Source organism: Burkholderia sp. Bp9090 (assembly GCF_003857985.1).
Taxonomy (GTDB): Bacteria; Pseudomonadota; Gammaproteobacteria; order Burkholderiales; family Burkholderiaceae; genus Burkholderia.
This window is the reverse complement of the sequence record NZ_QTPV01000006.1, coordinates 1-230,686: the sequence shown is the minus strand read 5'-3', so window position 1 is coordinate 230,686 and position 230,686 is coordinate 1. Positions and strand designations below refer to the sequence as shown.

194 protein-coding genes, 4 pseudogenes and 1 riboswitch (1 of these 199 cut by a window edge) are annotated in these 230,686 nt (G+C 68.0%); of the genes and pseudogenes, 118 read left to right on the top strand and 80 right to left on the bottom strand.

Going from position 1 to position 230,686, the window contains the following annotated elements; all coding sequences use genetic code 11:
- Both DIE16_RS08850 and DIE16_RS08845 read left to right on the top strand, forming a co-directional pair.
- Window positions 1-528: the 3' portion of a MarC family protein gene (locus tag DIE16_RS08850; RefSeq protein ID WP_044843309.1), read on the top strand. 147 nt of this gene lie to the left of the window's left edge; 528 of the gene's 675 nt are visible here — the last part of the coding sequence; its start codon lies beyond the left edge, outside the window; its stop codon occupies window positions 526-528.
- Between the two features lie 322 nt (window positions 529-850).
- Window positions 851-1,831 (top strand): aldo/keto reductase, encoded by a 981-nt coding sequence (locus DIE16_RS08845; protein WP_044843310.1) that lies wholly within the window; start codon window positions 851-853, stop codon window positions 1,829-1,831.
- A gap of 46 nt (window positions 1,832-1,877) precedes the next feature.
- Here DIE16_RS08845 and DIE16_RS08840 read toward each other — a convergent pair whose 3' ends face one another.
- The 3 genes from DIE16_RS08840 to DIE16_RS08830 form a co-directional block, all read right to left on the bottom strand.
- Window positions 1,878-2,744, bottom strand: coding sequence for a CPBP family intramembrane glutamic endopeptidase (locus tag DIE16_RS08840; protein WP_124484624.1), 867 nt, complete (start codon window positions 2,742-2,744; stop codon window positions 1,878-1,880).
- 82 nt (window positions 2,745-2,826) lie between these two features.
- Window positions 2,827-3,483 carry a VC0807 family protein gene (locus tag DIE16_RS08835; protein WP_124484625.1) on the bottom strand — a complete coding sequence of 219 codons (657 nt, stop codon included), beginning with the start codon at window positions 3,481-3,483 and terminating at the stop codon, window positions 2,827-2,829.
- 213 nt (window positions 3,484-3,696) lie between these two features.
- Window positions 3,697-4,761, bottom strand: coding sequence for a 2,3-butanediol dehydrogenase (locus tag DIE16_RS08830; RefSeq protein ID WP_124892122.1), 1,065 nt, complete (start codon window positions 4,759-4,761; stop codon window positions 3,697-3,699).
- Window positions 4,762-5,323: 562 nt separating this feature from the next.
- Between DIE16_RS08830 and DIE16_RS08825 the strand changes: the two genes are divergently transcribed.
- On the top strand, window positions 5,324-5,806 hold the full coding sequence (locus tag DIE16_RS08825; RefSeq protein WP_124892121.1) for a DUF3331 domain-containing protein: 483 nt from the start codon (window positions 5,324-5,326) through the stop codon (window positions 5,804-5,806).
- Window positions 5,807-5,827: 21 nt separating this feature from the next.
- Here the strand turns inward: DIE16_RS08825 and DIE16_RS08820 are convergent, their stop codons facing one another.
- A complete protein-coding gene (locus DIE16_RS08820; protein WP_124892120.1) occupies window positions 5,828-7,027 on the bottom strand; it encodes a GNAT family N-acetyltransferase in 1,200 nt (399 codons plus the stop codon).
- 197 nt (window positions 7,028-7,224) lie between these two features.
- Here DIE16_RS08820 and DIE16_RS08815 point away from each other — a divergent pair, with 197 nt between their 5' ends.
- Window positions 7,225-8,697 carry a PLP-dependent aminotransferase family protein gene (locus DIE16_RS08815; protein ID WP_124892119.1) on the top strand — a complete coding sequence of 491 codons (1,473 nt, stop codon included), beginning with the start codon at window positions 7,225-7,227 and terminating at the stop codon, window positions 8,695-8,697.
- A gap of 75 nt (window positions 8,698-8,772) precedes the next feature.
- On the opposite strand, the gene DIE16_RS08810 is transcribed toward DIE16_RS08815, so the two are convergent.
- A complete protein-coding gene (locus DIE16_RS08810) occupies window positions 8,773-10,026 on the bottom strand; it encodes an MFS transporter (RefSeq protein WP_124892118.1) in 1,254 nt (417 codons plus the stop codon).
- Between the two features lie 141 nt (window positions 10,027-10,167).
- On the opposite strand from DIE16_RS08810, the gene DIE16_RS08805 reads away from it, so the two are divergent.
- Window positions 10,168-11,043: a LysR family transcriptional regulator gene (locus DIE16_RS08805; RefSeq protein WP_124484629.1), complete on the top strand. Its 876-nt coding sequence runs from the start codon at window positions 10,168-10,170 to the stop codon at window positions 11,041-11,043.
- Window positions 11,044-11,287: 244 nt separating this feature from the next.
- Window positions 11,288-12,880 carry a trypsin-like peptidase domain-containing protein gene (locus DIE16_RS08800; RefSeq protein ID WP_185500364.1) on the top strand — a complete coding sequence of 531 codons (1,593 nt, stop codon included), beginning with the start codon at window positions 11,288-11,290 and terminating at the stop codon, window positions 12,878-12,880.
- A gap of 134 nt (window positions 12,881-13,014) precedes the next feature.
- Here the strand turns inward: DIE16_RS08800 and DIE16_RS08795 are convergent, their stop codons facing one another.
- Window positions 13,015-13,983 carry a helix-turn-helix domain-containing protein gene (locus DIE16_RS08795; protein ID WP_124892117.1) on the bottom strand — a complete coding sequence of 323 codons (969 nt, stop codon included), beginning with the start codon at window positions 13,981-13,983 and terminating at the stop codon, window positions 13,015-13,017.
- A 490-nt stretch (window positions 13,984-14,473) separates the two neighbouring features.
- On the opposite strand from DIE16_RS08795, the gene DIE16_RS08790 reads away from it, so the two are divergent.
- Window positions 14,474-15,559 (top strand): helix-turn-helix domain-containing protein, encoded by a 1,086-nt coding sequence (locus DIE16_RS08790; protein ID WP_260434366.1) that lies wholly within the window; start codon window positions 14,474-14,476, stop codon window positions 15,557-15,559.
- Window positions 15,560-15,739: 180 nt separating this feature from the next.
- On the top strand, window positions 15,740-16,342 hold the full coding sequence (locus DIE16_RS08785; protein WP_124892115.1) for a J domain-containing protein: 603 nt from the start codon (window positions 15,740-15,742) through the stop codon (window positions 16,340-16,342).
- Window positions 16,343-16,669: 327 nt separating this feature from the next.
- On the opposite strand, the gene DIE16_RS08780 is transcribed toward DIE16_RS08785, so the two are convergent.
- Window positions 16,670-16,903 carry a hypothetical protein gene (locus DIE16_RS08780; RefSeq protein WP_011549124.1) on the bottom strand — a complete coding sequence of 78 codons (234 nt, stop codon included), beginning with the start codon at window positions 16,901-16,903 and terminating at the stop codon, window positions 16,670-16,672.
- A 324-nt stretch (window positions 16,904-17,227) separates the two neighbouring features.
- Here DIE16_RS08780 and DIE16_RS08775 point away from each other — a divergent pair.
- Window positions 17,228-17,536 (top strand): annotated as a pseudogene (locus DIE16_RS08775) (MFS transporter); the annotation flags it as partial.
- A gap of 188 nt (window positions 17,537-17,724) precedes the next feature.
- Here the strand turns inward: DIE16_RS08775 and DIE16_RS08770 are convergent.
- The 6 genes from DIE16_RS08770 to cobA all read right to left on the bottom strand — a co-directional run bounded on the left by DIE16_RS08770 (window position 17,725) and on the right by cobA (window position 22,995).
- Window positions 17,725-18,423: a fumarylacetoacetate hydrolase family protein gene (locus DIE16_RS08770; protein ID WP_124484634.1), complete on the bottom strand. Its 699-nt coding sequence runs from the start codon at window positions 18,421-18,423 to the stop codon at window positions 17,725-17,727.
- A gap of 129 nt (window positions 18,424-18,552) precedes the next feature.
- A complete protein-coding gene (locus DIE16_RS08765) occupies window positions 18,553-19,494 on the bottom strand; it encodes a helix-turn-helix transcriptional regulator (protein ID WP_044843331.1) in 942 nt (313 codons plus the stop codon).
- Between the two features lie 203 nt (window positions 19,495-19,697).
- Window positions 19,698-20,297, bottom strand: coding sequence for a uracil-DNA glycosylase family protein (locus DIE16_RS08760; RefSeq protein ID WP_124484636.1), 600 nt, complete (start codon window positions 20,295-20,297; stop codon window positions 19,698-19,700).
- Window positions 20,298-20,416: 119 nt separating this feature from the next.
- Window positions 20,417-21,460 carry a CmpA/NrtA family ABC transporter substrate-binding protein gene (locus DIE16_RS08755; protein WP_124522048.1) on the bottom strand — a complete coding sequence of 348 codons (1,044 nt, stop codon included), beginning with the start codon at window positions 21,458-21,460 and terminating at the stop codon, window positions 20,417-20,419.
- Between the two features lie 5 nt (window positions 21,461-21,465).
- Window positions 21,466-22,062, bottom strand: coding sequence for an ANTAR domain-containing response regulator (locus DIE16_RS08750; RefSeq protein ID WP_124645930.1), 597 nt, complete (start codon window positions 22,060-22,062; stop codon window positions 21,466-21,468).
- 171 nt (window positions 22,063-22,233) lie between these two features.
- Window positions 22,234-22,995 (bottom strand): uroporphyrinogen-III C-methyltransferase, encoded by a 762-nt coding sequence (cobA, locus tag DIE16_RS08745; protein ID WP_124892114.1) that lies wholly within the window; start codon window positions 22,993-22,995, stop codon window positions 22,234-22,236.
- A gap of 703 nt (window positions 22,996-23,698) precedes the next feature.
- On the opposite strand from cobA, the gene DIE16_RS08735 reads away from it, so the two are divergent.
- The 4 genes from DIE16_RS08735 to DIE16_RS08720 are packed head-to-tail and all read left to right on the top strand — an operon-like array spanning window position 23,699 to window position 32,209.
- Complete coding sequence (locus DIE16_RS08735; protein WP_124522042.1) at window positions 23,699-25,024, top strand: MFS transporter; 1,326 nt, start codon at window positions 23,699-23,701, stop codon at window positions 25,022-25,024.
- Window positions 25,025-25,045: 21 nt separating this feature from the next.
- A complete protein-coding gene (gene nirB / locus DIE16_RS08730) occupies window positions 25,046-27,619 on the top strand; it encodes a nitrite reductase large subunit NirB (protein ID WP_124892113.1) in 2,574 nt (857 codons plus the stop codon).
- Window positions 27,620-27,657: 38 nt separating this feature from the next.
- Entirely contained in the window at window positions 27,658-28,005 is a 348-nt protein-coding gene (gene nirD, locus DIE16_RS08725; protein WP_124484642.1) for a nitrite reductase small subunit NirD, read from the top strand.
- A 16-nt stretch (window positions 28,006-28,021) separates the two neighbouring features.
- Complete coding sequence (locus DIE16_RS08720) at window positions 28,022-32,209, top strand: bifunctional nitrate reductase/sulfite reductase flavoprotein subunit alpha (protein WP_124892112.1); 4,188 nt, start codon at window positions 28,022-28,024, stop codon at window positions 32,207-32,209.
- A gap of 175 nt (window positions 32,210-32,384) precedes the next feature.
- Here DIE16_RS08720 and DIE16_RS08715 read toward each other — a convergent pair whose 3' ends face one another.
- Window positions 32,385-33,161 carry an SDR family oxidoreductase gene (locus DIE16_RS08715; RefSeq protein WP_124892111.1) on the bottom strand — a complete coding sequence of 259 codons (777 nt, stop codon included), beginning with the start codon at window positions 33,159-33,161 and terminating at the stop codon, window positions 32,385-32,387.
- Between the two features lie 4 nt (window positions 33,162-33,165).
- Complete coding sequence (locus tag DIE16_RS08710; protein ID WP_124484645.1) at window positions 33,166-33,606, bottom strand: heme-binding protein; 441 nt, start codon at window positions 33,604-33,606, stop codon at window positions 33,166-33,168.
- A gap of 97 nt (window positions 33,607-33,703) precedes the next feature.
- On the opposite strand from DIE16_RS08710, the gene DIE16_RS08705 reads away from it, so the two are divergent.
- The 3 genes from DIE16_RS08705 to DIE16_RS08695 all read left to right on the top strand — a co-directional run bounded on the left by DIE16_RS08705 (window position 33,704) and on the right by DIE16_RS08695 (window position 38,885).
- Window positions 33,704-34,642 (top strand): LysR family transcriptional regulator, encoded by a 939-nt coding sequence (locus DIE16_RS08705; protein WP_124892139.1) that lies wholly within the window; start codon window positions 33,704-33,706, stop codon window positions 34,640-34,642.
- A gap of 374 nt (window positions 34,643-35,016) precedes the next feature.
- Window positions 35,017-37,611, top strand: coding sequence for a bifunctional lysylphosphatidylglycerol flippase/synthetase MprF (gene mprF, locus DIE16_RS08700; protein WP_124892110.1), 2,595 nt, complete (start codon window positions 35,017-35,019; stop codon window positions 37,609-37,611).
- Complete coding sequence (locus DIE16_RS08695) at window positions 37,608-38,885, top strand: virulence factor family protein (protein WP_124667962.1); 1,278 nt, start codon at window positions 37,608-37,610, stop codon at window positions 38,883-38,885. Before mprF ends, DIE16_RS08695 begins: the two co-directional genes overlap by 4 nt.
- A 73-nt stretch (window positions 38,886-38,958) precedes the next feature.
- Here the strand turns inward: DIE16_RS08695 and DIE16_RS08690 are convergent, their stop codons facing one another.
- The 4 genes and pseudogenes from DIE16_RS08690 to DIE16_RS08675 form a co-directional block, all read right to left on the bottom strand.
- Window positions 38,959-39,423, bottom strand: coding sequence for a DUF934 domain-containing protein (locus DIE16_RS08690; protein ID WP_124892109.1), 465 nt, complete (start codon window positions 39,421-39,423; stop codon window positions 38,959-38,961).
- A complete protein-coding gene (locus tag DIE16_RS08685) occupies window positions 39,420-41,204 on the bottom strand; it encodes a nitrite/sulfite reductase (RefSeq protein WP_124892108.1) in 1,785 nt (594 codons plus the stop codon). Before DIE16_RS08685 ends, DIE16_RS08690 begins: the two co-directional genes overlap by 4 nt.
- A 247-nt stretch (window positions 41,205-41,451) precedes the next feature.
- Window positions 41,452-41,853 carry a hypothetical protein gene (locus DIE16_RS08680; protein WP_124522027.1) on the bottom strand — a complete coding sequence of 134 codons (402 nt, stop codon included), beginning with the start codon at window positions 41,851-41,853 and terminating at the stop codon, window positions 41,452-41,454.
- Between the two features lie 101 nt (window positions 41,854-41,954).
- Window positions 41,955-43,389 (bottom strand): annotated as a pseudogene (locus DIE16_RS08675) (PLP-dependent aminotransferase family protein).
- 571 nt (window positions 43,390-43,960) lie between these two features.
- On the opposite strand from DIE16_RS08675, the gene DIE16_RS08665 reads away from it, so the two are divergent.
- Together DIE16_RS08665 and DIE16_RS08660 are read left to right on the top strand one after the other, a co-directional pair.
- On the top strand, window positions 43,961-45,082 hold the full coding sequence (locus DIE16_RS08665) for an extracellular solute-binding protein (RefSeq protein WP_124484652.1): 1,122 nt from the start codon (window positions 43,961-43,963) through the stop codon (window positions 45,080-45,082).
- The gene (locus DIE16_RS08660; protein WP_124484653.1) at window positions 45,079-46,854 is read left to right on the top strand and encodes a sensor domain-containing diguanylate cyclase; all 1,776 of its coding nucleotides are present in this window, start codon (window positions 45,079-45,081) and stop codon (window positions 46,852-46,854) included. Before DIE16_RS08665 ends, DIE16_RS08660 begins: the two co-directional genes overlap by 4 nt.
- A gap of 100 nt (window positions 46,855-46,954) precedes the next feature.
- Here DIE16_RS08660 and DIE16_RS08655 read toward each other — a convergent pair whose 3' ends face one another.
- Together DIE16_RS08655 and DIE16_RS08650 are read right to left on the bottom strand one after the other, a co-directional pair.
- Window positions 46,955-47,254, bottom strand: coding sequence for a DUF4148 domain-containing protein (locus DIE16_RS08655; RefSeq protein ID WP_124522025.1), 300 nt, complete (start codon window positions 47,252-47,254; stop codon window positions 46,955-46,957).
- Window positions 47,255-47,527: 273 nt separating this feature from the next.
- Window positions 47,528-47,788 carry a hypothetical protein gene (locus DIE16_RS08650; RefSeq protein WP_006760082.1) on the bottom strand — a complete coding sequence of 87 codons (261 nt, stop codon included), beginning with the start codon at window positions 47,786-47,788 and terminating at the stop codon, window positions 47,528-47,530.
- Window positions 47,789-48,053: 265 nt separating this feature from the next.
- Between DIE16_RS08650 and DIE16_RS08645 the strand changes: the two genes are divergently transcribed.
- Both DIE16_RS08645 and DIE16_RS08640 read left to right on the top strand, forming a co-directional pair.
- Entirely contained in the window at window positions 48,054-48,950 is an 897-nt protein-coding gene (locus DIE16_RS08645; RefSeq protein WP_124570902.1) for a LysR family transcriptional regulator, read from the top strand.
- A gap of 136 nt (window positions 48,951-49,086) precedes the next feature.
- Window positions 49,087-49,719: a LysE family translocator gene (locus DIE16_RS08640; RefSeq protein WP_124892106.1), complete on the top strand. Its 633-nt coding sequence runs from the start codon at window positions 49,087-49,089 to the stop codon at window positions 49,717-49,719.
- A 204-nt stretch (window positions 49,720-49,923) separates the two neighbouring features.
- Here the strand turns inward: DIE16_RS08640 and DIE16_RS08635 are convergent, their stop codons facing one another.
- Window positions 49,924-51,609, bottom strand: coding sequence for a metallophosphoesterase family protein (locus DIE16_RS08635; protein ID WP_044845717.1), 1,686 nt, complete (start codon window positions 51,607-51,609; stop codon window positions 49,924-49,926).
- Between the two features lie 305 nt (window positions 51,610-51,914).
- Between DIE16_RS08635 and DIE16_RS08630 the strand changes: the two genes are divergently transcribed.
- The 8 genes from DIE16_RS08630 to DIE16_RS08595 all read left to right on the top strand — a co-directional run bounded on the left by DIE16_RS08630 (window position 51,915) and on the right by DIE16_RS08595 (window position 58,152).
- Window positions 51,915-52,214 carry a YXWGXW repeat-containing protein gene (locus DIE16_RS08630; RefSeq protein WP_124484658.1) on the top strand — a complete coding sequence of 100 codons (300 nt, stop codon included), beginning with the start codon at window positions 51,915-51,917 and terminating at the stop codon, window positions 52,212-52,214.
- 217 nt (window positions 52,215-52,431) lie between these two features.
- Window positions 52,432-53,196 carry an RNA polymerase sigma factor gene (locus tag DIE16_RS08625; RefSeq protein WP_124892105.1) on the top strand — a complete coding sequence of 255 codons (765 nt, stop codon included), beginning with the start codon at window positions 52,432-52,434 and terminating at the stop codon, window positions 53,194-53,196.
- Window positions 53,193-53,612 (top strand): hypothetical protein, encoded by a 420-nt coding sequence (locus tag DIE16_RS08620; RefSeq protein ID WP_124892104.1) that lies wholly within the window; start codon window positions 53,193-53,195, stop codon window positions 53,610-53,612. The genes DIE16_RS08625 and DIE16_RS08620 overlap by 4 nt, the downstream gene beginning before the upstream one ends.
- Window positions 53,609-54,112 (top strand): periplasmic heavy metal sensor, encoded by a 504-nt coding sequence (locus DIE16_RS08615; RefSeq protein WP_124892103.1) that lies wholly within the window; start codon window positions 53,609-53,611, stop codon window positions 54,110-54,112. The genes DIE16_RS08620 and DIE16_RS08615 overlap by 4 nt, the downstream gene beginning before the upstream one ends.
- A 75-nt stretch (window positions 54,113-54,187) precedes the next feature.
- The gene (locus tag DIE16_RS08610; protein ID WP_124522011.1) at window positions 54,188-55,033 is read left to right on the top strand and encodes a GNAT family N-acetyltransferase; all 846 of its coding nucleotides are present in this window, start codon (window positions 54,188-54,190) and stop codon (window positions 55,031-55,033) included.
- Window positions 55,034-55,262: 229 nt separating this feature from the next.
- Window positions 55,263-56,657 (top strand): DUF1800 family protein, encoded by a 1,395-nt coding sequence (locus DIE16_RS08605; protein WP_124892102.1) that lies wholly within the window; start codon window positions 55,263-55,265, stop codon window positions 56,655-56,657.
- 2 nt (window positions 56,658-56,659) lie between these two features.
- Window positions 56,660-57,823, top strand: coding sequence for a DUF1501 domain-containing protein (locus DIE16_RS08600; protein ID WP_124645911.1), 1,164 nt, complete (start codon window positions 56,660-56,662; stop codon window positions 57,821-57,823).
- A 110-nt stretch (window positions 57,824-57,933) separates the two neighbouring features.
- Window positions 57,934-58,152 (top strand): YXWGXW repeat-containing protein, encoded by a 219-nt coding sequence (locus DIE16_RS08595; protein ID WP_044845687.1) that lies wholly within the window; start codon window positions 57,934-57,936, stop codon window positions 58,150-58,152.
- Between the two features lie 21 nt (window positions 58,153-58,173).
- On the opposite strand, the gene DIE16_RS08590 is transcribed toward DIE16_RS08595, so the two are convergent.
- Together DIE16_RS08590 and DIE16_RS08585 are read right to left on the bottom strand one after the other, a co-directional pair.
- A complete protein-coding gene (locus DIE16_RS08590; RefSeq protein WP_124892101.1) occupies window positions 58,174-59,367 on the bottom strand; it encodes a tyrosine-type recombinase/integrase in 1,194 nt (397 codons plus the stop codon).
- A 227-nt stretch (window positions 59,368-59,594) separates the two neighbouring features.
- Window positions 59,595-60,770, bottom strand: a complete 1,176-nt coding sequence (locus tag DIE16_RS08585) for a helix-turn-helix transcriptional regulator (protein ID WP_124892100.1) — start codon at window positions 60,768-60,770, stop codon at window positions 59,595-59,597.
- 241 nt (window positions 60,771-61,011) lie between these two features.
- On the opposite strand from DIE16_RS08585, the gene DIE16_RS08580 reads away from it, so the two are divergent.
- Window positions 61,012-61,392, top strand: coding sequence for a DUF4377 domain-containing protein (locus tag DIE16_RS08580; protein WP_124666777.1), 381 nt, complete (start codon window positions 61,012-61,014; stop codon window positions 61,390-61,392).
- A 25-nt stretch (window positions 61,393-61,417) separates the two neighbouring features.
- Here DIE16_RS08580 and DIE16_RS08575 read toward each other — a convergent pair whose 3' ends face one another.
- The gene (locus tag DIE16_RS08575; RefSeq protein ID WP_124892099.1) at window positions 61,418-62,806 is read right to left on the bottom strand and encodes a DHA2 family efflux MFS transporter permease subunit; all 1,389 of its coding nucleotides are present in this window, start codon (window positions 62,804-62,806) and stop codon (window positions 61,418-61,420) included.
- Between the two features lie 146 nt (window positions 62,807-62,952).
- Here DIE16_RS08575 and DIE16_RS08570 point away from each other — a divergent pair.
- Window positions 62,953-63,099, top strand: a pseudogene (locus DIE16_RS08570) (LysR family transcriptional regulator); the annotation flags it as partial.
- A gap of 154 nt (window positions 63,100-63,253) precedes the next feature.
- Here the strand turns inward: DIE16_RS08570 and DIE16_RS08565 are convergent.
- Window positions 63,254-63,604: a VOC family protein gene (locus DIE16_RS08565; protein ID WP_124484670.1), complete on the bottom strand. Its 351-nt coding sequence runs from the start codon at window positions 63,602-63,604 to the stop codon at window positions 63,254-63,256.
- A 260-nt stretch (window positions 63,605-63,864) separates the two neighbouring features.
- Here DIE16_RS08565 and DIE16_RS08560 point away from each other — a divergent pair, with 260 nt between their 5' ends.
- From DIE16_RS08560 to DIE16_RS08395, 33 genes are all read left to right on the top strand, one after another.
- A complete protein-coding gene (locus DIE16_RS08560; protein WP_044845714.1) occupies window positions 63,865-65,004 on the top strand; it encodes an LLM class flavin-dependent oxidoreductase in 1,140 nt (379 codons plus the stop codon).
- 176 nt (window positions 65,005-65,180) lie between these two features.
- Window positions 65,181-66,374, top strand: coding sequence for an acyl-CoA dehydrogenase family protein (locus tag DIE16_RS08550; RefSeq protein WP_124522000.1), 1,194 nt, complete (start codon window positions 65,181-65,183; stop codon window positions 66,372-66,374).
- Window positions 66,375-66,384: 10 nt separating this feature from the next.
- A complete protein-coding gene (locus DIE16_RS08545; RefSeq protein WP_124521998.1) occupies window positions 66,385-68,145 on the top strand; it encodes an FAD-dependent oxidoreductase in 1,761 nt (586 codons plus the stop codon).
- Window positions 68,142-68,660, top strand: coding sequence for a flavin reductase family protein (locus tag DIE16_RS08540; RefSeq protein ID WP_044845681.1), 519 nt, complete (start codon window positions 68,142-68,144; stop codon window positions 68,658-68,660). The genes DIE16_RS08545 and DIE16_RS08540 overlap by 4 nt, the downstream gene beginning before the upstream one ends.
- Window positions 68,661-68,699: 39 nt before the next feature.
- On the top strand, window positions 68,700-68,927 hold the full coding sequence (locus DIE16_RS08535; protein ID WP_124484673.1) for a hypothetical protein: 228 nt from the start codon (window positions 68,700-68,702) through the stop codon (window positions 68,925-68,927).
- Between the two features lie 10 nt (window positions 68,928-68,937).
- On the top strand, window positions 68,938-70,005 hold the full coding sequence (locus tag DIE16_RS08530) for a ferredoxin--NADP reductase (RefSeq protein WP_124484674.1): 1,068 nt from the start codon (window positions 68,938-68,940) through the stop codon (window positions 70,003-70,005).
- Between the two features lie 46 nt (window positions 70,006-70,051).
- A complete protein-coding gene (locus DIE16_RS08525; RefSeq protein WP_124892098.1) occupies window positions 70,052-71,638 on the top strand; it encodes a FadD3 family acyl-CoA ligase in 1,587 nt (528 codons plus the stop codon).
- 37 nt (window positions 71,639-71,675) lie between these two features.
- Window positions 71,676-72,449, top strand: a complete 774-nt coding sequence (locus DIE16_RS08520) for an SDR family NAD(P)-dependent oxidoreductase (RefSeq protein ID WP_124892097.1) — start codon at window positions 71,676-71,678, stop codon at window positions 72,447-72,449.
- 809 nt (window positions 72,450-73,258) lie between these two features.
- Window positions 73,259-73,912: a hypothetical protein gene (locus DIE16_RS08515; protein WP_124521992.1), complete on the top strand. Its 654-nt coding sequence runs from the start codon at window positions 73,259-73,261 to the stop codon at window positions 73,910-73,912.
- Window positions 73,913-73,926: 14 nt separating this feature from the next.
- Window positions 73,927-74,253 carry a hypothetical protein gene (locus DIE16_RS37050; RefSeq protein WP_260434365.1) on the top strand — a complete coding sequence of 109 codons (327 nt, stop codon included), beginning with the start codon at window positions 73,927-73,929 and terminating at the stop codon, window positions 74,251-74,253.
- Between the two features lie 168 nt (window positions 74,254-74,421).
- Window positions 74,422-74,658: a FitA-like ribbon-helix-helix domain-containing protein gene (locus DIE16_RS08505; RefSeq protein ID WP_014899176.1), complete on the top strand. Its 237-nt coding sequence runs from the start codon at window positions 74,422-74,424 to the stop codon at window positions 74,656-74,658.
- Complete coding sequence (locus DIE16_RS08500) at window positions 74,645-75,061, top strand: type II toxin-antitoxin system VapC family toxin (protein ID WP_185500362.1); 417 nt, start codon at window positions 74,645-74,647, stop codon at window positions 75,059-75,061. Before DIE16_RS08505 ends, DIE16_RS08500 begins: the two co-directional genes overlap by 14 nt.
- A 249-nt stretch (window positions 75,062-75,310) precedes the next feature.
- On the top strand, window positions 75,311-76,207 hold the full coding sequence (locus tag DIE16_RS08495; RefSeq protein ID WP_124521990.1) for a VOC family protein: 897 nt from the start codon (window positions 75,311-75,313) through the stop codon (window positions 76,205-76,207).
- A gap of 9 nt (window positions 76,208-76,216) precedes the next feature.
- Window positions 76,217-77,110: a CoA transferase subunit A gene (locus DIE16_RS08490; protein ID WP_124521988.1), complete on the top strand. Its 894-nt coding sequence runs from the start codon at window positions 76,217-76,219 to the stop codon at window positions 77,108-77,110.
- Between the two features lie 10 nt (window positions 77,111-77,120).
- Entirely contained in the window at window positions 77,121-77,918 is a 798-nt protein-coding gene (locus DIE16_RS08485) for a CoA-transferase subunit beta (protein ID WP_124522811.1), read from the top strand.
- Between the two features lie 8 nt (window positions 77,919-77,926).
- On the top strand, window positions 77,927-78,853 hold the full coding sequence (locus tag DIE16_RS08480) for an enoyl-CoA hydratase (protein ID WP_124522809.1): 927 nt from the start codon (window positions 77,927-77,929) through the stop codon (window positions 78,851-78,853).
- Window positions 78,850-79,938, top strand: a complete 1,089-nt coding sequence (locus tag DIE16_RS08475) for a nitronate monooxygenase family protein (RefSeq protein ID WP_044845672.1) — start codon at window positions 78,850-78,852, stop codon at window positions 79,936-79,938. Before DIE16_RS08480 ends, DIE16_RS08475 begins: the two co-directional genes overlap by 4 nt.
- Before the next feature lie 25 nt (window positions 79,939-79,963).
- Window positions 79,964-80,773 (top strand): enoyl-CoA hydratase family protein, encoded by an 810-nt coding sequence (locus DIE16_RS08470; protein WP_124484683.1) that lies wholly within the window; start codon window positions 79,964-79,966, stop codon window positions 80,771-80,773.
- Window positions 80,770-81,939, top strand: coding sequence for an acyl-CoA dehydrogenase family protein (locus tag DIE16_RS08465; protein ID WP_124484684.1), 1,170 nt, complete (start codon window positions 80,770-80,772; stop codon window positions 81,937-81,939). The genes DIE16_RS08470 and DIE16_RS08465 overlap by 4 nt, the downstream gene beginning before the upstream one ends.
- Window positions 81,940-81,974: 35 nt before the next feature.
- The gene (locus DIE16_RS08460; protein WP_124521978.1) at window positions 81,975-83,045 is read left to right on the top strand and encodes an acyl-CoA dehydrogenase family protein; all 1,071 of its coding nucleotides are present in this window, start codon (window positions 81,975-81,977) and stop codon (window positions 83,043-83,045) included.
- Window positions 83,042-84,193, top strand: coding sequence for an acetyl-CoA C-acetyltransferase (locus DIE16_RS08455; protein ID WP_124522807.1), 1,152 nt, complete (start codon window positions 83,042-83,044; stop codon window positions 84,191-84,193). Before DIE16_RS08460 ends, DIE16_RS08455 begins: the two co-directional genes overlap by 4 nt.
- Window positions 84,194-84,234: 41 nt before the next feature.
- Window positions 84,235-85,113, top strand: a complete 879-nt coding sequence (locus DIE16_RS08450) for an SDR family oxidoreductase (protein ID WP_044845667.1) — start codon at window positions 84,235-84,237, stop codon at window positions 85,111-85,113.
- Between the two features lie 2 nt (window positions 85,114-85,115).
- Window positions 85,116-86,357, top strand: a complete 1,242-nt coding sequence (locus DIE16_RS08445) for an acyl-CoA dehydrogenase family protein (protein WP_124521974.1) — start codon at window positions 85,116-85,118, stop codon at window positions 86,355-86,357.
- On the top strand, window positions 86,354-87,553 hold the full coding sequence (locus tag DIE16_RS08440; RefSeq protein WP_124521972.1) for an acyl-CoA dehydrogenase family protein: 1,200 nt from the start codon (window positions 86,354-86,356) through the stop codon (window positions 87,551-87,553). Before DIE16_RS08445 ends, DIE16_RS08440 begins: the two co-directional genes overlap by 4 nt.
- Window positions 87,550-88,350, top strand: a complete 801-nt coding sequence (locus tag DIE16_RS08435) for an SDR family oxidoreductase (RefSeq protein ID WP_044845664.1) — start codon at window positions 87,550-87,552, stop codon at window positions 88,348-88,350. The genes DIE16_RS08440 and DIE16_RS08435 overlap by 4 nt, the downstream gene beginning before the upstream one ends.
- On the top strand, window positions 88,350-88,835 hold the full coding sequence (locus DIE16_RS08430) for a MaoC family dehydratase (RefSeq protein WP_124522103.1): 486 nt from the start codon (window positions 88,350-88,352) through the stop codon (window positions 88,833-88,835). Before DIE16_RS08435 ends, DIE16_RS08430 begins: the two co-directional genes overlap by 1 nt.
- A 22-nt stretch (window positions 88,836-88,857) precedes the next feature.
- Window positions 88,858-90,063, top strand: coding sequence for an acetyl-CoA C-acyltransferase (locus DIE16_RS08425; protein WP_124522805.1), 1,206 nt, complete (start codon window positions 88,858-88,860; stop codon window positions 90,061-90,063).
- Between the two features lie 168 nt (window positions 90,064-90,231).
- A complete protein-coding gene (locus DIE16_RS08420; protein ID WP_044845662.1) occupies window positions 90,232-91,191 on the top strand; it encodes a sialidase in 960 nt (319 codons plus the stop codon).
- 78 nt (window positions 91,192-91,269) lie between these two features.
- Window positions 91,270-93,738 carry an RND family transporter gene (locus DIE16_RS08415; protein WP_124522803.1) on the top strand — a complete coding sequence of 823 codons (2,469 nt, stop codon included), beginning with the start codon at window positions 91,270-91,272 and terminating at the stop codon, window positions 93,736-93,738.
- Between the two features lie 77 nt (window positions 93,739-93,815).
- Window positions 93,816-94,895, top strand: a complete 1,080-nt coding sequence (locus tag DIE16_RS08410) for a Rieske 2Fe-2S domain-containing protein (RefSeq protein ID WP_124484691.1) — start codon at window positions 93,816-93,818, stop codon at window positions 94,893-94,895.
- Window positions 94,896-95,201: 306 nt separating this feature from the next.
- Window positions 95,202-95,405 carry a cold-shock protein gene (locus tag DIE16_RS08405; protein WP_006751843.1) on the top strand — a complete coding sequence of 68 codons (204 nt, stop codon included), beginning with the start codon at window positions 95,202-95,204 and terminating at the stop codon, window positions 95,403-95,405.
- Window positions 95,406-95,868: 463 nt separating this feature from the next.
- Entirely contained in the window at window positions 95,869-96,132 is a 264-nt protein-coding gene (gene infA, locus DIE16_RS08400; RefSeq protein ID WP_011355053.1) for a translation initiation factor IF-1, read from the top strand.
- Between the two features lie 692 nt (window positions 96,133-96,824).
- Window positions 96,825-98,897, top strand: a complete 2,073-nt coding sequence (locus DIE16_RS08395; RefSeq protein ID WP_124521962.1) for a Na/Pi cotransporter family protein — start codon at window positions 96,825-96,827, stop codon at window positions 98,895-98,897.
- Window positions 98,898-99,065: 168 nt separating this feature from the next.
- Here the strand turns inward: DIE16_RS08395 and dmpG are convergent, their stop codons facing one another.
- The 6 genes from dmpG to DIE16_RS08365 form a co-directional block, all read right to left on the bottom strand.
- Entirely contained in the window at window positions 99,066-100,097 is a 1,032-nt protein-coding gene (gene dmpG, locus DIE16_RS08390) for a 4-hydroxy-2-oxovalerate aldolase (RefSeq protein ID WP_059539660.1), read from the bottom strand.
- 16 nt (window positions 100,098-100,113) lie between these two features.
- Complete coding sequence (locus tag DIE16_RS08385) at window positions 100,114-101,013, bottom strand: acetaldehyde dehydrogenase (acetylating) (RefSeq protein ID WP_124522802.1); 900 nt, start codon at window positions 101,011-101,013, stop codon at window positions 100,114-100,116.
- A gap of 19 nt (window positions 101,014-101,032) precedes the next feature.
- Window positions 101,033-101,815 carry a 2-oxopent-4-enoate hydratase gene (dmpE, locus tag DIE16_RS08380; protein WP_124522801.1) on the bottom strand — a complete coding sequence of 261 codons (783 nt, stop codon included), beginning with the start codon at window positions 101,813-101,815 and terminating at the stop codon, window positions 101,033-101,035.
- Window positions 101,816-101,911: 96 nt separating this feature from the next.
- Window positions 101,912-103,294: a DUF1329 domain-containing protein gene (locus tag DIE16_RS08375; protein ID WP_124484696.1), complete on the bottom strand. Its 1,383-nt coding sequence runs from the start codon at window positions 103,292-103,294 to the stop codon at window positions 101,912-101,914.
- Between the two features lie 41 nt (window positions 103,295-103,335).
- Complete coding sequence (locus DIE16_RS08370) at window positions 103,336-104,901, bottom strand: DUF1302 domain-containing protein (RefSeq protein ID WP_124484697.1); 1,566 nt, start codon at window positions 104,899-104,901, stop codon at window positions 103,336-103,338.
- A gap of 151 nt (window positions 104,902-105,052) precedes the next feature.
- Complete coding sequence (locus DIE16_RS08365) at window positions 105,053-105,832, bottom strand: SDR family oxidoreductase (RefSeq protein WP_124522799.1); 780 nt, start codon at window positions 105,830-105,832, stop codon at window positions 105,053-105,055.
- Between the two features lie 138 nt (window positions 105,833-105,970).
- On the opposite strand from DIE16_RS08365, the gene DIE16_RS08360 reads away from it, so the two are divergent.
- The 6 genes from DIE16_RS08360 to DIE16_RS08335 all read left to right on the top strand — a co-directional run bounded on the left by DIE16_RS08360 (window position 105,971) and on the right by DIE16_RS08335 (window position 110,473).
- On the top strand, window positions 105,971-106,807 hold the full coding sequence (locus tag DIE16_RS08360) for an alpha/beta fold hydrolase (protein WP_124522797.1): 837 nt from the start codon (window positions 105,971-105,973) through the stop codon (window positions 106,805-106,807).
- Between the two features lie 62 nt (window positions 106,808-106,869).
- Entirely contained in the window at window positions 106,870-107,658 is a 789-nt protein-coding gene (locus DIE16_RS08355) for an SDR family NAD(P)-dependent oxidoreductase (RefSeq protein WP_044844631.1), read from the top strand.
- Between the two features lie 38 nt (window positions 107,659-107,696).
- Window positions 107,697-108,446: an electron transfer flavoprotein subunit beta/FixA family protein gene (locus DIE16_RS08350; protein WP_124570865.1), complete on the top strand. Its 750-nt coding sequence runs from the start codon at window positions 107,697-107,699 to the stop codon at window positions 108,444-108,446.
- Between the two features lie 16 nt (window positions 108,447-108,462).
- Window positions 108,463-109,425 (top strand): electron transfer flavoprotein subunit alpha/FixB family protein, encoded by a 963-nt coding sequence (locus tag DIE16_RS08345; protein ID WP_124573108.1) that lies wholly within the window; start codon window positions 108,463-108,465, stop codon window positions 109,423-109,425.
- A gap of 3 nt (window positions 109,426-109,428) precedes the next feature.
- Complete coding sequence (locus DIE16_RS08340; protein WP_124522848.1) at window positions 109,429-109,959, top strand: transferase hexapeptide repeat family protein; 531 nt, start codon at window positions 109,429-109,431, stop codon at window positions 109,957-109,959.
- A 265-nt stretch (window positions 109,960-110,224) separates the two neighbouring features.
- Window positions 110,225-110,473, top strand: coding sequence for a hypothetical protein (locus DIE16_RS08335; protein WP_124485054.1), 249 nt, complete (start codon window positions 110,225-110,227; stop codon window positions 110,471-110,473).
- A 60-nt stretch (window positions 110,474-110,533) separates the two neighbouring features.
- Here the strand turns inward: DIE16_RS08335 and DIE16_RS36555 are convergent, their stop codons facing one another.
- Window positions 110,534-110,704 (bottom strand): hypothetical protein, encoded by a 171-nt coding sequence (locus DIE16_RS36555; RefSeq protein ID WP_185500361.1) that lies wholly within the window; start codon window positions 110,702-110,704, stop codon window positions 110,534-110,536.
- A 248-nt stretch (window positions 110,705-110,952) separates the two neighbouring features.
- On the opposite strand from DIE16_RS36555, the gene DIE16_RS08330 reads away from it, so the two are divergent.
- Window positions 110,953-112,005 (top strand): alpha/beta fold hydrolase, encoded by a 1,053-nt coding sequence (locus DIE16_RS08330; RefSeq protein ID WP_124522948.1) that lies wholly within the window; start codon window positions 110,953-110,955, stop codon window positions 112,003-112,005.
- A gap of 36 nt (window positions 112,006-112,041) precedes the next feature.
- On the opposite strand, the gene DIE16_RS08325 is transcribed toward DIE16_RS08330, so the two are convergent.
- Window positions 112,042-113,205 (bottom strand): MFS transporter, encoded by a 1,164-nt coding sequence (locus DIE16_RS08325; protein ID WP_124522850.1) that lies wholly within the window; start codon window positions 113,203-113,205, stop codon window positions 112,042-112,044.
- Window positions 113,206-113,549: 344 nt separating this feature from the next.
- On the opposite strand from DIE16_RS08325, the gene DIE16_RS08320 reads away from it, so the two are divergent.
- From DIE16_RS08320 to DIE16_RS08310, 3 genes are read left to right on the top strand one after another with little or no spacing between them, the layout of a single operon-like run.
- Window positions 113,550-114,194, top strand: coding sequence for a DUF1326 domain-containing protein (locus tag DIE16_RS08320; RefSeq protein WP_044844625.1), 645 nt, complete (start codon window positions 113,550-113,552; stop codon window positions 114,192-114,194).
- Entirely contained in the window at window positions 114,191-114,982 is a 792-nt protein-coding gene (locus DIE16_RS08315) for a DUF2182 domain-containing protein (protein WP_124522852.1), read from the top strand. The genes DIE16_RS08320 and DIE16_RS08315 overlap by 4 nt, the downstream gene beginning before the upstream one ends.
- A 44-nt stretch (window positions 114,983-115,026) precedes the next feature.
- A complete protein-coding gene (locus DIE16_RS08310; protein ID WP_124484705.1) occupies window positions 115,027-115,380 on the top strand; it encodes a copper-binding protein in 354 nt (117 codons plus the stop codon).
- A 142-nt stretch (window positions 115,381-115,522) separates the two neighbouring features.
- Here the strand turns inward: DIE16_RS08310 and DIE16_RS08305 are convergent, their stop codons facing one another.
- The 3 genes from DIE16_RS08305 to DIE16_RS08295 form a co-directional block, all read right to left on the bottom strand.
- Entirely contained in the window at window positions 115,523-116,746 is a 1,224-nt protein-coding gene (locus DIE16_RS08305) for a DUF6396 domain-containing protein (protein WP_409333451.1), read from the bottom strand.
- Between the two features lie 258 nt (window positions 116,747-117,004).
- The gene (locus DIE16_RS08300; RefSeq protein ID WP_124522950.1) at window positions 117,005-117,415 is read right to left on the bottom strand and encodes a VOC family protein; all 411 of its coding nucleotides are present in this window, start codon (window positions 117,413-117,415) and stop codon (window positions 117,005-117,007) included.
- Between the two features lie 63 nt (window positions 117,416-117,478).
- Window positions 117,479-117,940, bottom strand: a complete 462-nt coding sequence (locus DIE16_RS08295) for an Lrp/AsnC family transcriptional regulator (RefSeq protein ID WP_124522854.1) — start codon at window positions 117,938-117,940, stop codon at window positions 117,479-117,481.
- A 115-nt stretch (window positions 117,941-118,055) separates the two neighbouring features.
- On the opposite strand from DIE16_RS08295, the gene DIE16_RS08290 reads away from it, so the two are divergent.
- Entirely contained in the window at window positions 118,056-118,703 is a 648-nt protein-coding gene (locus tag DIE16_RS08290) for a LysE/ArgO family amino acid transporter (RefSeq protein ID WP_124522856.1), read from the top strand.
- A 126-nt stretch (window positions 118,704-118,829) separates the two neighbouring features.
- Here DIE16_RS08290 and DIE16_RS08285 read toward each other — a convergent pair whose 3' ends face one another.
- Together DIE16_RS08285 and DIE16_RS08280 are read right to left on the bottom strand one after the other, a co-directional pair.
- Window positions 118,830-120,758 carry a TonB-dependent receptor domain-containing protein gene (locus DIE16_RS08285; protein ID WP_124522858.1) on the bottom strand — a complete coding sequence of 643 codons (1,929 nt, stop codon included), beginning with the start codon at window positions 120,756-120,758 and terminating at the stop codon, window positions 118,830-118,832.
- A gap of 327 nt (window positions 120,759-121,085) precedes the next feature.
- Window positions 121,086-121,279, bottom strand: a riboswitch (cobalamin riboswitch).
- Between the two features lie 110 nt (window positions 121,280-121,389).
- Window positions 121,390-122,436, bottom strand: a complete 1,047-nt coding sequence (locus DIE16_RS08280; protein WP_124522860.1) for an AraC family transcriptional regulator — start codon at window positions 122,434-122,436, stop codon at window positions 121,390-121,392.
- Between the two features lie 169 nt (window positions 122,437-122,605).
- Here DIE16_RS08280 and DIE16_RS08275 point away from each other — a divergent pair, with 169 nt between their 5' ends.
- From DIE16_RS08275 to DIE16_RS08255, 5 genes are read left to right on the top strand one after another with little or no spacing between them, the layout of a single operon-like run.
- Complete coding sequence (locus DIE16_RS08275) at window positions 122,606-122,950, top strand: hypothetical protein (protein ID WP_124522862.1); 345 nt, start codon at window positions 122,606-122,608, stop codon at window positions 122,948-122,950.
- Window positions 122,940-123,572 (top strand): Dabb family protein, encoded by a 633-nt coding sequence (locus DIE16_RS08270; protein WP_124892096.1) that lies wholly within the window; start codon window positions 122,940-122,942, stop codon window positions 123,570-123,572. Before DIE16_RS08275 ends, DIE16_RS08270 begins: the two co-directional genes overlap by 11 nt.
- Window positions 123,573-123,628: 56 nt before the next feature.
- Window positions 123,629-124,621: an NADP-dependent oxidoreductase gene (locus tag DIE16_RS08265; protein ID WP_124522866.1), complete on the top strand. Its 993-nt coding sequence runs from the start codon at window positions 123,629-123,631 to the stop codon at window positions 124,619-124,621.
- Between the two features lie 44 nt (window positions 124,622-124,665).
- Window positions 124,666-125,541 carry an SDR family NAD(P)-dependent oxidoreductase gene (locus DIE16_RS08260; protein ID WP_124522868.1) on the top strand — a complete coding sequence of 292 codons (876 nt, stop codon included), beginning with the start codon at window positions 124,666-124,668 and terminating at the stop codon, window positions 125,539-125,541.
- A 1-nt stretch (window position 125,542) separates the two neighbouring features.
- Complete coding sequence (locus DIE16_RS08255; protein WP_124522869.1) at window positions 125,543-126,367, top strand: SDR family NAD(P)-dependent oxidoreductase; 825 nt, start codon at window positions 125,543-125,545, stop codon at window positions 126,365-126,367.
- Window positions 126,368-126,422: 55 nt separating this feature from the next.
- Here DIE16_RS08255 and DIE16_RS08250 read toward each other — a convergent pair whose 3' ends face one another.
- The 4 genes from DIE16_RS08250 to DIE16_RS08235 all read right to left on the bottom strand — a co-directional run bounded on the left by DIE16_RS08250 (window position 126,423) and on the right by DIE16_RS08235 (window position 128,995).
- Window positions 126,423-126,680 carry a hypothetical protein gene (locus DIE16_RS08250; protein WP_124522870.1) on the bottom strand — a complete coding sequence of 86 codons (258 nt, stop codon included), beginning with the start codon at window positions 126,678-126,680 and terminating at the stop codon, window positions 126,423-126,425.
- 126 nt (window positions 126,681-126,806) lie between these two features.
- Complete coding sequence (locus DIE16_RS08245) at window positions 126,807-127,781, bottom strand: threo-3-hydroxy-L-aspartate ammonia-lyase (protein WP_124522871.1); 975 nt, start codon at window positions 127,779-127,781, stop codon at window positions 126,807-126,809.
- Window positions 127,782-127,838: 57 nt separating this feature from the next.
- On the bottom strand, window positions 127,839-128,477 hold the full coding sequence (locus tag DIE16_RS08240; protein ID WP_124522873.1) for a transcriptional regulator: 639 nt from the start codon (window positions 128,475-128,477) through the stop codon (window positions 127,839-127,841).
- Window positions 128,474-128,995, bottom strand: a complete 522-nt coding sequence (locus tag DIE16_RS08235) for a YbaK/prolyl-tRNA synthetase associated domain-containing protein (protein ID WP_124522874.1) — start codon at window positions 128,993-128,995, stop codon at window positions 128,474-128,476. The genes DIE16_RS08240 and DIE16_RS08235 overlap by 4 nt, the downstream gene beginning before the upstream one ends.
- A 412-nt stretch (window positions 128,996-129,407) precedes the next feature.
- Between DIE16_RS08235 and DIE16_RS08230 the strand changes: the two genes are divergently transcribed.
- The gene (locus DIE16_RS08230) at window positions 129,408-130,994 is read left to right on the top strand and encodes an isocitrate lyase (RefSeq protein ID WP_124522875.1); all 1,587 of its coding nucleotides are present in this window, start codon (window positions 129,408-129,410) and stop codon (window positions 130,992-130,994) included.
- 64 nt (window positions 130,995-131,058) lie between these two features.
- Here the strand turns inward: DIE16_RS08230 and DIE16_RS08225 are convergent, their stop codons facing one another.
- On the bottom strand, window positions 131,059-131,775 hold the full coding sequence (locus tag DIE16_RS08225; RefSeq protein ID WP_124522877.1) for an EthD domain-containing protein: 717 nt from the start codon (window positions 131,773-131,775) through the stop codon (window positions 131,059-131,061).
- A gap of 52 nt (window positions 131,776-131,827) precedes the next feature.
- Window positions 131,828-132,349: a nuclear transport factor 2 family protein gene (locus DIE16_RS08220; protein WP_124522879.1), complete on the bottom strand. Its 522-nt coding sequence runs from the start codon at window positions 132,347-132,349 to the stop codon at window positions 131,828-131,830.
- Between the two features lie 210 nt (window positions 132,350-132,559).
- On the opposite strand from DIE16_RS08220, the gene DIE16_RS08215 reads away from it, so the two are divergent.
- The 5 genes from DIE16_RS08215 (at window position 132,560) to DIE16_RS08190 (ending at window position 138,059) form a co-directional block, all read left to right on the top strand.
- The gene (locus tag DIE16_RS08215) at window positions 132,560-133,060 is read left to right on the top strand and encodes a nuclear transport factor 2 family protein (RefSeq protein WP_124484721.1); all 501 of its coding nucleotides are present in this window, start codon (window positions 132,560-132,562) and stop codon (window positions 133,058-133,060) included.
- Between the two features lie 57 nt (window positions 133,061-133,117).
- On the top strand, window positions 133,118-133,984 hold the full coding sequence (locus DIE16_RS08210) for an SDR family NAD(P)-dependent oxidoreductase (RefSeq protein ID WP_124522881.1): 867 nt from the start codon (window positions 133,118-133,120) through the stop codon (window positions 133,982-133,984).
- A 9-nt stretch (window positions 133,985-133,993) separates the two neighbouring features.
- The gene (locus DIE16_RS08205; RefSeq protein ID WP_124522882.1) at window positions 133,994-134,749 is read left to right on the top strand and encodes an SDR family NAD(P)-dependent oxidoreductase; all 756 of its coding nucleotides are present in this window, start codon (window positions 133,994-133,996) and stop codon (window positions 134,747-134,749) included.
- A 143-nt stretch (window positions 134,750-134,892) separates the two neighbouring features.
- Entirely contained in the window at window positions 134,893-135,669 is a 777-nt protein-coding gene (locus DIE16_RS08200; protein WP_124573106.1) for a glucose 1-dehydrogenase, read from the top strand.
- Window positions 135,670-136,193: 524 nt separating this feature from the next.
- A complete protein-coding gene (locus DIE16_RS08190) occupies window positions 136,194-138,059 on the top strand; it encodes a phosphoenolpyruvate carboxykinase (GTP) (protein ID WP_124522884.1) in 1,866 nt (621 codons plus the stop codon).
- Between the two features lie 139 nt (window positions 138,060-138,198).
- Here DIE16_RS08190 and DIE16_RS08185 read toward each other — a convergent pair whose 3' ends face one another.
- From DIE16_RS08185 to DIE16_RS08165, 5 genes are all read right to left on the bottom strand, one after another.
- On the bottom strand, window positions 138,199-139,104 hold the full coding sequence (locus DIE16_RS08185; RefSeq protein WP_124522885.1) for an NAD-dependent epimerase/dehydratase family protein: 906 nt from the start codon (window positions 139,102-139,104) through the stop codon (window positions 138,199-138,201).
- A gap of 78 nt (window positions 139,105-139,182) precedes the next feature.
- Window positions 139,183-140,019, bottom strand: a complete 837-nt coding sequence (locus DIE16_RS08180) for an SDR family NAD(P)-dependent oxidoreductase (RefSeq protein ID WP_124522886.1) — start codon at window positions 140,017-140,019, stop codon at window positions 139,183-139,185.
- Window positions 140,020-140,059: 40 nt separating this feature from the next.
- Window positions 140,060-140,818, bottom strand: a complete 759-nt coding sequence (locus tag DIE16_RS08175) for an SDR family oxidoreductase (protein ID WP_124522887.1) — start codon at window positions 140,816-140,818, stop codon at window positions 140,060-140,062.
- Between the two features lie 40 nt (window positions 140,819-140,858).
- The gene (locus DIE16_RS08170; RefSeq protein ID WP_124522889.1) at window positions 140,859-141,716 is read right to left on the bottom strand and encodes an SDR family NAD(P)-dependent oxidoreductase; all 858 of its coding nucleotides are present in this window, start codon (window positions 141,714-141,716) and stop codon (window positions 140,859-140,861) included.
- A gap of 3 nt (window positions 141,717-141,719) precedes the next feature.
- Window positions 141,720-142,136: a nuclear transport factor 2 family protein gene (locus DIE16_RS08165; RefSeq protein ID WP_124522891.1), complete on the bottom strand. Its 417-nt coding sequence runs from the start codon at window positions 142,134-142,136 to the stop codon at window positions 141,720-141,722.
- A 459-nt stretch (window positions 142,137-142,595) separates the two neighbouring features.
- On the opposite strand from DIE16_RS08165, the gene DIE16_RS08160 reads away from it, so the two are divergent.
- Both DIE16_RS08160 and DIE16_RS08155 read left to right on the top strand, forming a co-directional pair.
- A complete protein-coding gene (locus tag DIE16_RS08160; RefSeq protein WP_124522892.1) occupies window positions 142,596-142,805 on the top strand; it encodes a hypothetical protein in 210 nt (69 codons plus the stop codon).
- A 302-nt stretch (window positions 142,806-143,107) separates the two neighbouring features.
- Window positions 143,108-144,604 (top strand): FAD-dependent oxidoreductase, encoded by a 1,497-nt coding sequence (locus DIE16_RS08155; RefSeq protein WP_124892095.1) that lies wholly within the window; start codon window positions 143,108-143,110, stop codon window positions 144,602-144,604.
- Between the two features lie 116 nt (window positions 144,605-144,720).
- Here the strand turns inward: DIE16_RS08155 and DIE16_RS08150 are convergent, their stop codons facing one another.
- Complete coding sequence (locus tag DIE16_RS08150) at window positions 144,721-146,385, bottom strand: acid phosphatase (RefSeq protein ID WP_124522895.1); 1,665 nt, start codon at window positions 146,383-146,385, stop codon at window positions 144,721-144,723.
- Between the two features lie 417 nt (window positions 146,386-146,802).
- Between DIE16_RS08150 and ftsH the strand changes: the two genes are divergently transcribed.
- A complete protein-coding gene (gene ftsH / locus DIE16_RS08145) occupies window positions 146,803-148,770 on the top strand; it encodes an ATP-dependent zinc metalloprotease FtsH (RefSeq protein ID WP_124484733.1) in 1,968 nt (655 codons plus the stop codon).
- Window positions 148,771-148,894: 124 nt separating this feature from the next.
- Complete coding sequence (locus DIE16_RS08140; RefSeq protein ID WP_044844593.1) at window positions 148,895-149,362, top strand: OsmC family protein; 468 nt, start codon at window positions 148,895-148,897, stop codon at window positions 149,360-149,362.
- A gap of 22 nt (window positions 149,363-149,384) precedes the next feature.
- Here DIE16_RS08140 and otsA read toward each other — a convergent pair whose 3' ends face one another.
- Both otsA and DIE16_RS08130 read right to left on the bottom strand, forming a co-directional pair.
- The gene (otsA, locus tag DIE16_RS08135; RefSeq protein WP_044844592.1) at window positions 149,385-150,791 is read right to left on the bottom strand and encodes an alpha,alpha-trehalose-phosphate synthase (UDP-forming); all 1,407 of its coding nucleotides are present in this window, start codon (window positions 150,789-150,791) and stop codon (window positions 149,385-149,387) included.
- 470 nt (window positions 150,792-151,261) lie between these two features.
- The gene (locus DIE16_RS08130; RefSeq protein ID WP_124519691.1) at window positions 151,262-153,289 is read right to left on the bottom strand and encodes a TonB-dependent receptor; all 2,028 of its coding nucleotides are present in this window, start codon (window positions 153,287-153,289) and stop codon (window positions 151,262-151,264) included.
- Window positions 153,290-153,751: 462 nt separating this feature from the next.
- Between DIE16_RS08130 and adhP the strand changes: the two genes are divergently transcribed.
- Entirely contained in the window at window positions 153,752-154,780 is a 1,029-nt protein-coding gene (adhP, locus tag DIE16_RS08125) for an alcohol dehydrogenase AdhP (RefSeq protein WP_124484734.1), read from the top strand.
- 64 nt (window positions 154,781-154,844) lie between these two features.
- Here the strand turns inward: adhP and DIE16_RS08120 are convergent, their stop codons facing one another.
- The 3 genes from DIE16_RS08120 to DIE16_RS08105 all read right to left on the bottom strand — a co-directional run bounded on the left by DIE16_RS08120 (window position 154,845) and on the right by DIE16_RS08105 (window position 158,136).
- Window positions 154,845-156,305: a sialidase family protein gene (locus tag DIE16_RS08120; RefSeq protein ID WP_124519388.1), complete on the bottom strand. Its 1,461-nt coding sequence runs from the start codon at window positions 156,303-156,305 to the stop codon at window positions 154,845-154,847.
- A 485-nt stretch (window positions 156,306-156,790) separates the two neighbouring features.
- Window positions 156,791-157,222, bottom strand: a complete 432-nt coding sequence (locus tag DIE16_RS08110) for a MarR family winged helix-turn-helix transcriptional regulator (protein WP_124484736.1) — start codon at window positions 157,220-157,222, stop codon at window positions 156,791-156,793.
- Window positions 157,219-158,136, bottom strand: a complete 918-nt coding sequence (locus DIE16_RS08105) for a serine aminopeptidase domain-containing protein (protein WP_124522897.1) — start codon at window positions 158,134-158,136, stop codon at window positions 157,219-157,221. The genes DIE16_RS08110 and DIE16_RS08105 overlap by 4 nt, the downstream gene beginning before the upstream one ends.
- 301 nt (window positions 158,137-158,437) lie before the next feature.
- Here DIE16_RS08105 and DIE16_RS08100 point away from each other — a divergent pair, with 301 nt between their 5' ends.
- Together DIE16_RS08100 and DIE16_RS08095 are read left to right on the top strand one after the other, a co-directional pair.
- On the top strand, window positions 158,438-159,403 hold the full coding sequence (locus tag DIE16_RS08100) for an ABC transporter substrate-binding protein (RefSeq protein ID WP_044844585.1): 966 nt from the start codon (window positions 158,438-158,440) through the stop codon (window positions 159,401-159,403).
- Between the two features lie 52 nt (window positions 159,404-159,455).
- Complete coding sequence (locus DIE16_RS08095; protein ID WP_124522899.1) at window positions 159,456-160,556, top strand: LLM class flavin-dependent oxidoreductase; 1,101 nt, start codon at window positions 159,456-159,458, stop codon at window positions 160,554-160,556.
- A gap of 143 nt (window positions 160,557-160,699) precedes the next feature.
- Here the strand turns inward: DIE16_RS08095 and DIE16_RS08090 are convergent, their stop codons facing one another.
- From DIE16_RS08090 to DIE16_RS08065, 6 genes are all read right to left on the bottom strand, one after another.
- Window positions 160,700-161,632 carry an ABC transporter substrate-binding protein gene (locus DIE16_RS08090; RefSeq protein WP_124522901.1) on the bottom strand — a complete coding sequence of 311 codons (933 nt, stop codon included), beginning with the start codon at window positions 161,630-161,632 and terminating at the stop codon, window positions 160,700-160,702.
- 34 nt (window positions 161,633-161,666) lie between these two features.
- A complete protein-coding gene (locus DIE16_RS37430) occupies window positions 161,667-163,454 on the bottom strand; it encodes an amino acid ABC transporter permease/ATP-binding protein (protein WP_124522903.1) in 1,788 nt (595 codons plus the stop codon).
- A gap of 59 nt (window positions 163,455-163,513) precedes the next feature.
- A complete protein-coding gene (locus DIE16_RS08080; RefSeq protein ID WP_124519393.1) occupies window positions 163,514-164,872 on the bottom strand; it encodes an LLM class flavin-dependent oxidoreductase in 1,359 nt (452 codons plus the stop codon).
- A gap of 7 nt (window positions 164,873-164,879) precedes the next feature.
- Complete coding sequence (locus tag DIE16_RS08075; protein WP_124522905.1) at window positions 164,880-165,938, bottom strand: LLM class flavin-dependent oxidoreductase; 1,059 nt, start codon at window positions 165,936-165,938, stop codon at window positions 164,880-164,882.
- A 39-nt stretch (window positions 165,939-165,977) separates the two neighbouring features.
- Complete coding sequence (locus tag DIE16_RS08070) at window positions 165,978-166,919, bottom strand: ABC transporter substrate-binding protein (protein WP_124522907.1); 942 nt, start codon at window positions 166,917-166,919, stop codon at window positions 165,978-165,980.
- Between the two features lie 62 nt (window positions 166,920-166,981).
- The gene (locus tag DIE16_RS08065; RefSeq protein ID WP_124484744.1) at window positions 166,982-167,542 is read right to left on the bottom strand and encodes a GNAT family N-acetyltransferase; all 561 of its coding nucleotides are present in this window, start codon (window positions 167,540-167,542) and stop codon (window positions 166,982-166,984) included.
- A 755-nt stretch (window positions 167,543-168,297) separates the two neighbouring features.
- On the opposite strand from DIE16_RS08065, the gene DIE16_RS08060 reads away from it, so the two are divergent.
- The gene (locus DIE16_RS08060) at window positions 168,298-169,566 is read left to right on the top strand and encodes a M20 family metallopeptidase (protein WP_124522909.1); all 1,269 of its coding nucleotides are present in this window, start codon (window positions 168,298-168,300) and stop codon (window positions 169,564-169,566) included.
- Window positions 169,567-169,721: 155 nt separating this feature from the next.
- Here the strand turns inward: DIE16_RS08060 and DIE16_RS08055 are convergent, their stop codons facing one another.
- From DIE16_RS08055 to DIE16_RS08025, 6 genes are all read right to left on the bottom strand, one after another.
- Window positions 169,722-170,498 carry a S9 family peptidase gene (locus DIE16_RS08055; RefSeq protein WP_124519398.1) on the bottom strand — a complete coding sequence of 259 codons (777 nt, stop codon included), beginning with the start codon at window positions 170,496-170,498 and terminating at the stop codon, window positions 169,722-169,724.
- Window positions 170,495-171,637, bottom strand: coding sequence for a DUF3182 family protein (locus DIE16_RS08050; protein ID WP_260426908.1), 1,143 nt, complete (start codon window positions 171,635-171,637; stop codon window positions 170,495-170,497). Before DIE16_RS08050 ends, DIE16_RS08055 begins: the two co-directional genes overlap by 4 nt.
- A 406-nt stretch (window positions 171,638-172,043) precedes the next feature.
- Complete coding sequence (locus tag DIE16_RS08040; protein ID WP_124484748.1) at window positions 172,044-172,253, bottom strand: type II toxin-antitoxin system MqsA family antitoxin; 210 nt, start codon at window positions 172,251-172,253, stop codon at window positions 172,044-172,046.
- A gap of 34 nt (window positions 172,254-172,287) precedes the next feature.
- On the bottom strand, window positions 172,288-173,322 hold the full coding sequence (locus DIE16_RS08035; RefSeq protein WP_124519401.1) for a succinylglutamate desuccinylase/aspartoacylase family protein: 1,035 nt from the start codon (window positions 173,320-173,322) through the stop codon (window positions 172,288-172,290).
- 244 nt (window positions 173,323-173,566) lie between these two features.
- Window positions 173,567-173,842 carry a hypothetical protein gene (locus DIE16_RS08030; protein WP_044844576.1) on the bottom strand — a complete coding sequence of 92 codons (276 nt, stop codon included), beginning with the start codon at window positions 173,840-173,842 and terminating at the stop codon, window positions 173,567-173,569.
- Window positions 173,843-174,113: 271 nt separating this feature from the next.
- The gene (locus DIE16_RS08025) at window positions 174,114-175,673 is read right to left on the bottom strand and encodes a sensor domain-containing diguanylate cyclase (RefSeq protein WP_124522913.1); all 1,560 of its coding nucleotides are present in this window, start codon (window positions 175,671-175,673) and stop codon (window positions 174,114-174,116) included.
- A 497-nt stretch (window positions 175,674-176,170) separates the two neighbouring features.
- Between DIE16_RS08025 and DIE16_RS08020 the strand changes: the two genes are divergently transcribed.
- The 3 genes from DIE16_RS08020 to DIE16_RS08010 are packed head-to-tail and all read left to right on the top strand — an operon-like array spanning window position 176,171 to window position 181,001.
- Window positions 176,171-179,047, top strand: coding sequence for a xanthine dehydrogenase family protein molybdopterin-binding subunit (locus DIE16_RS08020; protein WP_124522915.1), 2,877 nt, complete (start codon window positions 176,171-176,173; stop codon window positions 179,045-179,047).
- Window positions 179,044-179,745 (top strand): (2Fe-2S)-binding protein, encoded by a 702-nt coding sequence (locus DIE16_RS08015; RefSeq protein ID WP_124522917.1) that lies wholly within the window; start codon window positions 179,044-179,046, stop codon window positions 179,743-179,745. The genes DIE16_RS08020 and DIE16_RS08015 overlap by 4 nt, the downstream gene beginning before the upstream one ends.
- On the top strand, window positions 179,742-181,001 hold the full coding sequence (locus DIE16_RS08010) for a cytochrome c (protein ID WP_124522919.1): 1,260 nt from the start codon (window positions 179,742-179,744) through the stop codon (window positions 180,999-181,001). The genes DIE16_RS08015 and DIE16_RS08010 overlap by 4 nt, the downstream gene beginning before the upstream one ends.
- Window positions 181,002-181,096: 95 nt before the next feature.
- Here the strand turns inward: DIE16_RS08010 and DIE16_RS36550 are convergent, their stop codons facing one another.
- The 3 genes from DIE16_RS36550 to DIE16_RS08000 form a co-directional block, all read right to left on the bottom strand.
- Window positions 181,097-181,267: a hypothetical protein gene (locus DIE16_RS36550; RefSeq protein ID WP_185500360.1), complete on the bottom strand. Its 171-nt coding sequence runs from the start codon at window positions 181,265-181,267 to the stop codon at window positions 181,097-181,099.
- Window positions 181,268-181,548: 281 nt separating this feature from the next.
- The gene (gene pal, locus DIE16_RS08005) at window positions 181,549-182,040 is read right to left on the bottom strand and encodes a peptidoglycan-associated lipoprotein Pal (RefSeq protein WP_124484754.1); all 492 of its coding nucleotides are present in this window, start codon (window positions 182,038-182,040) and stop codon (window positions 181,549-181,551) included.
- Between the two features lie 334 nt (window positions 182,041-182,374).
- Complete coding sequence (locus DIE16_RS08000) at window positions 182,375-183,634, bottom strand: porin (protein WP_124519407.1); 1,260 nt, start codon at window positions 183,632-183,634, stop codon at window positions 182,375-182,377.
- A gap of 569 nt (window positions 183,635-184,203) precedes the next feature.
- On the opposite strand from DIE16_RS08000, the gene DIE16_RS07995 reads away from it, so the two are divergent.
- Entirely contained in the window at window positions 184,204-196,596 is a 12,393-nt protein-coding gene (locus tag DIE16_RS07995) for an LWXIA domain-containing protein (RefSeq protein WP_124522921.1), read from the top strand.
- A 119-nt stretch (window positions 196,597-196,715) separates the two neighbouring features.
- Here DIE16_RS07995 and DIE16_RS07990 read toward each other — a convergent pair whose 3' ends face one another.
- Window positions 196,716-197,372 carry a response regulator transcription factor gene (locus DIE16_RS07990; RefSeq protein ID WP_124522923.1) on the bottom strand — a complete coding sequence of 219 codons (657 nt, stop codon included), beginning with the start codon at window positions 197,370-197,372 and terminating at the stop codon, window positions 196,716-196,718.
- A 139-nt stretch (window positions 197,373-197,511) separates the two neighbouring features.
- Between DIE16_RS07990 and DIE16_RS07985 the strand changes: the two genes are divergently transcribed.
- The 3 genes from DIE16_RS07985 (at window position 197,512) to DIE16_RS07975 (ending at window position 202,566) form a co-directional block, all read left to right on the top strand.
- Window positions 197,512-199,281 carry a hybrid sensor histidine kinase/response regulator gene (locus DIE16_RS07985; RefSeq protein ID WP_124522925.1) on the top strand — a complete coding sequence of 590 codons (1,770 nt, stop codon included), beginning with the start codon at window positions 197,512-197,514 and terminating at the stop codon, window positions 199,279-199,281.
- A gap of 477 nt (window positions 199,282-199,758) precedes the next feature.
- The gene (locus DIE16_RS07980; protein ID WP_124522927.1) at window positions 199,759-200,640 is read left to right on the top strand and encodes a sterol desaturase family protein; all 882 of its coding nucleotides are present in this window, start codon (window positions 199,759-199,761) and stop codon (window positions 200,638-200,640) included.
- A gap of 9 nt (window positions 200,641-200,649) precedes the next feature.
- A complete protein-coding gene (locus tag DIE16_RS07975; protein WP_124522929.1) occupies window positions 200,650-202,566 on the top strand; it encodes a serine hydrolase in 1,917 nt (638 codons plus the stop codon).
- Window positions 202,567-202,718: 152 nt separating this feature from the next.
- Here the strand turns inward: DIE16_RS07975 and DIE16_RS07970 are convergent.
- Window positions 202,719-202,940 (bottom strand): annotated as a pseudogene (locus DIE16_RS07970) (ankyrin repeat domain-containing protein); the annotation flags it as partial.
- On the opposite strand from DIE16_RS07970, the gene DIE16_RS36545 reads away from it, so the two are divergent.
- The 13 genes from DIE16_RS36545 (at window position 202,919) to DIE16_RS07910 (ending at window position 219,207) form a co-directional block, all read left to right on the top strand.
- Window positions 202,919-203,071 (top strand): hypothetical protein, encoded by a 153-nt coding sequence (locus DIE16_RS36545; protein WP_185500365.1) that lies wholly within the window; start codon window positions 202,919-202,921, stop codon window positions 203,069-203,071. The pseudogene DIE16_RS07970 and the gene DIE16_RS36545 sit on opposite strands and share 22 nt — an antisense overlap.
- Window positions 203,072-203,484: 413 nt before the next feature.
- Window positions 203,485-205,074, top strand: coding sequence for a benzoylformate decarboxylase (gene mdlC / locus DIE16_RS07965; protein WP_124522931.1), 1,590 nt, complete (start codon window positions 203,485-203,487; stop codon window positions 205,072-205,074).
- Window positions 205,075-205,129: 55 nt separating this feature from the next.
- Entirely contained in the window at window positions 205,130-206,581 is a 1,452-nt protein-coding gene (locus DIE16_RS07960; protein WP_124522933.1) for an aldehyde dehydrogenase, read from the top strand.
- A gap of 263 nt (window positions 206,582-206,844) precedes the next feature.
- Window positions 206,845-208,191 carry an MFS transporter gene (locus DIE16_RS07955; protein ID WP_124522935.1) on the top strand — a complete coding sequence of 449 codons (1,347 nt, stop codon included), beginning with the start codon at window positions 206,845-206,847 and terminating at the stop codon, window positions 208,189-208,191.
- A 93-nt stretch (window positions 208,192-208,284) separates the two neighbouring features.
- Window positions 208,285-209,430, top strand: a complete 1,146-nt coding sequence (locus tag DIE16_RS07950) for an alpha-hydroxy-acid oxidizing protein (RefSeq protein WP_124522937.1) — start codon at window positions 208,285-208,287, stop codon at window positions 209,428-209,430.
- 83 nt (window positions 209,431-209,513) lie between these two features.
- Window positions 209,514-210,473: a helix-turn-helix domain-containing protein gene (locus DIE16_RS07945; protein ID WP_124484765.1), complete on the top strand. Its 960-nt coding sequence runs from the start codon at window positions 209,514-209,516 to the stop codon at window positions 210,471-210,473.
- Between the two features lie 151 nt (window positions 210,474-210,624).
- The gene (locus DIE16_RS07940) at window positions 210,625-211,677 is read left to right on the top strand and encodes a carbon-nitrogen hydrolase family protein (protein WP_124484766.1); all 1,053 of its coding nucleotides are present in this window, start codon (window positions 210,625-210,627) and stop codon (window positions 211,675-211,677) included.
- A gap of 149 nt (window positions 211,678-211,826) precedes the next feature.
- A complete protein-coding gene (locus DIE16_RS07935; RefSeq protein ID WP_221621947.1) occupies window positions 211,827-213,059 on the top strand; it encodes an MFS transporter in 1,233 nt (410 codons plus the stop codon).
- Between the two features lie 198 nt (window positions 213,060-213,257).
- Window positions 213,258-214,679 (top strand): indoleacetamide hydrolase, encoded by a 1,422-nt coding sequence (gene iaaH, locus DIE16_RS07930; RefSeq protein WP_124484767.1) that lies wholly within the window; start codon window positions 213,258-213,260, stop codon window positions 214,677-214,679.
- A 36-nt stretch (window positions 214,680-214,715) separates the two neighbouring features.
- Entirely contained in the window at window positions 214,716-215,900 is a 1,185-nt protein-coding gene (locus DIE16_RS07925; RefSeq protein WP_124484768.1) for a substrate-binding domain-containing protein, read from the top strand.
- Between the two features lie 4 nt (window positions 215,901-215,904).
- Window positions 215,905-216,750 carry a branched-chain amino acid ABC transporter permease gene (locus DIE16_RS07920; RefSeq protein ID WP_124522939.1) on the top strand — a complete coding sequence of 282 codons (846 nt, stop codon included), beginning with the start codon at window positions 215,905-215,907 and terminating at the stop codon, window positions 216,748-216,750.
- Window positions 216,728-218,503 (top strand): ABC transporter permease subunit, encoded by a 1,776-nt coding sequence (locus tag DIE16_RS07915; protein WP_124522941.1) that lies wholly within the window; start codon window positions 216,728-216,730, stop codon window positions 218,501-218,503. Before DIE16_RS07920 ends, DIE16_RS07915 begins: the two co-directional genes overlap by 23 nt.
- Window positions 218,500-219,207 carry an ABC transporter ATP-binding protein gene (locus DIE16_RS07910; RefSeq protein ID WP_260426177.1) on the top strand — a complete coding sequence of 236 codons (708 nt, stop codon included), beginning with the start codon at window positions 218,500-218,502 and terminating at the stop codon, window positions 219,205-219,207. The genes DIE16_RS07915 and DIE16_RS07910 overlap by 4 nt, the downstream gene beginning before the upstream one ends.
- Before the next feature lie 63 nt (window positions 219,208-219,270).
- Here DIE16_RS07910 and DIE16_RS07905 read toward each other — a convergent pair whose 3' ends face one another.
- Window positions 219,271-220,008 (bottom strand): helix-turn-helix transcriptional regulator, encoded by a 738-nt coding sequence (locus DIE16_RS07905; RefSeq protein ID WP_260426903.1) that lies wholly within the window; start codon window positions 220,006-220,008, stop codon window positions 219,271-219,273.
- A 459-nt stretch (window positions 220,009-220,467) separates the two neighbouring features.
- Here DIE16_RS07905 and DIE16_RS07900 point away from each other — a divergent pair, with 459 nt between their 5' ends.
- Window positions 220,468-221,526 (top strand): porin, encoded by a 1,059-nt coding sequence (locus DIE16_RS07900; protein ID WP_260426175.1) that lies wholly within the window; start codon window positions 220,468-220,470, stop codon window positions 221,524-221,526.
- A 215-nt stretch (window positions 221,527-221,741) separates the two neighbouring features.
- Here the strand turns inward: DIE16_RS07900 and DIE16_RS07895 are convergent, their stop codons facing one another.
- From DIE16_RS07895 to DIE16_RS07870, 6 genes are read right to left on the bottom strand one after another with little or no spacing between them, the layout of a single operon-like run.
- Complete coding sequence (locus DIE16_RS07895; protein WP_124484771.1) at window positions 221,742-223,121, bottom strand: MFS transporter; 1,380 nt, start codon at window positions 223,119-223,121, stop codon at window positions 221,742-221,744.
- A complete protein-coding gene (locus DIE16_RS07890; RefSeq protein ID WP_124484772.1) occupies window positions 223,118-223,837 on the bottom strand; it encodes an ABC transporter ATP-binding protein in 720 nt (239 codons plus the stop codon). The genes DIE16_RS07895 and DIE16_RS07890 overlap by 4 nt, the downstream gene beginning before the upstream one ends.
- Window positions 223,834-224,616 (bottom strand): ABC transporter ATP-binding protein, encoded by a 783-nt coding sequence (locus DIE16_RS07885; RefSeq protein WP_124522943.1) that lies wholly within the window; start codon window positions 224,614-224,616, stop codon window positions 223,834-223,836. The genes DIE16_RS07890 and DIE16_RS07885 overlap by 4 nt, the downstream gene beginning before the upstream one ends.
- Window positions 224,613-225,500, bottom strand: a complete 888-nt coding sequence (locus DIE16_RS07880) for a branched-chain amino acid ABC transporter permease (RefSeq protein WP_124522945.1) — start codon at window positions 225,498-225,500, stop codon at window positions 224,613-224,615. Before DIE16_RS07880 ends, DIE16_RS07885 begins: the two co-directional genes overlap by 4 nt.
- Entirely contained in the window at window positions 225,493-226,386 is an 894-nt protein-coding gene (locus tag DIE16_RS07875) for a branched-chain amino acid ABC transporter permease (RefSeq protein WP_124519425.1), read from the bottom strand. Before DIE16_RS07875 ends, DIE16_RS07880 begins: the two co-directional genes overlap by 8 nt.
- Before the next feature lie 16 nt (window positions 226,387-226,402).
- Window positions 226,403-227,497, bottom strand: a complete 1,095-nt coding sequence (locus tag DIE16_RS07870) for an ABC transporter substrate-binding protein (RefSeq protein ID WP_124484776.1) — start codon at window positions 227,495-227,497, stop codon at window positions 226,403-226,405.
- 306 nt (window positions 227,498-227,803) lie between these two features.
- Between DIE16_RS07870 and DIE16_RS07865 the strand changes: the two genes are divergently transcribed.
- The 4 genes from DIE16_RS07865 to DIE16_RS07850 all read left to right on the top strand — a co-directional run.
- Complete coding sequence (locus DIE16_RS07865) at window positions 227,804-228,151, top strand: RidA family protein (protein ID WP_124519426.1); 348 nt, start codon at window positions 227,804-227,806, stop codon at window positions 228,149-228,151.
- A 12-nt stretch (window positions 228,152-228,163) separates the two neighbouring features.
- Window positions 228,164-229,408, top strand: coding sequence for a D-amino acid dehydrogenase (locus tag DIE16_RS07860; protein WP_124519427.1), 1,245 nt, complete (start codon window positions 228,164-228,166; stop codon window positions 229,406-229,408).
- Complete coding sequence (locus DIE16_RS07855) at window positions 229,405-230,196, top strand: aspartate/glutamate racemase family protein (protein ID WP_124484779.1); 792 nt, start codon at window positions 229,405-229,407, stop codon at window positions 230,194-230,196. Before DIE16_RS07860 ends, DIE16_RS07855 begins: the two co-directional genes overlap by 4 nt.
- Before the next feature lie 82 nt (window positions 230,197-230,278).
- A partial coding sequence (locus tag DIE16_RS07850) for a GntR family transcriptional regulator (protein ID WP_148093431.1) occupies window positions 230,279-230,686 on the top strand: 408 nt, incomplete at its 3' end.

Below are 230,686 nucleotides of genomic sequence, written 5' to 3'. Positions count from 1 at the left end.
GCGTTCAACGCGTTCATCGTGTTGCTGGTCGCGTTCTTCGCCGGCACACCGGTGCTGCATTTCTTCGGGATCTCGATGGAAGCGCTGCGGATCGGCGGCGGCTTCGCGGTCGCCGTCGCGGGCTGGCAGATGCTGAACGAGCCGGACGGGCCGGCGGGCGGCGGCGATACGCCGATCAAGCCGATCGATGCGAACGCGATCATGACCCGCGCGTTCTTCCCGCTGACCGTGCCGCTGACCGTCGGCCCCGGCTCGATCGCCACCGCGATCGCGCTGAACGCGAACCGCACGCACAAGCTGTCGGAATTCATGCTGTCGAGCATCGTGTCGATCTCGGTGTCGGCGCTCGTCGCGGTCGTGATCTGGCTGACCTACAGCCGTGCCGCGCTGCTCTCCCGCTATCTCGGCACCGAAGGCACCAAGGTCGCGAAGCGCGTGTCGGCATTCCTGCTGCTGTGCATCGGCGTGCAGATCATGCTGACCGGCTTCTCCGAATTCCTGCAGCCGCTCGCCGACCAGATCAAGTAAGCCGTTCGTCGTTCGCGAGTAATCCGTTCGTTCGTCGACGTGGCAACCGGCGCGGCGCCACGCCGCGCATTCTGATCATGGATGCTGCGTGGCGCGTTGGTGTGCGCCGTCGAAGCCTTGCTCGAGTGGGATCGGGCTGCGGTTCCGGCGCGTCGGCGTTCCTGGGCGACCCGGCCGCAGCAGGCCGTCGCGTCGACTACGCGTTCGCGCGCTGCGCGATACCATGCGACGTCTGGCCGATGCAGCGCACGGCGTTCGTACCCGGTGCACCGAACCGGGCCGCGCATCCGGCCGCAACCCCACTTCAATGACGAGGCGAGCGATGGAATACGTGAAATTCGGGTCGACCGGGATGGACGTGTCGAAGCTGGTGCTGGGCTGCATGACGTTCGGCGAGCCGTCGCGCGGCACCCACCCTTGGACGCTGCCGGAAGCGGAAAGCCGCCCGATCATCCAGCGCGCGATCGAGGCCGGCATCAATTTCTTCGATACCGCGAACATGTATTCGGACGGCACGTCCGAGGAGATCGTCGGCCGTGCGTTGCGCGACTTCGCGAAGCGCGACGACGTCGTGATCGCGACCAAGGTGTTCTACCGGATGCGCCCGGGGCCGAACGGCGCGGGCTTGTCGCGCAAGGCGATCATGACGGACATCGACCAGAGCCTGAAGCGGCTCGGCACCGACTACGTCGACCTGTACCAGATCCACCGCTGGGACTACGGCACGCCGATCGAGGAGACGCTCGAGGCGCTGCACGACGTCGTGAAGGCCGGCAAGGCGCGCTACATCGGCGCATCGTCGATGTTCGCGTGGCAGTTCGCGAAGGCGCTGTATACATCGAAGCAGAACGGCTGGACCCGCTTCGTCAGCATGCAGAACCACCTGAACCTGCTGTATCGCGAGGAAGAACGGGAAATGCTGCCGCTGTGCGAGGCCGAAGGCATCGCGGTGATTCCGTGGAGCCCGCTCGCGCGCGGCCGGCTGACGCGCAATTGGGACGAGTCGTCCGGCCGGCAGCAGAGCGACGAGGTCGGTCAGCGGATGTACGACGCGACGGCCGGTGCCGATCGCGCGGTCGTCGAGGCCGTCGCGGCGATCGCCGCTGCACGCAACGTGCCGCGTGCGCAGGTCGCGCTCGCGTGGGTCGCACACAAGCGCGGCGTCACCGCGCCGATCGTCGGCATCTCGAAGCCGCATCATCTGGACGATGCGCTCGGCGCGCTGCAGCTGAAGCTGACGGACGATGAAATCGCGACGCTCGAAGGCCCTTACGTGCCGCACGCGGTAGCCGGCTTCAACTGAGTTCGACCGCGCGAAAGCGGCGGGATGCCGCCGCCGCGCACGGCGTTCAGCGTGCGGCGGCGAGCATCGGATAGGTGAACAGCGCGAAGTGGATCACGTTCAGCCCCGCATGCGCGAGCGCGGATGCGAGCAGTCCGCCGCGCCGCCATGCGAGGCCGTAGCCGATGCCGGCCACCGTGCCGAGCGCGATCCAGGGCCAGCCGCCGGCCGCGTGCGCGGCGCCGAACAGCCCCGCGCCGATCGCGAGCGCGGCCCACGGCCCCCAGCCGAACCGGCCGAGCACGCGCGTGAGCCCGCCTTGCACGTAGCCGCGGAACAGCGCTTCCTCGGCGAGCGTGACGAGCAGCACGTTGTTGACGAGCCACATCCAGCCCGACGCCGGCCATTTCGGCGCCCAGCCGACCATGCCGAACGCGAGCGCGCCGGCCAGGCAGGCCGCCGCCGTCGCGACGGCCGCCACGGCGCCGGTGCGCAGCGCGCGTGCCGGGGCGACGTCCGGCGCCACCCACGGCAGCACCCACAGCAGCCACAGGCCGACGAGCGGCTTGTCGAAATTCAGGTACATCGTGAACGGCACGGCATCCGGCGTGAAACGCGTCGGCTCGATCACGCGCGGATTGTGGAAGCCGGGAAGCAGGTGCAGGCTCAGCGCGATCGCGAGCGCGGCAAACACGACGTGCGCGACGATCCGCAGCGCGAGCGGGCGGCCCGGCGCGACGCCCCAGGCGGCGGCCGCGAGCAGCGCGAGCGGCGCGAGCACGATCGGTTCGAGCTTGCCGAACGCCAGCGCGCCGGCATAGCCGAGCGCGGCAACGGCGATGCTCAGGCCATGCAGCGGGCGCTGCCACGCGAACGCGGCGGCCGCGAACAGTGCGAGCCAGATCGTGGCACACGGGAGAAGCGAGAGAGACATGGGGCGATGCAGGCGGCGAACGAGAGCCGCGCATCATACCCCAGCGGCCGTGACGGCCGCGCCGGGCGGACGGGGCGGGCGCTCAGCGGCCGGCGATCTCGGTGACGCCGTCGCGGGTCGGGATGTCGACGCTGTTGCGCTCGCGCATCCGCCGCCGGTACCAGAAGGTCCACAGCAGCAGCGTGCCGAACACCGTGTAGCCCATGATCGGCGACACGACGAGCACGCGCTCGACGGGCCAGGTGACGACCATCCACAGGCGCAGCAGCATCTCCAGCGTCATGCAGGCGCCCCACACGAAGGTCATCAGGCGCAGCATCTGGCGCAGCCCCGGCTGCTCGGCCCAGACCGTCTCGAAACGCGCGGCGCCGCCGGCCATCTCGCGGGCCACCGTCGCGCGCGCGAGATAGAAGATCAGCGGACGATCGCGGAACAACGACAGCAGGAACACGACGCCGATCGTGCCGGACGCGAGCGATTCGCGCATCAGCAGCGTGCGCGCGCTGCCGCCGAGCGCCATGCCGGCGATCGACAGCGCGATGCCGAGCAGCACGACGGCGGCCACCGCATCGATGCGGCGCGAGCGGATGAATTCGACGACGGACCAGACGATGGGCGGAATCGCCGACGCGTACAGCGCGCCGGTTTCGCCGAAATACGGATGCGCGACCCGGTACGCGACCCAGGGCAGCATCAGGTTGACGAAGAGTTCGAGGATCAGGCCGGCTCGTGGTTTCACGGAAGCGGGCGCGCGGGTGGCGCGCGGGGCGGTGATGTCGCTTCGAGTATATCGAAGTCCGACCCCGCGCGCCGCACCGGCGCGGTTGTGCACGCACCGAAAACGGGCGGAAACATGCGGTGGCCCGGGGCGGGGCCGCGCCCGGGATGCCCCGGGACCGTTCGGTGCCGCGTCCGGCCGCCGCGCGGCCGTCATCGTCCGGTCAACGGTTCGTCAGGCGGCCGCGGGCTGGACGATGATCTTCACGTTCCGGTCCTTGTGGTTGACCAGCTCCTCGAAGCCGTGCGTGACGATGTCGCCGAGCGTGATCCGGCCGGTGATCAGCGGCTGCACGTCGATGCGGCCGTCCGCGATGAAGCGGATCACGTCCGCGAATTCGCCGTTGTACGCGAGCGAGCCGATCACTTCCTTCTCGGTCGACACGATGTCGAAGAAGTTGAACGACGTCGGCTCCTCGAAGATGCCGACCATCACCGACTTGCCGGCCTTGCGGATCACGTCGATCGCGAGCTGCGCGGTGGCCGTGTGCCCGATGCACTCGAACGACACGTCGGCGCCGTAGCCGCCCGTCAGCGCCTTGACTTCCGCGACCGCGTCGGACGCCTTCGGATCGATCACGACCGTCGCGCCGACCTCCAGCGCCTTCTGCTTGCGCGCGGCCGACATTTCCAGCGCGATCACGCGTCCGGCGCCCGCGGCCTTCGCGCACATGATCGTGCACAGGCCGATCGTGCCGGCACCGACCACGACGACGGTCTGGCCGACGATGTTGCCGGCCTTCTTCACCGCATGCAGCCCGACCGCGAGCGGCTCGATCAGCGCGCCGGCCTCCGTCGGGAAGTCGTCGGGCAGCTTGTACAGCAGCTCGGCCGGCACGTTCACGAATTCGGCGAACGCGCCGTTGTTCATCAGCCCGGTGAACGCGAGGTTCTCGCAGATGTTGTACAGCCCGTGCCGGCAATACCAGCAGGTGCCGCAATGCTGGCAGGCGTCGGCCGTCACGCGCTCGCCGAGCGCGAAGCCCGTCACGCCCGCGCCGAGCGCCGCGATCTCGCCGCTGAACTCGTGGCCGAGGATGCACTGGCCCTTCAGGCCCGTCAGCGGATGCGGTGCGTCGACGGGAATGAACACGGGCCCGGCGACGTACTCGTGCAGGTCGGAGCCGCAGATCCCGCACCAGTGCACGCGGATCTGGACCCAGCCGGCCGGCGGATGCGCCGGAACGGGAACCTCTTCGACGCGGATGTCGTGGCGGCCATGCCAGACGGCGGCCTTCATGCTGGGAGCGGTGTTCGATGCCGGTGTACTCACGTTGCTGTCTCCGTCAGGTTGTCGTCGGACGCGCGGCCAAGGGCCGGTTCGTCCGTCGCGCGATTGCGCGAGCGACCGACATGCAGGAACGGGGCCAGCTTGAATCGGTGTTCGCATGGCGAAGGCTGCGGGCAGGCAGTGTGCGATGCAGCAGGCCGCGTTGCATTGACATCAGCCGGGACCGAGCGAATCACACGCGAAATTTGCTGCGGTTGCGACGGGACGCGGCGGGTGAGACGCCGGGACATTCGTCTCAGCCGTTTGAGACGAAACGCGAGACGCGCGGTTCGGTCGTGGGCGTCGTAGCCGCGGTCGTTGCGGTCCATTGTGGCGATCAGCGAAACGCATCGTTGCGCATGTTTCCCCTTTACTTGAAGTTAACTTCAATTTGTATCATCTGCGGCAATGTCCGATCGCCATGCGTGCATGGCGGTTGCACCGGAGGCGGGGTGCATGACCGAATCGGTCGTTGCTGCCGTGCGAAGGGCCGAGCGCGGCTCGTCTCAATCTTCACGGAATGTCGTCAAGCATGCCAAACGTTATCGAATGCCTGATCTGCGAGTATGTGTCGTACCACATGCTGGTAGCCGAAGAGCGGGACGCGATGCCGTTACCGGCAGACGTCGGGATGGCGCGGCCACAGGAGCGTGCCGATCGCGCGCCGACTCCGGAGCCTGTCGCACCTGGCGTTTCACCGTTGCGGCCGCAACTGTTCGTGTCGGTTCTGGAAGCGGGCGACGACGGCTTGCTGGTGCGCTGGAGCGAAAGCGGGCGCTGCCATTACGGCGAGCAACGCTGGCGCTTGCGCGTCGCGTTGCAGGCGGGCCGCTGCGCGATCTCCGGGCAGGCGATCGAGCCGGGCGAACCGGTGTACCGGCCGGTGCGGCGGCCGGTGCCGGTCAACGGCGACGAGATGATCCACCCCGCGTCGGTGCCGCCTGCGGCTGGCGCCGCGTGTCGCGCGGCACCAGGCCGCGGCGAGGCGACGGATCCGTTCGATGCCCCGGGCTGAGCGACCGGTTGCACTCTCGCGTTACTTGAGATCCTTCCGGTACTGGATGAACCCCGCGTTGTTCGCGAGCTTGTCGTACAGCGCGCGGGCGGTCGTGTTGGTTTCGTGCGTGAGCCAGTACACGCGGCTTGCGCCGGCTTCGCGGGCCCGCTCGTACACGGCTTCGATCAGTGCGCCGCCCGCGCCTTGCCCGCGGGCGTCCGCCGCCGTGAACAGGTCCTGCAGATAGCAGTACGGCCCTTCGGTCCAGCACGAGCGGTGATAGATCGCGTGCACGATGCCGACCAGCGTACCCGACGCGTCGAAGGCGCCGAGCGCGAACATCGGTTCGGCGGGATCCATCAGGCGCGCCCACGTCGTCGCGAACACGGCGTCGCTCAGCGCGGTCTCGTAGAAGGTCTGGTAGCCCTGCCACAGCGGGCGCCACGCGGCTTCGTCGGCGGCCACGAGCGGCCGGACCGTGACGCGCGTCGCGTCGTTCGCGCGGCCGGCCGCGTCGCGCGCACGCGCCCGCGCGTGGCGGATCGCGACGAGCGTCTCGCGCTGCGTACCGCTGGCGTCGAAGTTCTCCGGCGCGAGCCAGGCTTCGAACGCGGCGCGCACGTCCGGCCATTCGCCGTCGACGATCGAGAACCATGCCGTGTCGCGGTTGCGGCCCTTGTAGATGATCGCCTGCCGGAACGTGCCTTCGTAACGGAAGCCGAGCCGCGCTGCCGCCTTGCGCGACGGTTCGTTGAGGTCGTCGCACTTCCATTCGTAGCGCCGGTAGCCGAGCGTGTCGAACGCGTACTTCATCAGCAGGTACTGCGCTTCGGTCGAAATCGGCGTGCGCTTCAGTAGCGGCGAGAAGGTGACGGAACCGACCTCGATCACGCCGTTGGCCGGGTCGATGCGCATCAGCGCGAGCGTGCCGACGGCGCGATTCGTCGCGCGGTCGATCACCGTGTAGTGCAGCGGATCGGCGCTGGCCGCCGCGCCGCGCGCGTAGTCGCGGTAGCTCGACTCGTCGGCGTACGGCCCGTGCGCGAGATAGGTCCAGTCGCTGCCGTCCGGCGCCTGCGCGTACGCGGCGTACAGGTCGGCGGCATGGCGGTCGGCGTCGAGCGGTTCGAGGCGGCAGTAGCGGCCCTCGAGCACGATGCGCTCCGGGCGAGGGCGCGCGGACCAGTCGGGAACGGGGTGGCCGATGGGCTGCTGGAAGTCGTTGGTGAGCGTGGACAAGGTCGATCTCGCTTCGGTTGGCGGCCGGCGACATGCCGGCATGCAGACGATCGTAGTCCCGGCGAGGTACCATGAGAAGCGCCAGCCGACAGCAAATTTATGGTGCCACGAAGGTGCCACGAACGCGCCGCGCCGGTGCCATGCCGGCGCCGCGATCGGCGCGCCATGCACCGAGACTTCCACGCCGCGATATCCCGATGACGACTGCCTTTCCTTCCGGCGACGCACCGCTGTTGCCGCTCGACGCGCCGCTCGCGCGCACGGCCGGCGCGCCTTCGTTGCAGCGGCAACTGCTGCGCCGCGTGCGCGACGCGATTCTCGGCGGCGCGATGCCGGCCGGCACGCGGCTGCCCGGCACGCGCGCGCTGGCCGAGACGCTCGGCGTGTCGCGCAACACGACGGCGGCCGTCTACGAGCAGCTCGTCGCCGAAGGCTTCCTGCAATCCGATCGCCGCGGCACGCGCGTGGTCGGCCTGTCGCGGCCGGCCACGCCGCGCCGGCGGGTCGCACCGCCGGCCGTCGCGCAGCGGCTCGGCCGGATTCGCCCGAGCCTGATCGGCGCCGGCGAGTCGGAAGGCTTCCGGCCGGGCGTGCCCGCGCTGTCGCATTTCCCGGTGGATGCATGGCGGCATGCGATCGACCGCGCGCTGCGCCGCGCCGGCCGCGACCTGCTCGCGTATGGCGACCCGCTCGGCGAACGCGCGCTGCGCGAGTCGATCGCGCGCCACCTGGCCGTGACGCGCGGCGTGCGCTGCGATCCGGAGCAGATCGTGATCACCGAAGGCGCGCAGGGCGCGATCGCGCTGTGCGCGCTGTTGCTGACGAACCCCGGCGACACGGTCTGGGTCGAGGAGCCCGGCTATCGCGGTGCGCGCACCGCGATGCAGGCGGCCGATCTCGACGTCGTGCCGATGCCGGTCGACGCGGAGGGGCTGCGCGCGGCCGACACGGACTGGCGCGAACGGACGCCCCGGCTCGTCTACACCACGCCGTCGAACCAGTTCCCGACCGGCGCGGTGCTGTCGATTTCGCGCCGGCTCGCGCTGATCGACGCCGCACGCCGGCATCGCGCGTGGATCATCGAGGACGATTACGACAGCGAGTTTCGGCATACCGGCGAGCCGATCGGCGCGTTGCACGGGCTCGCGGCCGATTCGCCGGTCGTCTATCTCGGCTCGTTCAGCAAAACGATGTTTCCGGCCTTGCGGATCGGCTTTCTCGTGTTGCCCGACGCGCTGCTCGCCGCAGTGCGGCCAGCGTTGCCGGAGATGCTGCGCGGCGGGACGCGCCACGTGCAGCTCGCGCTCGCCGATTTCATCGAGACGGGGGAGTACGGGCGCCATCTCGGGCGGATGCGGCGGCTGTATCGCGACCGGCGGCGCTTGCTGCTCGCCGCGCTGGACGACGCGTTCACCGTGCCGCATCAGGTCGAGGGCGGGCCGTGCGGGCTGCATCTGGCGTTGCGGCTGCCGGCCCGTTATCGCGACCGCGCGATCGTCGAAGCGGCGCGCACGCACGGGATCGGGCCGTTCCCGCTGTCGGGGTTCTCGATCCACGCGACGTCGCCGGCCAACGGGCTCGTGCTCGGGTTCGGCAATACGTCGGCCGATGCGTTCGCGCCGATGCTGCGGACGCTGTCGACGATCGCGCATCGGGTCGCGGGCGAGTGAGGCGCAGTCGCATCGCCGCGAATTCACCGCAAATCCGCCGCCAATCACCGGGAGGCGCAGCGGGCGAGCCGGTGCTTACCGCACGCGTTCCGCGCGCATGATCCGGTGCGCCGCCGCCAGGCCGAGCACGAGCAGCACCGCGACATACGCGACGACGGCGCTCCACGCCCCGTGTTGCCAGAACGAGCCGCCGACCGAGCCCAGCACGCTCGACCCGAGATAATAGGCCAGCAGGTAGAGCGACGCGGCGTGCCCCTTCGCGGAACCGGCGAGATGCCCGACCCAGCCGCTCGCGACCGCATGGGCGACGAAGAAGCCGATCGTGATCAGCACGATCCCGACGATGATCGCGACGAGCGAATGCGACAGCGTCAGCGCGAGGCCGGCCGCGAACACGAGCATGCCGCTGACGAGGACGGGCGCGCGCCCGAGACGATCGGCGAGCGCACCGGCGCTCGACGAAGACACCATCCCGAACAGATAGGCGCCGAAGATCAGCCCGCAGGCGGTCGCGCTCAGGTTGAACGGTGCGGCCGTCAGCCGGAATCCGGCGTAGTTGTAGACGGTCACGAACGCGCCCATCACGAGGAAGCCGATCGCGAACACGAACGGCAGCCGCGCGTGATGCAGCTGCGCGTTCCACAGCCGCAGATGGTGACGCAGCGTCAGGTCGGTGCGCTTCACGAAGCGTCGCGACTGCGGCAGCAGCATCACGAACGCGACCGCCGCGACGAGGTCGACCACGCCGATCGTCAGCATCGCGGTGCGCCACGAGAAATACTCTTCGAGCGCGCTCATCCCGATCCGCCCGATCATGCCGCCGAACGCGGTGCCGCCGACGTAGAGTCCCATCGCCAGGCCCAGCCCGTCGGCGGCGATTTCCTCGGCGAGATAGGCCATCGCCACCGCCGGAACGCCGCCGAGTGCGAACCCTTCGAGCGCGCGCCAGAGCAGCAGCAGGTTCCAGTTCGGCGAAATCGCGGCGAGCAGGTTGAACAGCGCGGCCAGCGTCATCGACGCGAACATCAGCCCGCGTCGTCCGACGCGTTCGGACAGCGCGCCGGCGCACAGGATGGAGACCGCCAGCAGCCCGGTCGACAGCGACAGGGACAGCGAGCTCGACGCCGCGCCGATGTTGAACTCGCGTGCGAACGCGGGCAGCAGCGGCTGCACGCAGTACAGCAGCGAGAAGGTGGAAAAGCCGGCGAGGAACAGCGCCAGCGCGATGCGCTTGTAGGCTGCCGAGCGCGGCGACACGCCGATAGGCAGCGCATCCGGCGCGGCGTTCGCGGCGCGATTCGTGGCGGGTGACATTGCGGGAGTGGACATGACAGGTGCCCGATGGGTCAGGGAATGCCCGAATTCTTGCGCACGCTCATGTATATGTCCAATATATGAAATGAACCGTAGCGATACGTTTTTCGACTGGCTCGAACGCCGCCTCCATCTACCCCGGGATCACGTCAACGCATGGAACTTCGGCATCTCCGATACTTTCTGGCCGTGGCGGCCACATCCAACTTCACGAAGGCCGCGGAAACGCTCGGCATGGGTCAGCCGCCGCTCAGCCAGCAGATCAAGGCGCTCGAGAACGAACTCGGCGTGGCGTTGTTCAAGCGGACCGCACGCGGCGCCGAACTGACCGTGGCCGGAGAGGTGTTCGCGGAAGAGGCACGGCGCGTGCTCGCCGACGCGGAGCGCGCGGCGCGGGCGGCAAGACGGGCGGCGCGCGGGGAGATCGGGCAGTTGCGGGTCGGGTTCACCGGGACGGCGGCCTTCAATTCGAAAGTAGCGGACCTGATTCGCCGCTTTCGCGAAGCGTTTCCCGATACGGATCTGACGTTGCAGGAGGCGACCTCCGGCGTGCTGCTCGACGCGCTGGCGGCCGGGCGGCTCGACGTCGCGATCGTGCGTCCGGAGCGCCGCATCGCGGACACGTTGCTGACAACGGACTGGGACGAGGAGCCGATGTTCGTCGCGCTGCCGGTCGCGCATCGGCTCGCGCAGCGGCGTCGGATCGATCTGGCGGAGCTGGCCGACGAGGCGTTCGTGCAGGTGCCGCGCGAAGCGGGCAGCGCGCTGTTCGACGACATCGTCGCCGCGTGCAATGCCGCCGGCTTCCAGCCGCGCATGGCGCAGCCCGCGCCGCAAATCGCTTCGGCGGTGACGCTCGTCGCGGCCGGGCTCGGCGTGTCGATCGTGCCGAAGGCGATCACGCAGGTGCAGGTCGCGGGCGTCGTGTATCGGCAGGTCGCGGGCAACGGGCTGCGCGCGAGGCTCGCGATTGCGTCGCGGCGCGACGATCCGTCGGCGGTGGTGCGCAATTTTCTGGCGCTGGCCTGGTAGCGCGGGACGCATTGCGTCGCGCCTCGCCGCCGCGTCGGGGGAATGTTCCGATTGACGAACCGCGAACTTTGTCCGGAACGAACGCTGTCGCGGTTCCGCCGCTGCCCGACCACCCGGCATGCGGGTTTCGATTCGTATGTTCCGGAGGTGGCGTGGACTATAAATGGAGGGGTGTACCGGTGCTTGTCGGGCGTCCGCGCGTCTCGCGCGGGTCGGCGTCGCGACTGCCCGGGGGAGGTGCACCGTGGTTCGCCAGACGCTTGCTCGCGCCGTGCTTCGCACCGCGTTGATCGGGGGCGTGTTCGCCCTGGTTTTGGCGGCGCCGCCGGCCGCTGCCGGGACCATCGCGCCGCTCGCCACGCCACCGGTGATGAAGAACAGGCCCGCCGCACGGTCTTACTCGATGCCGGTCGACTTCTCGGCGATCGTCGATCGCTACGGCCCGACGATCGTGACCGTCATGACCGCGGCGACCGACCAGCAGGCCGGCGGACCGTCCTTCGTGTACCTCGATCCCGACGATCCGCTTGCCGCGTTCTTCCGCCGCGGCGCGCCGCTGCCGCCCGCGCAAGGCGCGCAGGCGCCTGCGCCTGATACGTCGCCGCGCGCGATCGCGGGCATCGGTTCGGGCTTCATCGTCGGCGCCGACGGGGTGATCCTGACTTCCGCGCATGTCGTCGCCGACGCGACCGATGTGACGGTGCGACTGGCCGATCGTCGAGAGTTGAAGGCGACGGTGGTGACCGTCGATCCGCAGAGCGACGTCGCCGTGCTGCACATCGACGCGACAAAGCTGCCGGTCGTGCATATCGGCGATTCGTCGCGGGTGCGTGCCGGCGAACCGGTGATGACGATCGGCGCGCCGGACGGCTCGGGCAACACGGTCACGGCCGGCATCGTCAGCGCGACGTCGCATGCGCTGCCGGACGGCAGCGCGTTTCCGTTCTTCCAGACCGATATCGCGGTGAACCCCGACAACTCGGGCGGCCCCGTGTTCAATCGCGCGGGCGACGTGATCGGCATCGCGGTGCAGGTCTATACGGATGCCGACCGTTATGCGAGCACGACGTTCGCGATTCCGATCGCACTCGCCATCAAGGTGCGTGCGCAGGTGCAGGCGCAGATGCGGGCCAATGCTCAGGCGCAGCGTGCGTCGTCCGGCAATGCGCTGGGTGTCGACGTGCAGGATGTCGGCGTCGGGCTGGCCGCGGCGTTCGGCCTGCCGCGTCCGGCGGGCGCGCTCGTCAACGGCGTCGATGCCGGCTCGCCCGCCGCCGCGGCCGGCGTGAAGCCCGGTGACGTGATCGTGAAGTTCGGCGGCAAGCCGATCGGACGGTCGGCCGAGCTGAACGACCTGGCCGCCGCGTTGCCGCCCGGCGGAAAGGCGCCGCTGCGGCTGATCCGCAACCGCACGCCGATGATGCTGACGGTCACGGGAGCGGGAGCGGGAGCTGGGGCCGGCGACGCGATCGACACCGCGGCCGCGACGGGCAGCAGTGCGGGCAGTGCGGGCACGGTCGGCACGGCCGGTGCCGCCGGCGTGGCGATGGCCGCCGCGCGGCCGGCAGACTCCGGCGATCGGCTCGGGCTGACGATGCATCCGCTGAGCGACGCCGAACGGCGTTCGACCGGGCTCGCGGTCGGGATGATGGTGGATGCGGTGCACGGGCCGGCCGCGAACGCGGGCATCCGGCCCGGCGACGTCGTGCTCGAACTCAACGACACGCTGCTCGAAACGCCGGACGACGTGCAGGCGCTCGAAGCGAAAGGCGGCGTGATCGCCGTGCTGATTCAGCGCGAGAACGCACGCAAGTTCGTGTCGGTGCGGGCGCGGTAGGGTGTCGACGGGGGCGCGGGGAAGAGCGGCGGCGCTCCGTCGATTCGTCATGTGGACGACGCAGCGCATCCGACGGCTTGACCGAAAACGGCGAACAGGTTGCGACGCGCTTCATCGGCCGATGTACGTTGCACTCACGCCATGCCGGTGGTCGCATCGTTACGCATGCGATATTCAGTCGGCGTTGTCGACAGGTATTTCCGGAACAGCCGCGCCAGTTGGGCGCCACTGTTGATGCCACAGCGACGCGCGACCTTGTCGACCGGCAAGCTCGATTCCACCAGCATCCTGCAGCTCATGTTCAAGCGCGCGCGCTGCAGGTAGTCGGATGGCGTCATGCCGATCTCGCTCTTGAACCTTCTCAGGAAGTTGCGCGCGCTCATGGCCGCGACTTGCGCCGCAGCATCGATCGAGACGGGCCGGTCGACGTTCGCCTCCAGCCAGCGCGCGGATGCCGTGATCTGCTCGCTCACACGTGGCGCGTTGCTCGCCGCAACGAACGCATCCGACGGTGCAGGCGCCGGCATCGCCAGAGACCCGGACACTTGCCGCGCGAGCTCGCCGCCCAAATCGTCTTCGACCACGCGCAACGCAATGCGAATGGCATCAGGCTCGCCGCCCGGCGATCTGGCGGCCTGCATGTCGGGCGTGTCGTTGGCGGCACGAAATCCGCTCGGAAGACCTGCCGCATCCAGGAGAAGCTTTCCGTCTGCGATCGGATGAACGGTTTCGCATAGCGGATGCTGGCGGCGCAGCCAATCGATCAGCCGCTTGTCGCGACAGGCCGTATCAGCAGCCGCTCCGCCTGCGACGAACATGATCTGCTTGCCTTCCACGCGCCGCCGCGAATCGATGCTTTCCGTCCAGACGAAGACCGATGAAGAGGCGGCAATTCTGCCGCCAGCAGCGGACACCAGCGATACGTCATAGCGCGCCTCGCCGGACGGACGAGCTGTGGTCAGCGCACTTGCTTTATGAAAAATCTCGATGATCGCCGCGACGTCGTGCAGTGCAAATCCGTTGGACAGCACAATGTCGACTCGCGTCGGCGCCCCTGCGGTGGGCATCCGCGAGCGAGATAGGGTGGAGTGCTCCGATTCCATCGGTGATTCCCCAAGGATGTTGTTGACCGGCAGCGGCCCGCTTCGGGCTCTGCAACTCGAAGCCGTTGACGCATGCCTTACAGGCGGCCTTCGACAACTATCGCGTGGCCGGATTCGACAGCCTGTGGCCGCCTGAAACAGGCAAGCACCCGCGGACATGCGGCCCCGAGAATTCTAGGAAGGGCGGTCGGGTCGGCTTGACACTCCGTCTCAAAAAAACGGAACTTCTATCGGATGCGCTGGGCCCGGTCGAATTGCCGGAAGCACGAGCGATCAGGCTCGCCTTCGCGCAGGTGGTGAAATCGCGATTCGCAAACGATTGCGTGATGCTGAAGAAGCGGGAGGGGACGCGCCGTGTGCTACGGCAAAGCACGTACTGGTATGCTTCACATGGTGCACTAGCGCGTTCCGGGCGAGCTATTGGATCGATATGGCGTTCAGGAGTGCTGGGCAGATCAAAGCCGGACGAAAATCAGCGAAGAGCGCCGCATTGAACGACGACCCACTACACACTGCGATACCGCCAGGCCGCCTGTTGTTGCCGCCGGAGCGGCCGGTGCTCGCGCCCGGCATCGTGCACAGCAGTTTCAGCGTTCAAGGCGACGCCCGTCGAAGCTTGCTGGCCTGGCAAGAGCGCATGAGTCCTGTCTACGACATATTGCCTTCGTCGAAACAAGCCGAGGATACGTTCGATGCATCGATGTCCCGTTACACGATCGAGAATCTGAGCATCCTCGACTTTCGCACGGGGCCGAACCTGGCCGTGCGATCGTTGGGTCGGGTTTCGACCGAGAGCGTGCGGGACGTCTCGTTCAGCATATATCTTGAAGGGTCGCCTGGGCAGTTCCTGGGCGGCAAACCACGGTCCGACGCGCCGCACGTGCCGCACGTGCCAAGTATCCTCGCCCTGGACATGGATCAGCCGTGCACGGTCCGGAGTTTTCATAGCCGGATACTTCTCCTGTTTGTGCCACGCGCACTGGTGGAAAAGTCATTCCCTGATGCGGCGTCGCTGCATGGCCGCTGGATTCACGCTACCGATCCTCTGACGCGCATGCTGATCGAGCATCTGGTGGCGCTCAATAAAACCATCGTCGGACTGAGCAAGGACGAAGCGCATCGGTCCTTGCTCACGGCGGTAGAGTTGATCGTTGCGGCCTTCTGCCGCCAGGCGGGTCTTGCCGGCAATGCCCGCGCGGCGGTCCGCGCTGCTGTATACGGGCAAGTACGGCGGCACGTCGAGGCAAATCTGCATGATCCGAATCTGTCGCCCGACAGCGTGTTGGCGTCGCTTAATCTCTCACGCGCCAGCGTGTACCGAATATTCGAGCATGAAGGGGGCCTGGCCGCTTATATCCGCAACCGCAGGCTGCGAATGGCGGCCGATGAACTGGTGCGCTTTCCCCATGTGGAGGTACAGGACGTTGCCTCGGGGTTGGGCTTCAATGATGCATCAAGCTTTACTCGTGCATTCCGTCGAGCCTTCGACATCTCGCCGCGAGATTTGCACGAGTACGCACCGTTGTTCCAGCATGGAGATACAAAACGGGAGCGCTTCACGAAGAGGCAGGGTTGAACGGATTGGCTCGTCGACTACGACGAACCTGGGTGGCAGCCGTGTTTCGATAGCCGCTCGAAAGCGGCGCCCCTGACCTGCACTCAGGGTGTCCAGAACCTGGTGAATTCTCGACCCGACGGATGGGCGCCGCGGCGACATGCTACGATCAACGCGATCCGACTTTCATCCGGACGCACCATGACGACAATGTATGAATTGCTCGGTGTGTGCGAGAACGCCACCGACGAGGAAATCAAGCGCGGCTACCGAAAAGCAGCGATGAAAGCGCATCCTGACCGCAATGTCGGGTGCGAAGCGGACGCGCATGCGCGATTTCAGGAGATCAAGGAGGCATACGCGATTCTCTCGGACCCGAAGCTGCGCCGCGTCTATGACACCGTTTACGCAGAGGAAATGCGCCGTCACGCACGGCTTCGCGAAGAAGAGGAACGCCTGAAGGCAGAGCGCGAAGCGGAATATGCGCGGTTCGTGGCATTGGCGATGCGCTTCGCCGAGCAAGGGCACAACCGCGACGTCGTGTTCGGTGTTCTGCTCGGCCGTGATTGCGATGTTCAACTCGCCGAGCGCATTGCCGGCAGTGTGGTCGAGCTGCATGCGTCGCGCCAGCCGGGCGCATCGCGGGACGGGCAGCGTGATGAGCAGATGCCGCAAGGCGACGAGAGGGCGACACAGGAGGCATCGGAGCAGGCGCCAAAGAGCGACGCACAAAGGAGTGATGAACACGCGCATACGGATTTTTTCAGCGCTCTGTGGCATGGCGTGTTCGGGCTGCGCCAGTGAGTCCTGGTGGGGGACCGGTTTTGCGAACGCGGAACTTGGCCGCGGTCGGCGGCATCTTCGGGGGAGGTTCTTCGATCGACTGCTTTATGAATTGACGGCTAGTTGGGCAGTATTCGGCCGAGGCTGTGTGAAAACGCGAAACCACACGGTTTTCGGGTGTCACTTTACCCTTCCCGAACAGCCACCAGGCCGATACAGCGCGATCTGAAGGGTCGAGTTTTTCAACTGGAGCCTTGGCCATGCGTTTTCACACGGCCTCGGCCACAAACGGCCGTTCGACACAGCTTTTTAGATCGTCGACAATCGGTGCAGATAAGGGCGTGGTCTTTAGCGGTTACCGTCGATCAGATCGTTCAGCAGCGCATCGAACGCGGCCTGTGCGTCTTCAAGTTCCTGCAGGGCGGCATCAAAGGTTTGCAGCGCGAACGGCGAAGGCTCGCCGCTGCCTTGCGGCGGAAATTGCTTCTGCATCGAGGCGAACGTACTCTGCACGCGCAGCGTGGCGGCCACCATGCGCTCCATCGCCTGGGTTTCTTCGGCTCGGGCCTGTTCCGGATTCATTCCTCTCTCCTTGGATGGTTTTCTTGAAGACCAGATCGTACACGCTGTGTCCGTTCTTGCCGCCCTTGGCCGAACGATTCCGTTGAAGGTTCCAACGGCACGCTGCGGGAGAAGCAATTTAATCGGGCATGATTCCGCAGTCGCGCCGAGGCCAAGATACTCATCGAGCGTGGCTACAAAATCCCGCTGCAGGTCACAACGATTGGCCGCTTTGGATAAATCTGAAGGGCCGTTCAGGGTCGACAACCGACCTCCCCGGAAATCCACGAAGAACATCTTTTGCATTGCGCACGTCCACGCGACGCGTGCGGGGTGGGCACCCGCTTGCATCCAAACCTGCCGATCGCTTCCGAGCCGGCTGCACCGCGACACGCAACGCTGATCCTGCTGTGCGCGTTCTCGGTGCTGCCGTTGAGCCTGTTCCTGCCGTCGCTGCCGGCGATCGCGCGCGACCTGCGCGCCGACTATGCGCTCGTCGCGCTGTCGCTAGGCGGCTACGCGGCGGTCGCCGTGTCGCTCGAGTTCGTGATGGGGCCGCTCTCGGACCGGTCCGGGCGGCGACCGATCATGCTGACGCGCCTCGGCATCTTCACGCTCGGGTCGCTGGGCTGCGCGATGGCGACCAGTCCACGGCGATCGCGCTGGCGGCCGCGGTGTGCGTACGAATCTTCGACGCCCGCGAACGGCGCGCGTGATTGACGCGACAGGACCGGCATGCCGATCCGGCGCGATGCGATCGCTGCCCGGATCGACAAGGAGCGATACGACCCGACCCGACGTCCGTCGGACCGACTGCGCATCGCATGCGCCCGCACGATGCCTTACGGCTTCGCCCCCATCGTGAACTCGAACGTCGCGACGCCGTCGACGCCACCCGTCACGCGGTCGCCCGGCTGCAGCGCGCCGACGCCGGCCGGCGTGCCGGTGAAGATCAGGTCGCCGGCCTTCAGCTCGACCGAGCGCGACACGTACGCGATCACGTCCGGCACGGCCCAGATCATGTCGGCGAGATCGCCTTGCTGGCGCGTTTCGCCATTGACCGCGAGCCAGATCCGGCCGCTTGCCGGATGGCCGGTCGCGGTCGCCGCGCGCAGCGCGGTCACGGGGCCCGACGCGTCGAAACCCTTCGCCCAGTCCCACGGCCGGCTAAGCTTCTTCGCTTCGGCCTGCAGGTCGCGGCGCGTGAGGTCGACGCCGACGCCGTAGCCCCACACGTGCGACAGCGCATCGGCCGGGTCGATCGACCGGCCGTCCTTGCCGATCGCGACGACCAGCTCGATTTCATGATGGAGGTCGCCGGTCAGCGGCGGATACGGGACGGTGCCGGCGGCCGGGACGATCGCGTCGGCCGGCTTCGTGAAGAAGAACGGCGGTTCACGGTCGGGATCGGCGCCCATTTCGCGTGCGTGGTCGGCGTAGTTGCGGCCGACGCAGAACACGCGGCGCACCGGAAAGCGCGCGGACGACTGTTCGACTTCGACGGAAGGACGCTCGGAAGCGTCGATGACGTATGCGGACATCGGATGACCTCGTTCGATGAATAGACGGATGCCGTTGCCCGCGCAATGCGACGCGGGCCGGCATGCATGGAACGATACCCGACGCATGCGCGCCGGGATGCGACGCAACTGCGCTTTAACCGGACAAATCTACGCGTCGCCGGCCGTCGGCGCTGCGTCGGCGTCCGGCAGCGCGGCGTTGGCATCCCGGTACGCCTTCGGCGACACGCCGACCCGCGCGCGGAAGCGCCGCGCGAAATACCCTTCGTCGCGGAAGCCGACCGAGCGCGCGATGTCGGCGATGCGCCGGCTCGTATGCGCGAGCAGCGACTGCGCGAGCGCGATCCGGCGCTCGGTCACGAGATCGGTGAAGGTGCTGCCGGTTTCCTTGCGCACCAGGTGCGCGAGGTAGTTCGGCGACAGGAACGCGGCCTCGGCGGTGGCCGCGAGCGTCAGGTCCTCGCGGGTCAGGTTCGCGCGCACGTGGCGCAGCACGCGAGCGAGGGCGTCGCGCCGGCCCGCGCGCTGGGCGCCACGCTGCGCGAGCTTGTCGAGCGCGCCCGCGTACTGCGTGCAGACGAGGCCGATCAACTGCAGCAGGTAGCCGCGCAGCAGCGTGGTCGAGCCGAAGGTGCGCACGCGGTCGGCATCGAGCATGCACAGCGCGAGGCGCCGCGCCTCGTCGAACGCGTCGCCGGTCAGGATGAAGTCGAGATGTTCCTGGAAGCGGAACGGCGTCAGCTCCGGAAAGCGCTGCGCGGGGACATCCTCGAGATCGAGCGGATCGACGTCGAGATCGGCGCGCAGGAACGCCTGGCTGAAGTTGATGACGATGAAGTGCGCGCCTTCCGGATGCGGAATCAGGTGTTCTCGGTGCGGCAGCACGAACGCGAGCGCGCCGCGCGGAAACGGCCGCGTGACGCCGCCGATCCGCTGCTCGGTGTCGCCGCCGAGGTTGAACTGGATCTGGAAATACGCGTGCCGGTGCGGCTCGGTGATCGCCTGGCGCGACGCCTGGTCGCGGATGTAGAAATCGAGCCGGTCGCTGCGTTCGGGCATCCCGTACAGGCGCGGCGGGGCGGTGGAGGGCATGAAGGATTCTGCTGTTGGTGACGCGGTTGAGCCGCGATGGTACAGCGAACCGGGCGCGGCCGGAATCCGCGGGCCGATCCGCGCAGGCCGGACGGGCGGGGACACGCTCCATCCGGCCCGGCGACACCGCAATCAGGCGGCCGAACAAAGTCGATGTCGTTCCGGTTCGTCGCGACAGGGAGCAGGGGCGCGCCCGGTTTCGGTCAGCCAGCGATCAGCGGTGCGACGCGCCGCCGCAGTTCCGGCACGACCTCGGCATCGAACCACGGATGGTGCTTGAACCACGCCTGGTTGCGCGGCGACGGATGCGGCAGCGGCAGCACGTCGGGGCCGTAGTCGCGCCACGCGTGCACGGTGTCGGTCAGCGTCGCCTGGCGCGTGTCGCGCAGGAAATGCCGCTGCGCGTACTGGCCGATCAGCAGCGTCAGCCGGATCGACGGCAATTCGGCGAGCAGCCGGTCGATCCACAGTGGTGCACATTCAGGACGCGGCGGGTTGTCGCCGCTCGCGCCGCGGCCGGGGTAGCAGAAACCCATCGGCACGATCGCGAAGCGGGTCTCGTCGTAGAACGTGTCGGCGTCGACACCGAGCCAGTCGCGCAGCCGCTTGCCGCTGGCATCGTCCCACGGGATGCCGCTCGCATGGACGCGGGCGCCGGGCGCCTGCCCGACGATCAGGATCCGGGCGTCGCGATGGGCGCGCACGACGGGGCGCGGGCCGAGCGGCAGGTCGGCTTCGCAGGCGCGGCACGCGCGGATTTCGGTGAGCAGCACGTCGAGCGGCGTGCGCGTTCGTTTCGGCATCGATTCTGAACGGGGACGGACTGGCGGCGCGGCGAGCCGGAGCGGACCGGCGCATCGCGTCAGGCATTCCGCGGGGCGCGGCATGGTGCTGCGCGGCGGCCCCGGCATCCGTGCCGGGATCACCGGTCCGCCGCACCACCTTCGGCGACCGCAGCATCATACAACGCCGTCTGCGCGATCGCCGCGGCGATGGCCGCGTCGTCGTGCGTGCCGTCGAGCATGCCCCAGCGGCGGTATTGCAACAGGAACCACCGGCCTTCCTGCGGATCCGGCCGGTTCACGGCGCCGCCGTCGTGGAAACGGATCGGCAGCGGCGGCTGCGCGAACGGCCCGGGGCCGTAGTCGCCGAGCAGGCGCGGCGCGATCAGCCGGGCCGGCACGCCGAGCGCATCGGGCGACGCGAGCCAGCCGGCCGCGTCGCGACGGTGCGCGGCGCTGTCGAGCCACGCGCACGCATCGACGAGCGTGCGGATCAGCGCGCGCGCGGTGGCCGGATACAGCGCGACGAAATCGCGCCGGGCCGCGAGCACCTTCTCCGGATGATCGGGCCAGATCTCGCTGGTGACGGCGACGGTCCGGCCCGCGCCGCACGCTTCGGCCACCGCGTGCCACGGCTCGCCCGCGCAGAAGCCGTCGAGTTCGCCGCTCGCGAGCGCCGCGACCATCTCGGGCGGCGGAATCACGACGCTGCGCACGTCGCGCAGCGGATCGATGCCGTGCGACGCGAGCCAGTGGTTCAGCCACATCGCATGCGTGCCGGTCGGGAAGGTCTGCGCGAGCAGCGGCTTGCGTCCGAGCGTCGCGAGCGCCGCGCGGACGTCGCCGCTGGCGCGGTAGGCGTCGGCGAGGCCGCGGGCGAACGTGATCGCCTGGCCGTTGCGGTTCAGCACCATCAGCGCGGCCATGTCGGCCTGCGGGCCGCCGATGCCGAGCTGCAGCCCGCACACGAGCCCGTACAGCGCGTGCGCGGCGTCGAGTTCGCCGCTCAGCAGCTTGTCGCGCACGGCGGCCCAGGACGGCTGGCGGCTCAGTTCCAGCGTCAGGCCGTGGCGCGCGCCGAGATTCAGCTGCTGCGCGACGATCAGCGGGGCCGCGTCGCTCAGCGCGACGAACCCGAGACGAAGATGCGCGCGTTCCGGCGCGGCGGGAGGCGAAGGGTTCATGGCATTCATGACGGTTGGGACGCATCGAGCAGTTGCCGCGCGACGTCGACGATGCGCAGGCCCTGGTCCATCGCGCGCTTGCGCAGCAACGCATACGCATCGTGCTCGGACAGCCTGCGCTGATCCATCAGCAGGCGCTTCGCGCGATCGATCAGCTTGCGTTCGGCGAGCTCGCGCTCGACGTCGGCGAGCCGGCGGCGCAGCGCATCGTCGTGCGAGAAGCGCGCAAGCGCGACTTCGAGGATCGGCGCGAGGCGCTCGGCCGACAGGCCCTCGACGAGATACGCACTGACGCCGGCGCCGACCGCCGCGTGAATCAGCGCCTGGTCGGCATCGTGACTGAACATCAGCACGGGGCGCGGCGCGGTCGCGTGCATCACGGCCAGTTGCTCGAGCGTGTCGCGCGACGGCGAATCGGTATCGATGATCACGACGTCGGGGCGCTGCTCCTCGACGGCCGCGGGCAGGCGCGCGGGCGTCGCGACGTCGTTGAGCATCTCGTAGCCAAGGCGCGCGAGCGCGTCGCCGAGTTCGCCGATCGGCTTGTCGGTGTCGGTGACGAGCAGCACGCGCAGGCGTGCGGGCGGGGCGGACGAACTCATGACGCGAACGGGGACGGACCGGCTTCGGTGCAAGGGTTGAACGGGGGTTGCGGGGTGCGGGCGGAAGTCGATGTGCGCGGAACCTCGCGCATGCATCCCCGGCAGCCGGCGCGAACGCGGCCGCGGTGAGCGGAACGGGCGTGCGGACGGTGCCGCGTGACGTGACCCATGCTACGCCGCCCGCGACAGGAGCGCCTCGCCGGCGGCGTCGGCGCACTGCACGGCGGTTTCGCCGATCGCCGCGCCGACCAGCATCACGGCCGGGCTGCCGAGCCCGGCCGCCGCGACGCCGCGCGCGAGGCCGCCGAGCGTGCCTGCCCAGCGGCGCTCGTGCGGCGTGCCGGCCCACTGCACGGCGGCGGCCGGCGTCGACGCGGGCAAGGCGGCGAGCAGCCCCGCCGCGATGCTGGCCACGCGGCTCATGCCCATGTAGATCGCGAGCGTGGTGCCGGTCGCCGCGAGCGCCGCCCAGTCGGGTTCGCCGTGGTCTTGGCGATGTGCGGTGACGAACGTGACGCCCTGGCAGTGCTCGCGGTGCGTGAGCGAGATGCCGAGGCTCGCGGCGGCCGCGAAGCCCGACGAGATGCCGTTGACGATGTCGACGGGAATCGCGGCGGCGCGCAGCGTCGCGAGTTCCTCGCCGGCGCGGCCGAACAGCAGCGCGTCGCCGCCCTTGACGCGCACGACGTGCGCGCCGCGCAGCGCATAGCGGCGCATCAGTTTCTCGATGAACGCCTGCGGCGTGGAGCGGCAACCGCCGCGCTTGCCGACGCGGATCACGCGCGCGTGCGGCGCGAGTTCGACGATGCCGGGCGCGACGAGATCGTCGAGCAGCAGCACGTCGGCGGCCGCCAGCGCCTTCACGGCCTTCAGTGTGAGGAGATCGGGATCGCCGGGCCCGGCGCCCAGCAGCGTGACTTTTCCAGTCGTCATGTCGTGTTCCAGTGCCGCGTGCGTGCGGCGATCGATAACGCATTGTTGCTTGCGGCGGCGGCGGGCGGTCGACGCGATCGCGACATCCGGCCGTGCCGGGCACGGGGGGACGTCGTTGTCCTGATCTGTTGCGCCCGCCTGCAACGGCGGGCCCGACTTGCGGGGACTGCCCACCGGCGCCGTTGCCGGTGTGGTCCGGAATCAGCAATATCCGGGCCAACCTGCTCGAACCGGGCGGCGAGCGCGGCAACAGACGTGGCGACAAATGCGGCAATAAGTGCGGCGATACACACGGCGCGACCGCCACGACGGACGCCGGCCCGCATGCGGCCGCGGGGCCGCGGCGCACGCGATGCCGCATCGGCGTGCATCGCGGCCCCGTCCACGCGCACCGCGATGTCGCACGGCGACAGTGCTGCAGCGCACCGTATCTGTGCCTCGCTGCATCCCGACGCATCATGCGCGGCGTCGTGCAGCGACGCGTGCAACGGCCGGCGAGCCTTGTGCGGCGGGGCTGCAGGTGCGATTCGGGCCGATATGGCACGGCGTTTGCGTAAGCTGGCTCGGGCGGGTCAATGGCGATTCGTCCGCAGTACCGATTACCGACGCGCCCGGCAACGGGCTTCATGGGCAACGGCGTCCTACACATCGGGTCTCGACGAGACCGGGTGTGCAGGACGCCGTTTTTCGTTTGGCGGATGACATGACCGACAAAGCTACCCGTATCGATCTCTTCAGCTTCCGCACCGCGCCGATGCGCGCGTTCCACATGACGTGGATGGCGTTCTTCGTATGCTTCTTCGCGTGGTTCGCATGCGCGCCGCTGATGCCGCTGATTGCACGCGAGTTCCATCTCACCGCGGCACAGGTCGCGAACATCAACATCGCCGCGGTGGCCGCGACGATCGCCGTGCGGCTGCTGGTCGGCCCGATGTGCGACCGCTTCGGCCCGCGCCGCGTGTATGTCGGGCTGCTCGCGCTCGGCGCGATTCCGGTGTTCGCGGTGTCGTTCTCGCACGACTATGTGACGTTCCTGATCTGCCGGCTCGGCATCGGCGCGATCGGCGCGGGCTTCGTGATCACGCAGTACCACACGTCGGTGATGTTCGCGCCGAACGTGGTCGGCACCGCGAACGCGACCACCGCCGGCTGGGGCAACGCGGGCGCGGGCGCGACGCAGGCGATGATGCCGCTGCTCGTAGCGGCCGGCCTGATGCTCGGCTTCGGCGACGACGCGTCGTGGCGCATCGCGCTCGTCGTGCCGGGCGTCGCGATGCTCGCGATGGCCTGGGCGTACTGGCGCTTCACGCAAGACTGCCCGCAAGGCGACTTCGTCGCGCTGCGCAAGCAGGGCGTGACGGTCGACAGCGGCAAGAAGGGCGGCTGGGCGAGCTTCTTCGCCGCGTGCGGCAACTATCGCGTGTGGATGCTGTTCGTCACGTACGGCGCGTGCTTCGGCGTCGAGGTGTTCATCCACAACATCGCCGCGCTGTACTACGTCGATCACTTCAAGCTGTCGCTGAAGGACGCGGGCTTCGCGGTCGGGATGTTCGGGCTGCTCGCGCTGTTCGCCCGCGCGCTCGGCGGCTGGCTGTCCGACAAGATCGCCGCGCGCCGCAGCCTCGACGTGCGCGCGACGCTGCTGTGCGCGCTGATCGTCGGCGAAGGGCTCGGGCTGGTCTGGTTCTCGCATGCGCAAGGCATCGGCATGGCGCTCGTCGCGATGCTGACCTTCGGCCTCTTCACGCACATGGCTTGCGGCGCGACCTATGCGCTGGTGCCGTTCATCGACCGCAAGGCGCTCGGCGGCGTCGCGGGGATCGTCGGCGCGGGCGGCAACGTCGGCGCGGTGGCCGCGGCGTTCCTGCTGAAGGGCGTCGGCGACGTGCAGCACACGCTGAGCCTGCTCGGGCTCGCCGTCACCGCGACCGCGCTGTGCGCGATGGCCGTGCGCTTCAGCGAGGAACACAAGGCACGCGAGGCCGAGCTGCGCGACCGCGCGCTCGCCGCCGCCGGCGCCGCGAACTGATCGACCGAAGGAAACGTCATCATGAAACTCATCGTCATCGGCCATGGGATGGTCGGCCACAAGCTCCTCGAATGCGTCGCCGCGCAAGCCGGCGCGGCGGGCGCGCTGCAGGTCACGGTGCTCGGCGAGGAACCGCGCCCGGCGTACGACCGCGTGCACCTGTCGGAATTCTTCGCGGGCAAGTCGGCCGACGACCTGTCGCTCGTCGAACCCGGCTTCTTCGAGCGTCATCCGCAGTTCGACCTGCGGCTGAACGCCCGGGTCGCATCGATCGACCGTGCCGCGCACACGGTCACGCTCGCGTCTGGCGAAACGCTCGCGTACGACAAGCTGGTGCTCGCGACGGGCTCGCGTCCGTTCGTGCCGCCGGTGCCGGGGCGCGATCGCGCGGGCTGCTTCGTGTACCGGACGATCGAGGATCTCGAAGCGATGCAGGCGTGCGGCACGCACGCGAAGCGCGGCGTGGTGATCGGCGGCGGGCTGCTCGGCCTCGAATGCGCGAAGGCGCTGCGCGACATGGGGCTCGACACGCACGTCGTCGAATTCGCGCCGCGGCTGATGGCGGTGCAGGTCGACGACGGCGGCGGCCGGATGCTGCGCGCGAAGATCGAGGCGCTCGGGGTGACCGTGCATACGGGCAAGAACACGCTCGAAATCGTCGACGGCGAGGAAGGTACGCACCGGATGGCGTTCGCCGACGGTTCGCATCTCGATGCCGACATGATCGTGTTCTCGGCCGGCATCCGCGCACGCGACGAACTGGCGCGAGCGTGCGGCCTCGAAATCGGCCCGCGCGGCGGCGTCGCGATCGACGACGCGTGCCGCACGAGCGACGCCGACATCTACGCGATCGGCGAATGCGCGGCCTGGAACGGGATGGTGTACGGGCTCGTCGCACCGGGCTACGACATGGCGCGCGTGGTCGCGAAGCAGCTCGGCGGTGCCCCGGAAGAAGCGGCCGACGCCGCATTCGCCGGCGCCGACATGAGCACCAAGCTGAAGCTGATGGGCGTCGACGTCGCGAGCATCGGCGACGCGCACGGCGCGACGGCCGGCAGCCGCACCTACCAGTACGCGGACGAGCGCCGCCAGGTCTACAAGAAGCTGGTGGTATCGGACTGCGGCAAGTTCCTGCACGGCGCGGTGATGGTCGGCGACGCGGCCGAATACGGCACGCTGCTGCAGATGATGCTGAACCGCATCGAGCTGCCCGAGTCGCCGGAATTCCTAATCCTGCCGTCGTCGGACGGCGCGGCGAAGCCCGCGCTCGGCGTCGACGCATTGCCGGAAGGCGCGCAGATCTGCTCGTGCAACAACGTGTCGAAGTCGCAGATCTGCGCGGCGGTGGCCGACGGCGCGACGAGCCTGGGCGCACTGAAGTCGTGCACGGGCGCGGGCACGTCGTGCGGCGGCTGCGTGCCGCTCGTCACGCAGATCATGAAGGCCGAGATGAAGAAGCAGGGCCTCGCGGTCAACAACCATCTGTGCGAGCACTTCCCGTATTCGCGCCAGGAGCTGTTCCACCTGATCCGCGTCGAGCGCATCACGACCTTCGACGCACTGCTCGCGAAGCACGGCCACGGGCTCGGCTGCGACGTGTGCAAGCCGGCGGTGGCGGGCATCCTCGCGTCGTGCTTCAACGAGTTCGTGCTGAAGAAGGAGCACGCGGGGCTGCAGGATTCGAACGACTACTACCTCGCGAACATCCAGCGCGACGGCACGTACTCGGTCGTGCCGCGCATGCCGGGCGGCGAGGTGACGCCGGAAGGGCTGATCGCGGTGGGCCAGGTCGCGAAGAAGTACGGGCTCTACACGAAGATCACCGGCGGCCAGCGCGTCGACCTGTTCGGCGCGCGCGTCGAGCAGCTGCCGTCGATCTGGGAAGAACTGATCGCGGCCGGCTTCGAATCGGGGCATGCGTACGGCAAGGCGCTTCGTACCGTGAAGTCGTGCGTCGGCTCGACGTGGTGCCGCTACGGCGTCGACGATTCGGTCGGCCTCGCGATCGATCTCGAGAACCGCTACAAGGGCCTGCGCGCGCCGCACAAGATCAAGTTCGGCGTGTCGGGCTGCACGCGCGAGTGCGCGGAAGCGCAAGGCAAGGACGTCGGGATCATCGCGACCGAGAAGGGCTGGAACCTGTACGTATGCGGCAACGGCGGGATGAAGCCGCGCCACGCGGAACTGCTCGCGTCCGACCTCGACCGCGCCACGCTGATCCGCTACATCGACCGCTTCCTGATGTTCTACGTGCGCACCGCCGACCGGCTGCAGCGCACCAGCGTGTGGCGCGACAACCTCGAAGGCGGGCTCGACTACCTGACCGACGTCGTCGTGCACGACAAGCTCGGGATCGCGGCCGAACTCGAGGCCGACATGCAGCACGTGGTCGACACCTACGAATGCGAATGGAAGAAGGCCGTCACAGACCCGGACACGCGCAAGCGCTTCCGCCACTTCGTGAACAGCGACGCGCCGGACACGACCATCGCATTCGTCGAGACGCGCGGCCAGATCCGGCCTGCCACGCCGGCCGAGCGCGCGGGCGGCAGGCCCGTTGCGATTCCCGTCGTCGCCGAACCCGCCACCGTGTGACTTCGACCGACACCAGCGTCTTTTCCAAGGAGCCCATCATGAACGATCGTCATCCCCTGTCCTGGACCCGCGTGTGCCCGCTCGACGACATCGTGCCGAACACCGGCGTGTGCGCGCTCGTCAACGGCGAGCAGGTCGCGGTTTTTCACGTCGCGCATGCCGAAGCAGGCGGCGTGTTCGCGATCGACAACGTCGACCCGGTGTCGCAGGCGGCGGTGATGTCGCGCGGGCTGATCGGCAGCCTCGGCGAGCGCGTGGTGGTTGCGTCGCCGCTGTACAAGCAGCATTTCGACTTGCGGACCGGCGAATGCCTCGAAGCGCCCGAGCAGTCGGTGAACGCGTATCCGTCGCGGGTCGAGGACGGCTTCGTATGGATCGCCGCCTGAACGCCCCGGAGCACGCATGAGCGCCACCCCCGTCAAGAGCGTGTGCCCGTACTGCGGCGTCGGCTGCGGGATGGTGCTGCACGTCGAGGATGACGAAGTCGTCAAGGTATCGGGCGACTCCGACCATCCGGCCAACTTCGGACGGCTGTGCACGAAGGGTTCGTCGGCGCATGTCGCGCTGCGCCGCTCGGGGCGGCTCGACCGCGCGTTCGTGCGGCGCGCGCGCGAGGACGACCTCGTGCCGCTGCCGGCCCGCGACGCGATCGCCGAGACCGCGCGGCGGCTGCGCGCGGTGCTCGACGCGCACGGGCCCGACGCGCTGTCGTTCTACGTGTCGGGGCAGATGTCGATCGAGGCGCAATACCTCGTGAACAAGCTCGCGAAGGGCTTCGTCGGCACCAACAACATCGAGTCGAACTCGCGCCTGTGCATGGCGAGCGCGGGCACCGGCTACAAGCAGTCGCTCGGCGCGGACGGCCCGCCCGGCTCGTACCAGGACTTCGATCGCGCGAACCTGTTCTTCGTGATCGGCGCGAACATGGCCGACTGCCACCCGATCCTGTTCCTGCGGATGATGGATCGCGTGAAGGCCGGCGCGAAGCTGATCGTCGTCGATCCGCGCCGCACCGGCACCGCCGACAAGGCCGACCTGTTCCTGCAGATCCGGCCGGGCACCGATCTCGCGCTGACGAACGGATTGCTGCACCTGCTGCATGCGAACGGCCGCATCGATGCCGCGTTCATCGATGCGTACACCGAAGGCTGGGACGCGATGCCCGCGTTCCTCGCCGACTACACGCCCGAACGCGTCGCCGAAATCACTGGCCTCGCCGAAGCCGACATCCGCACGGCCGCGCAATGGATCGGCGACGCGCAGGAATGGATGAGCTGCTGGACGATGGGTCTCAACCAGAGCACGCACGGCGTGTGGAACACCAACGCGATCTGCAACCTGCATCTCGCGACGGGCACGATCTGCCGGCCTGGCAGCGGGCCGTTCTCGCTGACCGGCCAGCCGAACGCGATGGGCGGGCGCGAGATGGGCTACATGGGGCCCGGGCTGCCGGGCCAGCGCTCGGTGCTGTCCGACGACGACCGGCGCTTCGTCGAACACCTGTGGCGCGTGCCGGCCGGCACGCTGCGCAAGGACGCCGGCCGCGGCACCGTCGACCTGTTCGAACGGATGGCGGCCGGCGACATCAAGGCGTGCTGGATCGTCTGCACGAATCCGGTCGCGACCGTGCCGAACCGGCAGAACGTGATCGCCGGGCTGCAGGCCGCGGAGCTCGTGATCGCGCAGGACGCATTCCTCGACACCGAGACCAACCGCTACGCGGACATCCTGCTGCCCGGCGCGCTGTGGGCCGAGGGCGACGGCGTGATGATCAACTCCGAACGCAACATGACGCTGATGCGCGCCGCGGTTGCGCCGCCCGGCGACGCGCTGCCGGACTGGCGCATCGTCGCGGAAGTCGCGCGCGAGATGGGTTTCGGCGATGCGTTCGACTATGCGTCGGCGGCCGACGTGTTCGACGAGATCGTGCGCTTTTCGAATCCGGCGACCGGCTACGACCTGCGCGGCGCGAGCCATGCGGCGCTGCGCGAGGGCCCGGTGCAATGGCCGGTCGCGCCGGGCACCGCGCGCGAGCGGCACCCGGTCCGCTACCTGAACGACGGCGTGAGCCAGACGCCGCGCGCGGCAGCCGACGGCGGCGCTGCGCCGCGCCTCGCGTTCCCGACGCCGTCGGGCAAGGCGCGCTTTTTCGCTCGGCCGCACGTCGATCCGGCCGAGCTGCCGGACGATACGTTCCCGATCGTGCTGAACACCGGCCGGCTGCAGCATCAATGGCACACGATGACGAAGACGGGCAAGGTCGCGATGCTGAACAAGCTCAATCCGCGCCCGTTCGTCGAACTGCATCCGGACGACGCGAGCGCGCTCGGCATCGCCACGAAGGACAGCGTCGAGATTCGCTCGGCGCGCGGCCGCGCCGTGCTGCCGGCCGTCGTGACCGAGCGCGTGCAACGCGGCAACTGCTTCGCGCCGATGCACTGGAACGACGTGTACGGCGAGGACCTGTGCATCAACGCGGTGACGAACGACGCGATCGATCCGGAATCGCAGCAACCCGAACTGAAGTATTGCGCGGTCGCGCTCGCGCGCGTCGACACGGACGCGTTCGCGTCCGCCGCCGACGACACGGCGCGACCCGATGCCGCCGCCGGCGACGCGCGGCCCGTGCCGGCGGCGGCGCAGATCACGGCTTCACAGGAATCCGACATGGCAGACCTCGACACTTTCGCGGCCGCGCTCGGCGTGGCCGATCTCGCGCCGCCGCCGCTCACCGACGCGGAGCGCCTGTACGTGGCCGGCCTCGTCAGCGGGCTGAAGGCGAGCGCCGGCCGGCGCGATGGCGGCGTGCCGGTGCTGCCGGCCGGCGCGCCGCTCACGCCGCCGGTGCGGTTCTGGCTCGACGGGATGCTGGCGGGGCTGTTCAGCCGAGCGGTGCCGGCCCACACCGCGGAAGGCGCTGTGCCCGCACTGTCGGCCGAGGCCGCCGCGCCCGGCGGCGTGCGGATCGTGCGCACGCGCCCGAAGGTCGTGCTGCTGTGGGCGTCGCAGACCGGCAACATCGAATCGCTGACCGAGGACTACGCGACGCAGCTGATGAACGCCGGCTTCGAGATCCGCACCGCGTGCATGTCCGACTATCCGGTCGCGTCGCTGGCCGGCGCGCAATACGTGCTGCTGATGACGAGCACGTTCGGCGACGGCGACGCGCCCGACAACGGCAGCGAGTTCTGGGACGCGCTGCAGGCCGGCAGCGCCGCGCGCCTCGACGGCGTGCACTTCGCGGTGCTCGCGTTCGGCGATCGCAACTACGACCAGTTCTGCGGGCACGGCCGCCGGCTCGATGCAAGGCTCGCGGAACTCGGCGCGGCGCGCCTGTGCGCGCGCGTCGATTGCGACGTCGAGTTCCAGCGCGATGCCGACCAGTGGCTCGAGCGCGTGGTCGCCCGGATCAAGGAAGCGGATGCGGCGCTGCATGCGGTGCCGACCGCCGGGATGAGCGCGTCGGGGCTGCTGCCGACCAAGGCGCATCCGGCGCCGTCGAAGCTCGTCGCGAACCTGCGGCTCAACCGGCCGGGCGCCGCGAAGGACACGCGCTACGTGTCGCTGTCGACCGAAGGCGCGAACCTCGAATACGAAACCGGCGACGCGCTCGGCGTGTGGCCGACCAACTGCCCGGAGCTGGTCGACGAGCTGCTGTCGGTCACCGCGCTGAAGGCCGACGCCCCCGTGTCGGTCGCGGGCGTCGGCGACATGCGGCTCGGCGATGCGCTGGCGCGCCACTTCGACATCACGCGCCCGCATCCCGACACGCTCGCGTTCATCGCGTCGCGCAGCGCGAACGGCGCGCTGAAGGCGCTGCTCGGCGACGATCGCAAGGCCGACCTGAAGCAATGGTTGTGGGGGCAACAGCTCGCGGACGTGCTGCACGAATTCCCGGTCGAGCTGTCGGGCGCGGAGCTGGTCGGGATGCTGAAGCGGCTGCAGCCGCGCCTGTATTCGATCGCGTCGAGCCCGAGCGCGCACCCGGGCGAGATTCACCTGACGGTGTCGGCCGTGCGTTATCACAATGGCCGCCGCGCGCGCAAAGGCGTCGCGTCGACGTTCCTCGCCGATCGCGCGGACGACGGCCGCGTGCCGGTGTTCGTGCAGAAGTCCGCGCATTTCCGGCCGCCGGTGAACGGCGACGTGCCGGTCGTGATGGTCGGGCCCGGCACCGGCGTCGCGCCGTTCCGCGGCTTCCTGCACGAGCGGCAGGCGCGCGGCGCGCGCGGCCGCAACTGGCTGTTCTTCGGCGAGCAGCATGCGCAGACCGACTTCTACTACGGCGACGAACTGAGCGCGATGCGCGACAGCGGCTTCCTGACGCGGCTCGATCTCGCGTTCTCGCGCGACCAGGCCGACAAGATCTACGTGCAGGACCGGATGCGCGAGCAGGGCGCCGAGCTGTACAAGTGGCTGGAGGAAGGCGCGCACTTCTACGTGTGCGGCGACGCCGCGCGGATGGCCAAGGACGTCGATACCGCGCTGAAGGCGGTCGTCGCCGAGCACGGCGGGATGTCGGACGAAGCCGCGAACGACTACGTCGCGAAGCTCTCGAAGGCGCGGCGCTACATGCGGGACGTGTACTGAGCGCGCTCGGCGCGGCTCGACGCGGCCCGCCCGGTTGCGAGCCCGGCTTCGGCGACGCATTGACCCGCGACGGTTCGCGCCGTCGGGAAGGTCATCGACGGCGAACGTCGTACGCGACAGGCCGGGCGGCGGGCAGGGCGTTCCTGCGTGACCCGCCTGCCGACGCCGGCCTGCGTCACTGCTGCCGGTCCCACGCGCGCGCCTGCTCGGCGCGCACGAACGCTTCCGACGACTGCGGCAGCAGGTTGCGGAATGCGCCGCCGTCGTTTTCGATCACGTCGACCATCTTCGCGATCATTTCCTCCGGATCGTGCTGCTCGAGCGGGAAGGTCAGGCGCTCGGGCGTCACCGTGTGGACGGCCGGATCGCGCCAGCGCCGTGGCGTTTCCATCATGCGGTCGTTGAAGCCGGTGCTGTACGGGCCCGGGTTCACGACCGCGACACGGATGCCGTGCGGCGCCAGCTCCGCGTGCATCGCCTCGGCGACCGATTCGACCGCGTGCTTCGACGCGCAATAGGCGCCCGTGAACGGCCCCGTGATCAACCCCGCGATCGACGACACGAACACGATCTTGCCGTGCCCGCGCGCGAGCATGCCGCGGGCGATCTGCTGCGTGAGTTCGAGCGGCCCGAACAGGTTGACGTCGAACAGCTCGCGCACGATCTCGACCGGCAGGTCGACCAGCGCGCCGGCTTCGCCGACGCCCGCGTTGTTCACGAGCACGTCGACTTCGAATTCGGCCGCGCGGGCGCGGTCGTAGGCGGACGTCACGTCGAGCTTTGTCGCGCGCAGTGCCGTGCCGCGCTGCGCGGCGGCGTCCGTCAGCGCGTCGATCTCGGCGGTCGTGCGCACGCCGGCCGTGACCGCGTGACCGTGTTGTGCGAGCCGCAGCGCGACTTCGCGGCCGAAGCCGCTGCCCGCGCCGGTGATGAGGATGCGTTTCTGTGCCATGTGCTTACCTCGAGGTGGGAAAGGTTGCGTGAAAGCGATCGCGGCAATGTCGCGCGATCGCGTCGTCCTGCTCGACGCTGCCGCCCGATATGCCGATCGCGCCGACGCAGCGCCCGTCGCCGTCGACGAGCGGCTCGCCGCCGCCGAACGTGACGAGCCCGCCGTGGCTGTGCTCGATCCCGCGCAGCGGGCCGTCGCCGGACATCGCGCCGAGCGAGGCGGTCGATGCGCGGAAGCGGATCGCCGTCAGCGCCTTGCGTTGCGCGAGGTCGATCGCACCGAGAAAGCAATCGTCGGTGCGGATGAATGCGAGCAGGTTCGCGCCGGCGTCGACGATCGCGATCGACACACCGGCGACCTGCAGGGACGCGGCCTGCGCGAGCGCGGCTTCGATCGTCTGCCGGACGGCTGCGAGCGGCAGGGCGGGGCTGTGATGCGGATTCATTCGATGCTCCGGTGGAAGACGACGGGGCCAGTGTAGGTAGTTCTTGTATATGGGAGAATCGGCATTCCACTCGAAGGAGTTTCAAGTTTTTTTAATGATGAGCAGACGCGATCCGATGGCCGGGCTGCACGTGTTCATGACGGTCGCGACGGCCGGCAACTTCACGCGTGCTGCCGCCGCGCTCGGCCTGACGCCGGCTGCCGTCAGCCTTGCGATCGGCCAGCTCGAAGGCGAACTGAACGTGAAACTGTTCAACCGCAGCACGCGCGGCGTGAGCCTGACCGAAGCCGGCCAGCATTACCGGCAGCAGACGGAGCCTGCGTACCGGCAGGTCATGCAGGCGCGCGACGCGCTGAAGGAGGTGCGCAGCGAGCCGGGCGGATTGTTGCGCGTCACGGCGCTGCCGCTCGCGCGTTCGCTCGTGATCCCGCCGATACTGGCCGCGTTCCGCGCGCGCTATCCGAAGGTCCGGCTCGAAATCCGCTACGAGAACGAGCTGGTCGATATCGCGAAGGAGGGTTTCGACGCGGGGATTCGTCTTGCCGACCGGCTGCAGCCCGACATGATCGGCGTGCGGATCGCGCCCGCGCTGACCTGCGCGCTGGTCGCATCACCCGGCTATCTGGCGCGGCACGGCACGCCCGCATCGATCGCCGAGCTGGCGCGCCATGCGTGCATCCGGTTCCGGTTTTCGGAGAGCGGGCGCCTGCACAAGTGGCTGCTGCACGACGGGCGCCGCGACGTCGATCTCGACCCGGAAGGCGTGCTCGTGACGAACGACGCGGATGCGGTGATCGATGCCGCGCGCGAGGGCGTCGGCATCGCGTTCGCGTTCATGCGCGAGCGCATCGACGCGGACCTGCGCGACGGCACGCTCGTCGAGGTGCTGCCGGGCGCGTGCCGGACGCTGCCGCCGATGTGGCTCTATTACGTGAATCGCAAGCACGTGCCGGCGAAGCTGCGCGCATTCATCGACATACTGCGGGAGCGGGCAGGCGCCGACTGGCACGATGACGGCGCGACAACGGGACCGTAAGGCGGGCACGGCGATCCGTCCCCATTCCCCGAATCCCGCGCCGGTCGCGGGTTTGCTCTCGCGGGCTCGGTCGGGCCGGGAGAATTTCTCCCAAAAGCGTCGCAAGTCGTTCATTCGACGAAAAATTCCCCGCGGTTCCCGGTATGATGCGCACCTTGCGCATGAATTTGACGCGTCGTTGATGCGACCGCCGCGCCCGAACCGCTCAGTACGGGATCGAAAGATTCTGTAATATAAAATCCGTATACTCGTAATTTCTGATTCAGGCGCCGCCTGGCTTCGTCCCAGGCCGACCGCCCACGCAGAACAACCAGATTCGTCGCCGCGAGGCCACCCTGCGCCGCGACAAGCTACGCACCACCACTGAACACTCTATGTCTTCCCGCCACCCTGGCCAGCCCGGCCGTGCCGCGGCAGCGATCGCCCGTGTCGCGACACTGATCCGCAACGAGCGCGTGCTGTCGCCGCTGCTCGCGCTCGGCATCGGCCTGCTGCTGATCGTGGTGTTCCAGCACCTGTCCGAATCCGTCGACTACCGGTCGGTGATCCGCCAACTGCGCCACCTGTCCGCGGGCGAGTGGGGCGCGTCGCTGGCCGCGACGGCCCTCAGCTATCTCGCGCTCGTCGCCCGCGATGCGGTCGGCCTGCGCTACGTCGCCGCGAAAGTGCCGCGCGCCGCGCTGTGGATCGGCGCGATCGCCGGCTCCGCGCTCGGCAATGCGACCGGCTTCGGCGCGCTGACGGGCGGCGCCGTGCGCGCGCGCGTGTACGGCGTGTCGGGCGTCACCCCCGCGCAGATCGGCCGGATGACCGTCTTCACCAGCGGCACGCTCGCGCTCGCACTGGTGCTGATGACGGCGGTCGGCATGGTCAGCGTGCCGCAGACGCTCGCCGCGATGCTGCATGTCGCGCCCGGCGTGCTGACGTGGAGCGGCGCCGCGCTGCTCGTGGTGCTGGCCGTCATGACGATGCTGTGCGGCAACGTCGCGCGCCCGGTCGTCACGCGCTTCAAATGGCTCGCGTTCGACGTGCCGGCGCGGCGCGACCTCGTCGCCCAGGTCGTCTATGCGGTGCTCGACGTCGTGGCCGCGGGCCTGACGCTGTGGGTGCTGTTGCCGTCCGCTCCAGTCGGCTTGCCGACTTTCATCACCGTGTACGCGGCCGCGCTGCTGCTCGGGATGATCGGCCATACGCCGGGCGGGATCGGCGTGTTCGAGGCCGCGATGGTCTTCACGCTGGGCCGCGAAGTGCCGGCGCACGCGATGGTCGCCGCGCTGATCGCCTATCGCGCGATCTACTTCGGCGTGCCGCTCGTGCTGTCGGCCGGCCTGCTGGCCGGGTTCGAGGGCCGCGCGCTGCGCCGCCGGCTCGTGACGCGGCAGGCCGCGCGCGTGTCGCAGCTGGCGCCGCTGTTCCTGAGCCTCGTGACCTTCGCGGTCGGCGGGATGCTGGTGATCTCGAGCGCGACGCCCGCGTTCTGGCACCGGATCGCGATCCTGCGCAACATCGTGCCGCTGTGGGTGCTCGAAGGCTCGCAGGTGATCTGCAGCGTGCTGGGCGTCGCGTTGCTGTTCGTCGCGCGCGGGCTGTTGCGCCGGCTCGACGGCGCATGGTGGATGACTTTCGCGCTGACGCTCGCGAGCCTCGCGCTGTCGCTGGCCAAGGGCCTCGCGTTCGTCGAGGCCGGCGTGCTCGGCACGCTGCTGGTGCTGCTGCTCGTCAGCCGCCGCCGCTTCAACCGGCATTCGTCGCTGCTCGCCGAGCGCTTCACGGTGAGCTGGTTCGTGTCGGTGACGATGGTGCTCGTGCTCGCCGTGTGGGTGCTGTGCTTCGCGTTCCGCGACGTGCCTTACACGCGCGATCTGTGGTCGCATTTCGCGTTCGACGAGCGCGCGCCGCGGGCGCTGCGCGCGACGCTGGCGGCCGGCGTGTTCGTCGCGATGTTCGCGCTGTGGCAACTGCTGCGGCCGGCGCCCGGGCGTTTCGTGAAGCCCGCCGAGCAGGACCTGATCGACGCGGAGCAGATCATCCGCGCGCAGGAGTGCAGCGATGCGGGCCTCGCGCTGATGGGCGACAAGTCGTTCCTGTTCTCCGAATCGCGCCGCGCGTTCCTGATGTATGCGAAGAACGGCCGCACGTGGGCCGCGCTGCACGATCCGGTCGGCCCGCGCGAGGAATGGCCGGCGCTGATCGGCAAGTTCATCGCGCTGGCGCACGCGCACAGCGGCCGCGCGGCGTTCTACCAGGTGCGCGCGAACGCGCTGCCGCTGTATCTCGACGCGGGGCTCACGCTGATGAAGCTCGGCGAGGAAGCGCACATCGCGCTCGACCGGTTCGACCTGAAGGGTTCGAATCGGTCGCACCTGCGCTATGCGCTGCGCCGCGGCGACAAGGACGCGCTGACGGTCGAGGTGATCGCGCCGCGCGACGTGCCGGCCGCGCTGCCGTCGCTGCGCGACATCTCCGACGGCTGGCTCGACAGCCGCGACGCGCGCGAGAAGAGCTTCTCGGTGGCCGCGTTCCACGACGGCTATCTCGCGACGCAGTCGGTGATGCTCGTGCGCCAGGCCGACAAGCCGATCGCGTTCGTCACGTTCATGACGACCGACCTCAACACCGAGGCGACGGTCGGCGTGATGCGTCATCTGCCGGACGCGTCGCCGTATGCGATGGAGTATCTGTTTACGCAGCTCGCGCTGCATCTGAAGGAAGCGGGGTTCCGCAAGCTGAGCCTGGGCATCGCTCCGTTCTCGGGGATGGGGGCGGCGAAGATGCCGTCGCCGTGGCACCGGTTCGGGCTGATGGTCTGGCGCTTCGGCGGCCGCTTCTACAACTTCCGCGGCTTGCGTGCATTCAAGAGCAAGTTCGAGCCGCACTGGGAGCCGCGCTATCTCGCGGCCTCGGGCTCGGTCGGCGTGTTCGTCACGCTCGCGGATCTGTCCCTGCTGGCTGGAGGTCGGCGTTCATGATGTTGAAGAAGGGTATCGCGCGGGCGGCAGTCGCCTGCGCGGGAATGATGCTGGCCGGCGCGGCGTTCGCGGCGCAGGCCGCGGCGCAACCGGAAACCGTGTCGGGCGGCCGCTACGGCCCCGTGACCGTGACGAAGCCGGGCGGCCCGCTGCGCGGCTTCGTCGTCCTGTTTTCGCGCGGGCGGGGCTGGGGCGCCGCCGACCAGCAGGCGGCCGACGCACTCGCTAAAGCGGGCGCGATGACGGTCGGGGTGGATTCGGAGCGCTATGCGGCGAACCTCGCCGCGAAGCAGGAAACCTGTCACCACCTCGACGGCGATGCCGAAGCGGTCAGCCACCAGCTCGAACGCCTCGCGCAATCGGCGCGTTACTACACGCCGATCGTCGCGGGCGTGGGCCAGGGCGGCGCGATCGCGAAGCAGATCCTGTCGATGGCGCCGGAGAACACGATCGCCGGTGTCGCTTCGGTCGCGCCGGCGGCGAAGCTCGATGCGCGCTTCAAGCCGTGCCCGCCCGATCCGACGATCGTGCGCCGCGCGATGCCGGGCTTCGTCGAAACGGCCGCGGCCGGCGACACCGCGACGCTCGTGTCGCTCGTCACGTCGCACCTGCACGACACCAGCAGCACCGACGAGCTCGACGTGTCGGACCTGCCGCTCGTCGAGCTGCCGGCCAAGGGCGGCAGCGACCGCCTCGCGATCGTGATCTCGGGCGACGGCGGCTGGCGCGATCTCGACAAGACGATCGCCGAGGCGCTGCAGCGCGACGGCGTGGCGGTGGTCGGCATCGACAGCCTGCGCTACTTCTGGAGCGAGAAGCCGCCTGCGCAGGTGAGCCGCGACCTGGCGCGCGTGATGCGCACCTACATGGCGCGCTGGCATGCGAACCGAGTGGCGCTGGTCGGCTACTCGTTCGGCGCGGACGTGATGCCGTTCGCGTACAACCGGCTGCCGGCCGACCTGCGTGACAAGGTCGCGGTGATGTCGCTGCTCGGCTTCGCGCCGGCGGCGGATTTCCAGATCCGCGTGACGGGCTGGCTCGGGATGCCGGCGAGCGACAAGGCGATGAAGGTCGCGCCGGAAATCGCGAAGGTGCCGCCGCAGCTCGTGCAGTGCTTCTACGGCGCGGAAGAGAAGGACACGATGTGTCCGGCGCTCGCGAACACCGGTGCCGACGTGATCAAGACGGGCGGCGACCACCACTTCGGCCACGACTACATCGCGCTCGAGAAGAAGATCCTCGGCGCGTTCGGCAAGCCGGTGGCGGCGCGCTGAACGCCGGCGCCCGCTGCGTGGCGGGCGCGGCGCTTGCGGTTCATCGGACGGGCGGCCTGCGGGCCGCCCGTTTTCATTTCCCGGCTTGCGTCTCGACTTGCGGCGCCGCGTCCTGCCGCTGCGCCGCCGTTCTCGCATCGCGCTGATAGAAGCCGGGAAACCGGTCGAGCTGCCGGCGCGCGGCGGCCAGATCGGCATCGGCGCCGAGCACCGCGCTCGAAAACCCGGTGCGCTCCATCAACAGCAACTGATCGACCAGCACGTCGCCGGTCGCCCGAAGGTCGCCGGCGAAGCCGAAGCGCTTGCGCAGCAGATAGGCCTGGCTGTATGCGCGGCCGTCGGTGAAGGACGGGAAGTGCAGGTCGATGCGCGCGGCCTGCGCGATGCGTGCGGCGAGCGGCCGCAGTTCCTCGTCGTTGCCGATCGTCAGGATCGTGCGGGTCGCGGTGTCCGGCGCATTCGTATCGTCGGCGTGTTCGGCCGGCGTCAGCAGGCGGATGCGTACGTTCGTGCTGGCGTGTGCGTCGGTCGGTGTCATGCGTGCTCCGCCTGGTGACGGGCGTCGTTGGCCGCGGCCTTGAAGGGCTCGGCGCCGATGCGGCGCACCGTGTCGATGAATCGTTCGCTGCGGCCGTCGGCGTCGAGCCGCGCGTCGAGATAGACATTGACGAGCGCGTCGACGACATCGACGATCTCGTCCGCCGAGAACGACGGGCCGATCACCTTGCCCGGCCGAGCGGGGCCGCTCGCGCTCGAGCCGTCCGAGCCGCCGAGCGTCACCTGGTACCACTCGGCGCCGTCCTTGTCGACGCCGAGGATGCCGATGTGCCCGCTGTGATGATGGCCGCAGGAGTTGATGCAGCCGCTGATGTGCAGGTCGATGTCGCCGACGTCGTGCAGCATGTCGAGATCCTGGAACCGCTCGGCGATCGCATCGGCGATCGGGATCGAGCGCGCGTTCGCGAGCGCGCAGAAATCGCCGCCCGGGCACGCGATCATGTCGGTCAGGAGTCCGACGTTTGCGCTGGCAAGGCCGATCGCGCGCGCTTGCTCCCACAGCAGGAACAGGTCGTCGACGTGCACCCACGGCAGCACCACGTTCTGAGTATGCGTGACGCGTGCCTCGCCGGCCGAGAAGCGCTCGGCGAGTTCGGCGAGCGCGTCGAGCTGCTCGGGCGACGCGTCGCCGGGCGCCTGCAGGCGGCGCTTGAACGACAGCGTGACGATGCGCAGCGCCGGGTCGCGATGCGCTGCGACATTGCGCGCGAGCCAGCGCGCGAAGGCCGGATGGCGGCTGGCGTGCGCGGCCATGCGCGCTTCGATGTCGTGCGGGTCGAGCGTGCGGCGCTCGAGGCGCGGCGGCACGAACGATGCGGCGATGCGGTCGAACTCAGCCTGCGGGATCGTGTGCGGGCCGCCGTCATGCTCGACGATCTGGCGGAATTCTTCCTCGACGTCGTCGATATAGCGCTGTCCCTCGCTCTTCACGAGGATCTTGATGCGCGCCTTGTACTTGTTGTCGCGCCGACCGTAGCGGTTGTACACGCGGACGATCGCCTCGATGTAGTTCATCACCTGCTGCCACGGCAGGAACGCGCGCAGCAGCGTCGCGATCAGCGGCGTGCGGCCCATGCCGCCGCCGGCGCTCACGCGAAAGCCGAGTTCGCCCGCGTCGTTGCGCACGAGTTTCAGCCCGACGTCGTGCCAGTCGGTCGCCGCACGGTCCTCGGCCGCGCCGGTGATCGCGATCTTGAACTTGCGCGGCAGGAACGCGAATTCCGGATGCAGTGTCGTCCACTGGCGCATCACCTCGGCGAACGGGCGCGGATCGGCGATCTCGTCCGGCGCGACGCCCGCACGCTCGTCGCACGAAATGTTGCGGATGCAATTGCCGCTCGTCTGGATCCCGTGCATGTCGACGGTCGCGAGCAAGTCCATCACGTCGGCCGCCCTCGCGAGCGGAATCCAGTTGAACTGCACGTTGGTGCGGGTCGTGAAGTGCGCGTTGCGGGTCGGCAGGCGCAGCGTGCCGAGCTGCGCCTGCGCGTCGCAGGCGGCGCGGTAGGTGGCGTCGTCGGGCACGTCGTAGTCGCGTGCGATACGGGCGAGCACGCGCAGCTGCCCGCTCGACAGTTCGCCGTACGGCACGGCCACGCGCAGCATCGGCGCATGGCGCTGCACGTACCAGCCGTTCTGCAGGCGCAACGGCCGGAACGCATCCTCGCTCAGCGTGCCGTGCTGCCAGCGTTCGAGCTGGTCGCGGAACTGGGCGGCGCGGCTGTGCACGAGCGCCCGGTCGAAATCGGTATATCGGTACATGACGTGATACGCGAGAGGAGCGGCGGCGCAGGGGCGCGCGCCGCTCGGGAGGGGACGTTGCGACGGGTGTCGGGCAACAGGGACAGCGTAGGGAACGCGGGGCGGCGGGACAAGCAGCAGATCGGAGCGGAAACGGCGCAGCAGATCGGAGCGGAAACGGCGCGGATCGGAATGGAAAGGACGCAGCAGATCGGCGGAGCGCGCCGTTGTGTGCCGGGGCATGCGTTGCGTATGCCCCGCGTCGGGTTCAGGCTTGCGCCGGTGCGTCGACGATCAACGCCGGATCGAGCGCGCGGATGCGCTGGTCGATGAAGTAGCCGCCGCCTTCCTGATAGCGCAGATAGAGCCGGCCGCACGATACGCAGCGGCTGACGTTGCAGCGGTTGTACGGAAAGTGGCGCGGTGCGATCGGCGCGTCGTCCGACGCATAGCGCGTGCCGGCCGGATGATATTCGTCGTAGGTCGGCTCGGTCTCGCCGGGCGGCGCAAGCGTGGCCACTTCGGTCAGTTGCGTGTCCTGCAGCGACAGCGGCAGGGTCGTCCAGCCGGCGAGCGAGGTTCTCGTGCACGTGCACGGCTGCGTAACGTGTGCCGCTTCGGCCGCCAGTTTCAGCAACGCGTCGTGATCGAGGTAGGGCAGTTGGCTCATGGGCAATCGTGAAGGAGCGGCGGGACCAGCAATGTAACCCGCGCGCGGCTTCGCTGCATGGACGTGATGCGCGCGGCGCGCAGCGTGCGCACGAGGCGCGATCAGCCCGACTTGCGTACCGCCGGCCCGGCGACCAGCTCGCCGAGCACGCGGATCGCGCGCTCGATGTCACGGCTCCACGGATGGCCGAAGTTCACGCGCACGCAGCGCTCGAAGCCGTGCGCGGCCGAGAACAGCGGCCCCGGTGCGAAGCTGATGCCGCGCGCGATCGCCTGGCGGTGCAGTTCCATCGCGTCGATCGCGTCGGGAAACGACAGCCACAGGAAATACCCGCCGTCCGGCCGCACCCACTCGACGCCGGGCGGCAGCCAGCGTCGCAGCGCGTCGTCCATGCGCGCGAGCTGCGCCTGCAGGGTGCCGCGCAGCTTGCGCAGGTGACGATCGTAGCCGCCGTGCTCCAGATAGTTCGCGATGCCGGCCTGCGCGGGAATGCTCGCCGACAGCGTGGTCATCAGCTTGAGCCGCTGCACCTTCTCCGCGAACCGGCCGGCGGCGGCCCAGCCGATCCGGTAGCCGGGCGCGAGCGTCTTCGAGAACGAACTGCAATGCATCACGAGGCCGTGCCGGTCGAATGCGCGCGCGGGCAGCGGGTAGTCGGGGCCGAAATGCAGCTCGCCGTATACGTCGTCCTCGATCAGCGGCACCTCGCGTGCGGCCAGCAGCTCGACGAGCGCGCGCTTCTTGTCGAGCGACAGCGTGACACCGGTCGGATTCTGGAAATTGGTCATGAACCAGCACGCGCGGATGTCGTGCCGGTCGAGCGCGTTCGCGAGCGCATCGAGATCGAGGCCCGTGCGTGGATCGACGGGAATCTCGACCGCGCGCAGGTCGAGCCGCTCGATCGCCTGCAGCGCCGCATAGAAGCCGGGAGACTCGACCGCGACGACGTCGCCGGGCCGCGTGACGGCCATCAGGCACAGGTTCAGCGCTTCGAGCGCACCGTTGGTGACGACGATCTCGTCGACGGGCTGCGCGACACCGGTTGCCAGATAGCGCCGCGCGATCTGCTGGCGCAGCGCCTCGCTGCCGGGCGGCAGGTCGACGACCGTGCTCCAACGGGCTGACGAGCCGCGTCGCCTGTGCGAGCGATTTCGCGAGGCGCGGCAGCGGAAACAGCTGCGGCGCGGGAAATGCGGAGCCGAGCGGCACGATGCCGGGCTGCGTCGCGGCGTCGAGCACCGAGAACACGAGGTCGCTGATGTCGACCTTGCGCGTGGCGCCGGCACGGCTCGCGCGGCGTTTCGCGGGCGGGTTCGCCGCCGGGCCCGCGCCCGGCGCGACGTAATAGCCGGAACGCTCGCGCGCGCGGATCAGCCCCCACTGTTCGAGCAGGTAGTACGCGCGAAACACCGTCGACTGACTCACGCCATGCTGCGCGATGATCTGCCGCAGCGACGGCAGGCGCGTGCCGACCGCGAGGTTGCCGTTGCGGATTTCGTCGGCGATCGTCTGGGCGAGGGTTTCGTAGCGTTTCATCGGCGCGGGCGGAGCATGCTTGGTGCCGCTCGCGCGGGGCCGATGCGGCGCCGCGCCGGCGGGCGCGCGTCATTGTCCGACGAGCGGCCCGAAAAGGAAAGCGCGACGGCCGCGGCCGGTCGCGCTGTCGTGGCGATGCCGATGCGTGCGCATCCGTCGCGCGTGATCGCGGCGTTCATGCCTGCGTGGCGCGGATGCGCATGCGATGGCTCGACGCGCATGCAGGCGGAGGTGACGACACGACGCGACGGATGACGCGCGTCGCCGAATGCATCGAATGCATCGAATGCACCGAACGCTCCGAACGCTCCGAACGCATACGCAGTACATGCCGCGTGGCGCCGTGGCTGCAAGCGGAGTTGGCACACGTCGCGTCTTGCCTTTCACCTGATGATTCTCCGTTTGCGTGGCCGGGTTCGAGCGCGTGCAGCGACGTGCGATCGAACGCGTACACGGATGACGCGCTCCGAATAGGCGGATGCAGTGGCGTGCGGCTTGTTCCAATTGCGCGGCGATATTTTTTGTGGTCTTGTTGCACGATCAAGCATCGACTCGAAAAAAGGACAGTCGAATGCATACGGGGAATTCGGACGAGGACCGATTGATCAGGGGAATCGGCGCGCGCCGTGCGCGCCGCGCCGCGTGCCGGTGGCTTGTCGTCCTGACGCTGGGCTGGCAGGGCCTGCCTGCCTGCGCCGCTTCCCCCGAGACCGTCGGCGACAACGTACTGCGTGTCCTTGCGTGGCCCGGCTACGCGGACAACGATGTCGTCAATGCATTCGAGACGCACTTTCATGTGCACGTCGAAGTAACCTTCGTCGATTCCGACGAAGCGTTGTGGACCCGGATGCACAGCGCGTCGCCGCCGCCGTACGACGTGCTTGCGGCCAACACGGCCGAGATCCAGCGCTATGCGAGCGACGGCCTGCTCACGCCGATCGACCTGTCGCAGATCCCCAACCGCCGGCGGCAACTGCCGAATTTCCAGCAGCTCGCGACGATCGGCGGACTCGTGCGCAACGGCTCGACCTATGCGATTCCGTTCACGTATTCGTCGATGGGACTGATCTACGATCGCAAGCAGGTGCCGGTCGCGCCGCGCTCGATGCTGGAACTCTGGAATCCGCGTTACCGCGGCAAGGTGCTCGACTTCAACAGCGCGCCGCATAATTTTTCGTTCACCGCGCTCGCGCTCGGCTATCCCGACCCGTTTCACCTGTCGCCCGCGCAAACGCTTGCCGTCGCGCACAAGCTGGTCGAACTGCGGCGCAACCTGCTCACGTATTACACGCTTCCGGACGAGGCGACCACGCTGTTCGTCCAGCATCGCGCGGCGCTGATGTTCGGCAACTATGGCACGCAGCAGGTCGAACAGCTGCGTCGCGCCGGTGCGGATGTCGGCTACGTGATTCCGGACGAAGGCGCGCTCGCGTGGCTCGACTGCTGGGGCGTCACGCGCGGCGCGGAGCATCGCGAACTGGCGTTCGCGTGGATCAACTACATGCTCGAACCGGCGATCGGCGTGCTGCTGACCGAACGCCAGGGGCTCGCGAATACGCTCCAACCGCCACCCGGTCTCGAGGCCGGCCACCAGCACCTCGTCTGGATCCAGCCGGTCGAGGACATCGCGCGGCGTGAGTCGCTATGGAGCCGCATCGTGTCGGGCGACCGGCCGGAGCGGTTCGAAAAATGATCAGGCTCGGGCTCACCTGGAAGCTGTCGATGCTGTTCGCGTGCATCGGCGTGATCGCGTCCGGCACGACCGGCTACTACACCTACCGCGCGAACCGGACGATGCTCGTGCAGGAAGCGCAGCACAGCCTGCTGATGTCGACGCACTTGCTCGGACAGCGCTTCACGACCGCGCTGTCCGACGTGGCCGACGATGTGCTCGTGCTCGCGCAATTGCCGGCGTCGGCGTCCGTCGCGAGCGGGGAAGGCGCCGATCGCGCGCCGCGCACGCGGCTCGAACAGGTGTATTACAGCTTCATGAAGAACCACCCCGAGTACCTGCAGATCCGGCTGATCGCGCGCGGGGATTTCGGGCTCGAGCGGATCCGCGTCGATCGCGACGCGCACGGCATCGTCGTGTTGCCGGAGAGTGCATTCCAGGAAAAAGGGCAGTTTCCTTACGTATTCGATACGCTTGCGACGGCGCCCGGTCATATCTACCTGTCGCCGATCGCGATCAATCACGAGACCGGCTCGCATGCGGCCGAAGGGCTGCCGATCCTGCGCGTGGGCACGCCGGTGGTCGACGAAGGCGGCCGGGTCGTCGGCGCGCTGGTCGTCGACGTCGAGCTGACGCGCATGTTCGACCGGCTTGAACGCGATCTGCCGCCAGACTACGTGGTGTATCTCGCGAACAAATGGGGCGATTTCCTCGTGCACCCCGATCCGTCGCAGATCTTCGGCTTCGATCGCGGGCACCGCGTGCTGATGCAGGACAGCTTCCCCGACACGCGGCTGCTGTTCGTCGGGGCGCGCACGAACGTGGCGCTCAACGGTCTCACGCAGCCCGACGCCGCACCGGGCCAGATGTTCGCGTTCGTGCGCACGCCGTTCGGCAACAACGAGGGCAACCGCTTCGTGGTGCTCGGCATGGCGCGTCCGCTCACGGACGTGCTGGCGCCGGCCGGGATGCTCGGCGAGCGGATCATCCGGATGGTGCTCTTGATGAGCGTGGCGGCGGTGATTCTCGCGATCCTGTTTGCGAGCGCGATCACGCGGCCGTTGCAGATGCTCGCGCGCGCGGCGACCCACGTGTTCGACGATCCGGCCGCCGAACGGTTGCCGGTCGCGCGGGCCGACGAGATCGGCGTGCTGGCGCGCTGTTTCGACAGCATGCGCGTCGAGATCCGTACGCAGGTCGCGATGCTGCGCGCGAAGCAGCTGGAACTCGCGCACCTCGCCGGTCACGACCCGCTGACCGGCTTGCCGAACCGCCTGTTGTTCATGGAGCATCTCGATGCCGCGATCCGGCATGCGGCCGCGGTGCGCGAGGGGCTGGCGGTGATGTTCGTCGATCTCGATCGCTTCAAGCAGATCAACGACCAGCACGGGCACGCGGCCGGCGATCGCACGCTCGTCGCGGTCGCGAAACGGCTGAGCCTCGCGCTGCGCAGCGGCGACATGGCCGCGCGGCTCGGCGGCGACGAATTCATCGTGCTGATTTCGGACGTGCGATCGCCCGCGGTGATCGGCGATATCGCGTCGCGTATCCAGATCGTGATGGCCGAGGAACTGGAATTCGGCGACCGGCACCTGGCCGTGGGCGCGAGCATCGGCGTGAGTGAATATCCGGCGGATGGCGCGTCGGCCGAGGAACTGCTGGTCAAGGCCGACGCGGCGATGTACGCGGCGAAGGCGTCCGCGCAGTGCGCGTGCGTGCGTTACCAGGAACTGCTCGGCGGCGGTATCGCCACCGACGACGGCGGCCGCGTGGCGGCGGAGGGCAGCCGCTGACGGCGGACCGGCCCGGCGCGCGGCAAAAACGCGGCGAGCCCGTCACGGGACGGGCTCGCTGGATCCGGGCGGACCGCGCGCGATGCGCGCGGCGGCGGACTTAGTGGCCGAAGTAGACCGAGTCGCGCGTGTTGCGCACCTTGACCGCCGGTGCGCCGCCCTGGACGACCGGGGCCGGCTGCGCGCCGTAGCCGCTGTTGTCGGCAGCGTGTGCGCGCGCTTGCGCGGCCTGGATGTCGGCCGGGTAGTACGGGCTCGACTGGCTCGGCTTGTAGCCGGCATTTTCGAGCTGAACCAGTTCGTTGCGCACCTGGGCGCGGGTCACGGTGCTTTGTGCGAAAGCGCCGAACGAAGCGGACAGGGCGACAGCGGCGACGACTGCGGAAACGAGCGATTTCATGATGACCTCCGATGTTCTATTGGGTTCGCTGGCGACACCATGTCGTAAGCGATTGATTACATCGTAGGCGTCGGTGGATTCAGGGTAAACGTGGATTCCGGCGAAAGATCATTGTCGGTGAGGCAACAATTCCAACATAAGTTCGATCCGTCCCCGTTCCGCGTTGCGGGAATTGCAAACTGACGGCGGACGGGTGGCGAGACATCGCGCACGGGCGAACGCCCGGTGGCGGGGCACCGGCAGGTGCGGCGGCTGGCGGGGGGCGTTGGCGGATCAGACGCCGTCGGCGTCGTCGATTTCCTTGCGCTCGCGGCGTTCCTCGTTGCCGCGGCGCGCCCGCAGGCGCTGGCGCGACAGGACCGCGATCACCTGCTGGGTGGGCGCGCCGGACGGCAGCTCGTTGCGGATGCGATCGGGCACCATCGGCAGGCCCGCGCGCTGCCGGCGCAGTGCCTTCGCGATTGCCCGGCGGCATTCGTCCCCGTGGCAATCCCATTCATCGCGGATTCTCTGGCAATAACGGCATTGTTCCATCGGGACAGTCTAACGCGTCTTGGCGATCGGAGCTGAAGGCGCGACGGACGGGGCTTGGACGGGCGCGGGCGCCGGCGCAATCGCACGCGTGTCCGGCGACGGCGTTCGACATGATTCGAGGCTGAATCTTGCCCGAGCGGGGCGCGGGGCATCGGGCGAGGTCACGCGATGGCGCGCAATCGAAGCGCATGACACCGGTTCAATCAAATTCATGATGCGTCGCTCTATCATGTGAAAAATACATGCATCGCAACAAGGAGGCGAGATGACGCTTGCGCAGTTGCAGGCCCTGGCTGCCGTGGTCGAACTCGGCTCGCTGACGGCCGCGGCCGACCGGCTCAGCCGCAGTCAATCCGCGATCAGCCACGCGTTGACCGAACTGGAGGACATCACTGAGGTCAAGCTGCTGTTGCGCGACCGCCAGCCGGTCGTCCTGACCGCTGCCGGCGAACGCCTGTGGCCGTACGTGCAGAACGTCGTCCGGGAAGCGCAGACGCTGCGCCAGCAGTTCGGCCTGGCGCGCGGCAAGCTCGAGGGTCGGCTGGTGGTGGCGTCGCTGCCGAGCGTCTCGCTCGCGTTCGTCGTACCCGCGCTCGAAGCGTTGAAGGCGGCGCATGAGGGCGTGACGGCCGTGCTGCTCGAAGGCACGGACGCGGAAGTCGAAGGGTGGCTCGACGACGGCACCGCCGACATCGGCGTGGTCGCCGGCACGAAGACTTTCGCGAACAACCTGCCGTTGCTCGACGAGGATTTCGTCGCGGTGGCGGCGAACGGCATGTTCGACGGGCGCGAGAGCGTGTCGGCGAAACGGTTGGCCACGATGCCGTTCATTTTTTCGAAGGCGGGGTGCGGGCCGGTCATCGCGGATTACTTCGCGCGCAACGGTGCATCGCTTCGCGCCGCGTTCAACGTGGTCGAGATGCGGACCATTCTGTCGATGGCGGAGGCGGGAATGGGCGTGTCGATCGTCCCGCGCATCACGCTCACCTATACCCGGTTCGGCGGCCGGGTGCTGGCGTTGTCGCCCAGGCTGCATCGTTCCGTGCGACTGGCGTGGAACGCGAGCGGCAACGCGGTCGCCGACGCATTCGTGAAACTGGTCGACGCGCAACGCGCGAAGGCCGGAAAGGCGATGCAGGCACGCGCGAAAAAGGGCAAGTAGCGGGCCGGCGGAACGACGCGATGACGGGGTGAAGCGCGCTCATGCATGACTTGCAGTTTATTCATGCCGACAGACGCCGACATGCAATACATTGCTGGACACTCGCCCCGACTTCATCGCGCCGAAGGAGACTGCCGTGCCGGCCTTGCCCACCCTGATTGCTTTCGGACTCGTATCGCTCGGCATGGCCCTGACGCCCGGCCCGAACATGCTTTACCTGATCTCCCGCTCGATCTGCCAGGGCCGCCGTGCGGGGCTGGTGTCGCTCAGCGGCGTCGCGCTGGGGTTCGTGTTCTACATGTTCTGCGCGGCATTCGGCATTACCGCGCTGGTGCTGACCGTGCCGTACGCGTATGACGCGCTGCGTTTATCGGGCGCGCTGTACCTGTCGTATCTCGCGTGGCAGGCGCTCAAGCCGGGTGGCCGCTCCGCGTTCCAGGTGCGGCAACTGCCGCACGACAGCGGCGCACGGCTCTTCACGATGGGCTTCGTCACCAACCTCGCGAACCCGAAGATCGCTGTGATGTACCTGTCGCTGCTGCCGCAGTTCATTGCGCCCGGGCACGGCAGCGTGCTCGCGCAATCGCTGGCACTGGGCTGCGTGCAGATCGCGGTCAGTGTCTGCGTGAATGCGCTGATCGCGAGCATGGCCGGCTCGATCGCGGGGTTTCTTGCCGGTCGGCCCGTCTGGGCGCGGGTGCAGCGCGGGTTGATGGGCACCGTGCTGGCCGGACTGGCCGTGCGTATCGCGCTGGAATCGCGAAGCTAGGGGCACGGTGGCGGCAACGCGGCTTGCGGTGGAAACCGGCGTGCCGATGCGCATGCAAGGTGCGGCGGTCGAATGGACGCAGCCGCTCCGCATGGCGCAGCCGTCACGTATTCGCCGTATCCATCAGCGCGTCGCGCGCGCCGTCCCGCACGCGCCAGCCCCGGCCGCCCGCCGCGCGATCATGCGTTGCGGGCGGCCGTCGCATCAGCGCTCGCGGCGCTTCTTGCTCAGCTCGATCGTCTCGAACAGCTCGTACTGTGCGCTCGGGTGCTGATCCGCGCCCGGCGCATGGTAGTAGCGCATCGTGATCGTCGTGTGGCCGCCCGGCTTGCCCGGATCGTGGTCGAACACGGCGATCCCGTAGCCGGTGCCCGTATCGCGGCGCGCGGACCAGATCGCATCCTCCAGCGCATCGGCCGGCTTGCGCACGAACGTGTTCGGCGCGGCGCCCGGCACCGGCCGGTTCGGCTTCGTGAAGACCTTGGCCTGCGCGAAGCCGGTCGCCGGGTTCTCGCCGTATACGTCGAGCGGCGCACTGGTGCCGCCGCCGCCGAGGATCAGGTGGATCGTGCCGTGGCTCGTGTCGAAGGTCGTGCGCTCGGGATCGGTCGACCCGACCGGACGCGGCTGCAGCGTCTCGACGACTTCGCCGGTCGATGCATCGACGCCCGCGCGGTGATTGCAGCCGCGCACCGGGTAGCTGCGCTCGTAATCGTGATCGTGACCGCACAGCACGAGGTCGACGCCGTAACGGTCGAACAGCGGCAGCCACGCCTCGCGGATGCCCTTGTCCGAGCCGTTGCCCGTCTTCGACGAACTCAGCGCGTCCTGGTGCATCTGCACGACGATCCAGTCGATGTCGTCATCGTGCGACGCTTGACGCAGCGTGTGCTCGAGCCAGCGCGTCTGCACGCCGTCGCTGTAGCCGCGCACGTAGAACGACGTGCCCGGTTCGATCGGCGCGCGGCCGGTGCTCGCGGCCGGCACCAGCGGAGCGGGGCCGCCGACGAACGCGGCCGCATCCTGGTACACGACGTCGTCGGCGTCGAGCGAGATGAACAGCACCGAGCTCACGCGGAAGCTGTACCAGCGGCCCGGAAAGCGCGTGCCGTTCTCCGGCAGCGTGTAGCGCGCGAGGTACGAGTCGAGCCCCTGCGGGCCGTTGTTGAATTCGATCTCGTGATTGCCCGGGCACGGCATCCACGGGCGGTTCGCGGCCGACGTCTGGTTGTTGTTGCCGAAGTCGCGCCACACCTCCGGCTGATGCGCGGGGTTCAGGTTCGCGTAGCAGAGGTCGCCGTTCAGCAGGTGGAACAGCGGCTGGAACTGCTCGACGGCCTGCACCGCGAAGCGGCTTTGCGGCGACGACAGCACCCATGCGCCGTTCGGCGTCGCGAGGTCGCCGTAGCTCGTGAAGCGGAACGGTGCGCGCCCGCGCGGCGCGGTCGTGAAGGTCGCGGCAAACGGCTGCGCGGCGTTGCTGTCGTTGTCGGCCGTCAGTTCGTAGCGGTAGCGCGTGTTCGGCTTCAGGCCGTGCACGCGTGCGTGGTACGTGAACACCGTTTCGCCGTTCAGGCCGTCGGTGTAAAGGCGCTGCACGCCGTGCACGGTGCGTGCCGGTTCGCCGTCGGCGACGATCCGCGCCCGCGGATTGACGGCCGGCGCGAGCGATGCCCACGAGATCGCGACTTCCGACGCCGGGTCGCTGCCCCATGTCAGGTGCACCTGTTCGGGGGTGCCGTCCGGGTTCGACCCGGCGGCACGAGCGGCCGCGAGCCCGCCCGCGGCGGTGGCGAGGCCGGAGACGCCGGCCAGTTTCAGGAAGCCGCGACGCGATACGGAAGCGGCCGGCTCGTTCGACTCGGCGGGGAAGTTGTCCTGGTTCGACATGATCGTATTTTCGTTGAGTGACACGCGAAATGCGGAACCGCCCGGCCGTGCGCGAGCGCGTCCGGGGCGTGGGCCGGAAACGAGCGGGATCCCGGTGACATGCATTGTCGAAGCGCAGTTTTGCCGGGTTGTGACAGACGGTCGTCCACGCCCGGGCCCGATGCGTCGCCGGATGAGCGCGGCGTCGCCGGTGCGGCGGAATTTTATTTGCGCGCGTCGCGACGGATTTTTCCGCATGCGTCGTTTAACGAACGAACGGCCACTTCCGGCCATCACGTTCGCTACACGACGCTTCGGAGTCTTTCATGAAACTTTCCATTTCATTACGGGTTGCCGCGGGATGCGTGGCCGCGCTGGCGACCTCCGCTGCATTCGCGCAGGCCGTCATCGTCGCGCCGGTCGCGCCGCCGCCGCCGCGCGTCGAAGTGATGCCGGCGCCGCGCGCGGGCTACGTGTGGGATCAGGGCCACTGGCACTGGCGGCAGGGCCGCTACGTGTGGATCCCCGGGCATTGGCAAGCGGTGCGCGTCGGCTATCGCTGGGTGCCCGGGCACTGGGCCGCGCGCGGCCCGAACTGGCGCTGGGTGCCGGGTCACTGGGCGTGACGCGCAGGGTGCCGCGCGGCGCGCAGCGCCGGTGCGGCGGGACTTCCACACAACTTCATCCGTCGAGCCATGCCTTTTCGAACCATCGTGATCCTGACAGCCGCGGCCGTCGTGCTGGCCGGCTGCGTCGTGGTGCCGGCGCGTCCGGTGTATTACCGGCCCGCGCCGGTCGTCGTATATTGATCGCGCCGGCCGGCTGGCGATCGACAGGATCGATATGCCTTTCGAACCGGATGTCGACGAAACCGGCCGGGCGGATGCCGGGCACGGCGCGCGATGCGCCGTGGACGCGCCGGCATGGCGCCGTGCGGTGCCGGCCCGACGCATGCAAGGAGAGCACGACGATGAGCTTCAGCCGGACGGCGGGCACGCTCGCCGGCAGCATCCGGCGGGCGCGCCGCGCATGGCGGAGCAGCCCGCGTTGAGCGACGCCGATCCGGACGCGGAACTCGTCGCGCGGGTCGGCGCGCGCGACACGTCGGCCGTGCGCGTGCTCGTCGCACGCAAGCTGCCGCGCCTGCTTGCGCTCGCGACGCGCATGCTCGGCGACCGGACCGAAGCCGAAGACGTTGCGCAGGAAACCTTCCTGCGGATCTGGCATCACGCGCCGCGCTGGCGGGATGGCGAAGCGCGCTTCGACACGTGGCTGCATCGCGTGGTGCTGAACCTGTGCTACGACCGGATGCGCGGGCGGCGCGAGGAGCCGGTCGACACGCCGCCCGACGTGCCCGACCCGCAACCCGAGCCGGCCGCGCACGCGGAGTTGCGCGCGCGCGATGCGCGCGTGCGCGAGGCGCTCGCCGCATTGCCGCCCAGGCAGCGGGAAGCGCTCGTGCTCCAGTACTATCAGGACATGTCGAACGTTGAAGCGGCCAACCTGATGGGCATCACCGTCGATGCGCTGGAAAGCCTGCTCGCGCGCGCGAGGCGCAACCTGCGCGCGCAACTGGCCGGCGACCCACCTAGCGAGGACAAGCGATGACACCCGAACGATTCCGTACCATCGTCGCCGCGTACGGCTCGGATGCGCGGCGCTGGCCGCGCGACGAACGCGCGGCGGCCGAAGCGTGGGCGCAAGCGCATCCGCGCGACGCGCTCGAGGCGCTCGACGATGCCGCCGAGCTCGACGCCTGGCTCGTGCAGGATACGGTCGAGCCGCCCGCGCCGGCGCTCGTCGAACGCATCGTCGCGTCGGCGCCCGCGCCGCAGCGTGTGCGGCGCCGGGGCACGGTGTGGTGGTCGGGCGCGGCGTTCGCGGGCGTCGGGCTGGCCGGCGCGCTGGCGGGCGCGGTGGCCGTGTCGATGCTGATGCTCGGCAGCGCGCCGATCGCGCAACACGAACCGGGCTACCTGACGACGACGTTCGGCGGCCCGGGCATCGACGGAGGCGACGAATGAGCGAACGCGGCTGGAAATTCATGCTCGTCGGGTCGGTCGTGTTGAACGTGTTCATGCTCGGCGCGATCGGCGGCGGCGCGTATCAATGGTTTTCTACGCATCGAGGCCTGGATGGGGGCGGGATGCCCGGACAGCGCACGGCATTGCGGTTCGCCGCGGACGAATTGTCCGACGCGCGTCAGCAAGCGTTTGCGGCGGCGCTGAAGGCGGCGCGCAAGGAAGGTCGGGATTTCGCGCGTGAGGGGCGTGACGGGCGGATCACGGTGCTGGATCTGCTGGCGGCGCCGCAGCTCGATCGTGCGGCGATCGACGCGGCGCTCGATCGGACGCGGGCGGCCGATATTGCATTGCGGGGGCAGGTCGAGCGCAGCGTCGTCGATTTCGCGGCGACGCTGACGCCGGATGAGCGCGTGAAATTCGTCGACGGGTTGCGACGCAGCGGGAACTGGCGGCTGCCGGCGAGGTTTCAGAGGAAGCACGACGCGGCGGGGAGCCAGTAACTGGCGTGGCGTGACGACGCGTCACGCTCGCGAATCGGTTGGCGGCGATCTCGAGTGCCGCGACGGAGGCAAACCATGGATCGAAGCGAAGACTTGATCGTGCGCACCATGTCGGCCGACGAGGTGGCCATGTCGGTCGAATGGGCGGCAGCCGAAGGGTGGAACCCCGGCCTGCATGATCCGCCGTGTTTCAGGGAAGCGGACCCGGCCGGTTTTTTCGTCGGCGTGTGGCGTGGCGAGCCGGTCGCGTGCCTTGCTGCCGTCGCGTATGACGAACGCTTCGGCTTCATCGGTCTGTACATCGTGAAACCCGGGTTTCGCGGCAAAGGCTTCGGCATGCGAATCTGGCAGCACGGCATGCGTTACCTGGGAGACCGCAATGTCGGTCTCGACGGTGTCGTGGCACAACAGGCGAACTACCGGAAGTCGGGGTTCCGGCTCGCGTATCGCAACATCCGCTATCAGGGGCGCGTCGACGGCATCGGATGCGCGCACGCGGCCGCGGCGGCCGAGGTCCCGTTCGAGCAGTTGCTGGCGTACGACCGCCAGTGTTTTCCTGCGCCGCGCGCGCGTTTCGTCTCCGCGTGGCTCGCGCAGCCGGATGCCGTTGCGCTCGCAACGATCGACGCGGGTCGCATCACCGGATACGGCGTCGTGCGCCGCTGCAACGCCGGCTGCAAGATCGGCCCACTGTTCGCCGATGACGCCGGCGTCGCCACGGGGCTGTTTCGCGCGCTGGCGGCGCGCATGCCCGGCGAGATGATCGTGCTCGACGTGCCGGAAACGAATCCCGCGGCCGTCGCGCTGGCGGAACGGCACGGCATGTCGAGCGTGTTCGAAACCGCGCGGATGTATACGAAGGAAGCGCCGGCGATCGCGATCGACCGCGTGTTCGGGGTGACGTCGTTCGAGCTGGGGTGACGGTCACGAACAGGCTCGGACGATTGCCGTCCGGCAGTTCGTGATGGAGGGAACACCGGTGCTGTGGAAATCTGACGATCGGGCGCGGCACGCGCGCAGCTCGCCGCTGCTTGAAAGCCGACCGCAAGCTATACATCCCCGCGCCGAACCCGAAATATTTCGCTCATTCCGCGACGGATTTCCCGCCACCCTCCGTTAAACACGGGTACGCATCGCGAGAGCCCCCGTCATGGACCACCCGAACGACATCTCACCGGCCGCCATCGCGCTGAACCGCTTCGGTCTCGGCGCGCGGGTCGACGAAGCGCCGCCTGCCGATCCGAAGGGCGCGCTGGTCGCCCAGCTCGATCGTTACGACCCGAGGCCGGCCGCATGGGCCGGCGAACCGGACGCGATCACGCTCGCCACGCGCTTCGCGACGACCCGCAACACGATGACGAGCGACGACGCGGCGGCCAGGCGCGCAACCGCGCAGTCGATCCGTCGCGACGGCTACGACGCCTATCGCAGCGCCGTCGCCGCGCGCTTGAACAACGCGCTCGCCACGTCCACGCCGTTCGTCGAGCGTCTCGTGCATTTCTGGGCGAACCATTTCGCGGTGTCGGTCGACAAGGGGCAGGTCGCCGCATACGCGGGCGCCTTCGAGCGCGATGCGATCCGCCCGCACGTGCTCGGCCGCTTCGAGGACATGCTCGTCGCGGTCGAGCAGCATCCGGCGATGCAGCTGTTCCTCGACCAGGCGCGCTCGGTCGGCCCCGACAGTCCGGCCGCGCTGCGCGCCGACGCGCGCAATCCGGCGGCACGGCGCGGCCTCAACGAGAACCTCGCGCGCGAAATCATGGAGCTGCACACGCTCGGGGTACGCACCGGCTACACGCAAACGGACGTGACGGAATTCGCGCGTGCGCTGACCGGCTGGAGCATCGCCGGCGGACGCGGGCCGCAGCCCGGCGATGTGGCGCCCGGCGCGTTCGTGTTCCGCCCGAAACTGCACGAACCGGGCGCGCGCACGGTGATGAGCCGCACCTACGATCAGCCGGGCGACGCGCAAGCGCGCGCGATCCTGGGCGATCTGGCGCGTTCGCCGGCGACGGGCCGGCATGTCGCGTTCCAGCTCGCCCGTCATTTCGTCGCCGACGATCCGCCGCCCGCGCTCACCGACCGGCTCGCCCGCGCATTCGATACGAGCGGCGGCGATTTGCCGACCGTTTATCGCGCGCTGGTCGATGCGCCGGACGCATGGTCGCCGGTCAATCGCAAGTTCAAGACGCCGTGGGAGTGGGCCGTGTCGTCGCTGCGCGGGCTCGGCTGGCGCGATACCGGCGACCTGAAGGCCGCGCCGCTGCTCGCGCAGCTCGGCCAGCCGGTATGGCGGCCCGGGTCGCCGGCCGGCTACGACGACGTTGCCGCGAGCTGGGCCGCGCCCGACGCGCTGGTGCGCCGCGTCGAGATCGCGCAGCGGTTTGCCGCACGCACGGGCGACCGGCTCGACCCGCGCACGCTCGGCAAGACGCTGCTGGCCGGCTCGCTGAGCGCACCGACGGCGACGGCACTGTCGCGAGCCGAGAGCGCGACCACGTCGCTTGCACTGCTGCTCGTGTCGCCCGATTTTCAACGGAGATGAACATGGCCCGATCCCTTACCCGTCGACATTTCCTGAGCATCGCCGCCGCCGGTGCGGGCGCGATCCTCGTCGCGCCGCGCATCGTGTTCGCGAACGTCGAAACCGACCGGCGCTTCGTGTTCGTGATCCAGCGCGGCGCGGCCGACGGGCTGAACATCGTCGTCCCGTATGCGGAACCCGCGTATGCGTCGTTGCGCGGCCCGCTGGCGATCGACGCGTCGACGGCGACCCGCATCGACGGCACGTTCGCGCTGCATCCGTCGCTCGTGCGGACCGCGCAAATGGTTCGCGACAAAGAGGCGCTGTTCGTCCACGCGATCGCGTCGCCGTATCGCGACCGCTCGCATTTCGACGGCCAGAACGTGCTCGAGACGGGCGGGCGCGCGCCGTACCAGGTGAAGGACGGCTGGCTGAACCGGCTCGCCGCGATGTTGCCGGCGACGCGGGACAACGCGATCGCGTTCGCGCCGACGGTGCCGCTCGCGTTGCGCGGCAGCGTGCAGGCCGCGTCGTATGCGGCGTCCGGGTTGCCGGCCGCACCGGACGACCTGCTCGCGCGCGTGTCGGCGCTGTACGAGGCCGACGCGCAGCTCGGGCCGCTGTGGCAATCGGCGATGGCCGCGCGCGGTCTCGCCGGCGACGCGCATGCGCGCCAGGATCCGGCGGGCGTCGGCAAGCTCGCGGCGACGTTTCTCGCGCGCGACGACGGCCCGCGGATCGCGATGATCGAGACGGCCGGCTGGGACACGCACAGCGCGCAGAACGCGCGGCTCGCGAATCAGTTGAAGGCGCTCGACACGATGCTCGCCGCGTTGCGCGACGGTCTCGGGCCCGTGTGGCAGCGGACCACGGTGCTCGTCGCGACCGAGTTCGGCCGCACGGCCGCCGCGAACGGCACGGGCGGCACCGATCACGGGCAGGCGTCGGTCGCGATGCTGGCGGGCGGGGCGGTCGCGGGCGGACGCGTGATCGCCGACTGGCCGGGCCTGCGGCCGGGCGACCTGTACGAAGGGCGCGACCTGAAGCCGACCGCGTCGCTCGACGCGCTGATCGCGGGCGCGGCCGCCGAAAGCCTGCGGCTCGATCCCGCTCATACCGCGTCGACGCTGTTCGCGGAAAGCGGCGCGACGCGGCCGATGACGGGCCTCGTTCGCGGAACCGCGTGACGCGCGGATTGATGCGCAGCTCGATGCACGGCTCGATGCACGACTCGATGCACGGCGTACGCGGGTTCGCCTCCGCCGACCGATCGATTACACAACAGGGAGAATCGACGATGAAGATCCGATCCGTATCGCTTGCCGTATGGGTGACGACGAGCGCGGCGCTGCTGTCCGCGTGCGTGGTCGAACCCGCGCGGCCGCCGCAGCCGGCGCCGGTCGCCGAAGTGATGCCGCCGCCGCCCGCGCCCGGTTATCGCTGGGCGAAAGGTCATTACCGCTGGGCCGGCAACCACTGGGCGTGGGTGCCCGGGCACTGGGCCGCCGTGTATTGAAGCAGGGGGCCGGCGCGCCGTTCACCAGCCGATCCGGTGCTTCTCCTCGGTTTCGCTGTGTCGCCAGTCGTCGTCTGCGTGCAGATACTGGCTCGTCGTCGTCAGCGATACGTGACCGAGGTTGTCGCGCACGAGCCGCAGGTCGACGCGGCCGTCCGCCATGTGCGAACCCGCGCTGTGGCGCAGCCAGTGGGCCGATGCCTGTTCGAGCACGCGCGCCTGTTGTTCGCCTGCATCACCTTGCGCACGCAACCGCTCGGCCGCGAACCGGAACACCTGCTTTACGATCCGGTGCAGCGCAGCGCGCGTGAGCGGCTTGCGCGTGCGACCGGCGGGCAGCACGAGCGGCGTGGTTTCGCCGTCGGCCGGCAGCGCGGGCAGGCCATGCGCGCGCCGGTAGCGCGCGAGTTCGGCCATCATCTCGGCGGTGGCCGGCACGAGGCGCTGGCGGCCGCCTTTGCCGGTCACGTCGAGCCACCAGCGATCGCGCCCGTTCGCATCGCGCCGTGCAAAGAATTGCCCCATCGTCGTGTCGGCCGCCTCGGTGATGCGCAGCCCGCCGAGATACAGCAGCGTGAACACCCAGCGCGCGCGATCCGCATGGAAGGCGGCACGCGCATCGTCGCGCGGCATCGCGGCGATCGCATCCTTGACCGCCTGCCACAGCGGCGGCCCGAGATGGCGCGTGACGCGCGGCGCGGGCCGCCGTTGCCGCTGCCGCGACAGCGCGAGCGGATTGCCTGCCAGATAGCCGGCCTGCACGAGCCACGAGAACATCACGTTCAGGATCACCATCGCCTGCCGCTGGCTGGCCGCCGACAGCGGCCCGTAGAACGGCCGCCAGCGCGGGTCGCCGCGCGGATGCTTGCGGCCGCCGTTCGCGCACCACACGTCGGCGGGCGCGGGCGCGAGCAGGAACTGCCGGTACACGACGAGATCCTCGTGCGTGAGCGACGACAGCGGCTTGCCGCACGCGATCACGGCCCACAGCAGCAGGCGCTCGGCCTCCTTGCGGTAGTTCTGGAACGTGGTGGGCGTATCGACGAAGCGTGCGAGCCATGCGCGCACGGCGTCGAGATCATGGGTCGCGGCGATCTGCGGATGCGCGCTCGTCGAGCGATTGGTGCCAGCGCGTCCGTCGAGCGCGGCCGGCACGGTCAGCGCGTCGATCGGCTGCGGCCGCAGCGCGGTGTCGGACGGAACGGGTGAGGTCATGCGAACAGGGGGCGCGGCTCGCCCGTGGCCGGGCGGGCGCACGCGGCGCGACGAAGCGTACGAGGAAACGCCGATGGTAATACACGATCACGACTTGGCGAAGCGCAACGGGTTTACGGCTGGCGCTCATACCGTCCGCATCGGCCGTTTCGGTGCAGACCGCTTCCTGCTTTCCGGCGTCGGGAGCAACCCGTCCACGAATCCGGCTTCCCGGCCTGTCGAACACCTCACCCCAGCGACAACACGCTGTTGAGCAACGTCCGCACGAGCGTCGCCTGTCGCGTGACACCCGTCTTGGAAAAGATCGCCCGCAGGTGCGAGCGCGCGGTGTTCTTGCTGATGTCGAGTTCGTCGGCCGCTTCCTCTAGCGTCGATCCGTTGACGAGCGCGAGCGCCAGCGCGGTCTCGGCCGGCGTGAGATCGAACAGCTTGCGCACGATGTCGTGAGACGCCTGCGACTTGCGCTCCGCATCGCGGATGAAGATCGCGCACGCGGGCCGGCGCGGATTGTCCTCCGACCATTCGCTGAGCGGGACCGTGCGGATCAGCACGCCGAGCGGCGGCTTGCCGGACGGGCGCGGCACGGCAATCGCCTGCGCGACCGACGGCGCTCCGCCCGCGCGCTCCGCGAGCACCTGGCGGATGAGCTTTTGCAGCTTGCGGTCCTCCAGCGGATACGATGCCTCGAGCGCACCGGCGCGCACGCGCAGGCCGTCGCATTCGGCGAAGATCTCGTCCGCGACGGAATTGGTCTTCATGATCGTGCCGCGCTCGTCGAGGATCGCGGTCGCGACGAGCATGCGGTCGATCGCGCTCGCATACAGCGTGCGCTCCGATTCGACCATCCCGAACTTCGCATGCAGCCGCACCGCGCGCTTCAGGTGCGGCAGCAGCGCATTGCAGACGGCCTTGTCGGTCGCCGAGAACGCGCGGCCGTGATGCGAGCGGCACACGCGGAAGCGGCATTCGATCCCGTCGGGCGTGCGCAGGTCGGCGCCCATCAGGTAGCCGACGTCGAACGGCTCGAGAAACTCGCGATACATCGCGCTGCTGCGCCACACGCCGACGCCGAGCAGCTCGTCGACGGTGACGACGCGATCGCTCGGCAGGTTCACGAACGGATCGAGCGCGTAATAGTAGTTGTTGTACGACGCGACGCCGGTCAGCGGCGCGCTCGCCGCGGACGCATTGATCATCAGCCCCACGTGGCCGCTGGCGGGCCAGCGCAGGATCATCGTCACGTAGTTCGCGTCCAGTTGCACGCGGATCTGTTCGAGCGCGCCGCCCCACGGCACGTCTTCCAGCGGGCCTTCGTAGATTGTCGCGAGCAGCGCGTCGTACTGCTCGAGCGTCAGTTTCGATTGGGCAAGGCACGGGGGAAGGGCCGGGGGCGCCGTGGTCATCGGGTTGTCTCCTGTTGCCGCCGCCGGGTCGCGGTGCGCCGGGCGTGCGGGTGCGTGCATGCGCGAATGCGGACCGCCGGCGGCGGCGCGCGGTTGCCTGCACCGGAATACGGTAACGTGCCCGTGCAGACGTGACATCCCACGAATGAGGGTGGCGGCGCGCGCGCTGTAAGCCATTTGTGAACTTTGCCGGCGCAGCATTCGCCTAATCGGCCCGCCAACGCTTCCTGAGGACCATCAGATGATTCGCAAGATCAGAACGCTGCTCGGCGCGGCCGTGATCGCCGGCAGCACGTTACTCGCCGGATGCCAGACTGGCGCGGCCGCGCCGGATGCACGCGCGGACCGCCCGGCCGACGGCCGGCCCGTGACCCGGACCGTTTATGTCGCGCCGCAGGCGGCGCGCTGCACGGGCGTCGCGCCGATGGACTGCCTGCAGGTGCGCAGCGGCCCGGCCGAGCCGTGGAGCCTGTGGTACGCGGGCATCGAGGGCTTTGCGTACCAGCCCGGCTATCAATATGTGCTGGAAGTCGATGAATACCGCGTCGCGCAGCCGCCGGCCGACGGTTCGTCGATCCGCTGGGTGCTCAAGCGGGTCGTCGAGCGCCGCCCGGTGAACTGACGGCCGCGCCTGCCCGCGGCGGCGCTTACGCGGACGGCCGCGGCGCGACCGGCCGCGGCGGCGCGGCGGTATCGATCCGCCGGAACACGACGGACGACAGCAGCGTGACCGCGCCCATGCAGACGAACGACAGCATGAAGCCGTTCGCCATCGAGCCCCAATGCGCGGCGAACAGGTTCACGAGCCCGCCGCCGATCGATACGCCGAGCCCCATCGCCAGCATCTGCATCATCGTGAACAGGCTGTTGCCGCTGCCGGCGTCGGCGTGCGACAGGCCCTTGAGCGTCACGGCGTTCATCGCGGCGAACTGCATCGAGTTCGCGGCGCCGAACACGACCAGCAACGCCATCTCCAGCACCGGCGCGGGCCGGGCCGACACCAGCGCGAACCCGGCGATCGCGCCACCGACGATCCCCGTGTTCACGACCAGGAACGTCGCATAACCGAAGCGTTTCGCGAGGGGCGCGATCCAGCGTTTCGCGATCACGCCGGCGATCGCGGCCGGCAGCAGCATCATCCCCGACTGCAGCGGCGTATAGCCGAGCTGCACCTGCATCAGCAGCGGCAGCATGAAAGGCACCGAGCTCGTGCCGATCCGGCACAGCAGGTTGCCGAGCAGCCCCGCGCCGAAGTTCGGCTCGCGGAACAGCCCGAGCCGGAACAGCGGCTGCGCGCGCCGCCGCGCATGGGGCAGGTACGCGAGCGCGCTTGCCACGCCGAGCACGGCCAGCCCGATCGCCCAGCCGGCGCGGTGCGCGCGCATCGGCGGATCGATCGCGAGCGACAACGCGATCATCGCGACCGACAGCATCGCGCAGCCGATAAAGTCGAACGGCGGCGGCTGCATCGCCTGGTCGTGCGGCAGGAAGCGCTGCACCGCGATGAAGCCGACCATGCCGACCGGCACGTTGACGATGAACACCCAGTGCCAGGAAATCGCCTGCGTGAGCCAGCCGCCGAGCGTCGGCCCGACGATCGGGCCGAGCTGCGCCGCGATCGACACGAACGCGATCGCCGCGACGTACCGCTCGCCCGGCACGCGGCGCAGCACGGCGAGCCGCCCGATCGGCAGCAGCATCGAGCCGCCGATGCCCTGCACGGCGCGCGCGACGACGAGCTGGCCGAGCGTGTGCGACGCCGCGCAGCCGATCGATGCGAGCGAGAACACCAGGATGGCGAGCGAGAACACGCGGCGCGTGCCGAAGCGGTCGGCGAGCCAGCCGGACGCCGGCGTGAGCATCGCCATCGTCAGCGTATAGACGACCACGACCGGCTGCATCGCGAGCGGCGACGCATGCAGGCTTTGTGCGATCGACGGCAGCGCGGTGTTGACGATCGTGGTGTCGAGCGACTGCATGAAGAACGCGGCGGCGACGATCCACAGCAGCGCGGAGTGTGAGGGTTCGCGGGACATGACGAAACGGGAAGTGCGGCGACCGGCGCGGCGGCGGCGCGACGGGGGCGCGGCCCGGCAGCGGCAGGCGCGCGCCGGCGCACGGCCGGTCTATGAGCACTCGATGGTACCGATTCCGGTGGTCGTCGGGAAGATGCCTCGATGCGCTGAACGGCGACCGGCCGCCCGCGCTGCCCGACGTCGAATGCATCGCGCGCGCCGCGAAGCGGCTCAGCCAGCCGGCCGGCACGCTGCTCGAGCTACCGGAAACCAGCGACCTGCGCGCGCCCGGCGCGGTCGATCAAAGCGGGTAGCGCAGGTCGTTACCGGACGGCGACGCGTCGCGCGGCATCCGGCCGGGTCCCCGCCGGCCGGTCCGCGCGCCACGCACCACGCACCACGCACCGCGCACCGCGCACCGCGCACCACGCGCCACGCACCGCGCACCACGCACCACGCACCGCCGTGTCATGCCGCGCGTTTCTGCGAAAGCACCAGCAGCGCGCCGTTCCTGTCCTCCAGCACCGCACGGTATTCGTGCGGGCCGGCCTGCACCGGCACGCGCACCGACGCACCGGCTTTCACGACCCGCGCCATCGCCGCGTAAAGGTCGTCATCCTCATCGACCCGCAGCGTGAGCGCCGCGCGCTCGACGATCTGCTCGTCGCCGGCGACCAGCGCGATCGTCAGCGGGCCGCCGTCGAGCGCGCAATAGCGGTCGCCGTCGCGGAACTTCACGTTCAGGCCCAGTCCGTCGACGAACAGCGGCAGCGCCGTGTCGATGTCGTCGACCGGGTACAGCAGCATCGATACCTTCATTCCCTCTCTCCCTTGTCGTGATGTGCCCGGCGCGCACCGCACCGTCGTTCGATGCTAGCGCGCGGTGCCGGCCGCGACGCAGTCCGATCGGACGACGGTGAAACCCCTCTGTCCCCGCATGCGTGCCGTTACTCCAAACAGACGATGCCCGGGCGGGCCCGCGCGCCGACACTCCCATCCGTGGACCGTCGCTATTCGTCCGTATCGTGCGGGCGGCCTGCGCGACCCCGACTCGTCCAACATACATGGAGACGCACGCAATGAAGTTTTCCCTCATCTACGAAGCCCAGACCACCGACGCATCGCGCGAGGGCGACCACCGGGTGTTCAAGGAGACGGTCGAACAGGCGCTGCTGGCCGAGCAGGTCGGTTTCGACACGATCTGGTGCGTGGAGCACACGTCGCTGACCAACTATGCGCACATGAGCGCGCCGGAAACCTTCCTTGCGTACCTGGCCGGCCGCACGACGCGCATCGGCCTCGGTCACGGCGTCGTGTGCCTGCCGCCGGCGATGAACCATCCGATCAAGGTCGCCGAGCGCGTCGCGCTGCTCGACATCCTGTCGGGCGGCCGCGTGCATTTCGGCGTCGGCAAGGGCGGCAGCCAGCAGGAAGCGGGCGCGTTCGGCTACGACCTCAACGAACTGCAGCCGATGATCGACGAGTCGATGTATCTCGTGCCGAAGATGTTCGTGCAGGACGAGATCGAGCACGACGGCAAGTACATCAAGATTCCGAAGCGTCCGATCCATCCGAAGCCGTTCCAGGATCCGCATCCGCCGATGTACCTCGCCTGCACGAACACCGACGCGCTGCTGCGCGCCGGCCAGCGCGGTATGGGCGCGCTGGTGCTCGGCTTCGGCGGGCCCGATGAGGTCGCGAAGAAGAACGCGATCTATCGCGAAGCGTGGGCGAACCGCAAGCCGGAAGACCAGGTCGGCTTCCGCCCGACCCAGCACCTCGCGGCGCTGTGCCCGACGGTCGTGATGGCCGACGGCCAGAAGGCCCGCAAGATCGGCATCCGTGGCCAGCGCTACTTCATGGAATCGCTCGCGTACTGGTACACGGGCGGCGAGCGTCCGGACCCGGCGAAGTGGGGCGACGACCTCGTGCAGGCCGATACCGGCGAGATGGTGATCCGCTCGCGCTTCGCGTCGGAGGAAGTCGTCGTGAACTTCGCCGATCCGGCGCTCGCGATGATGAACCCGAACCATGCGTACGGCACGGTGGACGACTGCATCGGCTACGTGGGCCGCCTGCAGGAAGCGGGCGTCGACGAAGTGCTGTTCCTGTGCCAGATGGGCACGGTGCCGCACGACGCGCAGATGGAGACGATCCGCAACATCGGCGAGCACGTGATCCCGTTCTTCAACAAGGAACAGGAGCGCGCCTGCGCATAAGGCGAGGCGTGTCGCGCCACGCCGCGCCCGTCGTCCCTTCGGACGATGCGGCGCGGCCGCGCGAAGCCGACCATCGTCGGCAGGGACCCTCGCTCGCGGCGCCGCCCGCGACGAATCACTTAAAGAGAGACCGGGGTGGGCGCCGCCGCGCGCGCTCCGTATCACAGGAGACATTCGTGCATCGCGACAACGATTCGAACGCATTGGCCGCCACGCTGATCGCCCGGGCCGAGGCGCTCGCGCCGACGCTGGCCGGCCGCGCCGCGCAGGCGGAAGCGCAGGGCCGCATCCCGGCCGAGACGATCGCCGACATGCAGGCCGCCGGCTTCTTCAAGGTGCTGCAACCGAAACGCTACGGCGGCTACGAGCTCGATCCGCAAACCTTCTTCGACATCCAGATGGCGCTCGCGCGCGGCTGCATGTCGACGGCATGGGTGTACGGCGTCGTCGGCGTGCACAACTGGCAGCTCGCGCTGTTCGACGAGCGCGCGCAGCAGGACGTGTGGGGCAAGGATTCCGCGACGCTGATCGCGTCGACCTACATGCCGGTCGGCCGCGTGACGCCGGTCGAAGGCGGCTTCCGGCTGTCCGGCCACTGGAAGTTCTCGAGCGGCAGCGAGCTGTGCGAATGGGTGTTCCTCGGCGCGCTGGTGCCGCCGGCCGAGGCCGGCCAGCCGCCGGAATACCGCACCTTCCTGCTGCCGAAATCCGACTACCGGATCCAGCAGGACTGGGACGTGCTCGGCCTGCGCGCGACCGGCAGCCACGACATCGTCGTCGACGACGTGTTCGTGCCCGCGTACCGCACGCACAAGGCGATCGACGGGATGATGGGCACGAGCCCGGGCCTGGCCGTCAACGACGCGCCGCTGTTCAGGCTGCCGTTCGCGCAGATCTTCGTGCGCGCGGTGTGCACCTCGTGCATCGGCGCGCTGCAGGGCGCGCTCGACGATTTCACCGGCTATGCGGCCACGCGCGTGTCGGCCAACAGCGGCACGAAGACGACCGACGATCCGGGCGCGCAGAACGCGTGCGCGAACGCGGCCGTCGCGATCGACGAGATGAAGGTGCTGCTCAAGCGCAATTTCGCGGAACTGATGGCGTCGGTGACGGGCGGCCCGGCCGTGTCGATCGAGCGACGCGTGCATTTCCGCTACCAGTCCGCGCAGGTCGCCGAGCGTTGCGCGCAGGCCGCGAACGCGCTGCTGCGCTATGCGGGCGGCAACGGCATCTATCACCGCAATCCGCTGGTGCGCCGCTTCCTCGACCTGCACGCGGCCCGCGCGCACTACGCGAACAACGTGGACCGCTTCGGCCAGAACCTCGGCGCCGTGATGCTCGGCCGCGAGAACACGGACTACTTCATCTGACGAGGCGGCGATGAACGACACGCAAGCGCAGCAATACGTGTTCGACGTCGTGGTCGTCGGCTCGGGCGCGGGCGCGCTGCTCGCGGCCTGCCGCGCGGCCGACCGCGGGCTGTCCGTCGTCGTGATCGAGAAGACGGCGCTGTACGGCGGCACGTCGGCGGTCTCGGGCGGCGGCATCTGGGTGCCGTGCAATCACCATATCGCCGAGCTCGGCGCGACCGACACGCGCGAGGCTGCGAGCCGCTATCTCGACGCGTGCACGGCCGGCGCATCGTCGCGCGAGCGGCTCGACGCGTATCTCGACCAGGCGCCCGAGATGCTGCGCTACCTTGAAACGAAGACGCCGGTGCGCTACCAGGCGCTGCCGAAGTACGCGGACTATTTCCAGAAGCTGCCGGGCGCGATGCCGGGCTATCGCGCGCTCGATCCGCTGCCGTTCGACGGCGGGCTGCTCGGCGACGAACTCGACCGGCTGCGTCCGCCGTCGCCCGGCACGCTGATCGGCGGCCGCGTCGCCGTGACGTCGAAGGAGGCGCACACGCTGTTCTCGCGCGGGCCGGGCTTCATGAGGCTCGCGATCGCGCAGTTCGGCCGCTACTGGCTCGATTTCGGCGTGCGCCGCCGCACGCGGCGCGACCGGCGCCTGACGCTCGGCAACGCGTTGATAGGCGGGCTGCGCCGCGCGCTGCTCGAGCGCAACGTGCCCGTGTGGCTCGACACGCCGATGCGCGACCTGCTCGACGTCGACGGCCGCGTGACGGGCGTGCGCGCGCAGCGCTTCGGGCAGCCGGTGACGATCGCCGCGCGGCGCGGCGTGATCCTCGGCGCGGGCGGCTTCGAGCGCAACCAGCCGATGCGCGAGCGCTACCTGCCGCAACCGACGCAGATGCAATGGAGCGCGACGCCGCCGGCCAACACCGGCGACGCGATCGCCGAAGGCCACCGGCTCGGCGGCGCGCTCGCGCTGATGGAACACGTATGGGGCGCGCCTACGGTCGGCGTCGCGGGCGAGGAGAAGCAACGCGCGCTGTTCGTCGAGCGCAACCTGCCCGGCTGCGTGATCGTCAACGGTCTCGGCAAGCGCTTCGTCAACGAAGCCGCGCCGTATTCGGAATTCGTGCCGGCGATGTATCGCGACCATGCGCGCACCGGCGCGTGCGTGCCGGCGTGGATGGTGTTCGACGCGCGCTTTCGCCGCAAGTATCCGTGCGGGCCGATCATGCCGGCGTCGATGATGCCCGATTCCCGCATTCCGGACGCGTTTCGCGGCGTGCTCGTGAAAGCCGACACGATCGATGCGCTCGCCGTGCGGATCGGCGTCGATGCGGCCGGGCTGCACGACACGCTGCGCGACATGGCGCGTTACGCGGCAACCGGTATCGACGAAGCGTTCGGCAAGGGCGACAACCTGTTCGACACGTACTACGGCGATCCGAAGAACCGGCCGAATCCGTGCCTCGGGCCGGTCGACGAGGCGCCGTTCTACGCGGTGCGGATCGACGCAGGCGACATCGGCACGAAGGGCGGGCTCGTCACCGACGCGCAGGCGCGCGTGCTGCGCGCCGACGGCGCGCCGATCGACGGCCTCTATGCAATCGGCAACACCAGTGCATCGGTGATGGGCGCGAGCTACCCCGGCGCGGGCTCGACGCTTGGTCCGGCGATGACCTTCGGGTTCATCGCCGCCGACCACCTGGCCGCGCAAGCGGCCGACGCCGGCGGCCGGTCAGCCCGGCCGTCCACGACAGAACTTGACGGAGTCCAACCATGAGCGATCTCACCACCCATCCGCTGCGCACCGACATGCTGCTCGCGATGCGCCGCCTCGCGCGCTCCGTCACGGTCATCAGCAGCGCGCACGACGGCCGGCGCTACTCGATGTCCGCGACGGCGGTCGATTCGCTGTCGACCGATCCGCCGTCGCTGCTGATCTGCATCAACCGCAATGCGTCGCTGTATCCGCCGCTCGATGCGGGGGCACCGTTCTGCGTGAACGTGCTGTCGGCACGGCATGAAGGCATCGCGATCGATTGCAGCGGCCGTCTGAAGGGCGAGGCGCGCTTCACGACCGGCGAGTGGCACACGTCGCCGCTGGGTGTGCCGTATCTGCACGATTCGCAGGCGAGCCTCGTGTGCGAGCAGGACGGCCGCTTCGAATACGGCACGCATACGGTGTTCATCGGGCGCATTCGCGAGGTGCTGATGAGCGGTGACGTCGATCCGCTCGTCTATCTCGACGGTGCGTACACGACGCCCGGCGCGCCCGCGGCCCGCGCGGCCGCGTGACGGCGGTGCGCGTTTTTCCGCATCGGAACGAGACGATCCATGACACGCAGATTGAACCGCAATATCGAGAATGGTGCGGACACAACGATCGTGCACGAGTTCGTGCAGTTGATCGGCGCGGCGGAAACGCAGGTGCTGAACGCGTTCGCCGGTGTTGCGCCAGCGCCAGCGCTGGCGCTGGCGTCGAACGACGCGCGGTGCCGTGCGGGAGAAGCCGGCTGGCATACGGCTTCGGCGGGTGCGGCCGGCGCGGCTCGCACTGCATGAGGAGCCGGCGATGAGCGATCCCCGTTTTCACCGGCTGACCGTGGCCGACGTCATCGCCGAAAGCGACGACGCGTGCTCGTTCGTGTTCGACGTGCCCGCCGCGTTGCGCGATGCGTTCGCGTATCGGCCCGGCCAGTTCCTGACGCTGAACGTGCCATGCACGGACTCGACCGTCGCGCGCTGCTACTCGCTGTCGAGCGCGCCGGGCATCGACGCGGCGCCGAAGATCACCGTCAAGCGCGTGCGCGACGGCCGTGCGTCGAACTGGCTGTGCGACCGCATTCGCGCGGGCGATGCGCTCGACGTGCTGCCGCCGGCCGGCGTCTTCACGCCGCGCACGCTCGACGGCGACCTGCTGCTGTTCGCGGGCGGCAGCGGCATCACGCCGGTGCTGTCGATCCTGAAATCGGCGCTGGTGCACGGCCGCGGGATGCTGACGCTGATCTATGCGAACCGCGACGAGCGCGCGGTGATTTTCCGCGACGAACTGCGGCAGCTCGCGCACCGCCACCCGGGCCGCCTGCGCGTGATCCACTGGCTCGACAGCGTGCAGGGCGTGCCGCTGCAGCGGCATTTCGAGGAACTCGCGCGGCCGTTCAGCCAGCAGGAGACGTTCATCTGCGGGCCGGCGCTGTTCATGGAGAACGCGCTCGCCGCGATGCTCGGCCTCGGGCTGCCGCGTGCGCGCGTGCATGTCGAGCGCTTCGCGTCGCTGCCCGATGCGCCGGCGCAGGCCGATCCGGCGGCATCGACCGCAACGGCGGCGGCGTCCGGCGATGACGATCGCGACGGCGACGGTGAAGGCGCGGCGATCGAGACGGTGCTCGACGGCGAGGCGTTCGCGTTCGACAGCGCGCCCGGCGAAACGCTGCTCGACGCGATGCTGCGCGCCGGCCTGCCTGCGCCGAATTCCTGCCGGATGGGGCAGTGCGGCGCGTGCATGTGCCGCGTCGAACGCGGCGCGGTGACGCTCGACAGCAACCACGTGCTCGACGACGACGAGATCGCGGCGGGCTGGACGCTCGCCTGCTGCGCGCGGCCCGCGAGCGACGCGCTGCGCGTGGTGTTCCCCGATTGAGCCGCGACGTGTCGATGGCACCGACGGCAACCCTGTTTCGATGCATATGACGATGGACAACGAAATCCTCACCACGCCCGCGCTGATCGCGCGGGCTGCCGCGCGCCACGGCGCGCATCCGGCGATCGAGTCGGAGCACGGCCGGCTGACCTACGCCGAACTCGACGCGGCGCGTCTCGAAGCGGCGCGCGCGCTGCTCGCGAGCGGCATCGACGCCGGCGACCGGGTCGCCGTATGGGCGCCGAACCTGCCGCAATGGATCGTCGCGGCGCTGGCGATCCACACCGTCGGCGCGATCCTCGTGCCGGTCAACACGCGGATGAAGGGCATGGAGGTGGGCGGCATCCTGCACGACGGCGGTGCGCGGCTGCTGTTCTGCTGCGGCACCTTCCTCGGCGAATCCTATCCGGCGCTGCTCGCGCCGCACCGGCCCGCGACGCTCGAACGCGTCGTCGTGTTCGACGGCGAGCCGCCGTCCGGCGCGCACGATGAAAGCTGGAATGCATTCCTCGCGCGCGGCGCGGCGGTGCCGCTCGCCGCCGTGCGCGAGCGGGAGGCGCAGGTGACGCCGGATACCGTGATGGACCTGATGTTCACGTCCGGCACGACGGGCCGCCCGAAGGGCGTGATGACCGCGCACGGACAGAACCTGCGCGCCGCGCAGGCGTGGGCGACGATCGCCGGCGTGCGCCGGGACGACCGCTACCTGATCGTCAATCCGTTCTTCCATACGTTCGGCTACAAGGCCGGCTGGCTCGCCGCGCTGTCGAGCGGCGCGACCGTGCTGCCGCATCTCGTGTTCCAGCCGGCCGACGTCTTGCGCCGCATCGCCGACGAACGCGTGTCGGTGCTGCCCGGCCCGCCGACGCTGTACTACGCGCTGCTCGATGCGCCCGATCGCGCGACGCGCGACCTGTCGTCGCTGCGGATCGCGGTGACGGGCGCGGCCGCGATCGCGCCGAGCCTGATCGAGCGGATGCGCGCGGAGCTCGGCTTCGAGACCGTGCTGACCGGCTACGGACTGACCGAATCGTGCGGGTTCGCGACGCTGTGCCGCCACGGCGACGACGCGGAGACGGTCGCCTGTACGTCGGGCCGCCCGATGCCGGGTGTCGAGCTGCGCATCGCGGGGCCGGACGGCGCGGCGCTCGGGCCGGACGAGACCGGCGAGATCTGGGTGCGCGGCTACAACGTGATGCGCGGCTACTTCAACCAGCCGGATGCGACGCGCGAAGCCGTCGACGCCGACGGCTGGCTGCATACCGGCGACCTCGGCTGTGTCGACGCGAACGGCAACCTGAAGATCACCGACCGGATCAAGGACATGTTCATCGTCGGCGGCTTCAACTGCTATCCGGCCGAGATCGAGCGGCTGCTGGCCGCGCATCCGGCGATCGCGCAGGTCGCGCTGGTCGGCGTGCCCGATACGCGGCTCGGCGAGGTCGGACATGCGTATGTCGTGTTGCGTCCCGGCGCGCACATCGATGCCGACGCACTGAACGACTGGGCGCGCAGCAACATGGCGAACTACAAGGTGCCGCGGCATTTCACGTTCGTCGAGCAACTGCCGACGAGCGCGGCCGGCAAGGTGCTGAAGTACCGGCTGCGCGCGGGCACCGAAGCGGCGGCATGAACGCCGGCGCACGGCACGAAATCAACGGGACGAACGCATGAACGACAACGGATTTCCGCAGGGCGCGGTACTCGTGTTCGGTGGCAGCGGCGGAATCGGGCAGGGCGTCGCGCTCGAATTCGCGCGCGCCGGCGTGCCGGTCGCGCTCGGTTACCGCAGCAAGGCCGAGGTGGCCGAGCGCGTCGCGCGCGAGGTGCGCGCCGCAGGCGTCGCGGCCACCACGCATTGCGCGGACGTGACCGCTCCCGCGCAGATCGATGCCGGGCTCGCGGCCGCGATCGGCGCGCACGGCCGCGTGCACACGATCGTGTGGGCGGCCGGCCCGTTCGTGAACCAGCGTCGCATCGGCGACATGATGCACGACGACTGGCGCCGTGCGATCGAGGTCGAGACGATCGGCTTCTTCAATGCGGCGAAGGCCGCGTTGCCGCATTTCCGTGCGTCGGGCGGCGGGTCGTTCGTCACGCTCGGCTCGGCCGGGCATCTGCGCTGGCCGGATCGCGACGGCTTGTCGGTCGCGCCGAAGGCGGCGAACGAGGCGCTGGTGAAGGGGCTCGCGCGTGAGGAAGGCCGTCACGAGATTCGCGCCAACTCGATCCTGGTCGGCGTGATCGAGGCCGGGATGTTTCCGGTGCTGCTCGAACAGGGGCAGTTCGACCAGGCGTGGATCGACGACACGCAGAAGATGCTCGCGCTCAAGCGCTGGGGGAAGGCGCACGATATCGGGCGTGCGGCGGTGTTCCTCGCGTCGGATCGCGCGAACTACATCACGGGGCAGCAGTTGAACGTCTCGGGCGGATACGGGTTGTAGCGGATGCGCGGAGCCCGCTCGGGAGAGCGGGCCCGGCAGACGAACGTTCGGTTGCTTTCGGCGCCGAATCCGCCGTATCGATCCCGGATCTTCGCGCCGCAGGCGCCCGGGAGCGACTGCCTGCCTGCATGCGTCGAAGCGCATGAACGGCCGTCTCGGCGGCAACTGGTTGCGCGCGCACCGTCCTCGGTATTCACCCTGATCCGCGCTGCGCGCTTCTCGCATCCTGACCACGCGCGACTCGCGCGAGGTCACGTCGATGAAACATTTCCTGCCATGCGTGACGTCACACGTGCTTGCACGCCGTTGCGATGTCGCGCGTGTCGACAGCCGCGCGTGCTTGCCCGGCGCGCGTCGCGGCACCCGATGCATCGCTCCGCTGCATCGGGCACGGTGCTGACGTGCCGAAAACAGATGCGTTCCTGAAACATTTCCGTCGATTCTCCCCCGCATCACCGCGGACGTTTGGCCGCGACGCTTGTCCCGTGCCGGTTCGCGCCGCATGGCACATGCCTTGCGGTTAGGTCGGGGCCGCTCGACACAATCGCGACTGATGGCAACGACAAATCGCGGGAGCGGCACGTAACGACATCGAAATATCGGGGATCGGATCGAGCCGCGGGATAGCGGCCCGTCGTGCCGGACACGCTGCGTCGTATCGGCGGCACGCACGGGCATCGTACGCTCGATCCGTCAAACAGCAAGCTTGCTTGCAAGATGTCGTGCCGGGGGACCCGCCGCGCGTGGCGACGTGCGCTGCACGTGGCGGGTCGGCGCGCCCGGCACATGTCGGGGGGACGCCCGTGAAAATGACAGTGAACCAATGGGCAGCGCTGGCGATGGTAGTCACGGCCGGCGCGCACGCACAGGAAATCTACCTGCAGGGCGGCACGCAGGGCGTCGGCATCGGCGCGGCCGTCAGCTTCAATTCGGTGCTGGGCGCGCACGCGGATTTCAACGCGATCAATCTGACGCATGACTTCACGGTGGCCGGCAACCGCTACCAGGACGACATCAAGTTGCGGCAAGGCGGCCTGTATGCGGACATCTTTCCGTGGCGCGGCAGCGGCTTTCGCGCGACGATCGGATTGCGCTTCAACGACGACGATATCCGCGGCGTGTCGGTGCCCACCGACGGGACCTACGTGTTCGCCGGCAAGCGTTATCCGGCGCTCCCCGGGATGTACGCGGTCGCGGAGGCACGCTATCCGACCGTGATGCCGTATGTCGGGATCGGCTACGGGCACCGGCCGGCGTCGAAGGGGCTCGGTTTCGTCGCCGACCTGGGCGTCGCGTACGGCATCCCGCGCTGCTCGTACACGCTGTCGCCGCAACTCGCCGCCGCGGCCGGACCGCAGAAGAGCCAGATTCTGACCGCCAGCGGCCTCGACGAACTGAACCGCGTGATGTCGCGGTATCGGTGGTACCCGGTGCTGCAGATCGGCATCTCGTACCGGTTCTGAGCGGGACGCGCGTTATGGCACGGCCGCGCTCCGGCCGTTCGACGCTTTCGTGCCGTGGCCGCATCCGCAGACCTTCCCGTTGCCTGTTGCTCGACTGCCGGAACGTCCGGCCGAACCGGCTCGAATCTATCGTCCTGGCACTCACCTGGACCGTGCCGGCCCAGGCGTTCGTCGCAGTCGTTACCGGCACGATGTCGCCGATCGCGACCGTGATTCTGGTCGCGGTGCTGGTGATGGTCGTGCGGCGCGCGTCGGACATCCCCCACCGGCGCAGACCACCCGTCGGTGAATGGCCATTCGGCCGTCTTTTTTCGTCGCCGCGGCTGGATTACCTTGGATGACAGCAGTTCGACGCGTCGGGCCGACGGCGGAACGTGGGTGGCTTCATCCCGTCCGCTGCCGCCGGCCAACGCCGACACCCGGCTTCCGTCCGATCACGACGATGATAGCAATGCTTGCAATTCACCGCGTTGGCGCTATCATTGATAGCAATCTGGATGGAGGGACTCATGGCAAATCTTCTGGTGCGTAACGTGGATGACAGTATCGTTCAGAGCCTTCGAGAGCAGGCTGCGGCGAACGGCAGGAGTGCCGAGGCCGAACATCGGGCCATTCTGGCCGATGCGCTCGGCCGGCCGAAGCGAAGGACATTCGCGCAAGTGCTGATGAGCATGCCGGACGTCGGCGAAGACGCGGATTTCCAACGTGTTCAGGATTCCGGCGAGGTCAGGCGTGTTTTTGATTGATACGAACGTCATCAGCGAGATCAGGAAGGGCAAGCGAACCAACCGCGGCGTGCGCGGGTTCTTCAGGCAGGCCGAGGCCGACGCGAGCCCGCTTTACCTGTCGATCGTCACGGTGGCCGAACTTCGGCGCGGCGTCGATCTGATCCGCCATCGCGGCGATCATCCGCAGGCGTCGGCGCTCGAGGCATGGATGGCGACGATTCTGTCCGGCTATGCGTCGAATATCCTGCCGGTCGATCTCGAGACCAGCCAGATGTGGGGCCATTTGCGCGTACCCGATCCGGCCCACGCACTCGACAAGCTGATCGCGGCCACCGCGCTGATCAACGATCTCACGGTCGTCACGCGCAATGTCGACGATTTCGCCCGCACCGGCGTCCGGCTGCTGAACCCGTTCGAGTGAGCCGGGTTGCCGCGTCGCGGCAATCCGCCGTCGCTTCCCGCCTTCTTCCCTTGCGCGTTCTCCGTCGCGCATCGCCCGCTTGCAACCCGTATCGCCGGGCTTTAGCGCGCGTCCGATTCCCGTTCCTCTCCCGGCCGGCGTCGTCCTGAAAGACCCGCCCGCTCTCGTCCCAACAGACGATGTGACGCCATCCCCGACCGGCCAGAATCCTTTCACGAACAACGGATTCTGAACCTGGAGGAGGCCGACATGATCGATGTCCGTGCGCTCGGCTACGTCGTCGTCGAGGCGACCCGCGTCGATGCGTGGCGCCGCTACGCGGAAGACGTGCTGGGCATGCAGGTGCTCGACGCGCCCGACGGCGCGCTGTACCTGAAGATGGACGAGCGCGATTTCCGCTACGTGATCGTCCCCGGCGCGACCGACCGCTATTTCGCGTCGGGCTGGGAATTGCCCGACGGCGCCGCATTCGACGCCGCGCTGACGGCACTGCGGCAGGCGGGTGTCGAGGCCGTGCGCGCCACGCGCGACGAAGCCGCGCTGCGCCGCGTGCAGACGATGGCGTGGTGCACCGACCCGTCCGGCAACCGCCACGAGTTGTACTGGGGCGCGCGCTGCGACTTCCGCCGTTTCGTGTCGCCGCTGGGCGTCGCGCGCTTCGTCACCGGCGACATGGGGCTCGGCCACGCGGTGCTGCCCGCGCCGCAGTTCGACGCGACCGACGCGTTCGTGCGCGGCGTGCTCGGCTTCGAGCTGTCCGACATCTACCGCGTGAAGTTCACGCCGGACCCCGCCGAACCCGAGAAGCGCATTCACTTCATGCACTGCCGCAACGCGCGCCATCACAGCCTCGCGCTGTTCGAGATGGCGGTGCCGTCGGGCTGTGTGCACGTGATGGCCGAAGTCGACTCGATGGACGAAGTCGGCCGCGCGCTCGATCGGGTCGCCGCGCACGACGTGAAGATGTCGGCGACGCTCGGCCGCCACTGCAACGACCAGATGATCTCGTTCTACATGAAGACCCCCGGCGGCTTCGATCTCGAATACGGCTTCGGCGGCCTCACGGTCGACTGGTCGAAGCATGCGGTGTTCGAGGCCACGAAGGTGAGCCAGTGGGGCCACGATTTCAGCATCGGATACCGGTAAGCCAGCACGATGACGATGAAACCTCTCGACAAGACGATGTCCGCGCGCGACGTGGTCGCGCAACTCGCCGACGGCATGACGATCGGCATCGGCGGATGGGGGCCGCGGCGCAAGCCGATGGCACTGGTGCGCGAGATCGCGCGCTCGAACCTGAAGGACCTGACGATCGTCGCGTACGGCGGCGCCGACATCGGCCTGCTGTGCGCGGCCGGCAAGGTGCGCAAGGCGGTGTTCGGCTTCGTGTCGCTCGACGTGATTCCGCTCGAGCCGCATTTCCGCCGGGCCCGCGAACAGGGCCGCGTCGACGTGCTGGAACTCGACGAAGGGATGCTGCAGCTCGGCCTGCGCGCGGCCGCCGCGCGCCTGCCGTTCCTGCCGACGCGCGCCGGGCTCGGCACCGCGCTGCTCGATCACGCGCCGCAGCTGCGCACGGTGCAATCGCCGTACGACGACGGCGAAACGCTGCTCGCGATGCCGGCGATCGAACTCGACGTCGCGCTGCTGCATGTGAACGCGGCCGACCGGATGGGCAACACGCGCATCGACGGTCCCGATCCGTTCTTCGATGCGTGGATGGCGCGCGCCGCGCAGCGCTGCTACGTGTCGGCGGAAACGGTCGACGCGTCGCTCGCGAGCGACGACCTCGACGCCGCACGCCGCAACCCGTTCGAGCGCTCGCTCGTCACCGGCGTCGTGCATGCGCCGGGCGGCGCGCACCCGACGTCGTGCGGGCCGGACTACGGCTGGGACCTGCCGCACCTGCGCGCGTACTGCGCGAGCGCGGAAGACGATGCGAAGACGGCGGCTTACCTGCGCGACGTGGTCGGCCAGGACGAACGCCAGTATCTCGAAGGCGTCGGCGGGCTGTCGCACGTGACGACGCTGCCGTTGCCGATTCTGTAAAGGAGCGCCTGTGAGCGAATCTCTCGACCATTCCCTCGCGGAACTGATGATCGTCGCGTCCGCGCGACTCTGGCGCGACGACGGCGAAGTGCTGGCGACCGGCATCGGCACGGGCCCGCGGCTCGCGGCCGGCCTCGCGCGGCTCGCGTACAACAGCGGGCTGATGCTGACCGACGGCGAAGCGTATCTCGTCGAGGCGCCGATCCCTCTCGGGCCGCGTCCCGACGGCTATCGCGTGCAGGCGAGCGGCTGGATGACCTACGAGCGCGTGTTCGACTGCCTGTGGCACGGCCGCCGTCATGCGCTGGTGATGCCGACGCAGATCGACCGTTTCGGCCAGGCGAACATCTCGTGGCTCGGCGACGACTACACGCGTCCGAAGACGCAGCTGCTCGGCGCGCGTGGCTTCCCCGGCAACTCGACGAACCACGCGAATTCGTTCTTCGTGAGCGGCCACGGCAAGCGCACGTTCGTCGCAGGCGAAGTCGACATGGTGTGCACGGTCGGCTACAACCCGGCGCGCCGGCTGCCCGGCATGAAGACCTTCGTCGACCTGCGCAGCATCGTCACCGACCTGTGCGTGATGGATTTCGGCGGGCCAGACCACACGATCCGCGTGCGTTCGCTGCATCCGGGCGTGAGCTTCGACGAAGTGCAGGACGCGACCGGCTTCCCGCTGATCGCGGCGCCCGACCTCGGCACGACGGCCGCGCCGAATGCGGAAGACCTGCGCATCGTGCGTGCGCTCGACCCTCACAACCTGCGCGCGACGATCGTGCGCAACAATCCGGCGCCGCGCCGCGGATGAGGTCCGACATGGAAGCGACCCAGATGACGTTCGGCGACGGTGTCGTCGACTACGCGGTCGAGGACGGCATCGCGACGATCACGATGAACCGTCCCGAGTATCACAACGCGCAGAACTCGAAGATGACGTATGCGCTCGACGCGGCGTTCCGGCGCGCGGCGCACGACGACGCGGTGAAGGCGATCGTGCTCGCGGGCGCCGGCAAGCATTTCTCGGCGGGCCACGACATCGGCACGCCGGGCCGCGACATCCACGAGTCGTTCGACCGCGCGTCGCTGTGGTACGACCACGTCGACAAGGAGGGCGGCGAATTCCTCTATGCGCGCGAACAGGAGGTGTACCTCGGGATGTGCCGGCGCTGGCGCGACCTGCCGAAGCCGACCATCGCGATGGTGCAGGGCGCGTGCATCGCGGGCGGGCTGATGCTCGCATGGGTGTGCGACCTGATCGTCGCGTCGGAGGATGCGTTCTTCGCGGATCCGGTCGTGCGGATGGGGATTCCCGGCGTCGAGTATTTCGCGCATGCGTACGAGCTGAACCCGCGCATCGCGAAGGAGTTCCTGTTCCTCGGCGAGCGGATGCCGGCCGAGCGCGCGTATCAGATGGGCATGGTCAATCGCGTCGTGCCGCGCGAGCGGCTGCGCGATGCAACCTACGCGATCGCCGCGAAGATCGCGACGATGCCGCGCCTCGGCCTCACGCTGACCAAGCAGGCGCTGAACCACGTCGAGGAACTCCAGGGCAAGCGCGCGGCGATGGACGCGGCGTTCGCATGGCACCACTTCGCGCATGCGCACAACGAGCTCGTCAGTGGCGACCGCCTCGGCGGCTACGACGCCCGCAAGATGGCCAGCTCGCAGCGCAAGGCGGAACCGGCGGACGACGAAGCGCAGGCCGATGCGGCACCGGCCGCCGTCAACGGAGCCGCCGCATGAGCACGACGTTGCATACGCCGCTGTGCGACCTGCTCGGCTGCCGCTACCCGATCGTGCAGACCGCGATGGGCTGGGTGGCCGACGCGCGGCTAGTCGCGGCGACCGCCAACGCGGGCGGCTTCGGCTTCCTCGCCGGCGCGACGCTCGAACCCGGGCAGGTCGAGGCCGAGATCCTGAAGGTGAAGTCGCTGACCGACAAGCCGTTCGGCATCAATTTCCACATGTTCCAGAAGAACGCCGCACAGGTGGTCGATCTCGCGATCAAGCACCAGCTGCGTGCGGTCAGTTACGGCCGCGGGCCGGACGCGAAGACGATTCGCCGCTTCAAGGACGCCGGCATCGTCTGCATGCCGACCGTCGGCGCGCCGAAGCACGCGTCGAAGGCGGTCGAGCTCGGCGCGGACATCGTGACGGTGCAGGGCGCGGAAGGCGGCGGCCACACGGGCTCGGTGCCGACCACGCTGCTGCTGCCGAAGGTGCTCGACGCGGTGCGGGTGCCGGTCGTCGCGGCCGGCGGATTCTTCGACGGCCGCGGGCTGGCGGCCGCGCTCGCGTATGGCGCAGCCGGCATCGCGATGGGCACGCGTTTCCTGATGAGCGCCGAATCGCCGGTGCCGCGCGAAACGCTCGACCGCTACGTCGCGGTCGGCGACCCGGCGCGGATCCGCGTGTCGGACGCGCTCGACGGGCTGCCGCAACGGATGATCGACAACCCGTATCTGCTGAAGCTCGAACGCTTCGGCCCGCTGCGCCGCACGTGGTTCGCGCTGAAGACGGCCGAAGCGTGGCGGCGACAGAACGGGCTGAGCACGGGCGACATGCTCGGCCTCGCGATCAAGGCGCTGCGCTCGCACGACTACACGGCGAGCCAGACGCTGATGGCCGCGAACGCGCCGTTCCTGATCCAGCGCGCGATCGTCGAGGGGCGGCCGGACGAAGGCGTGCTGCCGAGCGGCCAGGCGGCCGCGATGATCGGCGCGATCGAATCGTGCGATGCGCTGATCGCGCGGATCGTCGCGGAAGCCGGCGAGCGGCTCGACGCGCTGGCCGCATTGCGCGGCGCGACCGCGGCACAGGCTGCGTAAAAAACATCACAGGGAGGCTTTGGAGATGACTGCATCCAATCAACCGGGCGGCGCGACGCCGTTCCGGATCGAGCGCGCCGACGGCATCGCCGAACTGGTGATCGCCCATCCGCCCGTGAACGCGCTCGATGCGCAGGGCTGGCATGCGCTCGCGCGCGCGCTCGACGCGCTCGGCGAGGACGACGACGTGCGCGTGATCGTCGTGCGCGGCGAAGGCCGCGGCTTCTGCGCGGGCGTCGACATCAAGGAACTCGCCGCGCATCCGGAGCGGATCGTGTCGGTCAACGCCGGCAACTACGAGACGTTCCGCGCGGTGCACCGCAACCCGAAGCCGGTGATCGCGGCCGTGCACGGTTTCGTGCTCGGTGGCGGGATCGGCATCTGCGGCGCGGCGGACATCGTCGTCGCGGCCGACTGCGCGCGCTTCGGCGTGCCGGAGATCGACCGCGGCGCGATGGGCGGCGGCGCGCATCTGCAACGACTGTTCGGTGTGCAGAAGGTGCGCGCGATGTACTTCACCGGCGACATGATCGACGCAGCCGAGGCGTACCGGCTTGGCGCGCTCGAGCAGGTCGTGACGCGCGACGCGTTGCGCGACGCGGCGCTCGCGATCGCCCGCAAGATCGCAGAGAAGAGCCCGGCGATGGTGCGGCTCGCGAAGGAGGCGCTGAACGGCGTCGAGGACGGCGATCTCGAGGGCAAGTACCGCTGGGAGCAGGGCTTCACGCTGCAGGCGTACATGACGAACGACTCGACGGAGGCGCGCGCCGCATTCGTCGAGAAGCGCGACGCGCGGTTCGACGCGCAGGCAGGCGTCGAGGAGGCACGCGCATGAACCTGACCTATACGCCGCAACAGCAGGCGTTCCGCGCGGAAATCCGCGCATGGCTCGCCGCGCACGTGCCGCGCGAGCGGCTGCCGAGCTTCGATACCGAGGAAGGCTTCGCCGCGCACCGCGAATGGGAGCGCACGCTGCACTCGGGCCGCTGGAGCATGGTCACGTGGCCGCGCGAACTCGGCGGGCGCGGCTGCGACCTGATCGAGTGGCTGATTTTCGAGGAAGAGTACTGGCGCGCCGACGCACCGATGCGCGTGAACCAGAACGGCATCTTCCTGCTCGGCCCGACGCTGATGGACTTCGGCACCGACGCGCAGAAGGCGCGCTTCCTGCCCGCGATGGCGGCCGGCGAGCACGTGTGGGCGCAGGGCTGGTCGGAGCCGAACGCGGGTTCGGACATGGCCGCGATCCGCACGACGGCGATCCGCATCGGCGACGAATACGTGCTCAACGGCCAGAAGATCTGGTCGACCCGCGCGGTGTGGGCCGACTGGCTGTTCGGGCTGTTCCGCAGCGATCCCGAATCGTCGCGTCACCACGGGCTCACGTTCCTGATGGTGCCGCTGTCCGCGCCGGGCATCACGGTGCGTCCGATCCGCCAGCTCAACGGGCAGACGGGCTTCGCGGAGATTTTCTTCGACGACGTGCGCGTGCCGGTCGAGAACCGCCTCGCGGCCGAAGGCGCGGGCTGGCAGGTCGCGATGGCGACGGCCGGCTTCGAGCGCGGGCTGATGCTGCGTTCGCCCGCGCGGTTCCAGCGCACCGCGCAGGCGTTGCGCGACCTGTATCTCGCGCACCGCGACAGCGCGGATCGCGACCCGACGCTGCGCGAACGCGTGGTGTCGGCGTGGATGGACGCGCAGGCGTACGCGCTGTCGACCTATGCGACCGCAAGCCGGCTGCTGAAGGGCGGCCATATCGGCGCGGAATCGAGCACCAACAAGGTGTTCTGGTCGGAGCTGGACCTGCGGATGCACCAGACCGCGCTCGACATTCTCGGCGCGCACGGCGAGGTCGTCCCGCAGACGGCCGCGCAGCACGCGACGCTCGGCCACTGGCTCGACGGCTTCCTGTTCGCGCAGGCCGGCCCGATCTACGCGGGCACCAACGAGATCCAGCGCAACATCGTCGCCGAACGGATGCTCGGCATGCCGCGCGCGTGAGCGCGCCGGCGATTCCCTCACTGAACGGACATCGTATGGATTTCGTATTCGATGAAGACCAGGAAGCGCTCGCGGACAGCGTGAAGCGCCTGCTGATGACCGAGATGACCCCGGAGCTGATCCGCGAGCTGTGGGCCACGCCGACCGGCCGCTCCGACGCGCTGTGGTCGCTGTTCGCGTCGCAGGGGCTGACCGCCGTGTCGGTGCCCGAAGCGCATGGCGGCCTCGGCCTGACCGAAGCGGAATGGGCGCTGCTCGCGCAGGCCTACGGCTATTTCGGCAGCCCGGAGCCGCTGCTCGACACGGCGCTGGTGTCGGCCGGCGTGCTCGCGCGGCTGCCCGCCAGCGGCTGGCGCGACGCGCTGCTGCGCGACATCGCCGAAGGGCGCGCGCGTGTCGCGTTCGTGCATCCGGTGAACCCGTATGCGGCCGACGTGCACGTCGCGCAGGCGCTGCTCTGCGAGCACCGCGGCGAGCTGCACCGCGTCGATCCCGCGCAGTGCGCGTGGCGCGCGGTCGACAGCGTCGACCCGTCGCGGCGCCTGTTCACGCTCGACTGGGAACCGTCGGCGGCCACGCGCATCGCGGGCGCCGACGAAGCCGGGCCGCTGCTCGATCGCGCGCTCGACCACGGCGCGTTCGCGGTGGCCGCGCAGTTGCTCGGCCTCACGCAACGCGTGCTCGACGTCGCGATCGACTACAGCGCGCAGCGCAAGCAGTTCGGCAAGGCGATCGGTTCGTACCAGGCGCTCAAGCACCTGCTCGCCGACGTCGCGATCCGCTACGAGTTCGCGCGGCCGGTGGTCGCGCGCGCGGCTCAAGCGATCGCCGACGATCACCCGCAGCGCGCGGTGCTGGTGTCGCACGCGAAGCTTGCGGCGAGCGCCGCCGCGCAGCTGGCCGCGCGCCACACGATGCAGGTGCACGGCGCGATCGGCTACACGTGGGAGCTCGACCTGCAGATCTTCATGAAGCGGATCTGGGCGCTCTCCGGCAGCTGGGGCGACACGGCATTCCACAAGGCCCGCGTGGCCGACGCGATCCTCGGCGACGCATTGCCGATCGGCCCCGCGCAGACCTTCGACTTCGAGGAAACCAATCAATGAAACAAGCCTATATCGTCGACGCGCTGCGCACGCCGACCGGCCGCCGCAAGGGCGGGCTCGCGCACGTGCACGCGGCGGACCTCGGCGGCTTCGTGCTGAAGACGCTCGTCGAACGCAACGCGATTCCGGCCGACGAATACGACGACGTGGTGTTCGGCTGCGTCGACACGATCGGCCCGCTCGCGGGCAACATCGCGCGCACCTGCTGGCTCGCGGCCGGGTTGCCGCTGCAGGTGCCGGGCGTGACGGTCGACCGCCAGTGCGGCTCGTCGCAGCAGGCCGTGCACTTCGCCGCGCAGGCCGTGATGAGCGGTGTGCAGGACGTGGTGGTTGCGGGCGGCGTGCAGACGATGACGCAGATCCCGATCTCGTCCGCGATGACGAGCGCGGTGTCGCTGGGTTTCAACGACCCGTTCTCGGGCAGCACCGGCTGGCGCGCGCGTTTCGGCGACGCGCCGGTATCGCAGTTCGTCGCCGCGCAACGGATCGCCGATCACTGGAACCTGTCGCGCGACGCGATGGAACGCTATGCGCTGGAGAGCCATCGCCGTGCGGTGGCGGCGATCGAGGCCGGCCATTTCAAGCGGGAAATCGTGCCGCTCGAAGGCGTGCAACACGATGAAACGCCGCGCCCCGACACGTCGCTCGACAAGATGGCGACGCTCGAACCGCTGATGCCGGGCGGCTCGCTGACGGCCGCCGTCGCGAGCCAGACCTGCGATGCGGCCGCAGCGCTCTTGATCGTGTCGGAAGATGCCTTGAAGCGCTACGGCCTCACACCGCGCGCGCGCATTCATCACTTGAGCGTGCTCGGCGACGATCCGCTGTGGATGCTCACCGCGCCGATCCCGGCGACCAAGGTTGCGCTGACGAAGAGCGGGCTCGACTGGGCGCAGATCGACGTCGTCGAGATGAACGAGGCGTTCGCGTCGGTCGCGCAGGCCTGGCTTGCCGACACGCGCTTCCCGCACGAAAAGACCAACCCGAACGGCGGCGGCATCGCGCTCGGCCATCCGCTGGGCGCGACCGGCGCGCGGCTGATGACGACGCTGCTGCACGAACTGGAACGCACCGGCGGACGTTACGGGATGCAGACGATGTGTGAAGGCGGTGGTCTCGCGAACGTCACGATCATCGAGCGCCTGTGAGCGCGTCACTTTCACGATCTCTCGATCCAGGAGGCATCAGCATGGGAATCTGTAACGGACGCACCGTCATCATCACCGGCGCCGGCGGCGGGCTCGGGCGCGAATACGCGCTCGCGTTCGCGGCCGAGGGCGCGGCGGTCGTCGTCAACGACATCCGGCACGAGGCAGCGCAGGCCGTGTGCGACGAGATCGCACGACGCGGCGGCCGCGCGCTCGCGAATTCGGACGACATCACCAGGATCGACACCGCGCAGCGGATCGTCGACGCCGCACGTGAAGCATTCGGCGACGTGCACGTGCTGGTCAACAACGCAGGCATCTGCCGCGACAAGATGTTCACCAGCATGACCGAAACCGACTGGGACGACGTGATGCGCGTACACCTGCGCGGCCACTTCTGCCTGTCGAGCGTGCTGGCGCGTGTATGGCGCGACGCCGCGAAGGCTGGCCATCCGGTCGACGCGCGCATCGTCAACACGAGCTCCGGCGCCGGGTTGCAAGGCTCGATCGGCCAGTCGAACTACGGCGCGGCGAAGGCCGGCATCGCGGCGCTCACGCTGATGCAGGCGGTCGAACTGCAGCGCTACGGCGTGCGCGTGAACGCGCTCGCGCCGGCCGCGCGCACGTCGATGACCGAAGGCGTGTTCGCCGACATGATGAAGAAGCCCGAGGACGGCGGCTTCGACTATTTCGATCCGGCCAACGTCGCGCCGCTCGTCGTGTGGCTCGGCAGCGCGCTGTCGGCCGACGTGACGGGCCAGGTGTTCGAGGTCGCGGGCGGGATGATCGCGGTGGCCGAAGGCTGGCGCACCGGCCCGAGCGTCGACCGCGGCGCGCGCTGGGCGCCGGCCGAGGTCGGCCCGGCGGTCGCGCGGCTGCTGGCCGATGCGCGGCCCGCGCAGCGCGTGTACGGGAGCTGACGATGGATCTGGCGCTCACCGACGAACAGGCGATGATCCGCGACGCGGCAGCCGACGTGCTCGCCGAGCGCAGCGCATCGGCCGACGTGCGCCGCGCGATCGAGCAAGCGGCCGGCCGCGACGACGCGCTGTGGGCCGCGCTCGCGGGCGAACTCGGCTGGAACGCGCTGGCGCTGCCGGAGGCGGCGGGCGGGATGGGGCTCGGCGCGGTCGAACAGACGCTGTTGATGGAGCAGCTTGGGCGGCGCGTCGCGTGCGTGCCGTATTTTTCGACCGCGTGCCTGGCGGCCACCGCGCTGGCCGGCTGCGATACGCCGGGCGCGACCGGCTGGCTCGCGAAGCTGGCCGAAGGCGCGTGCAGCGCGACGCTGGCATTGCCGCTCGAGCTTCCGGCCGGCGCGGGTCAACTGCCGGTCGTCGCGGAAGAAGCGGCGGGCGGTTACGCGCTGTCCGGAACGATCGAGCAGGTGATCGACGGTGCGCGCGCCGACCTGCTGATGATCCCGGCACGGATCGCGAACGAAGGGCAGGCGATCGGGGTGTTCGCGATCGACGTCGCGACGGTGTCGGGCCTGTGCGTCACGCCGCTCGACACGCTCGACGCGACGCGGCCGATCGCGCGTGTCGTGCTCGACGAGGCCCGCGTGAGCCGCGACGCGTTGTTCGCGAGCGGCGCCGCTGCCGCGAAGTTGCTCGAACGCACCGCATGGTTCGCAGCGCTCGCGCTGGCCGCCGAACAACTCGGTGGCGCACAGCAATGCCTCGATCTCACGCTCGACTACACCGGCCAGCGCGTGCAGTTCGGCCGCGCGATCGCATCGTTCCAGGCGGTCAAGCACCGCTGCGCGCAGATGATGGTGCTGATCGAATCCGCGCGCTCGGCCGTGCTCGGCGCGGCCCACGCGTGGGACGCGGAAGCCGGCAGCGGCACGCCCGGCGCTGCGCTGCGCGCCGACGTCGCGGCCGCGAAAGCCGCCGCCAACGATGCGTATGCGTTCTGCGCACAGGAGGCGATCCAGCTGCACGGCGGCGTCGGCTTCACGTGGGAATACGACCCGCATCTCTATTTCAAGCGCGCGCAGGCGTCGGGCGCGCAGTTCGGCAGCACGCCGCAACTGCTCGAATGGATCGCCTGCCAGGCGATCGACGGCGGCGCGTCGCGGCACGACGCGGTGCTCGCGTCGTCGCCGTCGGCTTCGATCGCCACGCGTTCGTCCGCCGCGCGCACCGGAGCCCTCCAATGAACAGCGAAACGCGCGAACAGCAATTGCGGCACGAAGTCGCCGACTGGGTGCAGTCGCACCTGACCGGCGAATTCGCGTGCCTGAAGTACCGCGGCGGCCCCGGCGACGAGGAAGCGTTTCCCGAACTGCGCAAGGCGTGGGAACGGGAACTCGCGCAGGGCGGCTGGACCGGCCTCGGCTGGCCGACCGACGCGGGCGGCCGCGGCTTTTCGGTCGCCGAGCAGGTGATCTTCCACGAGGAATACGCGCGCGCCGGCGGCCCCGGGCGGATGGGGCACATCGGCGAAGGGCTGCTCGGCCCGACGCTCGTCGCGTGCGGCACCGACGACCAGCGCGCGCGTTTCCTGCCCGGAATTCTCGCCGGCACGCAGTTCTGGTGCCAGGGTTACTCGGAGCCGGGCGCGGGTTCGGACCTCGCGAACGTGCGCACACGCGCCGAGCAGGACGCCGACGGTACCTGGCGCGTGCACGGCCAGAAGGTGTGGACGTCGCTCGCGCACGACTCCGACTGGATCTTCGTGCTCGCGCGCACCGATCCGGCGTCGAAGGGCAACAAGGGGCTGTCGTTCCTGCTGATGCCGCTCGACCAGCCGGGCATCGAGATTCGCCCGATCAAACAGCTCAACGGCGGCGCCGAATTCAACGAAGTGTTCTTCGACGGTGCGCGCGCGCAAGCATGCGATCTCGTCGGCGCGCCGGGCGACGGCTGGCGGATCGCGATGACGCTGCTCGGCTTCGAGCGCGGCATGTCGACGCTCGGCCAGCAGATGCAGTTCGTCCGCGAACTCGACTGGGTGATCGACGCCGCGCGCGAATCGGGCGCCGATCGCGACCCGGTGCTGCGCCAGCGGATCGGCCGCGCGTGGGCCGGCCTGCGCGTGATGCGCTACAACGCGCTGCGGATGCTGTCGGGCGCGGACGACGCGAACGGCGCCACCGCGCCGCTGCGCCGCGAGGCGCTGATCTACAAGTATTTCTGGTCGAACTGGCACCGCGACCTCGGCCAGCTCGCGATGGATGCGCTTGGGTCCCGCGCGAACGTGATCGATCCGGCCGACGAGAAGCTCACCCATCTGCAGCGCGTGTTCCTGTTCTCCCGTGCGGACACGATCTACGCCGGCACCAACGAAATCCAGTTGAACATCATGGCCGAGCGCGGGCTCGGCATGCCCAGGGAACCGCGAGGAAACGCATGACCGAACCCCAGATCCAGAAAGCGCCGGCGTACGTGCCGGGCCACCAGCTGCTCGCCGGCAAATCGGTGCTGATCACGGCCGCCGCCGGCGCCGGCATTGGCTTCGCGGCGGCGCGCCGCTGCGCGGAGGAAGGCTGTCGCGCGCTGTTCATCTCCGACATCCACGAGAAACGCCTCGAACAGGCCGTGGAGACGCTGCGCGCCGAAACGGGGCTGCAGCAGATCTACGGCCGCCTGTGCAACGTCGCGGTCGAGGACGACGTGCAGGCGCTCGTCGCGGAAGCCCAGGACAAGCTCGACGGCGTCGACGTACTGATCAACAACGCCGGGCTCGGCGGCGCGAAACGCATCGTCGAAATGGACGATGCCGAATGGTCGCGGGTGATCGACATTAGCCTGACCGGGACGTTCCGGATGACGCGCGCGATGCTGCCGCACATGCAGGCCCGCGGCCGCGGCGCGATCGTCAACAACGCATCGGTGCTCGGCTGGCGTGCGCAGGCGGAACAGGCGCACTACGCGGCGGCGAAGGCGGGCGTGATGGCGCTCACGCGCTGCGCGGCGCTCGAGGCGTCGCCTTACGGGGTGCGCATCAACGCGGTCGCGCCGAGCATCGCGATGCACGATTTTCTGAAGAAGTCGGCCCCGGCCGACTTGCTGAATCAACTGGCGTCGCGCGAAGCCTTCGGGCGCGCCGCCGAAGTCTGGGAGGTCGCGAACGTGATGGTGTTCCTTGCAAGCGATTACGCGTCGTACATGACGGGCGAAGTGCTGTCGGTCAGCAGCCAGCACGCATGATGAGCGCGACCCTCGACTCCGTGCGCGCGACGCCCCGCGTGTTCGCGCATCCCGGCGAACTCGCGGCGGCCGTCGGCGACACGCTCGGCGCGAGCGCCTGGCTCGCGATCGACCAGATCCGCATCGACGGCTTCGCCGACGCGACGGGCGACCACCAGTGGGTACACGTCGACCCGGTGCGCGCGAAGGACGGCCCGTTCGGCGCGTGCATCGCGCACGGCTACCTGACGCTGTCGCTCGTCAATTATTTCCTGCCGCAGATCGTGCGCATCGACGGCGCGCGGCTCGGCGTCAACTACGGCTGCGACAAGATCCGCTTCCCGGCGCCGGTGAAGGTCGGCGCGCGCGTGCGCGGCGTCGGCGAGCTGCTGCGCGTCGAGGCGCTCGACGGCGGCGTGCAGGCGTGGGTTCGCGTGACCGTCGAGATCGAAGGCGAGGCCAGGCCCGGCTGCGTCGCCGACACGATCAGCCGCTACTACTTCTAGTTTCGATTCAGAGAGCCAGCTCATGGAAGACGCAGTCATCGTTTCCGTCGCACGCACGCCGATCGGCAAGGCGTTTCGCGGCATGTTCAACGACACCGAGGCGCCCGCGCTGGGCGGCCACGTCGTGCGCGCGGCGCTCGAACGCGCGGGCGTCGCGCCGGCCGACGTCGACGACGTGCTGATCGGCTGCGCCGCGCAGCAGGGCACGCAGGGCTACAACATCGGCCGCCTGTCGGCCGCGGCGGCCGGCTTGCCGGCGTCGGTGCCCGGCATGTCGATCGACCGCATGTGCTCGTCGGGCCTGATGTCGATCGCGAGCGCCGCGCGCAGCATCGGCGCGGGCGACGCGCGGATCGTCGTCGCGGGCGGCGTCGAATCGATCTCGCTCACGCAGAACAAGCACAAGAACGGCTACCGCGCGCGTTCGCAGGCCGTGCTCGACCATCAGCCGGCCGCGTACATGGCGATGATGGAAACGGCCGAGATCGTGTCGCGCCGTTACGGCATCTCGCGTGCCGCGCAGGACGAATTCGCGCTGCAGAGCCACCAGCGCACGGCCGACGCGCAGGCGGCCGGCCGCTTCGACGCGGAAATCGCGCCGCTCGACGTGCGGCGCGCGCTGTTCGACAAGGAAGGCAACCCGACCGGCCACGAAGCCGTCCACGCGGCGCGCGACGAGGGCGTGCGCGCCGACACGACGGCCGAACGGCTCGCGGGGCTCAAGCCGTCGTGGAGCGGCGGCAAGGTCGTCGAGCAGGGCGAGTTCGTGACGGCCGGCAACGCGTCGCAGCTGTCGGACGGCGCGGCGGCGGTCGTCGTGATGTCGCGGGCCGAGGCGGAGCGTCGCGGACTGACGCCGCTCGGCACGTTCCGCGGGCTGGCCGTGGCCGGCTGCGAGCCGGACGAGATGGGCATCGGCCCGGTGTTCGCGATTCCGAAGCTGCTGGAACGTTTCGGGATGACCGTGCGCGACGTCGGGCTGTGGGAGCTGAACGAGGCGTTCGCGTGCCAGGCGCTGTATTGCCGCGACACCCTCGGCATCCCCGACGAGCGGCTGAACGTCGACGGCGGCGCGATCGCGCTCGGCCACCCGTTCGGGATGTCGGGCACGCGGATGACGATGCACGCGCTGCTCGAAGGCGCGCGCCGCGGCGTGCGCCATGCGGTCGTGACGATGTGCATCGGCGGCGGGATGGGTGCCGCCGCGCTGTTCGAGGTCGGCGCGTAACGACGCTCGAGCAAGGCTCACCGGCAGCCGAGCCGGCAGCCCGATTCGGCTGCCATCCATTCGGGACCATTCGAGGCCGCGGCAACGACCGACGGCCCGGAGACTTGCAGCGGCAGGGCGAGCGCGTCGGCGCGGGCCCGGGCCGCTCGCAGAGAAGGAGACAAACCGATGAAACGTACTTTGCCAGGACTCGCTATGTCGGCGCTCGTGCTCGGCGCCGCGCTGTTCGCGTTCTCGCCGCGCCCGCTGCCGGCGTTCCCGGTCACCGCGATCCATGCGGACCGCCTGCAGATCAACGGGCTCGCCCGCGCCGGCACGCGCATCGTCGCGGTCGGCGAGCGCGGCGTGATCCTGTTGAGCGACGATGCGGGCGGCCGCTGGCGGCCGGCGTCGGTCACGCCGGACCAGGGATCGACGCTCACGCAGGTGAGCTTCGTCACGCCGACGCTCGGCATCGCGGTCGGTCACGACGGCCGGATCCTGCGCAGCGACGACGCGGGCGTGCACTGGCGCGAAGTTCATGGCGACAACGCGCATTCCGACCCGCTGCTGTCCGTGTGGGGAACCGCGAACGGCCCGCTGTTCGCGGCCGGCAGTTTCGGCCAGCTGCTGCGCTCGGACGATGCCGGGCTCACGTGGCAGCCGCTCAAGACACCGGCGGGCGACCGCCACCTGAACGCGATTGTCGGCGACGGCCACGGCGACCTGCTGATCGCCGGCGAGAGCGGCACGCTGCTGCGTTCGACCGACAACGGCGCGAGCTGGGACAAGGTGCCGTCGCCGTACCAAGGCTCGCTGTTCGGCGCGCTGATGCTCGCGAACGGCGACTGGGTCGCGTACGGCATGCGCGGCAACGTGTTGCGCAGCACCGATCGCGGCGCGACCTGGACGCACGTCGACAGCCACGTGCCGGTGTCGTATTTCGGCGCGACCCAGCTTGCCGACGGCGAACTCGTGCTGGTCGGGCAGGGCGGCGCGATCGTCGGGTCGCGCGACGGCGGCCTGACCTTCGACGTGCGCAAGCTCGGCGGCGTGCAGAGCCTCGCGGCCGTGCTCGACATGGGCCGCGGCGCGCTGCTGCTCGGGGGCGAGGCCGGCGTCGCGCCGCTCGCTGCGTCGCCGTCCTGATGCGCGGCGGCGGTCGCGTTGCCGCGCCGCCCGCATCGTCCGCATCGCCTGTTCCGTCCGTTCCGACACGAGAAATCCATGAACGACCTGTCACGCTCCACCGAAGCCGTTCCCGCGTCCCGCCTCGCCGCGTTCGTCGAGCGCTGCGCCGATACCATCATCCGGCAGCGCCGTCTGCTGATGTTGCTGTGCGTCGCGCTGACGCTCGCGCTCGGCCTGTCCGCGACGCGCCTGAAGCTCGATCCGGGCTTCAACAAGATGATCCCGATGCAGCACCCGTACATGCAGGTGTTCGAGCGCTACGCGGGCGCGTTTCCCGGCGCGAACACGATCCTCGTCAGCCTGCGCTGGAAGGGCGACGGCGACATCTACAACCAGACGTTCATGGACGCGCTGCGCCACGCGACCGACGACGTGTTCTTCATCCCCGGCGTGAACCGCTCGCGCGTGTTCTCGCTGTTCACGCCGAACGTCCACTACACCGAGGTGACGGAAGCCGGTTTTCGCGGCGACGTGGTCGTGCCCGGCCAGTTCTCGAGCGCGAACCCGGACGACCTCGCGAAGGTGCGCCGCAACGTCGCCCGCTCCGGGCAGATCGGCCGCCTGGTCGGCAACGACCTGAAGTCGGCGCTGATCCGCGCGGAGTTGCGCGAGACCGATCCGGCCACCGGCAAGCGGCTCGATTACAGCGCGGTCGCGCGCCAGCTCGAGGAGGTCCGCGCGCGCTACGCGAAGCAGGGCATCGACGTGAACATCATCGGCTTCGCGAAGCTGGTGGGCGACGTCGAGGCCGGGATCGCCGGCGTGATGGCGTTCTTCGCGCTCGCGTTCCTCGTGACGGCCGCGCTGCTGTTCGCCTATACGCGCTCGCTGAAGACGACCGTGCTCGCGCTCGTCGTCGCGCTGCTGCCGGTCGTCTGGCTGCTCGGCGCGCTGCCGCTGCTCGGGCTCGGCATCGATCCGATGTCGATCCTCGTGCCGTTCCTGATCTTCTCGATCGGCGTGTCGCACGCGGTGCAGATGACCAATGCGTGGAAGCAGGCGCTGGTGCGCGGCGCATCGTCGGCGGAGGCCGCGCGCGACGCGTTCCGCAAGCTGTTCGTGCCGGGCACGGTCGCGCTGCTGACCAACGCGCTCGGCTTCATGGTGATCATGCGGATCAGGATCGACATCGTGCGCGAGCTCGGCATCACCGCGTGCCTCGGCGTGCTGCTGATGATCGTCACCAACAAGGTGTTCCTGCCGATCCTGCTGTCGTACACGCGCCTCGAACGCGGCACGCTCGCGCGGGCGCAGCGCACCGCGGCGGCCGGAGGAAGCCCGATGTGGTCGCGCTTCGCGCTGTTCGCGCGCCCGGCGCCCGCGCTCGGCGTGTTCGCCGTCGCGCTCGCGCTGCTCGCGTACGGCACGCTCGAGTCGCGCAGGCTCGAGATCGGCGACATCGGCACCGGCGCGCCGGAGCTGCGCGCGAACTCGCGCTACAACGTCGACAACGCGGCGATCACGCACCAGTACAACATCGGCGTCGACGTGCTGTCGGTGATCGTCGAGACGACCGGTTTCGACGACGCCTGCCTGCATTACCCGGTGATGAGCGCGATCGAGAAGTTCGAGATGAACATGCGCGGCGTGGCGGGTGTGCAGTCGGTGACGAGCGTCGCGTCGCAGGGCAAGGTGTTCATCGCCGCGTTCAACGAAGGCAATCCGCGCTGGGCCGCGTTGCCGCGTTCCAGCGATGGGCTCACGCAGGGTTCCAACGCGTTCGACCCCGACAACGGGATGAACACCGCGAACTGCAAGGCGATCCAGGTGCTGATCTACACGAAGAACCACGAAGGCACGACCATCGCGCACATCGTCGACGAGATCAAGCGCTACGCGGCCGAGAACCCGACGCCGAACGTCGCGTTCCGGCTCGCGGGCGGCAACGTCGGCGTGATGGCCGCGACCAACGAGGCGGTCGGCGACGCGGAGGTCGCGATGCTGCTGTCGATCTTCGGTGCGATCGCGCTGCTGTGCGCGGTCACGTTCCGCTCGTGGCGCGCGGTGCTGTGCATCATCGTGCCGCTCACGCTGGTGTCGATCCTGTGCAACGCGGTGATGGCGCGGCTCGGCATCGGGCTGAAGGTCGCGACGCTGCCGGTGATCACGCTCGGTGTCGGCGTCGGCGTCGACTACGGGATCTACCTGTACGAACGCCTGCAGCACGACCTGCGCCACGGCGCGACGCTGCCCGACGCATTCGCCGACGCGATGCGCCAGCGCGGCACCGCGGCGCTGTTCACGGCCGTCACGATGTTCATCGGCGTCGGCACGTGGGCGTTCTCCGCGCTGAAGTTCCAGGTCGACATGGGCGTGCTGCTCGCGTTCATGTTCCTCGTGAACCTGTTCGGCGCGGTGTTCCTGCTGCCCGCGCTGGCCGCGTGGCTCGGCGTCGAGCGTGCCGAGCGCCGCGTGGCGCAACTGCCGCAGCCGTCCGCGTCGTCTGCGTCGGCACCAGCGCGCGAACCGACGCGCGCGCTCGAACCCGGCAATCCGGCGCGCTGAACGACGCAACCCCCGAACCCCCATTACCCCGGTGCGCGGCGGGCCGCCGCGCGTCCCCCAAAGAGGAGTCAACCCACATGTCCGCACGCCCTTACAAGATCGAAGCCCAGCCGCTCGCGCAGCGCTATGCGCGCGGCTGGCACTGCCTCGGCCTCGCCCGCGACTACAAGGACGGCAAGCCGCACACGCTGAACATCTTCGGTCGCAAACTCGCCGCGTTCGCCGATTCGACCGGCAGGATCAACATCGTCGACGCGTACTGCCCGCACATGGGCGCCGACCTGAGCCTCGGCACGGTCGAAGGCGACAACCTCGTCTGCCCGTTCCACGGCTGGGCGTGGAACGGCGCAGGGCAGTGCGCGTCGATTCCGTATTGCAAGCGGATTCCGCCGAAGGCGCGCATCGGCGCGTGGCCGACCTGCGAGGAAAACAACCTGCTGTTCGTGTGGAACGACCCGGAAGGCAATGCACCGCCGCCGGAAGTCGCGATTCCGAGGCTCGACGTGTGCTTCTCCGACGAATGGTCGGACTGGGTCGTCGACAAGATGGTGATCAACGCGAACTGCCGCGAACTGGTCGACAACATCTCGGACGTCGCGCACTTCGCGACCGTGCACCATGCGCCGATCGACTATTTCGCGAACCTGTTCGAGGATCACAAGGCGACGCAGCTGATGGTCGGCCGCAGCGAGAAGCTCGGCGGCGACAGCCTGACCGCGCTGTCGACGTATTTCGGGCCGGCCGTGCACATCACGCAGATGACGGGGCAGAGCGGCGGACAGCCGATCCATTCGGTGCTGCTGAACTGCCACGTGCCGATCGACATGAACAGCTTCGAGCTGCGCTACGGCGTGATCGTGAAGAAGGTGGCCGGCCTGAGCGACGCGCAGAACCTGGAGATCGCGAACGCTTACGTGAAGGAAGCGCAGCGCGCGTTCTACGAGGACGTCGACATCTGGCACAGCAAGACGCGCATCGACAACCCGCTGCTGTGCGAAGGCGACGGGCCGCTGTACCAGATGCGCGACTGGTATTCGCAGTTCTATCTGGACGCGGCCGACGTGCGGCCGTCGAGCGTCGCGCGCAAGTCGTTCGAGATGAAGATCCGCGACGGCGAGACGCCGCCGGCGCTGCATCACGTGTTCGAACCGCAGTAACGCAATAGCGCAGTCACGGCGCGGCGTGGCGAGTGGCGGGAAAAATGGGGGGCGTATCGCTACGCCTCCCGATTGCCGCAAACGCCCGCCGGACAAGGCGGCGCGTGCTGCCGCGCGCACGCGTCGCATCGAAAGGACTTGACGGATCGGCTTGCACCGCGTAGTGTCCGAGACCGAAGTCTTCAAGAAGCTCGATTGCTCATCATTGGCCGCACGGCGTGCGGCAGTCGTTGGTCTCTCCCTCTTTGATTCTTTCTGTGCCCGTCACGGGCGCATGTTCATTTCATTCGTATTAAGGAAGTATTTGTGGATACCGGTACCGTCAAGTGGTTCAACGAAACCAAGGGCTTTGGTTTCATCTCCCCGGACAACGGCGGCGACGATCTGTTCGCCCATTTCTCTGAAATCCGCGGCACGGGTTTCAAGACCCTGGCCGAAGGCCAGAAGGTCAGCTACGAAGTGAAGCGCGGCCCGAAGGGTCTGCAAGCGTCGAACATCACGCCGCAGTAAGCCGTATCGGCACCGGTCGCCAAGCGGCGGCCGCTGCCGGACGGATCTCGCGCGGAGGCCGGCCCGAGCCGGCGTCCAGCGCGTTCCGACGCACACGACCGATGCATCGCGGCATTCACGATGCATCGGTCGTGTGCTTCCCTCATCCATCGCACGTCCGTACGACGTGCGATCCAACGCCCTCGCGACGCGTTCGCCGTGTCGCCAGCGGCCCATGCTGCAACCCGAGTAGACCGTCGCCATGCCGCACGCGGCGCGGTCCCGACTTTGCGCGGTGCTGATCGCATCGCCGCCACTGACCGCCCGACCGCCGCAACGCGCCGGGCTCCGATTGCAAGGCGGGCCCGTCGCCCGTCTGAAAGCGTTGATCCCCGGCATCCTGCCGGCCGCCGTCCCGTTGCCGGGCACGGCGCCGGTGAGTTCGCCGCGGCCGCGGTCATTCACCTTGTCTGGAGGAATTGGTTTGGCAAAAGAAGAACTGCTGGAACTGGACGGAATCGTCGACGAAGTGCTGCCGGACAGCAAATACCGTGTCACGCTGGAAAACGGCGTCGTGGTCGGCGCGTATGCGTCGGGCCGCATGCGCAAGAACCACATCCGCATTCTCGCGGGTGACCGTGTGACGCTGGAACTGTCGGTGTACGACCTGACGAAGGGGCGCATCAACTTCCGCCACAAGGACGCGAATTCGCCGCGTCCGCCGCGCACCGGGCAACCGCGTCGCTAAGCAGTAGCGATCGGGCGGCGCAACGCTGTACCGATCGAAACCCGTCCGGCCCGGTCATGCGGCCGGGCACACCGGATGGACGGCGCAGGTCGCGCCGTTCGCCGGTCTGGTTCGCGGATTCGACGTCGGCGAGCCATCTCCGACGAGCGCCGGCCCAAAGCGCGCGCTCCGCTCCCATCCAGTTGTACGCATCCACGTATCGCACCGCGCGTTTCAATATCGAAACATGCCGACGTGTCGGCACAGCGGCGTGCTCGGCCCGCTCGTGATGGTGACGCCACCACGTGGTCGCCGGGCGCGCGTGTTGGCGGCAATCAACATGGGCCGATGCATGAGAGACGCAGGCCTGTATCAACGCTGCAACACATCCATTCGCCCAACGGGCCCATTTCCGTATTTTTCGGTTTCAACACGCCTTGCGCACCCGACCCGCATTGGTGGCACGCCACTTGCAGCGGGGATGTGGCTGCGGGCGCGTGATTTCATGGAAACCGCCGTGGGCGACCGTAACGTGGCGCACGGCGTCTTCGGGGGAAGGCTCGTCGCGTGATCTACGGTTCGGTCGTGCGTTTCTCCGTCGCGACAAGACGTATTCGAGTTCGCCTTTCCTCGCCGGCCGGCGACGGGCGTGATCGAACTTCACGACGGGAAACGTTACAAGAACAACCGGTCGGCGTCTGGGGCCCAGAGTCATGACATTCACGTTCACGCTGGTCGATCTCGCCGGCTCGATTGCGCTGGTGCTGCTCGGGACGCAGATGCTTCAGACCGGCATGCAGCGCGCGTTCGGCGCTGGCCTGCGGTCGCTGCTGGAACGGGCGCTTTTCGGGCGACTCCCTGCCTTCTTCGGCGGCATGGGCGTAACAGCGGTGCTGCAGAGCAGTACGACGACCGCGGTCATGACGAGCGAGCTCGCCGCGCAGGGGCGCGTTGGCCTTGTCCCGGCACTGGCCGTCGTGCTCGGCGCGAACGTGGGTACGACGTTGCTCGTGCAGGTGCTTTCGTTCGAAGTCGGCGCCGTGTCGCCCGCCCTGATCCTCGTTGGCGTACTGATGTTCCGCAAGGTATCGAACACTTGCGCTCATGAACTGGGGCGCACGCTCATCGGCCTGGGCCTGTTGCTGCTCGCACTGCATCATCTGCAGGAGTTGATGACGGACTACGAGGATGCGCCGAATCTTCGGATGCTGCTGAGCGACGCTTCCACGATACCGCTGATCGACGTCCTGCTGGCGGCCGGCCTGGCCTGGGCCGCCGATTCGAACGTCGCGATCGTGCTCCTGATCATGTCGCTGTGCGCGCAAAACGTCATTCCCCCCGATACGGCTTTCGCACTGGTGCTGGGTGCCAACCTGGGCGCGGCCATTCGCCCGGTGCTGGAGGAGACCGCGACACACGATCCTGCCTCCCGATGCGTGCCGGTCGGCATGCTGCTCATTCTGTCGGCCGGCGTGGTGATTGCGCTTGTCGCACTGACGCCGATCGGTTGCGTCATGGTCAGGATCGAACCGGACAATGGGCGGGTGGTGGCCGATTTCCATACGCTGTTCAACCTGTCGCTGGCCGGCCTGTTCCTGCCGCTGCTGGTCCCGTACGCCGACCTGCTGACCCGACTGCTTCCTTCGCTCGTGAAGGTCTCGGCCGCGTCCCGATCGCAGTACGCCGATCCGCTCGCGGAACAGGCGCCCGGGATCACGCTCGCCATGGAGGCCCGTGATGTGCTTCCCGTCGTCGACACGCGATACGGGATACGTTCACGAGCCCGTGCCGCATCGATCGCCCGTGCCGGAGCGTCGGTCACGGAAGTTCATACCCACGACGACGTTCTCGACAATGTCAGGATTGCGCCCCGGACACCGCTGACGCGCCCCGATGCCGGACAACTTGCCGGCTACGAGGGACGGCACCGGCATGCAGGAGAGGACCGGCTACAGGAGGACGCGCGGCATTGCATCGAAATCGGGAAATGCGCCGGCCATACGATCGAGCACCTTGGCGCCGACGGCAACGTGCAGACGTACTACCCGGCGAAGTCGCTGTGGCTCACCCTGCAGGACATCCAGGTCGTCAGGCGACTGGAGCCCGCCGGAGGGACAACGCATTCGACGCTTTCGACCTATGTCCAGGGGACGGCGAGTCTGGACGACTGCTGTCTGTCGATCATGGGTGACGTGCGGAACAGCACGCGCACGATACACATCACCTTCGCGGCTCGCGAGATCGGCCAGCCTGAACGGCACGGCCTTCGCGAATTGCAGGACGAACTGGGCATCACCCATTCGGACGATCCGCTTGGCACGGCACGGCTCGGCTACAACGAGTCCGATGACGAGATGCAGGAACCGGCTCAGTGGTGGGCATGGTGCGACGTGCCGGCGAGCAGCATGCAGGCACTTGCCGACGGTGTCGAGGCGGGACAGGTCACAGCCGTCAAGGCCGGGCTGTGCCTGCGGGACGTCTATACGTCGATCCCGCCCGGTGCCGTGCTGGCGGGGGGATTGCGCGTGTTCCTGAGGCCCGGCGAGGATGACAACGCATTGAAGGCGGCGCCGATCGCCAGCGGATACGTCGTGTATCTCGCCATCGATCTCCCGAAGGTCAGCCTGCCGGGAGATGGCCGGACAGCGCGGATGCCGCTGCGCACGGACGACGGGAATCCCGTCGTGGCGCTGACGGAGAGGCTCGACAAGGTGTTCACCGGCTTGAAGTGGCTCGCTGCGCTGGTCGCGATCCTGGTTGTCGTGCTTCTGAGCAAGGGGCGGTGACAACCAGGAAGCCGGGGGCTGCCGATCGCGTTGCGGCCGATTCGGCTACCGGCTCCGAATCACTGCATCAAGCGTGCGCAATGCTCGAGCGGCCGCGTCTCGCAGGAAATCTTCGACGAACGGCTCGCATCATGCCGATTGCCGCGCGTGTTGTACGCTGACCGCCGTTCAGGCCGCCACCGCCCGTGCCCGCGCCATCGTCAGCGCCGCATCCTCGATCATGTCCTCCTGCCCGCCGACGAGCCGCTGCCGGCCGAGTTCGACGAGGATGTCGCGCGCCGGAATCCCGTACTTCGCTTCCGCGCGCTTCGCGAACAGCAGGAACGACGAGTAGACGCCCGCGTAACCGAGCGTCAGCGCATCGCGGTCGAGGCGGATCGGCGCGTCCATGATCGGCACGACGAGATCCTCGGCGACGTCGGAAATCGCGAACACGTCGACGCCGGTCTCGATCCCCATCCGGTCGCACACCGCGACGAACACTTCCATCGGCGTATTGCCGGCGCCGGCACCGAGGCCGGCGGCAGCCGCGTCGATCCGGTTCGCGCCGGCGGCGACCGCCGCGACCGAGTTCGCGACGCCCATCGCGAGGTTGTGGTGGCCATGGAAGCCGAGTTCCGTCTCCGGCTTCAGCGCGGCGCGCACCTGGCCGATCCGCGCGGTCACGTCGTCGGGCAGCATGTGGCCGGCCGAATCGGTGATGTAGATGCAGTTCGCGCCGTACGACTCCATCAGCTTCGCCTGCACGACGAGCTGCTCGGGCGACGACATGTGCGCCATCATCAGGAATCCGACGGTATCGAGGCCGAGCGTGCGCGCGAGGCCGATATGCTGTTCCGACACGTCGGCTTCGGTGCAGTGCGTCGCGACGCGGATCGTGCCGACGCCGAGCTCGTGCGCCATGCGCAGGTGCTCGACGGTGCCGATGCCGGGCAGCAGCAGCGCCGACACCTTCGCCTGCTTCAACTCCGGAATCACGGCGCTCAGGTACGCCTCGTCGGTATGCGCGGGAAAACCGTAGTTGACCGAGGCGCCGCCGAGCCCGTCGCCGTGCGTGACCTCGATCAGCGGCACGCCGGCCGCATCGAGCCCGCGCGCGATGTTGCGCATCTGGTCGAGCGTGATCTGGTGACGCTTCGGGTGCATCCCGTCGCGCAACGACATGTCGTGGACGGTGATCTTCTTGCCTGCAAGTGACATCGTGTGACTCCTCGACTCAAGCGGTGGCGGCCGTCGCGGCCAGCATCTGTTCGGCGAAACGCTCGGCCGTGGCGGCCGCGGCGGCGGTCATGATGTCGAGATTGCCCGCGTATTTCGGCAGGTAATCGCCGAGCCCCTCGACTTCCATGAACACCGACACGCGGTTGCCGTCGAACACCGGGCCGTTCTTCAGCGTGTAGCCGGGCACGTAGCGCTGCACGTCCTTGACCATCGCATGCACCGACGCGGTGATCGCGTCGACGTCGGGCGGGCCGTCGGTCAGGCAGTGGATCGTGTCGCGCATGATCAGCGGCGGCTCGGCCGGGTTGATCACGATGATCGCCTTGCCCTTGCGGGCGCCGCCGACCTGTTCGATCGCGCCGGACGTCGTGCGCGTGAATTCGTCGATGTTCTTGCGCGTGCCGGGGCCGACCGAGCGCGACGACACCGTCGCGACGATCTCGCCGTACGCGACCGGCTGCACGCGCGACACCGCGTACACCATCGGGATCGTCGCCTGGCCGCCGCAGGTCACCATGTTCACGTTCATCTGCGCGCTGCCGAGATGCGCGTCGAGGTTGACCGGCGGCACGCAGTACGGCCCGATCGCGGCTGGCGTCAGGTCGATCATCTTCACGCCGAGCGCGGTGAGCTTGTCGGAGTTGTCGCGGTGCACGTAGGCCGACGTCGCGTCGAACGCGATGCGGATCTCGTCGTCGGCGACGTGCGGCAGCAGCCCGTCGACACCTTTGTCGGTGGTCTTCAGCCCGAATTCGCGGGCCCGCGCGAGGCCGTCGGACGCAGGGTCGACGCCGACCATCCACACCGGTTCGAGCACCGGCGAGCGGCGCAGCTTGTAAAGCAGGTCGGTGCCGATGTTGCCGGGCCCGATCAGTGCGCATTTGATTTTCTTCATCAGGATCCTTCCTCTTCCTTTAGATAAAGCGGACGTCGCAACCGCCGATGCCGGAGATGTGCATCGACAGCGCGTCGCCGGCCGTGACCGGAATCAGTTTCGCGAGCGAGCCGGACAGCACGATCTCGCCGGCGAGCAGCGGCACGTCGTATTCGGCGAGCGTGTTCGCGAGCCACGCGACCGCGTCGGCGGGATGGCCGAGCGCCGCATCGCCGCGGCCTTGCGCGACGGTCGCGCCGTTCTTCTCGATGGTCATCTCGCACGCGGCGAGATCGAGCGTGCGCGGATCGACGCGCGCATCGCCGAGCACGTAGACGCCGCACGACGCGTTGTCGGCGACGGTGTCCTCGATGCGGATCGCCCAGTCGCGAATGCGCGAATCGACGATCTCGAAGCAGGGCGCAACCGCGGCCGTCGCGGCGATCACGTCGGTGCGGTCGATGCCGGGGCCGCGCAGGTCGCGCGCGAGGATGAACGCGATCTCGCCTTCGGCGCGCGGCGCGATCAGCGACTCGGTGGCGATCGCCTCGCCGGCCGCGTAGTGCATGCCGGACAGCAGGATGCCGAAATCGGGCTGGCGCACGTTCAGCATGTCCTGCACGGCCTGGCTCGTCACGCCGATCTTCTTGCCGACCACCGATTCGCCGCATTCGATGCGGCGTTCGATGAAGCGTTGCTGGATCCGGTACGCATCGTCGAGGGACAGCCGGCGCGGCCGCCCCGACAGCGGCGCGACCGGCGCGCGGGAGTGCCACGCGGCATACAGCTCGTCGCCGAGCGTCGCATGCAAGCGGTTGGACATGGTAGGGCCCTCGAATGGAAAAGGCCGCCGTCCCGGGCGGCGTCGGGCGCCGGAGCGAGGCTCCGGCGCGAGGCTCCGGCGCGGGCGGCGATTTGCTTAGTTACCCGAACTGCGGATCGCGTCAGGCGAGAAGTACGCTTCGCTGAACTGCGGGCTGCTGTCGAGCTTCGGCATCGGCCCTTCGTTGGTCAGGCGGTCGGCCATGTAGGCGCCGGAGATCAGGTCGTGGAAGAACACGACGCCCGGGTAGAAGGTCTTCGCGTCATATGCGTACAGCGTCGTCGCGACGTTGGTGCGCCACAGCTGGCCGCGTGCGTCGTAGTTGTCGGCGAGCAGCGTCATCCACGAATCCTCGTCGATGTACAGCACGCGCTTCGCGTACTGGTGACGATAGCCGCTCTTCAGCGTCGCTTGCAGCACCCACACGCGATGCAGCTCGTAGCGGATGTACGAAGGGTTTTCATGTCCCTTGGTCAGCAGGTCCGCATACTTGACCGAGCTGTCCATCGCCTTGTAGTTGTCGTACGGCACGTAGACTTCGCGTTTGCCGACGATCTTCCAGTCGTAGCGGTCGCCGGGGCCGTTGTACAGGCGGTCGTCGTCGACGGTGCGGAAGCCGCCCGGGCCCTGCGGCTGGTCATAGCCGTATTCGGGCGCCTGGCGCACGCGCCGCGTGCCCGGGTTGTACATCCACGTGCGCGACGAGTTGTCCGCGCCGGCCTTGTCCCAGTTCGTGAAGCCGACGATCAGCGAGCCGCGGTCGGACAGCGGCAGCTCCGTCGCGTTGCGATAGAACGTGCGGTTGTTCAGGTCGCTCTTCACGTCGTACTTGCCGACGTTGCGCGGCGAGTAGATGTCGTAGCGCACCTTGCCCCACGCGATGTTGCCGTCGGAGTACACGACCGCCTGGTCGTAGGTTGCCTGCTCGGTGCCGATCGCCGACGAGAAGCGCTGGTTCCACAGCAGCTCGGCGGCCGTCTTCGGGATCGGGTACGGCACCTGCGGCGGCGCGTTGGTCAGCCCGTTCGCGTCGGACGTCATCGTCGAATCGGGCGCATACGTGCGGATGTCCTTGTAGACGGAATCCGCGTAGCGGAAGTCGCGGTGGCTCGGGTAGACGTTGATCTTGAACGTGGCCGGATAGCGCTTGAACATCGCCTTCTGGCCGTCGGTCAGGTGCTCCGCGTACTGCGCCATGTTCTCGGCGGTGATCGTCGCGACCGGCTTCTCGTTCGCGAACGGATCGGGGTAGCGGCTGCCGCGCTTGTACTGCACGTCGGGCGGCGTGCCGAGCCACTTGCCCGACCACTCCGGCACGCTGTTGTCCTTGCTCGCGGCGCGCACCGCGCCCATCGGCGTGAGCGGGCCGTCGAGCGCCTTCAGGTCGTCCGGCGTGACCTTCGGGAACGAGGCCGTCGCGACGAGCGCGCACGCGGCCATCACCGATGCGCGCAGGAGGGGGAGACGAGTTCGTTTCATGACAAATCCTCTTCTTGCTGAGTGACGAGCGGCCGGGCCGCTCAGAAGTGGTAGGTCGCCGTGGCGAGCACATAGTCGCGATCCGCCAGCGGACGCGTGACCGGGTTGGGCGAGCCGAGGAACTTGGCGTAGACGAGCGCCAGCTGCAGGTTGCTCAGGCGCGTGAACGTCACGCCGGCCGTCACGCGGTGATCGCCCTGGCCCGTCAGCGAGCCGAGCGCGCCGGCGAGCGGCGACGTGCCGGTCAGGTCGTGCGAGTAGGTCAGCGGCACGTCGAGATCCCAGCCGTTGAACACGTTCTTGTAGCTGAGCGTCCACGCGATCTCCATCGCGAGCGCGTTGCGCGAGTTGGCGAGCGTGGTCGAGCCGTCGAGCGCGGAGATGCCGCCGGCATGCACGTACGTCAGTTCGCCGACCAGCGACTGCGAGTTTGCGAGGAAGCTCGGCCCGATCGAGTAGATGCCCGACAGGTTGGTCTGCAGCACGTTCGCGCGGGTCGACTGCGGGCCGGTCGGCGTGTTGACGAGCACGGCCGCGCCCTGGCGGTACGACACTTCGCCCGCGACGTTCACCGGGCCGACCTGCGTCGAGAAGCTCGCGCCGGTCAGCTTGATGTTGCTGAAATATTTCTGCTGGTACTGGAGCGTCGGGAAGTACGTCGTGACGACGCTCGGGTTCATGTCGTTGTAATGCAGGTGGTACACGCCGAGCTCGGTGTCGCCCAGCACGCGCACGCGTGCGCCGATACCCCACTGGTTGCGGGCGCTCGGCTTGTCGTCGGCCCCGCGCGGAATGATCATTCCGCCCGGGCCGATGATGAACTGCGCGCCCGGGCCGACCACGTCCGAATAGCTCCAGTACGTGCCGGGCGCGGTCAGGCGGTTCTGCTGGAACGAGAACTGGTAGTAGCCGAGCAGGCTGAAGTTCGGCGTGATCTGCCACTGCGTCGAGATCTGCGGCACCGGCAGCAGGATGTCCTTCACCTGAGCGCCCGCGACATAGGACTTGGTGGCATCGGCCGGGCCTTGCGCGCCCGCGATGTTCGGGAAGAACAGGCTTTCGCCCCACGCGACCACCTGGTCGCCGACCTTCACGTTCAGGCTCGTCGGGCCGATCTTGAAGGTGTTGTAGGCGTAGGCGGCGAGCAGCGTCGTGTGGCCGCCCGACCAGTAGCGGGCGTCGCCGGTGAAGTTGTTGTACTGGCCCGTGTGGTTGACCGTGCCGGGCGCGTCGTTGTAGTTCGGGTGGCGGTACGCCTGATCGTAGAACGTGCTCGCGCGGACGAACACGCCCCAGTCGTCGTGTTTCAGGTTCACTTCGCCGAGCAGGCTGACCTGGTTCTCGATCAGCTTGTTCTTCGCGAAGTTGCGGTCGCCGTCGTCGCCGTTGATGTTCGCGGGCGTCAGCAGATTGCCGCTCGGCGCACGCGTGCGCATGCCGAGGCCGTAACTCAGCGTGAACGTGTAGTCCAGCGTCGTGTCGGCGCCGAGCTCGATCGTGCTGCCGGCGTGCGCGTCGGGAACGACGCAAGTCAGCAGCGCGGCGGCCAGCGTCGACAGCGCGGCGGTGGCCCGCTTGTCGGTACGGCGCGAAATCCGTTGATGCATGGTGTCTCCTCTGGGGGTATCGACGACGGTCGACTGTGGTTGTCGTGAGAGGCAGAGTAGGGAGATCGCGATAGCAGGGAATCGTCAAAATGAACTAGATGACTTCCCTAGGACTGGAAACGATCGGCGTACGCCTCTGGCGGCGCGTGCGTCAGCGCGCTTGCATCTGCGCTGCGGCCAGGAACGCGGGCCGTTCGCCCCCGCCGTCGAGTCGCAGGTTCGCGCCCGACGTGTACGACGCGTCGGGCGACGCGAGGAACAGGCACGCCGACGCGACGTCGTCGGGTGTCGCGAGCCGTGCGGCCGGAATCGTTGCGCGGATCGCATCGAGCGCCGCATCGTCGCCGTAGTGGCCTTCGGTCGCGGATTCGGTGTGCACGAGGCTCGGGCTGATCGCACACACGCGCACGCGCGGCGCCCACTCGACCGCGAGCGACGTGACCGCGTTGACGAGCCCCGCCTTCGCGGCGCCGTAGGCCGCGGTGCCGGGCGACGGCCGCGACGCGCTGACGCTCGCGATGAACAGCATCACGCCGCCATGCGGTTGCGACTGCATGATCGCGTTCACGCGCTGCGCGAGTTGCAGCGGCGCGATCAGGTTCAGCCGCACGATCGATTCGGTGAAGCCCGGCGATGCGTCGGCCGCGAGCACGAACGGCGAGCCGCCCGCGTTGTTGACGAGCACGTCGAGGCTGCCGGTTGCGGCGCGGGCCGTCGCGAGCATCGCGTCGACCTGCTCGATGTCGCGCAGGTCGGCCGCGATGAAGGTGGCCGTGCGTCCGCCGGCGGACGGCGGCGTGTCGGGCGCGCTGCGCCCGCACACGAACACGCGCGCGCCCGCCGCGAGAAACCGCTCGGCGATGCGCCGCCCGATGCCCTTGGTGCCGCCCGTCACGAGCACCGTCTTGCCGCTGTAGTCGAATCCGTTCATCGTCTGCCTCCGTTTCGGTGGCCCGATGATAGGAACAAGCGCGCGCGGCTTCGTAGTCTGAAAGGATGATGCCGGCCAGCGCCGGCGGCGCAATCATCGTGGCAGGCATCCATCGATCGACGAAGGAGACAACCCGCGATGACGACCCCCACGACGCCGCCGGCCGGCATCTTCACCGACGTACCGGGCGGCTTGCGCCTGCATCATTTCGAGGCGGGCGCAGGCCGCCCGGTGGTGTTCATCCACGGCAGCGGCCCGGGCGCGAGCGGTTTCAGCAACTTCAAGCACAACTACCCCGCGTTCGCCGCGGCCGGCCACCGCGCGATCGTCGTCGACCTGCCGGGCTACGGGCAGTCATCGAAGCCGTCCGACGTCGCCTACACGCTCGATTTCTTCGTCGGCGCGCTGCACGCGCAGCTGTCCGCGCTCGGCATCGGGCCGGCCGTGCTGCTCGGCAACTCGCTCGGCGGCGCGATCGCGCTGAAATACGCGCTCGATTACCCGGACGAAGTCGACGGGCTGATCATGATGGCGCCGGGCGGCGTCGAGGATCGCGACACCTATTTCCGGATGGAAGGGATCCAGCGGATGGTGAAGCTCTTCACCAATCGCCAGATGAATGACGACACGATGCGCGAGCTGCTGACGCTGCTGGTGCACGATCCGGCGATCGTCACCGACGCGCTCGTCGCCGAGCGGATGAAGGTGTGCGTCGAGCAGCCGACCGAAGTGTTGTCGACGATGAGCGTGCCGAACCTGACGGGTGCGCTCGCCGACCTGCGCTGCCCGGTGCTCGGTTTCTGGGGCACGGACGACCGCTTCAATCCGGTCGGCGGCGCGCTGACGTTCCTCGAGCGTTGCCGCGACGCGCGCTTCGTGCTGCTGAACCGCTGCGGCCACTGGGTCATGGTGGAGCATGCGGCCTATTTCAATCGGGAATGCATCGATTTCCTGGCTGCGCCGACGGCGCGATGATGCGCGATGGTTTTGATGGCCGGCCCGTTCGTGACCGGTTCGCCTAAATACAAGGAGACACAATGAAACTCATCGAAGACCTGTTCGACCTGCGCGGCAAGGTGGCCGCGATCACCGGCGGCGCGCGCGGCATCGGCGCGGAAACGGCGCGCACGCTGGCCGCGGCCGGCGCGAGCGTCGCGATCCTCGACGTGCTGTCGCAGCCCGCGGAAGCGCTCGTCGAGGAGATCCGCGCGCAGGGCGGCCAGGCCGCGTTCTGGTCGCTCGACGTCACGCAGGAGGCCGACGTCGAGCGCGTGTTCGGCGAGATCGTCGCGCGCTTCGGGCGCCTCGACGTGCTCGTGAACAACGCGGGCATCGAAGGGCACAACGTGCCGACCCACGAACTCACGCTCGCACAGTGGCAGCGCGTGCAGGACGTGAACGTCAACGGCGTGTTCCTGTGCACGCGCGCGGCGATTCCGCGCTTGGAAGCGGCCGGCGGCGGCTCGATCGTGAACCTGTCGTCGATGTACGGGATCGTCGGCGGCCCGGACGTGCCCGCGTATCACGCGTCGAAGGCCGCGGTGCGGATGATGGCGAAGGTCGATGCGATGCTGTATGCGGCGAAGAACATTCGTGCGAACTCCGTGCATCCGGGCTACATCCGCACGCCGATGCTCGAGGACGCGTTCCGCCAGATGGGCCAGGATCCCGACAACGTGTTCGGCTATCTGCAGACCCACGTGCCGATGGCGAAGATCGGCAGCCCGCGCGACATCGCGGCCGGCATCCTGTATCTCGTGTCGCCGGCCGGGCGCTACGTGACGGGCGCGGAGCTGGTGATCGACGGCGGATACACCGCGCGCTGACGCGCCGCGGCGGTCGAAACAAGAGAGGAGGCAGGCAGTTGAAAGCGCTCGTGGCAGTGAAGCGCGTGGTCGACGCGAACGTGAAGGTCGGCGTGAAGTCCGACCGCACCGGCGTCGACATCGCGAACGTGAAGATGTCGATGAACCCGTTCGACGAAATCGCGGTGGAAGAAGCGGTGCGCCTGAAGGAAGCCGGTGTCGCGACCGAAGTGATCGCGGTATCGGTCGGCGTGACGCAAGCGCAGGAAACGCTGCGCACGGCGCTGGCGATCGGCGCGGACCGCGCGATCCTCGTCGAATCGAACGACAGCGTCGAGCCGCTGGCCGTCGCGAAGATCCTGAAGGCGCTGGTCGACAAGGAACAGCCGCAACTGGTGATCCTCGGCAAGCAGGCGATCGACGACGATTCGAACCAGACCGGCCAGATGCTGGCCGCGCTGGCAGGCCTGCCGCAAGCGACGTTCGCGTCGAAGGTGACGATCGCCGACGGCAAGGCAACCGTGGCCCGTGAAGTCGACGGCGGCGCGGAAACGCTGTCGCTGTCGCTGCCGGCGGTCGTGACGACCGACCTGCGCCTGAACGAGCCGCGCTACGTGACGCTGCCGAACATCATGAAGGCGAAGAAGAAGCCGCTGGAAACGGTGAAGCCGGAAGACCTCGGCGTGGACGTCGCGCCGCGTCTGAAGACGCTGAAGGTGGCCGAGCCGCCGAAGCGCGCGGCCGGCGTGAAGGTGCCGGACGTGCAGACGCTGGTCGACAAGCTGAAGACCGAAGCCAAGGTGCTGTAACAGGGAGCGGACGGACATGACGATTCTGGTAATCGCCGAGCACGATGCGGCATCGGCTGGCGGCGCGTCGCCGATCAAGGCCGCGACGTTGAACACGGTGGCGGCGGCCGCCGAAGTCGGCGCGTTCGGCGGTGGCGACATTCACGTGCTGGTCGCAGGCCACCACGCGCAAGCAGCGGCCGATGCAGCGGCGAAGATCGCAGGCGTTTCGAAAGTGCTGCTCGCCGATGCGCCGCAACTCGCGGACGGTCTCGCCGAGAACGTCGAAGCGACGGTGCTGACCGTCGCGTCGAACTACTCGCACATCCTCGTGCCGGCAACGGCTTACGGCAAGAACATCGCGCCGCGGATCGCCGCGAAGCTGGACGTCGCGCAGATCTCCGACATTACGGCGGTTGTATCGGCCGACACGTTCGAGCGTCCGATCTATGCAGGCAACGCAATCGCGACGGTGCAGTCGGGCGACCCGATCAAGGTGATCACGGTGCGGACGACGGGCTTCGATCCGGTCGCGGGCGTTGGCGGCAGCGCAGCGGTCGAGAAGATCGAAGCGGCAGCAGATGCGGGTGTGTCGCAGTTCATCGGCCGGGAGGTGACGAAACTCGATCGCCCCGAACTCACCAGCGCGAACATCGTCGTGTCGGGCGGCCGCGGCCTGGGCAGCGGCGAGAACTACATGAAGGTTCTCGAGCCGCTGGCCGACAAGCTGAGCGCCGCACTCGGCGCATCGCGCGCGGCAGTGGACGCCGGCTACGTGCCGAACGACTACCAGGTCGGCCAGACCGGCAAGATCGTCGCGCCGCAGTTGTACATCGCCGTCGGTATTTCAGGTGCGATCCAGCATCTGGCCGGCATGAAGGATTCGAAGGTGATCGTCGCGATCAACAAGGATCCGGACGCGCCGATCTTCGGCGTGGCCGACTACGGCCTCGTCGGCGACCTGTTCACGCTCGTGCCCGAAGCGGCCGCGGTGCTCTGAGCGATGCCGCTGTTCGAATTCGACGGCATGCGCCCGCGCGTCGCTTCGTCCGCGTACGTTCATCCGAGCGCGGTCGTGATCGGCGACGTGACGATCGGCGCGGGCTGCTACATCGGCCCGCATGCAAGCCTGCGCGGCGACTTCGGCGCGATCGTCGTCGGCGACGGCAGCAACGTGCAGGACGGCTGCGTACTGCACGTCGGCATCCGCGAGACGTGCCGGCTCGGTGTGAACAGCCACATCGGCCATGGCGCGATCGTGCACGGCGCGACGCTCGAGCCGGACACGATGATCGGGATGAACGCGGTCGTGATGGACGGCGCGACGATCGGCGCGACCACGATCGTCGCGGCCTGCGCGTTCGTGAAGGCCGGTTACGACGTGCCGCGCGGCGTGCTGCTCGCGGGCATGCCGGGCCGTGTGGTGCGGCGGCTGAGCGACGCGGAGATCGACGCGAAGGCGAACGGCACGCGGATCTATCAGCAGCTAGCGGTGGATTGCTTGAGGGGGCTCCGGCAGATCGACGACGCGTAAGCGATGCGCGTTGTCGACGCGTCGTCGTTCGGGCGGCGGAGGCTTGGCCGGCGGCAAGACCATCGTGCATCAGCGTGAATACCGCAAATCCGTGCGCGCCGCGCGCCGCGCCGAAAGCGCGATGTCACGGGGTTTATCGGGGTTTGTGCGGATGGCGATTCGACGTCGTGCATGCCGGTCGCGACGTACGCGCCGGATCGATTGCCTGATGCGGCGCCGTTGTCTTAAGATCGGCGTCACACCATCCCACCGCCTCCGGCGCCGAATGAAAACGACCCTACGCCTGCGCGTCGCCATTATCGCTTCGGCCTTCGCCGTCTATCACGTATTCATGCACATTCAGTGGGTCGCCAGCGGTTGCATCGAATTTCGCGGCAGCCGGCATTGCAGCTTCGAGAACAGTGAGAATTTCGAAGGCATGATGGACTTCGACCTGCTGCTGACCTGCGCGTGGGTCGCGGGCGCGATGATGGCGTGGTTCGCGGTCGCGCGGTCGTCGAAGAAACCGGGTTGACGTCGGGACGACACCGCCGAGGGCTGCGGATGCGCCGCGTGCGGCGGCGCGTTTTCGCCGTCAATGCCCGACGGCTGCCATCATTCGCGCCGAATGGTGTTCGCCTGTCGCCGCACCGACCGGTGCGGCCTCGTCCAGCGCTGCCAGTTCGCCGGGCGCGAGATCGATGTCCGACGCGGCAACGTTTTCTTCAAGATATGCGATACGCCGGGTACCCGGAATGGACACCATGTTGCGGCTCTACGTCCACGCGATGGCAATTTGCGCAGGCGTGACACCATTCGACGCTGCGAGTGCGGAGACTCAGCCGACCAGCCGATGGCGGCACGCGCGACCGAGGCGCATACAGACCGATTCAGGCAATGCGTCCTATTGCCGTCTTTCAATCCGCCTTGCAAGCCGTTTCCTATCGACTAACATTTTCCGGTAGCGTCTGTTTTGCGGTTTGTCGGTCAGTCCCACTGAAACGGGAGATAAAAATGCCAGAAGAAATCGACCCGCGCCGGCGTGGCTTTGCGCGCTTGGCAGCCGGTGCGCTTATTGCAGCGCAGTTCGAGATGCTGCAATCCGCTCACGCACAAAATGCGCCGTCGGCAACACCGCCGCTGCCACCGATCAAGCCTGGAAGCCATCCGTCGTTCACGACGATCAAGCAGATCAAGGCCGGGTTGCTCAATGTCGGTTATGCGGAAGCGGGCCCGGCCGATGGCCCGCCGGTCATGCTGCTGCACGGCTGGCCATACGACATCCACAGCTTCGTCGACGTCGCCCCGGCGCTCGGCGCGCAGGGGTATCGGGTGATCGTCCCGTACCTGCGGGGCTACGGCTCGACCACCTTCCTGTCGGACCAGACGATGCGTAACGCGCAGCCGACGGCCGTTGCACTCGACATCATCGCGCTGATGGATGCGCTGGACATCCGGACGGCCCTGTTCGGTGCATTCGACTGGGGCGCGCGAACCGCCGATATCATTGCCGTGCTGTGGCCGGAGCGTTGCAAGGGGCTGGTATCGGTGAGCGGCTATCTGATCGGCAGTCAGAGCGCGGGAAAAATGCCGCTGCCGCCCGCCGGCGAGTTCCAGTGGTGGTATCAGTTCTATTTCGCGACCGACCGCGGCCGCGACGGCTACGAGAAGTACACCGAAGATTTCGTCAAGTTCATCTGGAAGCAGGCGTCGCCGAAATGGAACTTCGACGACGCGACCTTCGCGCGAAGCGCGCCGGCTTTCCGAAACCCGGATCACGTCGCCATTACGATTCACAATTACCGGTGGCGGCAGGGGCTTGCGGTGGGCGAGGCGAAGTACGACGAATACGAGCAGCGGCTTGCATCCGCGCCGCCGATCACGGTTCCGAGCATCACGATGGAAGGCGACGCGAACGGGGCGTTTCACGTGCCGCCGGCCGTCTATCGGGCGAAGTTCACCGGCAAGTACGAGCATCGCACGATCACCGGCGGTATCGGCCACAATCTGCCGCAGGAGGCGCCGCAGGCATTCGCCCAGGCGGTGGTCGACGTCGGGCGGTTCTGACCGGCAGACCGCGCGGCGGGTCGTCCCGCCACTGCGTCATTGCGTGCGCACCGGCTCCGGCCGGTCGCGCAGGATCGCGAGCGACAGCGCCGCCAGCCCGCAGCTGGCGATGAGCATCAGCAACGCGCCCTTGCCGGCATGCACCATCACCCAGCCGCCGAGCGACGGAAACCCGAACGCGCCGATGAAATACGACGCGACGAACCAGGTCAGCACGCCATGCCGTTGCGCGTCCGGGCAATCGTTGACCGCCTGCGCCTGGATCACCGGATACATGAGGCCGTAGCCGGCGCCCAGCAGGACGGCCGCGACGGACTGCAGCGATGCGTGCGCGGCAGCGCCGAACATCGCGAGCGCGCCGAGCAGCATCAACATGAGCAGGCCCTTGGTCGCCGTTTCGGGGCGCGCCATCCTGACCCATCTCCCGAGCAGCCAGCGCGCGCTCACCACCGTCATCGTATAAACGCTGAAGAATGTGCCGGGCCGCGCCTGCGTGCCCTGCATGAGCGACATCTGGAACGTCATCAGGCCGGAGAACACGCAGGTGCCGAGCGCGATCATCGCGATCGGCGCGGCCGCCCGCGTGCGCGAGATCGTGCGCAGCTCGCGCACCCACCGGCCGCCGGCGACGGGGGCGGACGGACGCGGGCTCAGGCGGCCGAATGCTTCCAGCATCAGCGACGCGAGCGCGCACAGCGCGCCGACCGCGTAAAGCGTGTCGTCGATCGACCAGTGGAGCATGCGCATCGCATAGGAGGCAAACGCCGGGGATGCGCCGATTCCGGTCATCTGGAACGTCGCCGATCGAAAGAACCAGGTGCCGCGCTCCGCACCGCTGGTACGCTCGGCCAGCGACATCGGCGCGGCCAGGTGAAACGCGCCCCAGCCGAAGCCGACCAGGAAGCCGGACGGCAGGTCCGCATAGGGCGCGCGCCCGACGAGCGCGAAGCCGACGATGCCGGCGCCGATGCACAGTGACGACAGCGCGGCGATCCGTGTGGTGCCGATCTGCTGCGAGAACCAGCCGACGAACGACAAGCCGGCGAACGTGCCGACCGTCGCCGCGGCCAGTGCCGCGCCGGTATCGAGATCGCTGCCGCCGATCGCGCGAAAGCGCATCGACAGCAGGAAGGTTGCACCGTAGCCGCCCGCGGTGAGCAGGGTGCCGACGAGAAACAGCAACGCACTTTGAACGCGCATGACGGCTATCCGGGGCGACGGCGACGGTCGGGGTGAATCGGAGATTGCGAGACAGTATGAACCAGGACCGATGCGGGATGCCCGCATTCATGATGCTGCATGCGTGCCGTCGGCTTTTGTCCGACATGGCTCGAACGCGCTCGTCCGAGCGCGCCGTTGCGCATCGAAAGGCCTGCATCGGCGGGGCTGCACGACGAGGTTGAATGCGTCGGGCCGGCACCGTTGCGCGCCGCGCGGCGCCTGGTTTTTTTCGACGCACGAGGTACCCGCGCGCACTTTGATTTCCCCTGTCCGCTGCACTAGATTCGAAACATTACGTGCCAGCGACTGCGCGAGGTGAAGCCATGACGCCGTGGGAGATCCAGGGAACCGAACTGATGAACTGCAATTGCTCATACGGTTGCCCCTGCCAGTTCAATTCGTTGCCGACGCACGGCAACTGCGAAGCGATGGGTGCGATTTCGATCGACAGCGGCCACTACGGCGACGTGGTGCTCGACGGTGTCCGGATCGCGGTCGTGTTCCAGTGGCCCGGGCCGATTCACGAAGGCCACGGCCGGTGCCAGCCGATCGTCGACGAGCGTGCGAGCCCCGCGCAGTGCGAAGCCGTGCTGAAGATCATGACCGGTCAGGACACCGATCCGTTCGCGACGATGTTTTCCGTGTTCGCATCGACGCTCGAGCAGGCCTACGAGCCGATCTTCGCGAAGATCGATTTCGACGTCGATGTCGATGCGCGGCGCGGCCGGATCAGCATCGACGGCGTGCTCGACATCGTCGGCGAGCCGATCCGCAATCCGGTGACGGGCGCCGAACATCGCGTGCGGATCGACCTGCCGCACGGCTTCGAATACGAGCTGGCCGAGATCGGATCCGGCACCGGCCGGTCGCACGGCCACATCCAGCTGGATCTCGAGCGGAGCTACGCGCAGTTCGCACGGCTGCACCTGAACAACCACGGGCTGATCCGGCATCGCGTCGCGGCATGATCCCCGTCGGCGAGCTGCTCGGACGCGAGCGCGTCGTCACGCTGCTCGGCATGACCGCGCTCGTGGGCGCGTGCTGGGCCTACCTGTGGACGGGGGCCGGCACCGGCATGTCGGCGCTGGACATGACGGCGGTCGCGCTGTTCCCGCATCGGCTGGCCGACGGCATGGGCGCCATGGATCCGTCGTTGGCGACCGTGATCCTGATGTGGTGGGTGATGATGATCGCGATGATGACGCCCGGCGCGGCGCCGGTCGTGCTGCTGTACCGGCGCGTGCTGCGGCATCACGATCGGGGCGATGCCGGGTCGGCATTCACGTCGGCGTGCCTGTTGGCCGGCTATCTGGCCGTATGGCTCGCGTTCTCGGTCGGCGCGGCCGTGCTGCAGATGCTGCTGCAGCCTGCCGGCCTGATCTCCGGGATGATGCTGTGGTCGAAGAGCGCCGTGCTGTCCGCGATCGTCCTCGCGCTGGCCGGCGTCTATCAGTTCACGCCGCTGAAACAGGCCTGCCTGCGGCAATGCCGGTCGCCGGTGCGGTTTCTCGCGACATACTGGCGCCCGGGCATCACGGGCAGCTTCCTGCTCGGCGCGCGCCACGGCGCGTATTGCGTGGGCTGCTGCTGGCTGCTGATGGCGCTGCTGTTCGTCGGCGGCGTGATGAACGTCGTGTGGATCGTCGCGTTGTCGCTGTTCGTGCTGGTCGAAAAGGTGCTGCCGGGCGGCGAGCGGGTCGGCCGGGCGCTAGGTGTCGTGCTGATCGGGTGGGCGGTCGCGACGTTGCTGGTGTAGGGGGTGCGTTCCATGCGTTACCCGCTGCAGCCGGGAGTCGGTTGATGAAGATTCGAAATATTGCCGTCGCCGTCCTCTGCGCGATGAACGTCGTCGCGACACCGGCGTATTCAGCCGGCAGCATGTCCGACATGAACATGGACATGGGCGACTCGAAGACGTCGGCGCCGGATGCCGCGCTGACCAACGCCGAAGTGAAACGGATCGATGCCGAGCACGGCATGGTGACGCTGAAGCACGGCGCGCTCCAGAACGTCGGGATGGCGCCGATGACGATGGCATTCAAGGCCGGCGACCCGGCGATGATCGCGTCGCTGCACGTGGGCGACAAGGTCAAGGTCCGGGTCGAGCGCGTGAACGGTGCGCTGACGATCGTGAAGCTCGAGAAGCAGCGGTGAGGTTCGCCGCGCGTGATGGCAGGCGAGACGGGCCAAACCCGAACGCTTCGATCCGCATGCGGCACATCGTGCTCGGGAACGATCGCAGGTACGGCGCGTGAGGGGGCGCGTCCGGCCAGCATTCCGGGGAACGGTAGTCCTGTCAATCATGGCGTTGCGGGGCTTCGCCAAGGTAGTGCCACTGCACCTGCTCAGCGGCCAGCCAGTCGAATGACGGTGCGCCGAAGCGTTCCCCGATTTGATAGCGCTCCGCAATGTTACGGCGGGCGGGGATCAGCTCGGCTTTGGAGGCAGAGGGTGGGCCATACAGCGCGAGCCAATAGCCATCGCGTGGTACTGGATTGTCACCCGTGACAACCATCGTGCTATGTTCTCGTGCCGCCACGGCATACCCGTCCGGAATGAATTCCCGGCCTTGCTGCGCCACACTCTTCTGCGGCTTGGGGGGCGGTGTCACGGCCTTTGCGCCGTCGATCAGCGTCTGTGCTTTACCATCCCATTTCGGCAACGGGGCGGGTGGCAGCGGGAGTACCTTGTCAAGATTCGGCAGTTTCAGGCGACCCTGATAGAACTCGAGCGCATCCCCGAGCTTGCTGTAACGTTCCGCACGTGCTTTGTCGATATGCCCGACCAGGTTGGTTCCATCGGTAAGGTCTAGGCCTCGGAACTCCGGTGCGAGGCTATGTGCGCATTTGGCACTTCCGAGCTTTACACCCTCGTGCAAAATTTTTAGGGCGCGTGCCTTACCTTCGGCGGTGTTATCTCTCGCGTAGACAAGCCCTAATTCATCTGCCGCATCTCCATATCCCTGTGCGAAGGCACATTCCAGCATCTGTGTCGCAACCGGCAAATTTGCCCAGAATTCGCCGCCTGGATCGTCATGTGCAGCATCTGTCTTTGTTCCAATGAAAGTTTGCGCGGATGGACTACCCATATCGGCAGCGCGCTGGAAGAAGGCATAGGCGCTGGTCGCATCGCCACCTTTAACCAGCCCGTTCTGATGGTAGACCCCCATCATGTCGTAGGCGTCAGGCACACCCAGTTTCATCGCTTTTTCCACCCAGCGGATAGCGGCTTCAGGATCATGGGTTGGTACGCCCTGACGATCGCTCAATATCAGTGAGGCGATATTGAGCATGGCCTTCCAGTGATTGCGCTCGGCAGCCTGCGAGTAGAGTTGGTAAATCTTCGGGTAATCACGCTTATCGTAGTCAATGTTCGGATCATCAAGCGCCAGCGCCTGCTGAAACCACAATTCAGCCTGGGGGTCGACAGGCGGTACGTGTTGGGCCTGATACACGCACGCGAAGGATTTGCGATGAGGGCTGAATAACGGCAGTTTCTCGTAACGGGGCAGGTCGGACATGGAGGCACTCAGCTGGCTGGTCTGGGCTGAAAAAGGGCTGGCTTGCGAATTGACGGCCAGCAAGCAGAGGCTGGCGAATAGAAATCGCAGAACGAGGGTGATCAGTTTCGCGTTGGATCGATTCATGTCAAGTAAGGGCCGATGTGTCTGACGTCGATGGAATGGTCGCGAAAGCGCCAGTTTCCGCCGCGAGGTACGCGGAAACCGCATGCGTGACGATGTTCAGTAAAGCCGCAGCGTCGATCGATGTGCTGAGCACTAATACCGTTTGTCACCGGAATCTCCGCCGGCTTCCGCAAAATTCAACTCGACGCCATTCCCGGCCGGATCGGTGAAAAAGATCTGCAGCTGGCTCGTGACCGGCACGTACCGGCGCGCGTACCGGACCTGAGCGTCGACAAGACGCCGCTCCATGTCCGCGGCATTCGCGCACGAAAACGCCACATGGTCGAACGTATTGACGACGTGCGCCGGCCGCGCCTCGCCGGGTCGAGCTTCCGACAGGTGGAGGATCGCCTGCGCCCCCGCGTAGAGCCAGTAGCCGCTGCTCTGGAACGGCGGTCGATATCCGGGTTCGAGGCCTACGACGTTCACGTAAAAGTCGCGCAGCGTATCGAGCGTGGCCCGATCCGCGCGGAGGTTGTAATGATCGAATCCGATGACTGGCATGGCAGGTTGTCCGGTTCGCGCAAGCGGCGCATGGCACAGCATCGCGCAGCGCGGGGCATCCTGTCACCCCCGAACGCCTTTGACTGCCGCGGCCGGACGCGCGAGCCCGCGCGCCGGCAGCGGCGTCGACATCACGATCGACGTGCGCGTTTCGCCGTACAGATTGATGCGCTCGATCAGCTGTTCGAGATGCGCCATGCTGACGGCGACGAACCGCATCACGTAGGAATCCGCGCCGGTCACGTGATGGCACTCGACCACTTCGGGAATGGTCTCCAGCAGCTTCAGGAATTTCGCCTTCGCCGGCTGCGGCACCGTGATGCCGATCAGCGCGCTCACCGGGTAGCCGGCCGCGGCCGGATTGACCCGCGCCGTATAGCCGTCGATTACGCCGCCCGATTCGAGGCGCTTCACGCGTTCCGTGACCGCCGGCACCGACAGGTGAACCTGGCGTGCCAGCTCCGTGTAGCTGATGCGGCCGTTGGCCTGCAGCAGCGCGAGTATTTTCCAGTCGAGTTCGTCCATCGCGGCGGAGTTTTTAAGGTGAAGCGGCTATTTTTCCTTAAAAACCGCCTTCAGCGGCGACCGGAGTTTCCCTACGATGACGGTTCAACGCATTGCATGTCGCGAGGAGCCGGCCATGCTGTTCATCAAGTCCGTCGTAATGGGATTGTCGATCGCGGTGCCGGTCGGCCCGATCGGCATGCTGTGCATCCAGCGCAGCCTGAGCCGCGGCTTTCACGCGGGGTTCGCGACGGGCGTCGGCGCCGCGTGCGCCGATGCGATCTACGGGCTGCTCGGCGCGCTGGGCGTCGCCGGCATCGTCACCGCGTTCCCGATGCTGACCGTCGCGCTGAAAATCGGCGGCGGCGCGTTCCTCGTATGGCTGGCGTGGTCGATCGCGCGGCAGGCGCCGGCTGCGTCGACCGCATCGGCGGCGGTGCGAGACGTGCCGCGCACGACCGTGCTGCGCGATTTCCTGACGACCTTCGGCCTCACGCTGTCGAACCCGATGACGATCCTGTCGTTCGTCGGGATCTTCGCGGCGCTCGGCCCGCTGGCGGGCACGCATGAAGGCGCGATGGGGGCGGCCGTCGCGCTGATGGTCGCCGGCGTGTTCCTGGGTTCCGCGACGTGGTGGCTGTGCCTCAGCAGCGCGACCGCCGCGTTGCGCACGAAGATGTCGCTGACGTTCATGCACCGGCTGTCGCGCATGTCGGCCGTCGTGATCGCCGCGTTCGGCGCGATCCAGTTGATCGCGGGCGTGCGGGGCGTCGCAGGGGCCTGACGCGTAGCGCGGTGCGAGCGAACGCGATCGCGCGATCGCTCGCTCGCGGCCGACGACATCCGGCACCCGTACACCCGTCGGCATCGCCACCCGCGCACCTGGGTGCCGATGCACCGACCACCCCGCTCAGAACGTATAGCTGACCTTGCCGAACGCCGTGCGGCCGAGCGTGTTGTAGCCGTACGCGGTCATGTACTGACGGTCGAACAGGTTCGACAGCGTGGCGGACACCGTCAGGTGCGCGTTGATCCTGTACGACGCGCGCAGGTTCACGCTCAGGTACGACGGCAGGTACGTCGTGTTGGCCGGATCGTCGAACGTCGTGCCGCCGTAGCTCAGCGACGCGCCCGTGCTCAGCGCGTGCAGATGGAATTCGTCCCACGTGTGGTCGACGTTCACGCTGACGGTCTGGCGCGGCCGGCGGTTGAGCCAGCTGTCGTTGGTCTCGTCCTGCGGATTCAGGATCCCGATCGCGACGCTGACCGGCGTATAGCGGCCGATCGTGCCCTTGTACGACAGGTCGATGCCGCGGATATGCGCACGGCCGATGTTGATCGGCGAGAACGTCGCGGGGTTGTACGCGATCAGGTTGCTGACGCGCGTGTCGTAGATCGCGGCGCTGAACGTGCCGTACGCGGTGTTCGCGTCGAACGCGGCCTCGACCGAATCGCTGCGTTCCGGGTTCAGGTCGGGATTGCCGTAGCCCGGGTAGTACAGGTCGTTGAACGACGGCAGGCGGAACGCATTGCCGTACGACACGCGCGCCGTATAGACCGGCGTAATGGCCCACGACAGCGCGGCGTTGCCGGTGTTCACGGCCTTCCCGGCAATGATCTCGTGGCGGCCCGCGACGAACATCGTCACGCTGCCGAGCGTCGCCGACTGATGCAGCGAGAACGCGGAATCGTTGCGCGTCGGCACGCCGTCCGGCACGTCGACCGGCAGGAACGCCTGTTCGCGCGTGAAGTCGTACGCCACCTTCGTCTCGCCCGACAGCGGCAGGCCGAACAGATGGAAGCCGTGCGCCTGATGGGTCAGCGACGTCGACGAGCTGATGCGCTGCGAGTTGATCTGGTCGGTCGGGATGGCCGGGTCGCTCGCGTACAGGAACTGGCGATCGTTCGCATAACCGAACGACTGGTCGAACTGCGTGTCGGGCGTGACGTCTAGATGGAACGCGAGGCCGGTCGTCAGCTGATGATCGAGCTCGCGGTTCGCAAAGCCGGCGTTGTCATAGGACAGGTCGGAGCGGTGGTACAGCGCGAACGTCGAGATCGACCAGTTGTCGCGCGCATAGCCGAGGCGCGCATCGAGGTCCTGCGCGTGATACGGATTGCGGCCGTCTTCGTGGTAGGGCAACACGGGCCGCGTTGCGTCGATGCCCGCCGTGTTGTAGTCGTGCAGGCCGAGCGTGTAGGTGAGGCCGCCCAGCGCGGCGAGCGGCCCCGTCGACGGCACGGTGCCCGACGTGCGCAACTGCGTGTCGAAGGTCTTGTTCGAGCCGCCGCCGAACGATACGATGGTCTGGTTCGGCTGGCCGGCGGCGCGGCGCGTGAACAGCTGCACGACGCCACCCATCGCGTTCGCGCCGAACGACGCGGCGGCCGGCCCCGAGATCACCTCGACGCGCTCGAACGCTTCGGTCGGCAGGTCGGCCCACGGCGCGATGCCGGTGGTCGGCGAGCCGATCCGGATGCCGTCGATGAACACCGCGACCTGGCTGGCCGACGAGCCGCGGATGCTGACCGACGCCGACGAACCCGGGCCGCCGTTCTGCGAGACGGTCACGCCCGGCAGCGTCGCGAGCGCCTGCGTGATGCTCGGGTCGCTCGGCGACAGCCGGTCGAGATCGGCGCGCGTGAGCACCTGCGTCGTCGCATAGCGCTGGTCGAACGACTCGGGCAGATGCCGCGTGTCGGTCACGCTGATCGTCGGCAGGTCGGCGCCTTCGGCGGGTTGGGGCGGCTGCGCGGGTGGCATGTCGCCGGCGGCGTGGGCGATCGGGGAGAGCAGCGCCGTGGCGGCGGACGTGGCGAGAAGGTGGCGAAGATTCATGAGGCAGCGAGGGTGATCGTGTTGCAGGTACGGCGAGCGTAAGCGGGTGGCGGCGAGTACCGCCTGGTTGTCGTTGGTCTATCGCGGGACCGGGCAGCGTGGGCGGCATTCACGCGTGTCGTCATGACGCGTGCCGCACGACACGGCACGGCACACGCGTGCGGACACGCGGCGCGGAGTGGCCGCGCAACGGCACGACGCTTCCGGCGTGGAAGCGGGGGCGGAAAGATCGGACATCCGAAGGGTCCTGAGGTCGGGCCGTCCATGCAACGGGGCGACCGCCAAAGGCGGTGCTGGCGCATCGGGACACCCCGCCCGGTGCGGCTGCTTGGACCTCGGGTCGATGGCAGGTCTCCTGGCTCGCGGGTCGCGATTCGCACCGGCCTTCCCGGTTTCCCAGTGGCATGGGGTGGTGCGGATTCGCCGCTCACAGTTGCGGGGGCAGCCGCAGATTCGAGGCACGGCCTCTCCTGCGTTCCCTTTTGATCCCGTTCCCGGGAACCATCAGCGCGCAAGCGTAATGGCGAGTGCGCCGGCGCGTCAATTATCGAAGTGCGCAGGGATGCGAAAAAACGTCAGTGTTCGCCGGATGCTTTCGAAATCATTTCAATTCGAGCCTTCGCACCGCGTTTCATGTCTGACGAAACGCACCGCCGGCGGCGCTGCAATCGCGCCGGAACCGGCTCGGCGCGATGCCCGTCCATCGCACGAACGCCCGCCGAAACGCTTCCTCGCCGCCGAACCCGAGATGCGCGGCGATTCGCGCGACCGGCCAGTCCGACTCGCGCAGGCAGCGCCGCGCGACGTCGGCGAGGCACTGTTCGCGCAACGCGTGATAGCCGCTGCCCTCGGCCGCCAGCCGCCGCCGCAACGTCGCTTCGCTGACGCCGAGCCATGTCGCCAGCGCCGCGAGCGCGGGCAGCGCCTGTTCGCGCGCGAGCGCCGCATCGAGAAAGCCGCGCACCTGCTGCGCCCATGACACGACGGCCGGCGCGGCATCGATCAGCCGAAACGGAAAATCGACGAGAAACGCGGCCAGCTCGCCCGGCTGGCGGATCACGCGCGCATCGAGCCGCACCGCGTCGAACGCGAAGCCGTAGGTCTGGCGGCCGACGTCGACCGGCGCGTTGAACAGCCCGAGCAGCGGCATTGCGTCTTCGCGGCGCGGATGGCCGAGCCAGACTTCGTCCGGCCGCAGCGGCTGCCCGATCAGCCAGCCGAACAGTTGCAGATAGCAGAACAGCCCCGTCAGGTCGACGAGGCACGCGGCGGGGCTGCGCGTGCGGCGCAGCGAATCCATCCGGAACGTCGCGCGTCCGTCGCGCACCGCGAGCGACAGCGCGCCGGCGCGCGGCGTCAGCATCTCGCAGAACTCTGCGGCGCAGCGGATCGCGTCGGCGAGCGTCGCGCAACTGAGCAGGCACCGGCACATCAGGTCGACTTCCTGCTTGCGCATCGGCGGATGGCCGTCGCCGCGCGCGACCTGCGCCTCGAGCCGCTCGATCGCGTCGCGGTACAGCGCGACGAAGCCGCCGGGTGTCGTCGTTGCAGCAGCAGCAACGGCCGTCGGCGCAGGCCGTTGCGCCGACGGCACGCCGCTGCGCGCCAGTTCATCGAGCAGACGGGCACCGAAGCCCGGCAGCACGCGGCCGCGTGCCGGCAATGCACGCTGTTTCATATGTCTCCCGGTTTGAGCGTCCTGACAGGGGCCGGTGAGCGTGCCGGTAGGGGTTCGCCGGCCGTCGTCACGCAAGAATGCTATCCACGCCGGCCGCTTCCGGCCTCGCCGGAATGGCGTAGGCGGCCGGCACCGCATTGCGCCACGAACCACCCGAGACGACCCGCGAATGATCCAGATCGTAGACGAAATCACCCTCGCGCCCGAGCGCATTCCCGACGTGCTGGCGCTGCTGCGCGACCGCTATTTGCCGGGCCACGCGGCACGCGGACTGACGGCGGCCGGCCGCTGGGTGTCGCCGCCCGTCGCGGTGCCGGGGCAGCCGAGCACGCTGTGGCTGACGTGGCAGGTCGCCGATGCGCCGTCGTACTACCGGATGCGCGCGTTGACCGACGGCGACGTGGTTGCGTTCTGGATGGCCGTCGACGCACTGTGCGACGCCCGCCGCCGCCATGTGATGACGGATGCCGATGCGCCGCTGTCCGCACTGACGGAGATCGACCATGCGGCATGACACGGCCCAGATTTTCGTTTCGGCGACCGGCGATGCCGGCGCATTCGAGCACGCGTTGCGCGAAGCCGCGCAGGCGTTGCCGGGCGCGACCCGCGTGGCGCTCGCGCGCAATCTCGACGGCTGCTGGGGCGCGGGCGACTACACGCTCGACGTGCTGCGCGACGAACGGGCGACCGGCCACGCGACGGATTTCGCCGCGCTGGCCGGCCTGCCGGGCGTCGTGCGGATCGACGGCGCGGCGTGTCATGCGATCGGCGGCGGCCTGCGCGAACCGGCGCTGCGCGACGGCGTATGGCGCACGCTGATGCTGCGCGTGCGGCCCACGGCCGGCGAAGCGCAGGTGGGCGATCTCGAGCGCGAACTGCTGCGCATGCCGGCATTCATGCCCGGCATCCGCAACTGGCGGCTGAGCCGGATCGTGACGCCGGGCATGTGGACCCACGTCTGGCAACAGGAATTCGCGCACGTCGGCGACCTGCTCGGCGAATACCTGCTGCATCCGTATCACTGGGGCTGGGTCGACCGTCGCTTCGACGCCGAAAGCCCCGACTGGACGGTCGAGGCGATCTCGCACGCATTCTGTCCGCTCGCGTCGAGCCTGCTGGCCGACACGGCGGCGTGACGCGCGACGCGCACGCGTCCCGCCGCAATGCAAACCACAACACCGGAGACACCACCATGCGAGCCTTGCTGATCGACCGCGTCGGCCATTCCGACGCGCTGCGACTGGCCGACGTTCCCGCCCCGAAGGCGGGCCCCGGCGACGTGCTGATCCGCGTCGCGTACGCGGGCGTCAATCCCGCCGACTGGAAATGCCGCGAAGGCTATCTCGGCGCGTTCATGCAAATGACGTTTCCGTTCGTGATCGGGTTCGACGCGGCCGGTGTGGTGGAGGCGGTCGGCGACGGCGTCGAAGGTGTCGCGCCCGGGATGCGCGTATTCGCGCAGACCGACGTCGGCGCGGGGCGCTGGGGCGCGTATGCGGAATACGTCGCGGTGCGGCACGACTCGGTCGTGCGCCTGCCCGACGCGGTCGGCTTCGCGGAAGCGGCCGCCACGCCGACGCCCGCGCTGGCCGCATGGGCCGGCCTGTTCGACGACGGCGGGCTCCGAGCCGGGCAGACCGTGCTCGTGCACGGCGGCGCGGGCGCGGTCGGCACCTTCGCGATCCAGCTTGCCGCCCAGGCCGGCGCACGCGTCGTGGCGACGTGCTCGGCGCGCAACCGCCCGAGCGTCGAAGCGCTCGGCGCGGCGGCGAGCATCGACTATCGCGCGCAGGACATCGCGACGGCCGTGCGGGCGTGGGCGCCCGGCGGCGTCGATCTCGTGCTCGATGCGGTCGGCGGCGACACGCTGCCCGCCGCACTCGACCTGCTGGCGCCGGGCGGCACGCTCGTGACCATCATGACGCTCGCGCCCGGCGATGCGCAGCGGCTGGCCGCGACGGGCGCGGAGGCCGCGCGGCGCGGGCTGCGCACCGCGATGACCTACAGCCGGATGCCGAGCGGCGCCACGCTTTCATCGATCGCCGAGCGGCTCGGCATGCGCACGCTGCGCGTGCCGCGCTTCGACAGTTTTCCGCTCGAACAGGCGGCGCGCGCGCTCGACCTCGTTCAAACGGGCGACGCGAAAACCAAGTTCGTGCTGCACGTTGCGGATATCGCGGGCTGACGCATAACGCTCCCCGACACACCATCACCTACACCGGAGACATCATGACCGACCACCGAACCGCGACGCTCGCGGGCAAATGCGCGCTCGTGACGGGCGCGAGCCGCGGCATCGGCCGCGCGATCGCGCAGCGCCTCGCAGCCGAAGGCGCGACCGTCGTCGTGACGGCGCGCAGCCTCACGCACTCGGCGACGACCGCCGGCACGCTCGCCGAAACGGTCGCGCTGATCGAGCAGGCCGGCGGCCGTGCGATCGCGCTCGCGGCGGACTTGTCGAAGCCGGCCGAGCGCGATGCGCTCGTCGCGCGCGCGGCCGAAGCGGCCGGCGGCCTCGACATCCTCGTAAACAACGCGGGCGTGGCCGACTACGCGTGCGTCGACGCGATGCCGATGACGATGTTCGACGCGACGATCGAACACTACCTGCGCATTCCGTTCGCACTGAGCCAGGCCGCGATTCCGCTGATGCGCGCGCGCGGCGCCGGCTGGATCGTGAACGTCGGCTCGGTCACCGCGCTCGCACCGCTGCGGCCGTTCGACGACTTCGCGCGCGCGGGCGGCGCGACCGTCTATGCGGCGGTCAAGGCCGCGCTGTCGCGTTTCACGCAGGGGCTCGCAGCCGAACTCGAAGCCGACGGCATCGCGGTGAACCTGGTCGCGCCGAGCACCGCGATCCGCACGCCGGGCGCGGCCCGCTATATCCCCGAAGGCTATCCGACCGAGGACGTCGCGTATCTGGCGGAAACCGCGCTCGCCCTGTGCAGCCTGCCGGCGCGCGAGCGCACGGGCCTCGTCACGCACAGCCTGCATTTTCCGCTGTCGCAGGGGCTCGCGGTGCGCTCGCTCGACGGCCGCACGCCGTTGCCGCCGCCCGAGATTCCGGCGTACGCGCATCCCCATATCGACCCGGCAGGACTGTGACATGACGAACCCGATTCGCTTCGACGGCGGCACCGCCGTGATCACCGGCGCGGCCAGCGGCATCGGCAGCGGGCTCGCGCGCCACGCGGCCGCGCTCGGGATGCGCGTGGTGCTGGCCGACCTCGACCCGGCGAAGCTCGACGCGTTCGCCGCGACGCTCGACACCGACGTGCTGTGCGTGCCGACCGACGTGAGCCGCCCGGAAGCCGTCGACGCGCTGGCCGACGCCGCCTGGCGGCGCTTCGGCGGCGTCGACCTGCTGTTCAACAACGCGGGCGTGATGGCGACCGGCTTCAGCTGGGAAATCACGCCGGAGCGCTTCGAGCGCAGCGTCGCGATCAACGTGCACGGCGTGATGAACGGGATCCGCAGCTTCGTGCCGCGCATGCTCGAGCGCAACGTGCCGGCGCGCGTCGTCAATACCGCGTCGGTCGGCGGGTTCCTGCCGAGCCCGCTGATGTCGCCTTACTCGGCGACGAAATTCGCGGTGGTCGCGCTGACCGAATCGCTGTACGGCGAACTGAAGATGCTCGGCGCGCCGGTCGGCGTGTCGCTCCTCGCGCCGGGCCCGGTGCAGACGGGCATCTTCAACGACCCGTTCGGCGCCGCGCACGACCGGCCCGAAGTACAGGGCTTCGTCGATACGATGCGCGCGATGCTGAACGCGCACGGGCTCACGCCCGACGTGTTCGCGGCGCGCGCGTTCGACGGCATTCGCGACGGGCGCTACTGGCTGATTCCGCAGCCGGAGACGCTCGACGGCGCGCTGCAGCGGCGCACCGCGGACATCCTCGCCGCGCGCGATCCGTCGCTGCCGTCGTTGTGATGGCGTGACGCGGGCCGGCCGACCGACGCGGCCGGCTCACGCAGCGTGACCCGCGTTACATATGCATGCCGCCGTGCGTGCGGCCGCTCGGGTCGCCGCCGCGATCGGGCGGCGTATTGTTCTGATCGATCTTCGCGAGCACGAAGCCGGCATGCGGCAGCGCGGCGGGCGAACGGTGGGCTGCCTGCGCGACCGAGGCGTGCGGTGCGTGCAGCAGCGTGGCGGGAAAACCGAATGACGTCACGCCCGGTTGAGCGAACGCCGAAAGGGATGCTGCCGCGAGGGCGGCGGCGACGATCGCGTGCGTGTTCATGGTGACTCCTTCTTCACGACTGACTGCGGGACAACGCATTCAGTCTAGGGCGCGAAACTTAACGCGGCGTGAAGGAGCGGCGGCGCGCGGATGACAGGATGTTCATGCGGTCATCCGCGCGACGCATTACGCGGAGGCGGATACCAGCGCGCAGAAGTTCTCGAGATCGACGTTGCCGCCGCTGATCACGATGCCGACGCGCTTGCCTTGCAGTTCGTCCTTCATCCGGCGCGCGGCCGCGAACGACAGGCAGCCGGTCGGCTCGACGACAATCTTCATACGGGTCGCGAAGAAGCGCATGCAGTCGACCAGCTCCGCGTCGGTCGCGGTCAGGATGTCGTCGACGTCGCGCCGCAGGATCGGGAACGTCAGGTTGCCGAGGTGCTGCGTCTGCGCGCCGTCGGCGATCGTGCGCGGCGTGTCGATATGGACGATCGACCCGGACCGGAACGATTGCTGGCCGTCGTTGCCGGCTTCCGGCTCGACGCCGTACAGCTTCGCGTGCGGCGACAGCGCGCGCGTCGCGAGCGCCGTGCCCGACAGCAGGCCACCGCCGCCGAGCGGCGTGAAGACCGCGTCGAGCGGCCCGACTTCGTCGAACAGTTCCTTCGCCGCCGTGCCCTGGCCCGCGATCACGTCCGCGTGGTCGTAGGGTGGCACCAGCGTGAGCCCGTGTTTTTCCGCGAGTTCGCGGCCGATCTGCTCGCGGTCCTCGGTATAGCGGTCGTAGGTCACGACGTTGCCGCCGTAGCCGCGCGTCGCGGCCATCTTCGCGGCCGGCGCGTCCTGCGGCATCACGATCGTCGCGGGGATGCCGAGGATGCGCGCCGACAGCGCGATCGCCTGCGCATGGTTGCCGGACGAGAACGCGACGACGCCGTGGCGCCGCTGCGTCGCGTCGAAGCGCGACAACGCGTTGAACGCGCCGCGGAACTTGAACGCGCCCATGCGCTGCAGGTTCTCGCATTTGAAGAACACCTGCGCGCCGAGCGCTTCGTCGATCGTGCGCGACGTCATCACGGGCGTGCGGTGCGCGTGGCCGTCGAGCCGCGACGCGGCGGCCGCGACGTCGTCGTAGGTGGGGAGGGTCGGAGTGTTCATGAGTCGCTCGTCGGAAGAGTCAGTCAACAGGTAAGCGGGGCGCGCCGCGGGCACGCGTCATTTCGCATCGTTGTATACAGTGGCGCGCGACACGCCGAGGTGCTGCGCGACGATTTCCATCGCGCGGCGCACCTCGAGGAAGCCGTCCGCCTTCAGCGCCTGCATCAGCTCGCGGCGCTGGTCGGTCTTCAGCTCGCGCGGCGTGGTCGCGCGGCGCGTCGCGAACGCGTCGATGCGCTGCCGGATCGCGTCCGCGCCGGCCGGGTCGAGCGTTTCGGCGACCGGCGCGCCTTCGGTGCTGCAGAACTGGTTCAGCATCCCCTGGAAGCCGCGGAACAGCGTGACGTCCGCGTTCAGGCACAGCGCGGCCACATAGCGGCCGCCCGAGTCCTTGATGCCGATCGACGTGCTTTTCGCGGTGCGGCCGTCGGCGAAGCGGTTCGCGTAGTTCGCGAGCACCTGCGGGAAGTCGTCGTCCGCGATGCGGGCGAGCCCGAGTTCGGTCGCCGGATCGCCGATCGCGCGGCCCGACAGGTTGTTGTGGATCGCGAGGATCGCGTGCTCCGGCGTGCGCAGGTCGTGCACGACGACTTCGGTGAACGGCGCGAACATCGCGCCGAGCCCTTCGGCGATGCGCAGCACCTGCTCGATCAGCGACGCCTGTTCCGACTGCGGCCTGGGGCGGGGCGTGGTCATGCGCTGGCCTCGAGCACGGGCGCGCCGGTCGTTTCCGGCCGCGTGATGTCGGCCAGCAGCGGGCGGGCGATCCGCACGTAGTCGGACGCGTCGAGCACGACCGAGCGGTCGAGGCGGCCCGCATTGAACGCGATTTCGTCGTTGAGCTCGATCAGGGCAGGGTCGACGACGAGCGCCACGTTCGCGTCGAACACGAACGGCGGCACGGCGCCCATCACGCAGCGCGTGACCGCGGCAGCGAGTTCGGGCGGCGCGAGCGTCGCCTTGCGGCGGCCGACCGCGTCGGCGACCTTGCGGAAGTCGATCTTCAGGTGGCCGGGGATCACCGCGAGCGCGGTGGCGTCGCCGCCGTCCTTGAACGTGCAGAGCATCGCCTTCGCGCCCTGTTCGGGACGCGTGCCGCGAAGCGCGGCGATCGCGTCGGATTTGCCTTCGGCCGGGTGATCGAGCACGCGGAACCGCGCGCCCGAGGTGTTCAGCAGTTCGCACAGCGCGTCGAAGACGGGGTAGTCGCTCATGGGGTTGCAGGCAGGAGGGCGCGCATCGCGGTACGCGGGAACGGCGCCTGTCGGTTCGCCGTCGATGGATTGTCCAAGTATAGACGTTTTGTCATGTCGGTGGCAAAAGCGCGAAACATGAATCGCCGAGCCTGTCCTCCCACCAACTGCCGAAAGGCCGTTTCATATCGCGGAATGCGTGCCGAATTCCCGCTGCGTCATCTTCCCGCCGCTTGAAAACCTGTTTTGCATCGCAAAACGCGTCGCTTATCTCATTGAAAAACAAGCAGAATTTATATCTTATGTCTTATATAAGAGTTGCTCGACAGTGCGCCGCGTGGCGTTACCATTGAGTCCATGCAGTTCGCTTCGTCACACGGAGCGGGCACGCTGAACCCTTTACTCAAATGCGCTTCGTTCCCAGGAGATTGACATGTCCCAATATCAAGACGACATCAAGGCAGTGGCTGGCTTGAAGGAAAACCACGGCAGCGCGTGGAATGCCATCAGCCCCGAGTATGCGGCCCGCATGCGTGCCCAGAACAAGTTCAAGACGGGGCTCGACATCGCGAAGTACACCGCGAAGATCATGCGTGCCGACATGGCCGCGTACGATGCCGACCCGGCCAAGTACACGCAGTCGCTGGGTTGCTGGCACGGCTTCATCGGCCAGCAGAAGATGATTTCCATCAAGAAGCACTTCAACAGCACCGAACGCCGTTACCTGTACCTGTCCGGCTGGATGGTCGCCGCGCTGCGCTCGGAGTTCGGCCCGCTGCCGGACCAGTCGATGCACGAAAAGACCTCGGTCAGCGCGCTGATCCGCGAGCTGTACACGTTCCTGCGCCAGGCCGATGCACGTGAACTCGGCGGCCTGTTCCGCGAGCTCGATGCTGCGAAGGACGCCGCTGCCAAGGCCGCGATCCAGGAAAAGATCGACAACCACGTGACGCACGTCGTGCCGATCATCGCCGACATCGACGCCGGTTTCGGCAACGCGGAAGCGACCTACCTGCTGGCCAAGCAGTTCATCGAAGCGGGCGCGTGCTGCATCCAGATCGAGAACCAGGTGTCCGACGAGAAGCAGTGCGGCCACCAGGACGGCAAGGTCACGGTGCCGCACGAGGACTTCCTCGCGAAGATCCGCGCGATCCGCTACGCGTTCCTGGAACTGGGCGTGGACGACGGCATCATCGTCGCCCGTACCGACTCGCTCGGCGCCGGCCTGACCAAGCAGATCGCCGTGACCAACACGCCGGGCGACCTGGGCGACCAGTACAACGCGTTCCTCGACTGCGAGGAACTGTCGGCCGACCAGCTGGGCAACGGTGACGTCGTCATCAAGCGCGACGGCAAGCTGCTGCGTCCGAAGCGCCTGCCGAGCAACCTGTTCCAGTTCCGCGCCGGCACGGGCGAAGCACGCTGCGTGCTCGACTGCATCACGTCGCTGCAGAACGGCGCCGACCTGCTGTGGATCGAAACCGAAAAGCCGCACATCGCGCAGATCGGCGGCATGGTCAGCGAAATCCGCAAGGTCATCCCGAACGCGAAGCTGGTGTACAACAACAGCCCGTCGTTCAACTGGACGCTGAACTTCCGTCAGCAGGCATATGACGCGCTGAAGGCCGCGGGCAAGGACGTGTCGGCCTACGACCGCGCGCAGCTGATGAGCGTCGAGTACGATGAGACCGAACTGGCCAAGCTCGCCGACGAGAAGATCCGCACGTTCCAGGCCGATGCATCGCGCGAAGCCGGCATCTTCCATCACCTGATCACGCTGCCGACGTACCACACGGCCGCGCTGTCGACCGACAACCTCGCGAAGGAATACTTCGGCGACCAGGGCATGCTCGGTTACGTGGCCGGCGTGCAGCGCAAGGAAATCCGCCAGGGCATCGCGTGCGTCAAGCACCAGAACATGTCCGGCTCGGATATCGGCGACGACCACAAGGAATACTTCAGCGGCGAAGCAGCGCTGAAGGCGGCGGGCAAGGACAACACGATGAACCAGTTCTCGTAATCGTCATACCCGCGGCACGACGCCAACCCGTTCATGACGGGTTGGCGTTTTTTTTATCCGCGTTTTATCCGCGCACCGCCTTCACGACGTACTGGCTCGTCGGCACCACGTCGATCTTGTCGAAGTCGATGAAGCGTCCGCAGCTGTCCATCATCTCCGCGACGTTGCGCTGGAATTTCTCCTCGTCGCCGACCGCATCGAAGAACGCGTACGGATCGGTCATCGCCGCGGCCGGGAAGCACTCCTCGACGATCGCGTCGTAGCCGGGCGCCGCATGCGTGAGCGCGCGCACGACCACGTTCTGCACGTACAGGAAGTTATCCTGAGTATCGATCGCGACGCGCGTGTGATGGCCGTTCCACACATCGAGCCACGCTTCGTGCGTGAGGCGCGGCGGGCGCTTCAGGAACGCGAGCTGCGAGAAGCCGCTGGTGCGCTCGCCGGGCCGCGCCGGAAAGCGCGTGTTCGGAATCGGCTGCGATTCGGTGACCAGATACGCGGCCATGTGCGGGACGGCCGCGCGCACCGCGTCGTCGAACGGTTGGCGGAACATCGGGTTCGCACTGTCGATCCATACCGCTACGATGCCGTCGATGCCCGGGTGCGTGTTGGTCTGCTTGAGGCCGGCGGCCGGCGCGACGTCGGCGTCGGCGACGTTCACCTGCACGCCGTGCGCGCCGAGCGACAGCAGCTTGTCGGCGAGCTGCGCGCGCACGCTGCGGCTCCACGGCTCGGGCGCGGCCTGCGCGTCGCGCCACAACACGTAAATGACTTTCTCCATTGCTCCGGCTCCAGGGGGGGAATGACGGGATCGGCGGCGCTGCCGCCGGGTTTCAGGAAGCGTTGACGGCCGAATCGGCCGGGCGCGTTGCGTCGTGCGCGTGCGGCGCGAAGCGGTTCGCGGTCAGCGTGAACGACGGCGGAATCGGCGATGTGACGGTTTCGAACAGGCGCTCGTGACGCGTCGCGTGAATGCGCCACACACCGTCGTGCTTCACGTACTGGTCGTCGTAGAACGCGGTGCCGTGCACCAGGTAGTCATCCTCGAGATTGATCGCGTGATCCTCGAGAAACCACACGCCGCACGCGTGACCGGCGGACACCAGCGTGAGCTCGGGATGATGGCCGTGATGCATCGTCAGGAAGGTCGGCTTGCCGATCAGCGCACGCAGGCTCGACACGAATGCGTCGCGGCCGTCGTACGCATAGCGGCCGCCTTGCAGGCGCACCTCGCAATCCCCGGTCAAGCATTGTTCGAGCAACGCCCAGTCGTGCGTGTCGATCGCGCGGAAATACCGGTACTTCAGCTGGCGGATCTGCTCGTACTCGTAGAGCGTGCGGGTCGTCTCGTCCATCGCCGTGTCTCGTGGTGGTGTCGTCCGATCTTAGGAACGAAGCCACTCATGTCACATCGTCTGTTCGGACGAACGCCGCGACGGCCGCGTGCATCTCCGCCGCCACGGACCATCGAGGTTCATCCAAACAGGTGATGGCCGGCCATTCGTGCGGCTGTAACGTGGCGTCGACGCGGCTTCGATCCGCGCACACGAGACCAAGGAGACGGCATGACCCCGATCGAACGAATGGAAGTGCGCGTGCGCAGGCTCGAGGACGCCGACGCGATTCGCCAGCTGAAGGCCCGCTACTTCACGTGCTGCGACCGGAAGGATCCGCAAGGGATGCGCGATTGTTTCGCGCCCGGCACCGTGCACATCGACTATGGCCGGATCGGCACGTTCGAGCATCGCGACGCGCTCGTCGACGTGTTCGAGCGGCTCGGCTGCCACCCGCACATCGTCGAGATGCACCACGGCGTGAATCCGCACATCACCGTGCTCGACGACACGCATGCGCGCGGCACGTGGGGCCTGCATTACCAGATGCTCGACACCGATGCGCGCACGCTCACGCAGCTCGGCGCGACCTACGACGATGAATACCGGAAGGTCGACGGCGAATGGAAGATCGCGGCCACGCGCTGCGTCGTCACGTCGACGCTGTCGGCCCGCTACGACGGCGATGCGCCTGGCGTGCTGTTCGCCGGCGCGCAGCCGCCTGCCGCATAACGAAACGACGCGCGCTCCCCGCGCCGGTCGAGAACATTCCCCCAGGAGACATCGAACATGACACAGAACCACGAGGCGCCGGTCGCCGTCGTGACGGGCGCGTCGCGCGGCGCAGGCAAGGGCATCGCGCGCGCGCTCGGCGCGGCCGGCATGACCGTCTACGTGACGGGCCGTTCGCAGCACGAAGGCGATGCGCCGCTGCCCGGCACGATCCACGAGACCGCGCGCGAGATCGACGCGCTCGGCGGCCGCGGGATCGCGGTCGCGTGCGACCACGCGGACGACGCGCAGGTGAAGGCGCTGTTCGAGCGTGTCGAACGGGAAAGCGGGCGGCTCGACATCCTCGTCAACAACGCGACGTACCTGCACGACCAGCTGATCCTGCCGGGCCCGTTCTGGGAGAAGTCGCTCGACCTCGTGAACATCCTCGACGTCGGGCTGCGTTCGGCCTATGTCGCGAGCTGGCATGCCGCGCCGCTGATGGCGAAGCGCCGCAGCGGGCTGATCGCGTTCACGTCGTCGTTCGGCGCGAGCTGCTACATGCACGGCGCCGCGTACGGCGCGCAGAAATCCGGTGTCGACAAGTTCGCGAAGGACATGGCGGTCGACTTGAAGCCGTTCGACGTCGCGGCCGTGTCGATCTGGATGGGGCCGCTGCGCACCGAGCGCACGACGCGCGTGTGGGACGAGCATCCGGACCTGTACAAGGAATTCTCGCTCGTCGCCGAAAGCCCGGAATTCACCGGCCGCGTGATTCATGCGATCCACGCCGATCCGCAGCGCATGGCGCTGTCCGGGCAGGTGCTGGTCGGCGCGGAAGCCGCGCTGCAGTACGGCATTTCTGATCTCGACGGCAAACAGCCGCCGTCGTACCGCGAACTGCTCGGCGGCCCCGTGCAGGCGCATCCGGCAATCGTCGCTTAAGGAGCGCGCATGGGCATGCTCAAGGGCAAGGTCGCGCTCGTGACGGGCGCGGGGCAGGGCGTCGGGCAAGGTGTCGCGCACGCGCTCGCAGCCGAAGGCGCGCAGGTGGCCGTGGTCGGCCGCACACGCGACAAGCTGGTCGCGACGTGCGATGCGATTCGCGCACGCGGCGGGGTCGCGGAGCCGTTCGTGTGCGACGTGATGGACGCCGCGCAGATCGCGCAGTGCGTCGATGCCGTGGTGGAGCGTTTTCGCGGCGTGCAGATCCTGATCAACAACGCGCAGGTCGTACCGCTCGGCCGCCTGCTCGACGTGACCGACGCGGATTTTCTCGCGGGCCTCGAATCGGGGCCGATCGCCACGCTGCGGATGATGCGTGCGTGTCATCCGCATCTGAAGGGCGATGGCGTGATCGTCAATTTCGCATCGTCGGCCGCGGTGCGCTGGGACACGTCGGGTTACGGCGCCTATGCGGCAACCAAGGAAGCGATTCGTGCGCTCACGCGTGCGGCGGCATGCGAATGGGGCGCCGACGGCATCCGCGTGAACGCGGTCGCGCCGCATGCGCTGTCGCCGGGGCTGAAGGGCTGGGTCGACGCGAACCCGGACGAGGCCGCGGCGTTCTTCCGCACGATCCCGCTCGGCCGCGTCGGCGACTGCGAGCAGGACATCGGGCGCGCGATCGTGTTTCTCGCGAGCCGCGATGCGGCCTACCTGACGGGCGCGACGCTGCCGCTCGACGGCGGGCAGGCGTACTGGGGCTGACGGCTGGCGCGGGATCGCCGCGTCGTCGTCAGCTCGTGATCGGCCGCGCACCGGCGTGCAGCCGGGCGTCGCGGCCGGCGAACGGAACTGGAACTGGAACCGGAACCGGAACTGAAATCGAAACGCATCGGAGAGAGAACGACATGAGTCGACTGGAAGGAAAGGTAGCGATCGTCACGGGCGGCGCGCGCGGAATGGGCGCGGCGACGTGCAGGCTGTTCGTCGAAGCGGGCGCGCGCGTCGTGATCGCCGACGTGCTCGACGCGGAAGGCGAGGCGCTTGCGCGCGAGCTCGGCGACGCCGCGCGCTTCATGCGGCTCGACGTGGCCGACGAAGCAAACTGGCAACGCGTGGCCGACGCGACCGTCGAGCAGTTCGGCCGCATCGACGTGCTCGTCAACAACGCGGCGGTGCTGATGTTCGGCGCGATCACCGAGTTGTCGAAACGCGATTTCGAGCGTGCGGTGTCGATCAATCTTGTCGGCACGTTCGTCGGCATCCATACGATCGCGCCGCGCATGATCGCGCAAAAGCGCGGGTCGATCGTCAACATTTCGTCGGTGGACGGGCTGCGCGGCGTGAATGCGCTGGCCGCCTACGTCTCGAGCAAATGGGGCGTGCGCGGGCTGACGAAGGTGGCGGCGCTCGAACTCGGCCACCAGGGCGTGCGCGTGAATTCGATCCATCCCGGTGGCGTGAACACCGCGATGTCGAACCCGACCGGCGCGCCGCTCGACGAAGTCAACAAGCACTACACGCACGTGCCGCTGCAGCGGGTCGGCTTGCCTGAGGAAATCGCGCGCGCGACGCTGTTTCTCGCGAGCGACGAAGCGTCGTACTGCAACGGCGCCGAGCTGTCGGTCGACGGCGGGATGGCGGCGGGCGCGTATTACCCCGGATTGCCCGGCGCGCCGTTTTGAGCGGTAGCGTACACAACGCGTGCGCGACGGATGTTTGTGTACGCAACCTAATTCAGGGTTTGCCTGAGTAGCGAAAACGCGAATTCGGACGGCGACGGTTCGGGTGCATCGCATGCGAACCTGTCGCGCCGGATTTTGCGCTTTTGCGAAACCCTTGCCGGACGGACGTTCCAGCCGTTTCGGCCCCAAAGCGCACGCGGCGGCGCAAAAAAAGGACCTGCCGGCAAGCGGCGTGCCGGCGCGTCGACACAGTTGTTTCTTGTTGCAACGCAACGCCAGCCCAATAACGGCGATGGTATGCTGGCCGATATGGAGTTGTACGGCAGGTTGCTTGCATGGCGAAACTCGCGTTCGCTCACTCATACGAGACATCACATTCTCTCGCCCGCATCGCGGCATCGACACGCGCTCCGCTCGCGCGTCCCGCCTTGCGCGTCGCTTCAACCTGCGCTCCGACCGCATTCCCCATCTCGCGGGCTCGCCCCGCATCCCCCATCCCCGCCCAATAATCTGGAGACATTCCCATGTCGCAAAACTCTTTGGCCGAAGCGACGCACGGCCCGCTGATCGCTCCCCCGGCATACGTCAAACATCGCAAGCTGATCGACTGGGTATCGCGCATCGCGGCGCTGACGGAGCCCGAGCGTGTCGTCTGGTGCGACGGCTCGCAGGAAGAGAACGACGCGCTGTGCCAGGCGATGGTCGACCAGGGCACGCTCACGCGCCTGAACCCGGCGAAGCGCCCGAACTCGTATCTCGCGCAGTCCGATCCGTCCGACGTCGCGCGCGTCGAGGACCGCACCTTCATCTGCACCGAATCGCCCGACGACGTCGGCCCGACCAACAACTGGATCGCGCCGGAAGAAATGCGCGAGACGCTGAACGGCCTGTTCCGCGGCTCGATGCGCGGCCGCACGCTGTACGTCGTGCCGTTCTCGATGGGCCCGCTCGGCTCGCCGATCGCGCACGTCGGGGTCGAGCTGTCCGACAGCCCGTACGTGGCCGTGAACATGCGGATCATGACGCGCATGGGCCGCGAGGTGTATGACGTGCTCGGCGAGGACGGCGAATTCGTGCCGTGCGTGCACAGCGTCGGCCATCCGCTCGAAGCGGGCCAGAATGACGTGCCGTGGCCGTGCAACCCGGTCAAGTACATCGTGCATTTCCCCGATACGCGTGAAATCTGGAGCTTCGGCTCCGGCTATGGCGGCAACGCGCTGCTCGGCAAGAAGTGCTTCGCGCTGCGCATCGCGTCGACGATGGGCCGCGACCAGGGCTGGCTCGCCGAACACATGCTGATCCTCGGCGTGACGTCGCCGGCCGGCAAGAAGTATCACGTCGCGGCCGCGTTCCCGTCCGCGTGCGGCAAGACCAACTTCGCGATGCTGATCCCGCCGCAGGGCTTCGACGGCTGGAAGGTCACGACGATCGGCGACGACATCGCGTGGCTGAAGCCCGGCCGCGACGGGCGCCTGTATGCGATCAACCCGGAAGCCGGCTTCTTCGGCGTCGCGCCGGGCACCGGCGTGAAGACCAACCCGAATGCGATCTCGACGCTGAAGGAGAACGTGATCTTCACGAACGTCGCGCTGACGGAAGACGGCGACGTGTGGTGGGAAGGCCTGACCGACACGCCGCCCGCGAAGCTGAAGGACTGGCAGGGCAACCCGTGGACGCCGGAGATCGGCAAGGAAACGGGCCGCAAGGCCGCGCATCCGAACTCGCGCTTCACGGCGCCGGCATCGCAATGCCCGTCGATCGACGCGGACTGGGAGAACCCGGCCGGCGTGCCGATCGACGCGTTCATCTTCGGCGGCCGCCGCTCGACGACCGTGCCGCTCGTGACCGAGGCGCGCGACTGGGTCGAAGGCGTGTACATGGCCGCGACGATGGGCTCCGAGACGACCGCCGCCGCGGCCGGCCAGCAGGGTGTGGTGCGCCGCGACCCGTTCGCGATGCTGCCGTTCTGCGGCTACAACATGAGCGATTATTTCGCGCACTGGCTGAATCTCGGCAAGCAGCTCGAAGGCGCGGGCGCGAAACTGCCGAAGATCTACTGCGTGAACTGGTTCCGCAAGGACGCGAACGGCAAGTTCGTGTGGCCGGGCTTCGGCGAGAACATGCGCGTGCTGAAGTGGATGCTCGATCGCCTCGAAGGCAACGGCGGCGGCGGCGAACATGCGTTCGGCGTGTCGCCGGCGTATGACGACCTGCACTGGGACGGGCTCGACTTCACGCGCGAGCAGTTCGAGGCGGTCACGTCGATGAATGCAGGCGAATGGCGCGAGGAACTGAAGCTGCATGCGGCGCTGTTCGACACGCTGAAGCTGCGTCTGCCGGCGGAGTTGACCGAGACGATGAAGAACATCGAACAGCGTATCGGCGGCTGACGATGCGAGTCGAAGTCACGCAGTAACGACGTAACGCCGTTGTGGCATGAACGTCCCGCCGCCGGCATGCATCGCCGGTGGCGGGACGTTTTCGCTTCTGCTTCGTTTCAGCGTCGCGCGTGCAACGCCGGCCGTGCGCTTACGCGCCGCACTGCGCGACCACTTCGTTCACCGCGCGCTGCACATCGCCGCGCCGATAGCGCAGCAGCGCGATATCGGCCGGGTCCGGCTCGTACGCCACGACGTTGCCGCGCCCCGTATAGATCGCGATGTCCGGCAGCAGCGGATGCTCCTGGTCGAGCGACGGCACCGGCTGCGGATTGCCGGCCGCGCGAAAGAACGCCGCGAAGTAGTCGGCGAAGCTCAGGTTCTCGTCGCCGACGAGATAGGCCTTGCCGGATTCGCCGCGTTGCAGCGCGCCCAAGATCGCTTCCGACAGCGATTGCGTCGAGATGAAGTTGCTGCCGCCGGCCGGCCCGTACACCGGCAGGCCCGCGAGCTTGCCCTGCGCATAGCCCGTGTACGCGGCGAACATCTCGTTGCGCAGCCCCGGCACCGAGCCGACCACGAACGGCGCGTTCACGCTGCATACCGCGAACGACGGCGATGCGAGCGCGCGCACGCGTTCGTCGGCGAGATGGCGCGAGCGCACGTACGGCACCGTGTCGACGAGCGCCGGCGCGACCTGCGGATAGAAGCTGCCGACCAGCACCGCGCGCTTTACGCCCGCGTCGCGCGCGAGCGCGAAGAAGCGCGGCACCGCGTCGACGTTCGCGCGTTCCCAGTGCGCGGCTTCGTCGGTGCCGGGCGGCAGGTGGCGAATGTCGTTGCCGGCCGCGAACACGACCGCGTCGAATGGCGCGAGATCGTCGCGCGTGAAGTTGCCGGCCACGTAGTCGCGCAGCAGCACGTCGAATTGCGCGAGCGCGCTGCCCGGCGCGGGCGGCTTGCGCGCGGCGAGCGTCACGTCGTTGCCTTGCGCGCGCAGATGCAATGCGGCGTGGCCGCCGATGAGGCCGGTACCGCCGATGATCAGGATTTTCATGGTGTCTCCGGTGGCGGCGCAGGCGCGCCGCTTGAATTGAACCGATGATTGAACGGACGAATCCGTGCGGAACGTCGCTCAGAAATTGAAGCCGTTGCCGCTGACGACCGGCATGTTGGTCCAGAATCCGTTCGGATCGCGATACCAGCCGGCCGCCGCGAGTGCACCGCCGTCGACGTGCAGCGTCGTGCCGGTGACCCATGCGGCGAGCGGGCTCGCGAGGAACAGCGCGGCGCCCGCGATGTCGCCGGCCGCACCGAAGCGCCCGAGCGGAATCCAGCGCGGGACGTGCGCGCGATGCTCGGGCGCGACCATCGCGTTGACCGGCACCTGCGGCGTCTCGGTGGTCTCCGGCGCGATCTGGTTCACGCGGATGCCGGCCGGCCCGAGTTCGAGCGCGAGGCTTTTCGTGAAGCCGGTCAGCGCGGCCTTGAACGACGCGTACACGGTGCAGTTCGGAATCGCGCGAAAGCCCTCGATCGACGACACGCCGACGATGCTGCTGCCCGCGCCGCGCTTGCGCAGCAACGGCAGCATCGCGCGCGTGACGACGAACACCTGGCGCAGGTTCACGTCGAACAGCCGCGCGATGTCGTCGTCGGTATGGTCGTCGAACGGTTTCGCGATCTGCAGAAAATCGCCGACGTTGTTGACGAGCACGTCGAGCCCGCCGAAGCGGGCGTCGATCGTCCGCGCGAACGCGTTGACCTCGTCGCGGCGTGTGACGTCCACGGTGCCGACCAGCGCGTCGACGCCCGCGGCTTCGAGTGCCTGACGCACGTCCTGCGCGCGGGCGGGATCGACCTCGGCCACCACGACCCGCGCGCCCGCCGCGCCGAACGCTTGCGCGCATGCGCGGCCGATGCCCGCGCCGCCGCCGGTGACCAGCACGGTCTTGCCGGAAAAGGAAATCATCGGAACGCTACTCCTTCGAACGGAAAAGCCACGCGCCGCATCACAGCGACGCAACCAGTTGCGCGTTGTCGATCCGCAGCTCCGCGCCGTTCACGAAGCGCGATTCGTCGGATGCGAGGAACAGCACGAGATTCGCGACGTCCTGCGGATCGCACATGCGTGCCATCGGATCGTTGCCGATGCCGAGCTCGGCCGGATCGAGGCCGGGCATCAGCGCCTGCGTCATCGATGTCCAGATGCCGTCCGGATGGATCGAGTTGCAGCGGATCCGGTAGCCGCTGCGCTTGCAGTGCACGGCGACGCTGCGCGCGAGCGCCGTTACCGCACCTTTCGAGCCGGTGTACGCGCACATCATCGGCAGGCCGCCGAGCGCGGCGACCGACGACATCATCACGATCGAGCCCGGCGTGTCGTTGTGCTTCATCGCGCCGATCGCATACTTGCAGCCGAGAAAGTAGCCGTCCGCGTTGACACGCAGCACGCGTCGCCAGGTGTCGAGGCTCGTGTCCTCGATCGAGCCGACCGGGCAGATCGCCGCGTTGTTGACGAGCACGTCGAGGCGGCCGAAGCGCTCGAGCGTCGACGCGATCGCGTGCCGCCAGCCGTCTTCGTCGGCGATGTCCTGATGGACGAAGAGCGCGGTGTCGCCGATCTCGCGCGCGAGTGCGCGGCCCGCGTCCTCGTCGATGTCGGTGAGGACCACGCGCGCGCCTTCGGCGGCGAGCAGCAGCGCATCCGCGCGGCCGACCCCGCTCGCCGCGCCGGTGATCAGCGCGACCTTGTTTGCGACTCGATTCATGTCCGGTCGATTTCCTGTGACGTTGAAAGAAGGCGGGCGCTCATGCGGCGCCCGGCGCACGGCCGGCCCTGACCGCGTCGAGCGCGGCCGCGCCGTAGATCTGCGCGATGGTGGCGTCGACGCGCGGGTTGGCGCGCAGCTCGTGGCCGCCGTCGACCGCGAAGCTCTGGCCGGTGACCCAGCCCGACTCGGGGCCGGCGAGATAGCGCACCGCGTGCGCGATCGCTTCCGGCTCGCCGAGTGAGCCGAGCGGAATCTGGTCGAGGAAGCTGTCGACGAGCGCCCGGTTGTCGAACATCGGCGCGGTGGCCTCCGAGCGCGTGAGGCCCGGTCGCACCGCGTTCACGCGGATCCTCGCGCCGGCCAGTTCCTCGGCGGCCCCGCGCACCAGCGCTTCGAGCGCGGCCTTCGCGGTGCAGTACGCGGTCAGCCAGCGGAAATTGATCTGCGCGGCCGTCGACGAGATGCAGACGATCGTGCCGCCGCCGCTGTCGGCGAGCCGTGGCGCCGCGTGACGGATCGCGGCGAACGCGCTGTTCAGGTTCAGCTCGATTTCCGCGCGGAAGCTGTCGGCGTCGTGCATCAGCAGCGGCCGGAACCCGGCGCCGCCGACGGTCGGCACGACGATGTCGAGCCGGCCGTCGAGCGCCCACGCGGTATCCAGCGCCGCCTGCAGGTCGCCGTCGTCGCACGCGTCGCCGGCATCGATCGCGACGCGGCTGCCGGGCAGCGTGTCGGTCAGGCGCCGCTGCGTGCGTTCGAGTGCATCGCGGCGGCGGCCCATCAGCACGACGGCCGCGCCATCGGCGGCAAGCGCGTGCGCACAGGCCGCGCCGATGCCGCCGGCGCCGCCCGTGACGAGCGCGGTGCGGCCGGCGAGGGGAAGGGATGCGCGCATCGTTCAGCCCTCCAGCGGCAGGTCTTGCGACCAGTCGACGTGCAGCGTGCGCGCGGCGAAGCGCCACGTGCCGCCGTCGAGCACGCAGCGGTCGCGATAGCGCAGCCCCCAGTCGAGCTTGCGCTTCACGCCGTCGCGCACGTACACGTGGCACGCGAGGCAGTAGGTCTCGACGTCGGCCTCACCGCCGTCGAGCGTGGCGAGCTGGTTGTGCACGTGATGCTGGGTGGTTTCGTAGCGCTCGATCACGCGCATGCCGGCGACGATCGCATCGCGGTCGTCGAAACGGAAACCGGGGCCGTCGAGCTGGGCGTCGGCGGTGAAGAGGGTGGCGAGGCGCGGCCAGTCGCGCCGGTCGACGGCCTGCGCGTAACGGCACGCGAGTTCGTACAGCGCGTGGCGGGGATTCGAATCGGTCATGCGGTACTCCCGTGAATGAACGGAAAGACTCGGCCGCGCCGCGAGCGCGGACGCGACGGCATTGCGACGTCGACCCGCAGGTTCGCATCCGGCCGCGCGATCCTCATCATCCATACGGAGCAGGGGCACGATCAGGGAAAACACCGGCGCGATGGCCGCGCATCGTCCGATGGTGCGATGCAGCGGTGAACGCGCGGCGCGTGCCCGAAGATCGCGCGCCCCGTCACGACGGGCTGAGGCACGCGGTTTTCCAATCGCGACGCCGCTGCCACCGCTCGACGATGCTGCGGCGCCGCACGTCGCGTCAGGGCCGCTTCGCGTTTGCCCCTAGTCGAAATGGACGATGGCCGGCGGGCCGGCGCTGGCTACCGTGCAGTCATCCGGTGCGGTTGCCTGTTTGCCCGAGGCCAGTGCACCGGACACGAACCGCGATAGCGGCCAACCGGAGGGGACACGATCATGAGACTGACGACTCGCAAGCTGTGCGTATTGGCGATGGGCGCGTTCGCGGCGATGGTGATGGCGCGATATGGCGCCGATCAGGTCCCGGCGCCGCCGTATGCGGCCGGCATCCTGCAATGCCGCTCGCTCGATGCGAACGGCCTGCCGACCGGTTGCGTGCCGATCGATCCTTCGCGCTTCGGTTTCGCCGCACTGCGCGGCATGTGACGACGGCGCGGCCGCGTGCCGCGCCGACTCGATGTCACGTTGACGCCGTCACGATGCGACGGCGACCGGGTGGACGGCGTTCGCGCAGCGCAGTGTCGCGGCGCGGCACGCTCGCGGCAGTTCGTCCGGCGTGTGCATGCCCCCGGCTTGGCTCGCCGCTGCCGCTCGATTTCCCCGTCGACGACGCGGCGTTCGCGTGCCTGCGATCGCTCGCATCGACGACGTGCCGGCCTGCCGGGCCGGCCGCGCTGCGCCCCGACCGCCGCTTTTCACCGAATCCCTTCACGCAGACCCTTGCCTCCATGTCATCCGAATATTCCCTCGCTCGCCCCCTGAATATCCGCGACGTCCATCGCTGGGACGCCGAACACGACGTCGTGATCGTCGGCTTCGGCGCGGCTGGCGCGTGCGCGGCGATCGAAGCCGCGAGCGCCGGCGCCGACACGCTGATCGTCGAGCGCGCGTCGAGCTACGGCGGCACGAGCGCGCTGTCCGGCGGCGAGATCTACCTCGGCGGCAGCGGCGGCACGCCCGCGCAGCGGCAGGCCGGCTTCAGCGACGACACCGAGGACCTGTACCGCTACCTGATGCTTGCGGGCGGCCGCGACGCCGACGAGGCGAAGGTGCGCCTCTATGCGAACGAGAGCCTCGCGCATCACGACTGGCTGGTCGCGCAGGGCGTCACGTACAAGAACACGTTCATCGCCGAGCGGATCGTCGAGCCGGAAACCGACGACTGCCTGATCTGGTCGGGCAGCGAGGAGGCCTGGCCGTTCAGCGAGAGCGCGAAGCCTTGCCCGCGCGGCCACACGCCGCAATGGCCGGGCTGGGGCGGCGGGCAGATGCTGATGCGCGTGCTGGCCGAGCGCGTGCAGGCGCTCGGCGTGTCGACGCGCTACGACACGCGCGCACAGGCGCTGATCGTCGACGATGCCGGCGCGGTGCGCGGCGTCGTGCTGCGGGCGTACGGCGAGACGGCGTTCGTGCGGGCGCGCCGCGCGGTGATCCTGTGCGCGGGCGGCTTCGCGATGAACCGCGACATGGTGCGCCGGCATGCGCCGCAGTTCCTGCGCTCGGCCGAACCGATCGGCAGCCCCGGAGACGACGGCTCGGGCATCCTGCTCGGCCAGAGCGCGGGCGGCGCCGCGATCCACATGGACCAGGGTTTCGTCAGCCTGCCGTTCTACGCGCCCGAATCGCTGATCCGCGGAATCTTCGTGAACGCGCGCGGGCAGCGTTTCATCAACGAGGACGGCTATCACGGCCGCACGGGCCACCACGCGTTCCACCAGGCCGACGACCGGATCTACCTGCTGGTCGACCAGGCGACCTACCAGGAGCCGCCGGACATCGCGCGGATCAGCATCGCGGCGGCCGGCGAGACCTGGGACGAAGTCGAGCGCGACCTGCAGATGCCGGCCGGCACGCTGACGGCGACCGTCGACGTCTACAACCGTCACGCGGCCGAAGGCGTCGATCCGCTGTTCCACAAGGCGAGGAAGTGGCTGAAGCCGCTGATCGAGCCGCCGTTCGTCGCGCTCGATTGCCGGATCGATTACGCGTTCTACCCGCATTTCACGCTGGGCGGGCTCGATACGCTGCCGACCGGGCAGGTGCTCGACGCGGCGCGCACACCGGTGGCGGGCCTCTATGCGGCCGGCCGCACGACCTGCGGGCTGCCGCGCTGGGGTGCCGGGTACAGCTCGGGATTGTCGCTGGCCGATGCGACGTTCTTCGGCCGGCAGGCAGGTCGTCATGCCGCAAGTGCGGCGAGCGACGCGTTGCACGGCGTCGCGTAGCGTCGCCTGCGTGGAGCACGGATCGCGGATCGCAGAACGCACACGGCAAAACACGACGCCCCGGGCAACCGCGTTGCACCGGGGCGTCGTCGTTTCAGCGAGGCGTCAGCCGTTCGTCAGCCGAGATCGAGCGCGTTCGTCAGGTCGCCCGGCGGCGTCGCGCCGCGCGCCGCGAACGCCTTGTCGCGCGCGGCGACGCCGTCGAGCGGCGCGAGCCCGTGCACGCGGCTGATGAAGCGCAGGATCGAGTTCGTGTCGTACATCGTGTGGTCGACGTAACCCTTCTTCGCGAACGGCGAGATCACGAGCGCCGGAATCCGCGAGCCGGGGCCCCAGCGATCGCCGACCGGCGGCGCGACGTGATCCCACCAGCCGCCGTTCTCGTCGTGCGTCATCACGATCACCGTGTTCGCCCACTGCGGGCCGCGCCGGATGCGTTCGATCACGTGCGCGATGTGGCGATCGCCGGATTCGACGTCCGCATAACCCGCGTGCATGTTCAGGTTGCCCTGCGGCTTGTAGAACGCGACGGCCGGCAGGCGGCCTGCGTCGATGTCGGCGATGAAATGATTGGTCGACGGCTCGTCGCCGAGGCCCGCGTCGCGCAGGTGCTTGCGGCGCGCGTCGGTGCCCGGCGCGTAGTTCGCGAAGTAGTTGAACGGCTGGTGGTGGTACTGGAAATCCGGCACCATGCCGGTGTCGCGGTGCTCGAGCGCGTACTGCCACGCGCCGCTGTACCACGCCCAGTCGACGTTTTTCTCCGACAGGCGGTCGCCGATCGTCGCATGGCCTTGCGGCGGGATCACGCGATGATCGGACGGATCCGCATACGCGGCGTTGCCCGGATCGGCCGGCGGCACGTAGCTCGGCTGATACGGCGGCGCCATCGTGTTGACGCCGTAGCCATCGGGCGTCAGCGGGCCGTCGACCGCGAACTTCGGCGGGCCGTCGAGCGCGGACGCGGGCGAATCGGCGGCGAGCGTCAGGCGCGTGCCGGCCGGATCGTCGCCGTCGACCTTCGACAGCAGCTTCGCCGCATGCGGATGCTTGTGCGCATCCGGATACATCGGCGGCTGCGCGGAAATCAGGAACATGTGGTTCAGCCACGACCCGCCGAAGGCCGCCATGAAGAAGTTGTCGCACAGCGTGTATTGCCGTGCGAGGTTCCACAGCCGCAGCGTGTCGGCGGAATTGCGGTAATGGCCCATCACGAGGCCGCCGGAATCGGCCCACGCGGCGAACTGGTCGTTGCGGCCCGCGGCGATCTGCATCTGGTTCTGGTAGAAGCGGTGCCACAGGTCGCGCGTGATCACGCCGTTCGGCAGCGGCTTGCCCTGCGCGTCTGCGATCCGGAACGGCGCGTTCGGCAGCTTGTCGATGTCGCGCTCGGCGATCGCGTAGCGCTGGCCGCCGACTTCCTGCGCCTGCGGCACGAGCCCGCCCCAGATCTTCGGCAGCACCGGCAGCGGCGTCTTGCCGTCGCGATCGAGCTGCCGCGCGTGCTCGGGTTTCACCTCGCTCAGCGGATATTGCACGCCCGGGAAATCGCCGTACAGGTTCGCGAAGCTGCGGTTCTCCGCATAGATCACGACGATGTGGCGCACCTGCCGGCGCAGCGCGTCGTCGAGCCGCAGGTCGGCGGCCGAGCGCGGCGCGCTGCCCGGCGTGGTCTCGCAGCCGCCGAGCGCGACGCCCGCGCCGAGCGCGGCGAGGCCGCCGAGCATGCGGCGGCGGTCGGGATCGGCGGGAAGGTCGTCGGGGCGATCGGGGGTGTCGTTCACGTCGTGTGCTCCTCGGATGGGCGGTTGTCGTTCGATGCGCGGCAGCGTCGCACAGCCTGCCGCGACGCGCGGCGGGACGCAACGGCCGGCGTCGCGCCCGGGCGCGGGCGACGCCGGCTGTCACTAAAATGTCACGAACGCGACTATAACGCGGCCGGCGGCGTCGATGAAAGGCGTTTGTCGGACAATGCGCGACGTCCGCGCGCGAACTAGACTTGAATCACGGGCGGCGCGTTGCGGCGCGCTGCCCGCGCGAACGGCGCCCGGCGGCGCCGTCGCGGTGTCATTCATGCGACGAAACGAGGCGACGATGGCGCGGATCCATTCCGTTTGCGCGTGGCCGGCGATGCCGCGCGCCGACCGGGCGCGCGTGCACGCGTAAGCGCGCGCGTCGACGCGCGCGGCCGGCCCGATGCCATGGACAGGAAATTCGATTACGCAGGATTGCTGATCGCGGCGGGCTTCTTCGTGCTGTTCGCCGCGCAGTTGCTGATGCTGCGTCCGGCGTCGACGATGATCGCGTACAGCGACTTCCACCGGCTCGTCGCCGCGCGGCTCGTCGACGATCTCGAGATCGGGCCGGCGACGATCACGGGCACGCTGACGATGCCGCAGGCCGGCACGCTGCTGCCGGCGTCCGAAGTCGCGGCCGTGAAGTCGGACGGCACGCCGCCGCGCTTCAGCACCAACCGCGTGACCGACCCGCAGCTGATCGACACGCTGACCGCCGCCGGTATCCGGTTTCACGGCGCGTCCGACACCGGCTGGATCGCGTCGCTTGCGTCGTGGCTGGTGCCGCTCGTCGCGTTCGTGTTCATCTGGAACCTGATGCTGCGCAAGCGCGGCGGGCTGCAGGATTTCACCGGGATGGGCAAGAGCCGCGCACGCGTGTACGTGCAGCAGGAAACCGGCATCACGTTCGACGACATCGCGGGCATCGACGAGGCGAAGGCCGAGCTGCAGCAGCTCGTCGCGTTCCTGCGCAACCCCGATCGCTACCAGCGGCTCGGCGGCAAGATCCCGAAGGGTGTGCTCGTCGTCGGCGCGCCCGGCACCGGCAAGACGCTGCTCGCGCGCGCGGTGGCCGGCGAGGCGGCCGTGCCGTTCTTCTCGATCAGCGGCTCGGCGTTCGTCGAGATGTTCGTCGGTGTTGGCGCGGCGCGCGTGCGCGACCTGTTCGAGCAGGCGCAGCAGAAGGCGCCGTGCATCGTGTTCGTCGACGAGCTCGACGCGCTCGGCAAGGTGCGCGGCGTCGGCCCGATGTCGGGCAACGACGAGCGCGAGCAGACGCTCAACCAGCTGCTCGTCGAGATGGACGGCTTCCAGGCCGGCTCCGGCGTGATCATCATGGCCGCGACCAACCGGCCGGAGATTCTCGATCCCGCGCTGCTGCGCCCGGGCCGCTTCGACCGTCACATCGCGATCGACCGGCCCGACGTGAACGGCCGCCGCCAGATTCTCGGCGTGCACGTGAAGCGCGTGAAGCTCGCGGCCGAGGTCGATCTCGGCGAACTCGCGTCGCGCACGCCGGGCTTCGTCGGCGCCGATCTCGCGAACGTCGTCAACGAAGCCGCGCTGCATGCGGCGGAACTCGGCAAGCCGGCGATCGGGATGGACGACTTCGACGAGGCGATCGACCGCGCGCTGACGGGCCTCGAGCGCAAGAGCCGCGTGATGAACGCGCAGGAGAAGCTGACGATCGCCTATCACGAAGCCGGCCATGCGCTCGTCGCGGAAAGCCGCGCGCATTGCGATCCGGTGAAGAAGGTGTCGATCATTCCGCGCGGCGTGGCCGCGCTCGGCTACACGCAACAGGTGCCGACGGAGGATCGCTACGTCCTGCGCCGCAGCGAGCTGCTCGATCGGATCGATGCACTGCTCGGCGGGCGCGTCGCGGAAGAACTCGTGTTCGGTGACGTGTCGACGGGCGCGCAGAACGACCTCGAACGCGCGACCGCGATGGCGCGCCACATGGTCATGCAATACGGGATGAGCGAGAAGATCGGGCTCGTCAGCGTCGACGACGGCGAAACGCGCACCGGCATCCCGGGCGCATGGCATGCGGGCGAGGGCCGCTGCAGCGAGCACACCGCACGGATGATCGACGACGAGGTGCATACGCTGTTGACCGACGCGCATGCGCGCGTCGCGGCAACGCTCGGTGAACGCCGCGATGCGCTCGAGCGGATCGCGCGACGGCTGCTCGAGCGCGAAGTGCTCGAACGCGACGCGTTGCAGGCGCTGATCGACGGGCGCGAGGCGCCGGTCGCCGAATCTTCCCTGACCGATCGCGGGCCATGCACGAGCGCGAATGCGCCGGAGCAAGCGTCGGCGATCGAGCGCGATTTCGTCGCATACGGGCCGCCGCGCGAACCCGAACGCTGAAGCGCGGACCGCTCGCGCAGCCGGCGGGCGGCCATGATCGCGCCGCGCCTTCGCTGCAATTCGCACTTGCCGGCACGCCGTTGCGCCGGCGTTCTCTTTCCCTTTTTCGAGTCACGGAGTCGCCATGAGCGAGGCACACGTATCGGTGGATGTCGCGCAGCATGCGCGTTTCAGTTTCGAAGTCACGTTTGCTGGCACCGAGCTTTCGCCGGTGCTCACCGACGAGCCGCCGCCGCTCGGTGCCGGCCGCGGCCCGAACCCGGTCCGGCTGCTGGCCGCGGCGGTCGCGAGCTGCCTCGCGGCGAGCCTGTTGTTCGCGCTCGAGAAACAGCGCGTCGATCCGCAGCCCGTCACCGCGCATATCGACGTCGACATGGTGCAGAACGACGCGGGCAGGGTGCGCGTCGGCGCGATGGCCGTGACGTTGTCGGTCGGCAAGGCATGGGCCGATCTCGCGGCGGCGACGCGCATGCTCGACCGGTTCGACGCGTATTGCGTGGTGACCGAGAGCATGCGCGAAGGCATTCCGATCGCGGTGGCGGTGCAGGACGTGAACGGTGCGGTGCTCGACCGCGAGACGACCGGCGTGTAAGCGAGCGGCAGGACGCGGCGCGTCAGGACACGGTCGCGGCGGCGACTTCCGCCGCCTCGGCGAGCGCCTCGAGAAAGCGCGTGCGCCACCAGTGCACGTCGGTCTTGCGCACGATCGCCATCAGTGCGTCGTGACGCTGGCGGCGTTCGTCGAGCGGCATCGTGAGCGCGCGCTGGATCGCCTGCGCGGTGCCCTGCGTGTCGTACGGATTGACGAGCAGCGCAGGCTTCAGCTGCTCGGCCGCGCCCGCGAAACGCGACAGCACGAGCACGCCCGGGTCGGCCTCGTCCTGCGCGGCGAGAAACTCCTTCGCGACCAGGTTCATCCCGTCGCGCAGCGGCGTGACGAGCGCGACGCGGCTCGCGCGGTACAGGCCCGGCAAGCGCTTGCGCGCGACCGTGCGGTGGATGTAGCGCATCGGCATCCACTCGAGTTCGCCGTAATCGCCGTTGATCGCGCCGCACAGGCTGTCCATCTCGCGCCGCAGGTCGTCGTACGCGCCGAGATCCTCGCGGCTCGGCGCGGCGATCTGGATCAGCGTCGCGCGGTCGCGGTTCTCCGGATACTGTTCGAGCAGCTGACGGAACGCGTGCACGCGCTGCGGCAGCCCCTTCGTATAGTCGAGCCGGTCGACGCCGACGAGCAGCTGGCGGCGCGAATACTCGTCGCGCATCCGCTCGAACATGTCGATGCCGTCGCGATTCTCCGCGAGCGCCGTGAACTCGTCGACGTTGATGCCGATCGGAAACGCACCGGCCGACAACGTGCGGCCGAACGCGCGCAGGCGGCCGTCCGGCAGCCGCGCGGCGCCGGCTTCCGCCTCGACGTAGTGCTCGAAGTGAAGCAGGTCCGATTCGGTCTGGAAGCCGACGAGATCGTAGGCGAACAGCGAGCGCATCAGCCACTCGTGCTCCGGGATCGCGGCCATGATCGGCGGCGGCGGCATCGGAATGTGCAGGAAGAAACCGATCGGGTTCGTGCAGCCCGTCGCGCGCAGCTCGGCGGCGAGCGGAATCAGCTGATAGTCGTGGACCCAGACGATATCGTCGGGGCGCAGCAGCGTGCTCAGCTTGCGCGCGAACAGCTGGTTCACGCGCCGGTATCCGTCCGCGAAGCGGCGGTCGAACTGTGCGAGATCGAGGCGGTAGTGGAACACCGGCCACAGCACGTTGTTCGAGTAGCCGAGGTAGTACGCGTCGTAATCCTGCGGATCGAGATCGATCGTCGCGAGCTGGATGCCGCCGACGTTCTGGATCTGCACGTCTTCGCCGTGCGCGGGATGGTCGCCGTCGCCGCGCAGCCTGCCGCTCCACCCGAACCAGACGCCGCCCGATTCCTGCAGGCTGTCTTTCACGGCCACGGCAAGCCCGCCTGCCGCGGCCTTACGGGGATCTGCAATACGATTGGATACGACGACGAGTCGGCTCACCAGCTCTCCTGCGAATGGTTGGGGAAGGTTCGTGCGGCCAGGGCGTGAGGCGGACGCCGCCATCGACGCGTGGCGCGATGGGGCCGCGATACGAGCGGACGGGAATCAGGGCGCGCGATTCGCCGTCCGAACGTGGAGTGCTTTTTTTAGGATACTCGTCATTCGGCTGATTTAAAAGTGCATGACCGGGATCAATGATCCTGGCTATCGGTGCGATGCAGTGCGATGCGCGGCGTTCCGCGCGTTCGACCGGCAGGACCGGAAATTGCACGGCACTGCAGCGGCCGTGTGCGCAACGGAAGGTGGAGGGGCGGAGAAGGGAGAGCGAAGGCGAGGGCGATCGATCGTGTTCGGTCACGCCGGCGCGGTCGATCGCGACGGTTTCGATCGACGCAGGCTGGCTGCGCCGATCGATCATGGCGGGCGTTGGCGACGCGCGGGACGCGTGGCGCGAACGCACCGGCGCGCGATCAGAACGTCGTGCGCAGGCCGGCCATCACGCTTCGGCCGCCTTCCGGCGCGAAGCCGCGCACGACCGAGGTCGCATAGCGGATCTCCTGGTTCGTCAGGTTGTCGCCGCGCAGGTACGCGAGCCAGTGCGTCGCGCCGACACGGAACTTGTACGTCAGCATCACGCCAAGCGACGTGTAGCCGTCCGTCGGAAAGTCGTTGTCGGGCACACGATGCTGCGACCACGCGTGCGTGACCTGCGCGCGTGCGCCGAACGGGCCGTAGCCGTAGTCGGCCGCGAGCGTCACGCGCAGCGGCGCGATCCGCGGCAGCGGCTGGCCGGTGTCGACGTTGCGCGCATGCGTGTAGTCGGCGGTCAGTTCCAGGTCGACCGTATGGCCGCGCTGCGCGAACGCGCGCCATTTGCCGTCGAGTTCGACGCCATAGAACTCGGCGCGCACGCCGCGATAGATTGCTTCGTTGAGCGTATCACCGGCGCCGGGCGCGACCGGTTCGCCGTCGCCGTTCACGACGCGGCCCGTGTTGTACTCGGTCAGGTAGTTCGAGAAGCGGTTGTAGAACACGCCGACGCTGCCGCGGTTCGGGCCGCTCGCGTAGCGCAGCGACAGGTCGGTCGACACGGCCTTTTCCTTCGACGCGTTCGGGTTGCCGATCAGGAACTGGCCGGTCGCATCGTGCGGGCCGTTCGAGTACAGCTCGTAGAAGGTCGGCGCGCGCTCCGTGTAGGCGACGTTCGCCGCGACCGACCATACGGGCGTCAGCGAGAACAGCGCGCCGGCCGAGACGCTGCCGGCATTGAAGTCGCGCGGCTGCGCGAGCGCGAATTTCTCGACGCCGGCCGGATCGGGATCGACCTTCACGTGCTCGAAGCGCCCGCCGACGCTCAGCTTCAGCGCCGGGACGACCTGCCATTCCTCGAGACCGAACAGCGCGACGCTGTTCGTGCGCGTCGACGGCACGAGCGTTTCGTCGCCGAGCGCCGAGAACGTGTTCTGGCCGAACTGCACGCCGATCGCGCCTTCGAACGGGCCGATCCTGCGATGCCGCGCCTCGATGCGCGCTTCGTAGCCGCGGTTGCGGAAGGTGGTGGCGGTCTCGCCGTTGTCGACTTCCTTGTGGCGATAGTCGGTGTACGCGAAGTCGAACTTCAGCTTCGTGAACGGGCCGCTCAGGTTGCGTATCTCGGACGCGAACGCGAGCCGTTCCTGGCGCATCCGCAGGCGCACGTCGTCCTCGGCGACGGAGCCGTAGTTCGACTCGTAGCCGCTGTACGACAGGCCCGCGAAACCGTCGGCCCACGTGTACGACGCGCCGAGCGCGCCGCCATGCACGCGGCCGTCGCTGTTCGGCACGTTGCCGTACGGTTGCGGCGTATCGGGATCGTCGATCGCGCGTTGCTGGCTGCTGCGTGCGTAGCCGGGAATCCGCAGCTTGCTCGTTTCACGGTCGAACGCGTCGACATGGAACGCGAAGCGGCCGTTGCCGCCTTCGACCTGCGCCGCGCCCGCGCGCACCGAGTTCGCGCCGCCGTAGCGCGCGTCGAGCGCGCCCGTCACGCCTTCGATCGCTTCGCGCGGAATCCGGTTGTCGATCGTGTTGACGACGCCGCCGACCGCGTTGCCGCCGTACAGCAGCGCGGCCGGACCGCGCACGATCTCGACGCGCTCGATCGACAGCGGATCCTGCGGCACCGCGTGGTCGTACGACAGCGACGACGCGTCGTAGGCGGCGACGCCGTTCTGCAGCAGCCGGATCCGGTCGCCGTCCATCCCGCGAATGATCGGGCGGCCGACCATCGGCCCGTAGGTGGTGGTCGACACGCCGGGCAGGCCGTTGAGCGTTTCGCCGAGCGAATCGGCCTGGCGGCGCGTCAGCGCATCGCCGGACAGTTGCGCGGTCGGCGCGATCAGCTCGGTGTCGCCGAGCGGGTTCGCGGTCACGAAGATCGGCGCGAGCGGTGTGGTCTGTGGCGGCGAAGACGGGGCGGGCGTCTCGGCCTGCGCGTGCGCGACGGCGGCGAACAGCATCAGCGAAACGGGCGAGAGCGGGCGAAGCGGTAGACGAGGGAGGTCGCGCATGGTCGGTGAATCGGTTGGTATCGGATCGGAAAGCGAGCCATGCGGGTCAAGGCTGGATACGATATATTGTTGCATTCGCGGCGCGTAATGACCCGGTTGGATTGGACTCGGCGTAACCCGGCCACCGGGTTGAGAGGGTTTTAGGTGGACGAGGTCGCGAAATGATATGTTATATCATTTCAAATTCAAAGCGAAACGGCGGCATGCCGCAGGGTTTCCGACAAGCTGCGGAAACGGCGGCGAAAGCAGAGCCGGGCCGTCAAACCCGCGCCGGCACTGGTGGCCCACGCAACAGGTCTCGCGATGAATCTGTCACTGTCGCGCGCGTTTCCCGCTCCGTTGATACGCATCAAGTCGTTCCGGTTTCGAGCCCGGATACTGGCCCGGTCATCGACCAGACAGGAGCGACGCATGACTCAAACCATGAAGGCGGCGGTGGTCCACGCGTTCGGCGAACCGTTGCGCATCGAGGAGGTGCCGGTCCCGACGCCGGGCCCGGGCCAGATCCTCGTCAACATCAAGGCTTCGGGCGTCTGCCACACCGACCTGCACGCAGCCGACGGCGACTGGCCCGTGAAGCCGACGCTGCCGTTCATTCCGGGCCACGAAGGCGTGGGCGTCGTCGCGGCGGTCGGGGCGGGCGTCACGCACGTGCGCGAGGGCGACCGCGTCGGCGTGCCCTGGCTCTATACGGCATGCGGTCACTGCGAGTACTGCCACACCGGCTGGGAAACCCTTTGCCACGGACAGCAGAACACCGGCTATTCGGTCAACGGCAGCTATGCGGAATACGTGCTGGCCGATCCCGACTACGTCGGCCATCTGCCCGCGCAGGTCGCGTTCGACGAGATCGCGCCGATCCTGTGCGCGGGCGTGACCGTCTACAAGGGCATCCGCGTCACCGACACGCGTCCGGGCCAGTGGCTCGCGATTTCGGGCATCGGCGGGCTTGGCCACGTGGCCGTGCAGTACGCGCGCGCGATGGGCCTGCACGTCGCGGCGATCGACGTGTCTCCCGCCAAACTCGCACTCGCGCGCGAACTGGGCGCCGAACTGACGATCGATGCGTCGGCCGACGATCCGGCGAAGGTGATCCAGAAGGAGATCGGCGGCGCGCATGGCGTGCTGGTGACGGCCGTGTCGCGCAGCGCATTCGCGCAGGCGCTCGGGATGGTGCGGCGCGGCGGCACGGTGGCGCTCAACGGCTTGCCGCCCGGCGATTTCCCGCTGCCGATCTTCTCGACGGTGCTGAACGGCATCACGGTGCGCGGCTCGATCGTCGGCACGCGGCGCGACCTGCAGGAATCGCTCGACTTCGCGGCGGACGGGCTGGTGCGCGCGCATATCCATCGCGACCGGCTCGGCAACATCAACGACATATTCGCGCGGCTGCGCGAAGGGAAAGTCGACGGTCGCATCGTGCTGACCGACATGCATTGACGCGCACTCGGGAGCGCTGCCGCGACGCAACGGACGTCGCGGCGGCGCTATGCTCACCCACGCATCACGGCGCGAAGAACACGTCGGTGCGGTTCGTCAGGTTGCCCGCGTTGGTCTGGACGAAGAACGGATGGAACGACGACGACGGCAGCACGTCGAGCCCCTGGTAATCGCCGATGAAGAAGCCTTCCGCATTCGGCGCGAGCTTCATGTCGAACGGGCCGCCGACGCGCCGCTCGTCCGCGAACGTGGTGCCGTTGTCGTGCGAGATCTTGCGCCAGAACCCGGTCGGCAGCGTCGTCGTATTGCCGGCCAGCAGGTCGCGGAAATCATAGTGGGTGACCATCACCGAGCCGGCATTGTCGACGCGCACCGACGGATTGAACGCGGGACGCCCGGTCGGCGTGTTCACTTGCAGCGGCGCGCTCCAGCTCGCGCCGCCGTCCTTCGACGTCGACAGCGCGATCTCGTCGTAGTTGCCGCCGTTGAAGCGGCTGTCCTGCCATACGACGTAGAGCTGCCCCGACGCCGGATCGATCGCCGGTTCCGGAATGATGTCGCCGGTGCGTACCGGTTCGCCGGTGTTCGGATCGGTCACGCCGACCGTCTGCAGCCCGGCGATCACCTGCGGTTTCGTCCAGGTCGCGCCGTCGTCGGTCGACTTGACGAACGCGACCTTGCCGGCCGCCTTGTTGAACGGCGGCTGGATCAGGTCGAAGAAGTCGTAGAGCGTGCCGGTCTTCGGATCGACGACGATCTGGTTGCCGATCGTCTGCTGGCGCGACGGCACGTTGACGATCACCTTCGCACGGCTCCACGTCTTGCCGCCGTCGACCGTCTTCGAGAAGAACGTCGGCCCGCGGTATGCCTGCGTGTGCAGGTTCGCATACGGGTTGCCGTTCGGCAGTTCGAGGCGGTCCCACACCGCGTAGGCCGTGCCGGCCTTCACCGGGTTCGCCGTCACCGACTCCTTGTCGTTGAAGAACTGCGTCGTCGGTTCGTCGTTCGCGATCAGCACGGCCGGGCTGCTCCATGTCTGTCCGCCGTCGGTCGACACCGAGGCCGCGACCGCGTTGCTGTTGTTCGACTGGTTGAACGAGATCGATACCGAATACGCGGTGCCGTCCGGACCGAACGACACCCACGGATCGGACGCGCGCTCGTACTTGAGCCCGCCCGGCGCGCAGGCGCTGAACGGCTGCGGCGTGCGCGCCCAGGTCGCGCCGCCGTCGAACGTATAGCCCGCGACGAGCCCGTGGGCGCCGCCGTTCGACCAGCGGTCCTGCTGCCACACGCCGATCATGTTGGTCGGGTTCGCCGGATTGACCGACAGCCACGGTTCGACCTCGGCGTTCACGTAGTTCGTGCCGGGGCCGCCGATGGTGCAGGCGGCGAACGGGCTCGGGCCGGACACGACCACGGGATCGGCATGCGCGGCCGCGGCGGCGGCCATCGCCACGGCCATCGCGGCGGACAGGCGGGTGAGGCTGGGGACAAGCGAGTGGGACACGATCGTGCGTCGCATGGACTGCTCCTCGTTGACGTGCGGCGGCGATGGCGCGGCACGGCGGCACGACGCGCACCGGTACGCGCGGCAACAAATGCCGTGCCATGCGTCGGATCGTGTCGTTCAGGAAGCCGCCGCGGTCATCGCAATCCGCGTGTGCTGGATGCCGCCAGCACGTCGGTCAAGACACCTCTTCGTTTTCATTGCTTGTCGGGTGCGTCCAGGGTTGCGGACGCAACGGGAAGGCCAGGCCGTGCAGACGACGAATGCGTCGAAGTGGATTGCAATGTAGGCGATCGATATGCGGCGCGGCAGGCAATTTTTTGTAACAGTACGTAGCCGGAAAGCGTTGCCGAAGCAATGCCGCCGAAATGCAAAATTTGCCGCCTGAAAGTTCGGAAACCGAATTGAAAGCGCGAATCGAAAGCACGAATCGAAAGCACGAATCGAAATCGCTATCGATTACGCGGATTCGTGCCCATGCGGCGCGCCGCCGGCACGGTTCAGCGCTCGGCCGGAAAGCGGTCCTGCAATGCGTGCAGCCAGCGCGCGACGACGTCGAGTTCGGCGTCGGAAAAGCCGTCGCACAGCTTGCCGTTCAGCTCGCGCAGCGCTACGCGCGCGCGCTTGAGCGCCGCGTGTCCTTCGTCGGTCAGGAACAGTCGCGTTGCGCGCCCGTCGTCCGAATCGGCGTGACGCGCAAGCAGGCCGGCCTTCGCCATCCGGTCGGCGAGCCCCGTCATCGCGGACGGCGCCAGTTGCAGCGCCGCGCCGACTTCGCCGATCAGCGCGCCGTCCTGCCTCGCGAGGCAGAACAGCACGCCGGCCTGCGCGGCGCTCGCGCGCGCATCGGTCTCGGCCTTGCGGTCGACCCAGCGCTGCACGCGCCGCTGGCCGATGGTCAACAGGAAAAACAGTCGTCGGTCTTCGCTCAAGCTCGGTTCCCGGCTGCAATGGAAAGGGACGGGCGACCCGCATCGCGCGGCGCGTCGAGCGCCTGCGCGAGCCAGTCGGCGACCGCGGGCCACAGCACCGTGCCTGGCCGGCTGCGGAAGAAGCCCATGTGTCCGACCGGCCCGCTGCCCGCGGCGTGCGGATCGATCTGGCGGCGTTCGACGGCCGCCCGGGTCAGGTAGCTTACCAGCAGGTCGATCGCGGGCGGGTTCGCCCACGGATCGTCGTCGAAGCCGAGTACGAGGATCGGCAGCTGCTGCTTCGAGAAGCGCTCGGCTGCGCCGAGCGTCGGATCGTCGAAGAAGTAGCGCGGCAGCGTGGTCCAGCGGCTCCATTCGCGGAACACGCCGGCCGGGAGGTCCTCGCCGAGGCCGAGCCGCTTGCCGGGCACGTAGCCGAGCAGCGCGGACGCGAGCGGGCCGAGCACGCGCAGGATCAGCCGCACCTTCAGCCGCTCGGCCGCGCGGGCGATCAGCCGCGTGCTGCCCGCGTGCGCGGCGACGAGCACGGCCGCGCGCAGGTGCGCGGTGCCGGCCGACAGCCCGATCGCATGGCCGCCGACGCTATGCCCGACCGCCAGCAGCGGCAGCCCGTCGTGCGTAGCGCGCGCCCACGCGATTGCGGCGCCGACGTCGAGTTCGACCCAGTCGCGCATGCGGGCCTGCAGCGCGCTCAGCCGCGCGGGCCGCGACGCGCCGATGCCGCGATAGTTGTAGGTGAGCGCCGCGAAGCCGCGTTCGGTCAGGAAGCGCGCGAAGCCAGCGTAGAGCCGCTCCGGCACGGCGGTGGCCGGATGGATCAAGACCAGCGCGCGCGGCGGCGCGTCCGGTGACCACAGCGTGCCGCGCAGCATGTAGCCGTCGGCGGCGGAAAACTCGATGGGTTCTGACGTCATGGCCGTCCTCGTTCCGGGTGGGTATTTCGTATGCGAAATATAGTCCGCCATGTATTTCGCGTGCGAAATATCTGTCGAGGGATCATTCGAACGGCGTCCCGCGAAGCCCGGTGGACGGCGTCGCTGCGCGGCGATCATTCCATAAAACATTTGCATATTTGCATAGCAGAATATTGCGTTTGTCTCATGAAGCGGATCGCCGTATCTTCACCAGTTCCATCCCGTCCGCCAGCCGTCGCGCCAGGCGGACCCAGGGGCGACGCCGTCGCGCGGCCGCCCGCCAACCTCCGGGGAGATCACGTTGTTGAGCCGAATCGTCACGGCGCTGCTGCTCGCGCTCGCCGCGCAGCCGGGCATCGCGAAAGACACCGTCACGCTGCGCGTCGGTGAACAGAACTACTTCAACATCCAGGCATCGATGGAGGCGTCCGGCGTGTTGAAGGACCTGCCTTATACGATCGAGTGGAAGCACTTCCAGGCCGCCGCGCCCGTCGCCGAAAGCCTGAACGGCAACGCGATCGACGTCGGCTTCCTCGGCGATTCCGCGCTGCTCACGCTGGCCGCGCGCGGCGCGCCGGTGAAAGTCGTCGCGGTGTCGCGGCAGAGCCTCGACGGCGTCGCGATCCTCGTGCCGAAGAACTCGCCGGTGCGCACCGTCGCCGACCTGCAGGGCAAGACGATTGCGGTCTGGCGCGGTGCGTGGAGCCAGCAGCTCGTGCTGCGCGCGCTCGAACACGATGGCCTGCGCGCGGATTCCGTCAAGTACGCGTACCTGATGCCGATCGATGCGACCAACGCGCTCGCGAACGGCTCGGTCGACGCCGTGTCGCTGTGGGAGCCGTTCGTCAGCACGCTCGCGCTGCGGCAGGGCGCCCGTCCCGTGACGACCGCGCAGGGCCTGATGCCCGCGCTCAGCTTCGTCGCCGCGAACGAGCAGGCGGCCACGGCCAGGCGCGCGGAGATCACCGATTTCCTGAAGCGCGTGGTGGCGGCACGCCAGTGGGTCGACAGTCATCCGCGCGAGTACGCGGACCTGTGGGCGAAGCGCGCGAAGCTGGAGCCGGACGTCGCGTACCGCTGGCTCAACAACGCGCACCAGCGCGTGGGCCCGGTCGACGACACGGCCGCGAAGGATGCGCAGAACACCGCCGACTTCCTGCACAAGGCCGGCGTGATTCCGGTCGCGTACGACACGGCGAAGCTGCTCGACCGCTCGTATGCGGGCGCGTTCGCGGCGCCCGCGCAGAAGACGGCCGCCGCGCAGTGAGCGTGCTGCAGCACGCAGCCATTTCCGATCGACGACAAGAAGGACCATCGACATGCCCATCGACATCATCGGCATGATCACCGCGACGCCCGGCGCGGAGGTCGACGTACCGGGCGGGGCCGCCGTCCAGCCCGACTACGTGCGGCGCTTCGCGCAGGCGCACGAAGCCGCCGGCTTCGACCAGATCCTGGTCGGCCATTTCAGCAACGCGGCGGACGGCTTCATCGTCGCGTCGTTCGCGGCCGCCGCGACCGAACATATTCGCATCCTGCTCGCGCACCGGCCGGGCGTGATCGTGCCATCGGCCGCCGCGCGGCAGATCGCGACGCTCGACGTGTTCAGCGGCGGCCGGCTCGCATTGAACGTCGTGTCGGGCGGCGACGATGCCGATCTTCAGCGCGACGGCGATTTCGTGCCGCACGACGCGCGCTACCGCCGCACCGGCGAATATCTCGACGTGCTGAAACGCATCTGGCTGGCCGACACGCCGGTCGATCACGACGGCGAGTTCTATCGGCTGCATGGTGCGTCGCCGGTCGTGAAAGGCGCGCAGCAGCCGCACGTGCCGATCTATTTCGGCGGTTCCTCGCCGGCCGCGCTGGCCGTGGCCGGGCAGCACGCGGATGTCTATATGACGTGGGGCGAGCCGCTCGCGGCCGTGCGCGAGCAGATCGCGCGCGTGCGGGCCGCGGCAGTGCCGTTCGGACGCGCGCCGCGCATCAGCGTGTCGTTCCGGCCGATCGTCGCGGACACCGAAGCCGCCGCGTGGGAGAAGGCCGAGGCGATCCGCGCGCGCGTGCGCGCGGCGCGGCTCGCGAACGGCCAGCCGATCGACGGCCATGCGCCGCAGAACGCAGGCTCGCAACGCCTGATGGCCGCGGCCGCGCAGGGCGACGTGCTCGACGAGCGGTTGTGGATGGGTGTCGCGAACCTGACCGGCGCGCGCTGGAATTCGACCGCGCTCGTCGGCACGCCGGAACAGGTCGCGCGTGCGCTCGGTGCGTATTACGAGCTCGGCGTATCGACGTTCCTGATTCGCGGTTTCGATCCGCTCGACGATGCGCTGGATTACGGACGCAAGCTGATTCCTGCGATCCACGCGCACATCGCGGAACTCGACCACCATCGCGATCGCGCGGCGCTGACGGCGTAGGAAGCGACGGCCCGCCCACGTCGGTTCGCCCCGGCCACTTCTTTAAGGGATGCCGGGGCGATTTCATTTGCTGCGCGACCGATGCGCAGCTCGCCGTGCCGACGCAACGACGCGTCGGCACATCGACACATCGACACATCGAATCAAAACGACGGCAATCCCGGCGGATTCGTCTCCGCGCGCGCGACCGCCTCGCTCTGCAACCCCCAGCGCGCCAGCGCCTGCCCGTAGCGGCCGTTGTCGATCAGCGCGTTCGTCGCGAGCGTCAGCGCCGGCGCGAGCCCGCTGCCGCGGCGCGTCGCGATCGCGACGTCGGCGTTCGCGGGCCAGCCCGCGTTGACGACGCCGACCCGCCGGATCTTGCCGTCGCGCGCGGCTTCGTACGCGAGCGACGCGTTCGGATTCAGCTCGGCATCGGCGCGGCCCGACAGCAGCGCGACGCGTGCCGCCGCATCGTCGTCGAAATAGAGCAGTTCGGTCGGCTTCAGCCCTTGCGCGACGTTGCGCCGGCTCCACTCGAGCAGGATGCGCTCCTGGCTCGTCCCCGCGCCCGTGATGACGCGCAGGCCGGCGACGTCCTTCGGTTCGGCGATCTTCGCGATCGGGCTCGCGGTGCGCACGTAGAAGCCGTGCAGCCCGAGCCGGTAGGTCGTGAAGTCGTATTTCTCCTTGCGCTTCTCGGTCACGCCGACGTTCGAGATCACCGCGTCGTACTTGCCCGACGTGAGCCCGAGCGGCCAGTCGGCCCATGCGGTCGGCACCAGCACCAGCGTGCGGCCGAGCGCGTCGGCGACGAGCTGCGCATAGTCGGGATCGGCGCCGACCACGGTGCGTGCGTCGGTCGCATAGGTCGATACCGGTGGCGCGTGCGGCGAGATCGCGACCGTGAAGGCCCCGTCGCGTACCCAGCGGTAGTTGCTTGCCGCGCGAATCGCCGCATCGTCGCGCGATGCGCGGATCCGGCCGGCCTGGCGCGGATCGAGGTCCGCCGTCGCGGCGGCGGCCTCGGCCGCGTGCCACCGGAGGCCGGCGGCGGCGGCCAGCGTGGCGGTGATGAACTGGCGTCGGTCGATCATCGTCGGTTGCCTCGCAGGTCGTGGGCGGCGTGCATCAGAGCACCCGTGACAGGAACGCGCGTGTGCGCGGATGGGCCGGCGCGTCGAGCACGACGGCGGGCGGCCCCGACTCGACGATGCGGCCGCGCTCCATGAACAGCACGTTGTCCGCGACTTCGCGCGCGAAGCCGATCTCGTGCGTGACGATCACGAGCGTGGTGCCCGAGCGTGCGAGCTCCTTGATCACGTCGAGCACTTCGTTGACCAGTTCGGGATCGAGCGCCGACGTCGGCTCGTCGAACAGCAGCACCTTCGGGCGCAACGCGAGCGCGCGCGCGATCGCGACGCGCTGCTGCTGGCCGCCGGACAGCTGGCGCGGGTACGCATCGGCTTTATCGGCGAGGCCGACGCGCGCGAGCAGCGTGCGCGCGGTGCGTTCGGCGGCCTCGCGCGTGACGCCGCCGACGGCGACCGGCGCCTCGATCAGGTTCTCGAGCACCGTCAGGTGCGGAAACAGGTTGAAGTTCTGGAACACCATGCCGACCGCCGTGCGGCGCTTCAGCACGTCGCGCTCCTTCAACTCGTGCAGCACGTCGCCGTCGCGCCGATAGCCGATCAGCTCGCCGTCGATGTCGATGAAGCCGTCGTCGACGCGCTCGAGATGGTTGATGGTGCGCAGCAGTGTCGACTTGCCCGAACCGGACGGCCCGACGATCACCGTCACGCTGCCGCGCGGTGCGACGAACGACACGTTGTCGAGCACGCGCTGCATGCCGAACTGCTTCGATACGTTGTGCACGGCGACTTCGCCGCCGGTGCGCGGCACCGGAGCGGCCGCGGCGTCATCGTGGGCCGCCGCGCCGGTTGCCGTTGCGTTGCGCGCCGCCGCGTGCCGCCACAGCGCACTGACGCGCGCCAGCACGAACGTCAGCGCCGACGGCGGCGGGTTGCGCAGCGCGCCGCGCGCATAGTGGCGCTCGACCTGCACCTGGATCGCGGACAGCACGGTCAGGATGATCAGGTACCAGACGGTCGCGACCATCAGCAGCGGAATCACTTCGAGATTGCGGCGATAGATCACCTGCACCGTGTAGAACAGCTCGGGCATCGCGAGCACGTAGACCATCGACGTGCCTTTCGCGAGCGAGATCAGGTCGTTGAACGCGGTCGGCAGGATCGCGCGCATCGCCTGCGGCAACACGATCCGCGTGGTCTGGCGGCCGCGCGGCAGGCCGAGCGCGGCGGCCGCTTCGAGCTGGCCCTGGTCGACCGCGAGAATGCCGCCGCGAATCACTTCCGCGGAAAACGCCGCGTGGTTCAGCGAGAGGCCGAGCACGGCCGCGAGGAACGGGCTGATCAGGTCGGTGGTCGGCGTGTCGAACCACACGATGTCGGTGAACGGCACGCCGAGCCGCACGTGTTCGTACAGGTAGCCGAGGTTGTTGAGGATCAGCAGCAGCACGATCAGCGGAATCGACCGGAACAGCCACACGAAGGTCCATGCGCTCGCCGCGAGCAGACGCGAGCGCGACAGCCGCGCCAGCGCGACGAACCCGCCGAGCGCGAAGCCGAACACCGCGCCGAGCAGCGTCAGCACCAGCGTGCGCGCGAGCCCGGACAGCACCGGCGGCGACAGGAACCACTCGGCGAACACCGGCCAGCCCCATTGCGGGTTGCCGAGGATCGAATACAGCACGAGTGCGATCAGCACGAGCGCGAGCACGGTGCCGACGGTGCGCGACCGGTGCCGGGCCGGCACGATCCGCAGGTGCGTGCCGGTGTCGCGGGCGCGGGAGGGGGAGAGCGGCGGCACTGCGCCGCCGAGATGGGTCGTGTCGCTCATGTCGGTGAGGGTCCTCGATCGAGTTGGCCGGAAGCGCCGCGCGAGGCGGCGCGTCGGCGTCACGCGTGCGCTTCGGCCGCGTCGTCCTGTTGCTGCACCGCGCCGGGCGCCGCATGGCGGCTCGCCTTGCGCGGCAGGCCGAGGTGGTCGCGCAGCGTGCTGCCCGGCAGGTCGCGGCTATAACGGCCGCGCGCCTCGAGTACCGGAATCACGAGGTCGATGAAGTCGTCGACGCCCTGCGCCTGTACCGGGAAGCCGAGGATGAAGCCGTCGCCGGCACCGGCGTCGTGCCAGCGGATCAGCTCGTCGGCGACGTGCTCGGCCGTGCCGATGAAGTTCGGGCGCGGCGTCGCGACGGCGAGCGCAGTCTCGCGCAGCGTGAGGTGCTTGCGCTTCGCGTCGGCCTTGATCCGGTCGGTGGTCGAGCGGAAGCTGTTGCGGCCGATGTCGCCGAGCTCGGGGAACGGCGCATCGAGCGCGTACTGCGTGAAATCGTGGTGATCGAAATAGCGGCCGAGATACGCGAGCGCTTCGTCGATCGTCAGCAGGTCGCGGATCGCCTGGTATTTGTCTTCCGCCTCGGCGGCCGTGCGGCCGACGATCGGCCCGATGCCCGGGAAGATCTTCACGTCGCCGGGCTGCCGCCCGTGCTCGACCGCGCTTTGCTTCACGCGCCGTGTGAACGCGGCCGTTTCGTCGAGCGACGGCGAGTGCGTGAACACGGCGTCCGCGTACTTGCCCGCGAGCCCGATGCCGGTGTCGGACGAGCCGGCCTGGAAGATCACCGGCTGCCCCTGCGGCGAGCGCTGGATGTTCAGCGGGCCGGCAACCTGGAAGAAGCGGCCGTGGTGATCGAGCGTGTGGAGCTTGTCGCGATCGAAGAAGCGACCGGTCGCGCGATCGCGCACGAACGCGTCGTCGTCCCAGCTATCCCACAGCCCCTGCACGACCTCGAGGTATTCGTCGGCGATCTCGTAGCGCAGTTCGTGATCCGGATGCGCCTTGCCGAAATTCTTCGCGGTGCCTTCGAGCGGCGTCGTCACGACGTTCCAGCCCGCGCGCCCGCCGCTGATCGTGTCGAGCGACGCGAGCTGGCGCGCGACCGTGAACGGCTCGCTGTACGACGTCGAGATCGTGCCCGCGAGGCCGATCTTCTTCGTCGCGACCGCGAGCGCCGACAGCACGGTGAGCGGCTCGAAGCGGTTCAGGAAGTGCGGGATCGACTTCTCGTTGATGTAGAGGCCGTCCGCGACGAACGCGAACGCGATGCCGGCGGCTTCCGCCTTGCGCGCGATGCCGATCGCGAAGTCGAGGTTGATGCTCGCGTCCGGCGGGTTGCTCGGGTGCCGCCATGCGTTCATGTGGCTGCCTGCGCCTTGCAGCATCAGGCCGAAGGGAATCGATCGTCGGGTCGTCATGGGCGCGTCACGCGTTCTGGTCGGGGGAAAGGGAGCGAAGGGAGCGGTCGGCCGCGAGGGCCGCCTGCACGGGGGTGATCGACTGCGCGCCGCCGAGCCATTCGGCCGACGCGAGCCGTGCCGCGTAATCGGTCACCGGCGAGTCGATCACGAACGCGTCGACGTCGAGCCGCCGGCTCAGCGCGTCGAGCGCGCGGTGGATGCGCTCGGGCGTATCGGCCAGCACGGTCGGGCGCAACTCGTCGATCCGGTAGTCGGACGCGCCGCTTTGCCGCGCAAATTCGGCCGCGGCCTGCGCGCTCGGCAGGTTGAAGCTCTGGCCGCCGGCGAACTGCAGCTTGAAGATCTTCAGCGGCCCGATCAGTCGCTCGGCCTCCTCGCGGGTCGGCGCGGCGACCGCGTACAGCGCGACGAGCGCTCGCGTGCCGCCTGCGTCGCGGTAGGCGGCCAGCGAGCGTTCGAGGTTCGCGTCGTCGCCGTTGAAGTGCCCCGCGTAGCAGAAGCGCCAGCCGTGTCGGGCGGCGAGCGCACCGCTGTCGGGCGAGCCGCCGAGCAGGATGCGCTCCGGCGCGTGCGGCGGCACCGGCATCGCGACCGCGCCGGCGAGCGGATGATCTTCGGCGACACCCCAGCCCAGGAACGCATCGAGTTCGGCGAGCTGGCCCGCGAAGACCGGCTTCTTCGCCTTGTCGTGAAACCACTGCAGCGCGCGCGTGGTCAGCGGCAGCCCGCCGGGCGCCTTGCCGACGCCGAGATCGACGCGGCCCGGCCCGAGCGCGGCGAGCAGCTTGAAGGTTTCGGCAACCTTGAACGGGCTGTAGTGCTGCAGCATCACGCCGCCCGAACCGATGCGAATGCGCGACGTGTGCGCGAGCAGGTGCGCGACGACGATCTCGGGCGCGGAGCTCGCGAAGCCGGGCGCGCCGTGATGCTCGGCGACCCAGAAGCGCTCGTAGCCGAGCTGTTCGGCGCGCTGCGCGAGGGTCGTCGTGAAGCGCAGCGCGTCGGCGGCGGTCGCGCCGTCGGCGATCGGACTCTTGTCCAGCAATGAAAGCGAGTAAGCCATGGTGTTCGGCGTTCCTGCGAAGGCGTGAAGGACCGGCGCTCAGCTCTTCGGCAAACCCGGCGGATTCGTGCGCGACTGGTCGATCGCTTCGGACGCGAGGTTCCAGCGGTCGAGGATCTGCTGATAGCGGCCGTTCTTGATCAACCCGTTCAGCGCGACCGTCAGCGGATCGGCGAGCCCGCTGCCGCGGCGCGTCGCGATCGCGATGTCGGCCGTGCGCGGCCAGCCGCCGCTGATCGCGCCGACGAGCCGTGTCTTGCCCTGCTGCGCGCTCTGGTACGCGAGCACCGAGTTCACGCTGAACACGGCATCGGCGCGGCCCGACTGCACGGCGACGATCCGCATCGCCTGGTCGTCGTAGTACTGCACCTGCACCGGTTTCAGGCCGTGCGCGACGTTCTCGCGGTCCCACGCGAGCAGGATCTTTTCCTGGTTGGTGCCGGCGTCGGTCACGATGCGCAGCCCCGCGACGTCCTTCGGCTCTCGGATCGACTGGATCTTGCTGTCGTTGCGCACGTAGAAGCCGACCTGGTCCTTGCGGTAGGTCGAGAAATCGAACTTCTGCTTGCGCTCCTCGGTGACGGTGACGTTCGAGATCACGGCGTCGACCTTCCCCGATTCGAGCGCGAGCGGCCAGTCGGCCCACGCGAGCGGGACGATCTTCAGCTTGCGGCCGAGGCTGTCGGACACCACCTGGCCGACGTCCGCGTCGAAGCCGACCACCGTGCGCGCGTCGGTCGCATACGTGCTGATCGGCGGCAGGCTCGGCGCGACGCCGATGGTCAGCGTGCCGGCTTCGGCGAACTTGAACGACGCTGGCACCGCGCGCTCGACGGCCGCATCGGCCGTGCCGCGCGGGCGGCCGCGCTGCTCGGGGCTCAGGTCGAAGGTCGCGGCGGCCGCGGCGATCGCGGTCACGCCGATCAGCGCGGCGGCCAGGGTGCGGAGCGCACGCGGCGTGAAGGGTACGGCTCGTTGCATGGATGCGTCCTTGTTGTGTTGTCGTCGGGAGCGAGGGAGCGGAATCGGATGGTGCGATGCGTTCAGCGCGGCAGCACCGCTTCGGGCAGTGGCGCCCACAGGTCCGCGAGCGTCGACGTGCGCGACGGATCGGCGAGATCCTTGCCGAAGCGCAGGTGGAAATACGCTTCGGGGTCGATCGACGAATCGAACAGCCGCGTATAGCCGGTGCGGTCGTACAGGGCCCACGCTTCGGGCTGGCGAAAACCGGTGGTCAGGTACACGCGCCGATAGCCCTGCTGCGCGGCGCGCAGTTCGAGCGCGTCGACGATCAGGCGCGCGAGCCCCTGGCGGCGCAGGTCCGCGCGGGTCCAGATGCGTTTGAGTTCGGCGGTCTGCGCGTCGTAGCGCTTGAATGCGCCGCCGCCGATCGTCTCGCCGTCGCGCAGCAGCAGCACGAACGCGCCTTCGGGCGGCGCGAACAGCTCGGCCGGGTAGCGCGCGAGTTCGTCGCGTGCGGACGCGCGGCTGTCGGGGCGGTACGCGTCGTAGCGCGTCGCGTATTCGTCGATCAGCGCGTCGATCAACGGCTGGGCGCGGACGTCGAGCGGCGTCGTGTCGATGATGCGGTCGTTCGTGGCCATGGGCATCGCGAAGGGCGCGCGATGCGGACGTTCCTGGCGGGGGCGGGGCACATCGCCCGGCCGGTCTGTTCCGTTATCGCGACGCGGTTGTCGTGATGACGGCGGCCGCGGTGCTTCCTGCGCTGCATCCGGCGTGCCGCCGCCGTTTCGAACACGTTAGCGGCGTGGGCGGCAAAGGCGAACGAAGCAATTTCGATAAGGATTTCGCGGGGGGCATCAGAAGGCTTGCAGGGGGAGTGGGGTGGGGAGGCGATTGAGAGTAGTGCGGAGCCGAGCCAGTTCGATGTGTGTGCAATACATATGAATGCCGTGGGTTTGCACGCTGTTATTGCTCGATGTTCTATCGGTATTGCCGATTTGGGGGGCGAAAAGGTTTGGCAGGAAGCGGCAAATCAGCCAGAACGAGTTATACGCCGTCTCGCCGAGCCGGACCTGCGGGCGACCGCTTTGTCTTATGAATCGACAGGACCTTCCGGATTGCCGCTATCGAGACTATGGTTCTCTTCTAGTCCTGTCCCGCTTCGGGCAGCAGGCGACTTGACGGAAACGTAATACGAAGTGCCAGGGTAGAGCGGGCTCGCCCGGATGTTCCGTGTTTCCCCCCTGTCGCATGCATCGGACTAGTCGGCGGATTGCGTACCGCGCTCCTGCCGCCGTGTCGCCAGATCGGGCGCAAGCGCTGCCACGCTTCAACGACGGCCGACGCGTGCGATGCAACATCGGCCCCCGCAACGAACCATTTGAAAGGATCGATCATGCCTGCATTGGTGGAAGCGACCAGGGACGCCATCGAAAGCCTCCTGCCCGAGCTCGAAGCGATCTACAAGGACCTGCACGAGCATCCCGAACTGTCGATGCAGGAAGTGCGCACCGCACGTATTGCAGCCGATTATCTCGAAAATGTCGGCTATGACGTTACGCGGGGTGTCGGCGTGACCGGCGTCGTGGCGATGTTACGCAACGGCGACGGTCCGACTGTAATGTTGCGCGCCGACATGGATGCGCTTCCGATGGAAGAAGCGACCGGATTGCCATATGCCAGCACGGCGAGGGCGAAGGACGAGGATGGCCTCGAAGTGGGCGTCGCGCACTCGTGCGGCCACGACATGCACGTGGCCTGGCTGATGGGTGTGGCGCACCTGATGGCTGCGCACCGGGACGCCTGGCGCGGAACGCTGATGGCGGTCTTTCAGCCGGGCGAGGAAGTGGCGCGCGGCGCCCGCAGCATGATTGACGACGGCATGGCCGAACGCTTCCCGAAGCCTGACGTGATCCTTGGCCAGCACGTCATGGTTGGCGCGGCGGGCACGGTCGGCTATCGGAGCGGCACGATTCTTTCGGCGGGCGACAGTTTGAAGGTGAGGCTGTTTGGACGCGGTTCGCACGGATCGCAGCCACAAACCTCGATCGATCCGGTCATCATGGCGGCTTCGACGACGCTCCGTCTGCAGACGATCGTATCGCGGGAAATCTCCCCGCGCGATAGTGCGGTGCTGACGATCGGTGCGCTGCAGGCGGGAACGAAAGAGAACATTATCCCCGACGACGCGACGCTCAAGCTCAACATGCGCACATTCGACGAAGACGTGCGCGAATACATGCTGGGTGCGATCCGTCGCATCTGTTGCGCGGAATGCATGGCCTCCAACGCACCACGCGAGCCCGAATTCACGACGCTCTCGAGCTATCCGCTGACGATCAACGACGCGCAGACAAGCGAGCGTGTGCGGGAGGCATTCGAAGCGCACTTTGGCGAGCGCGCCTACGAAACGCCCCCGGCAGCAGCGAGCGAGGACTTCAGCGTATTCGGGCGCGAATGGGGCGTGCCATATGGGTTCTGGTTCATCGGCGGGACCGATCCGGATACATTTGGAAAGGCGTTGGCGGAGAAAAAGCTCAACGAGATTCCCAGCAATCATTCGCCGAAGTTCGCGCCGGTACTCGACCCGACGCTGCGTACGGGGCTGGAAGCGATGCTATGCGCGGCAGGGGCGTGGCTCGACAAGCGAGATGCATCGGCGTGACTTCGCACGCCGGCACGGTGACCATGCGTCGAATCCACGTACAGCAGGAAGTTTGATAGCTTTGAGGCAAGCCCGATTTCCGTCCCGGTCTTGCTTGGAAAATCCCGGCTCTTCAGGGCGGGCCGGATCGGTCCGATCGGTGCACTGACGGGCTTCTACGTCTCTGCCTGAGCGGGCGCAGCTCCGCGGTCGCCAGCGCGCAGGCCCGCAACCATCTCGTTCAGCCAGTTCACGACAAGCGCGGTATAGGCACGTTGGCTGGGATCATCCGATAGTCCATGGTCCGCACCGTCGATGATCCGGTACGTGAGCGAATGGGCTTGCAAAAACGCCTGCAGATAGCTGGCGATCACGGTATGCGGCACGATCTCGTCGTGTTCCGATTCGACGAGCAGCACATCGCCTCGAAAGCGGGCCGCCGCACGCAACGCCCGATTTTCCGACGCTGGCACGGTGCGTTTGCGATACGCGACGAGATCATGTTCGACATGCAAGGCGCGCTTCGGCGTGTTCCATCCTTCGTCGAGGTAAAGCGCTGGTACGCGCAGACCCAGCCAGCGCACTGGGCGCAGTTCCGTCAGGATGGCTGCGAGATAGCCTCCGTAGCTGCTGCCGATCACTGCAACCGCATCGCGATCGATCAATGGATGTGCAACGAGCGTATCGTAGGCGGCCAGCAGATCCTGCAGGTTGGTTTCCCGGGTCACGTTTTGTTGTTCGTCCTGCGTACGCCCATGTCCCGTCAGATCGAAGGTCAGGCAAACGCAGCCGAATGCCGATGCCTGCCGGGCGCGCTCGAGATACTGTTCCTGATTGCCGCCCCAGCCGTGCACGAAAAGAATGCCCGGCACCGTTGTCTTCGGAGCGAGCAGGGTCCCGTCCAGGTAACCGTTCTCGACCTTGATCCGCACGCCATAACGCTCCGCTGTCATATGCCGTTGCTCCCTTGCAAGGTATTACGATCCACCGTGTAGTACTTCGTGATGGCTCCCGCTTGCGGATCGACGCCTCGATAGATGACGCAGGCGCCATCAGGCACCTGCACATCGCCTCCGTAAATCTCACGCGTCGACGCACGCACCGCATGCACCCGAGGATCTGCCCTGAACATTCGCAACGCGCCAAGCTCGGCGCCCGTTGCGCCGCCGATCCGCCACGACTGCTCGAGTACCCCGCAACGGCGCACGCCTTGTGCATCGATGCCCCAGGCGACGTCGTAGTTGCGTCTCGATGCAAAAAAACCGGCGTAGTCATTTTGCACGGCGGCATCGAATGCACGCGCCTTGATGATCGCCTCCTGGACATCGCTCATGACATCGAGCTGCATAAGCAGGTCGAAGCTCCCATGCACGGCGACCAGGTCGGTGCCGCCATAGACGTGGTGGCCATGGTTATTGACTGTTAGATGCTGCACGCCATAGTAGCTCGCGACCAGATCGTCGAGCGTCACCTGACCGACGCTCAGCGTCTCAATGCTATCCAACTGCCTTTCGACGACGATGCCTTCGGCTCGCAGCGCCGCGTCACCAAGCGCATCGAGTTCTGCTTCCAGTTCGTCCATGTCGGCGACGACTGACTGTCCTGCTCCTCCGACCCCATAAGGGCGCTTGATCCGTACGCCGCCCTCCTGCCAAAGGATGCGCGCCGCGTTGCAGGCATCGACCCGCGAAAACGCCGCGTAGCCCGGCAGCACCAGCGAACCAATGTGCTCGCCGAATACGCGTGACCAGCCCGGCGGCGAGGCCTGCGCGTCATCAGGCAGCGCATGTGCGATCAGCTTCGTCGCGACAAACGCAAACGGCACGACGCCGCCGAACAGATAGCGCTCGGATCGCACGCCAAGCTTGCGCGCTTGCGCCAACGTCAGCGTATCGTCGGGGACCAGATATCGATGCGCGGGGTACGCATGCTTTTCATCGAACTCGCCCGCCAGTTCCGTGCCCTTGAGCTCAGCGATCTGTCGGGCGAGCGCCCAGAGCGTGCCGACGTCGTGGCCGGATGGAACGGATTTGCGTTGCCCACGATAGACGAGGACGACGGGCAGCGCCGGTGTCGCAGGAGATGAACGCATCTTCAAGTTGTCCTCCCCGCGTCGTGGCGCAATGATTGGGGATTCGTTGCTATGCGAGGGCATCATCGGTCGATGCCGATCCTTGCGTAGAGCAAGGCTTGTGCCTTTGTCTATCCGACAATCGTTTGTCTGCGCGGGGCGGCGAGTCGAGCGTGCTGTAGCTCTGTCGCTCTACTGGAAAATTGGTCCGATCGTTGGCGGAAGATGAATGTGATTGATCTTCCAAATGGCTACTGTAGAGCCGAGCGACCGCAGTCCGGTCTGGACAACTCCATCGCACCAGGCGTCCAGCCCATCTCGATCGAACGGCCGCTTTGTAGAAAGCCGGCCGTCCGCTTAGGGTCTGTACCGGTCATGACACGCCATCTACGCAGCGACCCTCATCCCATCGAACGACGACGTGCATCTAGTTCGCCCGCCCGTCGAATTGTGTGGCGAACCGTGTCATCGCATCACCGAGACGACTGGCATTTTCGATATCGAGCACCGCTTCGCCGCATGCCGGGCAGAAGTCGCCCGTTATACCTCGAACGACCGTGGACACACGCTGAAACGCATACGGAATATCGCGTGTGTCGCGAATCAGTTCGGCTTCACCGCAGGCGGGACATTTCATGTTCGTGATCTCCTCGACCACTCGATCACGCACATTACCCGATGACTCGCGGCGGCGTCGACGCCTCCGCCAGCTGAAACAGGCAATCGCCGCGCTGCACCTGCGCGGGCACGCGCTTGCACACCACTTCGCCGTCGCCCTTGAAGCGGTGCAGCACCGGTTCGCGCAGCGGCGTATCGGGGAAGTGCACCCACGCGGCCGGCTGGCCGGCCTTCACCTGGTCGCCGAGTTCGACGAGCGGTTCGTACAGCCCGCGTTCGTACGCGTAGACGAAGTGGCGATCGCCGTCGACGCGCAGGAAGCGCGTGACGGTCGGCGGCGCGTCGGGCACGAGCGCGCCGTGCAGCAGGCCGATGTAGCCGAGATAGTGCAGCAGCCCGTGACGGCCGAGCCGGATCAGCGACGGATCGGCCATCCCCGCACCGCCGAGTTCGGTCACGATCGAGATCGCGCCCTGCCGGCGCGCGGCCGAGGCCGAATGCACCGGGTTCGGCGCGTGCAGCAGCGCGTTCGGCAAGCCGAACGCGACGAGCAGCCCATTGAGCTTCGCCGCTTCGTCGTCGTCGAGCGGGTCGATCGCGAGCATGTTGCCGCCCTGGTACAGCAGCGAACTGCCGCCCGAATGCAGGTCGACCAGATACTGCGCGCGCGACAGCAGCGCATGCTCGATGTAGTGGGCGATCATCTGCGTCGGCGTGCCGGTCGGGTTGCCGGGAAAGCTGCGGTTCAGGTTGCCTTCGTCGAGCGGCGACACGCGCAGGCCCGCGTCGGCCGCGGGGAAATTGGCCATCGGCAGCAGGATCAGCTGCCCGGTGACGCTCTCCGGGTCGATCTCGCGCATCAGCTGCGACACGATGATCTGGCCTTCGTATTCGTCACCGTGGTTGCCGGCCATCACGAGCGCGACCGGGCCGTCGCCGTTGCGGATCGACGCGATCGGGATCGGCAGCCAACCATACGCGGAGCGATGCACGGAATGCGGCAGGCGCAGATAGCCCGCATGCTTGCCTTGCGCATCGAGATCGATTTCGCAGTGGATGGGATTTCGGTGTGAGGAGGAGGCGGTCATGGCGACATCGTTCGGAGAACGGGAATCCGCCATCTTATCGGGAAACGACCGCCGCGCGGCGAGCGGTGCGGCCGAGGTCGAGCGCCGTCAGGCGGCCCGCGCGCGAACGCGCGGCAAGCGCAACCAGAGCAGCCGCGCGCGATGTTGCAGCGCTGAAACGCACGCCGGCGTGCGGGCCGGCCGCCTGCACACGCCGTGTGGTGCGCCAGCCCCTTGCCGCGACGGCGGCCGGCGCGCGAGCGCGTCAGCGGCCCGATGTTTCAGCCTCGATACGGCCTTCTTCCCACAGCGTCCAGAAACGGCTGCCGGCGCGATACGGATTCGCGCGCCGCGCCGCATGGTCGGTGACGCCCTGGCGAAACGCGCCGTACAGCGTCAGCGGCGGATTGGCGACGCACGCGGCTTCACGCGCTGCGGGCATGCGGCGCTCGGAAACGAGCCGCCGGATCAGCGAGGCACCGTCGATCACGTCCAGTTGATCGATCGTTTCCGCGCGGCTGAGAACTTCGACGGTATTCATGAGTGGCCTCCCTGACATCCTGTTTCCCGGTCAAGGAGCAATAAGAGTGCCAGCCATCAAATGCCGCGCGCCGTCGCGATCGTGCGGGCTTCTGCAGCGAACGCTACGCGCGGCGCGCGCCGATGTTACGGAACACGTCACGTGACACGGGCGGCCGCGGCGGAACACCTGCGCGCACGCGTCGTACCACGCAAGGCGTTTCCGGAATGAATCGCGGGAAGCGAACGGGCAAGCTGGACAGCGCGGCGGCCGCTGGCGGGAACGAGCGCGCTCAGCTCGCGGTCGCGGGCGTCACGCGGCTGCTTCCGGCCGAATAGAAGCGGTAGATCCCCTTGCCGGCCGACTTCGCGTCGTACAGCGCGCTGTCGGCCTGCCGGATCAGTTCGTCGGGTGAGCCGTGCCCGTCGTCGAGCGCGATGCCGATGCTGATCCCGAAGACGACGGTCTCGCCGATCGACAGCGTGTACGGCGCCGAGATCTGCCGGATGATCCGCGCGGCGAGGACCGAGCACGCCTGCATGGTGGTTGCGTCGAGCGCGACGATGAACTCGTCGCCGCCTACCCGCGCCGCCAGTTCGCCGGGCGGCAGCGTCTTGCCGAGCCGCTCGGCGACCTGCATGAGCACTTCGTCACCGGCCTGGTGGCCGAAGCGGTCGTTGATCGCCTTGAAGCCGTCGAGGTCGAGATACATGACGGCGAGCGCGGGGCTCGGCACGTGCGGCAGGTGCGGCCGGTGCGCGAGCATCCGTTTGAGTTGCGCATGCAACTCGTGGCGGTTCGGCAATCCCGTCAGCGCGTCGTGCCGCGCGAGGTGCCGGATATGCTGCTCGGTCTGGCGGCGCGCGGTGACGTCCTCGACGATGATCACCGCGTTGCCGTCCGGCACGCGGTGGCGCGTGAGTTCGAGCTGGCGGCCGTCGGCGAGCGCGATGTCGAGCGGCTCCGGTTCGTCATGGTTCAGCCAGAGGTCGCATTGCACGGCGAGACTGGCGCCGTCGGGATCGGTGAGCGCGTTCGCGCCGAGCGCCGCGACGACGTCGGGCAGCGGCGTGTCCAGCATGATCTCGCGCGGCGAGCCGAACAGCTGCGCGGTGCGGCGGTTCGCGACGATCACGCGGCTTTCGCCGTCGATCATGCACAGGCCGTGCGGCATGTAGGTGAGGGCGGCGTCGAAGCGCGCGACGAGCTCGGCGTTGCGCTGGCGTGCGGCGATCAGCGCGACCAGCACGCGGTAATGGCGTTCGACGACCGTACGCATGGCCGCGAGATAGATCACGAGCGGCGGCAGCAGCAGCCATGCGCCGGGCCGCTGGACCAGCAGCGCGCCGACGCCGATCGGCACGACGCCGAGCGTGACCTGCGTCATCGCGAGCCGCGGCAGCGCCGAATTGCGCGACGCGATCCCGCCGAACACGCCGCCCGCGACCATCACGGCCAGCGTGCCGAGCTCGACGTCGGGCGCATCCACGCAGCCCATCACGCCGAGGCCGAGCACGAAGCACGCGGCGAGCGACACGGGCGCATAGCGCCGGGCCCAGTATTCGGCGCGATCGTCGCCGGCGGCACGACGTACCGCATACGCACGTGCGATCGCGAGCCGCGCGGCGAGCAGGCCGACGTCGACGACGAGCCACACGAAACACCAGAGTTGTTGCAGCCGGATCAGCGCGATCGCCGCGACGAACGCGCTGGCGAAGCCGGACAGCGCCATCGGACGCACGTCCTCGAACAGCGTGACGAGCATCGACGGGCGCAGCGCGGCCGTCACGTAGTGATCGCCGCAGGGGGGCGTGGCGAGAACGGCGTTCAGGAGGCGTGCCTTGACTGCCATGGCTATTTTGACCTCGACACGATGCGGTGCACCGCCGGCCGCCCCGCCCGGCACGGGATGGCCGGCGAACCGGATGCGCACGACATTAACATGAAACATCGGCCGCGCGTGCCGTGCGGGGACGTCGGCGCGTCGTCGTCAACTTCGTTCGCGCGCATCTTGCGGATTCGCCGATGCGCAGGCAGGATCGTTGCCGACGGAACGATCTCGGGCAGCCGCGCGCGGACCGGTTTCAGCCCGCGCCGCACGCGGGCCGCCGATGGCGCACGATCGGCCGGCAGCCACCGATGCGGCCGGCGCGACACCGCGCAGTCGCACGCGTGTGCCGCCCGCGACCGCGCGCCGCAGCTCGTCCGAATCCCGTTATAAGAAATCCAATAAGCAATTCATGCGAGAAATACTATAGGCGATATATCAAAAACAATGCCAGAATGCGCGCCGCTCCGAACGCCGCGACACCCGATCGCCGTCCGAGCCGCATCAGGAGGTTCCCCCCAATGAAAAACCACGGCCTGTCACGGCGGGGTTTTCTGAAAGCCAGCGTGCTGGCGGGCGTCGCGGTCTACGTCGCGCCCATCGGCAGCCGCGCGTTCGCGGCGCTCTTCGAAGAAAAACTCCTCACTCCCGTCAAATGGGATAGCGTCACCGGCATCCCCCAATTCCGCATCGACGGCATCGCGAAGGTCACGGGCTCGAAAGTGTTCGCCCGCGACGTGCGCGCGGCCGACATGCCGCACTGGCCGCAGCAGCAGTCGCACGCGCTGATCCTGCGCGTCACGCAGGCCGACCGCACCTACGAGGGCTTCGACCTGTCGCTGCTCGGCGACGAGCTGAAGCCGGACCGCGTGGTCACGGCCGACGATCTCGCGCGCGACGGCGTCGCGTTCCCGACGTTCTACGGCGACGACATGCTGTTGCCCGCCGGCAAGACGCCCGCGTATCTCGGCCATGCGGTCGCGATCCTGATCTACCACGACTTCGCGCGCTTCCGCTTCGCGAAGAACGCGCTCAAGTTCCGCGACGACGTGATCCGCTACGGCGCGGTCACGGGCCCGCTCGAGCGCGATCCGTGGGGTACCTTCCGCTACGTGCGGGTGGGCGGCAAGACGGCCTACGACGACGATGTCTATTCGAGCCTGAAGGATGCGCCGATCTTCCCGAGCATGATGCGCAAGCACCTGCCGGTCTGGCCGGACGGCAAGGAGCACGGCAAGCTCGACGAGCAGGGGATGTTTCTCGCCGGCCAGATCGCCGCGGAACTCGACCATCCGTCGGCCGACTGGCTCGTGTTCGACCGCGAGTACAACACGCAGTCGGTCGACACCGCCGCGCTCGAACCCGACAACGCGAACTGCTGGTACGACGCCGCGACGCAGTCGCTGCACCTCGTCGTGCCGACCCAGTCGCCGCTCGAAGTGTCGGAGAACGCGGCCGCGATGGTCGCGAAATGCCGCTTCCCGGTGAAGAAGCTGTTCGTGCATCCGTGCTACACGGTCGGCTACGGCTCGAAGGATCACTTCAACGTGCCGTTCTACGGGCTCGTCTGCGCGCTGTACGCGGACGGCCGCCCCGTGCGGTTCGCGAACGACCGCTACGAGCAGTTCCAGACGTCGCTGAAGCGTCACGCGTTCAGGATGCGTTACCGGATCGCGGTCGACCGCAACACGGGCCTGCTGCAATCGTTCAAGGGCGACTTCGAGGCGAACGGCGGCGGGCGCTCGAATTTCTCGCCGTCGGTGGCGATGGTCGGCGCGACGGCCGCGCAATCGATCTACTACTTCCCGAAGAGCGACCTCGCGGCGGTCGCGATCGCGTCGCGTGCGATCGATGCCGGCTCCGCCCGCGGCTACGGCACGCTGCAGAGCATGGCCGCGACCGAGATGGCCGTCGACGAGATCGCCGCGCAACTGAACCTCGACCCGATCGAATTCCGCCTGCGCAACGCGCTGCGTTCGGGGATGAAGAACACCCAGGGCGCGATTCCCGCCGGCGCGCTGCGCGTCGACGAAGTGCTGGAGCGCGCGAGGCAGCATCCGCTGTGGACGCGTCGCGCGGCGCGCAAGGCCGAATTCGAGGCCGCGAACCCGGGCAAGCGCTACGGTGTCGGCTTCGCGTGCGTGCAGAAGGACTTCGGCACGGGCGCCGAGGCATCGTTCGCGAAGGTCGAATTCGACGAGAACGGCAAGGTGTCGCTGCAACACACGGCTGCCGAGATCGGCACCGGGATGTCGACGTCGCAGGCCGTCGCGGTCGCGAAGTGGCTCGGCCGCCCGGCGACCGAGGTGCGCGTCGCGGTGACCGAATGGCCCGACCTGCCGGTCGAGACGAACGGCGATCCGTACCTGATGTCGCAGGCCGACCAGGATCGGCTGAGCGCGAATCCGCGCTGGTCGCCGGGCTATGCGTCGCCGTCGAGCGCGACCAACTCCGCGTACTACTTCACGCACAGCACGCGCGAAGCCGCGCGCGCGGTGTTCCGCTACGGGCTGTGGCCGGCCGCGATGTCGATCTGGACGCGCGGCCTCGGCGGCGGCCAGGCCGCGCCGTACACGATCCGCATCGAGGACGCGCGCTGGGTCGACGGCAAGCTGAGCGCCGACGGCCTCGAGCCGCTGACGTTCGAGCAGCTCGCGAAGCAGGCGCATGCGCTCGGCCTGCCGACCGGCGCCGTCGTGCACGTGTTCAACCGCTGGCAATGGACCGACGCCGAGTTCGACGTGGGCGGCGCGGTCGAGCGTCTGCCGATCGACGGGTTGTCGCTGCGTGTCGGCGCGCCGAAGACGGGCGCCGACGGCCCGCTGCCCGGCACCGTCGCGCCGGCCGGCGCGACCGCGCTGCGCGGCACGCTGGCGCCGACCGCGAACGGCTATCGCGTGCTGGACCGCAAGCGCGTGTTCATCCCGCCGACGAGCCGCAACAACGCGGCCGTCACGTACTACACGGCGGTCGGCACGCTCGTCGAGCTGGCCGTGCACGAAGCGACCGGCAAGGTCGAGCTGCTCACGCATCACTCGATCATGGAGTGCGGCAACCAGATCTCGCCGCAGCTCGTGTCGGGCCAGCTGCAGGGCGGCCTCGCGATGGGTATCGGCCATGCGCTGCACGAGTACCTGCCGCTCTACGAAGACGGCCCGGGCAACGGCACGTGGAACTTCAACCGTTATCAGCTGCCGCGCGCGACCGACGTCGCCGTGTGGTCGCAGACGGGCGACATCCTGCCGCCGCTGTCCGAGACCGATCCGCCGAAGGGTGTCGCCGAAGTGGTGATGATCCCCGTCGTCGGCGCGATCGTGAACGGCATCGCGCACGCGATCGGCCATCGTTTCACCGACTTGCCGGTGACCCCGCAAAAGATTCAGGAGGTGCTCGCATGACGACCGCCCAAACCGCCGCGTCGGCCGCGAGCGCCAGCGCGGCCGTGCCGAACGCGGCTTCGGCCGCGCCGGCATCCGCATCCGCTGCGGTGCCGGCTGCATCGGCTGTATCCGCCGCAGCTCCGGCCGCCGTCGAGCGTCCGCTCGTGCGCTTTCAGCTGAAGCCGCTGTCATTGAAGATCAACGGCAAGTCCGTCGGCCCGATGCAGGTGCCCGAGGGGCTGATGATGATCGAGTTCCTGCACGAGTACGCGGGCCTCACCGGTTCGCGGCTCGGCTGCGGGCAGGGCATCTGCCACGCATGCGTCGTGATCGTCGACAAGCCGGACGGCACCAGCGAGGAAATGCGCACCTGCATCACCGGCGCGCACTTCTTCCACGGCCGTTCGATCCGCACGATCGAAGGCCACGCGAAGCGCAACGAAGCCGGCGAAGTGGTGGAACTGTCGCCGATCCAGCAGAAGTTCCTCGAGCACTTCAGCTTCCAGTGCGGCTACTGCACGCCGGGTTTCGTCAACGCGGCGACGGTGCTGATCGAGCGGCTGACGCGCGAGCCGGTCGCGAAGGCCGACGTCGAGCGCACGATCACCGACGCGCTGAACGCGCACCTCTGCCGCTGCACGGGTTACGTCCGCTACTACCAGGCCGTGAAGGACGTGATCCTGACGACGCCGGGACTCGTGAAGGACGCCGCATGAAACGCACATTCGCCCATCGTGCCGCGCGGGCCGCGGGCCTGCCCGCGCTCGCGGCCGCCTGCGCGCTGCTGCTCGCCGCCTGCGGCGGCCACGACGCCCCGGCCGCGAACGCGGCTTCCGGCGCGCCCGGCGCCGACCCGGTCGCGCGCGGCCGTTATCTCGTCAAGGCCGCCGACTGCGCGGCGTGCCACACCGCGAAGGACGGCGCGCCGTTCGCCGGCGGAGCGCCGCTCGAGTCGCCGTTCGGCACGTTCTACGGTTCGAACATCACGCCCGACAAGGATCACGGGATCGGCAGCTGGAGCGCGGACGACTTCTACGCCGCGCTGCACGACGGCAAGGCTCCGGCCAAGCGACTGTATCCGTCGATGCCGTACACGTCGTACCGGCAGCTCACGCGCGCCGACAGCGACGCGATGTACGCGTACCTGAGGACCGTGAAGCCGGTCGCGCAGGAGAACCGCGCGCACGCACTCAAGTTCCCGTACAACCTGCGCTTCGGCATGGTGTTCTGGGACATGGTGTTCCTGAAGGACAGCCTGCCCGACGCGTCGCGCGGCCAGTCCGCCGACTGGCAGCGCGGCCGCTACCTCGCGGGCGCGCTCGGCCACTGCGCGGAATGCCACACGCCGCGTGCGTTCACGGGCCAGCTCGACGGCGCGAAGCCGTTCGCGGGCGCGGCGCTCGGCCGCGTGGCCGCACCGGACATCACGCCGGCCGGCCTCGCCGCGCGCGGCTGGACGGGCACCGACCTGCAGACGTTCTTCGGCGTCGGCATCGCGCCGCAAGGCTCGGCGTTCGGCGAAATGTATCCGGTCGTGCACCTGAGCACGCAGTACCTGGCGAAGGACGACCTGCGCGCGCTGTCCGTGTACCTGCTCGGCGATACGCCGCCGGCACCGCAGCCGGTGAAGCCGGTGTCGGCCGACGCCGCGCAGCTCGCGGCCGGCCGCTCGGTGTATCTCGCGGTGTGCGCGGGCTGCCACGGCTTCAACGGCGAAGGCAAGCCGCACGTGGCGGTGCCGATGAACGGCAATTCGACGCTGCGCCAGGGCGACGCGCGCAACCTGCTGGTCGCGATGCTCGACGGCGTCGACGAGCAGAAGTTTGCCGGCTACGAAAACCTGCAGCCGATGCCGGGTTTCGCGCACACGCTGAGCGACGACGAACTCGCGCAGCTCGCGAACTACCTGCGTGCGACATGGGGCGGACAGCCCGCAAGCGTCACGCCGGCCGACGTGAAGGCCATGCGTTGAGCCGTCGAGCGGCAGGGCGGGGCGTCGCGCGCAACGCAGCCGGTTCCCGGCCGTGTTCCCGCGCGATGCCTCGCCCGATTCCGGGAGGCGGTGTTTCAGTAGCCTCCGCCGCCTCCGCCGCCACTACCCCCTCCGTTGCCGCCCGCGCCGCCGTAGCGGCTCATGCCGGATCCTTGCGACATCCCGCCGCCCGACGACGTACATCCCGCCGACAGCACCAGCATCAGCGCCGCGACGAGCGCCGCGGCCAATCTTGCCGATTTCATTTCACTCTCCTTGGACCGCGCAGGCCGCGCGGCAGGGCGGTTCGCGTGAACCGGCGACCGCGCGATGACGAAACGTCTCCGTCAGGCGGTTTATTCCATGTTTTTTGGGTATCAGTGCGTCGCGGCATATAGCGACACGAATCGGCGCGCGGGGCGCACGCGCTCACACGAGCACGAGCACGAGCACGAGCACGAGCACGCAGCCGGGGCGCCCCGGCGATTCGTCGCATGACAGGTAACGGGGGACGGGGCCGGAATGTCGCCGTCGCGGCGGCATCCGGTCAACGATAGACGAGATCGGCGCGGCGGTTCTGCGCCCATGAATCTTCGTCGTGGCCGAGCGCGACCGGCTTTTCCTTGCCGAGGCTGACCGCTTCGAGTTGCGTGGCCTGCACGCCCAGCGTTTCGAGCGCGCCCATCACGGCTTGCGACCGGCGTTGGCCGAGCGCGAGGTTGTATTCGGACGTCCCGCGTTCGTCGGTGTTGCCCTGGATCAGCACGCGGCGCGACGGATGGCTGCGCAGGTAGTCGGCGTGCGCCTGCAGCAGCGTCTGGTATTCCGGCTTCACGGAGTACTGGTCGAAATCGAAGTAGACGCTGCGCTTCGCGAGCGGGCTGTTTGGGTTGTCGAGATCGTCGGCCGCCACCGTGGCGACCGCTTCGCTCGATGGCGCCGGCGCCATCTCGGCATTCTCGGGCGTTTTCGCCGCGTGGTGGCAACCCGCCAGCAGCGCGAACGCCGCAATGACCGCGAATCGGTTCGTTTTGCTCATCGTGCGTCTCCTGCGGTTGACTGCATGGAAAGCGTGGTGGGGCGATCTGCCGCGTCACGCATGCGGCGAGACGACATGAAAGCGCCGGCTTCCGTGCGCGATGCGCTTTCGTAAGCCGGCGACGTGCCGGATGAAAGATTGTCTCGGCCGGACGCCGACGCACGGCGCCGCTGCAACAAGATTAGGAAAAATGTCACAGTGTGACCAGTTTCTCCGTCTTTTTCGCGCGGAAACGACGCAGGACGCATTCTTGCTTGCGCGAACGCGCGCAGCATGCGCCGCGCATGCGTGATGCGCCTTTCCGGTGCGGGCGTATCGCGCGTCGCCGGCGCACTCAGAACTTGTGCCGCAGCCCGAGCGCGACCACGACCTGGTTGCTGTTGGCCGAAGGCGTCATGGTCCAGACGGTCGCGTTGAACGCGGGGTTGCCGTTGCCGCCGCTCACGCTTTGATAGACGGCTTCGAGATACGCGTCCGTGCGTTTCGAGAATGCGTAGTCCGCCTGCGTGACCACCTGGTTCCATTTCGGGCGCGTCTGGCCCGTGCGCGTGTCGAAACGGCCCATCGTGTACGTGTACGCGGCGGCCACGCTGAACGCCGGCGTGACGAAGTAGCGGCCGTCGACCGTGAAGTTGTCGAACACGAGCGATTCACCCTTCAGCGGGGTGATGCCGCTGCCCTGGAGTACGCCGCTCACGCCGTCGGTGGCCGAGTGCGACCATGAGGCACCGACCGAATGCGGGCCGAACGCATAACGGCCGGCCAGGGCCCAGATCTGCTGGTTGCCGCCCGTGATCGTCGCGGAGCCGTCGAGCGTGCTCAGTGCGCCGTCCGGATTCGGCGCGTTGCGGTCGCGGCTGATCTTCAGGTAACCGGCGCCGAGCTTCAGCGGCCCGTTCGCATACCCGAGCCCCGCGCTCCATACGGCGTTGTTCGAGAACGCGCCGGCCGTGTTCGAGAATCCGAACATCGCGCCGAGCGTCAGCCCGCGATACGTCGGGCTCGTGTACTTCACCGCATGGTTGATGCGCAGGTTGCGGTTCGAGTCGTCGTTGTCGTACGGATGCACCGCGAGGTTGCCGCCCCAGCCGGGGCCCGACGCGCCGAGCGGCGTCACGAAATCGAGGATCAGGTCGTACTGGCGGCCGAACGTGAGCGTGCCGGCCGTCCGCGAGCTCAGGCCGAGCCACGCCTGACGGCCGAACAGGTCGACGCCTTTCTGCGACAGCTTGCCGGTCGTGCCCGAGAAGCCATTCTCGAGCGTGAAGACCGCTGCCGTCCCGCCGCCGAGATCCTCGCGGCCGCGCAGCCCCCAGCGCGACGCGTTCAACGCACCGCTCGTCATTGCGACGCTGCCGCTGCCCGGCGAACCGGCGCCTTGCGTACGCTGGTTGGTCGAATAGGTGATCGACGTATCGATCAGGCCGTACAGCGTCACGCTGCTCTGTGCTCGCGCGGCGCAGGGAATCAGGAAGCCGGCCGCACAGGCGGCAATCACGCTCAGCGGGAGCGCACCGGTACGACGGCCGCGGCGGGCGGCAAGCGGCGCGGCGACGCGTGCGCCGGCGGGCTTGGTTGTTTTATAGGAATGCATATGACTTTTTTCGCTGGTCTCCGGCCCGATCGCCGGTGGGTCGTATCGGCGCGCGGGCCGACGGATCGAGTGGGCATTATTGGAGAACGTGCGACCGGCGATTAAGGCGCTGCACAGGAAAGGTCCTCTGCGGGATCGCGTGGAATCGCGGGGTTTCGACGCGGGGTGTTTCGGTCGAATCTGCGCGAAATACGGCCGTCTCGCGTGCGGAACGATTCGGCAGCGCCGGGGCGGTTCAGCGTGAGCGTCGGCGCGTTCAGGAGCAGGCGGCGGAGCGCGGCGGGGTGGGGATGCGTCGCGAAAGGTCGTGAGTCGCCGGTCGGCGGCATCGTGTATTTCTGACCCGATGCGCGGCAACCAGCAAAATTTTCCGCCCGAAGCGCCAAGGACCGAATCGCGGCATCGGGTTGATTGCGTTCGTAGCGCGGGTCTTCCCGCGCTGCCGCAACCGGCCCGGCGACTACGTAATGCGCGGCTTTTTCACGTGCGCCCGTTCGGCACAATGGACCATTGCGCGTGGCCCGCCTGCCGCTGTGCCGGCACGTCACGCATGCCGCGGGAGAACGGACATGGTGTTGATGGCTGTGGGCGGGGGCGGACCGGTGAACGTGCCGCAGCCGCAGGATGACAACGATCCGGCACCGACGAACGGGGCCGGCAGCACCCCGCCGGCGCAGACGCCGGAACAGCAGGCCCTCGCGGCCGCCCAGGCCGAGACGCAGCGCCTGCTGCAGCTCGCGCAGGCCGAAATGGCGACGCTCAAGCGCCTGCACGACCAGGGCGCGTCGCAGGCCGATCTCGACAACCAGGTGAAGAAGGCCGAAGCGGCATGGGGCTCGGTGCAGGCGGCCGTCGAGAACCAGATGCGCGTCGCGGCCGACGGCGGCGGCGACGCGAACAAGGCGATCGCGGGCGTGGCCTCGGATCTGCGCAATGCGACGCCGAACGATCCGGTGCTCGGCTCGGTGCTCGACGATGCGCAAAAGGCGGTGTCGGCCGAATCGGCGCCCGAGCGGGCGACCAACGTGAAGGCGTTCCAGTTCGCGCTGGCGATGCAGAAGGACCAGGCCGCGAACGCCGACGTGAAGCAGTACGACGCGCTGCCGGGCGGAATCCGGCGCGCCGATCCCGACACCGGCGTGCAACTGCGCCAGGCGGCCGGCACGGCCGACACGAATGCCAACAACGCGTACACGGCCCTCACCACCGCGTTGCGCCACGAGTACAGCACGTCGGCCGCGACGCTGCGCCTGAACGACGCGAAGGCCGATTACGCGGCGTGGCAGAAGGAGCCGGGCGGATTGCGCCGTGCCGACGAGGCCGACGTCACGCAGGCGCTGGCACAGGCGCAGAGCCAGTACGACAAGGTCGTGACGGGCGGCGACGACACCGCACTGACCTACGTGACGGCCGACGAGCAGAAGCAGGTCGTCGCGTCGGTGAAGCAGAATCACGACGGCATGTGGTACACCGGCCTCGTCGACGCGCTGGGCGAGGAAAGCCAGCTCAAGCGCACGATCGCGACGATCAATCCCGACGATCCGTCGCTGTCGCCGCAGATGAAGCAACTCGCGCAATCCGATCCGGTCACGTTTGCGCTGTTGCAGGACACCGGTGTGACCGTCGATCCGAACGATCCGAAGCTGTCGCCGCAGGAGAAGGCGCTCGCGCAGCAGAATCCGCTCGCGGAAGCGTTCGTCAAGCTGACGGGCATTCCGGTGAGCACCGACGGCAAGAGCGACGCGGACGCGAAGGCGCTGAACGCGCAGATCGACCAGGCGGGCGGCGTGTTCGCGTACGCGATGGCGCAGGCGCAGGCGGACAAGAACAATCCCGGTTACCAGAAGATCCAGACGCTGCTTGCGGCGGCGCCCGAGGTGCGGCTGCAGTACACGAAGCAGCAGGTCGCGCAGCTGATGCAGGGCCCGGGCAGCAATCCCGGCGCGGCGCTCCAGGTGCTGAAGACCAACATGGACGCGTCGTTCTCGCTCGACGAGCGCCAGACGCTGTGGACCCAGGCCGGCCAGCCGCATTTCGACGCGAAGTTCATCCATTCGCAGATCGATCCGCTGATGCAGAAGCCCGATGCGGATGCAACGGATCAGGCGAGCATGCGTGCGCGTTACGACGACACGATGAACGCCGACAAGGCCGGCAAGTGGATGCAGGACATCCTGAACAATGCGCCGCCCGAGTTCGCGGGCGTCGTGCTCGATACCGTCGAGCACGATTTCGGCAACAAGTGGATGCAGACGAACACGGGCACGCCGCAGCCGTACGGGCAAGGCACCGAGTTCTACAAGGGGCTCAGCAAGGCGGTCGGGCTGGCGGACCAGCAACCGACCGCGAGCGGCGTGCCCGTGCGGCGCGAGGACGACGTCGCGAACTGGCTGCTTAACGACAAGGGCAACGCGAAGACGCTGATCTACACGCTGCGCGGCAGCAACACCGGCTACGGTTTCGACACGGTGCGCGAGGCGCTGTCGTCGGGTGTCGATCCGGCGCTGTCGAAGGCGCTGCTGTCGAAGATGCAGAACGACGACCGGTTCCAGGCGGGCTTCGCGAACGACTTCCAGCTGCGTTACGACCAGGGCACCAAGAGTGCGCAGAACAAGCAGAACAAGGACGCCGCCAACGCCAGCTACAAGCTGTTCCAGGCCGATCCGGACAAGCAGCTGAAGGCGTATTTCGACGACTTCCAGAAGAACTTCGACGACAAGTCCTACACGTTCGCCACCGGCTCCGACCAGATGACGAACTTCGTCGGCGCGGGGCTCGGAATCCAGCCGGACGACCCAGCCGCGACGCCGACCGACCGCAACGACGTGCCGTCGATGGCGATGCTCGAGCAGTTGATCGTCGGCAACGGGCAGTTGCAGAACGGGGTGGCGGTCAACAGTCGGTCGCTGTACGCGAGGAATTCGGCGGCGACGCAGATGATCCAGACCGTCGTCGACCAGATCCGCAAGGTCGGCGGCGACCACGCGGTCGTGTCGCTGGTGCCGATCTACTACGTGTCGAAGGGGACCGGTACCGCGCCGAGCGCATTGTTCAAGGTGCAGGTCGCGAACCATCCGGACCAGTTCAAGCTGATCGACGATCGCGGCTGGAAGTACGACACCGTCGACGACTACCAGCACAACAACGCGCTGTCGGACGACGGCAAGCTGTACGTGCCGAAGAGCCTGACGAACGGCGCGGCGTCCGGCGGTTACGCGCAATACGAATCGATCGACGCACACAAGACGGAGTGGTACCAGCACGTCGAACACTATCTCGAGATCGGCACGGGGATTCTCGCCGCGGCCGGCGGTGTCGTGCTGGTCGCGAGCGGCATCGGTGCGCCGGTCGGCGGCCTGATGCTCGGCGCCGCGTGGACCGCGGTCGGCGCCGGGATGGCGGTCGGCGTGCCGGCCGCGATCGGCGACCTGAACAATCTGAGCGAGCACGGGCAGTCGATCGGCTTCGGCAATGCGCAGGCGCGCGGCGACTGGATCAGCCTGATCGGCAGCGGCGCGGGCATCGCGGGCGGCGGGCTCGGCGTCGCGGCGAAGTCGCTCGCGGAGGCGTCGTCGCTGCTGCGCACGACGGGCCAGGTCTCGGACATGGTCACGCTGGCATCGCGCGGCGAGGGCGTGACGGCCGACGTGGCCGGTCTCGGCCGTTTCGCGCAGGAAGCCGACGCGTTCCAGTCGGTCGCGCAGACGACGGGCCGCACGGCCGGCGTGCTCAACGTCACGGGCGGCGCGATCGGCGGCTATCAGATGGTCGACCAGGGCGTGTCGCTCGTGAAGAACTGGGACGCGATGTCCGATTCCGATCGCGCGCAGCAGTTGCTGAACCTCGGGATCGGCGTCGCGCAGATGGGCCTCGGCTCGCATACGCTGATGGAACGGCCGATTCGGGCGATCACGAAGACGCCGGCCCCGCCGGCGACGCAGCGGCCGATCACGATCGACGTGGCGAACGCGATGTTCGCCAACGGGCTGGCGAACCAGCGCCTCGCGGTCGGCGAGATCGGCAACCCGTGGCAGCACGCCGAGGAACAGGCGGCCAGCTTCGGCGAGCCCGTCGGCGACGGCGAGCCGGTGTCGCCGGCGGAAGGCGGGCTGCGGTCGCGCTTCACCGCGTGGCTGCGCGCGCGCCGCACGCAGGGCACGCCGGACGACGGCGACGCGATCCTGCTGCGGCTCGCGCCCGATGCCGAAGGGATCGACGGCGAAGCGACGCCGGCCGTTGCCGCCGCGATCGCGGGCGATGATGCGACGCCGGCCGGGGCCGGCACGCCGGCCACGGCGGGACGCCCCGCGTCGTGGCCCATTCCCGCGCATGTGGCGGCCGATCCGGACGCGCTGGCCGGCGTGGTCGGGTCGATTCTCGACAGCGGCAACCGCCTCGAGGACGTCGAATACTACGTGTACGCGCTGGAGGACGGCGAAGGGAACGTGCGCAAGCCGGACGAAGACGGACTCCCCTCGACCGAACGCGGCGACCTGGGAGACGACATCCGGGCGGCGAACGCGGACGCGCGGCGCGCGGCGGCCGGGGACGATCCGGTGAAGCTCGCGGCCGCCGCCTCCAGCGAGGACGGCACGATCGGCGTCACGCGTTACGCGTCGTTCCACGACGCGATGATGGTCGCCCGCGGCGGCGTGGCGGCGGGCCGCTACCAGGTCGCGCTGGTCGACCACGGCGCGCTCGCCGCGGACGGGACGGTGCCGCCCGAAGCGGTGGTCGCCCGGGTCGGGCTCAACGACGCCGGCGACGCGCTGATGCTGTCGATGAACGACGCGTACGATCGCACGCTGCGCGTGATGTACCCGCGCGGGTTCGATCCCGCCAAGCCGCTGATCCGCAGCGAGGACGGCCGGCGTGTCGACGTGATCAACGCGCCGCCCGGCATGGACGAAACGCAATGGGGCGCGTATCCGCGCCGCGAAGCCGACCTCGCGATCTATTCGAACCATCCGGACCAGCCCGAGAACCGGCTGCCGGCGGGCGAGCGGCCATTGATGCCGGTGCCGCCCGGCTACTTCGCGGTGTACGCGCATGCGTGGTCCGACGCGTTCGCGAGCGCGACCGGCAAGCCGATGAGCGCGGAAGACCTGGCCGAGCTGGTGCGCCAGAGCGGCTGGGACGGCAAATCGCCGGTGATCCTCTATGCATGCGGCGCGGGTACGCGGGTGAGCCCGCTCGCGCAACTGCTCGCGAACGTGCTGGGGGTGGACGTGTACGGCGCAAGCGGCTTCGTCGCGTGGCGTTCGCCGCGCTATCGCAGCGACGGCAGCCCGGACTCCGGCTATACGACCGGCATCGTGGTGGAGCCCGGCGCCCCCAGCCTCGCGGGGAAGCCGGACCATTCGGTGCAGCATGCGCCGCGCACCTACCGCTTCTCGCCCGCGCTGGCGGTCATCGACCAGGGCGCGCACGCGGTCGACTGGAGCACCGTGGCGCCGCGCCCGGTGTCGAATCGCTGGGGCGGCAGCGGCGCGGCGGGCGACGCGCGCGTGCCGCTCGGTGTCTACGTCTGGCGCGTGCTGACGAATCGCGGCGGCGCGGTCATCAATCCGCGCAGCCGCAGCCCGGCGAGCGCGCTCGAGATGACCCACGCGCTGGAGGAACTGGCGTGGAAAGGCTATACGCCGGGCACGCCGATCGCGCTGGAGGGGCCGCACAGCGGCGCCGATCCCGAATTGCTGCAGGAATTCGCGGACCTGATCCAGGCGCCGGTGTTCGGCCGGCTCGGCGACGACGACGCGGCCGGCTGGCGGCGCGCGATCCCCGATCCGGGCCGCCGGCTCGCGCGCTTCCAGATCGAACCCGACGTGAACGGCAAGTTCTCGCCCGGCCGCGCGCAGCCGGTTCGCGTCAATCCGCTGGAATTGCGGCCGGTGCCGGGCTCGAATGTCGTGAACCTGCTGGGCCACGCGACCGCGCGGCAGTTCCTGAAGGTGTCGGGCTTCGACATCGCCGAATCGCATGGCACGAAGCCGCGCGACGTGAGCTGGGACAGCGCGATCGCCATCACGAAAGACGGCAACACGATGTCGCCCAGGGAATTCGCGCGCAGCCTGCTCGAGGATCCGGCCTACACGGAAGGCAACGGCGTGCTGCTGACCGGCTGCTATCTCGGCTCCGGCGGCTACCCGTTCGCGCAGGAGCTCGCGTATGAACTTCAGGTGCCCGTGATCGCTTCGATCGCGTCCAATTCGATACGCGGCACCGGTGCGCTGGAACTGCACCCGAACAGCGACGACATCGTCGTGCCGGCGCACGATCCGGATGTGTCGACGCGGCTCTACCTGCATGTCCCGGAGGCGCCTGACGCGAGCGAACCGCCGCTGGTGTTCGCCCGGCGCGGCGAACCCGTGCCGGGCACGGTGGCGCACGGGTACGACGGCGCGCCGGTCGAACCGGTGCGCCCGATCGACGCGCAGATCGATCCGGACGCCGACAGCGGGCCGCGCGGCAACACCGGCACGCCGGGCGATGCCGCGCGGCCGGGCGCGACGGCACATGGGCCGGCCCAGCCGCAGCTCCCGGCGCATCCGCGTCTCGCACCAGAGCCGGATGCGGGCGAGCCGCCCGTCGACGAGCCGGTTCCGGTCGTCGACGTCGCGCCGGGGCAGATTTTCACGGCGGACGAGTGGGCCGCGCGCACCGAGCAGGCCGCCGAGGCCGAAGCCGACGACGGCCTGTCGGGGATTCCGCAGAAGACGTACCGGAACAACAGCCGCGTCTATACGGACCGCGCGATCGCCAACGACGGCGTGATGACGACGACGATTCGCGGCGAGTCGGTACTGCAACCGGGCTTCGACGACGTGACCGGCGTCGACGCGACGCAGCACCCCGAATTCCTGCGTCCGGCCGACACGCTTTTGATGCCGGCCGGCGACCCGCTGCATCCGGTCGGCGCGCGCGGGCTGATGTCGCCGCCGGGCCATCACGTCGTGTTCGGACACGGCATGTCGGCCGATGCGATGCTCGGCCCGGACGGACGGCCGGTGACGCCGGACGAGGTGGCCGAGTGTGTCGCGCCGCAGCTCGAGGCGGGGCAGGACGTGACGCTGTATTCCTGTTTCGGCGGGTCGGACAAGCACGATCCGTTGCGCGTCGCGCCGGGCCAGGTGCGGGCCGCGAGCGGGACGTTCGCGGCCGCGCTCGCGCAGCGCCTGTCCGAACTCACCGGGCGGCCGACGTCGGTCTGGGCGCCGCAGGACATCCTGCTCGTCAAGCCGGACGGCTCGGCCACCGTGCGCGTGACGCGCCGGACCGGCGAGGTCGACAGCGATCGCCTGCCGATGCAGCGCTTCGTCGGCGATCCCGCGCGGGCAGGCCGCCCGGCACTGCCCGCCGGACCGGACGCGGAACCGGCGCCGAGCGCCGCGCATACGGCGCCGCCGCCACGGGCCGAGCGGCCGGCGCGTCCGACGGTGCCGCGCGTGCCCGATCCGACGTTCGCCGATCCCGGCTACGACTTCACGCCGATTCCGGACGGCACGTTCGAATCGGTCACGCTCGACCATCCGTTCCGCAGCGCGCTGGCCGACCGGCCGGGCGTGATCGGCGATGCCGCGCGCGTGACGCAGGCCGGCGGCACCGTGAGCCAGCACTGGCCGAGCTATTTCCTCGACGGCCCCGAGCCGACCCGCGTGATCGACGACGTGATGCAGGCGTTCGACGCGGCCGGCCTGACGAACCTGCGCGTCGAATTCGTGACGGGCGACGACAGCATCGTGCTGGGCAGCGGCACCGATTTCGGCGCGCTCGATCCCGAGGCGGGCTGGTTCCGGTTCAGCGGCACGGTGCCGGACGCCGCGGCGTCGGCAGCGCACGCGACGGGCCGCACGGCCGCCGAAGCGCGGCGCGCGTTGCCGGAAGGCGTGACGACGGTCGCGCACGACGATCTCGGGCAGGCGCTCGATGCGGCGCAAGCCGGGCCGCGCAATCACGCGTACGTGCCGGCCGATGCGCTGCCGGACGACACCGCGTTCGCGCAGGGCGACCTGACGCCGGCGGAACGCGTCGCGGCCAGCGCCACCGCGCACCTGGCCGCGGTCGAGGCCGCCGCACCGGCCGACGTCGTGCTGCTGTCGGCGCTCGGCCACGATCCGGCGAGTGCGCTGCGCATCACCACGCCCGACGGCGGCTCGCTGTTCAAGCCGGCCGGCGTCGACATGTACGTCGTGCGCACCCGCGATGCGGCGACGGGCGACGTGTCGTACCGGCTCGTCGGCGTCGATCGTTCCGGCTTGCCGGAAGGCTATGCGGCCGTGCATGCCGGCGGGACGCGCGCGCTCGGCGCGGTCGACGGCAACCCGACCTGGCCGAGGTTCGGCCACGCTGGGCCGGCCGGCCGTCTGGCGAGCCCGGCCGGCGACCCGGCAAGCAACCCGTCCGCCGCGGCGACGCCGGCCACTGTTTCCGGTCATTCAGCCGCCCCGGCCGCGCCGCAGGGTGCCGCAGCGGTCGAGGCGGAACATCAGGCGCGCGCCGCCGACTGGCTCGACACCCTCGGCCGCCGCACGCTCACGCGTGTCGACGGCCGGCATGCGCCCACGCTGGACGGACTCGCCCGGCAGCTCGGCTCCAACGCGCATGTGCTGATCACCGCGCATCACACGCCGCCCGACGGCGCCGCGGCCTACACGCCGCCGGCCTTCGTCGCGGTGCTCGAGACCGACGCGAACGGCGCGCTCGGCCCGGTGCGGATGCTGAACGGCAAGCGCATGCCGCCCGCGCTCACCAAGGCGCTGGAAAATGCCAACAGCGGCGGCCGACGCGCACGCGGGAAGTTCGATTTCCATGTGTCGCCGGTCGCGCATGACGAACTGGTGGCGTTCGGCGGCCCGTCGAAGATCGAGACGCCGGACGGCAAGACGTCGTGGGACGTGACGGCGTCGGGCCATGCGATCGAGACGACGCTCGCGGGCGACGTGTCGAAGCTGCAGGACGCGCCGGTCTTCAAGCGGCCGCGCCAGGCCGTGCGCGCGGTCTCCGGCGCGCAGCGCTGGATTCACGTGGTCGACGACGAGACGGGCAAGGTGCTCGGCCATGCGGAACGCAACACGAATCACGAGTGGAAATATTTCGAAAAGGCGTCGCTCGGCGATACGGAGATCCCCGAGCAGGATCTGCGCACGGTGTTCCGGCGCCGCCGCCGCGGCGGCATTCCGGTCGGCCGGTCGCCGCGCCGCGGGATCCGCTTCGTCGTCAGCGACGTGGCGCCGGCCACCGTCGACCGCATCGGCGGGTTCCGGCCGGCGAAGGCAGCGCCGGCCGTCGAGAAGAAACCGATCCGCTCGGCCGGCGACCTGTTCCAGTCGATCGTGCCGGTGCGCCGGCCGCTGGCGCGCGCGGAGCAGGGCGACGACGCGAACGCCGCTCCGCTGGCGCCGGTCGATCCGCATCTGTTGCCGTCGGACAAGTCCGCGCTCAACGCGGTCGACTTCAGCGGCAACAGCGTGTCGCACCTGCTGACCGCGATCCGCAACGGCGCGCTGGACGGCGGCCGCCACGTGATCTACGTGTTCAGGACGGACGGCGCGGTGGCCGAGGCGCTCGGCGATCCACTCGGCGTGATCGCCGAGCGCGATGGCGAGATGCGCTGGTTCGACAAGATCCCGCAGGTCAGCAACAAGAATCATCCGGGCGTGCCGCTCGACGCCATGCCGATCGGCAACGATCGCTTCGGCACGGACGTGCATTTCCTGCTCACGCAACTGTCGCCGCGCGATTTCCTGACCAGCGCGCGGCCGACGCGCGTCGCCGCGCTCGAAGCGCGCGCGAAGGCGCTGCACGATCAATGGAAGGCGGCGGAAGCGCGCGGCCTGCACTCGGCGCCGTTCCGCGCGCTCGCGGCGCGCACGCGGCACGGCTACAACGAGGTGCTCGCCGACTTGCGGCGCCTGGGGAGCAAGGGCACCGCGCCCGAGCCGCTGTCGATCGAGCCGTACCAGCCGGGGCTGTCGTCGGCGACCTCCGTCGAGTTCAGCCTGCGCCACGGCGCGGCGAAGCCCGAGCAGTATTTCGCGACGCACCAGCAGATCGAGGCGTACAACAAGCAGGCACAGCGGCCCGGCGACGTGAACCTCGTGCTGAAGGGCGAGCCGCAGGCCGTGATGGTCGACGTCGGCATGTGGCGCACGCTGCTCAACAAGCTGTACGTCGCGCGCGACGTGTCGACGTCCGCATCGCGGTTCCTGCCGGTGCCGGGCAAGCTGCGCGCGCGGACGCGCAACCTGGGCGCGGCGACCGTCGCCGACAAGCGGATCCGGCAGATCTTCACGCGCTCGAGTGAAGCGTTGCAGGATCGCATGGTGCCGATGGCGCGCTCGTTCTCGCTGAGCGACGATCCGGCGTTGATGGGCGCGCTGGTCGAGCGGTACGGTGGCGTGATGCCGGTCGCCACGCTCGTGATCGATCCGCATTCGCTCGCGGCGGTGCTCGGCAAGGCGCACGATCCGGATTTCCTGCGCGCGGTGCGCGCGCTCGGCGACCAGAAGCGCGCCGTGTTCGACGGCGAGAACGGGATGATCCATCCGGCCCCGGGCTCCGACGGGAAGGCGCTCGCGCTCGACGATCTCGCGCATCTGCATCGCTGGCTCGACGAGGCCGCACGCACCGGTTTCGCGATCCGGCTCGAGACGGCGCCGTCGCGCGCGCTCGTGTCCGGCGCCGACTACCGGTTCCAGTCGGGCACCAACGACACGTATCACGATTACGTGCGTGTGATGACCGCCCTCGAACGCTGGTCGAACGCGCATCCCGACACGAAGGCGCCGAACGTGATGGTCACGTTCCACGGCTGGGACGCGGTGCCGGAATCGGTGCCGGGCGGCGGACACGAGAAGCTGCTGCGCGCGGTGCTCGAGCGCAAGGGGCTCGAATGGGTGCACATGGGGCTGTCGTACGGCACCCACGGCGCGGACTTCATCGGCAACCAGGATCTCACCGGCGCGCTCGCCAAGCTGATCGTGGAGAACCGCAACCGGCCCGGGATCATCGATCGCCTGCATGGCGCCGATGCGCTCACGCGCGTGTTCGAGCGGGTCGACCGGCAGACGCTGGCGAACCAGCATCAGCTGCTGTTCGCGGAAGTCGAGCGGCTCGGTGCCGCGGACGGCATGACGCCCGCGGACATCGCCGCGCTGCGCCAGAAGCTCTACGAAGGCAACACGACCGTCTGGCTGAACCAGGCGCGCAAGGCGACGATCGAGCATGCGATGCCGCTGTGGGATGCCGACGGCAACCCGCCGCGCACCGGGACGGACGAGGGCGCACGCAGGTTCGGCGGCCGCTGGCTGGCCGACTACGGCGCCGGCGTGCCCGACCGGGTGACCACCGGCAAGCGGCCGGCCGCCGCCGACCCGCTCGACCACTGGCGCGCGGTCGTGCACGATCCGGCGCTGATCAACGACGGCACCAAGCCGATCGGCACGAGCCGCCGGGAAGCGGCGCAGCTCGCGAAGGTCGACATTCCCGACGCGAAGCGCGCGCAGGCGGAACTGCATGCGCTGCGGGTGCACGACGAACCGATCGGCGAGAACACGCCGCCGCCATCGTCCAGGCGGATCGCCGGCGACATCGCGGCGGCCACCGTGACCGGCGGCGCCGGCGCGGGCGTGCTCGTCGCGGTCGGCCGGGAGTCGGTGCGCACCGCGACGAACTCGCTGTATGCGGGCCTGCGGGTCGGGCGCGTGTTCCAGGCGCTGCATCACGGCGCGGTCGCCAGCCTGAAGAACGGCGATCCGCGCGTGTTCGATCGCGTCGTCGACCGGCTCGTGCGCGGGCTGCAAGCACAACTGAAGGCGAACGGCTTCGACGTGGACGCACGCGGCGCGCAGCTGGAGCAGATCGCGCACGAAGGCAAGGCGATGGCCGCCCAGCTGCGCGCGCTGAACGACGACGGGATGCTGTCGTTCGACGATACCGTCGCGCATACGAAGGTGATCGCCGCCGACATGCTCGCGCAGATGCAGGGCGTGGTCGGCGGGACGTCGCTGAAGCTGCTGCATCACGGCAGCCCGCGCCATTCGGTCGGCCGCGTCGGTCGCGTGCTGGCGCTCGGCGGCTACGGCGGTTCGATCACGATGAATGCGTTCAGGGCGATCACGCACGGCGACCTGCTGGCCGGCGGACAGGCGATCGGCGGCGCGTTCAGCGCCGTCTATACCGGCATCGTTTACAAGGGCAGCCTGCGCGGCGTGAATGCCGAGAACCGCAGCCAGCTGGCGCGGATCGCGAGCGCGACCGGCGACTACCTGACCTCGGCGGTCGGCATCGCAACCGGCGTGCATACCGCGCTGACCGTGGATCCGGTGACCGGCACGCTGACCGCGATGTCCGGCGCGCTGCTCGGCGCCGGGCGGCTGCATTCGCATTTCCCGAACGCGACGCCGTGGATGGAGCGCTTGCCGACCGGCATCGCGCTGGCGCCCGTGGCGATCTTCGGGGTCATGCAGGGGATCAGCCTGTACACGTCGGCAACCGCGTCGGACGATCAGCACAAGGCGCCGGGTTCGTCACCGAAACCGTCGGGTTCGAGTGCCGGGGCGCCGACGCCGGGCGCGTCGTTTGCGCCGTCGCCCGGCACGACGAGCGCACCGGTGCAGCCGAATGCGTCGGCAACACCGTCGGGATCGGCGACGGCATCGGCGTCGGCGAGCGCGCAGCCGTCGGGTACGCCATCGCAACCGGCGCAGCCTTCGACGGGTTCACCGAGCCCCGCGCCCACGCCGCTGACGGTGACCGTGGCGGCCGGCGATTCGTTGTGGACGATCGCGCAAAGTCACGAAGGATCGTTGCTTGCCGCGGCACACGTGCCGGCCGACCAGCAGCAGCGGATGTCGGACGGTCAGCGGATCGACGTCGCGCTCAACGAGATCCTGCAACTGAACCCGAACCTGGCGAGCAAGCCGGGCGAGATCGATCCGGGGCAGCTGGTCGTGGTCGGGTGACGAGGGCGGCGCGCGGAACGTGTGCGGGGCGGAAGCAAGCGACACGTCGCGCGTGACGACGACCGACGGGTGGGCGTGCCACGATGCACATGCATGCGTCGTCGTCGCCGGCCCGCGCGTCAGCGCAGGATTGCCTCCGCGCCGACATCGTCGGACCGCGGCAGCACGGTCAGGCCGTCGCGCAGCGCATACGCGATCACTTCGGCGACGTTGTGCAACGCCAGTTTCGACATCAGGTTCTGTCGATGCTTGCGTACCGTTAGCACGCTGAGATTCAGCTTGATGGCGATGTCCTTGCTCGAGTGCCCGTTGGCGATCAGCACGAGGATTTCCTTCTCCCGGGCCGTCACCGGCGGCACGGCGGCGGCGGTGTGCTCGAGGACATGGGCGAGCGAGTCGCTGACATAGCGGATACCCGACAGCACCAGCGCGACGGCACGCAGCAGCTCGTCGCCGTCTTCGTGCTTGAGCATGTAGCCGTCGACGCCGATCGCCACGGCCGCCCGGACCGTCGCCGGGTTCTGATTGCCCGTGACGACCAGGATCCTGGTCTGCGGCGATTGCGCCTTGACTTGCTTCGCCAGTTCGATGCCGGGGAAGCCGGGTAGATCGAGATCGAGCAGCAGCAAATCGGCCTGCGTATCGCACACCAGCCGACCGACCATCCGGCCGTCGCCGGTCTCCCCCACGACGGTCCAGTTCGCTCGCGTCTTCAGCAGCAACTTCAGCCCGTCGCGAATGATGGCGTGATCTTCGGCAAGCACGATTTTTTTCATTTTTCTTTCGCCTTCTCCCGGGGCACCCGGAAGCTCGTTCCTTTGCGACAATACGATGCAACCCCGTTGCGACGTGTCACGCGGCGGGCGAGATCGACGCTCGCTCCGTTCAACGCCGGATCCGCTACGCGATTTTGAAATGGCAAACAGGATAGCGCAAGAATACCGTGCCGACGTGCAGCTGGAACTGGTCAATACGCTGTACCGACAGTCTCCGCCGATCCTGTTCGGCAACATCGCCGTCGTCAGCCTGACCACCTTTCTGTTGTGGAACGAGGTGTCGCGGCATGCGCTGCTCGCGTGGGCCGCGGCGATCTGCGTGCTGACCGCGATCCGTACCGTCATGGTCTGGCGGGATCGCCGCGCAGGCGAACATCCTGCCGGGACGGCCACGCGCCGCGCGCGGAAATACATGGTGTTCGCGGGCGTGTCCGGCTGCCTGTGGGGCGCCATGGGCGTGCTGTTCTTTTCGCCGGACAACACGATCGTGACCGCGCTGATCTGCATCGTGCTGGCCGGCATGACCGGCGGCTCGGTGGCGTCGCTCTCGTCGTGGTGGCCGACCTACGTGGCTTATGCGTTGCCGACGGTGCTGCCGTTCGCGATCCGCTCGTTCGCGTACGGCAGCTCGCTGTTTTCGGTGCTGGGCTTCCTGTCGCTGTTCCTGCTCGCGGTCAATCTCGCCTTCAGCCGGACGCTGCAGCGTACCGTGCGCGATGCCGTGTCGCTGCGCTTCGAGAACGTCGACCTGATCCGGCAACTGACGCAGGAGAAGGAGCGCGCCGAACTCGCCAATCGAAGCAAATCGCAATTCCTGGCCGCCGCCAGCCACGACCTGCGTCAGCCGACGCATGCGCTCGGCCTCTACATCGCGACGCTGCGGGCGATGGCGCGCGCGCCGAGCGTCGACGGAACCGCTCTCGACGACATCGCCGAACGGCTCCGCACCGCGTTGAAAGGCATGTCGCAATTGCTGAACGTGTTGCTGGACATTTCTCGGCTCGACGCGGGCGTGATCGATGTCGAGCCGCGCCGCTTCGCGCTGCAGCAGGCGCTCGACGCGCTGGACAGCCAGTTTCGTCAGGCCGCGCTGGCCAAGGGGGTGACGCTCAGGATCCGGCCGACCGCGATCTGGCTGGAAACCGATGCGGTGCTGCTGCACACGATCCTGTCGAACCTGCTGTCGAATGCCGTGCGCTATACGCAGCGCGGCGGCATCCTGCTGGCCTGCCGGCGTCGCGGCACCGACGTCGAGATCCAGGTCTTCGATACCGGCATCGGCATCGCAGGCGATCAACTGCCGCACATCTTTCGGGAGTTCTACCAGATCGGCAACGCGGCGCGGGACCGCGAGCAGGGGCTGGGCCTCGGGCTCGCCATCGTGCAGCGCACGGCGGCGCTGATCAATGCAAGCGTGCAGGTGCGTTCGACCGCGGGCCGCGGCTCGCTGTTCTCGGTGCGGCTGGCCATGGCCGACCAGGCCCCGTCGCACGCCACCGGCGCGCACCCGTCGGGCGAGCGTGCGGGCGCAGGGCGCGGGCAGGCGCGCAAGACCATCCTCGTCGTCGACGACGATCGCGACGTGCTGGCCGGCATGCAGACGCTGCTTCAGACCTGGGGGCATACCGTGATCGCCGCGCCATCGCTGGAGCGTGCGATCGAGCTTGCCGTGCCGCGGCGCGCCGAACTGGACATGATCGTGACGGACTTCAGGCTGGCGGGGCACGTGACCGGCGCCGATGTCGTCCACCGGGTGTTCCGCGTCATCGGACGCGAGATTCCGGCCATCATCATTACCGGCGATACGTCGCCCGAGGGCATCCATGCCGCTTCGTCGAGCGGCTTCAGCGTGATGCACAAGCCGCTCGACCCGCAGGAAATGCAGACCTTGATCGACGCGCCGGCGTGACGGCGTGACGACGCAGCGATGTCATCGCACCGCGCCCGCTCGGCACCCGCACGCGAATGCGACGCGTTCGCGACGGCAGCCGGCGCGGCCGGCGCAGCGGCGACGGCGCTACTGCATCTGCGGTATTTCCCAAACGAAACGGGTGCAGTACCTTCGCACCTGCTGGCAATCGTAAAAAACAGTCGCGCGGGGTAGCGAAGAAGGCAGGACAGCCGGGGAGACCAACCCACGGTTCAGGCCGCACGTCCGATCGAATCGGCACGGCGCCGGCACGGCCTGATGCCGCGGAACAGGATCGGTCGCAGTGCGGCCGATCCTGTTCCAGGCGTCGTCCTTTCTGAAAGCAACGCGACAGGGTGCCGTGCCTGCACCCTGAATCGCGCTCGCCTTGCGCATGAGCCGACCGGCCTCTCGCGGTCGAATCCTTGAACGGTCATGGCGCGGCCTCGCCCCCCGCCTGCCTGGAGCGCAACGGTGATGGACAATCTGCCCAATATCATGGTGGCCGCGTTCCCGGCCTTCGCGGTGCTGATCGCCGTGGAAATCGTACTCGCGGCGGTGCTCGGCCGGTCGCTGTACCGGACCCGCGACACGCTGGCGAACCTCGCGCTCGCGGCCGGCGCATTCGTCGCCAGCGTGCTGACCGGCGGGCTGGTGCTGGCGGTACTGAGCTGGGTGTACGCGCACCGGCTCTTCACGATCCCGACGAACGTCTGGTGGGCGTGGGTGCTGTGCTTCTTCGCGGACGATTTCAGCTACTACTGGTTCCACCGCCTGAGTCACGAGGTGCGCTGGTTCTGGGCGTCGCATTCGGTCCACCATTCGTCGGAACAATACAACCTGTCGGTATCGCTGCGCCAGACGTGGACGGGCACGATCACCGGATCGTTCCTGTTCTGGGCGTGGATGCCGTGGGTCGGGTTCCATCCGAAGATGATCCTGTTCATGCAGTCGGTGAGCCTGATCTACCAGTTCTGGATCCACACCGAAGCGATCGGCAAGATGCCGCGCTGGTTCGAGGCGCTGCTGAACACGCCGTCGCAGCATCGCGTCCATCACGGCAGCGATTTCGACTATCTGGATACCAACTACGCCGGCACCACGATGATCTGGGATCGGCTGTTCCGCTCGTACACGCCCGAGCGATTCACGCCGCACTACGGGCTGACGTCGAGCATCGGCACCGACAATCCGTTCAGGATCGCGTTCTACGAGTGGCGCAATATCGCGCGCGACCTCGCGAAAGCCGACAGCCTGCACACCGCGATCCAGTACCTGATCCGGCCGCCCGGCTGGAGTCCCGACGGCAGTTCCCTGACGACGCGCGATGCGCGGCGTGCCGCACAGCAGGTTTCCTGAGAAGACGATATGGCTCACACACGCGATCCACACGACCGGCGCCACGATGCGGCGCCATCCAGCGCCGGCCGCCGGCAATTCCTCGAATACGCGGGCGCGGGGTTGTTGTCCGCGATGCTGCCCGGTTGCGGCGGCGCGGATACGATTCAGCGGTCGACCTACGACGCGACCATCGCGGCGGGGCGGCAAACGATCCAGGCCGCGCTCGATGCCCATCCGCGGAACCTCGCGGGCATCTCGGTCGCGTTGCTCAAGGGCAATCAGGTCGTGTGGGCGCAGGCGTTCGGGAATGCGTCGATCAACCCGGCGGTCGCCGCCACGCCGACGACGCGCTACAACATCGGTTCGGTATCCAAAGTGATCGCGGCGCTGGCCGGCGTGATCCTGCAGGATCGCGGGCTGATCGACCTCGACGCGCCGATCGTCCGGTACGTGCCGTCGTTTACCATGCTGTCGCCGCAGTATACGCAGATCACGTCGCGTCATCTGCTGTCGCATTCGTCCGGGCTGCCCGGCCAGAACGTCGACGACATGTTCTCGTATGCGCCGATTCCGGGCTACGCGGCGACCGCGCAAAAGGTGCTCGCCAACGAACACCTGAATCATCCGCCGGGCCAGTTCGCGGTGTACTGCAACGACGGTTTCACGATCTTCGAGCTGGTGGTCGCGGCAGTCACCGGGCTGAGCTTCGCCGATTTCGTTCAGCGCGACATTCTCGCGCCGCTGAACATGACGAATTCCGGCTTCCTGACCAGCGTGCCGACGAGCGGCCAGTTCGCGCTGGCGTACGCGAACGGCATCCAGTACGGGCAGGAATTCGCGAATCCGTACGCCACCGGCGGCCTGTCGACGACGCCGCTCGACATGATGAACCTCGCGCAACTGTTCATCGGCAACGGCGTGTTTCAGGGGCGGCGCATCGCGTCGGCGGCCGGAATCGCCGACATGCTGACGGACCAGACCGACCGGTGGCAGATCAAGTCGACCCGGCTCGGTTACTCGTATGCCTATGGGCTCGGCTGGGACGACGTCGACGATCCGGTCCTGCGCGCGGCCGGCGCCGCCGGCGCGTACAAGAGCGGCGGCACGCAGTTCTTTTCAAGCCATTTCTACGTGCTGCCGGCGGCGCAAATGGCGCTGATGATCACCGGCAGCACCGGCTATGACGCGGCCGGCATCGCGCCCACGATCCTGCTGCAGGCGTTGCAGGAAGACGGCAGCATCGCCGGGGCCCCCGCGAAGGTGAATGTCGCTGCACCGCCGGCGGCTGCGTCGCCGGACGTTTCCGCCGTCGGCGGCGTCTACGGCAACGAATCGGCGCCGATGCAGGTCGTCGTGAACACGAACGGCAGCCTGGCGTTGACGCAATGGAACGGCACGGCGTGGATGGACGCCGGCCCGAGCAGCGCGCCGTACGTGTATCGCAGCGACGGCTGGTGGTGGAGCGACGGCGATACCGTGTCGTACCGGTTCGATATCCTGCCGGGCACGGACGACGCGGGCAACGCGGTGAGCAATCGGTATCTGACCAAGCGTGTGGTCGACGGCTCGGGCTATGTGTTCCGCGTCACGCCGTATGCGCAGCAACTGCCGGCGCTGCCGCGGCTCGACGCCGCCTGGCAGGCACGTGTGAACACGTCGTGGAACGTGATCAACGAATCGGCGCAGTCGGTGTTCTCGGGCGGCAAGCTGCGGGTGTCGCTCGGCAGCCTCGACGCGTTGCCGGGCTATGTCCTGTTCGCTTACAGCACCAGCGGCGGCGCCCACTTCAACTACCAGTTGTTGAAGCCGCTGGCCGACGACCGCTGCGGGATGACCGTGCAGATACCAGTGATGCCTGGCCGCGATCTGTTCGAAATCAGCATGACGAACGTGAGCAATGTCGAGACGATGGCGGCTTCCGGATGGCTGTGCCAGCGCGCGTGAGGGCCGGCGGGAAGGGCGCGAGGCGCGACATCAGCGGCATGACCGACGCGCCGGCAAGCCGGCTCCGGTGTTAAGGCCGGAACGTGTGCCTTCGTGACCTTGTGCCGCATGACGATCGACAGGCAGTCAACCTCGAGGGCAAGCTCGAGCGGTTACGGCCTCGCTCGCAACGTCACATCGGCATTCGGCGTCGCGCCCACCTTTTCGAGCGCCGCAACCGCGGCGTCGTTGCCTTGCAGGATGGCGTTCTGCAGTGCGGTGCGGCCGAGCGCATCGACGTGATCCGGGTTCGCGCCACGGCCGACGAGCACCGGCAGCATGTCGAGGCGGCCGAACAGCGCGGCGAACGACAATGCCGTTTCGCTGGCGGGATTTCTTCGCAGGGCTGATGCAGGGCCTCGACATGACGACCTGGGTGCAGTTGCCGGACGGCAACCTGCAGGTGCGGTTCAACAGCGGCGTGATCCAGTATCGGCAGGGCACCGGCGCCTGGACCGACGCATAGGCGGCCCGCCCGGGTGAAGCCGGCGCGGGACACGCGAGCGTGCGCCGGCGCAGTTGTCATGGCCGCGTCGATCAGCGTCACGCTGCCGCTTGTTTCAGCCGCGACGGCCGCTCGGCCGTTGAAAGGGGCTAAAGGAATCGAACAAGGTCCCGAGTTGTCCGGTACTAGGTGTCTTCCCTGAACGGGATCGCCATGGCCGCTCACCGCGGCCGCCGCAGAGCCGGCGATGACGGCGTACGGCCTTGACCCGCAAGGCTTCCGGGCGGAATGGACGCATCCGGCAGCCCGATGGACCCATGCCAGAAAGTAATGACTTTGAGCAATTTTGGCAATTTTCAAACAATGCATCGAATCCCATACTGCGGCTCATCCAATCACCGCCAGCCTGAGTGGCGAACCGCAGAGGACTCGAGATGCAACGAAACACAAGTGGGCAGCCGACCGTTCGCGATGCCGTCGTGGACTTGATGCGGCGCCTCGGCATGACGTCGGTGTTTGCCAATCCCGGCTCGACCGAGCTGCCCATGTTCCGCGACTTCCCGGAGGACTTCCGGTACGTGCTGGGATTGCAGGAAGCCGTCGTCGTCGGTATGGCGGATGGATATGCCCAGGCCACCGGCAATGCCGCTCTGGTCAATCTGCATTCGGCGGCCGGTGTCGGCAACGCGATGGGCAACATATTCACGGCTTTCAGGAACCGGACGCCGCTGATCATTACTGCCGGCCAGCAGGCCCGTTCAATTCTGCCGTTCGATCCGTTTCTGTCGGCATCGCAAGCAACCGAGTTGCCGCGGCCCTATGTGAAGTGGAGCATCGAATCGGCTCGTGCCGCGGATGTTCCGCTTGCGCTCGCCCGTGCTTACCACGTGGCGATGCAGGAGCCGCGTGGCCCGGTGTTCGTTTCCATTCCGGTCGACGACTGGGATCAGCCGGCCGACCTCGTCGAGGCGACACGGGTCAGCACCCGGTTCCGCCCCGATCCGGCATCGATCGCGGAGATCGGTGACGCGCTGGACAACTGCAAACGGCCGGCCATCATCGTCGGCGCGGAACTCGATCGTGCCGACGCCTGGAGCGAGGCCATCCAGCTCGCCGAGCGCCACAATGCGCGGGTTTATGTCGCGCCGATGTCGTCACGCTGCAGCTTCCCTGAAGATCACCGACTTTTCGCCGGATTCCTTCCGGCGATGCGCGAAAAAATCGTTCGGATTCTGGATGGGCATGACCTGATCTTCGTCATCGGGGCGCCGGCTTTTGCGTATCACGTCGAAGGCAGTGGGCCGCATGTGCCTGATGGCGCGGCGTTGTACCAATTGATCGACGATCCGGCTACCGCGGCGTGGACCCCGGTCGGCACGTCGGTGGTGGCGAACGTTCGCCTGGGGCTGGCGGACCTGCTCGCCCGTCCGGCGCCGCGTGGCCGGCCGTTGCCGGCGCCTCGCGAGGTCGTCGAGCGAGCCGAGCCCACGGCGGTCATGTCGGTCGCGTATGCGTTGCAGACGCTCTCCGAGGTGCGCGACGCAGCGGATATCGTGGTCGAGGAGGCGCCAAGTTCGCGGCCCGTCATGCAGCGTTATCTGCCGTTCACGCGCAGTCAGACGTTTTACACGATGGCAAGCGGCGGTCTGGGCTACGGCATGCCCGCCGCGGTGGGCGTGGCGTTGGGCAAACCCGGCAGCCGCGTGATCGGCCTCATCGGTGACGGCTCGACGATGTATTCGCCCCAAGCGATCTATAGCGCGGTCCAACTCGATCTCCCGATCACCTTTGTCATCCTGAATAACGCCCGCTATGCCGCCTTGCAGGAATTTGCGCCCGTCTTTGGCTTCTCCGCGTCGGATCCGGTACAGGGCACCGACCTCGCGGGGCTGGATTTCGTTTCTCTGGCCAACAGCATGGGTTGCGAAGGGGTGCGAGTGAGCGACGCGCCGTCGCTGAAGTCCGCGCTGGAAGACGCTTTGTCTTCGGGCAAAACGCGCCTTGTAGAAATTGTCGTGGCCTGACCGCGAGTCGGTGGTTCGACAGGCTGGCTTTTCAAACATATTCCAGGAGACGGCTATGAATCAGGTATCGATGTTGATCAACGGCGAGCGCACGATGGCTCGCGATGGGGCGACATTCGAGCGCCGCAATCCGCTCGATGGCACGGTTGCATCGACCGCACCCGCCGCGACCGTCGCCGATGCACAGGCCGCGGTGCACGCTGCCGCCGCCGCTTTTCCCGCTTGGTCGGCGATGGGGCCCGGCGAGCGACGCGCATTGCTGAATCGAGCCGCAGATGCGCTCGAAGAAAAGCGCGACGCTTTCGCGCTGGCAATGGCAACCGAAACGGGCGCGTCCCGCCTGTGGGCCGATTTCAACGTCAAGCTTGCGGCCGACGGATTGCGCGAAGCTGCTGCGATGATCACGCAGATTTCGGGCGAAGTGATTCCGTCGGACGTGCCCGGCAATCTCGCGCTCGGGGTTCGGCAGGCCGCCGGCGTCGTGCTCGGGATCGCACCGTGGAACGCGCCCGTCATCCTCGGCGTGCGTGCCATCGCGTTGCCGCTGGCTTGCGGCAATACCGTCGTGCTCAAGGGTTCGGAAATTTGCCCCGCGACCCACGGCCTCATCATCGAGGCGTTGCAGGACGCCGGGCTGCCGCGCGGCGTCGTGAACTTCGTCACGAATGCGCCGGCGAATGCCGGCGCCATTGTCGAAGCGCTCATTGCCGAGCCCGCGGTCAGACGGGTGAACTTCACGGGCTCGACCCGCGTCGGCCGCATCATCGCCACCCAGTGCGCGAAGTATCTGAAGCCATCGGTACTTGAGCTCGGCGGAAAGGCTCCGTTTCTTGTTCTTCACGATGCCGATATCGACGCTGCGGTTCAAGGCGCGGCATTCGGGGCGTTCGCAAATTCCGGTCAGATCTGCATGTCCACCGAACGCATCGTCGTCGACACGAACATCGCCGACGAATTCGTCGCGCGCCTGGCCGAAAAGGCGAAGAGCCTGCCGCTTGGCGATCCGAGAAAGGGCCCGGCCGTGCTCGGCTCCGTTGTAGACATGGCGACCGTCAGGAAGTGCAACGACCTGATCGACGACGCGCTGGCGAAAGGTGCGACGTTGGTCTGCGGAGGAAAATCCGAGACCACGCTCATGCCGGCCACGCTGCTCGATCACGTCACGGCCGACATGCGTATCTACCGGGAGGAGTCGTTCGGGCCGGTCAAGGCGATCGTCCGCGTCGAGGGAGACGAAGCGGCCATCGCATGCGCGAACGACAACGAATATGGTCTGTCGGCGGCAGTCTTCAGCCGTGACGTCGCGCGTGCGTTGACGGTAGCGAAGCGTATCGAGTCCGGGCTTTGCCACGTCAATGGGCCGACGGTTCACGACGAGGCGCAAATGCCGTTTGGCGGGATGAAGTCCAGTGGTTTCGGGCACTTCGGCGGCAAGGCGGGAATCGCGGAATTTACCGATTTGCGCTGGATCACCGTGCAAACGACGCCTCGTCACTATCCGTTCTGATGGTTGCCACGGTCGGGGCGCGTCTTGTTCGCGACGGACGAGACGGGCCGCTGGATCGTGGGCGCGAACAAAACAACAACCCTGTACCGGTGAGTAGCCTTCGCTCCTGTAACGACGAGCGATCGGCTTAAGGAGACTGCAATGCCTGTTGTCAATTTTGAGTGGTCGCTCGATCGCACCCGGTTCGAGTCGGGCCATCACGTCGGAAAACGGATTACCCAGGCAGGCGATTCAGGCTTCACTGCTCTGGTCGGGGGGGCGAAATGAACGATCGTAATCCCGGTCTGCCGATCGTCGACATAGGCCGCACCCTTGATGACGGACCGTTCTCGGCGTTTCAGCGAATGGTCGTCTTTCTCGCCGCGTTCGCGATCGTGATGGATGGCTTCGATGGGCAACTCATCGGGTTCGCGATTCCCAGCTTGATCAAGGAATGGGGCATTACGCGCAACGCATTTGCGCCCGCCGTTGCTGCCGGCCTCGTAGGCATGGGTATCGGTAGCGCGTTCGCCGGCCTTTTCGCGGACAGGTTCGGTCGGCGCTGGGCCATCATTGGAAGCGTGCTGGTATTTGGCCTGGCGACGAGTTCGATTGCGCTATCGCCGGACGTCATGACCATTGCAATCCTGCGCTTCTTCGCGGGACTGGGTATCGGTGGTGCGCTGCCAAGCGCGACGACCATGACGGCGGAATTTACGCCGGCTCGCCGGCGGACGCTCGCAGTCACCGCAACCATCGTGTGCGTACCGCTGGGGGGCATGCTTGCGGGACTGTTCGCGAGCGTCGTGCTTCCTCACTATGGCTGGCGTGGGCTCTTTCTCATCGGCGGCACGCTTCCCGTGGCACTGGCGTTCCTGCTGTATCTCGCCATGCCGGAATCGCCCCGGTATCTTGTCCGCCATGACGAACGCTGGAACGAACTGCGTCACCTGCTGACCCGCATGTCCCGCTCGATTCAGCCGGACGCCGTGTTCGCCGATCAGAAGGAACAGAAAGCGGTACAGCGTCCGGGCTTTCGTGCTCTGTTCGCGGACGATCAAGGCCGTGACACGATTGCAATCTGGATCGCTTTCTTCATGAACCTGATCGCGGTCTACAGCGCATTCAGCTGGCTGCCGACGATGCTTGCAGGCGAGGGGCTCAGCTCTTCGGTGGCGGGTTCGGGTCTTACCGCCTACAACCTGGGGGGCGTCATCGGCGCACTGGGCTGCGCAGTGGCAATCGGCCGGTTCGGGTCACGCTGGCCTTTGCTCGTGTGCTGTCTGATGGCATCCGCGAGCGCGCTTTTCCTGCGCGGCATCGACGTCTCTGCCCACACGACGTTGCTTGTGTTCGGAATTGGTTTGCACGGCCTCTTCGTGAACGCAGTTCAGTCGACGATGTATGCCCTTTGCGCCTACGTCTACCCAACCGAGATACGCGCGACCGGGACCGCATCCGCGCTTGCATTCGGGCGGCTCGGAGCGATACTCAGCGCGTTCGCCGGGGCATTCGTGATCACGCAGGGGGGAGCGTCCGCGTACCTGGGCATGCTTGGTGGGGCGATGTCGATGGTCTTTATCTGCCTGATGATCGTGCGTCGTCATGTTCCGCCCGTCAATCGCGCCTGACCTCAGGCTCCAGCTTGACAGAGGCGCGCGAATCCGGACTCCAGCGCGCCTCGTGTTCTTCGCATCACGATCTACTCCGACAGTACGTCAATCATGACAAAAGGATTTCCCGGCATTTTCTCCGTCAGCGACTATCGTGACGAAGCCAGACGGCGGCTGCCACGAATGGTGTTCGACTATCTGGAAGGCGCGGCGGACGATGAATCGGGACTGAGGCACAACCGTTCGGCGTTCGATAAATTGCAGTTGTTGCCGCGCCGGCTGTCGGATGTCAGCATACGAGAGCAGTCGGTGGAACTTTTAGGCCGGCGGATTCCATCACCGCTGGTGATCGCACCCACGGGCCTGAATAGCGCATTCTGGCCCAAGGGCGACCTCGCACTTGCGCGTGCGGCGGCCAAGGCCGGTATTCCCTTTGCGCTATCGACGGCTTCCAACATGTCCATCGAAGAGGTGGCAAAAGGAGCCGACGGAGAACTGTGGTTTCAACTGTATGTGGTTCATCGCAACCTCGCGAAGAGCCTGGTCAATCGTGCCCGCGCGGCTCGCTATTCGACCTTGATCCTCACCACCGATGTAGCGGTCAACGGTTTTCGCCAACGCGATCTTCGCAACGGCTTTGCCATGCCGTTCAAGGCAAGTGCGCGCGCGGCCGTCGACGGACTGTCGCACCCGCGTTGGCTTTGGTCCTATCTGATGCACGGCATGCCGGAGTTGAGAAATTTCGCTACGGACGATGCATCGGACACGGCCTCCCAGGCAGCGATTCTTCGCAGACAGATGGATGCGAGCTTCAGTTGGGATGACCTGCGCCGTTTGCGGGACGAATGGCCGGGCAAACTCCTCGTCAAGGGCATCGTGACGGCCGACGATGCCGCGCGGTGCGTCGAGCTCGGCGCGGACGGCGTGATCGTTTCGAACCACGGCGGCCGGCAGCTCGCCGACCTGCCCGCGACAGCCGATGTGCTGCCGGATATTGTCGAGCGCACCTCGGGAACGACTGTCATTCTCGACAGTGGGATACGGACAGGGGCTGACGTCGTCAAGGCGATCGCCTTGGGGGCACATGCCGTGATGCTCGGGCGCGCCACGTTATACGGGTTGGCAGCCAGAGGGGAAATCGGCGTGAGCGACGTCATCGAGATGATCAAACGGGAAACAGACCGGACACTCGCCCTCATCGGTTGCCGCTCGGTCGGGGAGCTCGATCGCAGCTACATTTCGAAGCGACCGTCATAGGTTACTGCGCATTGACGCGGGATTCTGGATGCGCAATTGTTCGGGATCGCTATCCCGCGTATTTGTAGTCGGAATCTTGTGCCATGAATCAAGTGATTACTACGGATCAATACCATCGCGACGACCGGCTTGTGGCATGGGCGGATCAGGTTCGGGCCAGCTGCGTCCCCATGGTTTTCAGGACCGAGTCCGATCAGGGATTTCGTGGCGAGATCTCCAGCGTGAACACCGACGGAGTGTGCGTGTCACGGATCTCGGCGGTCGATCACGTTGCGGCGCATGACTGGGAGGAAGTGCGGCGCACGGCGGACGACTACCTGCTCGTGTCGATACAGATCGAGGGGCGAGGTGCAATCGAGCAGGATGCCCGCACCGCGTTCGTCGACCCTACCGACATGGTGCTGTTCGACTCGTCGCGCAATTTCGCGTGGCATTTTTCCGGGGAGCATTACACGATCCGCTTTCCGCGCAGGGCGCTGGAGAAATTGGTGCCGTGTGGCCGGCAGCATACGGCAGTGAGGATTCCCGCGGCGACGGGGATCCGCCGCGTCGCGGCCGACCATATCGCATCCCTGCACAGAGCGCTTTCGTCAGACGAAGGCGCCGTGGCCGGCTGCGGGAAGCTTGCCGATGTGACCGCAAATCTGGTCGCCCTGGCGCTGGCCGATCATTTCAACACGGTTCCCCTGCCGAAATCCAACGTGAAGGAGATGCATCTGCTCCGGGCGCGTGCGTTCATCAAGGATCGTATCCACGAACCGGAACTGGGACCCGAACAGATCGCCGATGAGCTTGGGGTTTCCAGCCGTTACCTTTACCGACTGTTCGCCGAGGCCGGAGAGTCGATAGGCGAGATCATCTGTACGACCAGACTCAATGGATGCGGCGAGTGGCTTCAGCAGCGCGCCTACGCAAACCGCTCGATTACCGATATTGCGATGGCATGGGGTTTCAATAATGCATCGCATTTCAGCCGTACGTTTCGACGTCACTTCGGAATGTCCGCCCGCGACTACCGTGCGAAGCATTGCGACGCTTTCTGAAGCGTCCTGAGTTGGCTGCGACAGCGATCCCACCTGCTGGCAGCAAAAGTGAAAATCCTGTTCTGTCAGAGTCAAGCGTCCGCCATATTGGCCCGGGACACTTCATCTACAACGTTGCGGGCGTCCCGCCCGCGAGTCGTGGAGGAATATCTTGGCTCTCAACCATCCCCAATATAAAGCGGCTGTGGTGCAGGCCGCCCCGGCGTTCCTCGATCTTCAGGCCGGAATCGAAAAGTCCATCCGCTTGATTGAACAGGCCGCGCAGGCCGGCGCCGACCTGATCGCATTCCCCGAAGTCTGGCTGCCGGGCTATCCGTTCTATGTCTGGCTCGGTACCCCGGCCTGGTATATGAGCAAAGGCTATGTCCAGCGCTACTTCGACAACTCACTGAGCTACGACAGTCCGGAAGCCGACGCACTGAGGGACGCGGCGAGAAAAAACCGTATCACGGTGGTGATGGGACTCTCGGAGCGCAAGGGCCACTCGTTGTATATCTCCCAATGGATTATCGGCCCCGACGGGGAAACACTCCTGCAACGACAGAAACTCAAGCCCACACACCTCGAACGGACGGTTTTCGGTGACGGGGAGGGCAGTGGCTTGACCGTGGTCGACAGTCCGCTGGGAAAGCTCGGCGCGCTTTGTTGTGCCGAGCACGTGCAACCTTTGACCAAAGCCGCCATGTATGCGCAAGGCGAACAGGTCCACGTTGCCGCCTGGCCGAGCTTTTCCCTCTATGAATTTGCGAGCGCATTGAGCCACCAGGTGAACAACGCGGTTTCGCGAACCTACGCCGTCGAAGGAGGGTGCTTTGTCCTTGCGCCTTCGACAGTCGTCACCGAAGAGATGGTCGAGAGTCTGTGTGACACCGCGGACAAACGTCAGCTGTTGCGGCCAGGCGGTGGCCATAGCGTTGGATACGGGCCTGACGGGGCGGAATTGTTCGAAAAGATCGACGAAACCGCAGAAGGCTTGCTCTACGCCAACATCGATCTCGGCCTGCAATCGCTTTCGAAGTGCGTTTTCGATCCCGCGGGGCATTACTCGCGGCCGGACGTTCTGCGATTGCTGATCGATCGGCGGCCGCGCCCCCCTTTCGCCGAGACTCTCGACAGAACGCCGGTGGAGACGCGCGCCGATGCTCAAACGTCATCAGACAACGGCTGCTTGTCCGAGCTTGCGGGAAGTGGCGTAGATCAGTAACGGGACCATCGAGTTCGCCATGTCATGCCATGGCGAGCCGGGTCAGAGGTTTTCATGTCGCTACCGTGTTTGCTTGATATCGATTGAAACCGGACGGTTTTTTCGAAATAACAGCAATCCGGTCTCGACCATATATTTAGGATGTCGATATGAACTACAAAGAAAATCGAGACTACGAATGGAAGATGGTCATCTTTCTTGCGGTGCTGTTCGGAATCGTCGGTCTCGATCGTCTGGTCATCGTGTACCTGTTTCCGGTGCTGCTGCCGGAGCTCAAACTGAACAACACGCAGGCAGGCGCCATCGCCTCGGTTCTCGCATTGACTTGGGCAGTTTCGACATGGGTGCTCGGGAGTCTGTCCGACCGCCATGGGCGTCGCAAGATTCTGCTCGGTTCTTCAATCTTCTTCTCGGTGATGACATCCTTTACCGGTGTCGCCAAGTCGTTCCACAGCATGCTGCTTGTGCGCGGCCTCCTCGGCGTGGGAGAGGGGGGCGTCTTCAGCGCCAGCGTTGCGACCATCGACGAGATATCGACGCCGCGTCGGCGCGGCTTGAATCTTGGCATTCACCAGTCGTTTTTCCCCCTTCTTGGTATCGGTCTTGGACCGATCATCGCTACCCAGCTCGCGATGCATATGCGCTGGGAGTGGGTGTTCTTCGTTCTCGGTATCCCGGGGCTTTTGCTGACGTTCCTGATCGGCAGGACCATGCGGAAGTCGGAGGCAAATCGCGACAAGCAGGTCCGATCGGCATCGGGCGGCCCCTTGACCGTGCTGCGATACAAGAACATCTGGCTGACCACGGTCATCGGATCGCTTTTCCAGACGGGCCTGTTCGTGTTCTCGACGTTCGTCGCGCTCTATCTGACCAAAGTGGCGGGCCTCAGCCTCGGCACGGTCGGCCTGATCATCTCCGGATGGGGTTTCGGCGGGTTTATCGGGATGATCGCCGTTCCGGCGATCTCTGATCGGCTCGGGCGGCGGATCGTGCTCGTCGTCTCTGCGACTTGCTACGGCATCCTGATGTTGGCTTTCGTTCTTTGTCACGCTTCTCCGATCGTCATGTTCGCGAATCTCTTTGCTGCCGGGATTTGCGGCTTCGGCATCGCACCGCTCTTTCTTGCCGTGATTCCATGCGAATCCGTACCGTCCACGCTGACTGGCTCCGCCGTAGGCGTTCCTACCGCTGTCAGTGAACTCATCGGTGGAGTCCTGATGCCGGTGGTGGCTGGCGGGCTCGCCGACACGTTCGGTCTTGGCTATCCGATGCTGATCGTCGGTGGGGTGTCGTTGGTGAGCGCTTTCGTGGGGATGTTTCTCGATGAAACGGTGCCGGCCGCGACGTCGAAGCATTCCGTCTCGAACATCGACGCGGTCTGAACGTTCGGCAAAGAGCAGGCGGATTTCAGACCTTTGCGGGGACTCGCGCGATCAAGGCCGCCGACGTCGGTCGCGGGGCTGTATCGGGCGCGGTGAGGTAACGCTGCCACGGTTGAGCGTGTCGTCGTCATTTCTGACGATACGCTGCAAAAAAGCAGGCGCGCAATCTACGAAGACCGAAATGTAAGCGAGACGTAGATGCCAACCCTCCCGCAGCTTTCAGTCGTCGACGCCAAAGGTGCGATCGATCGACGCGAGATCTCCTGCCTGGAATACGTTCAGGCGCTGATGGATCGACAGGCTGAAACCGAGTCGCTGAACGGGTTCGTGTATGTCGACCCGGAGAAATTGTTGCAATCGGCGCGGGCGCATGATGAATCTCCCGCAGCCCGAACAGGCCGGATGTCACTTGCAGGCATTCCATTGGCAATCAAGGACAACATCGACTGCGTGGGCATGCCGACAGCCGCTGGAACGGCAGCGCTGCGCAACGCCGTACCTCGAGCGAACGCGCCGGTCGTGGCGCGCGTGATCGAAGCGGGTGCGTTGGTCGCGGGCAAAGCCAACATGCACGAACTCGCTTTCGGCTGCACCAACGACAACGGATTTTTCGGCCCGGCCCGCAATCCGTATGACCCGTCCAGAATTCCTGGCGGAAGCAGCGGCGGGTCTGCCGTGCTGGTGGCGAGTGGTGCGGTGCCGGCGGCGCTCGGCACCGACACGGGCGGATCGGTGCGAATACCGGCGGCGCTGTGTGGACTGGTCGGCTTTCGTCCCACGCATGGACGCTATCCGTCAGAGGGAGTCGTACCGATATCGCCCACGCGCGACACGGTCGGTCCGATTGCCCGAACCGTCTCCGACATGTTGTTGCTGGACGAGATCCTGTCCGGAAGTGGTTCAGCGCCTCCCGTTGTCGACGGTGCACGTGACTTTCGCCTGGCAGTCCCGTACTCGACGTTGTGGGAGGGGCTGTCACCCGATGCGCGGCCGGTACTCGAACATGCGCTGCAGAAGCTCGAGGATGCAGGCTTCGAACTGGTTGACGTAGACCTGCGACGTTATCCGTTTTTCCGTGCGCAGAAGAGCGCAACCATCCCGTTTTTCGAGTTTGGCGGTGCCGTGGGCCGCTATCTGGAAACAGGTGGCGTGGCTGTGACGTTCCCGGAGATCGTTGCCCGGATCAAAAGCCCGGATGTAGTCCGCATCGTCAGCGACATCCTGGGGGCCGGTGCGATTTCCGCGGCCGAATATACCGAAGCGCTTCTCGCGCGAGAGCGGTCGCGCACGTCTTACGTGGCGTGTCTTCGCGAAATGGAGGCCGACGCGCTGCTATTTCCCACCGTCCTGATTCCGGCTTGCAACATCGGCTCTGAAACCGTGGCGGTCGGGTCTGAAGCGCTCGATGTCTTTGCCGCGTACACGCGAAATACCGAACCAGGCAGCAATGCCGGGGTACCCGGCATCACCATTCCCGCAGGTCTGACCCAGGATGGGCTCCCGGTTGGACTGGCGCTGGACGGTGCTCCGTATTCGGATCAGCGAATCCTGCAGATCGGCAAGGAAATGGAGCGCGTGCTGTGTGCCGCGACGTTCCCGCGTCTCGACGCACACGTTTGATTCATCCGGCAACGGCTTAACGAGAAAGGCAAGCAAATGAATCGTCGAAATATCCTGAAAAGTATTGCGCTCGGTGCTGCAAGTGCCGCGGTGGGCGTCGGGGGGCTCGTTCCGGCATCGGTACGCGCGGCAAACCAGCCGCTGAAGCTGGCGCTGATGGCGCCGATGAGCGGGCCGGCCGCATTTTTCGGTCAAGCCTGCAAAAACTGTGCGGCGTTGGCAATCGACGAGATCAATGCGCGCGGGGGCGTTTTGGGGCGCCCCCTCGAGTTGCTGGTGGGCGACGCCGGCGCCGCACCTTCCGAGTCGGCGCAGACGGCGCTCCGCCTCTGGAAGCGCGACAAGGCGGAGGTCTTTGTCGGATCGCACGATAGCGCTGTCCGGACGGCGCTGGAAAGTCTGTTCCGAGGCCAGGTGCCTTACTTCTATACCCCGATGTACGAGGGCGGCGATTGCGCGAAGGGCACGTTCTTCGTTGGCGAGACGCCTGCGCAGCAACTGGCGCCGGTCATTCCGTGGCTGACCGCCAAACACCAGGTCAAGCGCTGGTTCCTGATCGGCAACGACTACATCTGGCCGCGCAAGTCGAACGAAGTGGCGAAAAAGGCGATTCAGGGTTCCGGCGCGGCCGTGGTCGGCGAAGAGTACGTTCCATTCGACGTCGACAACTTCGACGCGGTACTCGGCAAAATCCGGGACAGCAAGGCGGATGCGGTCTTCATCACGCTGGTGGGCGGGTCGGCCGTCACGTTCAACCGAAGTTTTGCGAGCTTCGGTCTCAGCGACAAGATGATCCGCTTCGGCACGATGGTCGAAGAAAACACATTGATCGGCATCGGTGCGTCCAACTCCAGGAACCTCTACTCGGCCTCCGGCTTTTTCTCGACGCCGACCGCCACGTCCGGGCAGTTTCTGGAGCGCTATCACAAGCAGTTCGGTGCTTCGGCGGTTTTGAGCAGCATCGGCGAGTCGACGTACGAGGGCATCCTGATGTATGACGCCATGGCCAGGAAGGCGAATTCCGCGTCGATCGGCGATCTGACGAAGACTTCCGATGGCGCAAGTTACACAGGCCCGCGCGGCGCGGTCACGATGAAGTCGCGCAATGTGACGGCCGACATCTTCCTCGCGAAGGCATCAGGCGTCCGATACGACGTCGTCAAGACGTTCTCACAACTGAGCTCGGCCGAAACCTGTGCGAGCGGAGCGGGTGCGGGTTGAAGTCATGCTGCTTTCCCATCTTCTCAATCTCGGATACGCATGCGCGGCCCTCGCGCTCACGACGATAGGTCTGGCAATCGTGTTCGGGCTGCTGGGCGTGTTGAACATGGCACATGGCGAGTTCATCATGCTGGGCGCGTATTCGGTGGTCGTCGTGCAGCGTCTCGGGTTACCCGCCTTGCTTGCCATACCTTTGGCGATCGTCGTATGCGCTGCTGTCGGATGGATCGTCGAGCGCCTGCTGGTTCGCCCTTTGTATGAGCGGCCATTCGACACCTTGCTCGCAACCTGGGGCGTTTCGATCCTACTGCGCGAAGGCGTGGTCGCATTGTTCGGAAAGGGTTACCAGGACGTGACGGGTGCGGATGGCACATCGATGGATGTCCTTGGCACCCAGTATCCGGCATTCCGGCTCGCGATGATGCTCGCGGTGGGCCTGGCATTCGCGGGGCTCGCCGCATGGTACAGCCGCAGCCAGACGGGCGCGCGGATTCGAGGCATGGTCGCGAATCCGCTTCTTGCCAAGGCAGCCGGCATCAATACGACCCGACTGGCCAGCGGCACGTTCATTACGGGTGTGGTGCTGGCCGGGTTGGCGGGGGTGCTTCTCGCACCGATCGTACGGGTCGAGCCATACATGGGCCTCGACTATCTGCTCAATTCGTTTTTCGTGCTCGTTGTCGGTGGCCTGGGCAGCCTGCTCGGTCTCGCGGTAGGCACGTTCGTCATCGGAGGGACGCAGGTCGCGGTGTCGAGTTTCATCGATCAGACGTCGGGCTATACCGCTGTCCTGATCCTGTCCATCTATTTCTTGTGGAGTCGCCCAAATGGCCTCGTCTCGCGCCGTTGAAACGGCCCTCCAGGTTGTCACGGCGGCGATTCTTCTCAGCTTGCCGCGGTGGGCCGGTGATTACAGCGCAAACCAGATCGGGCTTCTGTTGCTGTATGGAATGGCCACGCAAAGCGTTGCTTTGTGCTGGGGGAATGCGGGCTTCTTGCCGCTGGGCCAAAGCCTGTTTTTCGGGCTGGGTGCGTATGTCAGCGCCTTTGTATTGCGCTGCGCCGCCGCGGCCGGTGGCGAATGGCAGATCATTATGCTTCCGCTTGCAATTGCAGTACCGGCGGCCCTGGCCTATGCAATCGGATTGATCGTCTTTGCGCGCCGGATCGACAGTGGGCCGTTCTTTTCGTTGATTACCCTTGCGCTTTGCATGTTGGGGTTTCTGGTCGCCAATCAATGGAGCAGCGTAACCGGCGGCTTCAATGGGTTGACCGATATCCCCGATCTGCCGATGACCGACAGGTATGGAAGCCTGTATTACGTGATCGCCGCGGCTGCGGTTGTCGTCACGGCGCTGATCACCTGGTTGAACCGCAGACCGATCGGGACGCTCTGGGCCGCCACTTCAGAGAATGAAGATCGCCTCCAGTTCTTTGGATTCGCGACACACAAACTGAAGGCTGCCGCTTTTGGCCTATCGGGCGCGATCGCAGGTTTGGGGGGCGCGCTGTATGCGCCTCATGAGGGCCTCGTCGGTCCTCAGGCGGTCGGCGTGGCGTTGTCAGCGCAGTTTGTCATCTGGGCGGCCGTCGGGGGAAAGCGCAGTCCGTTGGGCGCGCAACTCGGTGCCGTCGTGATCGGACTGCTCGCAGCGACCTGGCGTGATCTGTTTACCTATTGGGAAGTGCTGGTTGCGCTGATTTTCATCGGTGTGGTGCGGCTGTTTCCCGATGGCCTGGCCGGCATGGCCGCTGCGCTTGCCCGAATTGCGGGTCTGCGAGTCGCGAACACGATTCCGGAGAAACGGGCCGATGCGCCCGACATCGCCACGATTGACATACGACCGCTTCAATCCACGCTGCTCAGTTTCAGGAAGGTGGAAGTCAGCCAGGGTAGCGTCAACATTCTCAACGGGCTCGATCTCGAGGTGGGAGCCGGGGTCATCAATTGTTTCATTGGCCCCAATGGCGCCGGGAAGACGTCGACGTTCAATGCAATGACGGGCCGCTTGCCAGTCCGTTCAGGCGAAATCCACTTTCGCGGGGCCGAGATTTCGTCCTCTCAGGCCTGGCAGGTCGCCCGACTGGGAGTCGGCCGCAAGTTTCAGATTCCCACGGTTTTCGCCCAGTTGTCCGTCGACAAGAATCTTCAGATCGCCCTGTGGGCGAATCGGATCCGTCCTCGAGAGATGCTGACTGCGGCGCCCCTGCATTGGAATTCGGTTCAACGCGTCCGCACGCTTGGAAAATTCGGGTTTCTTGAATCGAATATGGCTGTTCGTGCGGGAGATCTTTCTCAAGGGATGCGCCAGATGCTGGAGTTCGCGATGGTGGCCATCACCGAGCCGCGTCTTTTGCTCCTCGACGAGCCGTGCGCGGGCCTCTCGGCGCACGAAACCCGTCACATGATGGACGCGATCACGTCGACCGTCGGCGAACTGGAGGCGTCAGCCATCGTGATCGAGCATGACATGAGCGCGCTCGAAAAGATCGCCGGCAACGTGGTGGTGCTTCATCAGGGAAGAAGCCTCGCGGTCGGGTCTCTGTCGCAGATCAAGATGTCGGCAGAGGTCAAGGCTGTCTACTCAGGAGGAAGAAAATGAGCGAACGCCAGCGAGAAGCCATGTTGAGCTTTTCGTCGATCGTCGCCGGCTATGGTGACACGATGGTGCTCAAAGGGATCAGCGGCGAGGTGGCTGCGGGTAACGTCCTGGGTGTATTCGGCCGCAATGGTGTGGGCAAGTCGACGCTGATGCGCGCTTTGACGGGCGTCATCCGGCCCATGTCCGGTGCCGTAACCGTCAACGGGGGTGAAGTCGGCAAAGTGCCGTCGCATCAGCGACGACGTTTGGGGATGAGCTACGCGCCGCAGGAACGGGTTGTCTTTGACAATTTGAGCGTCGCAGACAACCTGACACTCGGATTCAAGACAAGAAGCCTGGACGCATACGACGACTTGTTCCGGATCTTCCCGCGTCTGCAAGAGCGGTTGTTGCAGCCGGCTGGAAAGCTGAGCGGTGGTGAAAAGAAGTTGCTTTCCTTCGCCAGAATCATCGCGGAGCGTTCGCCTCTCACGCTGATCGACGAGCCGTCGGAAGGGGTTCAGCAGGAGAACCTGGAGCGCATGGCGTCTGTTATCCGGTCTCGGACCGCAGAAGGAGCGGCGTTCGTGGTTGTCGAACAGAATCTGACGTTTCTAACTTCGATCGCCGACAATTTCATCGGTTTGGATCATGGAGAGATCGTGCTGTCGGGCGACTCGATCGATATGTCTCGCGACCAGCTCGAAGCCGTATTGGCGGTTTAGTCTTCCGTATCAAACGATTCGTCGCGTCGCGTGCACCTGATCGTCGATCGTGCCGTTCAACACTCATGACGGCGCGGTCGTTCTAGCCGCGGCGACGGAAGCAGCAAGCTCCGCGCGGTTGGAGAATCCCTTCTTGTCCATGATCCGCCGCAAATGGGTGCGCACGGTCGACAAGCTGATGCAGAGCAGGCGGCCGATATCCTGATCGGTACAACCCTTCGCGACAAGTTGCGCGATCTCGCTCTCACGGTCGGTGAGACCCGTTGCACTACCTGCCCGACGTTTGATGGCGCGGCAAAGGAACGGCTCGAGCGCATCGAGCACGAGTTTGTCGCGCATCTCGAATTCAGGTCGATCCTGTGTCCGCCAGATTCTCAGATCGCTGAGCTGGCGCTCGCCGTCGAAAACAAACATGTTGATCCCGTGATGCAAACCATCCTGTGCGAGAAACTCGTTATAGAACTCACTTTTCTCTAGTGCAGGTCGGTCCATGACCTCCTCCACCAAGGTGGCTTTGCGCATCTTGCAGAGCTGCGCCGTCATCGGGTCATTGTGCTGGTACCAGCTCGTGTAGCGGCGCACATGATCGGAGTCGACATTGACCGCGATCGGGTCGACGTATGTTCCTTTTTCTGCATCCCAGTTGTACGAGACGCAGAAATCGGATCGCAGCAGCCGGGTCAAGTCTGGCAAAACGACGCGTCTTGCATCCACCATCGGTCCGAGCTCTTCGAGCCGTCCGATGATGTCCCCGAAAAGTCGGAGTTCGTCGAGCGTGAGGTCGTGAACTGGTGGCTTCAAGGGTGCCTCATCGGTAGGAAGAATCAAGAGACAGCATGCGCGGCAGCCTTGAAAGACAGGCTCGCATTACACGTCAAGCATAGCAGGGAAAAAATGCTGATCGGCAACGAAACTTCGCTTCCTCTACCTGTTCGTTGCATTCATGTCTCAGCTGGATCCACGGCATACCTACAAATCAAAAAGGGACGCTCGCCGGGGCCTTCGAATTTCGTGAGCGAGGGGGGAGGCCAGGGAATTCGTGTCGACATTTCTAACGATGGGGCTCAAAAAAAGCTGCTCATAGAGTAGACGCACAGTGGGAAGCGGACGTGCTGAGACTGTTCGTTGTAGTGAGGCAAGCTGCAGGATTACCCGGAGACGCCTGCCCATTGACCAAACGATTCCGATGCATTTCCAGCGGGACGTTTTCCTCAGTCATTCTCGTCAACGAAAACTACGCTATAAAATTAGGAAAGCGATATGAATATGGTCATTAAGCGAAGCATGGTTGTCTGCGCCGCGGTTGGGTGCGGCGCGGCACATGCGCAGTCCTCAGTGACGCTGTACGGGCTGGTGGATGCGGGCATTACGTACACGAACAATGCGACGTCGAGCACCGGACATGGCGCGCTCGTGCAGTTTGCGTCCGGGTCTTCGCAGGGAGATCGGTGGGGGCTGACGGGTAAAGAGGACCTGGGGGGCGGGCTCAAGGCGATCTTCACGCTCGAAAGTGGCTTTCAACTTTCCAACGGGGCCTTGGCGCAGAGCGGGCTGTTGTTCAATCGTGCAGCCTTCGTGGGCCTTGACGGGCGCTTCGGGACGCTGACGCTCGGGCGGCAATACGACTTCATCGGCGATATTTTCCCGGCGTACTCGATCGCAGGAAACACGGCAGCGGGCATCCTGGGGTGGGGAATCCCGGCGTATGCGGCTGGCGGGTATACGCTTGATAACCGACTGTGGGGCGATAACGTCAATAACTCGGTGAAGTATCTCTCGCCAAAGATTTCGGGTTTCAGTGCCGGCGCCATGTATGGTTTCGGCAATGTCGCCGGCTCGTTGGGGACCAATAGCTCGATGAATTTTCTGCTGAACTACAGTCAAGGTGGGCTCGCCGCATCGCTGTCGTATTTCAAGCAGCATAACGCGACAAACTCCGCGAATTTGACGGAATACGCAGGCGGTGCAACTTACAGTCTCGGGAAAGCCCAGATATTCGGCGTAGTGACCGATGTCCAGTTGAGCAGCGGCACCAAAGCTCGGGCGCTGACCTATGACGGTGGCATGACTTACTTTGTCAGGCCAGATCTTTCGCTTGGAGCAGGGTTCCAGTTTCAAGAGCGCAATAACGGGGTCGGCAGCGCGAATCAGGTCACCATCGGGGCGGATTACTTCATTTCCAAACGCACGGACGTTTATTTCGTTGGGGCGCTCGCGCATGATCATGCACACGGCGCTCAAATCGAAGCAGCGCTCGGGTCGCCGTCCAGCACGAGTTTTCAGACTGCGGCGAGAATTGGCATTCGGCACAAGTTCTAACTGTTGCGGGGTAAGACCGATGGCGAACTGGAGCTTCACCAATCTGTTGGGGAAGGGGCACAGTCCAGAGTGTTGTCGGATGCAGAGAAGCTCGAGCCACTGCTTACGCAGTGTCTAGTGTGTTGCATCGACCGGTTGAATCCACCATCCCTTGCGGCCAGTCGCTGTGTGCATGATGTCCTCGCTGTCATGAAGAAGGGCGGCCCGCGGGGGCGTCAACCCGGGTCGATGCGTCTGAACACGATCGCGAAGCCGGCCAGGTAGACGCTCGCGATCACGGCGAAACCGGCCGCGGTCGAGCGCTCCGGGCTGGCGATCGCGTGCAGCACGACCGACGCGATCGCAACGCCGACCAGCGAGCCGATCTGCCGGCTCGCGTTCAGCGATGCGGCGGCCAGATTCGCGTCCGCGGGGCCGGCCGACTGCATGACGACGAGATTCATCGCGGGGATGGCCTGGCCCGCGCCGAAGTTCGCGATGCCGACCGCGATCGCGAGCGTCGTGTAGGGCAGTGCCTCGATGCCGATCAGCGCGGCGCTGCCGAGCGTGGCGAGCGCGAGGCCCGCGAGCAGCGTGCCGCGCGGGCCGAGCCGCGCGCTCACGCGGGCGGAAGCGAGATTGCCGATGCCGAACATCGCCATCAGCGGAAACAGCTCGAAGCCGGCGCGCAGCGCGCTCGCGCCGCGCGTCTGCTGCAGGTAAAGGCTCAGCAGGAAGATTTCCGCGAGGATGCCGAAATTGATCGCGAGCCCGAGCAGTCCGCCCGCGACGAAGCGCCGGTTGCGCAGCAGCGCGGGCGGCAGGATCCGGTCGCGGGCGCGACGTTCGCGCCACACGAATGCCGCGCCGGCGGCAAACGTCGCGGCCGCGCCGGCGACGATGGCGGGCGAGCGCCAACCGGTGCCCGGCCCCTCGATCAGCGTATAGCTGAGCGCCGCGAGCGCGAGCGCGCCGAGCAGATGGCCGATCGTGTTCAGCGGGCCGGGATGGCGCGGCGAATGCTCGACATGGCGGCACGTGAGCCACAGTCCGGCGAGCCCGACAGGCAGGTTGACCCAGAAGATCCCGCGCCAGCCGATCGCGTCGACGAGCACGCCGCCGATGCACGGCCCGATCGCCATCGCCGCCGAGACGAGCGCCCCCCAGATGCCGATCATCCGCGTGCGCACCGGCCCGGCCGGAAACGCCAGCGTGAGCAGGCTGAGCGAGCTTGGCATGAAGAGCGCGGCACCCACGCCCTGCAGCAGCCGCGCGGCGACGAGCATGCCGCTCGTCTGCGCGGCCGCGCAAAGCACCGACGCGGCGACGAACAGCGCGAGCCCGGCGACATAGATCGCACGCGGCCCGTAACGGTTCGCGAGCGCGCCGCCGAACAGCAGCAGCGCGGCGAAGCTGAGCGTATAGGCGTCGACGACCCAGACGAGCGCGGTCAGCGACATGTCGAGGCTCCCCTGCATCGCCTTCAGCGCGACGTTCACGATGGTCACGTCGAGCATCGCCATCACGAAGCCGCAGGCAAGCGCGACCAGCACGTGTGCCGGCCGCGCGGCAGGCGCGCCGGTCGCGCCGGCTGCGGGCGCGGCGTTCGTGCTCATGCCGCGCGCCCGCCGAGATAGAGGCGCCGCATCTCGTCGCTGTCGAGCAGCTCGGCCGAGGTGCCCGTCAGCGCGACGCGACCCATCGTCAGCACCACGCCGCGATCGGCGATGTGCAGCGCCTCGATCGCGTTCTGTTCGACCATCAGCACCGCGACGTGCTCGGTATCGCGCATCCGTACGATCGCGTCGAACACCTCGTCGACCATTTTCGGCGACAGGCCTGCCGACGGCTCGTCGAGCAACAGCAGCACCGGGCGCGGCATCAGCGCGCGCGCGAGCGACACGATCTGCCGCTCGCCGCCGGACAGCGCGCCCGCGGGCGACCGATAGCGGCGCCGCAGGACGGGGTATTGCTCGCACAGCTCCTCGATCCGCGTTTCGCGAGGGAACGCGGACATCGCGTGGCCGCCGAGCATCAGGTTCTCGCGCACCGTCAGCGCGCCGAACACGTTGTCGGTCTGCGGGACGAAGCCGATGTCGTGTTCGCGGATCTTGCGGTGTACCGGCACGCGCGCGATGTCGCGGCCATGCATCGTGACCGTGCCGGCGCGGGGCGGCACGAAGCCGGCGATCGCCTTGAGGAGCGTCGATTTCCCGCAGCCGTTCGGGCCGAGGATCGTGACGATGTCGACCGGCCCGACGGACAGCGATACGCCGTGCAGGATGTCGATGTCGGCCGTGTAGCCGGCGACCAGGTCGCGAACTTCGATCATGACGCCCCCATCAGATGGCGCGCATGGGCCCGGCCCAGGTAGGCATCGAGCACGCGGCGGTTGCTTTCGAGTTCGGCGGGACGACAGTCGGCGATCGCGGCGCCGCGATCGAGCACGATGCAGCGGTCGCACAGCTCGCGGATGAAGTGCATGTCGTGCTCGATCACGACCAGCGTGACGCCCAGTCCGCGGATGCGGCGCAGCTCGGCGACCAGTTCGCCGCGCAGGTTGGGATGAACGCCCGCGGTCGGTTCGTCGAGCAGCAGCAGCTTCGGCTCGGTCATCATCGCGCACGCGATGCCAAGCAGTTTCTTCTGGCCGCCGGAGATCGCCGCGGCGCCCAGTTGGGCGACGTGCGCGAGCTTCAGTTCCTCGAGCAGCGCGGTGGCGCGTGCGCGCGTCGCGGCTTCCAGCGTGCGTGTCGCGCGGCTGCGCAGCAGTGCCGCGACGGGGCCGTGGCGGGCCGACGACGCGGCCATCGCCAGTTCGAGCACCGACATGCGCGCGGGCATCGACGGCAACTGGAACGTCCGGCGGATGCCGAGCCGTGCGATCCGGTACGGCGCAAGCGTGTCGATGCGACGCCCGGCGAAGCGGATCGCGCCGGCCGCGACGGGCGCGAAGCCCGTGATCGCATTGAGTGCAGTGCTCTTGCCCGAGCCGTTCGGCCCGAGCAGTCCGACGATCTCGCCGTCGCCGACGGCGAGCGAGAGGCCGGACAGCACCGCGTTGTCGCCATAGCGGATCGTGACGCCTTCAAGGTCGAGCAGGGCGCTCATGGGCGAACCTCCAGCCGTTCCGGCACGAGGCCGCGCGGGCGCCGCAGCACGCATGCGAGCAGCATCAGGCCGACGAGGCCGAGGCGCACCGCACCCGCGAGGTCGCTGCCGACGCCGAGCCAGTCCTTCAGGAACGGCGCGAACGCGTAAACCGCCTGAACGATGAGCGCGCCGGCCAGCACGCCGGCGTGGCTGCCGAGCCCGCCGACCATGACGATGGTCCACAGCGCGAAGGTTTCCGACGCCACCATCGCATCCGGGCCGACGTAGCTGATGTACCAGATGAGAAGCGCGCCCGCGAACGCCGCGGGCAGCGCGCCCGCGACGCTCGCCCAGGTCTTCAGCGCGACCGGGTCGTAGCCGAAGCAGACGGCGAGCGCGGGCTCCTCGCGCATCACCTTCAGCGCGCGACCGAAGCGGCCGGTGGTCAGCAGCCGGCATGCGACGCAGGCGACGGCGAGGCCGCCGGCCGCGACGGCGAGGAACGCGAGATCGGCCCACGGCGCGCGCAGCCCGGGAAAGAGCGGCGCGATGCCGCCGATACCCTGCGCACCGCCCGTCAGCCAGCCCTCGTTCAGCGCGAACGTGCGCAGGATCTCGGCGATCGCGAGCGTCGCGATGCCCCAATAGTCGGCCGACAGATGTCGGCCGAGCCGCGCGATCGAGACGGCCAGCACGCTCGCCGCGCCCGCCGCGAGCGCCACGGCGGCCGGCAGCGGCCAGCCGAGCTGCGAAGCGATGCCGGCGGCGTAGGCACCGAGCCCCGCGAACGCAACGAAGCCGAAATTGACGAGCCCTGCGTAGCCTGCCTGCAGGTTCAGGCCGAGCGCCATCGTCGCGTACAGGCACGTGACGGTCAGCAGATGGACGATGAAACTAGACACGACGCACCTCCCCGTCGAAGATTCCATACGGCCGGAACACGAGCACGACGAGCAGGATGGCGAACGACACCGCGCCGACGTATTCGACCGGAAAGAAAGCGACCGGCCGGCCGACCAGCCCGCCGAAGTCGACATCGAGCGCGGTCGTCTCGGCAAGCGCGATCAGGAATGCGCCGGCCGCCGCGCCGAGCGGATTGCCGAGACCGCCAAGGATCGCGGCGGAAAACACCGGGATCAGCAGCCCGTAGCCGAGGTTGACGTGCACGCTTTCAGTCGCGCCGAGCATCGTGCCGCCGAGCGCCGCGAGCACGCCGCTCGCGAACGTGATCACGTTGGTCACGCGCCGCGCATCGATGCCCGTCGCGAGCGCGAGCGCGCGATTCGACGCGAGCGCACGCATCGCACGGCCGAGGCGGGTGCGGTACAGCAGCAGCGCGAAAACGGCGAGCGCGACGCAACCGCACGCGATCGAACCCGCCTGCGCGGGCGACATCGCGACGCCTCCGACCATCAGTGGCGGGCGCACCGCCTGCGCGTACTGCAGCGGCCGCGAGCCGGCGGTGCCGAGCATCAGCGCGACGGCGAGCAGCGAAACGGCGAGCGAGCCGATCATCGCGACCGCGCTGCCGGAGCGCAGCAGGCGCGTGAACACGAACAGGTTCAGCAGCGTCGCGGCAAGGCCGACCAGCGCGCACGACACGGCGGTCGCAAGCGGGAACGGCATGCCGATGCGCTCGAACCCGAGGGTCGCGAACGCGCCGACCATCGCGTACTGGACGTGTGCGATGTTCGGGAAGCGAATCAGCGAGTACAGCGTCGACAGGCCGACGGATACCAGCAACAAGTCGGACGTGCGCATCAGGACATCGATCAGGAACTGCAGCATCGCGTGCTCCCGGTGGCTACTGGGCGACGACGGATTGCCGGTACACGACCTTCTCGTACGGCTGCACGAGCCGCTGGCCGTCGGCATCGAAGGCGATCGTGCCCGTCACACCGTCATAGGGCTGGCTGGCCGCGAGTTCCGCACGCACCTTCGCTGGATCGGCCGAGTGCGCGCGGTTGATTGCCGCCGCGGACAGCATCGTGGCGTCGTACGCGTAGCTGCCGAACGCCGAGCGCGGCGCCTCGTGATACGCGGCGCGATAGGCCGCCGCGTACGCGGCGGCGCTCCCGCCGAGCGCCGCGACCTCCAGGCCGATCTGCCCCTGGGCGATCTGGGCGGGCGTGTCGCTCGTGCACATCGTCAGGTAGATGCCGTACCACGGCCGCTGGTTGAGGCGCATTTCGAACGCCTGCCGGTTTAGCGTCGCGGCTTCCTGCCCGTACGCGCTGTACACGTAGCCGTCGGGCTGCGCGCGCGATGCCTGTTCCAGTTCGCGCCGGTAGGTCGACTGGCCTTCCGTGTAGAGAACCGTCGAGACGATCGTGCCGCCGAGTGCCTCGAAACGCTTCCTGAACTCGGTTGCGATGCCCTGGCCGTAACCGTTGTTCGGCGCGATCAGTGCGATGCGCCGCAGCTTGCGGTCGTACACGTCCTGCGCGGCGAAGCGCGCGGACTGGTCGTCGAGCCCGATCGTGCTGAACGAGCCCGCGCCGATCTTGCGGACCTGCTGGCTCGACGAACCGATGTTGACGTGCACGTCGCCCTGGCGCACGAGGAATTGTCCGATCGGGATCGTCACCGACGACGAAAATTCGCCGAGCACGAGCGGCACGCGCTCGACGGTCGCCAGCTTGCGTGCGGCGTCGAGCGCCGTGTTGGCCGTGCCGCCCGAATCCTCGATCCGTACCTGCAGCTTCTGCCCGAGCACGCCGCCTTGCGCATTGATCTTCGCGACCGCGAGCTCGATCCCGCGCCGCTGGTCCTCGCCGATCGACGCGCTCGCGCCTGTCAGCGGCAACACGGCGCCGACGCTCACGTCGGCGTACGCAGGAAATGTTGTCCACGCGCCGAGCGCGACGCAGATCCCGAGACTCCAGCAACCCAGCTTCATTTTTGCGCTCCTGAACATGTGTTGAATTGCGTTTGAAATACAAAAGTGTCGACAGAATCACAGAACAAAAATCGTTGGCAAACATTTTTTGGACGAATGTTGCGAGGTCCGTAAAGTGCCTTGGAATGAACAAGAAAATGCCTTGTTTTAGCGCACTAGACGCACAACAAGAGCGACTGTAAACACCAGCGACGGGCAGATGCGCCAGATTGGGTCAATGTCGAATCTTTTCGAAAAAAGTGTATACAGTGATGAATACGAATGCTTAGAATTCAACCGACTCGACACGGAAACGGAGGCAGTGCGATGGACATCAAGCGCTATGGCGCGGGGGAACGGATGAGCCAGCTCGTGGTGGCGGGCGGCTTCGCGTTCATTGCCGGACAGGTGGCCGATGACACCGCGCTCGACGTCGCCGGCCAGACACGCCAGATCCTCGACAAGATCGACCGGCTGCTCGACGGCGCGGGGCTCGACAAGCGCCGGATCGTGTCCGCGAGTATCTGGCTGGCCGATCACCGGAGCTTTGCCGACATGAACCGGGTCTGGGATGCATGGGTTGCGCAGGGCGATACGCCGGCGCGCGCATGCGTGGAATCGGCGCTCGCGTTTCCCGAGTACACGGTCGAAATCGCGGCGATCGCTGCGCTCTAGCGGAGACGAGTCATGAGGACGGTCGTGCTGGGAGGCGGCATCGTCGGTGTGACGACCGCGTACTTTCTCGCGAAGGCCGGCGACGAGGTCGTGGTGGTCGACCGGCGCGACGGCGTCGCGCTCGAGACGAGCTTCGCGAACGCGGGACTGATCGCGCCGGGGCATTCCTATACGTGGGCATCCCCGCGGGCGCCGAAGATCCTGCTCAAGTCGCTGTTTTCGGACAGGCAGGCGTTGCGTCTCAAATGGTCGCCGGACTGGCGGATGTGGGCGTGGTGTCGCCTGTTCCTGCGGAACTGCACGGCGGAGCGCTCGCGCAGGAACACGTCGATCAAGGTGCGGCTGTGCCGCTATGCGCAGCAGCAGCTCCAGTCGGCGACCCGCGACGAGGCCCTCGCGTACGACCGGATCAGCAGCGGTTTGCTGTACCTGTACCGGGATCCCGCATCGTTCGAGCGCGGCGTCGCGAACATGCGGATTCTGTCCGACAACGGCCTGCCGCTCGAGACGCTCGATTTGCGCGCGGTGATCGAGCGCGAGCCCGCGCTCGCCGGCGCGGCGGACGCGATTGCCGGTGCGATCTACTGTCCGTCCGACGAGAGCGGCGATGCGCACCTGTTCACCCGGGCGCTCGCCGAACGCTGCCGCGCGCTCGGCGTCGAGTTCCGTTTCGGCGCAACGATCGACGGCGTGCGCGCGCATGCGGACGCGGTGGACTACGTGCAGACGTCGCAGGGCCGCGTGAGCGGCGACCGCTATGTGCTCGCGCTCGGCTCGTACTCGCCGTTCGTCGCGCGCGCGCTCGGCTACCGATTGCCGATCTATCCGGTGAAAGGCTATTCGGTCACGCTGCCGATCGATGCACGCCACGAGCCGCCGACGCTCGGCGGCGTCGAGGAAAACCAGCTCGTCGCGTGGGCGCGGTTCGGCGATCGGCTGCGCCTGACCGCGACGGCCGAATTCAGCGGCTACGACACGACCCACACGCCCGCGGACTTCGCGCACATGCTGGCGACCGCGCGGGCGCTGTTTCCGAACGGCGCCGACTACACGAAGCCGTCGTACTGGGCGGGGTTGCGGCCGATGACGCCGGAAGGCACGCCGATCATCGGCGCGACCCGCCATCGCAATCTCTTTCTCAACACCGGGCACGGCCACATGGGCTGGACGATGTCGTGCGGTACCGCGAAGATCGTCGCCGACCTGATCCACGGCCGGCAGCCCGACATCGACATTACCGGGATGACACTCCAGTGAGCGAACTTCTTTCGACCCCAGTGCAGCATGGCGCCGGTTCGTACGCGCGCTTCGGCTTCTCGCTCGATGCGGGCATCGCGCGCCGCGCGGCGATCGGGCTCGTCGTGCTCGCGACCGACCATACGATCGAATACGAATGGCGGCGCGTGCTCTCGCTCGACGGCGTCGCGTTCTACGAGAGCCGGATCGCGAACTCCGCCGACATCACCGCGGAGACGCTCGCGCGGATGGACGGCGGGATCGCGGCGGCCGTCGAGTTGATCCGCCCCGGCGAACGTCTCGACGTGGTCGCGTTCGGCTGCACGTCCGCGTCGACGGTGCTCGGCGAGGAGCGCGTGTTCGAGCGGATTCGCGAAGCGCGGCCGGGCGTGGCGTGCACGACGCCGATCACCGCGGCACGGGTCGCGCTGGGCGCGCTGGGTGCGCGCGGCGTTGCGCTTCTCACGCCGTACGAGCGCCCGATCAACGAAGCCATGGCCGCCTACCTGCGCGCGCGCGGCGTCGACGTCGTCAGGGCGGGTTCGTTCGAGCATCGCGACGACAACGAGGTGGCGCGGATCGACCGCGCTTCCATCGAGCGCGCGGTGCTGGCGCTGGCCGCCGATCCGGCGGTGGATGCGGTGTTCGTGTCGTGCACGAGCCTTAGGCTAGTCGACGCGCTCGCGGAGATCGAGGCGCGCGCCGGCAAGCCGGTCCTGTCGAGCAATCACGCGCTCGCGTGGCATGCGCTGCGGCTCGCGGGCGTCGACGATCCGGTGCCGGGCTTCGGACGCCTGTTGATGCAATGACGGTGGCAGAAGCACCCGAAGCGTCCGCAGGCCGGTCCATGGTCGATAATGACGGTCGCCGACAGACGAAGGAGGAGGCGAGATGGCAGCGAATTCCGTGCTTGGCGGCCGCGAGGCTATGGCGCCCAGGCGCGCGGGCCTTACGGTCAACGAGATTTACGAGCAGTTGAAGCAGATGGCCGTGCTGTACAAGATCCGGCCGGGCGAGCGGGTCAACGAGCTTGAACTGGCGGAACGGTTCGACGTCAGCCGCACGCCGATCCGGGAAGCACTGAACCGTCTCGTCGCGGAGAACCTGCTGGTCTTCGTGCCGAATCGCGGATTCTTCATCCGCCAACTGGAAGGGAAAGACGTGTTCGATCTCTTTGAGCTGAGGCGTTCGATCGAGTCGACCGCGGTGATGCTCGCGTGCGAACGGGCGTCCGACAACGACATCAAGACACTGCGCCGCTTCTGGCGGCAGGTGATGAAGAGCGCATCTCGGATGCCG

Bases quoted from the DNA above. Each gene is read 5' to 3' on its own strand.
- DIE16_RS08845 (WP_044843310.1), top strand. From the start codon at position 851: ATGGAATACGTGAAATTCGGGTCGACCGGGATGGACGTGTCGAAGCTG.
- DIE16_RS08840 (WP_124484624.1), bottom strand. From the start codon at position 2,744: ATGTCTCTCTCGCTTCTCCCGTGTGCCACGATCTGGCTCGCACTGTTC.
- DIE16_RS08830 (WP_124892122.1), bottom strand. From the start codon at position 4,761: ATGAAGGCCGCCGTCTGGCATGGCCGCCACGACATCCGCGTCGAAGAG.
- DIE16_RS08825 (WP_124892121.1), top strand. From the start codon at position 5,324: ATGCCAAACGTTATCGAATGCCTGATCTGCGAGTATGTGTCGTACCAC.
- DIE16_RS08815 (WP_124892119.1), top strand. From the start codon at position 7,225: ATGACGACTGCCTTTCCTTCCGGCGACGCACCGCTGTTGCCGCTCGAC.
- DIE16_RS08810 (WP_124892118.1), bottom strand. From the start codon at position 10,026: ATGTCCACTCCCGCAATGTCACCCGCCACGAATCGCGCCGCGAACGCC.
- DIE16_RS08805 (WP_124484629.1), top strand. From the start codon at position 10,168: ATGGAACTTCGGCATCTCCGATACTTTCTGGCCGTGGCGGCCACATCC.
- DIE16_RS08795 (WP_124892117.1), bottom strand. From the start codon at position 13,983: ATGGAATCGGAGCACTCCACCCTATCTCGCTCGCGGATGCCCACCGCA.
- DIE16_RS08785 (WP_124892115.1), top strand. From the start codon at position 15,740: ATGACGACAATGTATGAATTGCTCGGTGTGTGCGAGAACGCCACCGAC.
- DIE16_RS08780 (WP_011549124.1), bottom strand. From the start codon at position 16,903: ATGAATCCGGAACAGGCCCGAGCCGAAGAAACCCAGGCGATGGAGCGC.
- DIE16_RS08770 (WP_124484634.1), bottom strand. From the start codon at position 18,423: ATGTCCGCATACGTCATCGACGCTTCCGAGCGTCCTTCCGTCGAAGTC.
- DIE16_RS08765 (WP_044843331.1), bottom strand. From the start codon at position 19,494: ATGCCCTCCACCGCCCCGCCGCGCCTGTACGGGATGCCCGAACGCAGC.
- DIE16_RS08760 (WP_124484636.1), bottom strand. From the start codon at position 20,297: ATGCCGAAACGAACGCGCACGCCGCTCGACGTGCTGCTCACCGAAATC.
- DIE16_RS08755 (WP_124522048.1), bottom strand. From the start codon at position 21,460: ATGAACCCTTCGCCTCCCGCCGCGCCGGAACGCGCGCATCTTCGTCTC.
- DIE16_RS08750 (WP_124645930.1), bottom strand. From the start codon at position 22,062: ATGAGTTCGTCCGCCCCGCCCGCACGCCTGCGCGTGCTGCTCGTCACC.
- cobA (WP_124892114.1), bottom strand. From the start codon at position 22,995: ATGACGACTGGAAAAGTCACGCTGCTGGGCGCCGGGCCCGGCGATCCC.
- DIE16_RS08735 (WP_124522042.1), top strand. From the start codon at position 23,699: ATGACCGACAAAGCTACCCGTATCGATCTCTTCAGCTTCCGCACCGCG.
- nirB (WP_124892113.1), top strand. From the start codon at position 25,046: ATGAAACTCATCGTCATCGGCCATGGGATGGTCGGCCACAAGCTCCTC.
- nirD (WP_124484642.1), top strand. From the start codon at position 27,658: ATGAACGATCGTCATCCCCTGTCCTGGACCCGCGTGTGCCCGCTCGAC.
- DIE16_RS08720 (WP_124892112.1), top strand. From the start codon at position 28,022: ATGAGCGCCACCCCCGTCAAGAGCGTGTGCCCGTACTGCGGCGTCGGC.
- DIE16_RS08715 (WP_124892111.1), bottom strand. From the start codon at position 33,161: ATGGCACAGAAACGCATCCTCATCACCGGCGCGGGCAGCGGCTTCGGC.
- DIE16_RS08710 (WP_124484645.1), bottom strand. From the start codon at position 33,606: ATGAATCCGCATCACAGCCCCGCCCTGCCGCTCGCAGCCGTCCGGCAG.
- DIE16_RS08705 (WP_124892139.1), top strand. From the start codon at position 33,704: ATGAGCAGACGCGATCCGATGGCCGGGCTGCACGTGTTCATGACGGTC.
- mprF (WP_124892110.1), top strand. From the start codon at position 35,017: ATGTCTTCCCGCCACCCTGGCCAGCCCGGCCGTGCCGCGGCAGCGATC.
- DIE16_RS08695 (WP_124667962.1), top strand. From the start codon at position 37,608: ATGATGTTGAAGAAGGGTATCGCGCGGGCGGCAGTCGCCTGCGCGGGA.
- DIE16_RS08690 (WP_124892109.1), bottom strand. From the start codon at position 39,423: ATGACACCGACCGACGCACACGCCAGCACGAACGTACGCATCCGCCTG.
- DIE16_RS08685 (WP_124892108.1), bottom strand. From the start codon at position 41,204: ATGTACCGATATACCGATTTCGACCGGGCGCTCGTGCACAGCCGCGCC.
- DIE16_RS08680 (WP_124522027.1), bottom strand. From the start codon at position 41,853: ATGAGCCAACTGCCCTACCTCGATCACGACGCGTTGCTGAAACTGGCG.
- DIE16_RS08665 (WP_124484652.1), top strand. From the start codon at position 43,961: ATGCATACGGGGAATTCGGACGAGGACCGATTGATCAGGGGAATCGGC.
- DIE16_RS08660 (WP_124484653.1), top strand. From the start codon at position 45,079: ATGATCAGGCTCGGGCTCACCTGGAAGCTGTCGATGCTGTTCGCGTGC.
- DIE16_RS08655 (WP_124522025.1), bottom strand. From the start codon at position 47,254: ATGAAATCGCTCGTTTCCGCAGTCGTCGCCGCTGTCGCCCTGTCCGCT.
- DIE16_RS08650 (WP_006760082.1), bottom strand. From the start codon at position 47,788: ATGGAACAATGCCGTTATTGCCAGAGAATCCGCGATGAATGGGATTGC.
- DIE16_RS08645 (WP_124570902.1), top strand. From the start codon at position 48,054: ATGACGCTTGCGCAGTTGCAGGCCCTGGCTGCCGTGGTCGAACTCGGC.
- DIE16_RS08635 (WP_044845717.1), bottom strand. From the start codon at position 51,609: ATGTCGAACCAGGACAACTTCCCCGCCGAGTCGAACGAGCCGGCCGCT.
- DIE16_RS08630 (WP_124484658.1), top strand. From the start codon at position 51,915: ATGAAACTTTCCATTTCATTACGGGTTGCCGCGGGATGCGTGGCCGCG.
- DIE16_RS08625 (WP_124892105.1), top strand. From the start codon at position 52,432: ATGCCTTTCGAACCGGATGTCGACGAAACCGGCCGGGCGGATGCCGGG.
- DIE16_RS08620 (WP_124892104.1), top strand. From the start codon at position 53,193: ATGACACCCGAACGATTCCGTACCATCGTCGCCGCGTACGGCTCGGAT.
- DIE16_RS08615 (WP_124892103.1), top strand. From the start codon at position 53,609: ATGAGCGAACGCGGCTGGAAATTCATGCTCGTCGGGTCGGTCGTGTTG.
- DIE16_RS08610 (WP_124522011.1), top strand. From the start codon at position 54,188: ATGGATCGAAGCGAAGACTTGATCGTGCGCACCATGTCGGCCGACGAG.
- DIE16_RS08605 (WP_124892102.1), top strand. From the start codon at position 55,263: ATGGACCACCCGAACGACATCTCACCGGCCGCCATCGCGCTGAACCGC.
- DIE16_RS08600 (WP_124645911.1), top strand. From the start codon at position 56,660: ATGGCCCGATCCCTTACCCGTCGACATTTCCTGAGCATCGCCGCCGCC.
- DIE16_RS08595 (WP_044845687.1), top strand. From the start codon at position 57,934: ATGAAGATCCGATCCGTATCGCTTGCCGTATGGGTGACGACGAGCGCG.
- DIE16_RS08590 (WP_124892101.1), bottom strand. From the start codon at position 59,367: ATGACCTCACCCGTTCCGTCCGACACCGCGCTGCGGCCGCAGCCGATC.
- DIE16_RS08585 (WP_124892100.1), bottom strand. From the start codon at position 60,770: ATGACCACGGCGCCCCCGGCCCTTCCCCCGTGCCTTGCCCAATCGAAA.
- DIE16_RS08580 (WP_124666777.1), top strand. From the start codon at position 61,012: ATGATTCGCAAGATCAGAACGCTGCTCGGCGCGGCCGTGATCGCCGGC.
- DIE16_RS08575 (WP_124892099.1), bottom strand. From the start codon at position 62,806: ATGTCCCGCGAACCCTCACACTCCGCGCTGCTGTGGATCGTCGCCGCC.
- DIE16_RS08565 (WP_124484670.1), bottom strand. From the start codon at position 63,604: ATGAAGGTATCGATGCTGCTGTACCCGGTCGACGACATCGACACGGCG.
- DIE16_RS08560 (WP_044845714.1), top strand. From the start codon at position 63,865: ATGAAGTTTTCCCTCATCTACGAAGCCCAGACCACCGACGCATCGCGC.
- DIE16_RS08545 (WP_124521998.1), top strand. From the start codon at position 66,385: ATGAACGACACGCAAGCGCAGCAATACGTGTTCGACGTCGTGGTCGTC.
- DIE16_RS08540 (WP_044845681.1), top strand. From the start codon at position 68,142: ATGAGCGATCTCACCACCCATCCGCTGCGCACCGACATGCTGCTCGCG.
- DIE16_RS08535 (WP_124484673.1), top strand. From the start codon at position 68,700: ATGACACGCAGATTGAACCGCAATATCGAGAATGGTGCGGACACAACG.
- DIE16_RS08530 (WP_124484674.1), top strand. From the start codon at position 68,938: ATGAGCGATCCCCGTTTTCACCGGCTGACCGTGGCCGACGTCATCGCC.
- DIE16_RS08525 (WP_124892098.1), top strand. From the start codon at position 70,052: ATGACGATGGACAACGAAATCCTCACCACGCCCGCGCTGATCGCGCGG.
- DIE16_RS08520 (WP_124892097.1), top strand. From the start codon at position 71,676: ATGAACGACAACGGATTTCCGCAGGGCGCGGTACTCGTGTTCGGTGGC.
- DIE16_RS08515 (WP_124521992.1), top strand. From the start codon at position 73,259: ATGACAGTGAACCAATGGGCAGCGCTGGCGATGGTAGTCACGGCCGGC.
- DIE16_RS37050 (WP_260434365.1), top strand. From the start codon at position 73,927: ATGGCACGGCCGCGCTCCGGCCGTTCGACGCTTTCGTGCCGTGGCCGC.
- DIE16_RS08505 (WP_014899176.1), top strand. From the start codon at position 74,422: ATGGCAAATCTTCTGGTGCGTAACGTGGATGACAGTATCGTTCAGAGC.
- DIE16_RS08495 (WP_124521990.1), top strand. From the start codon at position 75,311: ATGATCGATGTCCGTGCGCTCGGCTACGTCGTCGTCGAGGCGACCCGC.
- DIE16_RS08490 (WP_124521988.1), top strand. From the start codon at position 76,217: ATGACGATGAAACCTCTCGACAAGACGATGTCCGCGCGCGACGTGGTC.
- DIE16_RS08480 (WP_124522809.1), top strand. From the start codon at position 77,927: ATGGAAGCGACCCAGATGACGTTCGGCGACGGTGTCGTCGACTACGCG.
- DIE16_RS08475 (WP_044845672.1), top strand. From the start codon at position 78,850: ATGAGCACGACGTTGCATACGCCGCTGTGCGACCTGCTCGGCTGCCGC.
- DIE16_RS08470 (WP_124484683.1), top strand. From the start codon at position 79,964: ATGACTGCATCCAATCAACCGGGCGGCGCGACGCCGTTCCGGATCGAG.
- DIE16_RS08465 (WP_124484684.1), top strand. From the start codon at position 80,770: ATGAACCTGACCTATACGCCGCAACAGCAGGCGTTCCGCGCGGAAATC.
- DIE16_RS08460 (WP_124521978.1), top strand. From the start codon at position 81,975: ATGGATTTCGTATTCGATGAAGACCAGGAAGCGCTCGCGGACAGCGTG.
- DIE16_RS08455 (WP_124522807.1), top strand. From the start codon at position 83,042: ATGAAACAAGCCTATATCGTCGACGCGCTGCGCACGCCGACCGGCCGC.
- DIE16_RS08450 (WP_044845667.1), top strand. From the start codon at position 84,235: ATGGGAATCTGTAACGGACGCACCGTCATCATCACCGGCGCCGGCGGC.
- DIE16_RS08445 (WP_124521974.1), top strand. From the start codon at position 85,116: ATGGATCTGGCGCTCACCGACGAACAGGCGATGATCCGCGACGCGGCA.
- DIE16_RS08440 (WP_124521972.1), top strand. From the start codon at position 86,354: ATGAACAGCGAAACGCGCGAACAGCAATTGCGGCACGAAGTCGCCGAC.
- DIE16_RS08435 (WP_044845664.1), top strand. From the start codon at position 87,550: ATGACCGAACCCCAGATCCAGAAAGCGCCGGCGTACGTGCCGGGCCAC.
- DIE16_RS08430 (WP_124522103.1), top strand. From the start codon at position 88,350: ATGAGCGCGACCCTCGACTCCGTGCGCGCGACGCCCCGCGTGTTCGCG.
- DIE16_RS08425 (WP_124522805.1), top strand. From the start codon at position 88,858: ATGGAAGACGCAGTCATCGTTTCCGTCGCACGCACGCCGATCGGCAAG.
- DIE16_RS08420 (WP_044845662.1), top strand. From the start codon at position 90,232: ATGAAACGTACTTTGCCAGGACTCGCTATGTCGGCGCTCGTGCTCGGC.
- DIE16_RS08415 (WP_124522803.1), top strand. From the start codon at position 91,270: ATGAACGACCTGTCACGCTCCACCGAAGCCGTTCCCGCGTCCCGCCTC.
- DIE16_RS08410 (WP_124484691.1), top strand. From the start codon at position 93,816: ATGTCCGCACGCCCTTACAAGATCGAAGCCCAGCCGCTCGCGCAGCGC.
- DIE16_RS08395 (WP_124521962.1), top strand. From the start codon at position 96,825: ATGACATTCACGTTCACGCTGGTCGATCTCGCCGGCTCGATTGCGCTG.
- dmpG (WP_059539660.1), bottom strand. From the start codon at position 100,097: ATGTCACTTGCAGGCAAGAAGATCACCGTCCACGACATGTCGTTGCGC.
- DIE16_RS08385 (WP_124522802.1), bottom strand. From the start codon at position 101,013: ATGAAGAAAATCAAATGCGCACTGATCGGGCCCGGCAACATCGGCACC.
- dmpE (WP_124522801.1), bottom strand. From the start codon at position 101,815: ATGTCCAACCGCTTGCATGCGACGCTCGGCGACGAGCTGTATGCCGCG.
- DIE16_RS08375 (WP_124484696.1), bottom strand. From the start codon at position 103,294: ATGAAACGAACTCGTCTCCCCCTCCTGCGCGCATCGGTGATGGCCGCG.
- DIE16_RS08370 (WP_124484697.1), bottom strand. From the start codon at position 104,901: ATGCATCAACGGATTTCGCGCCGTACCGACAAGCGGGCCACCGCCGCG.
- DIE16_RS08365 (WP_124522799.1), bottom strand. From the start codon at position 105,832: ATGAACGGATTCGACTACAGCGGCAAGACGGTGCTCGTGACGGGCGGC.
- DIE16_RS08360 (WP_124522797.1), top strand. From the start codon at position 105,971: ATGACGACCCCCACGACGCCGCCGGCCGGCATCTTCACCGACGTACCG.
- DIE16_RS08355 (WP_044844631.1), top strand. From the start codon at position 106,870: ATGAAACTCATCGAAGACCTGTTCGACCTGCGCGGCAAGGTGGCCGCG.
- DIE16_RS08345 (WP_124573108.1), top strand. From the start codon at position 108,463: ATGACGATTCTGGTAATCGCCGAGCACGATGCGGCATCGGCTGGCGGC.
- DIE16_RS08340 (WP_124522848.1), top strand. From the start codon at position 109,429: ATGCCGCTGTTCGAATTCGACGGCATGCGCCCGCGCGTCGCTTCGTCC.
- DIE16_RS08335 (WP_124485054.1), top strand. From the start codon at position 110,225: ATGAAAACGACCCTACGCCTGCGCGTCGCCATTATCGCTTCGGCCTTC.
- DIE16_RS36555 (WP_185500361.1), bottom strand. From the start codon at position 110,704: ATGGTGTCCATTCCGGGTACCCGGCGTATCGCATATCTTGAAGAAAAC.
- DIE16_RS08330 (WP_124522948.1), top strand. From the start codon at position 110,953: ATGCCAGAAGAAATCGACCCGCGCCGGCGTGGCTTTGCGCGCTTGGCA.
- DIE16_RS08325 (WP_124522850.1), bottom strand. From the start codon at position 113,205: ATGCGCGTTCAAAGTGCGTTGCTGTTTCTCGTCGGCACCCTGCTCACC.
- DIE16_RS08320 (WP_044844625.1), top strand. From the start codon at position 113,550: ATGACGCCGTGGGAGATCCAGGGAACCGAACTGATGAACTGCAATTGC.
- DIE16_RS08315 (WP_124522852.1), top strand. From the start codon at position 114,191: ATGATCCCCGTCGGCGAGCTGCTCGGACGCGAGCGCGTCGTCACGCTG.
- DIE16_RS08310 (WP_124484705.1), top strand. From the start codon at position 115,027: ATGAAGATTCGAAATATTGCCGTCGCCGTCCTCTGCGCGATGAACGTC.
- DIE16_RS08305 (WP_409333451.1), bottom strand. From the start codon at position 116,746: ATGTCCGACCTGCCCCGTTACGAGAAACTGCCGTTATTCAGCCCTCAT.
- DIE16_RS08300 (WP_124522950.1), bottom strand. From the start codon at position 117,415: ATGCCAGTCATCGGATTCGATCATTACAACCTCCGCGCGGATCGGGCC.
- DIE16_RS08295 (WP_124522854.1), bottom strand. From the start codon at position 117,940: ATGGACGAACTCGACTGGAAAATACTCGCGCTGCTGCAGGCCAACGGC.
- DIE16_RS08290 (WP_124522856.1), top strand. From the start codon at position 118,056: ATGCTGTTCATCAAGTCCGTCGTAATGGGATTGTCGATCGCGGTGCCG.
- DIE16_RS08285 (WP_124522858.1), bottom strand. From the start codon at position 120,758: ATGAATCTTCGCCACCTTCTCGCCACGTCCGCCGCCACGGCGCTGCTC.
- DIE16_RS08280 (WP_124522860.1), bottom strand. From the start codon at position 122,436: ATGAAACAGCGTGCATTGCCGGCACGCGGCCGCGTGCTGCCGGGCTTC.
- DIE16_RS08275 (WP_124522862.1), top strand. From the start codon at position 122,606: ATGATCCAGATCGTAGACGAAATCACCCTCGCGCCCGAGCGCATTCCC.
- DIE16_RS08270 (WP_124892096.1), top strand. From the start codon at position 122,940: ATGCGGCATGACACGGCCCAGATTTTCGTTTCGGCGACCGGCGATGCC.
- DIE16_RS08265 (WP_124522866.1), top strand. From the start codon at position 123,629: ATGCGAGCCTTGCTGATCGACCGCGTCGGCCATTCCGACGCGCTGCGA.
- DIE16_RS08260 (WP_124522868.1), top strand. From the start codon at position 124,666: ATGACCGACCACCGAACCGCGACGCTCGCGGGCAAATGCGCGCTCGTG.
- DIE16_RS08255 (WP_124522869.1), top strand. From the start codon at position 125,543: ATGACGAACCCGATTCGCTTCGACGGCGGCACCGCCGTGATCACCGGC.
- DIE16_RS08250 (WP_124522870.1), bottom strand. From the start codon at position 126,680: ATGAACACGCACGCGATCGTCGCCGCCGCCCTCGCGGCAGCATCCCTT.
- DIE16_RS08245 (WP_124522871.1), bottom strand. From the start codon at position 127,781: ATGAACACTCCGACCCTCCCCACCTACGACGACGTCGCGGCCGCCGCG.
- DIE16_RS08240 (WP_124522873.1), bottom strand. From the start codon at position 128,477: ATGACCACGCCCCGCCCCAGGCCGCAGTCGGAACAGGCGTCGCTGATC.
- DIE16_RS08235 (WP_124522874.1), bottom strand. From the start codon at position 128,995: ATGAGCGACTACCCCGTCTTCGACGCGCTGTGCGAACTGCTGAACACC.
- DIE16_RS08230 (WP_124522875.1), top strand. From the start codon at position 129,408: ATGTCCCAATATCAAGACGACATCAAGGCAGTGGCTGGCTTGAAGGAA.
- DIE16_RS08225 (WP_124522877.1), bottom strand. From the start codon at position 131,775: ATGGAGAAAGTCATTTACGTGTTGTGGCGCGACGCGCAGGCCGCGCCC.
- DIE16_RS08220 (WP_124522879.1), bottom strand. From the start codon at position 132,349: ATGGACGAGACGACCCGCACGCTCTACGAGTACGAGCAGATCCGCCAG.
- DIE16_RS08215 (WP_124484721.1), top strand. From the start codon at position 132,560: ATGACCCCGATCGAACGAATGGAAGTGCGCGTGCGCAGGCTCGAGGAC.
- DIE16_RS08210 (WP_124522881.1), top strand. From the start codon at position 133,118: ATGACACAGAACCACGAGGCGCCGGTCGCCGTCGTGACGGGCGCGTCG.
- DIE16_RS08205 (WP_124522882.1), top strand. From the start codon at position 133,994: ATGGGCATGCTCAAGGGCAAGGTCGCGCTCGTGACGGGCGCGGGGCAG.
- DIE16_RS08200 (WP_124573106.1), top strand. From the start codon at position 134,893: ATGAGTCGACTGGAAGGAAAGGTAGCGATCGTCACGGGCGGCGCGCGC.
- DIE16_RS08190 (WP_124522884.1), top strand. From the start codon at position 136,194: ATGTCGCAAAACTCTTTGGCCGAAGCGACGCACGGCCCGCTGATCGCT.
- DIE16_RS08185 (WP_124522885.1), bottom strand. From the start codon at position 139,104: ATGAAAATCCTGATCATCGGCGGTACCGGCCTCATCGGCGGCCACGCC.
- DIE16_RS08180 (WP_124522886.1), bottom strand. From the start codon at position 140,019: ATGATTTCCTTTTCCGGCAAGACCGTGCTGGTCACCGGCGGCGGCGCG.
- DIE16_RS08175 (WP_124522887.1), bottom strand. From the start codon at position 140,818: ATGAATCGAGTCGCAAACAAGGTCGCGCTGATCACCGGCGCGGCGAGC.
- DIE16_RS08170 (WP_124522889.1), bottom strand. From the start codon at position 141,716: ATGCGCGCATCCCTTCCCCTCGCCGGCCGCACCGCGCTCGTCACGGGC.
- DIE16_RS08165 (WP_124522891.1), bottom strand. From the start codon at position 142,136: ATGACCGATTCGAATCCCCGCCACGCGCTGTACGAACTCGCGTGCCGT.
- DIE16_RS08160 (WP_124522892.1), top strand. From the start codon at position 142,596: ATGAGACTGACGACTCGCAAGCTGTGCGTATTGGCGATGGGCGCGTTC.
- DIE16_RS08155 (WP_124892095.1), top strand. From the start codon at position 143,108: ATGTCATCCGAATATTCCCTCGCTCGCCCCCTGAATATCCGCGACGTC.
- ftsH (WP_124484733.1), top strand. From the start codon at position 146,803: ATGGACAGGAAATTCGATTACGCAGGATTGCTGATCGCGGCGGGCTTC.
- DIE16_RS08140 (WP_044844593.1), top strand. From the start codon at position 148,895: ATGAGCGAGGCACACGTATCGGTGGATGTCGCGCAGCATGCGCGTTTC.
- DIE16_RS08130 (WP_124519691.1), bottom strand. From the start codon at position 153,289: ATGCTGTTCGCCGCCGTCGCGCACGCGCAGGCCGAGACGCCCGCCCCG.
- adhP (WP_124484734.1), top strand. From the start codon at position 153,752: ATGACTCAAACCATGAAGGCGGCGGTGGTCCACGCGTTCGGCGAACCG.
- DIE16_RS08120 (WP_124519388.1), bottom strand. From the start codon at position 156,305: ATGCGACGCACGATCGTGTCCCACTCGCTTGTCCCCAGCCTCACCCGC.
- DIE16_RS08105 (WP_124522897.1), bottom strand. From the start codon at position 158,136: ATGACGTCAGAACCCATCGAGTTTTCCGCCGCCGACGGCTACATGCTG.
- DIE16_RS08095 (WP_124522899.1), top strand. From the start codon at position 159,456: ATGCCCATCGACATCATCGGCATGATCACCGCGACGCCCGGCGCGGAG.
- DIE16_RS08090 (WP_124522901.1), bottom strand. From the start codon at position 161,632: ATGATCGACCGACGCCAGTTCATCACCGCCACGCTGGCCGCCGCCGCC.
- DIE16_RS37430 (WP_124522903.1), bottom strand. From the start codon at position 163,454: ATGAGCGACACGACCCATCTCGGCGGCGCAGTGCCGCCGCTCTCCCCC.
- DIE16_RS08080 (WP_124519393.1), bottom strand. From the start codon at position 164,872: ATGACGACCCGACGATCGATTCCCTTCGGCCTGATGCTGCAAGGCGCA.
- DIE16_RS08075 (WP_124522905.1), bottom strand. From the start codon at position 165,938: ATGGCTTACTCGCTTTCATTGCTGGACAAGAGTCCGATCGCCGACGGC.
- DIE16_RS08070 (WP_124522907.1), bottom strand. From the start codon at position 166,919: ATGCAACGAGCCGTACCCTTCACGCCGCGTGCGCTCCGCACCCTGGCC.
- DIE16_RS08065 (WP_124484744.1), bottom strand. From the start codon at position 167,542: ATGGCCACGAACGACCGCATCATCGACACGACGCCGCTCGACGTCCGC.
- DIE16_RS08060 (WP_124522909.1), top strand. From the start codon at position 168,298: ATGCCTGCATTGGTGGAAGCGACCAGGGACGCCATCGAAAGCCTCCTG.
- DIE16_RS08055 (WP_124519398.1), bottom strand. From the start codon at position 170,498: ATGACAGCGGAGCGTTATGGCGTGCGGATCAAGGTCGAGAACGGTTAC.
- DIE16_RS08050 (WP_260426908.1), bottom strand. From the start codon at position 171,637: ATGCGTTCATCTCCTGCGACACCGGCGCTGCCCGTCGTCCTCGTCTAT.
- DIE16_RS08040 (WP_124484748.1), bottom strand. From the start codon at position 172,253: ATGAAATGTCCCGCCTGCGGTGAAGCCGAACTGATTCGCGACACACGC.
- DIE16_RS08035 (WP_124519401.1), bottom strand. From the start codon at position 173,322: ATGACCGCCTCCTCCTCACACCGAAATCCCATCCACTGCGAAATCGAT.
- DIE16_RS08030 (WP_044844576.1), bottom strand. From the start codon at position 173,842: ATGAATACCGTCGAAGTTCTCAGCCGCGCGGAAACGATCGATCAACTG.
- DIE16_RS08025 (WP_124522913.1), bottom strand. From the start codon at position 175,673: ATGGCAGTCAAGGCACGCCTCCTGAACGCCGTTCTCGCCACGCCCCCC.
- DIE16_RS08020 (WP_124522915.1), top strand. From the start codon at position 176,171: ATGAAAAACCACGGCCTGTCACGGCGGGGTTTTCTGAAAGCCAGCGTG.
- DIE16_RS08015 (WP_124522917.1), top strand. From the start codon at position 179,044: ATGACGACCGCCCAAACCGCCGCGTCGGCCGCGAGCGCCAGCGCGGCC.
- DIE16_RS08010 (WP_124522919.1), top strand. From the start codon at position 179,742: ATGAAACGCACATTCGCCCATCGTGCCGCGCGGGCCGCGGGCCTGCCC.
- DIE16_RS36550 (WP_185500360.1), bottom strand. From the start codon at position 181,267: ATGAAATCGGCAAGATTGGCCGCGGCGCTCGTCGCGGCGCTGATGCTG.
- pal (WP_124484754.1), bottom strand. From the start codon at position 182,040: ATGAGCAAAACGAACCGATTCGCGGTCATTGCGGCGTTCGCGCTGCTG.
- DIE16_RS08000 (WP_124519407.1), bottom strand. From the start codon at position 183,634: ATGCATTCCTATAAAACAACCAAGCCCGCCGGCGCACGCGTCGCCGCG.
- DIE16_RS07995 (WP_124522921.1), top strand. From the start codon at position 184,204: ATGGTGTTGATGGCTGTGGGCGGGGGCGGACCGGTGAACGTGCCGCAG.
- DIE16_RS07990 (WP_124522923.1), bottom strand. From the start codon at position 197,372: ATGAAAAAAATCGTGCTTGCCGAAGATCACGCCATCATTCGCGACGGG.
- DIE16_RS07985 (WP_124522925.1), top strand. From the start codon at position 197,512: ATGGCAAACAGGATAGCGCAAGAATACCGTGCCGACGTGCAGCTGGAA.
- DIE16_RS07980 (WP_124522927.1), top strand. From the start codon at position 199,759: ATGGACAATCTGCCCAATATCATGGTGGCCGCGTTCCCGGCCTTCGCG.
- DIE16_RS07975 (WP_124522929.1), top strand. From the start codon at position 200,650: ATGGCTCACACACGCGATCCACACGACCGGCGCCACGATGCGGCGCCA.
- DIE16_RS36545 (WP_185500365.1), top strand. From the start codon at position 202,919: ATGCCGTTTCGCTGGCGGGATTTCTTCGCAGGGCTGATGCAGGGCCTC.
- mdlC (WP_124522931.1), top strand. From the start codon at position 203,485: ATGCAACGAAACACAAGTGGGCAGCCGACCGTTCGCGATGCCGTCGTG.
- DIE16_RS07960 (WP_124522933.1), top strand. From the start codon at position 205,130: ATGAATCAGGTATCGATGTTGATCAACGGCGAGCGCACGATGGCTCGC.
- DIE16_RS07955 (WP_124522935.1), top strand. From the start codon at position 206,845: ATGAACGATCGTAATCCCGGTCTGCCGATCGTCGACATAGGCCGCACC.
- DIE16_RS07950 (WP_124522937.1), top strand. From the start codon at position 208,285: ATGACAAAAGGATTTCCCGGCATTTTCTCCGTCAGCGACTATCGTGAC.
- DIE16_RS07945 (WP_124484765.1), top strand. From the start codon at position 209,514: ATGAATCAAGTGATTACTACGGATCAATACCATCGCGACGACCGGCTT.
- DIE16_RS07935 (WP_221621947.1), top strand. From the start codon at position 211,827: ATGAACTACAAAGAAAATCGAGACTACGAATGGAAGATGGTCATCTTT.
- iaaH (WP_124484767.1), top strand. From the start codon at position 213,258: ATGCCAACCCTCCCGCAGCTTTCAGTCGTCGACGCCAAAGGTGCGATC.
- DIE16_RS07925 (WP_124484768.1), top strand. From the start codon at position 214,716: ATGAATCGTCGAAATATCCTGAAAAGTATTGCGCTCGGTGCTGCAAGT.
- DIE16_RS07920 (WP_124522939.1), top strand. From the start codon at position 215,905: ATGCTGCTTTCCCATCTTCTCAATCTCGGATACGCATGCGCGGCCCTC.
- DIE16_RS07915 (WP_124522941.1), top strand. From the start codon at position 216,728: ATGGCCTCGTCTCGCGCCGTTGAAACGGCCCTCCAGGTTGTCACGGCG.
- DIE16_RS07910 (WP_260426177.1), top strand. From the start codon at position 218,500: ATGAGCGAACGCCAGCGAGAAGCCATGTTGAGCTTTTCGTCGATCGTC.
- DIE16_RS07900 (WP_260426175.1), top strand. From the start codon at position 220,468: ATGAATATGGTCATTAAGCGAAGCATGGTTGTCTGCGCCGCGGTTGGG.
- DIE16_RS07895 (WP_124484771.1), bottom strand. From the start codon at position 223,121: ATGAGCACGAACGCCGCGCCCGCAGCCGGCGCGACCGGCGCGCCTGCC.
- DIE16_RS07890 (WP_124484772.1), bottom strand. From the start codon at position 223,837: ATGATCGAAGTTCGCGACCTGGTCGCCGGCTACACGGCCGACATCGAC.
- DIE16_RS07885 (WP_124522943.1), bottom strand. From the start codon at position 224,616: ATGAGCGCCCTGCTCGACCTTGAAGGCGTCACGATCCGCTATGGCGAC.
- DIE16_RS07875 (WP_124519425.1), bottom strand. From the start codon at position 226,386: ATGCTGCAGTTCCTGATCGATGTCCTGATGCGCACGTCCGACTTGTTG.
- DIE16_RS07870 (WP_124484776.1), bottom strand. From the start codon at position 227,497: ATGAAGCTGGGTTGCTGGAGTCTCGGGATCTGCGTCGCGCTCGGCGCG.
- DIE16_RS07865 (WP_124519426.1), top strand. From the start codon at position 227,804: ATGGACATCAAGCGCTATGGCGCGGGGGAACGGATGAGCCAGCTCGTG.
- DIE16_RS07860 (WP_124519427.1), top strand. From the start codon at position 228,164: ATGAGGACGGTCGTGCTGGGAGGCGGCATCGTCGGTGTGACGACCGCG.